A 230686-nucleotide genomic window follows, 5' to 3' on the forward strand; every position below is an offset into this window, starting at 1 on the left:
CGACTGGTCTGACAGCAGCTGAATCTTGAGGCTGTCGGGCAGCGTTTCCTTGAGCTTGGGCAGCAGCGCCTTGACGTCGTTGACGATATCGACGGTCGAGGCCGAGCCCGACTTGAGGATCGTCATCAAGACCGCGCGCCCGCCATCCACGCGCACTTCGTTCACCTGCGGCGGCGAACCATCGTGCACGTGGGCAACGTCACCGATCGTCACCGTGGTGCCATCGACCGTGCGGATCGGCAGCGCGTTGAGCTGGTCGATTACCTGCGGGCTGTTGTTGAGGCGGATGGAATATTCGAACTCGCCGATCTTGGTGGTGCCGGCGGGCACGATCTGGTTCTGCGCGGCGAGCGCGGCGCCGACGTCTGCGGCAGAGAGATTGTGCTGCAACAGCGCGGCGGGATCGAGGTCGATCTGGATCTGGCGTTCGCGGCCGCCATAGGGCGATGGCACGGCCGCGCCCTGCACCGTGGCCAGGCGCGGGCGAATGCCGTTCTGCCCCAAGTCATAGATCGCCTGTTCGGAAAGCTTGCCCGAAGACAGCGCCATCTGCAGGATCGGCACCGTGGCCGCACTGTAGTTGAGGATCAGCGGCGGCGTGATGCCGGGCGGCATCTGCTTGAGCACGGTTTGCGACACCGAGGTGACCTGCGCGGTCGCCGTGCGGATATCGACGCCGGGACGGAAGAAAATCTTGACCACACCCACGCCGTTCATCGACTGGCTTTCGATATGATCGATATCGTTGACCGTCGAGGTGAGCGAGCGTTCGTAATAATAGACCACCCGGCCGGCCATGTCTTCGGGCGGCAGCCCGCGATACTGCCACACCGCGGCAATCACCGGGATGCGGATATCGGGAAAGATGTCGGTGGGGGTGCGTAGCCAGGCGATCGAACCCGAAAGCACGATCAGGATGGCCAGGACGACGAAGGTATATGGCTTGCTGAGCGCAAGCTTGACCAATTGCAGCATGGCGTTCCCAATGGGTTTGGCCCGCCCGCACCGCCTTCGCACGCGCGAAGCCAGGCGCAGGCAGGCGCCAGAAACGTGGGACGCCGCCAATGGTGCGGCGCCAACCGCCGGCTCCATTGAACCGAGCGGCAGCGCGTTGCCAATGAAATGAATTTCACATTGCCGGAACGTGCCCGGCGCGGATGCGTGCGGCCAGCCCCGGACGCGCGCGATCGGCCCGCGCCGGCGCCAGTTCCAGGGCAAACTGGTGCAGGTGGGCAACCGCCGCCACCACGCTGAGGCCCAGGCCCGAACCTGGCACGGCAGGCGATGCCGCGCCGCGATCGAACCGGCGCACCACCGCGTCGACCTGTTCGGCCGGAATCCCCTCGCCTTCGTCCACCACGGCGATCACGGCCTGACCGCCCTCGCGCGTGACAGTGACCATGACGGTGCCGCCCGGCGGGCTGAACTTGATGGCGTTGTCCAACAGGTTGCTCAGCGCCTCGACCATCAGTTGCGCATCACACACCAGCGTGACCGGCGCGAGGCTGCCTGCCAGCAGCGCCACCTCGCGCTCCTCGGCCAGGGGGGCATAGAGATCGATCACCACCGCCACGAGTTCATCGATGCGGGTGGCGGCAAAGCCCTGGCGGCGGTGGCCCGCCTCGATCTCGGAAATGCGCAGCAGCGCGGCAAAGCGCGCGAGCACGGTGTCGAGATCCTCGATCGCGGCATTGATGCGCTGCCCCTCTGCCTCGGGCAGATTCGGCGCGCGGGCGGCACGATACAGCTGGTTGCGCACGCGGGTGAGTGGGGTGCGCAAATCGTGGGCAATGGCATCGGTCACCGATTTGACCTGTGCCATCGATCGCTCGACCTCGCCGACCATGTGGTTGACCGTATCGGCCAGCAGATCGAGTTCGTCACCGCGCCCCTCGATCGGCATGCGGGCATCGAGGCGCCCGCCGGCGATCGTGCTGGCCACGCGTTGCAGGCGGTCCACCCGCCGCAGCGGGCCCAGGCTCAGCGCCAGGCCAGCGCCCAGCAGCAGCGGCACGACCACCAGGCCGCTGGCAAGCAGGATCACCAGCACGTGATCGCGCAGTTCGGTGATCACAGTGGAATCGCGGCCGACCATGATGATGAAGCCGCCGGCGGTTCGCTCAGCCAGGATATGCAGCGGCCCGCGTACGTCCGGCCCATCTTCGCGCGCATAAGTGTGCCCCAGCCGCAGCGGCGGGCTTGCCCCCAGATCGCCCGCCACCCAGCGCCCGCCGGGCGAGATCAGGCCGAAATGCCCCAGCGGATTGGCCCCGGCGCGCGAGGATGCATCGATCGCGGCAGGCAGATCGGCCGGCGGCACCGCCACCAGGCGGGCCATTTCCGCGCGCAGGATCAGATCGACTCGCGTGTCGAGGTTTCCGGCCGTGAGGCTATAGACCATCGCCAACACTAGCAGCACGGCCAGCACCGATGCCGCGCCAAACATTACCGCCAGGCGAAACGTGCTGGTCTTGCGAATGGCGGAAAAGCGCGGCCAGGTAGCCCAGGGCCATTCAGCCGGCATCGAAGCGATACCCTTCGCCCTTGACCGTTTCGATCAGCGACGGCTGCCCCGGCAGATCGATCTTCTTGCGCAGGCGGGCGATATGCACGGCGATCAGGTTAGCGCCGGGATCGAAATAATACCCCCACACCCGTTCAAAGATGATCTGCCGCGCCACGGTTTCACCGGCATTGCGCATGAGGAATTCGAGCAGGCGAAATTCCATGTGCAACAGGCGCACCGGCTCGCCAGCCACGCGCACCTCGCGACGGATCAGGTCCATTTCCACCGGCCCTGCCGTCAGCAGCGCGGTGGATGCGGCCATCTGGCCCTGGCGGCGCAGGAGCACTTCCACGCGCATCGCCATCTCGTCGGGCGCAAACGGCTTGATCAGGTAATCGTCGCCGCCCGCGCGCAGCCCGGCAATCCGCTCGTCGACATCGCCCAGCGCGCTGATCATCAGCACTGGCAATGTTAGCCCGGCCGCGCGCAGGCGGGCGACAACGGACAGCCCATCGAGCCCGGGCAGCATGCGATCGAGCGTGATTGCGTCGAACGGTTCGCGCAGGGCCAGTTCCACCCCGCTGTCGCCGTCGTTCGCCGCGCGCACCTCGTGCCCGTGGCCGCGCAATTCGGCCACGATTTCGCCGGCCGTGTCGGGATCGTCCTCGATAACCAGAATGCGTGCCATGGCAGGGTGCTTTAGGCGGCGTGGACAAATTCCACAACGCCACGGTTGCTCTATAAAAGGCCCTGGGGAGGCGCAAGGACGAAGCAAGAGTGGGCCTCTTGCAAGGCCGAGCAACGCTGCCAGGGCCTTTTATAGAGCAACCGCTACGGGGCTGGACCAAAAACCGCCATTTCAGCGTCGGCTCGTCGCACAATATTCCCGATATTGCGCTTCCTCGCCTCCTTGAACTGGCGTTTTTTGCCTCCAGCCGTGGCGCTGTGGAATTTGTCCACGCCGCCTAACTGCGAACGCGGGCGCTGGCCAGCGCGCACGGCCAAGGCTATGGGCGCGGCATGACCCAAGCCCCGGATGCCCCTGGCGACAGCACTGCGCCCACCCCGTATGACCTGCTGGGTGGGGAAGACATGGTGCGAGCCTTCTGCGCCCGGTTCTATCACCTGATGGACAGCCTGCCCGGCGCTGCGGCCTGCCGCGCGGTGCATCCGCCCTCCCTCGAACGCGCAGAACAGCGGCTGTATGAATATCTGACCGGCTGGCTTGGGGGACCGCCGCTCTATACCAGCCAATATGGCCATCCCCGCCTGCGCATGCGCCACATGGGTGCCTCGATCGGTGAGGAAGAGATAAAGGGCTGGCTGCTGTGCTTCCACCAGGCCTGGGCCGAACAGGTTCCGCCTTCCCCGCTTTCCAGCACGATCGTGGAACGGGTGGAAGGGCTGGCCTGGCACATGGCCAACCGCGCCTAACCATCCTGGCGAAAATGCCGGGCAATTGTAAAATCGCTCGCCAAAATCTGTGTGCAGTGCAATAATCAACGAATTGCACGTTGATTTTGGATTCGCCTAAACCACGGCACTGTCGCATCTTTTTGCATTGGAGAGCGCGACCATGGAGCTTTCACCCAAGATCTGGGCAGTGCTGCTATGCAGCATTGGCCGCCACCAGCCCAACCGTGGAAAACGCTTTTACGAGGCTGGCGTGGAATATTGCCCGTGCCGCCATTGTGGCCGCCGCCTGCGCCACATGGGCCATCGCGACTGGCGCCCGTAACCCCGTCAGGCGGGCAGCGGCACCAGCCGGTCAAGCGCCGTGGCGAGGCGGTCGATCGCCTGTGGCGTAGCGGTGGCCACACCAAGCAGCAGGCCGGCACGCGGCGGGCCGAGAAATAGCTGCGACAATGGCATCACGCCCAACCCATGCTCATGCAACGCCTGCGCCAGCGCGGCATCGTCTTGCCGGGCCAAGGGATCGAGCCACAGCGCCAGTTGCAGGCCGCCATCGACCGGCCCGATCTGCCAGCGGCCCCGCGCCATGCCAGCCAATCGCCCGGCCAGGTCGAGCATGCGCTGGTGATAGACCTTGCGCATGCGGCGCACATGGACGTTGAGATGCCCCTCTGCCAGGAAATCGGCCATCGCCGCCTGCACGTGTATCGGCACCATGCCGCCCGACAGGCGCACCGCCGCCCGCATCGGCGCCACCAGGCGCGGTGGCACGATCGCATAGGCGACGCGCAACCCCGGCGCGAGAACCTTGGAAAACGTGCCGAGATAGGCAACGCAGCCGGCATCATCCAATCCCTGAAGGCTGGCCAGCGGGCGTCCGGCATAGTGGAACTCGCTGTCGTAATCGTCCTCCACGATCAGGGCGCCGTGGCTGGACGCGCGATCGAGCAGCGCCAGCCGCCGCGACAGGCTCATCGCCGCGCCGGCCGGATACTGATGCGACGGAGTGACGTGGATCAGTCGCGGCGGCGATGCCTGCGGCGCGCGCGCCGGATCGAGCCCCTCGTCATCCACCGGCACCGGCACCAGCGTGGCACCCGCCCGGCGCAACAGCGCCTGGGCCGTGGCATAGCCGGGGTCTTCCACCCAGGCGGTATCGCCCGGCGTCACGACCAGCCCCGCGAGCAACGCCAGCGCCGCCGCGGTCGACGGCACGATCACCACTTGCGCCGAATCGGCCACCACGGCGCGGCGCCGGCGCACGTGATCGAGCACGGCGGCACGCAGGATCGGCAGTCCCTGGGCATCGGCATAGCCCAGGTCATGGACGCGCAAGGCCCGGGCGCGGGCGCCGAGGCAGCGCGCCCAGGCCGCGTGGGGAAACGACGCCAGATCGGGCAGGCCCGGGCGCAGTGGCAGGAAGCGGCTGGGATCTTCCTGGGCTGCGGCAGCCAAGCCCGCAGGTTCTGCCCGCTTTGGCCGGCCCCCTCCGCTCAACGGGGGCGGCGGCAAAGGCGCGACGCGGGTGGCAGAGCCGGGCGTGGCATGGACAAAGCCTTCGGCGGCGAGCCGGTCATAGCCGGCCACCACCGTGCTGCGCGCCATGCCCAGCGCCACAGCCAGCGCCCGCGTCGACGGCAGAGGCGCCCCGGCCGGCAGCGTGCCTGCCAGGATACGTTCGCGAAACGCGCGATAGACCTGTCCTTCCAGATCGCCCGCAGCGCGGTTCAACACCAGCCAGGTCAGCGGTTCGGCATGCATGCGCGTGCTTTAAGCGGACTGCTCATATTTTGACAAGTGGACCTCATCAACAAACCACTTTGTCGGCAAAACCGGCCTGCCACAGCAAGAGGCCAAAGCGATGACCGAACAGTTTCCCGTCACAGACCGCAGTCGCGTGCGGCGCATGCACGATCGCGCCAGCCATGCCTGGGCCGATGTTCATGCGGTGCTGGATGCCGCGCCCATGTGCCACGTTGGCTATGTGATCGACGGCGCGCCTTATGTGACGCCAACGCTCCACTGGCGGCAGGGCAACCGCGTGTTCTGGCACGGGTCTTCGGCCAGCCGGTTCCTGCGCCAGGCCGAAGGGCAAGCGGTATGCCTGACAGTGAGCCTGATGGATGGCTATGTCCTGGCGCGATCGGCCTACAACCATTCGGTCAACTATCGCAGCGCCATGGTATTTGGCCGCGCCAACAAGATCACCGATGCGCAGGACAGCGCCGCTGCGCTTCGCGAGATGGTCGACAGCCTGTTCCCCGGCCGGTGGGAGACACTGCGCCCGATGACCGCGCAGGAGGCCAAGGCCACGACGGTGATGTGGATGGATATCGCCGAAGCAAGCGTGAAAGACCGCGTCGGCCCACCCGGCGACGCGGATGAGGCGGACGTACCAGTCTGGGCTGGCGTCCTGCCGATGCGCACCACCCTCGGCACGCCCGAACCCGCGCCGGAAATGGCAGCGGGGGTGCCGCTACCTGCCGAGCTGGCCGAACTGGTGGCGTCAGGGCTGCTCCGCCCGGCTTAGGCGCAAATGGGGAGGGATCGTTACAAGCAGGAGCGATGAAAAAAGCAGGTAGCGGGACCCCGGACTTGATCCGGGGTCCCGCTATTCTCCTACGGAACTTCGGCCCTACGCCAGCACACGCTCCACCGTGTTGCAGAAACGGTCCATTTCCTGGGGTGAGCCGATGGTGATGCGCGACCGCGTCGGCCAGATCGGCCAGGAGCGACCGATGGCAATGCCCTTGGCCTCGAACGCGGCCTTGATCGGTGCGGCGGGCCGCCCCCAATCGACCATCAGCATGTTGGCGGCGCTGGGCAGCACCGGGAAACCGCGCTGCGTGAGGAAAGCGGCGGTCTTTTCACGGGTCTGCGTGTTCTGTTCGCGCCGGGCGGTGATCTGGTCCATTCGGCGCAGGCTAGCGCTGGCGCAGGCGAGCGCCGGCACCGGCAGTTGCAGCGTCTGGATCACGCCATCGTACTGCATCAGCTTGGCCTGAAGGTCGGGCCGCGCGATCGAGAGGCCCATGCGCATGCCGGCCATGCCGAAAATCTTGGAAAAAGTACGCAGGATCACCACGTTCTGGCCCTGGCGCACCAGATCCATGCCCGATGCTGCGCCGGAAAAGTGCAGATAGGCTTCATCCAGCAGCAGTACGGCATCCTTGGGCATGGCATTGGCCAGCCACACGATGTCAGCCATCGGAGTCAGCGATCCGGTGGGGTTGTTGGGGTTGCAGATGTGATAGAGCCCGGCGTGCGGATTGGCCGCCAGCATGGCACGCACATCGTGGGCCTGGTCGCTGGCGCGCAGCGGCACCTTGGCCACCGGCGCACCGATATAGCCGGCCACCATCCAGGCCACTTCGAACGTGGGATCGGCGGTTACCAACCCGCGCTCTGGGCTGCAAAAGCCTACGACGGCGCGGGCGAGCGGGCTGCCCGATCCCGCCCAAGGCACGACATGATCGGCGCCCACCTGCTCCATCGTCGCGACGGTCTCGATCAGGGCGTCACGCTCACCGGCGGGATCGTAATAGTTGCTGCGGGCAACGGCGGCGCGGGCAGCGTCGGTGCCGTCGTCCACCGGCCCTTCCCAATATTCGTTGCCATTGAGGCGGATGGTGCCTGGAGCCACTTTCAGGCCATTCGCCGCAGAAGCCGCGCTGGGTTGCGGACCGGCCTGGCCAGCCGGCGCGGCCAAGGCCCGCTCCCCCAGCGCGGCGCTGGTGCCAAGGGCGGCGGCGATCTGGAACATGCGCCGACGATCGAGCGGCAAGGCAGCAGAAAAGTCCGTCATGGCGCAGGCATCCTTTGAGTGAGAGGCGAGGCTGCCACGATGGTGCAGTGCCGCGAAGGCGCGGTCAACCGCCGCGTTCAGGATGCGGCGCCATGATGCAGCGGCAGGCTTTCGGCAGACTTGACCGTCTCCATCACGATCGAGGCGCAGACCACGTTCATTTCAATCCGCGAAACCAATGCCTTGTACACCCGGTCATAGTCATCGACGCTGGGCAGCACGATGCGCAGCAGGTAATCGATGTTGCCAGTCAGGCGATAGACTTCCATGATTTCGGGAATGCCGGCCACGGCCTGGCGGAACTGCTCGGTCCACGCCGCGCTGTGCGTGCGCACGCTGACGGTGACGAACACCGTGGTCGGCAAGCCCACCTTGGCGCGATCGATCACCGCCACGTTGCGGCGGATATAGCCTGCCTCGCGCAAGTGGGCGATGCGCCGCGAGCAGGCCGAGGGCGAAAGGTGGACCTTGGCGCCGACATCGGCCAGCGGCGTATCGCTGTCACGCTGCAGAACGTCGAGAATGGCTAGATCACGCGAATTGAGCATACGAAAGACCTCCTGCCATACAAATGCAGGATCGAGCAGCGTTACGCAACCGGTGTGCAAGCTAGGCGGTAATCAGGCGATAGCCCACGCCCGGCTCGTTGCGGATCATGCTCGCTTCAACGTCACCGTCCTCCAGCTTGCGGCGCACCCCACGCACGGCGACGCGCAGGTATTCCACATCGTGTTCATGCGCTGCCCCCCACACCGCACGCAGCAGCGCGGCATGCGATACGACCCGGCCGGGATGACGGCACAGCTGCGCCAGAAAGCCGTATTCCTTGGGCGTCAGATGCACTTCCACCCCATCGCGCAGCACGCGGCGGGCCGCCAAATCCACCGTTACGGCGCCAACCTGGACCACCGGCTCTTCCGCCACGCGGTTGAGCCGCGTGCGCAGGGCCACGCGGATGCGCGCGTGGACTTCGTCGGTGTCGAACGGCTTGGTGACATAATCATCAGCGCCCAGATCGAGCGCGGCGACCTTTTCATCGGTGGCGTCGCGCGCCGAAACGATCAGCAGTGCTGCGCCCGTGGCCTTGACCAGCGGGATAAGTTCCAGCCCGTCGCGATCGGGCAGGCCCAGATCGAGCAGCACCAGATCGGGCTTGTCGATCGCTAGCGCCGCCAGGGCAGCGCGGGCATCGGCCGCCTCGATCACCTCGTGCCCGGCGCGGGCCAGGCTGCCGCGCAGCAGGCGGCGGATGGCGGGTTCATCGTCCACCACCAGGACGCGGGTGGCAAGGCTGCTCATTCGGCGCTGATCTTTCGCAACTGGCTTTCCGAGAAATGCAGGGTGAAGCGGGCGCCGGGGCGATCGCTGCGGTTGGCGGCGCTGACATCGATGCCCATGGCGCGGGCAAAGCCCCTGACGATGGCCAGGCCCAGGCCGGTGCCGCCCTTGCGATCGGAGCCTTCCACTCTTGTGAAAACTTCGAATATGCGAAGCGACATGCCCGGCGGTAGTCCGGGGCCTTCGTCCAGCACCAGCAGGTCCAGCCCATCGGCGCGGCGCTGGGCCGACAGAATGATCGCCCCTTCCTCTCCGCCATGGCGCACCGCGTTTTCTATCAGGTTGATCAGGCAGTGGTGGAACAGGCGCGGATCGACCATCACCAGCGGCAGATCGGGGGCGATATCCATGGTCACGGCGCGGGTGCCAAGCGTGCGGCGCAGATCGTGCACGGCGCTGGCCACGGCCTCGGCCAGGTCCACAGCCTCGGGCCGAAGGGCGATTGCGCCGGCCTCGATCCGCACCATGTCGAGCAGGTTGGCGATGAAGCGTTGCAACCGTTCCGCCTCGGCCCGGGCAGTGGCAAGGATCGGCACTTGCTCGGGATTGGCGGGCGTGAGTTCGCGCAGCGTGCCGACCACGGCGGTGAGCGGGGTGCGCAGATCGTGGCTGATCGAAGACAGCAGCGCGGCGCGCAACCGGTCGCGCTCTTCCAGCTGGCGCACGCCGGCCATGTCATGCTCTAGCCGGATGCGTTCGAGCGCGAGGCCGGCCTGGTCTGCCAGGCTGCCCAGCAGCGGGAGGCGATCGCTGCGCACCGGGGCGCTGGCATCGCCCCGCGCCAGGCCGAGCACCGCGAGCGGCGCGCCGCCGGCCGAAAGCGGGGTAAACAGCCATTCCGACGCAGTGAGCGTGCCCGACCCGCGCCCGGCCGGCTGCGCGCGATCAAACGCCCATTGCGCCGCGGCGAAATCGAGCACTTCCAGCCGGTGCTCGGGCGGAAAGGCGGCGGCTACGGCCAGCTTGCCGTCTTCGGGCAGCAGCATGAGGGCATGCGCATCGAGCAGGCGGGATGCTTCGGCACAGAGCACGCGGCCCAGTTCCTCGGCCGTGGTCACCCCGGTGAGCAACCGCGCAAAACCAGCGAGCGCCGCGCTGGTGCGGGCACTGGCGCCAGCCAGCAAAGCCTGCTGCCGCAGTCGCGCGGCCAACTGGCTGCTGACCGCCGCCACTGCCACCAGCACCAGCACGGTGATGATGTTCTGCGGGTCGGCGATCGTGAACGTGCCGGTCGGCGGAATGAAGAAGAAGTTGTAGGCGAGCGAGGCAACTAGGCCGGTGATCACCCCGGTGGCCAGGCCATAGCGCGTGGCGGCGAGCATCACCGGCAGGAAATAGAGCAGCGCCACGTTGGTGATCGGCGCGGCGGCAAACAGCAGGCGGCCCAGTGCGGTAACCAGCGCCGTGGCGCCCATGGCCGGCACCAGGCCACGCAGCAACGGCCCCCAGCCCCAGGCCGCGATCGGCGCGCGGTCCAGTGCGATCCGCGCCTGCGCGCCATGGGCCACGGGCACCTGCTGCAGGGCAAGATCGGGCAAGCGCCGCGCCAAGGTATCGACCGTAAGCCGGCGTTGCCAGGCAAAGCGGCGCGGGCGCGGCGCGCCAACCACCAGCAGGGTGGCGCGGGTATCGGCAGCGGCCTGTTGCAGGCCATCGACCACCCCTGCGGCGGGCAACGCCAGAACCTGGCCGCCAAGCTGGGTGGCCAAGTGCATGGCTTCGGCCAAGCGCGTATTGGCCTGCGCGCTGCGTTCGCCCGGTGTTTCGATGTGCACCGCTGTCCATGGCGCGCGCAGGGCATCAGCCAGGCGGCGCCCGGCGCGCACCACGTCGCTGGCCGCATCATGACTGCCCACTGCCACCAGCACGCGATCGGCGGTGGCCCAGGTGCCGGCGAGCGCCTGGGCGCGGACGTCATCGAGCATCTGCGCATCAACCGCCTGGGCCGCGCGGCGCAGCACGAGTTCGCGCAGGGCGGAAAGATTGGAGCGGGAAAAGAAGTGATGCAGCGCGCGCGCCGCTTCGTGCGGGACATAGACCTTGCCCGCGCGCAACCGCTCGATCAGTTCATCGGGCGGGGTATCGACCACCTCGATCTCGGCCCGGTCGAGCAGGCGATCGGGCACGGTTTCGCGCACCCGCACATGGGTGAACGAAGCGACGACATCGTTGAGGCTTTCAAGATGCTGGATGTTGAGCGTGGACCACACGTCGATCCCGGCAGCGAGGATTTCCTCGACATCCTGCCAGCGCTTGTCGTGCCGGCTGCCCGGCGCGTTGGCATGGGCGAGTTCGTCCACCAGCACGAGCGCGGGCTTGCGCTCGAGAATGGCGTCAAGGTCCATTTCCAGCAGGGTATGGCCGCGATGGGCCACTTCCCGGCGCGGCAGCACCGAGAGCGGGCGCAGCCGTGCCTCGGTCTCCACCCGACCATGGGTTTCGACCACGCCCACCACCACGTCCACCCCGGCGCGGGCCTGGCCCAGCGCGTCGTCGAGCATTTCGCAGGTCTTGCCAACGCCAGGAGCCGCCCCAAGGAAAACCTTGAGGCGGCCTGAGGTTTCCTGCTCGGCAAGGCGCAGCAGGGCTTCGGGATCGGGGCGTGCCGGCGTCATCAATGCCCTTGTGCGCGCGCCGACGTGGCTTCGTCCAGTGCCCTGTTGAGCGCCAGGACATTGACCCGCGGTTCGCCCAGCAGGCCCAGCAGCGGCTGCTCCACCTGCGCCTCTACCAGTGCATGCACCTTTTCCGGGGCCAGGCTGCGGGCGGCGGCCACGCGGTTTACCTGGGAAAAGGCTGCCTCGGGGCTGATATGGGGGTCAAGCCCCGAGGCAGAGGTAGTCACCAGGTCAGGCGGAACGGGAGAGCCTGGTGAAGAGGCGGCAAAGTCCTTGACCGCGCCGGCCACGCGATCGTGCAAGGTTTGCGAGAACGGCGCGAGGTTGGACCCGGCAGAGGCCGAGGCATCGTAACCATTGCTACCCGCCGCCGAGGGCCGGCCGTGGAAGTAGCGGGCGCTGGTAAAGGCCTGGCCGATCAGGTCAGAGCCGATGACCTGGCCGTGGTCGGTGATCAGGCTGCCATTGGCGGCCCAGGGAAAGGCGGCCTGGGCCACGGCGGTGATGGCGGCGGGGTATGCCAGGCCAAGCAGGCCGGCAAACAGCCCGGTCATCATCAGCGAGGGACGCACCGCAGCGACGAGTTCCCGATTGATTACAGATGACATGAGCGAAATCCCTTAGGCAAGATGCAGAGCGGCGACGAGCATATCGATCGCCTTGATTCCGACGAACGGCGCGATGAGCCCACCCACGCCAAAGACCGCGAGATTGCGGGCCAGGAGCGCGCCAGCCCCCACCGGGCGATAGCGCACGCCCTTGAGCGCCAGCGGCACCAGCGCAGGAATGATCAGGGCGTTGAACATGATCGCCGACAGGATCGCGCTTTGCGGGGTGGCAAGGTGCATCACGTTGAGCACCGAGAGCTGCGGATAGAGCACCAGGAACATCGCCGGGATAATGGCGAAGTACTTGGCCACGTCATTCGCCACCGAGAACGTGGTGAGTGCGCCGCGCGTCATCAGCAACTGCTTGCCCAGCCCGACGATCTCGATCAGCTTGGTCGGATCGCTGTCAAGGTCAACCATGTTGCCCGCTTCGCGCGCAGCCTGGGTGCCGGTGTTCATCGCCACGCCCACGTCGGCCTGGGCCAGGGCGGGCGCATCGTTGGTGCCATCGCCGCACATCGCCACCAGGCGGCCGCCCTGCTGCTCGCGCCGGATCAGCGCCAGCTTGTCTTCGGGCGTTGCCTCGGCCAGGAAATCGTCGACGCCGGATTCAGCGGCAATGGCAGCGGCGGTTAGCGGATTGTCACCCGTGATCATCACGGTGCGGATGCCCATCTTGCGCAGTTCGGCAAAGCGTTCGCGGATGCCGGCCTTGATCACGTCCTTGAGCGCGACGATCCCCAGCAGCGTGCCGTTTTCAGCAACCGCCAGGGGGGTCTGCCCCTGGCGCGCGACGTCTTCGGCAATGCGGCGCAGCTCGGCAGCCGCCGTGCCACGGGCGGCATCGGGAACGCTGCGCAGGATTGCATCGACTGCGCCTTTGGTCACGACGTGGCCGTTGTTATCAAGGCCGGAAATGCGGGTCTGGGCGGTAAACGGAATGACTTCGGCACCGGCGGGCACTTCCGGCACTTCAAGGCTGTGCGCCTCCTGCGCCAGGCGCAGGATCGAGCGGCCTTCGGGCGTTTCATCGGCCAGGCTGGCCATAAGCGCAGCGCGCGCCAGGGTGGCCGGCGCCGTGCCCGTCAGGGGCAGGAAGTTGCTGGCCTGGCGATCGCCAACAGTGATCGTGCCGGTCTTGTCGAGCAGCAGCACGTCGATATCGCCGGCCGCTTCCACCGCGCGGCCCGACTTGGCGAGCACGTTGAACTGCACCAGGCGGTCCATCCCGGCGATGCCGATGGCCGAAAGCAGTGCGGCGATCGTCGTCGGGATCAGGGTGATCAGCAGCGCGGCCAGCACCGCCACGGGGATCTGGCCCCCGGCATAGCGGGCAAATGCCGGAATGGTGGCGACCGCGATCAGGAAGATGATCGTGAGGCCGACGAGCAGGATGGTGAGCGCGATCTCGTTCGGGGTCTTCTGGCGCTGGGCGCCTTCGACCAGGGCGATCATGCGATCGAGAAAGCCCTGCCCGGCTTCCTGCGTCACCCGCACGGTGATCTCGTCAGAGAGCACGCGGGTGCCGGCGGTGACGGCCGAACGGTCGCCACCGGCTTCGCGGATCACCGGCGCGCTTTCGCCGGTGATGGCCGCTTCGTTGACCGAGGCGACGCCGGCGATGACTTCACCATCGGCGGGGATCAGCTCGCCAGCGGCGACCATGACGACCGCGCCCTTTTGGAGGGTGGCGGCCGAAACCTTGCTGCCATCGGGCAGGCGGGCCACCAGGTCTGACCGCGTGGCGCGCAGCGAGGCGGCCTGGGCGCGGCCGCGCCCTTCGGCCAGGCTTTCGGCAAAGGTGCCGAACAGCACTGTCAGCCACAGCCAGACGATCAGCTGGATCTGAAAGCCCAGCGACAGGCCGGTGTGACCCACGAAGAGCAGCACGGTAAGCAGCAGCGCGACGACGGCGGTGGTGAACAGCACGGGGTTGCGCACCAGCTGGGCGGGATGCAGCTTGCGCAGCGCGCCACCCAGCGCCGGTACGACCAGTTCGGCCGAAAACATCGAGGTAGGTTGGGACACGGCAGGTATCCTCAGTAAAGCAGGCCGGCAGCGCCGGTGAGATGATCGGCCACCGGGCCAAGCGCGAGCGAAGGCAGGAAGGTAAGGCCACCGACGATCAGGATCGTGGCGACCAGCAGGCCAATCCACAGGCCACCCGTGGTCGGGAACGAACCCGGCCCGGCCGGCGTGTGCTTGCGGCTGGCAAGGCTGCCGGCAATCGCCAGCACCGGGATCACGACCAGGAAGCGGCCAAGCCACATCGCCACGCCCAGCAGGCCGTTGTAGAACGGGGTGCCGGCAGTCAGCCCGGCAAAGGCCGAACCGTTGTTGGCCGTGGCCGAAGTGAAGGCATAAAGGATTTCGGAAAAGCCATGCGGCCCCTTGGCCAGCGGCCCGGCAAGGCCCGCCGGCAGCACCACGGCCACCGCAGTAAGCCCCAGGATGCACAGCGGCAGGATGACAATGGCGAGCACCGCCAGCTTCACCTCGCGCGCTTCCACCTTCTTGCCCACGTATTCCGGGGTGCGGCCCACCATGAGCCCGGCGAGGAACACCGCGAGCACGGCAAAGAGCAGGAAGCCATAGATGCCCGAACCCACGCCACCGATGACGATTTCACCCAGTTGCATGTTGAACAGCGGAACCAGGCCACCGAGCGCAGTGAAACTGTCGTGCATGGCGTTGACCGCCCCGCACGAAGCTGCCGTGGTCACGGCCGCGAACAGCGCGCTGGCCGCCGCGCCAAAGCGCACTTCCTTGCCTTCCATATTGGCGCCCATCACGCCCAGGTGATGCAGCATCGGGTTGCCGGCAGCTTCACGCCACCACGCGAACGAGGCACCGGCCACGAACAGCAGCAGCATGGCCCACAGGATCGCCCAGCCCTGGCGCGTGTTGCCCACGGCCTTGCCGAACGTGTAGGTCAGCCCGGCGCCCAGCGCGAAGATCGACAGCATCTGGACGAAATCGACCAGCGCGGTGGGGTTTTCAAAGGGATGGGCCGAGTTGGCATTGTAGAAGCCGCCACCGTTGGTGCCGAGCATCTTGATCGCTTCCTGCGAGGCGACCGGACCCACCACGATGGCCTGGTGCGCGCCTTCCAGCGTCTTGGCATCAATCAGGCTGGCAAAGGTCTGCGGCACGCCGCTGGCCACCAGATAGAGTGCATAGACGATGCACGCCGGCAGCAGGACATAGAGCGTCACGCGGGTGAGATCGGCCCAGAAGTTGCCCAAGTGGCGCGTTTCGGCGCGGGCAAAGCCACGGAACAGGGCAAAGGCCACGGCGATGCCGGTGGCTGCCGAGAGGAAGTTGTGAATGGTGAGGCCAAGCATCTGCGACAGGTTCGACAGCACCGTTTCACCGGCATACCACTGCCAGTTGGTGTTGGTGACGAAGGCAATCGCGGTGTTCATCGCCCCGTCGGGCGACAGGCCGGCAAGGCCGCGCGGGTTCATCGGCAAGCTGCCCTGCAGCCGCAGCACGGCGTAGGTAAAGATCACCGTGACGACCTGGAACAGCATCAGGTGCACGGCATATTGCCGCCAGTCCTGCTCCTGGTTCGGGTTGATGCCGGCGACACGGTAGAAGGCGCGCTCGACCGGGCCGAGCACGCGGTGCAGCGGCGTGGTGCGGCCTTCATAGACGGCAAACAGCCAGAGGCCGAATGGCTTGGCCATCAGGGCGACCAGCGCGGTGAATACCAGGATCAGGCCAAAGCCCGACGCAAGGGTGGCAGATGTCATTGCACGGCCCCCATCAGAAACGTTCGGGCCGCAGAAGCACGGCCACGAGATAGACAAGCAGGCCCGCCGCGACGAGCGCAGCGAGCATTTCGGGAATGGTCATCGGAGTGTTCCTCAGGCCCCGTGGTGCCGGAGCCAAAGCTTCAGGCCTTGTCGCACAGGGCAACGGCGGCGAGCGTGATACCGAACAGGCCGGCAAGGATGGCCAGCCAGACTAGATCAGTCATTATGCGCGATCCTTTCGCGACACGGGCAGCCAGGCGCGCGGCGGGCGCGGCTGCAACCGGAACAGGCCAGCCCCGCCGATGCCCAGGCCCAGCCCGGCCCAGAGCGCGGCCACGATCAGCAGCGCGACGAGCAGCGCCAGCGGGCCGGGATGGCCGTTTTCCGCGTGTTCAACCTGGGCCAGGCCCCGGGCAAGCAAGGGGACGGCGGCCAACGCGGCCAGCCCTGCGAGGCGCAACCCCATATCGCGTCCGCGCGGCCCCACAGATCGATAGTCCATGATCAGCTCCTTGGCTGTGAGATGGCGTCGATGTGGGCCTTGTGGCCGTTAAGGTTCCACGGCGCGGTGCGCGCAGGGCATAAGGATTCCGTAAAGACCGCCTGGCTTGACCGTGGCACGCTTTGGCGTCAATGTAATGGTATCACATTACATTTAACGAGATGCCATGACCACCTCCCTGCCCCGCCATCCCGCCATCGCCTGCGCTCCATGCGAAGCGGTGCTGGCACAGATTCACCAGCCCGCGGTGCAGCTCGCCCTGTGGCAGCGGCCCCGCCCGGCAGCGCTGGCCTGGCTAGACGGGATCGACCTTGCCACGATTGCCGATATCGACTGCTGGATCGATACACCGTTTCAGGCACATGCGGTGGGCAAGCAGTTGCATGCCGCCGGATTTCCTATGCAACCGGCCACTAGTGCACTGGCCAGCGACATTGTGCGGCAGCTGCGCAGTTTTGCCGCGATCACGCAAAGCCCGCGCCTGCGGCTGCGCCTTGATGTGGTGGAAACCGATGCCTGCCGCCGCTTTCACATGGACTATGTCAGCGTGCGGTTGCTGCTGCCGCTGGTTGGCCCCGGCACGCAGTGGATCATGGCCGATGCGCCGCCCCACGGCCCGGTGCAGCAGCTACAGCCGGGCCACGTTGGCCTGTTCAAGGGGCGGCTGGCGGCGGCAGAGCCGGCAGTGCTTCACCGCTCTCCGCCGATCGCTGGCACGGGGCAGCGGCGGCTGTTGCTGGTGCTCGACCCACTGGATCAGACCGCCAATGATCAGCTTTCCGGCCGGGCGGCATAGCGCCGCGCCAGGGTGGCGCAGACGAACAGCTGCGCCTGGTGGAATAGCATCAGCGGCAGGACAATGAGGCTGACGGCGTGGCCGGCGAACAGGATCGTCGCCATAGGGATGCCGCTCGCCATGCTCTTCTTCGATCCGCAGAACACGATGGTAATCTCGTCTTCGGTGTTGAAGCCCAGCTTGCGGCTGGCAAGCGTGGTGGCGACAATGACCAGTGCCAGGATCAGCAGATCGAGCACCAGCACGATCAGCAGGTCGACCGGAGCCAGACGGGTCCACACACCCGCCACCATGCCTGCGCTGAACGCGGCATAGACCACCAGCAGGATCGACCCGCGATCGACATAGCTGACGATCCTCTTGTGGCTGGCCAGCCAATCGCCGATGAACGGCCGCGCCACCTGCCCGGCCACGAAGGGCAGCAGGATCTGCATGGCGATGGTTTCCAGCGAATGGGCGGAAAAGCCGCCGCTGGCCGAGGTGGGCAGCAGCAGCGCGGTGAGCACCGGGGTGAGCGCCACGCCGACGAGGTTGGACAGCGACGCACTGCACAGCGCCGCCGGCACATTGCCCCGCGCGATCGAGGTGAAGGCGATCGACGATTGCACGGTCGACGGCAGCACGCACAGGAACAGCAGGCCCACGGCAATATCGGGCGCGACCAGCCCGCCGATGAGGTGGACGACGCCAAGCCCGATCAGCGGAAACAGCGCGAAGGTGCTGGCGAAGACCAGCGCCTGCAGCCGCCAATGGGCCATGCCCTGCCACACCGCCTGGGGCGCCAGCCGCGCGCCATAGAGAAAGAACAGCAGCGCAACAGCAGCGGTCACCGCCACATCGGCCACGGCGACCCCGGCGCCATGCGCAGGAAACACCGCCGCAATCGCGATCGTGCCGATCAGCAGCAGCAGATAGGGATCGATCAGAGTGCGCAGCTTGCCCATGGGCGGCGTGTCCTTGCCAAAAATGTCAGCCTGCACCTAGGGCTCTGCGTGGCCATGCACAATCATGATCATCGCGATAACAGTCATTCACCATCTTGATAGCAGGCGATACTGTGGCATGATGGCCCGATGATCGGACCTGACCTGCTGCGCGCGTTTGTCACCGTCGCCGAATGCGGCAGCTTTACCGGTGCAGCCCGGACGCTGGGCACGCGGCAATCCACGGTGAGCCAGCAGATCCGCCGGCTGGAGGAACTGGCCGGGCGGCGTCTTCTGGCGCGCGACACGCATCGCGTGGCGCTCTCGGCCGAAGGGGAAGCGTTTCTCGACCATGCCCGCCGCGTGCTCGATGCCCATGGCCGGATGGATGCCCACCTGTCCGGCCTGCGCCTTCGCGGCCAATTGCGCTTTGGTGCGTGCGAGGATTTCGTGCTGTCGGCCCTGCCCGATGTCTTGGCGCAGTTTTCGCGGCGCCATCCCGATGTCGACGTGGCATTGACCGTGGCGCTGAGCGAAACGCTCTATGACCAGTTCGATGCTGGCGGGCTGGACATCATGTTCGTGAAGAAGCGCTCCGGCGAGCGGCGTGGGGTGACCGCCTGGCGCGAGACGGTCGGCTGGGTCGCCTCGCCCGATTTCCGGCTCGATCCGGGCGACGCCGTGCCGCTGCTGCTCTATCCGCCGCCCAGCGTGACCCGCGCGCTGGCGCTCGATACGCTGGATCGCGTGCGCGCACCCTGGCGCGTGGCGTTTACCAGCGGCTCGTTGAGCGGGCTGACCGCGGCGGCGCGGGCCGGGCTTGGCGTGATGCCGCACTCGCTGCGCCTGGTGCCGCAAGGGCTGGCGCCGCTGCGCCCGCCCGGCACCTTGCCCGAGCTACCGGCAATCGAATTTGCCGTGATCGCGCCGGGTGGCCACAACCTGGCCGCAGAAGCGCTGACCGCCGCGATCCTTCACTGGGCGGGCGGCACGGGCGCCGTTGCCACCTGACCGACCGACCACGGCGCACGCGAAAGGTGGCGGGCGAGGAAATCGATCAGCACGCGCACCCGTGCCGGGCGCTGGCTGCCCGGCGGCGTTACGAGATGCAGCGCGATATCAGGGATGCGCCATTCCGGCATTACCTCGACCAGGCGGCCGGCGGCCATGTCTTCCCACACCATGAAATCGGGTTGCAGCGCCAGCCCTTGGCCTGCCAGCAGCGCCGGCGCCAGCGCATCGGCATTGTTGGCGCCAAGCCGGCCCTTGACCGTCACGACATAATCCCCTTCCACCGCGTGGTGGAAGCGCCAGGATTCCGGCGCATCGAGATTGGTGTAGAGCAGCCCGACATGCCGCGACAGATCGCGCGGATGGGTGGGCGTGCCATGCGCCGCAAGATAGGACGGCGCCGCGACCAGCGGCCGGCGCACCGCACACAGCCGCCGCGCCCGTAGCGAGCTATCATCCAGCCCGGCAATGCGCAGCACCACGTCGTGCCCGCCGCCCACGACATCGACCCGCGCGTCCGACAGATCGAGATCGAGGCCCACGTGCGGGTAAGCCTCCAGGAATTGCGGCAAGAGCGGTGCGACATGGCGCAGGCCAAAGCCCATGGGCACGGCCAGGCGCACCAGACCGCGCGGCACATCGCCTTCCGCACCTGCTTGCGCCTCGGCCGCTTCGCCATCGGCCAGGATGCGCCGCGCCCGATCGAGCACGCCGCGCCCGCTTTCGGTCAGCGCCAGGCGGCGGCTGGTGCGGTGGAGCAGCGGCACGCCCAGCCGCGCTTCCAGCCGGGTCACCGCCTTGGACACCGTGGGCTTGGACAAGCCCAGGGCATCGGCGGCCGCGGCGAACGAACCGGTATCGACCACTTTGGCAAAGATCGCCCAGGCTTCGAGATCAGGCAAAGACATTATGAAATTTCCTTCACCGATGCTTTTCCATCATTGCCATTTCTTTGCAAGTGAGAAAGCCTAGTTTGGCCCCAACGGCTGAACGGCACCGAACGCCGCCAGCCACTGGAGACAAGCCATGATCGAACTGCGCCCCTTTTCTGGCATCGGCCGCGCCAACCACGGCTGGCTCGATGCAGCCCACCACTTCTCTTTCGCCGACTACTATGAACCGACGCGGATGGCGTGGGGCAACCTGCGCGTGTGGAACGATGATACCATCGCGGCCAAGAGCGGCTTTCCGCCCCATCCCCACCGCGACATGGAAATCATCACCTATGTGCGCGAAGGCGCGATCACCCATCGCGACAACCTGGGCAACCAGGGCCGCACCGCCGCTGGCGACGTGCAGGTGATGAGCGCAGGCACCGGGATCACCCATGCCGAATACAACCTGGAAGACGAAACCACCCGCATCTTCCAGATCTGGATCATGCCCACCCGCCAGGGTGAGCAGCCGAGCTGGGGTGCACGCCAGTTTCCCAAGGCCGAACGCTCGGGCGAGCTGGTGGTCCTGGCCAGCGGCTATGCCGAAGACAAGGACGCGCTGCCGATCCGCACCGAAGCGCGCCTGGTGGCCGCAACGCTGCTGGCCGGGCAGAGCGTGGACTATGTCCTGGGCGCAGAGCGCAAGGGCTATCTGGTGCCGGCCACCGGCAAGATCACGGTGAACGGCGTGACGGCCGACGCGCGCGATGGCCTGGCCATTGCCGATGTCGACACGATCACCATCTCGGCGCTGGAAGACAGCGAAATCGTGCTGGTCGACACGCTGTGATGGCCTGACGCCGGCAATTGACCAACGGGGCGGCCGCAAGGCGCGGCGGCCGCCCCCATCCTCCCAGGCGCGCCGATCGAAAGGTTCACGGCCATGACCCAAGCCAACACCCCCGCCCATGTGCCCCATGCCAGCGCCACCAGCACCGGCGCGGGCACGTTCCAGTCTCGCCTGGCGATCGGCGGGCGCGAAGGGCAGGACGATATCCTGGCCGATGAACCGGTGGCGCTGGGCGGATTGGGCACTGGCCCGACACCCTATGATCTGCTGTGCGCCGCGCTGGCCACCTGCACCACGATGACCCTGCGCTTTTATGCCGGGCGCAAGGGCTGGGACATTGGCGCAGTCCACACCGTGGTCACCCATGCCCGCGTTGCCGGGCAGACCCCGCCCGACCAGTTTTCCCGCGCCATCACGCTTGACCCCTCGCTGGAACCAGCGGTTCGTGACGAGTTGCTCGGCATCGCCAACCGCTGCCCGGTGCACAAGACGCTGACGCAGGGTGCCACGGTAGCCACTGTCCTGGCTGCCTGAGCGGCTGCCCTTCCCCATCCCCCGTTTTGCAAGAGGTCTTGCCATGGTTCCCGCCACTGTCACCCCCGCGCTTTCTCGCCAGGATTGGCTGGCCGCCCACGTTGGCGCGCACGATGCCGACACGATCGGTTGCCGCGCCCCGGCCATGCCCGATCACGCCAAAACCCGCCTGCAACGCTGGATGACCCGCCTGTTCGGCGACAATGCCCCGATGCCGCTGGCCGATCCACGCCTGGAGGCCGTGCGCCGCTTTGCCTGCGCCACCCGCGCCGGCCGGCTGCCCGATGGCACGCTGATCGGCGAGTTGCACCAGCGCGGGCTGGACGATGCCGAACTGGCCGCGATCGCCCGCTTTGCTGCGTGAATGGCTCGGCGCGTGAGGTCAGGTGAACGCTTTTCATCAAAAGCGTGAAAAGGTCGCGTTTGGCAAGCCGGGAACCACAAGCCATGATCAGCCACGCCCGCCCGATTAAGGCAGGGGCATGCATCATTGGCAAAAGGCAAATCCCATGCGGCTGGACCTGTCGCCCTATCTTTCGCAAAAATTCCTCATGCCAGCGGAAACCGAGCAGCACAGCGCGTGCTGGATGGCCTGGCCGGTACGGACCGCGTTGTGGGGCGATCGCCTCGCCGCCGCCCAAGCAGATTTTGCCACGGTGGCGCGTGCCATCGCCCGCTTCGAACCGGTGCATATGGTGTGCCGCGAGCAGGACGTTACGGCCGTGCGCGAACAGTGCGGCGATGCCGTCACGCCATTCATCGCGCCGATCGATGACAGCTGGATGCGCGATTCCGGGCCGACGTTCGTGCGGGGCAGCAAGGGCGGCCTCGCCGTGGTCAACTGGGCGTTCAACGCCTGGGGGCGCAAATACCACCCCTATGCCGCCGATGCCGCGCTCAAGCGCCGGATGGCCGAGCAACTTGGCCTGCCGCTGGTCACCTGTCCCCTGACTGCCGAAGGGGGCGCGATCCTGTCTGACGGCGAAGGCACGGTGATCACCACCGAAAGCTGCCTGCTGCACGCCAACCGCAATCTGGGGCTCACCCGTGCCCAGGTCGAGGCGGAACTGCTCGCCGCGCTGGGTGCGGAAAAGATCGTGTGGTTGCCGGGCGACGCGGCCGAAGTGGAAACCGATGGCCATGTCGATTGCCTGGCGGCCGTCGTACGGCCCGGCGTGGTGATGATGGAAGATCCGGCGACGGCCAGCGGTGCCCGCGCCGAGACGCTGGCGGCCAACCGCGCCGCTCTGTTGGCGCAGCGCGACGCGCGGGGGCGGCCCTTTGCGATCATCGATCTTCCCGCCGCGCCCACGATCGATCCGCGCGATGCCCGGCACCAGCCTTCTTATGTCAACTTCTACATTGCCAATGGCGCGGTGATCATGCCCGGCCATGGCGTGCCGCAAGACGAAGCGGCGCGCGCTGCCGTGGCCGCCGCATTTCCCGATCGTGCCGTGGTTCAGCTGGTGTTGCCGGCCCTGCCCTATGGCGGCGGCTCGATCCACTGCATCACCCAGCACCAGCCCGCACCGCATTTCCTGCCCGATGGAGCCCAGCCATGCGCCCAGTGACCGTTGCCGCCACCCAGTTTGCCTGCACCTGGGATCTTGCCGCCAATCTCGATCGCGCCGAAATGCTGGTGCGCGAGGCGGCTGCGCAGGGCGCCCAGGTCGTCCTGCTGCAGGAACTGTTCGAAGCGCCCTACTTCTGCGCCGACGAACGGCCCGATCACTTCGCGCTGGCCCGCCCCTGGGCCGGCAACCCGGTGATCGCCCGCTTTGCCGATCTGGCGGCCGAGCTGGGCGTGGTGCTGCCGATCAGCTTTTTCGAAAGCGTTGGCGCGGCGCACTTCAACACCCTGGCGATGATCGATGCCGATGGCACCGAACTGGGGCTATATCGCAAGAGCCACATTCCCCAGGGGCCAGGCTATCGCGAAAAGTACTTCTTTGCCCCGGGCGATACCGGGTTCCAGGTGTGGGACACCGCCTTCGGCCGCATCGGCGCCGGCATCTGCTGGGACCAGTGGTTTCCCGAATGCGCGCGCGCTCTGGCCTTGCAAGGCGCCGAACTGATCCTTTACCCAACAGCGATCGGCAGCGAGCCGGCCTTCCCCGGCTATGACAGCCAGCCACACTGGCAGCGTGTGATGCAGGGGCATGCCGGCGCCAACATGGTGCCCGTCATCGCGTCAAACCGGGTTGGCTTTGAAACGAACCAGGACGGTGACATCACCTTCTACGGCTCGTCCTTCATCGCCGACCAGTTCGGCGCCGTGGTAGCCCAGGCCCCGCGCCAGGGTGAGGCGGTGATCACCGCCAGCTTCGACCTGGACGAAATTGCCCCGCAGCGTGCCGGCTGGGGCCTGTTCCGCGATCGCCGGCCAGAACTCTATGGCGTGATCGGCACCTACGGCGGCTAAACCGGCAATTGCGTGGTGGCCTTGATCCGCTTGAGCGCAAAGTGCGAGGCGGACGTGGCCACCGCCGGGTGGCGCAGCAGGGCATGCATCAGGAAATGCTCGTATTGCGCCATATCGCGCACCACGATGCGCAGCTGATAGTCCCATTCGCCCGACATCGACAGGCATTCGAGCACTTCATCGCGATCCAGCACGAATTGCTCGAAACTGCCACGGGCCTGTGCGTCATGGGCCTTCATCCGCACCTGGCAGACGGCATCGAGCGCCAGCCCCAGCGCAGCTGGATCGAGCAGGCGTACTGCGGGCCCCAGCACCCCGGCCTCTTCCAGCGCCTTGAGCCGGCGCCAGCACGATGCGGGCGAGGTTCCCACCGCCTCGGCCAGGGCGGCGTGGCTGAGATCGGCCTGGCGTTGCACGGCCTGAAGCAGGCGGCGATCGAGAGCGTCAAGGGCAAGGGGGACGGTCATGACGTCTCTCATGGGGTTGCGAACGACAGAGGGAAGCAGCGAATCAAAAGGCAATTTGTGCATTGCCGCGAAAATCGTGAACCATTCATACCAGCATCATGGCACAAAACGATACAGATCATTCACCCTCGGGCGATCGACCTCGCATTCTGAAACGACTTTCCAGATCGCCTGCGACACACTGCGCGGATGGCCAGCGATCTTCCCCTCACGCCGCCCCCTGGTGCTGCCGCCGATTGGACAGTGCCGCAGGACTGGGCCAGCTACACGCCGGCCGACCATGCCACGTGGGACACCCTGTTCCGCCGCCAGGTGGAAATGCTGCACGATCGCGCGGCGCCGGAATTCCTGGCCGGGCTGGACATCCTGCGCCTGTCACGCCCCGGCATTCCCGATTTTGCCGAACTGTCAGAGCGGCTCTATCAGGCCACGGGCTGGGAAGTGGTGGCCGTGCCGGGGCTGGTTCCCGATGCGGTATTCTTCGATCACCTCGCCAACCGCCGCTTCGTGGCCGGGCGCTTCATCCGCCGGCCCGATCAGCTGGACTACCTGTCCGAACCCGACGTATTCCACGATGTCTTTGGCCATGTGCCGCTGCTCGCTGATCCGGTCTTTGCCGATTACATGCAGGCCTATGGCCAAGGCGGGCTGCGGGCGCAGGGCATGGACGCCCTCGTCAACCTGGCACGGCTCTATTGGTATACCGTGGAATTCGGGCTGTTGCGCACGCCGCACGGGCTTCGCATCTATGGCGCGGGGATCGTGTCCTCGCATGGGGAAAGCGTGTTCGCGCTGGATGACCCCTCGCCCAACCGACTGGGTTTCGATCTGTCCCGCCTGCTGCGCACGGACTATCGCATCGATACCTATCAGCAGAGCTATTTCGTAATCGACAGCTTTGCCGATCTGCTCGACCAGACGCGCAACACCGATTTCGCGCCGCTCTATGCCGCTGTCGCCGATCTGCCCACGCTTGCCCCCGACGCGGTGATCCCGCAGGATCGGGTATTGCACCACGGCACGCAGGCCTATGCCCGGCGCATGCCCGCTGCCTGAAGGAACGCCATGCCCGAAACCAAATCCATCGCCGCCCTTGGAGAAGCCGAACTGGCACAAGCCCTGGTGCTGTTGCCGCACTGGCAGCATGACCGGGCGCGCGCCGCACTGTACCGCCGGGTCGTCATGCCCGATTTTCCTGCGGCTATGGCATTCATGGTGCAAGTCGGCTTTGCCGCCGAGCGGATGGACCATCACCCGGAATGGAGCAATGTCTACAACCGGGTGGACATCTGGCTGACCACGCACGACGCGGGCGGCATTTCGACGCGTGACGTGGCCCTGGCCGGAATCATCGACGCCCTGATCTGAATTCCGCGACGCTGGCGTAACGGCCCATCACCCCCGGAAGTGATTCCGGGGGTTTTTTCGTGTGCGGCATGGCCTGGCCGCCCTGCTCGTCGCCACGGCATTGCTGCAACCGCGTTGTCGAGAAGCCATCACCATGCGCCTTCAAATAACTGGCGAAATTGGATTTTTTGAAAGGCGTTTTGGTAACGTTCAGAAAACGTTTGACGCAAAGAGCATTCACGGGCAATTTGATAAAACAAAATTGTTTAATCGTAGGCAAGACCTACAATCTTCAGGAGAGGACATTTCGATGCGATCGTTTGCGTCTCGTTCCCGCGTGCTGCGTTACGCGGTATCGGCCATCGCACTGGCAAACCCGGTCCTTGCCACGGCCCAGACCGCTGAAAATCCTACCACTGACAGCGCTGCCGGAACGCCCGAACAGGCGATTATCGTTACCGGCATTCGCGCCTCGGTCGCCCGCGCGATCGACGTGAAGCGCAACAGCGCCAGCGTGGTCGATGCCATTTCCGCGCAGGATATCGGCAAGCTGCCCGACGTGACGATTTCCGACTCGCTTCAGCGCATTCCGGGCGTGCAGATCCGCCGCGACGCCGGCGAAGGTGCCAGCGTGAACGTGCGCGGCCTGCCCCAGGTGCAGACGCTGCTCAACGGCGAAGCCTATCTCGGCGCGAACTCGATCACGTCGGTCCAGCCCAACTTCACCGACATCCCGTCGCAGCTGTTTTCGGGCGCGAACGTCATCAAGTCGCCCACTGGCACGCTGCTCGCTTCGGGCATCAGCGGCACGATCGACCTGCTCACGCGCCGTCCGTTCGATTTCAAGTCGGGCCTTTCGGGCGCTGCGGCTGTCGAAGGTTCCTATGGCGACAAGGCCAAGAAGTGGAACCCGCAGGTCAATGGCCTGCTCGCCTGGCGCAACGATGACGTCGGCTTCCTGGTTTCGGCATCCTATGCCAAGGTCGATCTGTCCAACTCGTATTCGGGCATCCAGCGCGATTACGGCGGCCGCCTCGCCAATGAATCGATTGGCGATGCCACCGGCTACGGCGGCTTCCGCTTTGACGATCCCAATCGCGGCACCTCGATCTACAACAACGGCCTGCTCACCGGCGTGGACGTGAACGGCGATGGCGATGCCAACGATACCTATTTCTCGCCCCAGGCCCACACCGGCTGGAACCGCATCACCACGCGTGAGCGCTTCGGCCTTAACGGCTCGTTCCAGGCGCATCTGAACGACAAGCTCGACCTGGTTGCCGACGGGTTCTACACCAAGCAGACGCAGTATGATCGCACCGCTGGTTTCCAGTTCCAGGCGGTGAACTGGCAGGCGGCCGATTTCGTGCCGGGCCACTCGCGCGATACCGGTGTCAAGATCAACGGCTACAACTTCAACGTCGTCGACCAGTACAACTACACGCTGCAGAACTTTGACAGCTATTCCGAAACCGGCCGAACCAAGTCTGACTCGATCAACCTCAACCTTGAACTGCGCTATAACAGCGGGCCGTTCAAGGCGACGCTGCGCGGGCTTTATGGCAAGGCGCACAAGAACTTCGACGACAGCTATTTCCAGCTGAGCCTGTCGAACGGCAAGCAGTGGTTCAATGGCGTGGGCCACTATCCGGCCGCGCTGGGCGGCGATCGCACGTTCAACCCGCTGGGCTACACCTACAACACCCTGCCCGCCTCGATCGACTATCGCGGCGAAATGCCCAATTTCACCCTGCCGAACGCGCTGGCCAGCAACCTGGGGAATCCGGCTGCCTACGGCTTCAAGACCACGTCTTCGGAAAACAACTACCGGTCGAATTCGGATCTCAAGGTGGCGCGCTTTGACGCCAGCTATGAATTTTCGCCCGATGTGTCGTTCGATTTCGGTGCGCGCTATGGCGAGCGTGGTGCAGAAGCCTATTACTTCGATCGTGCCGCGCCGTTCTATGCCGGTCAGGGCGCATCCGATCCCAACGGTTGCTACGTCAAGTGGAAGGCGTTCGACGTTCAGATGAACAGCAGCAGCTGTTCGGCGGGCGATGCCAACGGTTTCTATACCGCGGGCCTGACGCGCCTGGGCAACGACGCGACGATCTCCAAGTACCTCAAGCAGTACACCGTGCCGGCCGGGGGCGTCGGCGCGTTCTACGTGCTCGATCCGCACGCGATGGACGATGCCGCCTCGTTCCAGAACAGCTTCTATCCCGGCAACAAGGAATTCGTCATTCCGGGCCGGTCCTATTCGATCAAGCTCCACCAGAAGTCGGCCTATGGCCAGCTCAACTGGAACACCGAAATCGGTGGCATGGCGCTGCGTGCCAACGCCGGCCTGCGCGTGATCAACACCACCTTCAACGTGCGCCAGAACATCTCGGGTCCGGGCCAGCCCTATGGTCTTCCGGCTGCCGACGTGGGCGATATCTATACCCACCGTTCGTTCACCGACTGGCTGCCGGCGCTCAACGCCTCGCTCGACGTGACCGAAAAGTTCCGCGTGCGCGCTGCGTTCTCCAAGAACATGACGCTGCTTGATCTTGCACAGTGGGGCGGTGGCCTCGATCTCAACTATGCGATCGATACCACGTTCAACCCGCCGATCTTCCGCGTGTCGGGCGGCAATTCCAACGGCAACCCGATGCTCGATCCCTGGCGGTCGACCAACTATGAAGTGTCGTTCGAATATTACCTGAACCGTACCAGCCTGATCAACTTTGGCCTTTATCGCATTGATATCGCCAGCTTTGTGAAGACGGACTCGGTCAAGCGGACGGACCTGCCCGATCTTGACGGCGTGGTGCGCAGCACCGTGTTCATCAACTCGCAGGTGCAGGGTCGCGGCGGCTATCTGCAGGGCATCGAAGCCGGGGCCAAGCTTGGGTTCGATTTCCTGCCCGGCGTGCTCAGCGGCTTTGGCGTCGATCTCAACTACACGCTGTCTGATTCCAACGCCGGGGGCACCAACCTGAACGGGGCCAAGCTGCCGTTCCAGGATAACTCCAAGCACCAAGTCAACGCGGCGCTGTGGTTCGAAAAGTATGGTCTCCAGGCCCGCGTGGCGTGGAACTATCGCTCGGCCCGCGTGGAGCAGACGAACTTTGCCGGCATCGACGGCCTCACGCTGATGCAGGCCCCGACCAACTATGTCGACGCGTCGGTTTCGTATGATATCAACAAGCGTCTGACGATCTATGCCCAGGGCTCCAACCTGACCGGTGAACACGAGCGCTATTACCTCGCGTTCCCCGACCAGAAGGCCTTCAACAACATCTACGAACGCCGCTTCCTGATCGGCGCCCGTACCAAGTTCTAAGTCTATCGAACCAAAGAGGATCTTTTCACGAGCCTCCTGACTGACCCGCCGTCCAACTTCTCCCCTGGGCGGCGGGTCTTTTCGTTTCAACCACACGAGTGTTGCCATGACCGACATGCCAGCCGCCCAGCACGCCAAGCCCATCCGCCAGATCGTGATCGCCGGCGGCGGCACGGCGGGCTGGATGGCTGCCTGCTATTTTTCCGGCCGGCTGGCGCGGCAAGGCGTGGCCATCACCGTGGTGGAATCCAGCGCGATCGGCACGGTGGGCGTGGGCGAAGCCACGGTGCCGGGCATCCGCGACTATTTCCGTGCGATCGGCGTCGAAGATATCGACGTGCTGCGCGCCACTGGCGGCACGGTGAAACTGGGCATCGAGTTTCGCGATTGGGCCCAACCCGGCAGCCGCTTCTTCCATCCGTTCGGGCTCTATGGCGTGCCCTCACGCGGGGTGCCGTTTCACCAATACTGGCTCAAGCTGCAGCATGCCGGCGAGCCGACCGACCTTGCGGCGTACAGCCTGTGCAGCGCGCTCGCGCAGCGCGGCGCGTTCATGCTGCCGCCTGACAAGCCGGTGAATGACCTGGCGGTGTTTGATTGGGCGGTACACTTCGACGCCATCCGCTTTGCCGCGACGTTGCGCGATCGCGCGCTGGCGCAGGGCGTGCGCCACATCGATGACGTGATCAATGACGTGGCGTTGGATGCGCAGACCGGCCATATCGCGCATCTGGTAACAAAGGATCACGGCAGCGTTGCCGGCGACCTGTTCATCGACTGCACGGGCTTTCGTTCACTGCTGCTGGGCAAAGCGCTGGGCGTGGGGTGGACCGACTGGACCGATCTGTTGCCGTGCGACCGCGCGGTGGCCATTCCCTGCGCCGCCGATGCCACGCGCGATTGGCCCTATACCGTCAGCACCGCGCAAGAGGCCGGCTGGCAATGGCGCATCCCGCTGCAGCATCGCGTGGGCAATGGCTATGTCTATTCGAGCGCGATGCTATCGGATGACGAGGCCACGGCCAAGCTGCTGTCACGCCTGGAAGGTGAAGCCCTGGCCGAGCCCAACCTCATCCGCTTTGGCGCCGGGCATCGCCAGCGGTTCTGGGCGGGCAACTGCGTGGGCATGGGCTTGGCGGCGGGGTTCCTGGAGCCGTTGGAATCGACCAGCATCACCCTGATCCAGACGGCGATCGAACGCCTGGCAGAATTCTTTCCCGATGCCACGTTCGATCCGGCGCTGGCCGACGAATTCAACCGCGCCACCACGCTGGAATATGCCCGCATTCGCGATTTCCTGATCTTGCATTACCTCGGCAACCGGCGCGTGGGCGAGCCGTTCTGGGACCGCCTGCGTGAGGCGGACGTGCCCGAGATGCTGGCCCACAAGCTGCGCCTGTTCCGCGCACGGGGGCGGCTGGTGCGATATGAATGGGAAAGCTTTCTCGATCCCAGTTGGCTGTCGATGTACGCCGGGTTCGACTGGCTGCCCCCAGCACACGATCCCATGGCCGATCACTTTACCAATGCGGAGATCAGCGAGGCGCTGCGCCGCATGCGTGAAACCGTGGCGGGTGCCGTGGCCGAGGCACGGCCACACCGCGATTTCATTGCGCATATCACCGGCGGCACACCGGCCGGCCCGTTGGCCGCCTGAACCCGCGCCCGCCCGTTTGCACCAAGGATGATGCCGCCATGGATGGCCTGCGCCCGGCCAGCAGCCTTGCCGCCCTGCAGCTCAGCCCTGGGCGTCTGCCGTCCACAGCACGCGCGCGGCGGGCAACAGGAAATGGCTGAACGGCAGGATCGCCGCGCCCACCGCCGGTGCATCTTCGGCCAGCCAGGCACGCTGGACCAGCGACAGCGCCGGAACATGCGCGCCACGCCGCTGCAACAGCTGATTCAGCCGATCGGCCAGCGCATCGACCCAGCGCCCCGGCAACCGGCCGCCGACGAAAATCGCCGCCGGGTTGATCAGGCAGTTCACCGCGATGAGGGGATCGCACAACTCTTCGGCGGCGCCTTCCACCCAGGCAGCCATGGCACTGGCGAGACGAGGATCATCCGGGTTGCCGCGCAGATCAGCCTCGGTCAGGCCGACCGCACCAAGGGCACGGCGCACGCCCGAAAGCGAGACGAGATCCTGCACCGGGTGCGGGGCCTGTCCTTCCCGCCGCGCCAGCATGAAGCCGATTTCGCCGCTGCGGCCATTGGCGCCGCGAAAATAGGCGCCATCCACGACCAGGCCACCGCCCAGCCCGGACGAAACCAGGATGTAGAAAAAGCTGGAGCACGTCTGGCCGTGGCCCAGTTGCTGTTCACCCATCGCGGCCGCGGCAGCATCATTTTCAACGAAGATCGGCAGTTCGAACGGGCCACGAAACAGGTCGGCAATATCGGCAGTTTCCCAGCAGGCGAAATCGGCAGGCCGGCCCGGCAGATCGACCAGGCCGAAATCGTCGGGCTTTGCCACCCCCAGCCCAACCAGCCGCGCCGGCTCGACCCCGGCCTCGTCCAGCAGGCGGCGGATCGATCCGCGATAGAGCGCCTGGACATCGGCTGGCATCGGGAAGGCAATGTCCTGGGTAATGCCGGCAACCACCGCGCCGGCAAAATCCACCACGACCAGCGTGATGTGATCGCGATCGATGTTGACGCCAATGGCATAGCAGGCCGACCGGTTGATCACCAGGCGCGTGGCGGGCTGGCCGCGTCCGCCGCGCCGCTGGCCGGCATCCTCGATCAGGCCATCTGCCATCAGACGCTTGGTAATGTTGGCGATCGCCGGCGGGGTGAGCCCGGTGATGCGGGCCAGATCGATGCGGGTAAGCGGGCCGTTGACGCGGATGGCATGCAGCGTGACGCGCTGGTTGTGATCGGCCGCACGCTCAAGGTTCGTGCCCGACAGGCGGATCTGATCGCTGGCCATTATGCCGCCCGCCCCTGTGGGGTTGCCGTCCGGGGCGGTTTCAACCTGTTCATCGTGCCTCGATCCCATGTGTTTCTATTGCCACGCACGGCCTGCGAAACAAATGCGAAAAGCGGGGCATTTGCGCGCAAATTTCATGCATCAGCCTGTCGGTTATGCCCGACTTTGGCACAGCCCCTCGTGAAAACCAAAAAATATTTAAACTTGTTTTAATTAAGGATGCCCGGAATGCCTGTAAATCGTTTTCGCCTATCAACTTACCTGTCGACAGCGGCTGCACTGGCCTTTGGCCTGGGCCTGTCGTGGGGTGGCGCGGCCTGCGCGCAGACTGCGCCGAGCGAGGCTGCCCTTCCAGCGGCCGCTGCCAGCGCCGTGGCCCACCCCGCGCTGTGGCCCCAGGCCCGCTGGCCCTGGCGCCAGGATGCCGCGATGGAAGCCCGCATCGATGCGCTGATCAAGCGGATGACGCTGGAGGAGAAGGTTGGCCAGATCCTTCAGGCCGATCTTTCCACCGTCACGCCCGACGACGTGCACCGCTATCACCTGGGATCGGTGCTCAATGGCGGCAATGCCGGGCCGGGCGGCAATGACTATGCCCCGGCGCCCGAATGGCTCAAGCTGGCGGACGCGTTCTATGATGCCTCTGTCGACAAGCGCGATGGCGGCGTGGCCATTCCGGTGATGTGGGGCACCGATGCCGTGCACGGGCACAGCAACATCGTGGGCGCCACGCTGTTTCCCCACAATTCCGCACTGGGCGCCACGCACGATCCCGCGCTGCTGCAACGCATCGCGGCGGTGACCGCCACCGAAGTGCGCGTGACTGGCATCGACTGGACCTTTGCCCCGACCATCACCGTGCCGCAGGACACCCGCTGGGGCCGCGCCTTTGAAGGCTATTCCGAAGATCCGGCGTTGGTGGCCAGCTATGCCCGGCCGTTCATCGAAGGGCTGCAGGGCAAGCCCAATTCCGGCCCGCTGCTGGCCGGGCCGCACGTGATCGCCACGGCCAAGCATTTCCTGGCCGATGGTGGCACGTTCGAAGGGCGCGACCAGGGCGATGCCGTTGTCGACGAGGCAACACTGATCAAGGTGCATGCCCAGCCCTATGTCAGCGCGATCGACGCCGGGGTGCTGTCGATCATGGCCAGCTTTTCCAGTTGGCACGGTGTGAAGATGACCGGCAACAAGAGCCTGCTGACCGACGTGCTCAAGAAGCGCATGGGCTTTGCCGGCCTGGTGGTGAGCGACTGGAACGCGCATGGCCAGGTGGCCGGGTGCAGCAACGCCTCGTGCCCGCAGGCAGTGAACGCCGGGATAGACATGCTCATGGCGCCCGATAGCTGGAAGGCGCTCTATCACAGCCTTATCGCGCAAGTGCAGGATGGCACGGTGCCGATGGCGCGACTGGACGAGGCCGTGGGCGCGGTGCTGCGCGTCAAGATGCGCGCTGGCCTGTTCAGCGCGGGGCGCCCGTCTTCCCGCCCCTATGCCGGGCAGTTCGATCTGCTGGGCAGCGCCCCCCACCGCGCGGTTGCCCGCCAGGCGGTGCAGGAATCGCTGGTGCTGCTCAAGAACGAAGGCGGCCTTTTGCCGCTGTCGCCCAAGGCGCGCATTCTGGTCGCTGGTGATGGCGCCAACGACATTGCCCGGCAATCGGGCGGGTGGACGCTTTCGTGGCAAGGCACCGGGCTTGATCCCAAGCTGTTCCCCGGCGCCACCACGCTGTGGCAGGGCATCGATACAGCAGTGCGCGCGGCAGGCGGGCAGGCCACGCTTTCGCCCGATGGCAGCTTTGCCGGGCAAAAGCCCGACGCGGCGATCGTGGTCTTTGGCGAAACGCCCTATGCCGAATTCCAGGGCGATCTGCGCAGCCTGCAGCTCAAGCCCGATCTGCGCGCGCCCTTGGAAACCATGCGCAAGCTCAAGGCCGCCGGCGTGCCGGTGGTGGCGTTGATGCTGACCGGGCGGCCGCTCTATGCCAACCCGTTCCTCAACCTGGCAGATGCCTTTGTCGTGGCGTGGTTGCCGGGATCGGAAGGCGAAGGCGTGGCCGATGTGCTGCTGCGCGGCAGCGATGGCAGCGTGGCCCACGATTTCACCGGGCGCTTGCCGTTCCGCTGGCCGATGACCGCAGTGCCGGGCGGGGCAACGCTTTATCCGCTGGGCCATGGTCTGTCGCTCAAGGCCAAGGCGCCGCGCTGGGTGCCCCTGCCCGAGCAATCGGGAGTGGACGACAGCGCCGGCAGCACGACCGAGTATTTCCAGAAAGGCGTGCCCACGCCAGGCTGGTCACTGGAAATCCAGAATGCCGGCACCGGCGGGGTGACGCGGATCACCAGCGTGCCCGCCACGGTGGCCGATAGCGGCGTGGCCATCACCGCCAGCGATTACCAGGTGCAGGAAGGAGCGCGGACCTTTGCCTTTTCCGGCAGCAAGGGCACCGCGGCGCTGGCGCTCACCACCCACGCCCCGGCAGACCTCTCGCGCGAGACCAACGGCGAGATGATGCTGGTGACCACGATCCGCGTGGATGCGGCGCCCACCGCGCCGGTTACCCTGGCGATCGACAGCGCCGGAAAGGCCACCAGCCTGTCGCTGGGCAAGCTCGACATGCTGCCGCGCGGCACCTGGACGACGCTGGGCATTCCGCTGCAGTGCCTGCGCACGGCAGGGGCGCGGATGGATGCGGTCGACGCGCCGCTGATCCTGTCAACCGGCGGGGCGATGACGATCAGCCTGGCCCGGGTGAAGCTGGGGATGGATGCGCAAGTGCGGCTGCCCTGCGCCACGCATTGATCGCCGCGCCAAGCCCTGCTGGCGCATGACGCGGGCCGGGACGATCCCCGGCCCGCGCCCATGCACGGTCAGTGCGAAAGCCGCGCGGCCAGTTCCTCGAGATCGACGCCGCGCGTTTCGGGGAAGAAGCGCCAGACCACCACCGCCTGCACCGCCATGGCCAGGGCAAAGACCACGAAAGGCAGGCTCTGGGTGAACTGCGCGACCACCGGGAAGGCAAAGCTGATCGCGGCGTTGAGCACCCAGTGCGTGGTGCTGCCCAGCGCCTGACCGCGTGCGCGCACCGGCGTGGGAAATATTTCCGACAGATAGACCCAGATCACCGCCCCTTGGGAAAAGGCAAAGGCAGCGATGAACAGCACGAGCAAAGGCAACAGGAACTGCGCGCCGCTGCCCGTGGCATAGATCGCCGCCACGCCCGCCAGCGCCAGCGTGGTGCCGATCGCGCCGGTGAGCAGCAGCGGGCGACGGCCCACGCGATCGATCACCGTCATCGCCACCATGGTGGCAACGAGGTTGGTCAATCCGATGGCCACCGCCTGAAGATCGGCGGACACGCCGGTGAAGCCGGCCGCAGCGAAAATGTCGTTGAGGTAATAGAGAATGGCATTGATGCCGGAAAGCTGGTTGAACGCGGCAATCGCGATCGCCAGCAGGATCGGCCGGCGATGGCGCCGCCAATCGAGGCGTGCATCGGATTGATCGGTGCTGGCCAGCGCCATGGCATCGAGGCCAAGCCGGTCTGCCGCCACCCGTGCCTGCGCCCCACGCCCCTTGCTCGCCAGCCAGCGCGGGCTTTCGGGAATGCCGGGCAGCATCACCGCAAAGAACAGCGCCGGCAGGGCCGCGATGCCAAGCTTGGCCCGCCAGGCGATGTCAGCCGGAAGCGCCAGCGCCAGCAGCCAGTTGCTGCAATAGGCAAGCAGGATGCCGGCAACGATGTTGAACTGGAACATCGCCACCAGCCGGCCACGCCGGGCCGCGGCGCTGACTTCGGAGATATAGACCGGCGCCAGCACCGACGAGCCGCCGATGGCAAGGCCGCCCAGAAAGCGAAAGGCCACAAACAGCGCCATCCCGCCCGCCAGGGCAGAACCGATCGCCGAAACGAGATAAGCGACACCGATCCAGGTCAACACCCGGCGGCTGCCCAGGCGATCGCCCAGCCCGCCGGCCACACTGGCCCCCACCAAGGTACCCCACAGCGCGGCAGAAACGGCAATGCCCAGCCCCGTGGCGGAAAGTGCGAAATGCTGGCGCAACGCCTCGGTCACGCCGGAAATCACCGCCGTGTCGAACCCGAACAGCAGGCCAGCCAGGCTGGCCGCGACGGCTGCCCTCACGGCCGCCTTCGGCATCGGCTGCAGAGCCCCTTCCCCAAGGCCGCTACCGCCCTCGAAATTCGCATGCATCGCGCTCTCCCAATCATTAATTCAATTTGACTTATTAATTCGGTTTGCGTCAGAAAGGAACCGACGATGATGGGCTGGCGACCGCGACGACGGGCCATCTCATGCACCGGTGCCAACACCCGGCCAAGCGGGTGACGCGCCGACCAGGAGAGGGATTTTCGATGCGTTTTGCCACAAGCCTGCTTGCTGCCACGATTCTGGGTGGAATGCTGGCCCCGGTCGCGGGTGCTGCGCCTGTGACCAACGGCGGCCCGTGGAATGCTGCCCTGATGCAAGGCGGCATCGGCATCACCCGCGAGGTGCCGACTACGGCTGCGGTGCTGGCCCCGCATGCCCCCACGGCCCTGGCCGCCTGGGTGCGCCCGCAGGCCATACAAAGCGGCACTGTGGTGCTGCTGTCGCTGGGCGATCCGGCCACGGCCTGCCGCTGCCTGGCCCTGATCGATGGCAAGCCGGCGCTGCGCATCGGATCGGCGATGATCGTGGCGCCCCGTGCGATTGTCGCCGGGCGGTTCACCCATGTGGCCGCCAGCTGGGATGGTGAACGCGCCACGCTCTATGTCGATGGGCAGGAAGTGGCGCGCGGCGCCTTGGCCGATGCCGGTGCCTTGGCGCCCCGCCTGGCAGTCGCCCCTGCCATGCCCGGCGCGCCGCACTTTGGCGGCGACCTGGTCGATGCCCGGATCGAGGATGGTGCGCTGCCGCTGCCCGCCGTGCAGGCGCTGGTTGCCACCCGGCCCGATTTCGATCTGGTGCAGATGTGGCACGTGGGGGTTGGTTGGGAATTCCAGAAGACCGCCAACACCGGCTATTGGCGGCAGCAGGACCCCTGGACACTGCCCCAGGCCAAAGGCGGCTTCTCCGCACCGGTGGCCAAGCCCGTGCCGGCTGCCGCCGTGGTTCAGCCGCTGGCCGATGGCGTGTGGCGGATCAACGGCTGGCAACTGGCTGGCGCGCCCGATGTGCCGGGTGCCGATGGGCCCACGCTTTCGCGCCCGGGCACGCCCAAGGGCCAATGGCGCGCAGCGACCGTGCCAGGCACGGTGCTGACCACGCTGGTCGATCGCGGGGTCTATCCCGATCCCTATTATGGCCTCAACAACCTGCGCATTCCCGAAAGCCTGGCGCGGCAGGATTGGTGGTATCGCACCAGCTTTACCGTGCCGGCGGATGCGGCGGGCAAGCGCCTGGCGCTGCGCTTCAACGGCATCAACTATGCCGCCGAAATCTGGGTGAACGGGCAGAAGCTGGGGCAGACCAAGGGCGCCTTTGCCCGGGGAGAGTTCAAGCTGGTGCCCGTGGCCGGTGAAAACGTGATTGCGGTGCGGGTTTCGCCGCCGCCGCATCCGGGCATTCCGCACGAACAGTCGATCGCCGCCGGCGTGGGTGAAAACGGTGGCCAGCTGGCGATCGATGGCCCCACGTTCGTGGCCACCGAAGGGTGGGATTGGATTCCGGGCATTCGCGATCGTGACACCGGGCTGTGGCAGGACGTGCAACTGCGCGCACGCGGCGATGTGCGCCTGCTCGACAGCCAGGTTGTGACCGACCTGCCCCTGCCCCGCACCGACAGCGCTGACGTGCTGATTACCGTGCCCCTGCGCAACGATGGCACGACACCGCGCACCGTGACGGTGCGCGCCGCGTTTGACAATGTCAGCGTGGAACGCACCCTAACGCTCGCCCCAGGTGAAGGCGAAGTGCGCTTTACCCCCGCCGATTTCCCGCAACTGCGCATCAAGAACCCGCGCCTGTGGTGGCCCAACGGCTATGGCGAGCAGGCCTTGCACCCGCTGCATATCACCGCCACGGTCGATGGCGCGGTGTCAGACCGTGCCGAGACGCGCTTTGGCATTCGCGAGGTTTCCTATGACCTGTCGCTGATGGATCACGCTGGCGCGCTGCGCCGGGTCAACGTGCAGCCCACCGACGGGCGCCTTGCCGGCACCAAGCTGATCGACGTGCGCCACGAGGCAATCAAGGAAACCCCGCGCGGCTGGGTGGAATCGCTCACGCTGGCAGGTGAAACATCGTCTGGCGTGCAAGCGCTGGGCGCGGCCGACACCCTGCCCGAACCGCACCTGACGATCCGCGTCAACGGCGTGAAGATCGCGGCGCGCGGCGGCAGCTGGGGCATGGACGACGCGATGAAGCGCGTTTCGCGCGAACGGCTGGAGCCGGCCTTCCGCCTGCACAAGGAAGCCCATCTCAACATCATCCGCAACTGGATGGGCACCAGCACCGAGCCGGAATTCTATGACCTGGCCGATGAGTACGGCATGATGGTGCTCAACGATTTCTGGCAATCGACCCAGAATTTCCAGGTGGAGCCGCAAGACCCACAGCTGTTCCTGGCCAATGCCGAAGACGTGGTGAAGCGCTATCGCAACCACCCCTCGATCATCATCTGGTTCGGCCGCAACGAAGGGGTGCCCTATCCCACGCTAAACGAAGGGCTGGACGACCTGCTGTTCAAGCTGGACGGCACCCGCTGGTACACCGGCAGCTCCAACACCGTGAACCTGCAGGGATCGGGCCCCTACAACTATCGCCAGCCGCAGGGCTATTTCACCGATCTGGCCACCGGCTTTTCGGTTGAAACCGGCACGCCCTCGCTGGCTACGGCAGCCGCGATCGCGCAATATGTGCCCGAGGCCGATCGTTGGCCGCTGAGCGATACGCTGGCCTATCACGACTGGCATTTTTCAGGGAACGGCGACACCAAGACGTTCATGGAAAGCCTGAACCGCCGGTTCGGCGCGGCCACCAGCTTTGCCGATTTCGAGCGCAAGGCGCAGATGATGAACCTGGAAACCCACCAGGCCATGATCGAGGGTTTCCTGGGCCATCTCTGGACCAAGAACAGCGGGCGCCTGTTCTGGATGACCCATCCGTCCTGGCCATCGAACGCCTGGCAAATCTACAGCTCTGACTTTGACACCCACGCCGCCTATTACGGCGCGCAGCGTGCCGCCCGGCCGCTGCACGCGCAGCTCAACCTGCCCGACAATGCGCTGGTGCTAGTCAACACCACGCAGGACGATGCCAGGGGACTGACGGTGACCAGCACGGTGACAGACCTGGCCGGCAAGGTGCTGTTCACGCGGCGCGACCGTGCCGACGCGCTGGCCAACCGCGATACCACGCTCAAACCCCTGCCGCTCGACACGATCTTTGCGTCGGCGCCGATGGTGCTCGTCAGCCTCAAGATCACCGATCGTGCCGGCAAGGCGGTCAGCGACACGGTCTATTGGCGCGGCAAGGACGAGGATGCCTATCGCGCGCTCAATGCCATGGGCGCCGCGCCGCTCGCGATCAAGACCGGCGCCCCGCAGGACAGCGGCAGCGAACGGGAAATGGCCATCACGCTGACCAACAGCAGCAGCACGCCGGCTCTCAACACCCGCGCCACGCTGGTGGATGCGGCTGGCAAGCGCATCCTGCCGGCCTATTACAGCGACAACTATGTTGCGGTCATGCCGGGCGAAAGCCGCACCATCACGGTGCGTTGGCCGGCCAGCGCCGGCACGGCGGCGGCGGTGACGCTGGAAGGGTGGAACGTGCCGGCCGCGCAACAGGGTCTGTCGCAGTAATGCGGCTGCGGCATGGCCTGGCCGCGCTGGCGCTGGCTGCTTCCCCGGCATGGGCAGCGCCCGGCGCCGGGCACCCTGTCGCGCTGACGCAAAGCGGGCCGGTGGTCGGCACGGCCGATGCCGATGGCGTGACGCGCTTTCGCGCCGTGCCCTATGCCGCACCGCCACTAGGCCCGCTGCGCTGGCAACCGCCGCAGCCGGCGCCGGCGTGGCAGACCCCGCGCGACGCCACCGCGCCAGGCGCAACATGCCTGCAAAACGATTACGGCTGGAACCACGCCGACTATGTGCGCGGCAACGAGGATTGCCTCACGCTCGATATCGCCAGCCCGGCGCTGGCGGGCAAGCGCCCCGTCATGGTGTGGATCCATGGCGGCAGCAACCGCGCGGGATCGGCCGGGGGCACGGTGTTGAGCGACCTGGCGCGCCACGGCGTGATACTGGTGGCCATCCAGTACCGGCTTGGCATCTTTGGCTTTCTGCCGCACCGCGCGCTGGCGGCAGAGCGCGATGGCAAGACCGGCAACTATGGCCTGATGGACCAGATCGCCGCGCTGCGCTGGATCAAGGCCAATATTGCCCGCTTTGGCGGCGATCCCACTCGGATCATGATCTTTGGCGAAAGCGCCGGCGCCGAAGACGTGGGCTATCTCCTTGCCAGCCCGCAAACGCCCGGCCTGTTCCAGGCCGCCGCCTTGCAAAGCGGCACCCCTGGCTTTGGCCTGCCGCCGCGCCCGTTGGCCGAGGCGCTGCGCCTGGGTGACCAGCTCGACGCCCAACTGGGCACTGATGGCAGCGCCGCGCCGCTGCGCGCGGCATCGCCGCATGCCCTGCTCGATGCAGACAAGGCGCTGCACGACAGCGCGCTGGAAAGCGACGATTTCATGTGGCTGCGCGCCACGGTAGATGGCGCCGTGCTTCCGGCCGCACCCGAAGCCCTGCTGGCCAGCGCGCCACCGCGCCCGGTGATCCTGGGTTCCAATCGCGCGGAATTTGGCCTGCCCGGTGGCCGCCCGCATCGCGATGCCAACGTGGCCATGGCCTTTGGCCCCAATGAAGCGCAGGCGCGCGCGTTCTATCGGCTGGATCAACCCGATCCGCCCGAAGACCCACGCCTGGGCAGCCGCGATTTGCAGATCGCTACCGACATTCTGTTCCGCTGCCCCACCGGGCGCATGGCCGATCTCCTGGCCGCGCATGGCTGGCCGGTGTGGCGGTACGAATTCGATATCGGGCCAGGTGGCGCGCGCAGCTTCCACGGCGCGGACATCGGCTATATCCACAATGCCACGCCGCTTGCCGATGGCAGCACGTTGCAAGCCCACTGGATCGCGCTGGCGCAACACGGCGCGCCACTCGCGGGATGGCCAGCCTATGCGCCAAAGCGCAGCCACCTCGTGATCACCGCGCAAGAAACCAGCACCGGCCAGGCGCTGGCGGATACACCCTGCCGTTGGAGCCGCTATCTGTGACCATTCCCGCCAATCGTCGCCGCTTTCTGGGCCTGATCGCCTCTGCGCCATTGGGTGTCGCCGGCGCCAGTACCGCCGCCCGCGCGGCCCAGCCCGTGCTGATGCCTGGCGCCCCGCCAGCGCCCACCCCTGCACCCGTCACGCTGACCGAGGACGAGCGCCGCCGACTGACCGACTTTCCTTGGCTGGCCCGCTATGCTGAAGACAATGCACGCATCACCGCCGCCGCCACGCCGGTAAAGCTGGTCTTCATGGGCGACAGCATCACGCAGGGCTGGCCTGACAAGCACCCCGCCTTCTTTGCGGCAGAGGGCCGCGTCTGCCGGGGAATCAGCGGCCAGACCACGCCGCAGATGGTGCTGCGCATGATGGCTGACGTCATCGCGCTCAAGCCCCGCGCGGTGCACATCATGGCCGGTACGAACGACATTGCCGGCAATACCGGCCCGATGACCCTGCAGCAGACGCAGGATAACCTCGCGGCCATGGCCACCCTTGCCCAGGCCAGCGGCATTGCCGTGCTGCTGGCCTCGGTGCCACCGGCTGCACGGTATTACTGGCGCCCGGGCCTGGATACGGTGACCCCGATTGCGGCGATCAACCAGTGGCTAGCCAACTATGCCGCCACGCACGGGCACACCTTTGTCGATTACCACGGCGCGATGCAGGATGGCGCAGGCGGCATGCGGCCGGGCCTCGCCTATGACGGCGTGCACCCGACCGAGGCCGGCTATACCGTGATGGAGCAGGTGCTCTCGCCCATCCTGGCAGCGAAAGGCTTTAGCTGACCCGCGCGGCTGCCACGGTTTGCTGGATGAAAGACAGCTTGGCGATGATCGCGTCAGACAAGTGGAAGGGATAGAGGTCTGCCTGCCCCATCGCCCGGTTCACCGCGTTCATGGCAAAGGACACCGGCGCCATTTCCGCGGCCAGAGCCGCGGCATCGGCACGATAGGGATCGAACTCCACCGCCACCTGGCCATCGCCATCATGCCCGCCAAACGCCGTGAGCGACAGGTCAAAGCCGCGCGCCGTTGCCAGCACATCGACGATGTGCAGGTAGTGGGCAAAGGTTTCGGCAAAATCCTCCCACGGGTGGCTGGTGGCATAGGCGCTGACGAAGTCCTCGGTCCACGGCTGCGCGCCACCGCCATAGTGCGCGGCGAGCGCGGCAGCGTAATCGGCGCGTTCGTCTCCGAACAGGGCGCGGCAAGCTTCCAGTGTCGCGGGATCGGTCGCGACCAGGCGTGACCAGAAATGGTGCCCCACCTCGTGCCGGAAATGGCCGAGCAAAGTGCGATAGGGTTCTCCCATGTCGAGGCGGACCTGCTCGCGATGGGCATCGTCAGCCTCGGCCACGTTCAACGTGATCAGGCCTTCGTCGTGGCCGGTGATGATCTTTGGGCCACTGCCCGCAGCGCCAGGCTCGCCATAGAGGAAATCGAAAGCCAGCCCCTGCCGTTCCGGCGTTTCCTCTGCCTTGGTCTCCAGCGGCAGGCCAAGGCGGATCAGCGTGTGGAACAGGCGGCGTTTGGCCTCTTCCACCTTGGCCCACAGCGGCGGCACGGCGGGATCGGCCAGATCGGGAATGGTGCGGTTGTGCCGGCAGGCACGGCACATGCCGCCCGGCGCATCGCGCGTGGTCAGCCAGTTGCAGATGCCGAAATCGTTGTTGTTGGCGCAGACCACCAGATCGGCCGAAGTCTCGGTGCGATCCTTCCACGTGGTGCCCTCTTCCGCCAGATAGCGAAAGCGGTCGATCGCAGGGTCATAACCCAGCGTTGCGGTGCAGGCAGGGCAGACCCGCACTTCGAAATGGTTGAGGCGCAGGCATTGAGGGCAGGCAAACGGGCGCATCGGTGGCTCCGGGCTTGGCGGGGAGTGACAGGCGGCTTGCCTTGCCAGCACTACGCCGCGTACCTGCCCTGGTTCCAAGGGCCCGGCGATCTTGCCGGCGCAGAGCGGTTGCGATGGCGCGTAGCTTTCGGCACAAGGCCGCCGCGATGAAGAAGAAACGCCGCTATCTCACTGCCACGATGCCCGATGGCTACGTCAAGACGATCGGCCCGACCACCGACAGCTTTACCCATTACTGGCGGATCGTGGCGGAGCTGGAAAACGGCAAGACCGAGGTATTCTGGGGCCACACCCGATCCTTGGCCGAGGCGCGCCGCAAGGAGGCCCCGACGCGCGAGGCAGCACGCATGCGCGGCTGGAAAAGCCACAGGTTCGAGATTGCCGAACTGGTGGAAACACCGGCCTGAACGGCCACGCTGGCGCAGCGCTCATCCAAACTGCTCCTGATCGGATGATGTTCGCAGCCAAATGATCCGAAATTGACATTCCTTTACAAGCGCGAGCCGGACCGATGTGCGATGGCAATCGGAGGGGATGGATCGGGGTATCGGTAGTGTCTACAAGCATGCACAGCACGGATTGGCACAGCACAGATTGGGCACACGCCAGCGCGGATGACGCCCTGGCGTCTCGCGCAAAGGCACCCAATGGCCGCAAGTTGGCTTATATCGTTGCCCTGAACATGGCGCTGTGGGGCGCCATGCTCGTGGCAGCCTGGCTCGTGGCGCACGGCTGACGCAACGCGACAACAACCGCCTGTTGCCTTTCCACCGGATCAAGGCGCTGGTTTGCCAGATGTTTGCGTGACGGGCGATGCCAAGAACCTCGCCTGCACCAGTGCCGCCCCCCACGACGCAAATCGGAGTTGCGAAAACAGCTAAGGTCGGGCTTCGGGAAAGGTGACAATGACCGGATGTGTCTGGATCGAGAGCATCCAGAACACCACCACGCTTACCAGGCCCAAAGCACCCCAGACGAATTTGCGCGCGCGAAAATCAGCGATCGCGCTCGCCAAACACTATGCACTGTCGCCTAAAATCGCAATGCCCCAGATCATCAAAGTCAACATGCTGCTGACGTAAAACGCCTTGCCGTGCCCAGCAATGTATCAAGCCTGGACCCAATACTGTGGCACTACTTCTGCCTGAAAAATTACGCTACCTTCGCCGCGTTGCAAATTCAGGCCTACAGCTATCGCGGTATCATCGCGGCGATGATATAGTTTACCAGATTCCGCTGTGCCGGCGCGAGCCGCACCGCCAGCATGGTGGCGTTGTTGTCCGCATCCATCCACACCAGCCCGTTAATCGGGTCCGCCGATGGACGCAGGCGTGTCATGGTGCCAAGGCCTTCGCGATGGGCGGGGGTTTCGAACGTCACATAATTCCGATTTATCCGCAGGATGCGATCATGCGGATAGGGGCCGAAAGGGAACTGGCGACGCGGCGCGATGCCCTCTGCTATGACGGATTCCACGAAAGCCTTGCGATCGGGAAACAGGCGGGCCGCAATGCGCGCCGCTTCGAACCGGCCAGACGTATCGCCCAGCGAGATGCTGACCTGGATGGCGGGCCCGATCAGTTTGGCCGAAAATGGATCGGCGCCAAGCCCCGTGGGCGAAAGCATCAGCACGGAACCGTTGGAGCCATAGAGTTCAAAGCAGCGCCAGCCGCGCGGCGCCAGAACGCCGCCGGTGGTATTGCTGGCATACCAGGCCAGCCGTGGTGCCAGTTGCGCTGGCACTTTAGGGGCATGGTCATCATTCCTTGGGGCCGCCAGCGGGCCGGTTTGCCCGTCTGACCGGCACCCCACGAAGGGCACGGGCAAATCTTTAGCCCAGGCTGGTGTGCTTGCAGCCGCAATCGCCATCGCCAGCATGATCGCCAACCGCATGCACGCCTCCCCTTTGTGGGAACTGGCCCTAAGGTGACCAAAGCTAACACCAGGCATGGGCCGGGGTCCAGCCGCTCAATCCTTGATCGGCAGCGCCAGCGTGAACGTGGTGCCCCTCCGCGGCTCGGTCTCGCACGAAATCACGCCGTGGTGGCGCACCATCACGGTGTGCACGAAGCTAAGGCCAAGACCCGCGCCGCTGGTCTTGGGGCCAAGGCCCACCGGGCCACGGGCAAACCGTTCGAACATGCGCGCGCGCAGGTCTTCATCCATGCCGCAGCCCTGATCGGCGATCGTGCACAGACCCCAGGCGCTGCCATCGGCACGGACCTGGCGTGTCAGCGTGCAGGTGATGGTGGTGCCATCGGGGCTGTATTTGATGGCATTGCCGATAACGTTGCCCAGCGCGCGCGTCAGCAGGGATCGCTCCCCCATCACCAGCATCTGCTCGTCGCCATGGGTAACGATCTCGATCGCCTTGGCGCGCGATTGCGGCCAGAGATCATCGATCGCGTCGATCAGCATGTCACCCAGCTCGACCTCTTCCAGCGTATACTCAAGGTATTCCGCGCGGGCGAGTTGCACGAAACCATCGGCCAGGCGCAGTGTGCGCTCGGCATAGTGGCGGATGGCACTGGCTTCTACCGGAGCGATGCGATCGGCCGGCGCGGTTTCCAGCACCGCCAGGATGGAGGCCTGGGGCGAGCGCATATCGTGCGTCAGGAGTTGCACCACGTCGTCACGCTGGCGCTGCGCGGCCTTGGACTCGCTGATGTCGACAAACCGGATGATCCAGCCGGCACGCTGGCCATCGGCCTGCGTCTGCGGGGCCATGCCCACCAGGTAGAAATGCGCCTGATCGCGCTGTACTTCGTGTGTCGCAGGCTCTTCCGCTTCCGGCGGGAATGGCACCGGGTTGCCGCTACCAACCAGGCGCACCGCCGATAGCAGGGCCTGGGCCTGGGTAGCGCCGGGAATAATGGTATGCCCAAAGGTGGTGAACAGGCGATGGGCGGCGGCGTTGGCCATCACGATGCGGCCGGGCAGATCGGCCACCAGGGTGGCGTCGGGCAACTGGTCCAGGCGATCGGCCACGAAGTGCTGCATCTCGCGGTTGCGGGCGATGGCCGCATGCAACAGCGCGATCGTGCCGGCGACGCCGTGCTTGACCGACCCCACCAAGGCCACGCGGGGCAGTATCGATGGCTCTTGCTCAAGCCGCAACAACTGCACGCGCATGAACTGCTCGATCACGGCAAGCTGTCGCCAGCCCCACAGGGGATAGGCGACGGCAAGCCCGGCGAGTGCCGCCCCGGGCGGCAACCACAAGCGCCACACCAAGAGGCACAGCGCCGCGATCGCAACCACCACTCCGGCGCAAAGCGCAAAGACCACCATGGCCGGCATCCGTCGCCATGGGCCCAGGCCGATCATCAGCACCCACAGTGGCATCAGCCCCAGGCCAAGCCGCGCCGGCATGCCGGCCGGGCGGATCATCGTGCGGCTGATCAGGCCGTTCACCAGATTGGCTTCGATTTCCAGGCCAGACATGACACTGCCGGTGGGTGTGGGATAGCGGCTGCCGAGCCCCGTGGCAGTGGCGCCGACCAGAACCACGCGATCCCGCAGCAGTTCGGGCGGTACTTGCCCGGCCAGCACGGCCGCGGCCGAAACACCCGGCCAGTGCCCGCCGCCAGCGCCGAACGGAATCAGGCGCGCGCCCACCGGCATCGCAAGATGATCAGCGGGTGTTGCCGGGCTGGTGGCAGCCATCGCGGCCAAGGCCATGAGGTGCTGCGCCGGCCCGGCGGCAACCGTGGCAGACCGCACAACGCCATCGGCGTCAGGATCGATCGTGGCATAGCCGATGCCGCTTGCGGCCTGACGCACGGGCGCGATAGGCAGCAAAGGCGCCGCGGCCACACCGGAAAGGCCGGACGCGGGCGGCACCATCGGCAGGAAGATCGGCCGGGCCGCGGCGACCGAGCCGGCCAGCAGCGCATCGACGGCCGGATCGCCTGGTTCGGTAAACAGCACGTCATAGGCAATTGCACGCGGCTGCCCCGCCTTGATCCGGTCGATCAGCGCGGCATGGATGCACCGGTTCCAGGGCCAACGTCCCAGCCGCGCAATACTTTCATCATCGATTTCAACCATCAGCACCGACTGCCCCGGCGCCGGTGCGCCCAGTTGCAGCAGGCGATCGTAGAATGCATTGTCGAGCCGCAGCATCGTGCGGTCGGCGGTCAGCACGATGACCAGCACGCTTGCCGCCAGCAGGATCAGCCACCACTGCGTGCGCAGTTTCAGCTGATGGCCCAGGCTCACCAGGATGCCTCGATCCGCACGTCCTGATAATCGGTCCAGCGCGACACGGTATGCCCGTCGACGATCTCGTCCATCAACACGCGCCAGCGATAGCGGCCAGGGGCCAGAGCGAGACCGACCAAGGCGTGGCTGGAAAGACCGTCTCGGTCGATCGTCGGACGGTCTTCGCGGCCAGGCTTGGCCAACTGGAAGCGGAAGGTGGCGCGGCTTTCATGCGCCGGGTCCCAGTGGAACACATACTGGCGCACCGGGCCATTCCAGCTTTCTTCCACCGACAGGCGCAGGCTGTTTTCCCTCCGCCGCTCGAATTCGGCGAGCGCCGGCTTGCCTTCCAGCCCATGACCATCGATCGCGGTAGCGCGGACGAAATAGCGTCCATCGGGCAGACCTGCCAATTGCGCCGAAGATCCGGCCACGACGGTTTCGTCCAGCACTTTGAGGAACTGGGCATCGGTCGCCAGTTGCAGGTGATAGGCCCGCGCGCCCGGCAAGGCTTGCCAGGAAAAGCGCAGATCCGCATCAGTTTGCGGGGCTGCCGCATCAACCAGCAGCGGCGGCGGCAACAGCGCGATCGGCTCATCCAGATCGCTCGCGGAACCAAAGCCGGCAGGCAGCACCTGCGCGCTGCGCCCCTGGGTATCGAAACCCACTTTGCCTTCCAGCACCTCGCTCGTCGCACGGTGTGCATCGGCGTCATAGCTCATGCGGAAACGGGTGCCGCGCACCGAGGTGACGGCGCCGGGCGTGGCGAACTGAAACGTGCTGGCCGGATCGGTCATCGGCGTGACGGCGGCGCTCGCCCGGCCCCGCTCGATCGCGAACAGGCGCTCCACATGTCGATCCAGCACCACCTTGCGCAGGCGGCGCACCCGCACGGCCGATTGCGATGGCAGCGCGATGCTTGTGTCATCGGGCAGCGTGACGGTGACGAACGAGCGCTGCCCGGTTTCGAGCAGCATGCCCTCGGTCACCGGCATGCCATTGGCCGCCGGCCGGCCATCGATGCGCACCGCGCCGCGCCAGCTCAACACCGTACCCCGGACCGCTTCCTGCTTGAGCAACACGCGAGGGATCAACAGCGTTTTGCCAATGGGCAGGCGCAGCGGATCGGCCACGTGGTTGAGCTGCTGGACCGTGCGATAGGTCTCAGGCCGAATCAGATAATCGCTGGCCAGGCGGAACAGGTTGTCACCCGACCGCACGAGGTAGCGCACCATGTCATCCGGGGCGGGCGTCAACAACGCATTGTCGGGCGCCGATGCAGCATGCGCGGCGCAAGGAGCCAAGCACGCCACCAGCGACAGCGACTGCGCAAGGGCGAGCGCAAGGCGTGGCCGGGCCACGGCGTCAGGCAGCCAGCGCTTCAAGGCGATATCCATAGGCATAGATCGGCACCAGCTTGAAGCCATTGCCGGGCCGCAGGTTGAGCTTGGTGCGGATGTTGGAGATATGCGCATCCAGCGTGCGCGTGGGCAGATCGGGATTGCGGCCCCACAGCGCCTCGAAGATATAGGCGCGCGACAAGGCACGGTGCATGTTGCGGAAGAGCAGGAGCGCCAGCGCAAATTCCTTGGCCGTGAGGGCAACCGGCTGCCCCTCCAGCTCCACCGTATCGGCGCGCGTGTCGAACTTGTAGGGGCCAAACTGTTCGACCATGGGGCTGGTCGAAGGATAGGCGCGGCGCACCAGGGCGTTGACCCGCGCCTTGAGCACGGCCGGCGCCACTGGCTTGATCACATAATCGTCTGCGCCGGCAGAAAGCCCGGCCACGATGTCTTCCTCGGCCGAGCGGCTGGTGAGCATGAGTGCGGGCGGCGGCACTTCCAGGTTGCCGCGTGTCCATTCGATGATGGCAAGCCCGGTCATGCCGGGCACGTTCCAGTCGAGAATCAGCAGATCGTAGGTGGTCCGATGCAGGGCGCGCGTCAGCACCTGCCCGTCGCCGAACACCTCGCAACTGTGCCCCGCCTCGGCCAGGGTCATTTCCACCAACCCGGCCAAGGCCACGTCATCTTCCAAAATCGCTATGCGCACGGCGGCCCTTCTGCGCCCGCAATTCCCGGGCGACCAACCGCCTCCTTAGCAATGCCTGCGCGCAAAGCGAGATAGCGCAAAATCCCTTTGCAATGTTTTACAGCATGCCCGAAAGCTGAAGTCGGCAGACAAAGGCGATCTGGTGTTTTATCGCCCGGAATGACATCTGCCAAAACCGTCTGCACAGCGGCAGATTCATCGCTGCGGGACCGCCGTGCACAATGTTGAGGAAACGGCATGGATCGCCCGCACACGCCAACTGACGCAGCCTTTGAACCGATCGACGAGATCACTATCGTCGATGGCCGTCTGGGCGGGCTGATCGGCGCTGCACCCAATGCCTATGTGCTGTTCCAACCCGATCTGACGATCGCGGGTTGCAACGACGCTTATGTCGCAGCCGTGGGGCGCCCGCGCGAAACCTTCGTCGGCCTGCCATTGTTCGAGGCTTTTCCGGCCGATCCGGACAGCGAAAGCTACCGCCTGCTGCGCAAGTCGCTCCATCGCGTACAGCGCGCCCATGAAACCGATCACATTGCCTTCATCCCTTATGCCGTGGGCGATCCGGGGACAGTGCCGACAATGCGCTATTGGAGCGCGACCCACGTACCGATCATGAGCGCGGACGGCAGGTTGCGCTACATCCTGCAGCACACCGCCGACATCACTGCGCTGCTGACCCAAACCGCCGATACCGGCCGGGCCGCCATCCTCGAGGCAGGCATCCTGATGCGCGCCAACAAGGTGCAGGCCGAAATCGAGCGGATGCGCGACCTGTTCGATCAATCGCCAGGCTTCATCGCCATCCTGCGCGGGCCGGACCACGTGTTCGAAATCGCCAACGCTGCCTACAACCAGTTGATCGGGCATCGACCGCTGTTGGGCCTCCCGCTGCGCGAGGCCTTGCCCGAAGTGGTGGAACAGGGGTTTGTCGACCTGGTGGACGGTGTTTACCGCACCGGGCAGCCCTATATCGGGCGCAGCGCGCTCGTCTCGCTGCAACTGGCGCCGGGCCTGCCGCCGGAAGAGCGCTATCTCGATTTCGCCTATCAGCCGCTGCGCGATGCCGCCGGCGCTGTGCACGGGGTTTTCGTGCAGGGCGTGGACGTGACCGAGCAGCAGCGCGCCGAACAGCGCATGGCCACAATCATGCGGGAAAGCGTGCACCGCATCAAGAACACGCTGGCCATGGCCCAGGCGGTGGTTTCCGCCACGCTGCGCGATGCGCATGACATGGTCACCGCACGCCGTGATATCCTGGCCCGGCTGAGCGTGCTGTCGGTAACGCAGCCGGCACTGATCGAAGGGCACTTGGCGCCGGCCGACGTGGCACTCACGGTGATGGCGGTGATGAAGCTGCATGTCGATCTGTTCGGCCGCATCACCATGGAGGGCCCCAGCGCCGAAATCGCGCCCGCTGCCGCACAGGGGCTGGCCCTGATCCTGCACGAGTTGGCGACCAACGCGATCAAGTATGGCGCGCTGTCATGCGACAGCGGCAATCTGTCTCTCACCTGGCAAACCATCCCGGCGGAAAACCGGGTCGAACTGTTGTGGCATGAAAGCGGCGGCCCAGCCGTGCGCCAGCCAGACCGCAAGGGCTTTGGCACCACCCTGATCGAACGCGCCCTGCCCCGCACCGGTGGCAACCGCGTGGACCTGTACTTTGCGCCGGCCGGCGTGCAGTGCCGGATCAGCCTGGCTCTGCGCGCCTGACGCAGCGGATGCGTCCGTCTATCTGACGCGGAACGCCACCAGGCGGGTGGCAAAGGGCGCCAGCACTGGATTGGCAAGATCAGCGCTGGCGTCGGGCTGGGTCGTCAGCAGCACGCGCCCATCACTGGGCACGTGGCCGCCTGCCCACCCGGAAATGGCGAGGCGCTGTTGGGCAGCGCTCATGTTGAGCAAGACCAGCACGCCCTGGCCCGATCGATCGAGCCGGGCAAAAGCGACGACATCGGCGTTACCGGATTCGAGCGGAACATAGCTGCCCTCGCGCAAGGCAGGCAGATCCCTGCGCAGGGTGAGCAATTGCCGGTACCAATTCAGCATCGAATGCGGATCGGCCGACTGGGCGGCCACGTTGGTGGTGGCAGCAGCCTGGGCCACGGGCAACCAGGGCGATCCGGTCGTGAAGCCGCCGCCAGCCGTGCCTGTCCACTGCATCGGGCTGCGCTCGGGATCGCGCTTGTCCGCTACTACGCGCTTGGGGCCGAGCGGCACGTCCTTGAGTTCCGCCGCGGTCAAATCGGCCATGCCGATCTCTTCCCCGTAATACATCAGCGCGGTTCCGCCGGCGGTCAGCGTCATCGCAGCCGTCAGCCGCGCGATCGCATCATCGTGCACCCCATCGCCAAAGGCAGTCCACTGGCGCGAATGATCGTGGCTGGAAAAGAAGAACACCGGCGGTTGGCCGCGCAGGCGGCTGTGCGCATCGTCCAGCTGGCGCTTGAACACCTTGGCGTCGAGATGGGTGAGATTGCCGTAGAGGAAGTTCATCGGCAGGTTGATCTCGTCCGCCTTGGAACCATAGACCTTGGCGAGGTCATCGATCGTTGGCGTGGAGGATTCACCCAGCAGGATCGCCTGCCCCGGCGCCGCATCCACGATCCGGCGCATCTCGCGCAGGATGGCATGGCTTTCCTCCCGCCCGGAATTATAGGGCTTGAGCCCCACTGATGGGCCGCCCTTCACATCCGGATCGTTGGGCCAGGTTGGATCTTCAAACAGGTACGGCGTGGCATCGAGCCGGAAGCCGCTCGCCCCATGCGCCAGCCAGAAGCGCATGACATCGTGCATGGCCTTTTGCAGGCCGGGGTTGGCCCAGTTCAGATCCGGCTGCTGCTTGAGGAAGATATGATAATAATACTGCTTCGTCGCCGCGTCATATTCCCAGGTTGATCCGCCGAAGATCGATTCCCAGTTGGTGGGCGGCCCGCCATTGGGCGCAGGGTCGTGCCACACATACCAATCGCGCTTGGGATTGGTGCGCGACGCGCGCGCTTCCTTGAACCACGGGTGCTGATCCGACGAGTGATTGAGCACGAAATCAACCAGCACGCGAATGCCGCGCTTGCGCGCCTGCCGGGTCAATTCGTCCCAATCGGCCATCGTGCCGTATTCCGGCGCGACCCCGGTGTAATCGGCGACGTCATAGCCGAAATCGGCATTCGGCGACGGAAAGAACGGCGTAACCCAGATGGCATCGACGCCCAGGTTTTGCAGGTAATCGAGGCGCTGGGTAATGCCCTTGAGATCGCCGATGCCATCGCCGTTGCTGTCCTGGAAACTGCGCGGATAGATCTCGTAGATCACCGCGTGCTTCCACCATGGCGTAGACACAGTCTGAACATCGGTTGCCGGGCGCGCCGCGACGGCAGGGACAAAGGCCAGCGTGCAAATCACCGTTCCCGCTGCCAGCGTGATGGCAAGAGCCCGGAGATGGTGATGCAACGATATCATGCGCGCGGTCTCCGCCAAGGCAACGACAGGAACGTGCCAGCGCCGGATCTTGCCGATTGCACAGCGCTCGCCATGAAACACAGCGTGGCACGGCGCGGCAGGCTATGCAATCGGTTGCAATTCCCCGATCAGGCGAGCTCGGTATTCCGTGCGGCGCTTGGCCGGCAGGCCACGCCGGCCACGGCAGCGGGCGCCCGGTCTGCACCGCGCAGCGCAAGGATCTGCGTCCGGAAAGAGGCAAAGGCCATCTCGGCCATGCGCCGCGCCTCGGCCTCGCCCCGGATGAGATCGTGCTGCATCAGACCCAGCGACAGCATCAGCAGCATGTCGGCCATACAGACACGGGCCGATGCCACGTCATCGCCAGGCAAGAGCACTTCGATCGCGCGGAGCAGGCCGGCGTGCACGGTGTTGTGGCAGCGCTTGAAGATTTCGGCCACCTTGCGATTGCGGGCAGACTCGGCCACGATTTCCGCGATCAGCACGTTGGGACAATCGGGATCGGGTATCAGGAAATCGTGCAACCATTGCCACACTGCCGATTCGTCACGCAGGGCAACGCCCAGCACGATATCACCACGTTCCAAGAATTCGCCGGAGTCAGACGCCACGATCTCGGCGATGATCGCTTCCTTGGACGCGAAATCGCGATAGAGCTGGCCCACGGCCACGCCCGATTCCTTGGCAATCTGAGCCACGCCGGTTGCATGAAAACCGTTTTCTATAAATAGCTTACGCGCAGCAGCAGTAATCTTTTCCCGCCGCTGTGCCGCCTTGCCCCCCGCCCTGAGGCACACTGGCGCCTGATCCGTAGTCATAGCCTCTCTCTACCCAAAATTTCCTGCTTGACCACTGGCCCCCCGGCGCAGTAGCGCAAATTTGTGAGTGATCGTTCACTCTCATACACTGATCGGCAGGATTTTGCATGACATTTTTGCGACGCGTCACCCCGGCGCTGGCTTTGGCCCTTGCGGCATGCGGATCGCAACCCCCAGGCGCGGGCGGTCCCGGCGGGCCAGGCGGCGGCGCTGCGCCTGCCGTTTCGGTGGTGGCAGTGCAGGAACAGCCCCTGCCGATCACGGCCGAATTTCCGGGCCGGACGGTGGCCTATGAAACCTCGGACGTGCGGCCCCAGGTCAACGGCCTGATCCAGTCGCGCCTGTTCACCGAGGGTGATTTCGTGCGCGCCGGCCAGCCGCTCTATCGCATCGATCCCGCGCCCTATCAGGCCCAGGTGATGAGCGCGCGGGCAGCGCTGGCCAAGGCCCGCGCCGCGATCGCGTCGACCCAGGCCCAGGCGAGCCGCTATGGCGAATTGGTCAAGATCAACGCCATCGCCCGCCAAGACTATGACAACGCGGTGAGCACCGCCGGACAGGCCCGGGCCGATGTGGCGGCACAGGAAGCTGCCCTGCGGACCGCGCAGATCGATCTGGCGCGCACGACCATCACCGCGCCGATCAGCGGGCGCATCGGCCGCTCGCTCACCACCACGGGCGGGCTGGTTTCGGCCGCACAGGCCACCGCGCTCACCACGATCCAGCGCATCGATCCGGTCTATGTGGATATTCCCCAATCCAGCGCCGACCTGCTCAAGCTGCGCCGCCAGATCATGGACGGCAAGCTGACCAAGGACGGCAAGGCCAAGGTCCAGTTGATCCTGGAAGATGGCAGCACCTATCCGCTGCAAGGCGACCTCCTGTTCACCGACGTGACCGTGGACCAGGCGACCGGTTCGCAGGTGCTGCGCGCCGTGTTCCCCAATCCGCGCAGCCTGCTGCTGCCGGGCATGTTCGTTCGCGCCCGCCTGGTGCAGGGCACGGTGCAGAATGCCATGCTGGTGCCACAACAGGCGTTGACCCGCGATGAACATGGCAATGCCGTGGTCATGGTGGTTGGCGCGCAGAACAAGGTGGAAGCGCGCCCGGTGCAGACCGGCGGCACGCAGGGTGACAAGTGGATCGTTACCGGCGGGCTGCGCAGCGGCGACAAGGTGATCGTGGAAGGTGGTATGATGCTGCAGCCGGGGATGCCGGTGAATCCGCAGCCCTGGAACCCCAACGCCCCGGCCGGCACAGCACCCAGCCAGGCACAGGGAAAGTAATCCCGCATGTCACGCTTTTTCATCGACCGGCCCATCTTCGCATGGGTCATCGCGATCGTGCTGATGCTGGCCGGCGTTCTGGCTATCCGCACGCTGCCGATCTCGCAGTTTCCGGCAATTGCCCCACCGGCGGTGTCGATCACCGCCACCTATCCCGGGGCTGACGCCGAAACCCTGGAGAAGACCACCACCCAGATCATCGAACAGCAGATGAAGGGGCTGGATCACCTGCGGTATTTCTCGTCCTCGTCCTCCGCTGCGGGCACGGTGACGATCACCCTCACGTTCGAGCAAGGCACCAACCCTGATATCGCCCAGGTGCAGGTGCAGAACAAGCTGCAGGCAGCCACTCCGCTCCTGCCGCAGGAAGTGCAGCAGCAGGGCCTGCAAGTCGCCAAGGCGACGCAGAACTTCCTGATGTTCGTTGGCCTGTATTCGGAGAGCGGCAAGCGTTCCGGCGCGGACTTGGCCGACACCCTTGTTTCCAAGCTGCAGGATCCCCTGTCGCGCGTTTCGGGCGTGGGTGATACGCAGATTTTCGGGTCGCAATACGCGATGCGTGTCTGGCTCGATCCGCTCAAGCTGAACCAGTACGCCCTGTCGGTCGCAGATGTCACGGCCGCGCTGAAAGCGCAGAACGCCCAGGTTTCGGCCGGCCAGATCGGCGCCCTGCCCGCACCGGGCACGCAGATGCTCAACGCGACCGTGGCGGTGCAATCACGCCTGTCCACGCCAGAGGAATTCTCCAAGATCCGCCTCAAGATCGGCAGCGACGGCGCCGTGGTTCGCCTGGGCGACGTTGCCCGCGTCGAGGTTGGCGCGGAAAACTACGGCTTTGAATCCAAGTGGAATGGCAAGCCTGCCGCTGGTCTTGGGATCAAGCTGGCGCCTGGCGCCAACGCGCTGGACACCGTTGACGCCATCAAGGCCCGCGTGAACGAGCTTTCCACGCAGTTCCCGTCTGACATCAAGGTCATCTATCCCTACGATACCACGCCGTTCGTCCGCCTTTCGGTGGAGCAGGTCGTGCACACCCTGGTCGAGGCCGTGGTGCTGGTATTCCTCGTGATGTTCCTGTTCCTGCAGAACTGGCGCGCCACGCTGATCCCCACGATCGCCGTTCCGGTCGTTCTGCTGGGCACCTTTGCCGTCATGGCGGCAGCGGGCTATTCGATCAACACGCTCACGCTGTTCGGGATGGTCCTGGCCATCGGCCTCTTGGTCGACGACGCGATCGTGGTGGTCGAAAACGTCGAGCGCCTGATCGTGACCGAGCACCTCAGTCCGATCGACGCCGCGCGCAAATCGATGAACGAGATTTCCGGCGCGCTGATCGGCATCGCCATGGTGCTGGCGGCCGTGTTCCTGCCGATGGCGTTCTTCGGCGGATCGACCGGGGTGATCTATCGCCAGTTCTCGATCACGATCGTGTCGGCCATGGCGCTTTCCGTGCTCGTCGCCTTGGTGCTGACGCCCGCGCTGTGCGCCGCCATTCTCAAGCCGCACAAGCCCAATGAGCAGGAAAGCAATGGGCCGCTGGCCCGTTTCTTCCGCTGGTTCAACGAAAAATTCGATGCCGGCCAAGAACGCTATGAACGCAGCGTGCGCTCCACCGCGCGCAACTGGAAACGTTCGATGGTGGTCTATGCCCTGATCGTGGGCGGGTTGGCGCTATTGTTCGTGCGGCTGCCCGGCGGGTTCCTTCCCGATGAAGACCAGGGCATGGTCATCGCTCTGGTCCAAGGCCCAGCCGGCTCTACCGCCGCGCGCACGGAAAAGGGCCTCACCGTGATCCGTGACCACTTCACCAAGCAGGAAAGCGCCAACATTGCCGGCGTGTTCACGGTGAACGGTTTCAGTTTCGCGGGATCGGGCCAGAACAGCGGCCTGGCGTTCGTGCCGCTCAAGCCGTGGAGCGAACGCTCTGGCAAGGCCAACGCGGCGCAGTCGATCGCCGGGCGCGCCATGGGCGCGTTTGCCGCCTATCGCGACGGGCTGATCTTCGCGATCACCCCGCCCGCCGTGCAGGAACTGGGCAATGCCACCGGGTTCGACCTGCAGTTGGTGGACCAGGCCGGACTGGGGCATGCCCGGCTGCTGCAAATTCGCAACATGATGTTGGGCATGGCCATGCAGGACAAGAGCATGGTCGGCGTACGCCCCAACTCGCTCGACGATGCGCCGCAGCTCAAGGTGACGGTGGACCAGGAAAAGGCGGGTGCGCTCGGCCTTGATCTGTCCACGATCAACAGCACGATCGCCACGGCGTGGGGCGGCAGCTACGTCAACGACTTCGTCGATCGTGGCCGTGTAAAGCGGGTCTACGTCCAGGCCGATGCGCCCTATCGCATGGCGCCCGAAGACATGGACAAGCTGTTCGTGCGATCCAGCAACGGCAGCATGACGCCCTTCAGCGCCTTTTCCACGATCTCGTGGGAAAAGGGGCCGGTGCAGCTCACCCGCTACAACGGCCTGCCCTCGATGGAAATTCTCGGCGCACCGGCACCGGGCGTCGCCACCGGAAGCGCCATGGCCGCGATGGAGGCGATCCACGCCAAGCTGCCCCCCGGCACCGCGCTGGAATGGACCGGTCTTTCCTATGAAGAACGGCTTTCGGGTGGGCAGGCGCCGGCGCTTTATGGCCTGTCGCTGCTGATCGTGTTCCTGTGCCTTGCCGCGCTGTATGAAAGCTGGTCGGTTCCGCTGTCCGTCATCATGGTTGTGCCGCTTGGCGTGATCGGCGCGGTGCTGGCAGCCACGCTGACGGGGCTCAACAACGATATCTACCTTCAGGTGGGCCTGATCACCACCATCGGGGTGTCGGCCAAGAACGCGATCCTGATCGTGGAATTTGCCGAAGAGCGCATGCGCGACGGCATGGGCGCGTTCGACGCGGCGATCAGTGCCGCCCGGCTGCGCCTGCGACCGATCCTGATGACCAGCCTTGCCTTCATCTTCGGCGTGCTGCCCCTGGCAGTGGCGACCGGGGCTGGTGCTGGCGGCCAGAATGCCATCGGTCGTGCCGTCGTGGGCGGGATGCTCTCCGCAACGGTGCTGGCGATCTTCCTTGTGCCGATGTTCTTCGTGGTGGTCTTCAACCTCTTCACGCGGCGCAAGCAGGCCGATCAAACCCATACCCAAGACGACGAGGGCGCGTCCGCGCCCCAGGGAGTCTGACTGTCGTGACCAAATCCCAAACCGTGCTCGCGGCCGTGCTGCCTGCCCTGCTCTTGTCGGGCTGCAACCTGGCGCCGCGCTATGCCCGGCCGGCGCCAGCCGTGCCGCCGGCCCTGCCCCAGGGCCAAGGCGTCTATCCGGCGGCTGACGCTGCCCAGACGCAAGACCTGGCCCGGATCGGCTGGCGCGAATTCTTTCGCGACGATCGCCTGCGCCAGGTGATCGAGCTGGGCCTGGCCAACAACCAGGACCTGCGCCTGGCCGTGGCCAATGTGCAGGCGGCGCGCGCGCAATATCGCTCGCAACGCGCCAACCTGTTCCCGGCGATCAGCGCCAGCGGATCGGGCACTTATACTAACACCGCGTCCTTTGCCGCCAGCGCTGGTGGCGCGGCCAGCGCGGGCCCGGCCGACATCCAGTATTTCACTGGCAACGTCGGGCTGTCTTCGTTCGAGATCGACCTGTTCGGGCGCCTGCGCAACCTTTCCAAGGCAGCGCAGGAGCAGTACCTGGCCAGCGAGGAAGGGCGGCGCGCCACGCGCGTCACCCTGATCGGTGAAATCGCCGCGGCCTGGCTGACGCTGGGCGCGGATCGCGATCAGCTGGCCACGTCCGAACGCACGCTCAAGGCCTACGCGCAAAGCCTGGACCTGACCAAGGCGCAGTTCCGCATTGGCGTGACCTCTGCCCTGGAAATGCAGCAGGCGGAAACCAGCTATCAATCGGCGCGCAATGACATTGCCGTGCTGCAAACCCAGGTGGCGCAGGATCTCAACGCGCTGCAGCTGCTGACCGGTGCGCCTGTGCCCACCGAGTTGCAACCGCAGGGGCTGGGAACCGAACCGGCAACGATCGATGCTCTTCCGGGCAATCTTGGTTCCGACGTGCTGCTGCGCCGGCCCGACGTGCTCCAGGCCGAGCACCAGTTAATCGCGCAGAACGCCAATATCGGCGCGGCGCGGGCCGCGTTCTTCCCGCGCATATCGCTTACCGCCACGATCGGCACGATCAGTTCGACGCTGAGCAACCTGTTCTCGTCGGGAACGGGAACCTACACCGTCTCGCCCTCAGCCAGCCTGCCGCTGTTCAATTTCGGGCAGAACCAGGCCAATCTCGATTATGCCAAGGCATCACGCGATGCGGCGGTGGCGACCTATCAGAAAACCATCCAGACCGCATTCCGCGAGGTTTCCGATGCGCTGGCCCAGCGCGGCACGATCGACGAACAGATGGCGGCGCAAACCGCCCGGGTTCAGGCCGCCCAGCAGGCGGCGATGCTGTCTGACGCGCGGTTCCGCGCCGGGGTGGAATCGTTCCTCACCGCCCTTGATTCGCAGCGTAGCGCCTATGCCGCGCAGCAGCAGTTGGTGACCACGCGCCTGGCCCGGGCCAACAACCTGGTGACGCTCTATCGCACCTTGGGAGGCGGCCTCGATTGAATCGCTTGCCAAAGCGCCAGACCAGAATAGTATCTGTTGCATAACATATATGCGGAAGAGGTCTGGCGATGAACGAAGGCATGCGTGACGGCGTAACCGATGCGGGCGATGAAAGCCTGATCATCCTCGAATCGCTGCTGTGTCTGATGCGGGAAAAGAATCTGCTGAGCCGCAGCGATATCGAGCTGCTGTGCGAAAAGGTGGAGCGTCGTGCCACCGGCACCAGCCGCAATCCTTTGCCGTGCAACAATGGCAGCGCGACTGAGGCTGTCAGCTACCTGCGCCGTCTTTCTGCCTATCTTGGTCAGCGCTATGGCGGCAAGCACATGCGCCGCGGCGCCGCCAACTGATCCACCAACCAGTGCCGGGCGGCAGAGTGTCCGCCGCCCGGCCTGGGTTGTTTTCCTTCACGCCCTCACTGCTGGGCCCATCAACCCAGCACTTCCGCCATGTCCACCGCGCGGTGCTCACGCGCGCTGATCTCGGCCGCCGTGCCGATGGCCACGGCCATGAGCCCGTCATGGGCCGTCACCAACACATCTCCTTCACCCCGCACCGCGCGCGCAAACGCCGCGTGCTGGTAATAGGTCGATCCGTGGTGTGATCCGGCCGCCAGTGCGGTTTCATCCACCGCCACGTGCCGGCGTTCCACCGCCTTTGGCCCCGGCCAGGGCACGCGCGGAGACCACACCAGGTCTCCGGGCGGGATCAACACATCCAGCCGGCCCTTGTCGCCCGTCGCGCTCATTTCTTCCTGGTGTTCGGCGCCTTCGGCAAACATGCACAGATCGAGCATCGCGCGGGTGCCGTTGGCAAAGTCCACCGTGGTAAAGCTGTTATCAATGATATCAGGCCGTGCACCCTCATAGCGCTCGTCCACGTGGTTCACGTCCATGGCGCCCGAGCAATAGACCCGCACCGGCTCGCTCTGCGTGATCAGCCGCATCAGATCGAAGAAGTGGCAGCATTTTTCGACCATGGTGCCGCCGGTCTTGGCCGAAAAGCGGTTCCAGTCGCGCACCTTGACCAGGAACGGGAAGCGGTGCTCGCGAATCGAGAGCATCTGCAGCGCGCCCACCTGGCCGGCGTGGATGGCATCGATGAACGCGGCAGCGGGCGGCATGAAGCGGTATTCCATGCCGGTCCAGAACGGCGCGCGGCGCGCGGCGGCCTGCTCCACCACCCAGCGCGCATCGGCCATGGTGGTGCACAGCGGCTTTTCACACAGGATCGCTACGTCGCTGGCCAGCAGCGGCTCCAAAACGGCGCGATGGGTAAAATTGGGCGACGCCACGACCACGGCATCGATTCCGCCCGCGGCTACCAGGCTGGCGGCATCAGCATGCACGGCCACATCCTGGCCCGCATCGCCCAGCGCGGCCCGCGCCCAGTCGATCGAGGTTGCTTCGGGATCAGCGATGGCGACGATTTCGGCATCGGGCAACAGCTTGATATTGTGGATATGCTCCACCCCCATCATGCCGGTGCCAACCAAGCCGTAACGCAGTTTCTCTACCATCACCAAGCTCCTTGTGCCATGGCGCTCTCCATGACGAACCTCAGCCTAAAGACCGAACCCGTCGCGCTCGGCAAGAGCGGACTTGCCGTTTTCCCGATTGCCTGGGGCATGTGGCGGCTGGCCAGCCCCGACGGCAACGATGATCTGGGCGCCATTGCCGATCGCGTGGAAGCCGCGCTGGATGCGGGCGTAACCCTGTTCGATACCGCCGATATCTATGGTTGCGATGCGCCGGTGGGCTTTGGCGGGGCCGAAGGCCTGTTCGGCAAGGCGCTCGCAGCCAATCCGCATTGGCGCGAGCGCATGGTCATCGCCACCAAGGGCGGCATCTGGCTGGGCAAGCCCTATGATTCGACGCTCGCCTATCTGCGCAGCGCGATCGATGCCTCGCTGGCGCGGCTTGGGCTGCCCAGCGTTGACCTTTACCAGATCCACCGGCGCGACTTCCTCACCCATCCGCGCGAAGTGGCCGACGCGCTGGTCGAGATGGTCGAGGCAGGCAAGGTCAAGCACGTGGGCGTGTCGAACTACAGCCCGGCCGAGGTTGCGGCATTGCAGGCCTTCCTGCCCTTCCCGCTGGTGTCGACCCAGCCGGAGTATTCCGCCGCGCGGTTTGCGCCGCTGTACGATGGCACGCTGGACCAGGCGATGGAACGCGAGATGGCCGTGCTGGCCTGGTCGCCGCTGGGCGGCGGCAGGCTGACCGATGCCAATCATCCGGTGGGCGCATTGCTGGCCAAGCAGGGCGCGGCCTATGGCACCGACGCCAGCGCGGCGGCATTGAGCTGGATCATGGCGCATCCGGCGCGGATCGTGCCCATCGTCGGTTCGCAGCAACCCGCCCGCATTGCCGCGCTGCGCGACGCCTTCAAGGTCGAATGGACGCGCGGCGAATGGTACGCGGTGCTGGAAGCATCGCGCGGAGAATCCATGCCGTGACCCAAAATCCCGTGACCCAAAATCCGTGCGAAATCAGCTGGTTTTCCGCGCTTTGCGATGACGACTATGAATATCTCGGGCAAAGCGACCCGGCGCTGCAATCAAGCTGGGAGCATTGCCGCAATATCGTGCTGGGTGCCGAAGAGGGCGGGTTCGACAATATCCTGCTGCCATCCGGCTATGCCCTGGGCATCGATACCACGGCTTTTGCCGCCGCCATCGCCACGCAGGTGCGGCGCATCAAGCTGCTCATGGCAGTGCGGGTCGGCGAAATGTGGCCGGCGCAGCTGGCGCGCCAGATCGCGACGATCGACCAGATTCTGGGCGGGCGACTGACGGTCAACATCATTTCCAGCGACCTGCCGGGCGAAACGCTCGATGGGGCGTCGCGCTATGAACGCACCGACGAGGCGATCGCCATCCTGCGCACCCTGCTTGCCGGGCAGCCACTCGATCACCAAGGCCGGTTCTGGAGCCTCAAGCTCGACGCGCCACGCATGCTGCAGGCCGCGCCGCGCGTGCCGGCGCTCTATTTCGGTGGCCTGTCTGAACCGGCACGCGAAACCGCAGCCAAGGGCTGCGATGTCTATCTGATGTGGCCCGACCGCATGGAGGCGGTGAAAGACATCGTCGCTGATATGAAAGCCCGCGCGGCCCGGCATGGCCGCACCATCCGCTGCGGCTATCGCGTGCACGTGGTGGTACGCGAGACGGAAAGCGAGGCGCGCGCCGCGGCCGATCGCCTGCTGAGCAAGCTGGACGCCGCGCAAGGCGCAGCGATCCGTGCCAAGTCGCTCGATTCCCAATCGGTGGGTGTGCAGGCGCAGGCCGCCCTGCGCGAGGCAGCCGCTGGCGATGGCTATGTCGAAGACAACCTGTGGACCGGTATCGGCCGCGCCCGATCGGGCTGCGGCGCGGCGATCGTGGGTGACCCTGACCAGGTTCTGGCCAAGCTCAACGCCTATCGCGCGGCGGGGATCGATGCGTTCGTGCTGTCGGGCTATCCCCATGCGCGCGAGGCGGATCTGTTTGCTCGCCACGTCTTGTCGCATATCGACCACGCACCGTTTTAATCTCTACTGCAAAAGTTGAACTTTCTGGCACTCCCTTGCCGCACCCCGTAACAGGCATGGCAAAGGAGTGCCGCCACCGATGACTGCCCTGCTCAGCCCCCGCCGCCGCCAGCTGCTGTTTGCCCTGGCCCTGACGGCGGGGATTCTCAATCTGGTCGATCGCCAGATTATCGCGGTGCTCAAGCCCACCATCGCCGCCGACCTGCATTGGAGCGACGACGATTACGGCACGCTGGCGGCGCTGTTTCAAACCGGGGCGGCGTTCGGCTTTCTTGCGGCGGGCTGGCTGGTCGATCGGCTTGGCGTGCGACGGGCCAATGCCTTTGGCGTGGCGGCCTGGTCGCTTGCCGCGATGGCGCATGGCTGGGCACGCAGCTTTGCCGCGTTCATGGCCTGCCGCATCAGCCTGGGCGCGAGCGAGGCGATGGGCACCCCGGCCGGTATCAAGACGATGGCCGCGATCTTTCCGCCCGAGCAACGCTCGACCGGCATCGGCCTGTCCAACGCGATCAATTCGATCGGCGCGATCCTGGCGCCGCTGGCCATTCCGATCGTTGCAGCGATCTGGGGCTGGCGCGCGGCCTTTGTCATGGCCGGCGCGCTGGGCCTGGTCTGGGCAATGGCCTGGTGGCTGGCCACGCGCGGCGTCGATTTTGCCGATACGCCGACGGCCAAGGCGCAAGATCACCATCGCGCTAGACCGGTGTGGCGGGAGCGTCGCACTTGGATCATTGCCGGTGCCAAGGTGCTGTCTGATGCCACCTGGTTCCTGATGCTGTTCTGGATGCCGGACTATTTCCACCGCGCGTTTGGGCTGGCCGGCACCGAACTCGGCCCGCCGCTGGCCCTCGCCTATGCCGGCGCGGCAGTTGGATCGGTCTTGGCCGGCACGCTGTCGAGCCGCTGGATCGGCGCCGGCCAGTCGATCGACCGCGTGCGCAAGCGCGTGATGCTGGCCTCTGCCCTGGTCGTCACTCCTGTGCCGCTGGCCTTGCTGGCCCCCAGCGCGTGGAGCGCTGCGGCGGTGCTGGCACTGGCGCTGGCCGGACACCAGGGTTTTTCCACCAGCCTGTTTGGCCTGATTGCCGATGTCACCCCGCGCGCACGCGTGGGCCGCGTCACTGGTTTTTCCGCGTTTTGTGGGAATATGGGCGGCACCGCGATCACCAAGATTGCCGGCCTCACCCTGGCGGCCGGGCTGGGCTATGGCCCGCTCTTTTCGTTCGCGGCGGTGTCCTATCTGCTTGCCCTTGGGCTGATCAGGCTGGGCATGCCGCGCATCGTCGCGGTGGAGGAAGGGACCGAAGGAAGCGCCATGGGCATGGCGTTGGGGCACTAAAGAAAAACTTTCTTCTCTACCTATAGGGTTGAGTATAGCGCCGCCGCGTTCAAGGGAGAAATCGATGCCCAAGTTTTCCGTTTCGCTGCGCAGCGCGCTCTTGCTCGCCGGTGCTTTGATCGTGCCAGCCGCCGCCGCTGCCCAGGATGCACCGCCCGCGGCGCCTGCCCCGGCAGAAGCAGACGCGCCGGCGCCAGGCGAAATCGTCGTCACCGCGCGGTTCCGCAACGAAAGCCTGCAACAGGTACCGATCGCGATCAGCGCGGTCAGCGGCCAGTCGCTCAACGATCGCGGCATCCACAATCTCCAGGATCTGTCGGCCAGCGTGCCGACGGTCGATTTCCGCAGCGGCGCCTCGAACAAGGACCGCACCGTGTTCATTCGCGGCGTGGGCACGATCACCACCTCGCCGGGTGTCGAATCCTCGGTTTCGACCGTGCTCGATGGCGTGGTGCTCAACCGCCCCGGCCAGGCCACGCTCGACGTGGGCGAGGTTGAGCGCATCGAAGTGCTGCGCGGCCCGCAGGGCACGCTGTTTGGCAAGAATGCCTCGGCCGGCGTGATCAACATCGTCACCGCCGCGCCCACCCAGGCATTCCATGCCTATGTCGAAGGCGGCGCCACCACCGATGCCGAATACCGCGTCAAGGCCGGCGTCACCGGCGGCCTGACCGATACGGTCGCGGCGCGGATCGACGGCGTTTACGCCAACTACAAGGGCAACGTTTGGAACGCGGTGACCAAGGACAAGGTCAACGGGTTTGAACGCTATGGCCTGCGCGGCAAGATCGAGGCGCGCCCGAGCGAAGCCTTGACGCTGACGCTCGCGGGTGACTGGCTGCACAGCTATGACACGACCTCCAACGGGGTCTATGCCAACACCAACCAGATCGCCTATCCGACCAACACCGTCACCGCCTCGCCCACGCTGGTCGGCATCCTCGCCGGCTATGGCATCACCGCCGGGCCCAGCAACCGCACCGTCGCCACCACGTTCGATACCGACGTGCGCGACGAGAATTTCGGCGCCTCGCTGACGGCCGATCTCTCGCTGGGGGATTACAAGGTCACCTCGATCACCGCCTGGCGCGGCTGGAAGAACCACCAGCACCAGGATCTTGACGCCACCCAGGCCTCACCCACCGTGCAGCCGCAGAGCGACGATCATGGTGACGTCAACACCAACCAGTATTCGCAGGAACTGCGCCTCACCTCGCCCAAGGGCAAGCTGATCGACTATGTCATCGGTGCCTATGCTCTGCGCGCGGAGACCGACGAGCGCTATCAGCGTGATCTGACGCGCACGTCTGGTGTGACGACCGGCGTTGCCAAGTACGGCATCCGCGCCAACAACTATGCGCTGTTTGGTGAAGCCAACATCAACTTCACCAGCAATTTCCGCGCCATCGCCGGCTATCGCTCCACCTGGGACAAGCTGAGCTATTATCACGTGCGCACGTCGACGGCCGATCCGGCCAACACCGGCAGTGCCGCGTTCAACGTGTCGGGCATCCGCGCCTATCACAACAGCAACGGCAGCACGTCGACCCGTGGCGATTCCTGGCGCGCCGGGCTGCAGTGGGACGTGAGCAGCCACACGCAGGTCTATGGCACCTGGTCACGCGGGTACAAGGGGCCGGCCTACAATGCCTTTTTCAACATGCAGCCGACCGATGAAATCGCCCTGCTGCCCGAAACCTCCAATTCCTTCGAAGTGGGCATCAAGGGCAGCACGGCCGATCGCTCGGTCCGCTATGCGCTGGCGGTCTATTCGACCACGTTCAAGAACTATCAGGCCAACGTGGCCGATCTGGTCAACGGCACGGCGGTGACCCGCCTGATCAACGCCGGCAAGGTCCGCACCCAAGGGGTCGAGGCCGATGTCACCCTGGTGCCGACCAAGGGCTTCACCGTCGATCTGTCGGCCGCCTATGACGATGCCAAGGTGTTGAACTTCAACTGCCCGGCCGGCCTGCCCGCCAGCTGCGACATCAATGGTGAGCCGCTGCCCTTCGCGCCCAAGGTCAAGCTGTTTGCCAATGCCGGCTATCGCTTTGCCCTGACCGAGGCGGTCGATCTGGAACTGCAGAGCGACATCGCCTTCAAGAGCGAGACGCAGTACCAGTTGACGCAGACGCCGGGCACGATCCAGCCCGCCTATGCCATCTGGAACGGCAGCGTCGCGCTGTTGGGCCACGACGATGGCTGGCAGCTGCGCGCCTATGTCAAGAACATCACCAACACCCACTATGCCAGCTATCTGGTCAATGGCGGGGTGGCCGGCATCGTGCGCTATGTGCCGCGCGATGACGTGCGCTATGGTGGCGTGACGCTGCGCAAGACGTTCTGATCGGCCGATCCGCCGCGTGTCTCGCCCCAGGCAGGGGCACGCGGCGGATGCCGACAAGACGCATCAGGGCTTGCGCCAGCCCGCCGCGCGTGCCGCGCGTTCGGCGGCGGGATCCAGCGCAGGCCCTTGCGCCATGTCCTGCGCCAGGGCCATCAACGCCGCATCATGGCTGCCGGCCTGGCGATATGCGCCATCGTCGCCGGCCCCCGCCGCTGCGCCGCCGCCCACCTGCCGAATCAGCTTCCATCCCCGCGCGTCGTGGCAGGCAATGCCGCCACCCTGCCCGCTGTCATAGCCGCGGCACAACGCACCCGATGCATCGGCAAAGCTGATCACCACCCGCGCCGATGCGCCCGCCGGCGCCTGACCAGACAGCTGGGTATCGAGCGCGCTGGCCAGGGCCCCATCGGCATAGCCCGGCCCCGGGCCGTTGCCGCCTGGATGCTGGAGCACGACCGCCAGCGTCAGCGATGCCGCCAGCGCCAAGCCGATGCCCCCGCCCCACACCAGGCGTCTCGGGCGGCGCGCACGGGCGGCGGCGAGGTCAATCACCTCTGCACCGGTCTGTGGCTGGCTGGCCGCGGCGAGCAAACCGGGCGGCAAAGGCGCGTCGAGCACGGGGGCGTAATGCGCGGCGAGCCGGGCCTTGAGCGCGCGATGCCGCTCCACCTGCCGGGCTAGCGCCGGATCGGCGGCCATCGCGCACTCGACCTCGGCCTGCATGGCGGCATCGAGTTCGCCATCGGCATAGGCAGCCAGGGTTTCGGGAGAGGGCGTCACAGCTCGTCTCCCAGCATGGCAAGAAGCGCGTCGCGCCCGCGCACCAGGCGGGAATTGAGTGTGCCCACCGGGCAACCAACGATCTCGGCCGCTTCCTTGTAGGACCAGCCTTCGACCATCACGAGCAAGACCGCCTCGCGCTGTTCATCGGGCAGGCGCGCCATCGCGCGGTCCACGTCAGACAGCTGCGCGCGCGCCTCCTGCCCGCCATCGGCGCCCACGGTTACACCCGCTTCTTCGTCCACAAATGTCTGGCCACGGCGGGTTTCGGCACGGGCCTCGTCGATCCACAGGTTGCGCATGATCCGATACATCCAGCTATCCAGGCGGCTGCCCTCTTGCCATTGCTGGCGGCTGCGCAGCGCGCGTTCCACGGTCATCTGGCAAAGATCGTCTGCCCGCGCCGCATCGCGTGCCAAGCCCAAGGCAAACCGGCGAAGCCGGGGCAGCAGGGCCAGCAGGGCGGTTTCGAAACGGTCGGTCAGCGTTCTTGCCTTTTCCGATGGATAGAACGAACCATGTCGCTCGTTTCATCCATAGGCAATTCCGCCTGACTTGGGAAACCGTCTTGCGCACGATCACCCCTGGCCTGCTGGCGATGCTTTGCGCCACGACGCTGCCCATGCCTGCCCTGGCGCAGGGCGTGATGCCCGGTATCGGCCAGGGAATGGGCCAGCAACTGGGCAATCCATTCGACAACCGGCTCGATCCCGTGATTGATCGCGCGCGCCAGGCGGTGGATCGCGTGCCCGCCGATGTGGCCCAGGCGCTCGACAATGCCACCACCACCATGGTGCAAAGCGCCAGGGCGCTTGCCGAAGCGCGGGTGGACCGGATCGATCGCCTGCTGCGGCAAAACCCCGCAAGCATCGAACGGGACGCGGCCGGTGATCCGGCCATAAAGGGTGAGTTGCTGATCATGGCGCCAGAGGCGGCGATGCTCGACAAGGCACGCGCCCTGGGATTTGCCGTCCTTGGCAACGAACGCCTCGCCTCGCTCGATCTGGCGGTAACGCGGCTGGCAATTCCATCGGGAATGAGCCTGGCACAGGCGCAGGCCGCGCTGGGCAAGGCCCTGCCCGATGCCACGATCAGCGCCGATGTGCTGCACTTTACCGCCGGCGCTGCAAGCCCGCGTGGCGGCGTGATGCATCTGGGCACGATGCCTGCCTTGCAGACGCCGGTGGGCATGATCGATGGCGCACCGGCGCAGGCCGTCGATGCCCTGCAAGGGTTCGCCCCTGGCGCGCCGGCAGCATCGGACCATGGCAGCGCCGTGGCCAACCTGCTTTCCGGCGCCGGGGTGCGGCATATTCTGGCGGCAGACGTCTATGGGCGCGGCCCCACCGGTGGCAATGCCCTGGCCATTGCCCGCGCGGTGGACTGGCTGATCGGGCGGCAGGTGCGCGTCATTACCATCAGCCTGGTTGGCCCGGCCAATCCCTTGCTGGCACGGGCGATGACGGCGGCCCTGCAGCGCGGCGCCGTGATCGTCGCTGCGGTGGGCAACGATGGCCCGGCTGCGCCGCCGGCCTATCCCGCCAGCTATCCCGGCATCCTGGCCGTGACCGCCGTTGACGCCCGTAATCGCGCCCTGATCGAGGCTGGCCGCGCGTTGCACCTGGATTATGCCGCGCCCGGCGCCGGATTGCGGGCGGCCAACGCGCGCGGGCAGATGGTGCCGGTGCGTGGCACGTCGTTTGCAGCGCCGCTCGTCGCATCGCGCGTGGCGGCGGCGCGCGATGCGCATGCCTCCGTGCTCCAGGCGCTGGACCGCGAGGCGATCGACCTGGGCCCGCGCGGCCCCGATCAGCAGTATGGACGCGGGCTGCTCTGCACGATTTGCCGCTGATCTTCCGGTCGATCGAAAAAAATTTGCGAGGATGGATTAAACCCGAGCGGAGGTCCGTTTTCAGAACAACGGGATCATGATCGGCCACACAGATGGCAGGTCGATCCCACAGTTCAGGAAAGGATCAGATCATGCGTAAGCTCTTTGCCACTTCGCTTGTTGCCTGCACTCTCATCGCCATGCCGGCCCACGCCCAATTGCTGGGCGGCGGTGGTCTTGGCGGCGGGATGGGTGGCGGTCTTGGTGGTGGCCTTGGCGGCGTGATGGGCGGCGCCATCGGCCGTGGCGGCATGGTGGGCGGCACGCTCGACGGCGCGTTTGACGGTTCCTCCACGCTCGACACCGTGCGCTCCACCACCCGTGGCACCGCAAATGGCTCGGGCAGCACCAGCGGCAACACCAGCGTAAACCGCCACAACGGCAAGGTTCACGCCGATCGCACCGCCAGCGGCAGCGCTGCGGGCTCGGCCAGCCAGGGGCTGACCGCTCCCGCCGGATCGCTGACCGGTTCGCTGGCTGGCAATGGCAGCGGCAGCGTGGGTGGCAGCGCCAATGCCCAGGCCATCGGCACCGACCAGCTGACCAGCACCACGCGTTCGGCCACGAACACGGCGCGCACCACCGCCAGCGGCGCGGCCACCCGCGTCGAAGACACCGCAAACATGGCCCGCGCCCGTGCCACCAGCACCGCACAAACGGCGCGTGATGCCGCCAGCGAGCGCGTTGCCCAGGCCCGCACCACCGCCACCAACGCCGCCGAAGCGGGCAAGGCCAAGGCGCAGAGCGCCGCCAACACCACCCGTGGCTATGCCGCCAACGCCGCCGCCCGTGGCGAGGGCGCGGCCAATGGTGCAGCAAGTGCCACGCGCAACGCGGCCCAGCAGGCCTCCGGCAGCGTCGCCGGCAGCGCCAGCGGCTCGGTTACCGGCTCGGCTTCCGCCAGCCACTGATCCCTGCCTTGCGGCAGGCAACGATCCCGGCGCATGACCTCATGCGCCGGGATTTTTCGTTGGCCGTAAACTTTCGACCAGGTGATCGACAAAGACCCGCACGCGCGCCGGCGTGGCCGTTCCGCCGACAAACACGGCATGAATCTGCTCCTCATCGGCGGGATTGAACGCTTCGAGCAGCGGGATCAGCCGCCCATCGGCGAGAGCCTGGGTCACGCTGAACGTGCCGACGCGCGCGATGCCGATGCCGGCCTGGGCCAAATCGCCCAGGGTTTCGCCATTGTTGGCCACGATCGTGCCGCGCACCTCCAGCGCGAAATCTTCTACCGTGCCATCGGCCCGCACGCGGCGGAACGGCCATACCGGTTCGGCCCGGCGGAAATTGAAGTTGAGGCAATTGTGGGCATGCAGGTCTTCGGGCACCTGCGGCACGCCATGACGCGCGAGATAGTCTGGCGAGGCGACGATCACCCGCCCATTGCTGCCCAGCTTGCGCGCGGTAAGCGCACTATCAGCCAATGGGCCAAAGCGGATGGCCACGTCCGCCTCGCCAGCGGCAACGTCCACCAAGGTGTCGGTAAGGGCGATATCGACCAGCACTTCAGGATAGCGGCGCACGAAGGCGCCCAACAGTGGCACGATACACAGCCGCCCGTGCGAGAGCGCCGCGCTCACGCGCAGGCGCCCGCGCGGCGTGCCGCGGTCGGCGATCTGCTGCTCCGCCTCGTCAAGATCGGCCAGGATGCGCCGTGCCGCGCGCAGATAGGCCTGGCCTTCGGCCGTCATCGCCAAGGCGCGGGTCGATCGCAGCAACAGCCGCACGCCCAGCCGCGCCTCGATCCGGTCGATACCCCGGCTCACCGCCGAAGGACTCAGGCCCAGCACGCGCCCTGCGCCCGAAAAGCTGCCGCAATCATGGACGGCGGCAAACAGCGCCATTTCGCGGGCACGGTCCACGCCGGGTACGGCTTCGCCGCCCACTGCCGTATTGGCTGGCATCTTTGCACCCATTGCAAAAATCCTTCGCGTTCAAACCCACTAAACACGGGGATCAGTCTGCGCCATCTGTGCATTCATTGGCAAGGCGCTCGGGCGCCGCAAAACAGATCAGGATCATCGCAATGAAATGGAATGCCGGGCTCATGGCCCTGGCCCTGGGTGCCTTTGGCATCGGGGTGACTGAATTTGCCCCGATGGGCCTCTTACCCGCCATCGCCACGGGCCTGGGCGTCTCGATCCCGGCCGCTGGCCTGCTGATCAGCGCCTACGCCATGGGCGTGGTAGTGGGCGCGCCGATCATGACGCTGACCACCGGGCGCGTATCGCGCCGCACGCTGCTGGTCGGGCTGGCCGGGATCTTTACCCTGGGCAACCTGATGGCCGCGCTGGCGAACAGCTATGACATGATGCTGCTGGCCCGGCTGGTAACCTCTTTCAACCACGGCGCCTTCTTCGGCGTGGGCTCGGTGGTGGCAGCCAGCCTGGTGCCGCCACAGCGGCAGGCCGGGGCCGTGGCCACGATGTTCATGGGGCTGACTATCGCCAATGTCGTGGGTGTGCCGCTCGCCACCTGGGCCGGGGAGAACGTGGGCTGGCACACGCCGTTCTGGGCCATCGCCGCGCTGGGCGTACTGATGATGGCCGCGCTGCGCTTTACCCTTCCGCCTTTGCCGGCGGAGGGCGATACCAACCCCATGGCCGAACTGCGCGTGCTGATGCGCGGCAAGGTGCTGGGTGCCCTGGCGCTGACCGTGGTGGGGTCGAGCGCGATGTTCACCGTGTTCACCTATATCAGCCCGATCCTGCGCGATGCCACGCATGCCTCGCTGGGGTTCATCACCGCCATGCTGGTCACTTATGGCGTAGGCCTGACGGTGGGAAACTGGCTGGGCGGCAAGTTTGCCGATCGCTCGGTCGATCGCACGCTGATCGTCACGCTGGCGAGCCTTACCGCCGTGCTGATCGCCTTTGCCGCGTTGATGCCCCATGCCGGCGCCGTGGCGGTCATCGTGTTCCTGTGGGGCGTGGCGAGCTTTGCCCTGGTGCCGCCGCTGCAAGTGCGGGTGATGAGTGCCGCCGCCGATGCGCCGCACCTTGCTTCATCGGTCAACATCGGTGCGTTCAACCTCGGCAATGCTCTCGGTGCCGCGCTGGGCGGCGGGGTAATCGCGTTGGGCTGGGGTTATCCGGTAATCGCGCTGGCCGGCGCGGCCACCTCGGCGATGGGCCTCGTCGCAATCGTGCTCACCAGCCGCAAGGGCCAGGCTGCTTAAACAGCAGTGCCCGCGTTGATCCGATCGATCAGCGCGGGCAGCTCAGCCAAGCGCGTGAGGGTGGCAAAGCGCTCTGCCCCATCTGGCACCGGCGCCTGTTCGTGAGACCAGGCGCCGTCTTGCGGCACATAGGCCGCCCAGGCCCCGGCGCCGAGCGCCGGCAGGATATCCGACCGCAGCGAATCCCCGGCCATGATCGCCTCAGCCGGCGCCACGCCATGGCGAGCGAACAGGCCAGTAAAGGTCTGCACCGTCTTGTCGCTGACGATTTCCACGCCCGAAAAGCATTCGCCCAGGCCCGAGGCGGCGAGCTTGGTTTCCTGGTGCAGCAGGTCTCCCTTGGTCACCAGCACCAGTTCCCCGCGCGCCTGCAAAGCCGGCAGGGTCTGCGCAATGCCATCGAGCAGTTCCACCGGATGCTGCAACAAGGTTCGCCCCACTGCCAAGAGGTCGGCGATCATCGCCGGGGTGAGCGCGGCGCCGCACAGTTCCAGCGCGGTCTCGATCAGCGACAGCGTAAAACCCTTGGCGCCATACCCATAGACCTTGAGATTGCGCGCCTCGCACGCTTCCAGTGCGCGCCGGGCCACGCCTGCTTCGGCAAAGGGTTCAAGCATGGCGGTAAAGGCTGCCTCGGCCCCGTTGAAGTGGCGCATGTTGTGCCACAGGGTATCATCGGCATCGAGGCAGATCAGGCGTATCGTCATGGCACCGCGATGGCACAAGTGCCCGTGCAGTGCCATGCCCGAGAGGCGTCAGGGCGCCAGAGTGCAGCGTCCGGCAACCCGCACCGGATTGCAGCGCGCCATCGCGCCGCCCGGCAAGGTTACCACGAAGCCCAGCCCCAGCGGATCGGGCGCACCGGGATAGTAATCGGTGCTGATCGCCTGGGCACCGCTGTCTTGCGCGGCGCGGGCCTTGGCCAGATCGTGGGCACGCGCCTCTTGCGTGTTGGCGTCGGTGCGGGTGCGCACGATCACGCCGGCCTTGACCAGCGCCTTGATCCGCGCGCCATCTACCAGCGGGTCTTGCACGATCTGGATCGCGCTTTCCGGCTGGCCATCGGGATACCAGCCAAACATGGCCCGCCCGCGCAGCGACGGATGCCCCATGCGATAGGCGTCAGACACCGCGGGCCGCACATCGAACAGGATGAAGATGCGCCCGCGCGCCGCCGCCAGGGTGGGCCAGCCACGGCGATGCACCGCATCGACCAGCGTGCTGGCACTGCCGCGCACTTCGTCAGGCGTGATCAGCCGCCGCCCCGGCAGGGCCTGGCGGATTTCCCCGTCCAACTGATCGAGCAACCCGGCATTGTCGAGTGGCGGCGGCTGGGTGGCCAGACGACTGTCGGCGCTATCGGCAGCGTTGATCGTGATCATGATCGGGAGGTGGCGCGGATGGGCGCGTGACCAGCGATCGATCTCGCCCAGGCAGCTGACCAGCGTGGGACACACCGCATGGTAATCGATATCGGGAATGTGCAGCACCTTGAACCCCGGCTGCGCCATCGTCGCCGGGTCAAACCCCGGCCCCTTGCCCTGCTGATCTGCCGGCAGCAGCGCTTCCCCGGCCGGGTGGGCATAGCGCCCGCCGGCCGGATCGGCGAAGATATCGATCTCCACCTGGCGCACCCCGGCATCGAGCTGCGCGGCAAGCGGCAGGTGATAGTAATCCAGCGCCTGCGCCAGCTTGGCATCACGGGCACGCAACTGGGCCATGATCGGCGCCGGAATCTGTGCCTTGAAGCTGTTGTGCGAACCGACGACCTGAATGTCGTTCATCCGCATCGGCGCGCCAGCCGCCGCGGCAAGAGCCGGCGCCAGCAGGGCCAAAGCCCCGCCGAGCGCCAGCCTGGCGCCTGTTGCGAAAGACCGCCGCATCAGAATTCCGCCCGCGCGCCGAACAGGATCGTGCGGCCGTAATCGTTGATCTCACCAAAGCGGATGGTGCGGTCGTTGTAAGTATATTGGCGCGCCTTTGCGATGTTGATCGCTTCCAGGCTGAGCGTGACATTGTCCGTCACGCGCACCGCGATCGAGCCGTCGAGCGAGCCGAACGCAGCAGTATAGACCGGCGCCTGCGTGGTGCTGCCGGTGTTTGACAGATAGCGATCGCGCCAGACATAGGACAGCCGCGTCGACAGCGGGCCTTTTTCATAGAAGCCCACCACGTTGAAGCTGTTCTTCGACAAGCCGATCAGCTCGTTGACGATCGGGCGCGAGCCGGCGGTGTAGTTCGCCTCGACCGAGGTGCGGGTGTAAGAGGCCTGCAGCCCCAGGCCATCGAACGGCGCGGGCAGGAACGTGAACACCTGGTGATAAGCCGCTTCCAGGCCATAGACCTTGGCATTGCCGCCATTGACCTGGGTGCTCAACTGCACGGTGCCGCGGCCGGGAATGTCGATCGGCACGTTCTGCTGGGTGATGTAGTTATCCATCGCCTTGTAGAACACCGCGCCCGTCAGCGACCCGGTCGGGTTGAAGTACCATTCCAGCGACCCGTCGAACTGCGTGGCCAGGAACGGCACCAGCGCCGGGTTGCCGCCGCTCGCCGTGGGCGCGTCGGTCGACACGGTGATGCGCGGCGCGCTGTCGGTCACGTTCGGGCGCGTCAACACGCGGCTGGCGCTGAGGCGGCCGATCAGGCTGCGCGAAAATTCTGCGCGCAGGTTGAAGCTGGGCAGAACGTTGTTGAACGTCTTGGGGAAGCTGACCGGCGTGGTCGTGCTGCCGCTGCGCAGGTTGCCGCTCGCCACCTGATCGGTGTGGACATAGCGCACGCCCAGATTGCCGGTGATCGCGACGCCGCCGATGGCAAAGGTGTAATCGGCGCGGGCATAGACGCTGGCGATCTTTTCGGTGGTGTGGAACGAGGCGGCAAGGTCGGCAGCCGTCAACGCCGAATTGCGCACCGCCGGCGTGAAGAACGCGTTGAGATAGGCGCTGGTTACCGGCACCAGGAACTGGCGCGGGATATTGCCGCCCAACCCTTGCAGGTAATCGTCGAACGGCAGCTGCTGATAGGCGCCGCTGCCCAGGCTGGTGAGCGGGGTGCCGGCGGCCGGGTTGACCAGGAAATCGCGGCGCGAATAGTCGCGCTTGCGGAACTGGTATTCGCCGCCGGCTGCCAGCTTGGAGATGAAACCGCCCAGATCGCGTGCCACGTCGGCACGGCCATAGAAGTTCCAGTCCTTGCTGTTCTTGGGCGCAATGTTGAACTGATAGAGCTGGTAATTCGCCGGATTGGTGGGATCGACCGTGGTGGTGAAAGTGGGCACGGCCTTGTAGCCGCCGGTGGCATCATAGGTCAGCGGGGCGAAGAACATCGCGCGGCTGCGCACGGTGCCCACGTCATAGCTGGGGTGATAGCTGTGGGCATAGGACCAGTTGGCCAGGCCCACCACATGCCAGCCATCGCTGTCCCACCTCTGGCGCAGGTTGGCGTTGAACAGGTCGTGGCGGTTGAGGCTATATTCGCGCGAGGCCATGAAGCGCACGTCGTTGATCGTGGCCTTAACCACCGTATCGCCATCCAGCACCACGCTGCTCGGCACCAGCACCGGCTTGTGCCCGGCGACGCTGCTATCGTCGGGATAGATATCCAGGCCAAACTCGTCATAAGCCACGTCCAGCCGCGTCGCCATCAGGTTGAGCGTGGTCGTCGCCTCGGCACTGGGCCGCCATTGCAGCGAGAGCATGCCGGAAATGCGCTTGCGCTTTTCCGTTTCCACCGTGGGGCGCGTGCGCGTGGGCAGGTAATAGCCGCTGCCCAGGGTGGAGGCGAAGCGGTCCTTGTACCAGCCGAAGTTCAGGAAGCGGTCGTTGCGCACGTCCTTGGCCCAATACTGGGCCCCGGCGAGCACGCCGAACGTGTCGTCCTTGTTCACCCAGCTGGTGATCAGCGTGGCATTGGGGCGCACGCGATCGGTTTTGCTGGTATAGGTACCGCGCAGGTTGAGCGTGGTCTTGGTGCCTACGTCGAACGGCTCAAACGTCTTGACGTTGATGTTGCCGCCCAGCGCGCCTTCCGTCATGTCGGCGGTGGGCGTCTTGACCACGTCGATGCGCGAGGTGAATTCGGCCGGCAGCATTTCAAAGCGGAACTGCCGCCCCGCCGCGCCACCGTTTTCGATCACTTCATTGACTGCCACCGGGCTGCCATTGAGCAGCGTGTTCTGGAACTGCGGCCCAAGCCCGCGCACGCTGACATAAAGCCCTTCGCCGCGCGGCCGGGTGATCGCCACGCCAGTCACCAGCTGCAGCGCTTCGGCCACGTTCTGGGTAGGGAACTTGCCGATATCGGTCGATGCGATGGAATCGACCTGGAACGCCGCGGTGCGCTTGACCTGCGTGGCCGCGTTCAGGCTGCGGGCATAGGTGCCGGTGACGACGATTTCGCCGGCATCGGCCGCCGCATCCGCTGCGGCTGCGACAGGTGCGGGTGTCGTGGCCGGCGCGGCTTGCGCCATGGCTGGCAAAGCCAGGGCGAGGTTCGCCACAAGCGATGCCGACGATACAAGTGCCAGTTTGGTGATGCGCATTATGATTGCCCCGAAGAACGTTTATCGTTTCGGGGGCGGCCCTAGGCGGCAATCATGACGCTTCGCGGTAAGACCCGTGACGGATTGATGAATATCGCAAATATGTGCAACATCGCGTCTTCTAGGCTGATCTGGCCGGGCCAAGCGCCAGCGTTTTTTGCGGATATCGCCGGATCGGCGCTATCGTCGCGAAATATTTTGCCGCAAGCGGAAGGAAATGGCGCCGGCCGGTCTCTAGGCCTGTGAAAGAGGGAAAACCCAAAGCCGATGGAGGATGGGACGGGACCGGATCTGCGAGCGCAACTCGAGCGTCGCCGCGCCTTGGCGCGATGGGTGGCGCAAGAGATCATGCCGCACGAACCGCGCCTGCGGGCATGGTTCGTGAAGCGGCGGATTGCGCCCGATGTAGTGGATGAACTCATGCAGGACGCCTATTGCCGCATCGCCATGCTCGATACTGTCGACCATATCGACTGCGGGCATGCCTATTTCTTTTCTATCTGCCGCAACCTGCTGGCCCGCCGGCTCAAGCGCCAGGTGATCGCCCCATTCGAGGCGATCAGCGAGATTGAAAGCTATCGCGACACCGGAATGCCCACGCCCGAGGAGCAGGTCGCCACGCGCATGGCGTTCGAGCGGGTGCGCAGCCTGTTGGCGCAATTGCCCGAACGCTGCCGCCGCATCGTCGAACTGCGCAAGTTCGAAGGCTGGTCGCAAAAGGAAATCGCCGCGCATATGGGGATGACCGAAAAGGCCGTCGAAAAGCAGGTGTGGGTGGGTGTGCGCGCCATCCGCGAAGGCTGGGACCGGCTTGAACGCGAGCCCGAAATGCTGCCCACCGGACGGAGGGCGTCATGACCACAACCAGCCCCCTTACCCCCGCCGATCGTGATGCCGCTGCCACTTGGGTGGCGCGCATGGACGATGCTGCCGCTTGGAGCACCGCCGACGAAGCCGCACTGCAAGCCTGGCTGGCAGGCGATCCGCGCCGCCATGGCCTCCTGCTGCAGGTACAGGCCGCATGGGAACTGCCCGGCGTGGTCACCCCGCCGGCCGCGCCCGAAGCGGTCGATAGCGCGCCAGGTGATGACGCGATCGAGCCTGCCAACGATCGCGGCGCCTGGGCACGGCGTGGCGTGCTGGGCGGCCTGGTGGCAGCGGGTATCGCCGGCGCGGCCGCCACGCGCCTGGTGCTTGCCAATGGCGCCCAATACGTCACCCGCCTGGGCGAGATCCGCCGCGTTCCGCTCGACGATGGCTCGGTCATGACGATCAATTCCGATACCGCGCTCAAGGTCAATCTGGGCCAGCACGCGCGCGAGGTGGAACTCGATCAGGGCGAAGCCTGGTTTGAGGTAGCCAAGGATGCCAAACGCCCGTTCGTCGTTGCCTCTGGCCCGGTGCGCGCCCAGGCGATCGGCACGGCCTTTTCGGTGCGCAAGCGCGAGGAAGGGGTGGAAATCCTGGTGACCGAGGGCGTGGTCGAAACCTGGTCTGCCGCCGATGCCACCCAGCGCCTGCGCGTGGTGGCGGGCGAGCGTGCCATGGTCAACGCCCGCGCCCTGGTGCATTACCAGGCGAGCGAAACCGCACCGGTCGACCGCGCGCTGGCCTGGCGCAACGGCATGATCGATCTCAACGGCACCACGCTGCGTGAGGCGGCTGACGAGTTCAACCGCTATAACCAGCGGCAGATCGTGATCGCCGATCCCGAAGTCGCGGCCGAGCAGTTCGACGGGCTGTTTCGCATCGGTGACCCAGACGGCTTTGCCCAGACACTCAAGGCGACGCTGGCCGTGAAAATCGATGTCAGCGATCCACGCACCATCCGTATCGAACGCGCAGCCGAAACAGGATTCTAGAAATAAATTTTCACAATCGAAGAAGGATAATCGCCAGAGCATGTCTCTAGGCCAACACAGATCGAAACGATCTGATGCGTAATGAAATCCTGATGGGAGGGATATATGACAACGACCACACTGCGTGGCGTTCTTTTTGCGACGACTGGCATTGCCTGCATGGCAACCATGCCCGTTGCCGCACAGGCCAACACCGAACTTCGCCAATTCGCCATTCCGGCGCAATCGGCCGAAACCGCCATCGGTATCCTGGGCCATCAGGCCAATGTGCAGATCATTGCCTCGCGCAAGGTCACCCGCGCGGTGCGCACCAACGAAGTGCGCGGCCGCCTTACCGTGTCCGACGCGCTTGAGCGCATGTTCGCCGGCACCGGCCTCGCCACCCGCCAGACCGGCCCCGCGACGTTTGCGGTAATCGCCCGCCCGCTGTCGAACCGCGCCCCGCTTGCCACGCAAACCGTTGCCCTGGCCAGCCAGGCCGCCGCGCCAGAACCAGCCGCAGCGCCCCGCCCGGCCCCAGAAGCACCCGCTGCGGCAGAGCCCGAGCCGCAGGCGATCATCGTCACCGGCCTGCGCGCCAGCCTCGACAGTGCGCGCGGCATCAAGCGCGCATCGTCAGGCATCGTCGATGCCATTTCCACCAAGGACATCGGCAAGCTGCCCGATGCCAATCTTGCCGAATCCCTGCAACGCATCACCGGCGTTTCGATCGACCGCTCCGGCGGCGAAGGCGCCTTCATCACGGTTCGCGGCTTTGGCCCGGAATTCAACACGGTTCTGGTCAATGGCCGCCAGGTGGCCACACCTACCGACCCGAGCCAGGCCTCGGGTCGGGCCTTTTCGTTCGATACGCTGGCGTCGGAACTGGTTTCGGGCGTGGAAGTCTACAAGTCGTCTACCGCGCGCTATCAATCGGGCGGTGTCGGTTCGACCGTGAACATCAAGACCGCGCGCCCTTTCGACTACAAGGGGCGCAAGTTTTCCGCGACAGTTGACGGCAATTATGACGGCAACGCGCGCAAGGTCGCGCCCGACGCCTCGTTCCTGTTTGCCGACACCCTGGCCGATGGCAAGTTCGGCATCCTCGTTTCGGGCAGCTACCAGCATCGCTTTACGCGGTTGGCGCAGGCGCAGACCGACGGCTGGCTGGTCAACCCGGCGGTGCCGGCGGCAGAGGTGAACGGCGGCAAAGGCACGATCAGCGCCAACAATCCGCAGGGCAACATCTTCATCCCGCAGAACTACGACACCAAGGTTACGCGCGAAGACCGCGAACGCATTGGTGGCACGGTGGTGCTGCAATACCGGCCCAGCGATGCGGTAACTATCACTGCCGATGCGCTCTATACCAAGTTCACCAACAAGACCGAAACGCGCTCGTACGGTCACTGGTTCACCGCCTCGAACCTGACCGACGTGGTGACCGATGCCAATGGCACCGCGACCGACCTGACCCAGGCCAGCGGCATTGCCACCGACTTCCACTACAAGAAGTTCGACAAGCGCACGAACACCCGCGAATTCGGGCTCAACCTGGAATGGAAGGTCACGCCCAACCTTACGGCCTCGTTCGACGGCACCTATTCGCTGGCCAAGGAAGACCCCAACGGCGGGCAGGAAGCCTATCTGGCGCTGCTTGGGTATCTGACCGGTTCATCGCGCTATCAGTCGGACGGTTCGGTGCTGCCCTGGCAGACCGAAACCCTGCCCACCTTTGCCAACCCCGCCAGCCCCTGCGGCAGCGCAGTGACCAATTCGGGCCAGCCGGGCAGCACCACCCCGGTGGGCGCTGGACAGCCGATGTGCCAGCACGTGATGCTGCTGCGCGGCTATGGCATCCGCGACAAGGTCACCCAGGGCCGCGCTGATTTCGCCTACAAGGGCGATGGCAGCGAAGGCCTGGTGAATGCCAACTTCGGCCTCTATTATTCGCGTGACCGCAAGGATACGTCGCTCTATTCCAACGATGGCGGCACGGGCTGCACCACCTGCGGCTATAACGCGCCGGCTCCGGCCGGGGTGCCGATTACCACGTTCAACGCCGGCAGCGGTTTCCTGTCAGGCCTGAGCGGCGCCAACCGCCTGGCCACGCAGTGGCTGACGTTCGATGGCCCCACGCTGTTCAACGCGATAACCGCGCAACAGCGCGTGACCAACCCGAACTTCACGTTTGCGCCGCCCCTGGTGAACGACACGATCGTGACCGAACGCGTGCTGGGTGCCTATCTCGAAACCGAGTTCAAGGGCGATGTCGGCGGCCGGCCGCTGTCGATCGTGGCCGGCGTGCGGTTCGAGGATACCCAGACCAGCGTTAACGGCCTGGCCACCGCCTATACCGGCCTGGTCAAGCTGGCCAACGACCAGACCCAGTACGGTTCGGCCTCGTCGGGCACCACCCGCACGGTGGGCAAGGCGCACTACCTCGATGTGCTGCCCAACATCGCGTTGAAATGGCAGCTGACCGATGCGGTAACCTTGCGCTTCGCCGCGTCGCAGACGATCACCCGGCCGACGCTGGAACAGCTTTCGCCGGTGACGACCCTGGTCACGTTGCGGCCTGGCAACTTCGCCGCCAGCCGCGGCAATGCCGATCTCAAGCCGTTCAAATCCAGCAACCTCGATTTCTCGGCCGAATACTATTACGCGCCAAGCAGCTACATCTCGATTGGTGCTTACCTCAAGAGCGTCAACAACTTCATCGTGTTGAACCAGACCACCGGCACGGTGACCAACGCCAGCGGCGGCCCGCTGCTCGATCCGGCTACCGGCCTGCCGGCGCAGTTCACGGTGACCGCACCCGTCAACGGCCAGGATGCCACGGTCAAGGGTATCGAGGCGGCCTGGCAGCACACCCTGAGCGACAGCGGCTTCGGCTTCCAGCTCAACGGCACGCTGGTCGGCTCCAATCGCAAGCTCGATACCCAGAACCTGGCCAACAAGTTCGCGCTTACCGGCCTGTCCAACTCGGCCAACGCGGTGCTGTTCTATGACAAGAATGGGATCGAGGCGCGCGTGGCATGGAACTGGCGCGATCGGTTCCTGCAATACCTCGCCCCGCCGCCGCTCAATGGCGCGGGCCAGGCGGTTACCCAGGTTCGCCCCTATTCGCAGATCGATGCCAGCGCCACCTATCACGTTACGCCAGAGTTTTCGGTCTTTGTCGAAGGCGCCAACCTGACCAATTCCCGCACGCTGAAATATGCCTATTATACCAACCAGTTCCTCTATGCAGAGGATTCGGGCCGGCGCTTCAAGTTCGGGGCACGGGTCAACTTCTAAGGCAAACCCGTGTAGCACCACGGAATGAACAAAGGGGGCGCGCAACGGGAAACTGTCCGTGCGTGCCCCTCCAGCCCGGGAAACCGGGCACACACGACGGGAGATACATGGCAATGTCCGGCACGTCGCCCCGCGCGATCCGTTCGGTCTGCATCGTTGGCGGCGGATCGGCTGGCTGGCTCACCGCCGGGCTGATCGCCGCCCGCCACGGGCGCGATCTTGCGGTCACGCTGGTCGAAAGCGTCTCGCGCGGCACGATCGGCGTGGGCGAAGGCACCTGGCCAACCATGCGCAACACCTTGCGCAAGATCGGCCTTGCCGAAACCGATTTCATGCGCGCGTGCCATGCCTCGTTCAAGCAGGGCGCCAAGTTTGCCCGCTGGCGCACCGGGGCGGCCGATGATTTCTACTATCACCCGCTGGTCCTGCCCGAGGGGTTTCCCGATCTTGATCTGGCGCCCTATTGGAACAGCGCCGAACAGGGTAGCGGGAATGGCGGGCCTTCGTTTTCCGATGCCGTGTGTTTCCAGGAATACCTGTGCGAACAGGGCCTTGCGCCCAAGCTGATGACCTCGCCCGATTACGCCGGCATTGCCAACTATGCCTATCATCTCGATGCGGTGAAGCTGGGTGAACTGTTGGCGGCGCATTGCACCGGCAAGCTGGGCGTCAACCACATCGATGACGAGATCGTCGGCGTTTCGCGCCGCGACGATGGCGACATCGCTGCCGTCATCGGCCGCGACAGCGGCGCGATCGCGGCAGACCTGTTTGTCGATTGCACCGGCTTTTCCTCCCGCCTGCTCGGCGAAGCGCTGGACGTGCCGTTCATCGACCGGTCTGATGTCTTGTTCATCGATCGCGCCTTAGCCGTGCAACTGCCGGTAGAGGAAGACAGCCCGATCGCTTCGCACACCATCTCCACCGCGCAAAAGCATGGCTGGATCTGGGACATCGGCCTGCCCACCCGGCGCGGCATCGGCTATGTCTATTCCAGCCGCCACGCTGGCGCCGATCGCGCCGAGGAAGAACTCGCCGCCTATGTCGGCCCCGGTTTTGCCAAGCTGAACCCGCGCGAAATCCCGATCCGTTCAGGCCATCGCGCCCAGTTCTGGAAGAACAACGTGGTCGCGGTTGGCCTCGCTGCCGGTTTCCTCGAACCGCTGGAAGCATCAGCCCTGGTGCTGATCGAGCTATCGGCCGATTACATCGCCACCAGCATGCCCGCCACGCGCCAGGCGATGGACTTTGTCGCCCGCCGCTTCAACAGCATGACGCGCTATCGCTGGGACCGCATCATCGAGTTCCTCAAGCTGCACTATGTGCTGTCCGAACGCAGCGACACGGCATTCTGGCGCGACAACCGCGATCCCGCCACGATCCCGCAAGACCTGCAGGATCAGCTCGAACTCTGGCGCGACACGCCCCCTGGCGAGCACGACTTTGCCAGTGCGCACGAGATGTTTCCTGCTGCCAGCTATCAATACGTGCTCTATGGCATGGGTTTTCGCACCCGCCCCCGCGCCGGCCAACTGGCGCAGCGCGACATGGCCGACGATGCCTTTGCCCGCACCGCCGCGATGAAGCGCAAGCTTGGCCAGATGATGCCCACCAACCGCGCTCTGCTCGACAAGCTGGCGCAGCACCGCTTTCCGCCGCTCTGAGCCGTAACGAGACGAACCACGATGAAGCTTGCGCAACTCACCCGCACCGACCACGCCGATCTTCGCATTGATCCCGCGCGCGCAGCGGCCAGCGCCGCCACCGTTCACCTCGTGCCGCTGGTGGCCGACGAAATCCGCACCGTGGCGCGCCAGTTCCCGGTGTTTCTGGCCAAGGACGGGGAAACCGGCGCGTTCTATCCTGCCGCGCTGATGGGGCTTGAGCCGCACGAAAACCTGTTCTGGAACGGCAGCACGATCGATGCCGATGTCCTGCCGCTCAACCTGCTGCGCCTGCCCTTCTTCGTGGGGGGCGAAGGGGCCGAGGCAGTGATCTGCATTGATACCGAAAGCCCCGCAATCGATCCGGCCGGCCCCTGCCCGATCGTCACCGCCGAGGGAAGCGAAAGCGACTATTTCCGCTCGGTCCAGGCGATCCTGGGCCGCCTGGTGCAGGGCCAGGAGCCCACGCGTCGGCTGGTTGATCTGATGCTCGAACACAAGGTCGTGCGCGAATTCAAGCTGGACCTGGCGTTTCACGACGGCAGTACCAGCCTGCTGACGGGCCTTTATGGCATAGACGAGGTTGCGCTCGGCCGCGCCCGAGATGGCATTGCCGATTTCGCCGATCTGATGATCATGGCCGCAATGTGCCTGTCGCAAGACCATGTCGGCGCGCTGGTCCGGCGGCGCAATGCCCGCCTGGCCGCGCAGGCCGACTGGTTCACGCCCGGCGCCTGAAAGACCGCCGATGCCGGTCCAGCCTCCGATCCGCCTGGGCCGCGAGGCTGTCCCGCTGTGGATCATCGACGATGCCTATCCCGCGCCGCAGGCACTCCATGCCGCAGCCGCCGCAGCCAGCCTGGCCGCCACCACGGACGACCTTTACCCCGGCGTGCGCGCGCCAGCGCCGGGCGCCTGGACAGACTGGCTCAATCGCGCAGTCCAGGCCTGGCCCGGCCTGGAACAGGCGCGCGTGCTGCGCGCCGATTTCGCCATTGCCACGCGCGATCCGGCGGCGCTTGCCCCGGTGCAGCGCATCCCGCACTTTGACGATGCGGACGAGACGATCATGGCCGTGGTGCACTATCTGTGCCATCCGCCCCATGGCGGCACCAGCTTCCACCGCCAGCGCGCCACCGGGTTCGAACGGGTAACCAAGGCACGCGCGCCGGCCTGGCGCCAGGCGCTGGCCGCCGATGCGGCAAGGCACGGCCTTCCGCCCGCGGCCTATCACACCAACGACACCGCCATGTTCGAACGGATCGGCGCTGCCGCGCTGCGGCACAATCGGCTGATCGTCTATCCTGCCAACTGCCTGCACTGTGGCGACGTGGCCGGATCATGGGCGGGCGGTGACCGCCTGACGATCACTGCCCTGCTGCGGATCGATCCGGTTTAGCCTTAGCCCTCTCGCCAGTCAGGCGAGAGAGAGCAGCCACCCGCCGAGCCCGGCGACCCCCAGGGTGGCGGCGACGTTCCATTTGCGGCTCAAAATCAGCCAGGCAGAAGCCGCCGCCAGCAAACCGGCCCGCACGTCAAAGCTGCTCAGAACCGGCACGTTCAGCGCCAAGGGCCCGATCCGCACGGGACGGAGCACCGCAAACAGCACCTGCAGCGCAAACCACGCGCTGAGGTTGGCGATCACCCCAACGATGGCCGAGGTGATCAGTGCCAGCCCTCCCTTGAGCAGGCGCGCATGTTCGAGCCGCTCTATCCACGGCGCCAGGGCAAAGACCCACAGAAAGCATGGGGCAAAGGTGACCCAGGTGGTCAACCCCGCGCCCAGTATCCCGGCAAGCAGCGGCGTGAACGGGGCCGGCGCGCGAAACGCGGCGAGATAGCCGACGAACTGGGTAACCATGATCAGTGGCCCCGGCGTAGTTTCCGCCAGGCCCAGCCCGTCGGCCATCTCGGCCGCGCTCAACCAGTGCTGCGCGCCAACGGCCTGCTGCGCCATGTAGGCCAGCACGGCGTAGGCACCACCAAAGGTCACGACGGCAAGCTTGGAAAAGAACAGGCCAATGCGCCACAGCACATGGTGCGGCCCCAACAGGGCGAGAACCGCGATCATCGGCGCTGCCCAGGCGGCGGCGCCGATGGCGATCGACCACAGGCTATGCGCCCAGGGACGCGGCGAATGGGGCAGCAACGGCGCTGCCGTTCCCAGTCCCAGCGAGGCGGGCCGATAGCGCGCCACCACCGCGCCCAGGCCGCCGCACCCGATCACGACAAGGGGAAACGGTGCGTTGAACAGGAACAGCGCCAGAAACGCCAGCGCGGCGACCGCCTTGCGAAACGGCGTGCCGAGCGCCCGCCCGGCGACACGGGCCAGCGCCTGCACCACGATGGCCAATACCGCCGCCTTGATCCCCAGGAACACGGCCGCAAACCACGCCAGTCCGGCGGCCGAGGCATAGAGGATAGACAGCGCCAGGATTACCAGCGCCCCGGGGATCACGAACAGCAAGCCGGCGGCCAGTCCGCCGCGAATGCCGTGCAGCTTCCACCCGATCCAGATCGCCAGTTGCTGCGCCTCGGGCCCGGGCAGCAGATGGCAGAAATTGAGCGCGTGCAGATACTGATGCTGGCTGATCCACTTGCGCTGCTCGACCAGTTCACGGTGCATTAGCGCGATCTGCCCGGCCGGGCCGCCAAAACTGAGGCAGCCGATCCGCGCCGCCACGCGCACCATTTCGTTGAATTGCGGAGTGGGAGACGTCTCGTTCATGGCCCGGCCAACACCTTTTGCGCCCACGAAACCGCAGGCGAGCGAAAGGCAACGCTTGGGCTCGCGCCTGACCGGGAGGTCGCACGGCCCCGGTTGCCTTGGCCTAATCCATGGGTTCGGCCAAGGCAACCGGGGCTGCAAAGGTCAGGGCTTTTTCGGTGCCACCGCCTCACCAATCTCATGCGCCTTGCGGCCCACGATCGCGTCAGACTGGCGCGCTGCATCCAGGAACATCTCTTGCGATGCCACGGCATAGTTGCAGCCCACGAACAGACTGTCGCTGGGCGCGGAATGCGATGCTTCACCGCCAAAGGCCTTGGCCAGCATCGCCGCCATGGCATTGCCGGTCGGTTCGAACGCGCCCAGCATCGGCCCGCTTTCGGGATCGATGAAATGGTAATACTGCTCGGTCGCCTTGATCGGCGCGCGCTCCAGGTGGTGTGCCGCGATAAACGCCTCGGCCTTTTTGCGCGGCCACAGCGTTACCACCCAGTTCTGCATGAAATAGACGCGGTCGACCGGCTCGCCCAGCAGCATCGCCGGCTTAGCCAGGGTATAGCCATACAAGCCGAGCATGCCCTCGGTCTGCTTGTCATCCTTGATTTCGTGCATCCACGGCGGCGCATCGCCAGCCAGGAACAGCGCCCCGGCAAACGCCTCGAGCGCATCGCGCGATCGGCATGACAGCGCATCGCCCAAGGTTTGCGGGGTCAGCGGAACGTCGCCATCGGCAGTTTGGGCCTGCACCGGGACAGGCGCAAACCCGGCAAGCAGGAGAGACAACGCGGCGGCAAGATAAGGCATCCGTTTCATCGGGTTAGTTTGGCGGCGGCGACGGCGATAGGCAAGTGGGCACCGCCACCATTCACCGAGCCCTGGCCACAAACCACGCTTGCGTCCTTGCGAAATAACCTGAATGATACATTATATCATGATTCGCAGGACAGAAACGATGACCGATCCCACCGCTATGCCCCCCGTCGTTGACTCCCGCCTTCCCGTCACCGTGCTGTCGGGCTTCCTTGGTGCGGGCAAGACTACGCTGCTCAACCACATCCTCGCCAACCGCGCCGGTCTGCGCGTTGCCGTCATCGTCAACGACATGTCGGAAGTGAACATTGATGCCGACCTGGTGCGTGGCGGTGAGGCGGCCCTGTCGCGCAGCGAGGAAGCGCTGGTCGAAATGACCAACGGCTGCATCTGCTGCACCTTGCGTGATGATCTGCTCCACGAAGTGCGGGCGCTGGCGCAAGCCGGGCGGTTCGATTACCTGGTGATCGAAAGCACGGGCATTTCCGAACCGCTGCCGGTTGCCTCTACCTTCTCGTTCCGTGACGAGGCCGGCATGTGCCTGGGAGACGTGGCGCGGCTCGATACGATGGTTACGGTGGTCGATGCCATCAACCTGCTCAAGGATTACGCCAGCCAGGATTTCCTGGCCGACCGCGGGGAGGCGCTGGGCGACGAGGATGACCGCAGCCTGGTGGGCCTGTTGGTTGAGCAGATCGAATTTGCCGACGTGGTGGTCATCAACAAGGCGTCGGCCGTGACACAGGATCATCTACAACTGGTGTGCAAGCTGGTGGCAAGCCTCAATGCCGATGCCCGCATCCGCATGTGCGATCATGGCCGGATAGAACTTGCCGATATTCTCGCCACGGGGCTATTCGACGAAGAAAAGGCGGCGCAGCATCCGCTGTGGGCCAAGGAACTCTATGGCTATGCCAGCCACGTTCCCGAAACCCAGGAATACGGCATCGAAAGCTTCGTCTATCGCGCACGCCAACCGTTCGATCCCGCCAGCTTCCACGCCTTTCTGACCACCAACGGCCTCGATCAGGTGGTGCGCGCCAAGGGCCATTTCTGGCTGGCGACCAGGCCGGATTGGGTCGGTGAACTGGCCGTGGCCGGCAGCCAGACGATGACCGCGCGGATGGGCCGCTGGTGGGGCAGCATTCCCAAACAGCAATGGCCTGCCGACGATCGCTTCGAACAGTTTGTTGCGCAGCATTGGCATGCGCAATGGGGGGATCGACGCCAAGAAATCGTGTTCATCGGCATCGGCATGGACGAGGCCCGCATCCGCCGCGATCTTGATGCATGCCTGGTCCCGGCTCAGGCCTTCACCCCGGATGCATGGGCAACGCTGCCCGATCCCTTTCCCGCCTGGGGGGGAAGCATGGCCATGGCCGATTAAGCCCTGCCCCGCGCCACAATTGGGGCGTGACAGCAGCCTGGAACGGCGACAAGGTAAGGGCGTTTTCCCGCCTATTGCCGTGTGCCGCTCGCGTCTGTCCAGGCATTGCGCAGGGCAACCTTGCTGACAAAGGAAACGTACCTGTGGCGATGACCAAGCAAGCGGGCCGCGAATATCATCTCGTCGACCGGATCGGATGGCTGCGCGCCGCGGTGCTGGGCGCCAACGATGGCATTCTTTCCACGTCCAGCCTGATCCTGGGCGTCGCTGCGGCCGGCGGCACGCGGTCCAGCGTGCTGATTGCAGCGCTGGCGGCCCTGGTCGCGGGGGCGATGTCGATGGCTGCGGGCGAATATGTCTCGGTCAGTTCGCAGCATGATACCGAGCAGGCCGACCTGGCGCGCGAGCGGGCCGAACTGGCCGCAGACTTTTCCGGCGAACTGGAAGAACTGGCCAGCATCTATCGCGGGCGCGGCATCGATGACGCAACGGCGCATATCATCGCCCGCGAACTGATGGCCAAGGACGCGCTGGCCGCGCATGCCCGCGACGAACTGGGCATCACCGTTGCCAATACGGCCCGGCCGATCCAGGCCGCATTCACCTCGGCAGCAACATTCACCTTTGGCGCCGCCATGCCGGTGCTGATCGCGGCGATCGCGCCTCGTGCCTGGCTGATCCCGATCGAAATCGTCGGCTCGCTGCTGTTCCTGGCCGTGCTCGGTGCAATCGGTGCCGTCGCCGGCGGCGCCAATGTATGGCGCGCCACGGCCCGCGTCACGTTCTGGGGGGCGCTGGCGCTGGCCGTTACGGCGGGTATCGGCCGGCTGGCGGGCACAGTAGTCTAAGCGCGTCAGCAGCGCGGGGCCGTGATTAAAAGGTGACGATTACCTGACCAGTCGTTCCGGTCAAAATCAACGCATTGATCAATACGTTCCACGCCGGCGCTATTTATTGCCCCATATTTCCAGATTCATGATATTCTGATTCGCGATCTGAATATTACTGTGGACTGCGAATAGGGCGGGGGACAGGGCATGCGGGTCACCACGGAAACGGGATTTCTTCGGCTGCGGGCCATTTCCGGCACGCGCGTGGTTTTGCTGGCGATCGATATTGCCGAGCAGGCGCGCGACGGACTGCTGGGCTTTGCCATTGCCAGGCTGGAAAACGGGGAACCGGTCTGGCTGCAAGGGCGCAAGGTCTTTGCCAGCGTGGAGCCAAACCCCGATCCAGCCGAAAGCTATCCCAGCAACCGCTACCCGATCCAAAGCCTGATCTGGTCAGACTTCAACGCCGCCCCCGGCCAGGACATCACCTATCGGGTGCATCCGGTGTATGGACCGGTGGCGGCCGTCACATTGGGCGATGCTGCCGAGATCACGATAGCGACGATTGACCCGACGGCCGGCGCCCACGGCATCTATTTCAATTTTGGTGCGGTCGCCTCCCAGGCGTTTGCCGAAACCTTCCACAACCAGAAGCCGCAGGACGAGGACGATCCCGCCGACCGCGAGGTGCAGTGGCTTTCGCGGGGGGCGTTGCAGGCGGCGCTGGATTTCATCGCCAAGGCGGCAGACGGGGATTCCCTGCGCGTTGCGGCCTATGAATTCACCTATACCCCCATCCTCAAGGCGCTGCGCGCGGCGGCCGCGCGCGGTGTGGACGTGCGCATCGTGCACGAGGCGGGAACCGAACTTGACGAAAAGACCCACACACAAGTGCCGACAAGCGCAACAACGACCGCCAAGAACGCGATCGAACGGCTCGGCCTGGCCAACCAGCCCAACCTGCGGCTCATCAAGCGCACGCGCCGCCGCAATATCCCGCACAACAAGTTCATCGTGTGGCTGCGCGGCGGGGAAGCCGTGGAAGTGCTCGCCGGATCGGCAAATTTCACCGCCTCGGGCTTCATCGGCCAGACCAACGTGGTCCATATCGTGCGCAACCGCGATGTCGCGCAAGACTACCTCGATTACTGGACCGAGCTGTCGAAAGATCCGACAACGCCGGAACTTTCCACCTGGACCCAGGCCAAGACGCCACAGGACGATCTCGATGCGCTGACGGCACCGCCTGGCATCACCACGTTCTTCTCCCCCCGCAAGAACGACGTAATGCTTGCCTGGTATGCCGACCAGATTGCCGCCGCGACCGGCACGGTCATGTTCACCGCCGCGTTCGGCGTGAACAAGCTGCTTGCCGCGCAGTTCGGTATCGATCGGCCATTCGTGCGCTTCATTCTGCTGGAGGATGAGCCAGACAAGCTGCTGAAAGCCAAGATGGCGCAAGACCGTGACGTGGTGGCGGCCTATGGGTCCATCCTGGGTGACTATGCCAAGAGCAAGAAGGCGTTCCCACCCTCAAGCCTCGACGCGTGGTTCCTCAAGGAAGAGTTGTTCCGCAAGCAGGGGCACGTGTTCTTCATCCACACCAAGTTCCTGCTGATCGATCCCTTGGGAAACAATCCGCTGGTTTGCACCGGATCGGCCAACTTTTCGACATCATCGCTGGAAGTCAACGACGAGAACATGCTGCTGATCCGCGGTGATACCGATGTGGCCGACGTCTACCTGACGGAATTCGACCGGATCTTCCGCCACTTCTATGCCCGTCAGGTAATCGACCGCCTCGCTGCCGAAGGCAAGCCGCTGACCGAAGCCAAGTTCCTGGACGAAAGCGACGGCTGGCTGGGCGAGTATACCCAGCCCGGGCGCCTCAAGACCAATCGCCAGCGGCTGTTCTTTCCCAACTGGCCAGAGCGATGAACCGTGCCACGCTCTGGCAGCTTCAGGACAGGCCGGCTTCCAGCGCGATGCGCAGCAGATCGGCGGTGCGCACCACGCCCAGCTTGCTTTTGATCAGGCTGCAGTTGTTGGCGATCGTCTTGTATCCCAGCCCGAGGATATCGGCGATTTCGCTCAGGCTGCGCCCGGCGGCCAAGTGGCGGAGGATTTCCAGGTCGCGCGGCGCCAGTTGTGCCAGGGTCGTGGCCGGGACATAGGCCTGGGTCACCAGTTCCTGGGCGATTGCCTGTTCGACATAGCGTTCCCCCGCCGCGACCTTGCGAATGGCGAGCAGCAGTTCATCGGGCGACGCATTCTTGCTGACATAGCCCTGCGCCCCGGCGTTGAGCGCCCGCGCCACATAAAGTGGGTCGGCGTGCATCGACAGCACGAGGATCGGCGTCGCGCCGATCTGGCGGTGGCGAGCGACCAGTTCGATCCCGCCGAGTTCCGGCAGGTTGAGATCAAGGATCACCAGGTCGAGCGTGTTGGCCCGCGCGATTGCCAGCCCGTCGCGCCCGGTCGCCGCCTCGAACACCTGTGTGCCCGGCGTCATCATCAGCATGCGGCCAAGTCCGGCCCGCACGATCGCGTGATCATCAACCAGCAGAATGTTCATCACGCCTGCTCCTGCCCTTTTGCCGCCGGCACTGCGTGGATCTGGCACGGCAGTTGCGCACGCACCAGCCACACCGCCGCAGCGGCTTCGCGTCCATAGGCCAGTTGCCCCCCATGGGCTTCCACCCGCTCGCGCATGCCCAGCAGGCCCAACCCGCCACTGCGCGATGCATCGGGCGCGGCCTGTGGTACGCCGTCGTTTTCGATCCGCACGGTCAAGCGATCCGGTGCTTCGTGTGTAAGCGTGATGGCAATGCGGGCGGGCCGGGCATGGCGCATGGCATTGCTCAAGGCCTCCTGCACCACGCGGTAGGCGACCTCGGCCGTGCTTTCATCCAGTGCGGTTTCGGGTAGATCGAGCGCGAAGGCTATGTCCCCGCGCCGTCCTGCCCAGAACGCCACGAGATCCTTGATCGCCGCCGCGAGGCCAAATTCGGTAAGCCGCGCCGGGCGCAACCAACCGAGCAGGTCTCGCACCTGCCCCTGCATATGCACCACCGCCTGCTGGATTTCCTGGGCATGGCGGATCGCCTCTGCGGGCTTGCCCGCTTCGCACAGCTGCGCCAGCAGTGCGGCATCGAGGCCCACGGCAAACAAGCGCGGGCCGATCTCATCATGCAGGTCACGCGCGATTTCGGCGCGCTCTTCCTCTTGCAGGCGGACGATCTGGTCGCCCAACTGGCGGTTGCGCCGCATCGTTGCTGCCAGTTGCCCGGTCATCGCATTGAACCCGCGCTGCAACAGGCGCAATTCCGGTGGCCCCGCCTCTGGCACGGCGGCGGCATAATCGCCCTGCCCCACCTTGGCGAACTGTTCACCCAGCAAGACCAGCGGGCGCAGCCCCGCCCCCACCGCCAGCCAGATCAGCACGCCGCCGATCAAGGCAACCCCGGCGATCACCTTGAGCATGGTGAACGCCTCGTTCCAGGCCGATCGCGCATCAGACTGCGGCGTGGGCGTCAGGACCAGGCGCAGGCCTGGTGCCAGACCCTGTCCCGGCGCATCGGGAATGGGCAAGACAACCGCAGCCGCCTCCACTTCCACAAGACGGCCAAACCAGGCTGGCGGTGGCGCCTCTCCACTGGGACGCGAGGTGAGCAGGGCCTGTCCCTGCCGATCGACCACCGCCATGCGCACATGCCGATTGCCATCGAAGGCGTGGACGAGTTGCCGCAGATCGCGGAGCGAATGATCGGAGCGAGGCAGGTCTTCGAACGTGCCGCTGGCGGTTTGCCGCGCGCCCGCCATCGCCGCGCGCAGTTCGGCAGCCAGTTCCTGGCGAACCTGATAGCCCACCAGCAGCGCGCACAGCGTCAGGCTGGAAGCCAGAACCAGGGTGATAAGCAGGATGACGCGCAGACGCAGAGACATGGTTCACGCCGCCTAGCACAATCTGTCCGATGGCAAGGCCTGCAAACGCGATCGGGAATTTTTCCCGGGAAAATCGGGAAAGGCTGCCATGTTCGCGTTGCAGCGCCCCCGCTAACCACCCTGGCAAGAACACGAGACCTTTCCAGGGATATTGAAACCATGCTTTCGCGTCAGGCCCTTCGCACCTGCTTTCTGGCCTCTACCGGTCTCTATGCCGCCTTTGCCGCCCCGGCCGCCTTTGCCGAAAGCGATGCAGCGCCCCCGTCCGAAATCGTCGTCACCGCCCAGCGGCTCAACGATGCGCGCGAAAGCATCAAGACCAGCCTGGGCGCATCGACCTATACGCTGGACCAGAAGGCGATCCAGAACCTGCCCGGCGCCGACAACCAGCCGATCCAGGATATCATCCTGCAAATGCCCGGTGTCAGCCAGGACCAGTTCGGCCAGTTCCATGTGCGGGATGAACACAACGGCGTGCAATACCGCATCAACGGCGTGATCATTCCCGAAAGCATCGCGGTGTTCGGCCAGATGCTCTCACCCCGCCTGGTCGACAAGATCAGCCTGGTAACCGGCACCCTGCCGGCGCAATATGGCCTGCGCACTGGCGGCATCATCGATATCACCACCAAGTCCGGCCTCAAGGACGGCACCACGGTCAGTGTCTATGGTGGCAGCCAGGGCACGATCGAACCCAGCGTGCAGATCGCTGGCAGTTCTGGCGCAACCAGCTGGTTCGCCTCGGGCGACTACAAGCATTCCGACCTGGGCATCGAAAACGTCAACGGCAATCGCCACGCCATCCACGACCAGACCGACCAGTTCAACGGCTTTGGCTATATCGACCATATCCTGGGCGCCAACGACCGCATCGCGCTGACCGGTGGCTATACCAACCAGGCCTATCAGATCCCCAATCCCACCGGGTTGGTGGGCGGGCAGACCGATGCCAATGGCAATCCGGTGTCAGTCAACGGGCAGACGAGCTTCAACAGCGAAAACCTCAACGAACGGCAGTTGCAGACCTTCGGCTTTGGCGCGCTGTCCTGGCTGCATGCCGCCGGCCCGTTCTCGTTCCAGGCCTCTGCCATCGGCCGCGTGGCGACCCTCACCTACCGGCCAGACTACACCGGCGAACTGCTGTTCAATGGTGAGACACAGTACGCCAACAAGAAGGACACTACTTTCGCCTTTCAGGTCGATAGCGCCTACAAGCTGTCGGACCAGCACACGCTGCGCGCCGGGCTGCTGTTCGAGCACGATCATTCGACCAGCAGCACCAACACCAACGTGTTCCCGACCACCGGCGATACGTTCGATCCCACCCAGCCCGACCAGGGATGGCAGCAAGGCGCGATCCTGGCCAACGCCCAGCCGATCTCGCTGCCGTTCGCGATCGGCGTTACCCAGCGCACCTATAGCGCCTATCTTCAGGACGAATGGCACATCACGCCGCATTTCGTGCTGAACTATGGCGCACGGTTCGATGAAAACGACGGCCCGCGCAACGAGCGGCAGCTTTCCCCGCGGGCAAACATGGTATGGACGCCGGGTCATGGGCTGACAGTGCATGCCGGCTATGCCCGCTACTTTTCGCCGGCGCCATTCGAACTCATTGCCGACAGCAACCTGGCACAGGTCTACAACACCACCGCCTCGCCCAACGTGCGGACCAACAACACCACCTATGCCCAGCGCGAAAACTACTGGGATGCGGGTTTCGAGCAGAAGATCGGCGCCGTGACGCTGGGCCTCGATGGCTATATCCGCCGCTCCACCCATCTGGTGGACGAAGGACAATTCGGCGCCCCGATCATCCTAACCCCGTTCAACTATGCGCGTGGGCGCATCTTCGGCACCGAGCTGACGCTGAACTACAGCCACGGCGGCTTCAACGCCTATGGCAACATCGCCTATGCCAAGGCCCAGGGCACCGACATCGTGTCCAACGAATACAACTTTGCCGCTGCCGACCTTGCCTATATCGCCAACCACTACATCTACCTCGATCACAACCAGACCTGGTCGGGATCGGCCGGCGCCTCCTACAATTGGCGCGATGGCGCCCTGGCCGGCTCGCGCGTCAGCGCCAGCGCCGTCCTGGGCTCTGGCCTGCGCAGCGACCTGGTCTTGGCCGATGGCAGCACCGTACCCAACGGCGCCTCGCTGCCATCCTATGTCACGTTCAATCTTTCGGCCGGCCACAAGTTTGGCGACAGCGGGTTTGACGTGCGGGTGGATGTGCAGAACCTGTTCGACCACGTCTATGAAATCCGCGACGGGACCGGCGTGGGTGTCGGGGCGCCCTCATTCGGGGCGCGGCGCGGCATTTTCGTAGGCATCAGCAAGAGCTTCTGATCCCGGCGTTGCCCCGGCGCTTGATCGGGGCAACGCTGCCGTGGCGGATCAGGGCATGCAGCCCAGCGCGGCGAGCGTGGCGCGCACGGCTTGGGGAAGCGGCGTGTGCGGCTCTTCGCCCAGCAGCGCGATCAGTTGGGCATTGTCCAGCCGCACCGGCTGCTGCCAAAGATAGCGCATCTCCATCAATTCGCGTGGCATCTGCGCAAATGGGGCGGCCAGGCGCAGCGCCCACCACGGGAACGGAGCAATCCGCACCTTTGGCGCGCCCAGCGCCTCGGCAATGGCCTCTACCATCGCGGTGCCCGTGCCGTCCCAGTGCCCACCCATGTGATAGTTGGCAAAGGCCGGCACCTGATCATGCTCCACCAGGCGGACCATGGTTTCGGCCACATCGGGAAGATAGCCCCAGAGATGCCCCACGCCGCGCGTGGCGGGATTGCGGATAATCCGCGGGCGGGCGCCCGGCGTGATCAGGCCTTGGGCAAACCAGCTGTTGGCCGCGCCTGGGCCAAAGAAATCGCCGGCCCGCACGATCAGCGCGCGAACGTCTCCAGCATCGGCCGCAGCGCGCAGCCGGCGCTCCATCTCAACCCTGATCGCGCCCTTGCGCGTGACGGCATGCTGCGGCGCGGTTTCAGCGATCAACGGGAAGCTGTCAGGGCCATAGTTGTAGATGGTGCCCGGCAGCAAAATCTGCGCGCGGTTGACCCGCGCCGCGGCAATGGTGTTGTCCAGCATCGGCAAGACCACGGTGTCCCAGTCGCGGTAGCCGGGCGGATTGACGGCGTGCACGATAACCCTTGCGCCCTCTGCCGCCGCCGCAACCGCCCCCCCATCCATGGCATCGCCGATCACCGCCGCTACGCCCTGCGGCACCCGGTGTGCGCTCTGCGCCCGCACCAGTGCGCGCACGCTCCACCCGCGTTCCACCAGCCGCCGGGCCACGGCGCCGCCGATGCCCCCCGTCACGCCCAAAACCAGCGCAATCCGTTCCATGTCGCTCTCCTGTGTTGATAGCGACAGGATTGGCGCAAGGGCACGATCCATGAAATTGACTGAATGTGGCAAGCGGCTATACGGAAATAGATGAACCGAGAGCCAAGCTGGGATATCTATCGCACCTTCGCCGCCGTGCTTCGCGAAGGCTCGCTCTCGGCGGCGGCGCGGGCCCTGGGGCTAACCCAGCCCAGCGTCGCCCGCCATATCGAGGCACTGGAACAGGCGGTGGGTGGCACCTTGTTCCTGCGCTCGCAACGCGGCCTTTCGCCCACCGATCGGGCCATTGCTCTGCAACCCTATGCGGAAGCCATGCTGGCCACCTCGGCCGCGCTGCTGCGCACCGCAACCGCCGGCGCAGACGCGATTGCCGGAACGGTCCGGATTACCGCCAGCGAGGTGGTGGCGGCCGAGCATCTGCCACCCGTGCTCACCATGCTGCGCCAACGTTACCGGGAACTCAGCATCGAATTGGTGGCAAGTGACGCGATCGGCGACCTGCTGCAACGCCATGCCGATATCGCCATCCGCATGGTCGCCCCGACGCAACAGGCCCTGCTCGCGCGCAAGCTCGGCGCGCTGGAACTCGGGCTCTATGCCCATGCCGACTATCTCGCTCGGCATGGCCAACCCAAGGTCATTGCCGATCTGGCACGCCATGACCTGATCGGGGTCGACAGCATTGGCGATCTGTCCCGCGCGGTGCTCGACGCCTTGCCGGGTCTGGAGCACAGCGATTTCGCGCTGCGGATCGACAACGCACTGGTGCAACTCGCCGCGATCCGCGCGGGCTTTGGCATTGGCATCTGCCAGGTGGCCGTGGCCGCGCGCGATGCCGCGTTGATCCGTGTACTGCCCGATGCGTTTTCGTTCGATCTGCCGCTGTGGGTCGTCATGCACGAAGACTTACGATCCAGCGCCCGCCATCGCGCCGTGTTCGACGCCCTGGTGGAAAGTCTGGCGGCAGCAGGGCCTCAGGGCGTTGCGATCGGCTGAACTGAGGCGACGCGGCGTGCCCGCCCCTTCCGCTTCATGCGGCGACGGGCGAGGTAGAACCACACGCCGCTGATCGCAAAGAACGGCAGGCTGAGGCTGGTCACGAACAGCGCGATCCGCCCGGGCAGGCCAAAGAACGCGCCGCGGTGGATTTCGAACATGCTGGCGACGATGACAGCGCCGCTTGGCCGTTGCGCGGCAAAATCGGTGGCCAGAACCTTGCCAGTCGCCCCGTCGATCGTCACGGCATCATCCGCTCGGTTGTGCCGCGCCGCCACGGGCAGCGCGCGAAAGCGCAAGGCAGCACCCTTTTCCGGCACGATCAGCATGATCCGCTGATAGGTATGACCTGCAGTTGCCGCGTCAAACTCCTGCCAAGCCAGGGCGAAATCAGGTTTGCCGCGCGCCTTGGCCTTCTCGGCCTGCTCTGCGCCCAACAGGCGCTGAACCCCGCCACGATACCAATCGAACGACCACCACAGCCCGGTCAGCGCACTGAGCAGATAGACCGCCATCATAAGGCCGCCGAGCAGCAGGTGTACCTCGCGCCACCACCAGCGGCCCTTTCGCCCCGGCGGAATGGTCAACCATGCGCGCCAGTCACGCGGCTTGGTCGGCCAGCGCAGATAGAGCCCACCCAGCGCCAGCACGATCAGCGCGATCGCCGCGCTGCCGGTCACGATCCGCCCCCAGCCCTTGCCATTGCCCGGCATCGCCAGCCAACGGTGCACCCGCTCCACAGTGTCGAATAGCGCAGTAGCCGGCAGTGGCCCCAGAATGCGCCCGTCACGGCGGTCCAGCAGCACGGTTTCACGCCCTTTGGCGCCGGCTGCCTTGTCAACATAGCTGATCCGCGCCGGCACTGTGGGATCGCTGTCTACCTCGAACCGCGCGATCGCCTTGCCCGGCTGCGCCAGTGCGGCGCGTTGCAGCAAGACCGCTGGGGCCAGCACCGCCTCACCCGCGCGCAGGGGCAGCGGCGCGATCAGCCGTGCCTGGATGTCGTCCTGGAAAGACAGCATGGCACCTGTCGCGCCCATCACGGCCAGGACCAGCCCAAGGCTGAGCCCCAGCCAGCTGTGTAGCCGTTGCAGCCATTTGCGCAGGGCGATGGTGCGGGGTGGGCGAATCGTCGGTCTCATTGCGATCAATTATTGCAAACCAATATCAATATCAATTAGGGCAGCCGTGAATTCCACCCGAGGGATTCGCCAAGGGGACCTGTATCATGCTGTTTCTGTTCGCGTCGGCGGCTGCCGCAAGCGTCGCTGCCGCCACCGCTGCTCCCGCTCCTGCTGCGCCGGATGGCGAGGCCCCCCAAGCCGAACGCCAGCTCGACGAAGAGATCGTGGTAACGGGGCGGCAAGAAGCGCCCTATCGCGCGCAGGTGGTGCAGGTGGGCGCGTTCCGCAATCAATCCGCGCTCGATACGCCGGCCAATGTCGCGGTGATCACCCGCGCCATGCTGGATGACCAGGGCGCCAAGGGCCTCGACGATGCCTTGCGCAACACCCCCGGCATCACCCAGCAATCGACCAGCCCGACCACGAGCAACAACTTTGCCGCGCGCGGCGTGTTGCTCAACGCGCGCACCAACTATCGCCTCAACGGCGCGTTGCAGATCATCAATCTTGGCCCGATCCCGGTGGAAAACAAGCAGCGCGTCGAACTGCTCAAGGGCGTTTCCGCGCTCTATTACGGGCTCAGCACGCCCTCAGGCATCGTCAACGTGGTAACCAAGCGCGCTGGCGATCGCCCGGTGACGAGCCTCTATGTCGATGGCGATGTGGAAGGCAGCGTGGGCGGCGGGTTCGACATCGGCCGCAAGGTGGGCGCAGGTGATGCCATCGGCATCCGCATCAACGCCTATGGCTCGCACATCGAAACACCGATCGATGGGGTCAACGGCTATCGCTATCTCGCCAGCGGGGCGTTTGATTGGCAGGCAAGCGATCGGCTGTCGTTCAAGCTCGATGTCGAACACTATCGCCGCGCAACCGATGAGCCGGGCGGCATCACGCTGCCCACTGCCGTCAACGGCGTGATCACCTTGCCCGCGATCCCCAGCCCGCACAACCGCTACGCCCCGGTCAATGCACCCTATCGTACCTGGGTGACCAACGCCCTGGGCCGCATGGATTATCGGCTGGCCGGCACGTGGTCGGTGCGCGTCGAAGGCGGCTATGCCAACACCCGCCGCCAGCGCATGATCGCCAATATCGCCAAATCCAACCTGGTGACCGGCGCCGGCACGATCGCGGCGACCTATACCCCCGACCAGGAATACGCCAATCTCTATTGGCGGGCGGAACTGGCCGGCGAGGCACAAACCCTGGGCATCCGCCACGAACTGCTGCTCGGCTATGCCCGCAACCGGCAGGTACAGGAAGACCAGCACCCGCAAAGCTACGCCGCGGTGAAACAAAACCTCTATGCGCCGCTGGCCCTGCCGCTGTCGTCACTTACCCCCACCACCGTGCGGCTTACCGCCGGCAGCGTGAACATCGATACCGGTCTCTATGCCATGGACCAGGCGCATATCGGTGAAAAACTGCTGGTGATCGCGGGCGTGCGCCACGTGGACTATCGCACCCGCACCAGCAGCACCGATTTTGCCCTGCGCACCTGGACACCCACCGGAGCACTGGTGCTGCGCCCCACGCCCAAGACCAGTCTGTACTTCAGCTATATCGAGGGGCTGGAAAGCGCCGGCACCGCGCCCGATGGCACGACCAATGCCGGCAGCGTCCTGCCCGCAGTGCGCAGCCGGCAGCTGGAACTGGGCGCGCGGGCCGAAGCGGGCGGCATGCTGCTGTCGCTCGGCTGGTTCCGCATCAACCGCGGCCTTGCCTATACCGATCTGGCCACCAACACCTACGTCGTCAACGGTCGTGCCCTGCACCAGGGGATCGAGGCATCGGTCCAGGGAACGATCGTGCCGAGCGTATCGGTGGCGCTGGCCGGGCAATATCTTGTCGCCCGCCAGCGGCAGACCGGGGTGGCCGCGCAAGACGGCAAGCTGGTGGACAACGCGCCGCGCTGGTCAGGCTCGGCCTTCGTCAACTGGCAGCCCGTCGGTGCGCTGCCGCTGGGGCTGAACGCGGGCGTCTACTACACCGGCAAGCGCTTTACCGACGTGCTCAACCAGGGTGTGCTGCCCGCCTATGCCACGCTCAGCCTTGGCGCCAGCTATCGGCTTGCCCTCGCGGCGGGCCGCACGATGACGTTGCGCGCCAATGCCGACAACGTGACCAACACGCGCTATTGGGCCACCGGTGGCAGCACGCTTTATGTCGGCGCGGCGCGGACACTGCGCCTGTCTGCCGCCGTAAGCTTTTGAACGCGCTCCAGCCGCGCCAGCAAGTGGCGCGGCTGTGCGACAGGGTTACTTGGTCGCTGCGCCTGGCGCCACGGGCGGCGGGGGCGGCGGCGTGCCCGGCCCTGGCTGGCCGACGGCACCATTCGCACCGGCAGCCAGCGGCGGAGGCGGCGGAGGAGGCGGCGGCGGGGGAGCCGAACCATCGCTCGGCGGCGGGGGTGGCGGCGGCGGCGCATCACGGCCGGGGCCACGCGGCGGAGGCGGAGGCGGCGCACCGACCTGGGTTACGCCACCCTGCGGATCGACCAGGTACGAGGCACGCAATTGGCCATTATCATACCGGCCCTGCACCATCAGCGCATTGCCAGAGCGGACCTGGCCCGACCCATCGCGGCCGACATCGACCAGCAAACGGCCCGTGCCATCCTGCAGAACGAAACGATCACCATAGACCTCGGCGACCTTGCCCTTCACCGTGGTGATCCCGCTGCGCTGCGGCACCTGGGCAATCGCGGTTGGCACGGTCGGCGCCATTTCCACCGGCGGACGGGTATAGGCAACTGCCCCCGCCCCCGCGGCGCCGCCCAGGGCCAGCAACACGGCCACGCCGCTGGCCAGCTTCATACGGTGTGGGATATGCCCAACCGGATTTTTCCAATCGACCATCTTTCAACTCCTTGGGTTGTCGATGGCACCGTTCTATGCTGCCCCTTCCGACGCAGCCTGAAGCTGGCGTTTCATGTTCGGTTTAACCTGCGGCGGTATTGAGCGGCCATGCGCATCCTGCTTGTTGAAGACGATCCCGACCTGGGCGAGGCGATTGCCCGCAAGCTGCGCGGCGAGAACTGCGCGGTCGACCTGGTCGACAACGGCATCGACGCGCAGCACCTGGGCGAGACCGAACCCTATGATGCGGTGGTCCTCGATCTGGGCCTGCCTGGCAAAACCGGCGCGGCGGTGCTGGCGGAATGGCGCAAGGGCGCCAAGACCGTGCCCGTCCTCGTCCTGACCGCGCGCGAGGCCTGGGCCGACAAAGTCTCTGCCTACAAGGCCGGCGCCGACGACTATCTCACCAAGCCGTTCCGCATCGAGGAACTGATGATGCGCCTGCGCGCCATCGTGCGGCGCGCGGCCGGGCATGCCAACCCGCAGATGGTCTGCGGTCCGCTGGTGTTCGAAAGCCAGACCGGTCAGTTCGAACTGGATGGCCTGCCGCTCAAGCTCACCGCGTTCGAATGGCGCGTGCTGTCGCAACTCATGATGCGGCGCGAAGCAGTGGTCGAGCGGCTCGACCTGATCGAGCGCATCTATGAAGGCGATGCCGATGTCGATTCCAATACGCTCGACGTGATCATCGGGCGTTTGCGGCGCAAGATCGGCGCCAGCCTGATCGAAACCGTGCGCGGGCGGGGCTATCGCCTGACGGCGAGCGGCGTCGCGGCATGAAACCCACGTCTTTGCGGGCCAGGATGCTGGCGCTGTCGGCGATCGCCGCCCTGGCGGCGCTCGTCATCGCGGCATGGTCGATCGCCGGCATCCTTACCCGTTTCGTGACCGAAGGCCTGGACCAGCGGCTCGACGCGCAGATCGCCGTGATGGCCAGTGCCGTGCGTGACGATGGCACGATCGACCGCGCCCGCATCGACAACCAGATCGGCGTTATGACCCTGCGCCCCGACTGGCGCTGGCGGATCATCGGGCCAGACGGAGAAATCGGCTCGTCCGATTTTCCCACGCTCGATCCGGCGCCCCTGGCCCCGCCCCACCCCCCGCTCTTGCCGCCGCCGCCCCCCGGTGCGCCCGCTCCGGCGGCAGAGGGCGTGCCCACGCCATCCGCCCCTGTCCCACGCGATGGCCAGGATAGCGGCGGCCGGGTTCATGCCCGGCAGGCGGTGATCCGCACCAGCCGGGGTGCAGTAACCCTGATCGCCGCCGCGCCATCGCAAGTGATTGCCCGGCCCATCCGCGCCGCGCTTGTCCCGCTCCTGTCGATCATTGCCGTACTGGCCGTGCTGTTCATGCTGGCCGCGCTGTTTCAGCTGCGCCTGGCGCTCAGGCCGATTGCCGCGTTGCGGGATCAGCTTGGCCAGATTCGCCACGGCACGCGCACCACCGTGGACGAGGATCAACCAGCCGAACTGAAACCGCTGGCGGTCGAACTCAACGCGCTGTCCCGTGAAAGCGCCGCTGCCTTGCAGGCTGCGCGCGCCTCTGCCGCCAATCTTGCCCATGCGCTCAAAACCCCTGTGGCGACGCTGGCCCTGACGGTGGACGGCGACGCCCGCGCGACCAGCCAGATCGCCAGGATCGAAGAGGTCATCCGCCATCACCTCGCCCGTGCCCGTACCGCAGCGGTGGCGCATCGCGCCTGCACGCCCCTGGCCCCGGCAACGGCCGATGTGGCGCAGGTGATCGGCTCGCTTCACCCCGGCCTGGCGCTGTCGGTCGATGTGCCCAGCGCGCTGGCCGTCTCGCTTGATGCGCACGACCTGTCGGAAATCGTCGGCAATCTGCTCGACAATGCGGCCCGCCACGCCCGTTCGGCCATTGCCGTCACGGCCTGGGCAGACGGCGACCGCACACGCGTGGCGATCGAAGACGATGGCCCGGGGATTGCCGCCGACCAGCGCGAGCTGGCGCTGCAACCGGGCGTCCGCCTCGATGAAGCACCACAGGGCGACGGGTTTGGCCTGGCGATCGTGCGCGACCTTGTGGCGCTGCACGGCGGCACCCTGAACCTGGCGGAAGGTGCCCAGGGTGGCCTGCGCGTCGAGCTGGCGCTGCGCGCCGCCCGATAACGTCCCTTCCGTTCAGCGCCCGGTGAACTGCGGCTTGCGCTTGTGCGCAAAGGCATCGATCGCCTCGGCAAAATCGGCAGTGCGGCCAGCGGCCGACTGGTTGGCGCGCTCGATCTCCAGTGTCGTCGAAAAATCGCATTCCAGCGCACGTGCAACCTGCCGGCGGATCATGCCCAGCGCGAGCGTGGGGCCAGCGGCAAGCCGGTGCGCCAGGGCCATGGCTTCGGCCATGACATCGTCATCGGGCACCACCCGCGTCACCAGGCCAGCCGCCTTGGCCTCTGCGGCCCCAAGCCGCTCGCCCAGCAGGGCCAACTCCAGAGTGCGACAGCGGCCAATGCTGCGCGCGGCGAGCCAAGTCGCCCCGGCATCGGGCACCAGGCCAATATTGGCAAAGGCCATGAGCAGGTAGCCGCTCTCGCCCATCACCACGAGATCGCCAGCCAGGCCCAGGCTCATCCCCGCGCCGGCGCACGGGCCATTGAGCGCGGTGACCAGCGGAACGTCCAGCGCGGCCAGCCGCGTGACCACGGGATGGTAATAGGTGTCGAGCGTCTCGCCCAGGTCATCGGACGCGCCACCGCCCAGATCGGCGCCCGAGCAGAAATAGCGCCCCTCGCCCGTCAGCACCACCGCCCGGGCGCCATCGGCCACTGCAAGGTCAAGCGCCTGGCCCAGTTCGACGAACATCGTCTCGCTCAAGGCATTGAGCCGATCCGGGCGATCGAGCGTGATCGTCACCACGTCGCCCTCGCGGGCATAGCGCACGGTCTGGAAATCCATCATCCTGCATCCTCTTGGCGACCCGCTGCCTTGTTCGCGGCGCGCAGCAAGGCACCATCGACGCTGGCCAGCTCCGGCGCAAGCGCGCGGCGATCAGATGGCGTTGATATCCACCACCGTCGGGATCGTATCATTGAGCAGGATGATCTTCTTGCGCGCAATGGACCACCCCGCTTCGGCGTGGACCAGGCGATATTCATAGCGGCCGAAGAACACGTCGGCCCGGTCCATCCGCACATCGAACCGATGACAGGTGAACGCCGCCGAGACAGCGCCCAGCTCCGCGTCGGTCACCAGGATGTTCGACACCTGGTGGACCACGCGTGGCGTCGGGCTGGATGCCACCGACAGCCCCGATTGCAGGCGCATGATCCGATCCTCGAGATTGCGCCGCCCGCGATAGTAGATCAGCGAGAGTTCGCGATCCGGATCGTCGGACAGCGTCACCTCGTCACGCCAGGTGGGCATCCAGAATTCGATGTCGGGCGTGAACAGCGCCAGCCATTCGGCATAGCGGCCAGAGTCCATCAGCAGGGCTTCGCGGTAAAGCAGGTCGCGCGCGGCCTCGTATGTCAGCGCCTGGCTCATGCGGCCAGCTCCGGCGCCATGCGTGCCGCCCAGGCGCGATAGTAGTTCTGCAGCAGGGTTTCATCGCTCAGCCGCGAATCCGCCAGCACATTGTGCGCGGGTTTGAGATCAATGCGGTCGCCAAAGCGATTGCCGCCCGGCTGGGTCGCGGTCATCCCCCGCCCGTGTCCTTGCAGCCAGGGCTGCACCGCGCCGGCAAAGCCGGCCTGGCAGTTTTCATAGGACACCGTGTCATCGGGCGTGGCCATGCCGGTGGGATTGAAAAAATCCTCGTACTGGCGAATGCGCTGGCGCCGCGCCGCGGCGCTTTCGCCCTTGGGCGCGATGCACCAGGTGCGCATCTCGGTCATCCCCGGGCCGATCGGGCGGATCACGCGCAACTGGCTCGAGGCGTTTTCGGCGATCTGGAGATTGGGAAAGATCGTCAGGTTGCGCATGTTGAACATCCAGTCGCGCTTGCCCTCGCCCAGCCGCGCGCCCAGCGCACCGGCTTGCTCATACAGCGGGATCGCCGGCGTGATGCCGAAGATGCCCCAGTTGAGCACATGGCCGTGATCAAAGCTGAAGCTGCCTCCCGCCACGCCTTGCGCTTCTTCCTTCCAGTAATCGCTGTTTTCCCAGACCGATGCGACCACATCGGCGCTCATTTCCTGCTGCCGCCGTTCCAGCACGCTGATGTAGGAGGGATGGGCCGAAGTGAAATGATACGCGTCAGAGCAGTTTTCGAGCTGCAGCTTCCAGTTGGCGGCAAAGGTGAAGGTGACCTGCCCCGGCACCAGTTCCAGTCCATCCTCGCTCTGGTCGGCCACCAGGTCGAGCAGCTTGGCCGCCTCGCCCAGGTAATCGGCCAACGATAGTTCGCCCGGCGCCAGGCTGCCAAACAGAAAGCCGCGATAGTTGCCAAAGCGGGGCAGCGGCGCCAGGCCATGGTCCTCGCTGTCGAACGCTGGCGTATAGCAACCCGCGTTCTTCCACTTGATCGCGCGGTTGCGGCCGGCGCTGTCAAAGCTCCAGCTGTGATAGGGGCAGACATGCAGGCGCGCGTTGCCCTGGCGCACCTGTGCCAACCTCGCGCCCTTGTGCGGGCACGAGTTGATGAAGGCCCGCAGCTGCCCCTCGCCATCGCGCTGCACCAGCACGGGGGCGCGGCCGATCGTGGTGGTGAAGAAATCGTGCGGCCCGGCTGCCTGTGATTCCATGCCCAGGAACACCCAGCCCTGCTCGAAGATCGCACGCTGTTCGGCGGCAAAGACATCGGCATCGGTGAAGATCGCGCGGTTCACGCGGAAGATGCCCTCGTCCGGCCGATCGTCGATCAGGTCGTCCAGTTGAAAGGTGCCCATCGCCTTGTCTCCCACCCGGCTCAATCGATCACCGCTTCCACCAGCGTCGGCCCGGCCGCGGCGAGCGACCAGGCCAATGCGGCATCGAGCGTGGCAGCGTCGCCGGCCGATCGGCCCGGAACGCCGTGCCCTGCCGCCAGCGCCACGAAATCCAGCTCGGGAAACTGCGTGCCGACCAGATGCTGCATGCCGAAATGACGGCCGAAGTGATGCAGCGCCTCGTACCGCCCGTTCTTGAGGATCAGGAACGTGATCGGCAGGTTCCACTGCGCGGCGGCATGCAGGCCCTGGATCGCGTACATCGCCGACCCATCGCCCAAGACCGCGACCACCTTGCCGTGCGGGCGGGCCAGCGCCATGCCGACTGCCGCCGGCAGCCCATGGCCGAGGCCGCCACTGGCGGTGGTGTAAAAGGTATCGGGGCAAAGGATCGGCAGATGATCGTGCATCGGCCCCCGGCTCGACGGTGCCTCTTCCACGATGATCGTCTGCGGCGCGCGCAGATCGGCCAGCCGTTGCAGCACATAGCCATCGGTCATGGCCGCACCATCAAGCCGCGCCGGCCGTACCAAGGGCGCAGGGCGGGCGCGCGGCGCGGGACGGGAGGCAGCAAGCAGGGCATCGAGCGCATAGTGGCATTGCGCCACGATTGCCCGCCCCGCTGGCGCCCAGGCGGCGTGAACGTGATTGTCACCGATCAGCCAGAGGTCCGCCTCGGGCGGCATGTGCGGCCCCTGCCCGTCGACATGATAGAGATTGACCGGCCCGCCCAGCCCCAGGATCACGTCGTGGCTGGCAAGCGTGGCCACGATCGCCTCGCGACTGGCAGTGAGGAAGCCCCCGAACAACGCGTGGTCTTCGGGAAACCCACAGCGCCCCGCCATCGGCGCAACATAGACGCGCGCCTGTTGGCGTTCCGCCAGGGCAACCACCTGCTCCCACGCGCCGTCGCGCGCCACGCCGGCCGCCACGACCAGCGCCGGCTGCCGCGCCGCATCGAGTGCGGCCGCGCATTCGGCAATGGCCACAGGCGATGGCAGGCGATCGGCAACGACGCGCCGGGCCTGATGCGGCGGGCAAGGTTGGTCCCAATCATCGATCGGGATGGAGACGAACGTCGGGCCGCAGGGCGGTTCCATCGCCACGAGCCAGGCCCGCTCGATTGCCGCGGGCACATCCTGCGCGCGTGCCGGCTCGCACGCCCACTTCACGAACGGGCGCGGAAATTCGGCGGCGCGCTCGGCAAACAGGAACGGTTCATAGGGCAGGATCGCCCGCGCCTGCTGCCCGGCGGTAACCACCAACGGAGTCTGGTTTTTCCACGCCGTGAACAGGTTGCCCAGGGCATGGCCCACCCCGGCCGAACTGTGCAGGTTGACGAACGCCGCGCGGCCGGTGCCCTGGGCAAAGCCATCGGCCATGCCCAGCACGACGCTTTCCTGAAGCCCCATGACATAGCGAAAATCATCGGGAAAATCGCGAAAGAGCGGCAATTCGGTGGAGCCGGGATTGCCGAACAGCGTGGTCATGCCCAGCTCGCGCAACAGCGTGATTGTCACGTCGCGAACGGTCCGCATCCTGAAATCTCCCGATCTTTTGCCGCAGTCTCGCGCATTTGGCGATAAGTTCAATTGCAAATCCAGGAGAAAGTCATACCGTTGGCGCATGGATTTTGATGAGCGCGAGTTGAAAGCCTTTCTGGCCGTGGCCGAATGCGGCAGCCTGGGGCGCGCGTCACGCCAGGCCAATCTGACCCAGCCCGCGCTCAGCCGCCTGATCCACCGCATGGAGGAACGGCTGCAACAGCCGCTGTTCGATCGTTCCACGCGCGGCATGGTGCTGACCGATCCCGGCGTGCTGCTGCAACGCCATGCCCGCCACCTGCTCGCGGACATGCACACGCTGCGCGATGAATTGGCGGCGTTTCGCGGGCTGCGGCGCGGCGTGGTGCGCATTGGTGCGACCGCCGCCGTGATGCGCACCCTGGTGGCCACCCACGCCGGGCAGATGCTGGCCGACAATCCCGACCTGGCATTCGAGGCAATCGAAGACGTCGACAGCGGCCTGGTGCGCGCGCTGGAGCAGCGGCAGATCGACCTGGCGATAACCTCTGGCCGGGTGGAGCAGGACGCCGCCGATGCGCAGTGCCTGGGCCGCTGCGACCATGCCGACATGTTTGCCGTGTTCTGCGCCGCCGACAACCCGATCGCCGACAGCCCCGATCTCGGCAGCGTCTTTGCCCATGGCTGGGTCATGCCCGAGGCGGGGCTAACCCCGCGCATCCGGTTCGAAACCCTGGCCGCGCAATTGGGGCACCAGGCCCGCGTCGTGGCGCGCACCAGTTCGGTCGAAACGATGATCGCCATTGCCGGGGCCAGCCAATTGCTGTGCTGGTTGCCGGTCCCGCTGCTCGAACCCTATGTCGCCAGCGGGCGCCTGCGCCAGCTCAGCGTGCCGGCGCTGGAAACCTGGCGGCAATTCTGGGTCTACCGCCGCAGGGCGGGCGTGCTGCCCGATGCCGCGCAGCGGTTCCTCCGTTATCTCCCCATCGTGCCGCTATGAGCCCTGCCCGACCGGCGGGTTGACACTGTCAAATCCCGATCCGGATACTCGTGCCTGTGCAGGCACACGTGCCTGTGTGCACACGTGGGAGAATTCCGGGATGCAGCGGATCGTGGTAATCGGTGCAGGCGCAATGGGCTGCCTGTTTGCGGCAAAGCTGGCCCTGGCCGGACATCGGGTGACCGTGGCCGACGTGGACCAGGCGCGGATGGACGCGATCGCCGCGCAAGGCATTGCGCTGTCACTGGACGATGGTGATTTTACCGCACGGGTTGGCGCTTGCCCGATCGCTGCGGTGGACGGGCCGGTCGATCTGCTGGTCCTGTTCACCAAGGGCATGCACAGTGCCGCAGCAATCGCATCTGCCGCGCATCTGGTCGATACCGGCTGCACCGTGCTGACTCTGCAAAACGGGCTGGGCAATACCGAGGCGATCGCGGCGGTGTTTCCGCGCGAGCGCATCGTCTGGGGCGTGACCGACTTTCCCGCGGACCTTCATGGTGCCAATGCGGTTTCTTCACATGGGCAAGGCCATGTCTGGCTGGCAGGACTGATCGCGGCGGCCGACGCACGGGCGCGCCACGTGGCGGACATCCTCGATGGCGCCGGCCTCAACGCCCGCTTCGCCCCAGAGGTAGAGGCAATGGTGTGGGACAAGGTGGCCTTCAACAGCGCGCTCAATGCGCTCTGCACGCTGGGGCAAGTGCCCGTCGGCCGCTTGGACAGCGCCCCGATCCGCCGCATCGTCGGCACGATCATGGACGAAATCGCCGCCATTGCCCGGGCGGAGGGCATCGCGTTCGATCGCACCCGAACCATGGCCAAGGTCGATTTTGCCCTCGCCAATCACACCGGGCACAAGCCCTCGATGCTGCAAGACCGGCTCGCCGGCCGGCGCACCGAGGTTGAGTCGATAAACGGCGCAGTCCTGGCCGTTGCTGCCCGCCATGGCCTTGCTGCTCCCACCCTTGAACTGGTCACCGATCTGGTACGCTTGGGTGAGCCGGCGTGACCGCCATGGCCTAATCAGCCGCGCCGCCGCGATCGCGCGCGCGGGGTCAGCGCGTCGAGCGCGTCGGCATTGTCGCGCGCCCAGCCATACAGCGCCTCGACCGGTACGACGAAGCGCCGGCCTAGCGCGGTCAGCGCATAATCCACTTCGGGCGGCGCGACATCATCGCGCGTGGTGCGCGCCAGCAAGCCACTCGCCTCCATTTCCCTCACCGTCTGAGCAAACATCTTTTTGGAAATGCCCGGCAGGCTGCGCAGCAGCGCCGCGCTGCGGGCCCGCCCGTCATGCCGCGCATGCAGGGTGTGCAGCACCATGCTGGTCCACTTGGTGGCAAACAGTTCCAGGATCCGGCGCGGGGCACAATCCTCGCGCCATTCCTCTTCCGGGCTGCCCGGTATCACGGCGGCACTCCTTGCTTTGCCAACGATATCGCTGCGCCGCCAACGCCAGTGGTTACCATCTGGTGCCTTCTTGGCGCCGGGCGAGCGGCGCCCCAATTAGCGGTTTTTGCTCAACAAGGAACCATCGATGACCAAGACTGCCCTTGTTGCCGGGGCCACCGGCATCACCGGCCAGGCCATTGCCACGCTGCTTCATGCCCAAGGCTGGCGCGTGCTGGCCCTGGCGCGCAATCCGCTGCCGCTGCCCGGGGTGGAGCCGATCGCCGCCGATCTTACCGACGCCGCTGCCACCGCCGCCGCGCTTGCCGGGCATCGACCCCATGCCGTGTTCATCACCACCTGGCTGCGCCGCGCCACGGAAAAGGAAAACATCGCGGTCAACGCGGCCATGGTGCGCAACCTGCTGCGCGCGGTAGAGCCGGCTGGCAGCGTCGTGCATGTGGCACTGGTCACCGGCCTCAAGCACTATCTTGGCCCGTTCGAAGCCTATGGCCAGGGCAACCTGCCCGATACGCCGTTTCGCGAGGATCAGGCCCGCCTGCCGATCGACAATTTCTATTATGCCCAAGAAGACGAACTCTTCGCCGCCGCGCAACGCAGCGGCTTTGCCTGGAGCGTGCACCGCCCCCACACCGTGATCGGCAAGGCCGTGGGCAACGCGATGAACATGGGCACCACCTTGGCGGTCTATGCCACGCTGTGCCGTGAACTGGGCCGTCCATTCCACTTCCCGGGATCCGCGGCGCAGTGGAATGGGCTTACCGACATGACCGACGCGCGGCAATTGGCGCAGCAACTGCTGTGGGCCACGACCACGCCCGCTGCGGCAAACCAGGCGTTCAATTGCGCCAATGGCGATATGTTCCGCTGGCGCTGGATGTGGCCACGCCTGGCGCAATGGTTTGGCGTTGAACCGGCTGGGTTTGACGGCAGCGTTCGGCCACTGGCCGATCAGATGGCGGGCGATGCTCCGGTGTGGCGCAGCATCGCCGCGCGCGAAGGCCTGGCAGAACCAGACCTCACCCGGCTGGCCTCGCCCTGGCACACTGACGCAGACCTGGGCCGCCCGATCGAGGTGGTAACCGACATGGCGCGCTCTCGCAGCCTGGGATTTACCGGCTATCAGGCGACGGACACTGCCTTTTTCGATCTGTTCGCCCAACTGCGCTCCGAACGCTTGATCCCTTGAAACGCTGCGTGCCGCGCCACCACTGTCATGGCGCGGCACGCTTCACCGGCACCGCGCTGGTATTCCGCCCCAAAAGGCACCGATTTTGCCATTGCCGGGGTGTTGCCCGCTGTGATTTTGTCAGGCACGGTGCTGCAACAGACCGCATTGGCGGCTGCATGGGGTGGGATATCGGCCGTGGCCAATTTGCAGGAGAGCGCGTTACCCATCGCCGACACGCCCACGCTGTCGCGCGCGCGCGACCTGTTCGGGCGCGTGATCAATGGCCATGATTTGGGCGGATCGACCCCAGCCACCGTTGCCGACCGCATCGAGCAGTCGATCTGCCTGACGCCAAGCCCCGCCGTCGTGCTGACCGAAGGCAGTGTTGCCGCGACGTTTGGCGTTGGCCGCCGCGTGGCGCGGCAGACCAGCCGCATCCTGCAATTGCGCGGTGTGATGGAACCCCGGCGCGGCGGCAAGGGCAAGGGTGGGCTGCGCGTGTGCCTGCCCGGCCTCGACCAGACGCTGGATACCATCCGCAGTGACATCATTGCCAGCAATTCGCCGGCCGCGATGGAAGATGCGCGCCAATGGCTGCAGGCGGAAATTGCCGGGCAGGATGATCCGCTGGGGCGCTTGGTGCGGGCCATGCTGCAAGACGCACCGGTGCAGCAAACCCGTGCGCCGTGCCAGACGCAGGCGTCGCTTCCAACCTGGTCCGAGCTTGAAGAGCCGGCCTCGCGCGGGCATCGCCTGGCGGCGAAACTGCGCCAGCAGATCGCTCTGCTGCCGCCCGGTGAAACGTTCCTGGGCTCGCTCGCCAGCATCGCGGAAGCCCATGACACCAGCCTGGAAGTGGCGGTGGAAGCCGTGCGCATCCTGGCCGATGCCCAGCACGTGGTGATGCGGCGCGGCCGCGGCGGTGGCGTGTTTGCCTGCGAACCGCAAGCTGGCCGGGCGCTGCATATGATCAACGCCTTTATCGCTGCCAACGCGGTCTCGCCTGATCGTTGCCGCGCCGTGCTCAACCGCGCCAATATCGGGATGATCGATCTGGCGCGGGCGCGACAGGATGCCCGCTATCTCGACCGCGTCGAGCGTTCGTTCCAGAAAATGCAGCAGGCGCCCAATGCCACGGTGCTGGGCCAGAACTGGTATGGCTTCATCCGCGATATTGCCGATATGTCGGGCAACGGCGTGCTGCACTTCATTGCCCGCGCCATGGCGGGATCGATCCTTATTCGGCGCACCCGCAGTGCCGACCTGCCCGAAGCCGCCGCCCGCGAACTGTTCGAGGCCAGCCGGCAGATCCATGCCCATCTGATTGGCGGCAGCCAGGATGCCCCCAACGAAGCGCAGTGGCGCTGCCAACTGGCCCTGCAGGATTACTGGTAAGGCTCGAACAATCAGCGCCCCAGGCGCGCAATATGCCGGGCGATTTGAAGATAGACTGCCTCTACCACCTCGCGCGTGCCGCCGCGCAGGTTATAGGCGTGGTCCTGATCGGGCACCTCGATATATTCCAGCAGGCGGCCGCGCGCGTGCAGGCGCTGGGCATAGGCGGCAGCCTCTGCCCGCAAGAGATCGAGCCCTGCGGCAATGACAATCGCCGGCGCCACCTTGTCGAGCAAATCATCGGGCGCGCCCACCAACGGCGATGCGCGCATATCTGCCCGCATCGATGGATCGGGCACATAGACCGCATTGAACAGCCGCGCGACGCCCGGTGAAATGACCGGACGCGCCGCCCGGGCCTGCTTGTGCGCAGGCGGCGTGACGAGATCGAGCGGTGGATAGTGGAGGATCTGCGCGGCGATGGGCGGCCCGCCCGCCTGGCCAAGCAGCAGGCTGGCAGCAGCAGCCAAACCGCCACCGGCACTTTGCCCACCCACGGTCAGCCGATCGCCGTCCCACCCCTGCGCCCCCGCCTGCGCCGCCACCCAGCAGATCACCTCGCAGGCTTGCTCTACCGCTATCGGAAAGCGCCGCTGCGGCGCCAGCGCATAATCGACATTGATGACACAGACGCCGGCCCGCTCGGCCAGGAACGCGCAAAACGCATCATCCTGTTCGGGGTGGCCCATGACGTAGCCACCGCCATGGAAGTTGACGTGAACCGGCACCGGGCCCGCCGTGTTCTGCGGAGCGAACACCGTGGCCGCAGCACTGCCTTGCGTGGTTGGAATAGTGATGGTGCGGCAACGCCGAGGAACTTCGGGAAACGCCAGCGCGCTTTCCGGCTGGGCCAGCCGTGGCGCCACCATCCGCTGCATTACCCGCGCGATCGTATCGGCAATCAACGGCATGGCAGGCGCTCCATCAGCGATGCAGCATCGGCCGGGTGACCCCGACCGATGCTGCCAGGCAGCGATGCCACCATCAGAACTTGGCGCCCAGACGCACGCCGAACTCGCGCGGCGCGGTGCGGAATTCGTTGAGGCCGGATTGCCCGGTCACGAAATATTCCTTGGTCAGGTTGGTGCCGTATAGCTCCACCTTGAAGTTGTCCCAGTTGAGCGTGACGCTGGCATTGACCAGATGGCGCGCGTTGATCAGGTCAAACTGCGGCAGATAGGTAACGTAGGCCCACTGCGACCCGATATAGGAATAGTTCACGCGGGGCACGATCGAGCGCCCCTCGCCCAGCGAATAGGTATAATCCAGGCCGGCGTTCCAGGTCCATTTCGGCGACAGCAGGTTCGGCCCGGCATCAGACGTGATGAACTGGTAGGGGAAGCAGTTGCTGGTTACCCCGGTGGCGCAGGCCGGCAACTGCGCGGTGGCGGCGCCCGGCTGCCACTTGTTGATCACCGTCACGCTGCTGAGCTGCGAATCCACATACGACACGCCGGCGTCGAGGCCGAAACCGGCCAGCTTGGCCTGAAGCTGCCCTTCAAAGCCCTTGATCGTGGCATTGGCGAGGTTGACCACGCCATTCTGACCAGATGCCGGACTGATCACGTCCATCTGGAAATTGTTGTACTTGTTATAGAATACGCCGATCTGCGTGCGCACATGCCGATCGAGGAAGCTCGATTTCCAGCCCGCTTCAAAGTCCCACACCGTTTCCGGGTTGAACATGCCACCAGGCGGATTGATCCCACCCGGCTTGTAGCCACGGGCGGCAAAGACATAGAGCATGTTGTCGGCATCGGGCTTGTAGTTAAGCGCGATCTTGCCGGTCATGCGGCCATCGGCCTCAGTGCCGGTCTGCGGAATCGTCAGGAAGGCGGAAGGCGGCGGCCCGCCAAGATAAACGCCGCCGGTGCCATCGACATGATAGTGCGAATAGCGCGCGCCTGCCTGGATTTCGAGCTTTTCGGTAACGCGATAGTTCACCTGGGCAAAGGCGCCCAGCGTGGTCTTGCTGTTCATCGGATTGACCACGATCGGGAACGGCGCGGTGCCGGTGAAATGCAGCAGCACGTCGATATCGTTGTGCTGGTAATAGCCACCCAGAATAAAGTTCAGCGGCTTGGAATCAGGCGAAATGATGTTGATTTCCTGCGAGTATTCCTTCTCGCGGACGTATTGATCTTCATACTGCGGGCCGAACGGTCCCGCCGCCTGGGACATATTGGTGCCATCCACGTCATAGACGTTCCAGACACGCTTGTTCTGGTATCCGCTTACCGACCGGACAACCAGGCCACCAGGCGTCTGGTACTTCAATTCCAGCGCCGTGGTAAACGCGCGCTCGAAATTCGCGGTCTTGGTATCGTAATTCAGCACATAGGGCGTGGGTTCACGTCCAGCGGCAAACTGCGTGCCGGCAATCGGCTGATAGGCATAGCCGCCCGTGCTCTTCTGCGCCAGTTCGCCCTTCCAATAGGCGGTAAAGCCGCCGGACTGGTAGAGCGCAGACAGCCGCTCATCGTGTTCCTTCAGGCTGTCGGGCTGGTTCTTGTAAGGGCCAAGATCGGTGTAATAGGAATCGCGCCAATGCTGGTTGGTGGCAAAGCGCAAGGCCAGGTTGTCCCCCACCGGCACATTGATCGCGCCATTGAGGCGGACATTGTTGTAGCTGCCGTATTCGGCTGTCACGTCACCACCCAAATCGCCCAGCTTGGGACGCTTGGAATTGATGAAGATCGCCCCACCGGTGGAGTTGGAGCCGACCAGCGTGCCCTGTGGCCCGCGCAGCACTTCGATGCTCTGGATATCGTAGAGATCAAAGCTCTGCGCGATCGGCGGCTGGAACAGCCCGTCGACATAAGTGGCGACGCCATTGGCGACTTGCGGCGATCCGCTCGACAGGCCGATACCGCGGATGTTGATGGATTCGGTGAGGCCTGCCTTGGTGATGGTCAGGCCGGGCGCCACGTTCTGCAGATCGCGCTGCACCAGCACGGCTTTCTGCGTGAGCTGGTCCCCGCCCACCGCGGTGAGCGCAATGGCAACCTTTTGCGAGCTTTCCGAGCGGCGCTGCGCGGTCACCACGATTTCGCCGGGTGCCGGGCTGGCCTGCGCGGGCGCCGGAGCCGCCTCGGTGGCGGCCTGCGCGAAAGCGTTGGTCCCCACCAACGCCAGCGCCATCGCGCCCAGCGAGGCTGCGGCATGCGCGCGGAAATTACCGTGAATCTGAAGCATGGTGCTCCCCTCTCCCTTTTTCGGCCCTGCTTGACGCGGCCAAACGTTGCGGGCCCGTGTCTGCCCGGCCACGCGGGATTTAAATAGCGGCCCATTTTGGAAAGCTGCGCCCGCGCCCTTGGCGGGTCGCCATCGGTGCCATCAGCGCGACCGACCAACCCCATAGATTTATAACTTCACGTTATAAGACGATAGACCAATTGTATTTCACTTGATCGTGGCCGTCCGCCATTGCGCCTTCACAAGAAAACACCGCCATGGTGGGGAGAGCAACGATGGCACGCCGCGTTTTGCGGCGGCATCCCTGGCTGCGCCTCCCCGGCGATGGTGATCAGGAGGTGCACATGAAGGGCTATCACGGGATAAAGCACAATCTGCTCGTCGGCACGGCGTTCGCCATGGGCGTGATGGGCTGGCACGGCGCAGCAGCCGCGCAGGCCACGCCAGCGCAGGCAACGCCGCCTGCCGATCAACCCGCGCCGGAAGCCAAGCCGCAGGAAATCGTGGTGACCGGCTCCTACCTCGGCAATATCCGCCAGGAAAACCGCGCCTCGCCCATCCTCGCAGTCGACAATGCCGCGATCGCGCGCACTGGTTCGTCCTCGATCGGTGATCTCACCCGCTTCATCCCGCAGAACGTGGGCAGCACCGGCGGCTTGCAGGATCTGTCAAAGGGCGGTGCGGATACGCGCGATACCCGTTCCGCCAACCTGCGCGGCCTGGGCGCCGGCTCCACGCTGGTGCTGCTTAACGGCCGCCGCGTGACCCCGCAGGCCGGTGACGATTATGTCAACCTCAACAGCCTGACGCCCGATATCGCCATCCAGCGCGTCGAGGTTCTGCTCGATGGCGCATCGTCCACTTATGGCGCCGATGCCGTGGCGGGCGTGTTCAACGTGTTGACCGACACCAAGTTCAACGGGTTCAAGACCAGCGCCCAGTTCACCAGCATCGCTGATTCCCCGGCGTGGAACGTGCAGGCGATGATGGGCGTGGGCAACGATCGCTTCCACACCGTACTTTCGGCGTCCTATCGGTTTCAGGACAATCTCCAGAATTCCGACCGCGCCGTCACCAATTTCTTCAATCCCACCGCGGCCGGCTATCCGGGCAGCTATCTGCTGACCGGCCGGCCCCTTACCGCCACCGGCGGCCACGTGGTGATCAACGGCAACGATTACACCGCGCTCTATGATGCCAACAAGTCCGCCACGGGCACGCTCAAGGTGGTTGATCCCAATTGCGGCGCAGACGGCACCAACAGCGTCTATTCCCCCACTGGCGGCGCGGCCTTTGGCCTTGGCAACTGCCTCTACAATTTCCAGCCGAAGAACCCGATCCGCCCGCGTGCGCGCAGCGTCAATATCCACAACGACACCACGTTCGAAATCAACGACGCCAATACGCTGTTTGCTGAACTCAGCTATTACCACCAGGATTCCGAACGGTTTGGCGTGCCCTCCTATGCCCAGAACGCGGGCAACGCCACGATGCCGGCGTCCAACCCCTACAATCCCTTTGGCGTCGACGTGCTGTTCTATGGCCGTGCGATCGGGGCGCAGGGCTTTCCGGGCGGATACGAATATCGCGTGATGCGCGATACGGTGAACCAGCAGCACTACGTGCTAGGCGCGCGCGGCAATCTGGTCGGGCGGTGGAAGTACCTGGCGACGGCCACCTATTCCGCCTCGCAAACGATCGCCCGCGATCGCGATACCGATATGAACATGTTCCAGGCCGCGCTGCGCGGCTATGGCGGGCCGAACTGCAACACCAACTTCCTGGGTGGCGGCAGCGGCGCTGTGCCCGGCAAGGGCAGCTGCCTCTATTACAGCCCGTTCCAGGCCAACCTGTCGCAGATGGATCCGTCGCTGATCTACAATCTGCAAAGCGATGTCTTCACCGATTTCAAGCGTGAATACTATATCGCCGAAGCGGTGGTGAATGGCCCCCTGGCCAGCATTGCCGGGCACGAAATCAACGTGGCTCTTGGCGCGCAGTATCGCCGCGAGAAATCGATCACCAACTATTCCGACCTGCTGCTGTCGGGCTATGGCGGCTTCCTCGGCAAGCACCTCAACACCGCGTTCTCGCGCGAGGTGAAGAGCGTGTTCGCCGAAGCCAATTACCAGCCGATCGACAGCCTGACGCTTAATATGGCTGGCCGCTATGAAGATGCCGGTGGTTACAGCAAGGCCGTGCCCAAGGTGGCGGCCAACTGGCACCCGGTCGACTGGTTCTCGCTGCGCGGTTCCTACAGCAAGGCGTTCCAGGCGCCCTCGCTGGCCAACGGTTCCGCCTCGCTGATCGGCACCAACGTGGTCAACGTCACCGATCCGGTCGATGGCACCACCTCGTTCCGCACGATCCAGACCTACGGCAATCCCAACCTCAAGCCGCAGTCGTCCACGGTCTATAACCTGGGCGCCACCTTCGTGCCGACGCGCGGCGCGCGGTTCTCGATCGATTACTGGAAGTATCAGTTCAACAACCAGATTTCGACGCAGAACCCGCAGCAGGTGGTCAACACCGCGCCCAACGGCGCCGCGGTGCTGCGCGACCCGCTGACTGGCACGCTGCAATCGGTGGTCGTCACCAGCTTCAATGCGCCCAGCGGCACCAAGACATCGGGCATCGACATTCAGGGCCAGTATGCGTTTGACGCTGGCCAACTGCATCTCACCTTGCGCGACACGCTGACCTATCTGCTGGCCTACGATGTCGACACCGGCATTCTGCGCCGCGATGCCAATGGCAACATCACCGGCTCGGTGGTCTATGATGGCGTGGGCTATCGCAACGCGTTCGTGCAGTCGCCCACCTCGTCCTCGGCAGCGCCGCGCTGGCGCAGCGTGGCTGGCATCGATGCCGGCTATGGCCCGCACACGCTGTCTTTGACCTGGCGCTATACCGCCGGCGTCAAGGATGATTACGGGCAAAGCCTCAACACCGCGGGCACCGGCGCCGTCGTTCCCGCCGTCAGCACCAAGGTCAGCGCGTTTTCGGTGTTCGATGCGCAATACAGCCTGAACTTTGGCCACGACGATCGCTATGCGCTGACGCTGGGGATGATCAACATCTTCAACACCTCGCCCGGCTTTGCCAAGTACAACGGCTATCTGCCCTCGATCGCCGATCCGTTCGGGCGGCAGGTCTACGCCCGCATCGCGGCGCGCTTCTGATCGTGGGTGGCGGGTTTCCACACGTGGCGCCAGTTGCGGCAGGGGCCAAGCGCACCTGCCGGCTGGACGCCGGGCGTGGCGCCCGCCACCATGCGCCTGCTGCCCAGACCTATCGGCGGCTCCCTCTGGCGCACAGGTTCCGCATGGCCCGCACTCCCAGTCTTTCCACCCTGCGCCAGTTTCGCATCCTGGCCCAGACGGCGAACTTCAGCCGCGCGGCCGAACTTGCCCATGTCTCGCAGCCGGCGCTCTCGCGCACCATCCGCCTGCTGGAAGAAGACCTTGGCGCCCGCCTGTTTGACCGCAACCGCCGCCACGTGTCGCTGACCCAGGCCGGCGAAGACCTGCTCCGCCTGACACAGCGCCTGATCGCCGATTTCGACGATGCCTTTGATCTCCTGGGCCAGACGCTGTCGGGCCAGCGTGGCCGCATTGCCCTGGGCGTGCTGCCATCTTACGCCGTGGGCGATCTGCCCGCCGTGCTCAGCCGCTTTCGCGAGGCTTGGCCAGGCGTCGACGTGACCGTGCGCGAAGGACTGGCGGGGACCATCTATCAACAGCTGCGCGAGCGGCTGATCGATCTGGCGGTGATGACCCCACCTGATGACGCCGCCGAGGATTTCACCTTTCTGCCCTTGTTTACAGACCCTTGCGCCCTGGTCTGCCGCGCCGGGCACGCACCGGCCGATCCCAGCTGGCACAGCTTTGCCGATGCCCCGTTCATCGCGATGGCCCCCACCAGCAGCGTGCGCCAGATCACCGATGCCGCGTTTGCCCGCGCCGGGCTGGCGCCGCGGCCACTGTATGAATGCACGCAGCCCGCCACGCTGGGCGCCTTCATCGCGGCGGGCCTGGGCATCAGCGCGCTTCCGCTGTCGTGCCGCCCGATGGTCGGCGCGCACGATCTGGAATGGCACCTGCTGGGTGACAGCGGCGCCGATCGCGTGATCGGCATTGCCCATCTTTCTGCGCGCAGCCCCTCGCCCGCGGCCCAGAACATGCTACGCGTGCTCTCGGCCAAGGGGGCATGCTGATGCTGGCCGCTGCAGCTTTGCCGCCAGCCGCCCTCGCACTGGGCGCACTGGCCATCATCGGTGTCATGCTGGCCGTCATCCTGACAAACCGACTATCCCCGCTTGCAGCGATGATCCTGGTGCCGGTGATCGGCGCGGCAGCACTGGGCCTGGGCGCCGGCGTGCCGGGCTGGATCATTGCCGGCGTCACCAAGATTGCCCCGGTTGCCGGCATGTTCGTGTTTGCCATCCTGTTTTTCGGGGTGGTCAGCGATGCTGGCCTGCTGGCACCGCTGGTTGGCGGCGTGCTGCGCCTGGTGGGGCGCAAGCCATCGCGGATCACCATGGGCACGGCCTTGCTGGCGTTGCTGATCCATCTCGATGGTTCTGGCGCGGTCTGCTTCCTGATCACCGTGCCGGCGATGCTGCCGCTTTACGATCAACTGGGCATGGACCGCCGCGTGCTGGCCTGCTGCGCCTCGCTTGCCGCAGGGGTCAATTTCCTGCCGTGGACCGGCCCCACACTGCGCGCCAGCGCTGCGCTGCACATTCCCACGGTGCAGATCTTCACGCCGATGCTGCCGGTGCAACTGGTTGGCCTGGTGTTCGTATTCGGCGCGGCGTGGTGGATGGGCCGGCGGGAAGAACGCCGCCTGGCTGCCCTGCCTCAGGCGCAATACCTGCCCGCTGGCGCCGTGGCGGCTGGCCCGGTGGCAAGCGGCCCTAGCGCTGATCCGCTGCATCGCCCGCGCCTGTTCTGGCTCAACCTGGCCATCACGCTGGCGGTCATCGGCCTGATGGTCGGCGGCGTGGCCGAACCGGCCGTGATCTTCATGGTCGCCTTTGCCCTCGTCCTGACGATCAACTATCCCAATGCCGAGGAACAGCGCGCCCGGATCGAGGCGCATGCCCGCCCGGCAATGATGATGGCCGGCGTGCTGTTTGCCGCTGGCGCCTTTACCGGCATCATGAACGGCGCTGGCCTGATCCACGCCTTGGCCCAATCCAGCGTGGCCCTGGTGCCGCCCGGCATGGGCCGCAGCCTGCCGCTGCTGGTGGCCGTCACCAGCATGCCGCTCAGCGTGGTGTTCGACCCTGACAGCTTCTACTTCGGCGTGCTGCCCGTCGTCGCGCAAGTTGCCGGCCATTTTGGCGTGCCGCCCGTGCAGGTGGCGCAGGCGGCGCTGCTGGGCATGCATACCGTTGGCTTTCCGATCAGCCCATTGACCCCCGCAACATTCCTGGTCGCAGGCCTGAGCCGCATCGACCTCGGCGCGCATCAGCGTTTTGCCTTTCCCTGGCTGCTGGGCGCCACCCTGGTGATGACACTGGCAGCGCTGGCCATCGGCCTGATCGGCCTATGAGTGAGACATGCATGAAAACCATACGCATCGGTGCCGGTGCCGGCTTTGCCGGGGATCGGATCGAGCCGGCCGTTGAACTGGTCGAACAAGGCGAACTCGATTTCCTGTGCTTTGAATGCCTGGCCGAACGCACTATCGCGCTGGCGCAACTGGCGCGCCAGCGTGATCCGGCCGCGGGCTATGACCCCCGGCTGGAGCGGCGCATGCGCGCCGTGCTGGGCCCGGCCATGGCGCGCGGTGTGCGCATCGTGTCCAACATGGGCGCGGCCAACCCGCTCGCCGCCATGGAAGCCGCGCTCGCCGTTGCGCGTGAGCAGGGCCTGACCGGCATCCGCATGGCGGCGGTGCTGGGTGACGATGTGCTGGCCAGCATCGCGGGCGAAGACCTCCCCCTGCTGGATCGCGCGGGATCGCTGTCCGATCTCAAGCCGATTTCCGCCAACGCCTATCTCGGCGCGTTTCCCATTGCCCAGGCGCTGGCCGAAGGGGCGCAGGTGATCTTCACCGGGCGGGTGTGCGACCCGGCGTTGTTTCTCGGGCCGATGATCCATGCGTTCGGCTGGGCCGAAGACGATTGGACGCGGCTGGCAGGCGGCACTGCCATCGGCCATCTGCTGGAATGCGCTGGCCAGCTGACCGGCGGCTATTTCGCCGATCCCGGCTACAACGATGTGCCGGGCCTGGCCCGCCTGGGCTTTCCCCTGGCCGAAGTGAACGAAGATGGCACGGCCATGCTCACCAAGGTTGCCGGCACGGGTGGGCGCCTCTCGCTCGCCAATGCGCGCGAACAGGCGATGTACGAAATCCTTGATCCAGCCCGCTATCTTCAGGCCGATGTGGTGGCAGACTTCACCACGCTGAACTTGGCCGAGGCAGGCCCGGATCGCATTGCCGTATCGGGCGCGACCGGCCACCCCCGCCCCGAAAGCCTCAAGGTATCGGTCGGTTATCGCGACGGCTTCATTGGCGAAGGGCAGATCAGCTACGCCGGGCCCGGCGCCTTGGCGCGCGGCCAGCTGGCGCTCGATATCGTGGCCGAGCGGGTGGCGATGCAGCGCCTGGCGGTGGATGATATCCGCTATGACCTGATCGGCGTGAATGCCGTCAATGCCACCGGCCGCGCGCCCGAACCGGCCGAAGTGCGCGCGCGCGTTGCCGCCCGCTGCGCCGATCGCGCCACGGCCGCCGAAATTGGTGCGGAGGTCGAGGCGCTCTATCTCAATGGCCCGTCGGGTGGTGGGGGCGTGACCACCACCCTGCGCGAAGTGGTCGCGGTTGCCTCCGTCCTCGTTCCGCGCGGCGCGGTTGCGCCCTCCATCGTTCATGGAGTGAGTTGATGCGACTTCGTGATCTGGCCCACGCCCGCACGGGCGACAAGGGTGATACCTCGCAGATCTGCGTGTTTGCCCGCGGCCCGGCGCAGTTCAGCCAGTTGGAGCGCGCGCTGACGACTGAGAGGGTTGCCGCCCATCTTGCCGCGCTGCGCCCGCGCCGGATCGAACGGTTCGTGCTGCCCAACTTTCAGGCCGTGAATTTCGTGCTGCATGGCGTGCTTTCGGGCGGCGTCACCCGCTCCCTCGCGCTCGATGCCCATGGCAAGACGCTGGGCGCGCAACTGCTGGATATGGAGATCGCCGATGCGTAGGATCTGCTTCCTCGGCGGGGCTGCCCTGCTTGCCCTGGCCACCAGCGCGCAGGCGCGGGTTACCGCCATCCATATTGAGACGCGCACCCCCGCCCCCACCAAGCCGGGCGAGCGCCCCTACGAGATCATCACCGGCACCTTCGATGGTGATGTATCGCCAACGCGCGATGCGATCATCGCCGACATTGCCCAAGCCCCGCGCCAGGCCAACGGCCGCATCGGCTATAGCGCCACGTTTGCCATCGCCCGCCCCCTGGTGCGCGGCAGCGGCGTGCTGTTCTACGACGTGCCCAACCGGGGCAATGGCAAAGTGGCCCCCGATGAAGATGGCCACATCCGCGTGATCAGCGGCTGGCAGGGTGACCTGGCGCCCGCACCCGGCCTGCAAACTGCCACCGTGCCCGTGGCCAAGGGCCTGACCGGGCCGGCGCTGGCCCGCGTGACCGATCTTTCCGGCAGCACCTGGGGCCTGACCGGTGGGATCGGCCGCCCCGTACCGCGCCCGCTTCCGGTCGATCTCGATCCCGCGCACGCCAGGCTCTATCGCCAGGCCAGCGACGCTGCGCCGCTGGAGCCGATTGCTCCCAGCCAATGGGCCTTTGCCGATTGCCGCACCACGCCGTTTCCCGGCACGCCCGATCCCGCGCGCATCTGCCTGAAGGGCGGCTTTGACCCGGCGCTTGCCTATACGCTGGTCTATCAGGCGCGCGATCCGCTGGTTCTGGGCATTGGCTTTGCCGCTACGCGCGATCTCGTCAGCTTTCTGCGCCATGCGGCGGCCGACGACCATGGCACGCCCAATCCCCTTGCCGGCCAGGTGCGCTGGAGCGTGGTCAGCGGCACCTCGCAATCGGGCAATTTCGTCAAGAGCTTCATCAACCTTGGCTTCAACCAGGATGAAGCGGGCCATCGCGTGTTCGACGGTGCCAATCCCAACATCGCGGCACGCCAGGTGCCGCTCAACCTGCGCTTTGCCGTGCCGGGCGGGGCCGCAACCCTGTTCGAGCCGGGCAGCGAAGGCACCTTGTGGTGGAGCCGCTATGCCGATCGGGTGCGCGGCCGGGGCACGCACAGCCTGCTCGATCGCTGCACGGCAACACAAACCTGCCCCAAGATCATGGAAACGTTCGGCTCCACCGAACTTTGGGGCCTGCGACTATCCCCAGCGCTGGTCGGCACGGATGCCCGCGCCGATGTGCCGATCCCGGCCAACGTGCGGCGGTATTACTTCCCTGGCGTGACCCATGGCGGTTCCTACACCGGCGGCATCTCGCTCGATGGTGACAAGCCCTGGCCCGGCGCGCCGGTCTGCGCATTGCCCAACAATCCCAATCCATCGCTGCCGACGATGCGCGCGCTGATGAAGCGGCTGGTGGCATGGGTCAGCACCGGCCGCGCGCCGCCGCCCAGCCAGTATCCCACGCTGGCCCATGGCGATCTTGTCCCGCCCCATGCCGCCGCCATGCACTGGCCAGCCATCCCCGGCGCGCCGGTGCCGGACGGCAAGATGAACGATCTGCTCGATTACGATTACGGCCCCGGGTTCGACTATCCCGATCTGTCTGGCGTGATCACACAGCAGCCCCCGGCGATCCGCCGCACCATCCCCTCGCTGGTGCCGCGCGTGGACCGCGATGGCAACGAAACCGGCAGCGGCGTCCCTTCGGTGCAGCATCTCGTGCCACTGGGCACCTATCTGGGCTGGAACGTGCTGGCCAAGGGATATGGCGCGGGCGGACCCTGCGGCTTCGCCGGTGGTTTCATTCCCTTTGCCGCCACCAAGGCGGAACGCCTTGCCAAGGGCGATCCGCGCCTGTCGCTGGAAGAACGCTATGGCAGCCACGCCGGCTTTGTCGCGCGGGTCCGGTCCGTTGCGGCGCAGCGCGTGCGGCAAGGCTGGCTGCTGCCCGACGATGCCGCGCGCCTTGTCGCAGAAGCGGAAGCCAGCGCGGTGCTGTCGTCAGCCTCGCGATAAACGCTGGCACAATTCCGCCCGCAAAAAGGCCCGGCCTGCCGTGTGGCAAGCCGGGCCTCTTGCTGCGCTCAGAACCCGATCAGAACGTCAGGCGCAGACGCGCGCCATAGGTGCGGGCGTCGTTGAGGAAGCGAATGTTGAGCGCGGAGCCCGCCAGTTCCTTTTGCGACGCCTGAACGTTAAGCAGGTTGCTGGCCCATGCCTCGATCCGCACGTTGTTGACCTGGTAACCTGCGCCCAGGTTCAGCGTGACAAAGCCGGGCTGACGGTCCGGGAAGCCGGCCTGGAGCGCGGTCTGGCGCGTGCCGTTCAGGAACACGACGTCCTTGTTGTTGAACTGCGTCAGGTAATAGGCCGAGCGATAGTTGGCCAGAACCTGCCAATCGAAGCGGCCACGGCCCACATCGATCCACTGCGCGATATGCGCGCTGACGTTGACCTTTGAGGCCAGCGGCAGCTGGTTGCCAACCAGGCTGATCAGCGGCGACTTGCCACCCGCGCTGTTATCCAGCGCGCGCACGTCCGCGACTTCGCCATTGGTGATGCGGGTATCGAGGTAAGCCGCATTCACGTCGACCGAGAAGTGGTAGGGCAGCGCCACGCGAAATTCGGCTTCAGCGCCGAACAGGCGCGAGGCGCCGATGTTGCGGTTGACCAGCGAATAGCCGTTGCACACGTTCGGCGTCTGCGTGGTGTCGAGGTTGATGCAGGTCAGGTCCTGGAAGACCTGGTCCTTGTAGTCGTAATAGAAGCCGGTGAGGTTGAACACCGCGCGGCGGCCCATCACGTCAAACGTGTTGCGGCTGCCAACTTCGTACACGATCAGCTTTTCCGGACGATAGGTTTCCGGCACGGTCGAACCGTTGAAGCTGTCGTTGAAACCGCCCGCCTTGTGGCCGGTTGAAACCTTGCCATAGACCATGTGGCCGGTGCTCAGGTCATACTCGAAACCAAGGCGCCAATCGGCATACTTGAATGCAGCGCTGCCCACCTGCTGGCCGGGGATGGTCAGATTGGCATAGCTGAAACCGCCGTTGGTGTTGGTCGGGCAGGTGACAAAGCCGTTGTCGATATCAGGCCGGGTAAAGCAGTTGCCGGCCGGATTGGTGCCATTGGCAATGGCGCCGATCTGGTTGATCAGCGTGTCGCGCGCACCGGGCGAGGCGATACCCTGGATCAGGAACTGCGCCATGCCCTGCGGGGTGTTGATCTTGGACACGTCGAAATTCGGGCGGCTGAGCAAGGCTGGCACAAAGCCTTCGGTGCCAAGGCGCGTGGCGAGACAGCAGGCATAGTTGGCGCCGCCCAGCGTCAGCGCCCAGTTGCCACCGATGCCATAGCGCGACTTGCTTTCCTCGGTATAGCGGATGCCGCCCAGAACACGCAGGCGATCAGCCACGTCATAGGTGCCGTCGGCATAGAACGCATGGCTCTTGCCGCGCACGTCAGGCATCGTGAATTCGGTGCCCGAATAGCAGCAATAGCCGCGATCGGCGAGCGCGAGATAGCCAACCTGCTGGTCTTCGTTGAAATAGAACGCGCCCAGGTTCCAGCGGAAGCGCTGGCCCTTCTTGGCAAAGACGCGCAGTTCGAAGACTTCGCTCTGCGACTTGGTTTGCCAGAAGTTGCCCGAGAAATTGTCGTACTGCTCGGTCGCCAGGTTGCGGCCGGGGTAATCGATGCCATCGCTCGACGCGTTGACCTGGTTGAAATCGACCGAGCGGTAGCTGCCGGTCAGTTCCATGCCCACCTTGTCGAAATCATAGGCAATCTTGCCCTGAACGCCCCACAGCTCGTTGGTCATCTTGCCCTGGAGCCCGCGATAGACCACGCGGCGCAGGTCCAGGTCGCTGGCCGTCAGGCCAGTGGCTTCAACCGCGCTGTAGATGTTGGCGCCCGGATAGCCGGTGCCGGTTTCCTTGCCATAATCGCCGATCACCGAAATGGTCAGGCGGCTGGTCGGCTCCCACAGCATCGACAGGCGGCCGGCATAGTTCTCTTCCAGACCAGCGGGCTTGAGACCGATCGCTGGTGCGCCGGTCGAGACATTGCGGAAACCATAGTCGCGGTTGACGTAATAGCCTGCCGCGCGGATCGCGAAGTTCGACGCGATCGGGATATTGACGGCGCCTTCGGCCGCATAGGAATTGCGGTTGCCGAATTCGGCCTGGATATAGCCGGAATAGCTGTCAAATTTGGGCTTGGCGGTGATGATGTTGAGCGTACCGGCCAGCGCATTGCGGCCATAGAGGGTGCCCTGCGGCCCCTTGTTCACTTCCACCCGTTCAAGGTCATAGAACATCAGACCCAGGCCGCGCGGGCGCGGAATGTAGGTGCCGTTGAGGTGCGGCGCTGCGCCGGGATCGCCCAGTTCGGTGTTGTTGGCCGAGCCGACGCCGCGGATGAAGATTTCGACATTGCCTTCCTGGTTGGCAATGCTCAGCCCCGGTACGGCCTGCTGCAACTGGCGCAGTTCGACGATGCCGTCCTTGCGCAGCTGGTCCGATCCCAGCGCCTGGACCACGCCGGAAACATCCTGCAGGTTCTGCTCGCGGCGGTTGGCGGTGACGATGATGTCGCCCGGACCATCCTTGGGCTGCGCAGCCGCTGCCGGCTTGGCGGCCGACTGATCAGCGGGCGCTTCCTGCGCAAGGGCCGGCGCTGCCGCGCAAGTCGAAAGCAGCGCCAGCACCATGCTGCGCTTCCAGATTCCCCTGTTCATGTATTCCTCTCCTGACTGGATGGCGATTGAATGAAATGTCGATTGGTTCATGGGTCTTGGACCGGTGCCGCGCCGCTCCCTGGCGCGGCGCGGTCAGTTGCAGGTCAGCACCGGCCCGACCGGCGATACGATCCGCGCTGACGATAGCGTGACGGTCATCGCGCCACTGGTGGACAGCGCGATCGGCACGGTCACCTTGCTCATGTCCACGCCGGCCTTTTCAAAGCAGTGCAGCGGAATGGCGAGGCGCGACCACTGGCCGGCCTGCACCGCTTTGAACATGCCACCTACGGGAAAGCCGCCGGCGCATTTGTCACCACTGCATTGCATCAGCAGGTTCACATCGGCGGTGGGCGCAGCATCGACGCGGAATTCCAGTTCCACCGCCAAGCCGCCATTACTCTCGCGCGTCAGATTGACGGGCGCGTCCCCGGCAATCGCGGCCATGGCGGGGCCAGCGCCGGTCCAGTGCAGCCGCACCGAATCCTCTTGCGCGTGGTGATCGGCGGGGCGCGCATCGATCAATTCCGGGCCAGGATTGGTGGACAGCGCCCCGGGCGCCCCCAGTAGCAACTGCCGCCCTGCGCCGGGACGTCCGGCGGCGTACAGGACGCCGGGATCAGCCGCCGCGACCGTAGCGCGCGCTTCGGGCAGCGGTGCCAGATCGCCAGGCTGGCCATATTTCAGGCCAAAGCCATAGGGGAACAGCGGATTGTAATCCTTGTCACCCACGTTGACGGCGGTCTGATCGCTCGAACGCGGCCAGCTATAGGGCAAGGTGCCGCGAAAATCGGCCTTGCCGAACAATACGTCGGCAATGCCGCCGCCTTCGGAACCCGGTAGCCATGCCGCGACAAAGGCATCGGCGGCATTGAGGAACGGGTTTACCCACATCGCCCGGCCCGACAGGAACACCGCCACCGTCGGCACGCCAGCGCCCTTGAGGCGGCGCAGCAGGGCCAGGCTGCGTGCATCGTCAAAGCCGACATCGGGGCGATCACCCTGGAATTCGGCATAGGGGTCTTCGCCAAAGACCACGATGGCCACGTCAGGCTTCTTGGTAAAGCTGCCGTCGGCCGAAAGCGTGGCCGAACCGCCCGCCGCCTTTACCTGTTCGGCAATGCCAGACCAGATCGATTGGGCATGGGGGAAATCGGCCGGCTTGGTTCCGGTGCCCTGCCAGCTCAAGGTCCAGCCGCCGGTCTGCTTGGTCAGGTTATCCGCGCCATCGCCCGCCATCAGGACATTGGACATAGGCTTGAGCGGCAGCAACTGCCCGGCGTTCTTGAGCAGCACCAGCGATTCCCGCACGGCCTGGCGGGCTACGGCGCGATGCTCCGCGCTGCCCAACAGGTCGAATTGGCCGCCAAAGGGCCGGCTCGACGGCTTGCCGGCTTCAAACAGGCCGGCGCGCAGCTTCACGCGCAGGATGCGCCGCACGGCATCGTCAAGCCGCGCCATGGGCAGCGAGCCATCGCGCGCATGGGCCAGCGTGCTTTGCCACAGCGCTTTCCAGCTATCGGGCGCCATATACATGTCGAGGCCGGCCTTGGCGGCCTGGACGCAATCGGTGGCGGTGCAGCCGCTCACCTGGGCGTGGCCGTTCCAATCGCCCACCAGAAAGCCGTCAAAGCCCCAGCGCTGCTTCATCACCCCGGTCAGCAGCGACTGATTGCCGTGCATCTTGGTGCCGTTCCAGCTGGAAAAGCTCACCATGACCGACTGCACCCCGGCATTAAGCGCGGGAATGTACGGCGCACTGAAGGTATTGATCAGGCCGGCTTCCGAAATCCGCGTGTCGCCCTGGTCCTTGCCGCCATAGGTACCGCCATCGCCCAGAAAATGCTTGGCTGTGGCGATGATGTGCGGGCCGCGCAGCCAGTCCTTGTCACCGATCTTGCCTTGCAGCCCTTCGATCAGCGGAGCGGCATAGGAGGCGGCGATCTCCGGCGCCTCGCCAAAGCCTTCATAGGTGCGGCCCCAGCGATCATCGCGCACGATCGCCAACGTCGGGGCGAAAGTCCAGTCGAGCCCGGTAACGCGCATTTCCTTGGCCGTGACGGCGCCGATGCTGCGCAGCAATTCCGGGTCGCGCGCGGCGCCCAAACCAATGTTGTGCGGGAAAAGCGTTGCGCCGACCACGTTGTTGTGGCCGTGGACGGCATCACTGCCCCACATGATCGGGATGCGCGGCAGATTGCCGCTGGGCGCCATCGACGCTTCGTAGAACGCATCGGCCAGCGCCAGCCAGTCCTTGGCTGGCGCGTTGTAACGCCCACCGGGATCGGAATTACCGCCGTTCAGCACTGAACCGAGATGATAGCGACGCACGTCGTCGGGCGTGGTGCTGGCAATATCGCCCTGGATGATCTGCCCGACCTTTTGCTCAAGCGACATGGTCGCAAGCAACGCGTCGATCCGCTTTTCCATCGCGATGTCGAGCGCGATTCGCCCTTCACGCTGCGGCCAGAGGTCAGGATGCGCCGCGCCAGCGCCGTCGCTTACCCCTGCCTGTTGCGCACGGGCGGCCGGCACGAGTGCCGCAACCATCGCCACAGATGCCATCCGCAGCGCCAAGCCCTTGCGTCCCCTCACTCCCATGAAACCCCTCCTGATGTCGTACCGGCCCTGCTGCGCGGAACTGACAACGTTTACCGTCTTCCTGACAACGTTTACCGGCGGACATCGACAGAAGTCAAGAGACCCGCTAAGAAACCCGTCGCTCCCAAAGGTACCGATTGGACAGCAGCAGCACGGAGGCCCACATTTCCAGGCGTACGACGATCATCGATGTGGCCAAGATGTCCGGCGTTTCGCCCAAAACGGTCTCTCGCGCACTCAATGACGAACCGCATGTCAGCGCGCGCGTCCGGCAACTGGTCAAGGATGCGGCCGCCAAGCTCGACTATCACCCGAATCTGACCGCGCAGAGCCTGATCGCACGGCGTAGCTTCCTGATCGGGCTGACCTATGAACGGCCGAGCCCGAGCTACGTCGTCGATCTGCAGAACGGCGCGCTGGATCGGATGCACAACGGGCGTTACCGGCTGGTGGTGCTGCCGTTCAACCACGCGTCGGAACGGCCAGAGGAACTGGGCAAACTGCTGTTACGCACGGGCTTGGACGGCGTGCTCTTGGCGCCGCCAGCCTGCGATCAAATCGAACTGCTCGACCTGCTTGATCGCCAAGGGTTGCCCTACGCGCGGATCACCCCGCAAAAGGATCTTGCACGCGGGATCGTCATCACCATGGATGAAGTCGCCGCCGGCCAGGCCGTGGCGTCACACGTGCTGGACATGGGCCACAGCCGCGTGGGGATCATCCTGGGTGACCCGGCGCACGCCGCCAGCCTCGCCCGCCTGGAGGGGTATCGCCGCGCCTTTGCCGAGCACGGCAAAATCCTGGACGAGAACCTGATCGTCACCGGCGATTTCACGTACGCTGTGGGCTATGATGCAGCGCTCGATCTCTTGCGCCGCGATCCGGCACCGACTGCGATTCTGGCGCAGAACGACGACATGGCCGCCGCCGCACTCGCGGCCGCGCGCGCGCTGGGGCTTGCGGTGCCCGATGACCTGTCGATCGCCGGATTTGACGATTCGGAAGTGTCACGTACCGCTTGGCCGCAATTGACCACGGTACATCAACCCGTCAGCGCGATGGCCTGGGATGCGGCCGACCGGCTGATCGCCCGGCTCGATGCCACGCACGAAGGCCCCGCTCTCGATCAGCGCCACGAGCATGCCCATGCGCTGCTGGTGCGCGGCTCAACCGCGCCACCGCCTGCTTACCAAGAGTAGTCCCACTTCCCAGCCCCGCGTGCCTATTCCACGCCGGGACGCGCCAGCGTAATCAACTCGCGGGCCTGCTGCGCAAACCACGCGCCGGCTGCAGGCGCAACCATGCCCCGTTCGGGATCGCCCGGCCCGGCGGTGCCGCGATAACACTGGCCATCGGACTCACCGGGAATCTTGATCCACAGGAACGCGTCGATGTACGGATCGTCGCTGGCCAGGGTCGGCCGGCGGCCCAGCCCGCGTTCGGGCGGATTGCACCACACCTCTGCATCGCGATAGCGCCCCGGCTTGGGCACCCATCCGCCCTGGCCATTGCGGCTGGTATCGAGCACGGCATGCTTTTGCGCCTGCGGATCGCGTTTCAGGTGCAGGCGCCAGAACAAGGTATCATAGGCAGCGTCCACATCCGCCCATGCGCCCGGATAGTCGCGCGCGCCGGTGATCGGCGTGCCAGGGCACTCGCGCGGGCTGAGCCCCCCTTGCGAGACCAGCGCCATGCAGTCGCTGACCCAGCGGGCGTACCGCTTGAGCCGGGTATCGCTCTCATAGTTCGACACGTTGAGGAAGAACCCCCGCGCCTTGCCTGCGTCGGCCAACAGGAGGCGTGCGGCAATTTCGCCGGGGGCCAGCCAGCTGCTGCCGCCCCCATCCATGTAGAGTTGCACACCTGGCAAAGCCGAAAGCACGGCCGCAGCGTCGCGCAGCTGGCGATAGCGTTCGACCGTCGCCTTGGCATCCATGCCTGCCGGCCGGCAGCTTTCCGCCTGCCCGGTCAGCGTGGTGTTCCACGGGATCACGCCCAAACCGTCTGGCTCGAGAATGACGATGGCCCGGCCATTGCCGATGCCTGCGGCAAGGCCGCGAATCCACGCAGCATAGGCCGCACTGTCTGCTGCCCCGCCGGCGGAATAGAGCGCGCAGTCCCGGAACGGAATGTTGTAGGCCACCAACACCGGAATCGCGCCTTTTGCTGCGGCATCGCCGACCAGTTTGTGCGCCTCTGCCTGCACCTCTTCGGGGGTGCCGCTGGTCAGCCACGTGCCAGTGGGGAACCGCGCGATCAGGCGCGCGTCCTGCTCCGCCTGTCCGGTCAGCCCCTTGGCCGCCCGCACAACGGTGCTGTCGGGATTGACGTAGAGCGGCTGGTTCGAACCATGCGCCATGGTGCTGCCACCCAGCACCATGGCAAGCGAGGCAGCAAGCAGCGCCCGCGCGCCGATCCTTTGGGCGCGGCGGCGAAGAGAGGCATTGGAGTGGAAACCCATGTCTGCTCCGATAAACGAGGTCATGGCCGAGTGATACAAACCTAACGCACGACTGACAACGTTTTCCGTCACACTTTAGCCAGGTACATTGGGCTCGATGTTGCGCAGCAAATCCCCGGTCGTCGCCGTTACCGGCAGACTGACGAAGCCGCGCTTTCGCTGTTGCCTGCGCGTGCATGCGGCCATTGCGGATAGGGGCACAGCAGGCGGGTGCGCCCTGGCCACGGGCTGTCCTCACCGGCCGTGGCGGTGATCGCCTGCGGCGCAATACCCTTTTCGCGCCAAGCGACCAGCGACGAGAAGATATCGAACCGATCGGTTGCCGGGCCACCGCGCCCGTGGTTCATGCCCGGAACCGCGTAAAAACGGATGAAGCGTGCAGAGTTGCCGTGCTCATGCCTGTCCACTGCGGACAGCCAGCGGATCGTATCGAGCACCGAAAACACCGGATCGCTGACACCGTGGAACACGATGATCTTGCCGCCACGCCGATAGAACGGCGAAAGATCGGTTGCGTCGGCATGCATGAAATCCACCGGCGCTTCGTGCAATGTGCCCCATTTGACATGCGCTGCGCGATAGGCCTCGTCAATGTCGGCGCTCAGCGCATAGCGGGTCAGCGAGGTGACATCGGCCGCCACGTCGAGCGGCGGCGAGCGGAAGACTGCCGAATTGGTAGGCGCGCCCAGGCGCAGCAAGGCGCCGTTGTTGATGGGTGAGGCATACCCCCCCATTTTCCAGATCCGCCAACCCTGCGTCACGCCATGGGCCGTGGCTGCACCAATGCCGGCATCCCACGCCCATTCGGAATAGATTGGCTTGCCATCACGGGTGCGCGGCCCACCCATCACCTTGCGCAGCGCCGCAACCTGCATCGGCAGCAGGCACGTGGCAGTCTTGAGTACCGGATCGTCGCTTGGGCAGGTGATCTTGGCCAGTTCGGGCACGACGCGCGCCGTGGTGCATGCGGTAAAATGCTCGATCATGCCATCGCTGCGCCCGTCGAGCGCATCGCAGGCCTTCAGGATCGCGCCCTGCGCCAAGAGAATGTCCTGGTCGCTCATCGCCTTGTTGACGAGTGGCAAGCCATCGTTGCCCAATTGTCCCATGGCCTTGGCGACAGCGCCAAAGGCCTGTCCATCCCACAGCTGTGCAATGGACGCATAGGCCAGATGAAAGCCCGGATACCCAATCAGCGCGGCGTCGAATTCCTGCGGGAAACGCTGCACCGCCATCATCGCTTCCTGGCCGCCCTTGGAGCCGCCAACGAAATAGGTGAACGCTGGCGCGCGGCGATAATAGGCCTGGATCAAGGCCTTGCCGGCCCTGACCACCGGGCCGATATAGCCAAAGCCATAATTGTGCCGAGCCAGGGCGTCATGCCCGAACGTCACGATGCCTTGACGCGCAGGATCGTCGTTGACTGCGTTGTCGTGCCCGGAATCTGACGAAACGACGGCATAGCCCTGTGCCAGTGCGGTCACGCCCGGCTGGCTGGAAAAGCCGCCCGCCGCATCGCCCAGGTTGCCATCAGACCCACCGCCGCCCTGGAACACAAAGCGGCCGTTCCACGCGGCGGGCAGGCTCATGTGAAACTTGATCGCATAGATTTGCCCATTGGCACCCGCGCGTTCCTGCAGCTTGCCGATCACTTCGCAATGCGCTGGCATTGCCGGGATCGCAGCAGCCGGGCGGGCGCCATCCGCCACCGGCATCTCCTGTGCCGTTGCCGCACGAAAGACGGCCAGCGACAGCGTGGTGGATGCATCGGGAAACGTGGCTTTGGCCAAGGCGGCACAGTCCTGTGCGGAAGGGGCCTGTGCGGAAGGAGCCTGCGTGGACTGGGCCTGCGCCGCACGCGCTGGGCCGATCCCGGCGAGCAGAATTGCCAAGGTCAACGGGGCCATCGCCAGATTGTGCTTCATCGCCACTCCTTTGCTCGGTGCTTGATCGCCATCGCGTTATGCTAAATAACATACCCTGTGCGGGGCAAATTCCGCCGCTCCGCTTGCCCAGGCGGCATCAGATCGAGATGAACATTTCCATGGACAATCCGTTTCTCGCCTATCCCGGCTATCTTCTGCGCCGCGCCGCCAGCAGCCGCCTGGCCCAATTGGCGCAACATCTCGAGCCAATGGGCGTGGGCGTATCGGAAGCCTCGATCCTGGTGCTGATCGGCCGCAATCCAGGACTGTCACAAGCCGAATGCGGGCGCCTGCTGTCGATCAAGCGCCCCAACCTCAACCCGATCATCCGCCGCTTTGTGGAACGGGGACTGGTCGTGACCGGGCCGGGCCGCGGCCGCATCCAGACTTTGCACCTCAGCCCAGCCGGAACAAACCTGGCCGAACGCATCGTGGCAGAATTTTCCGCCCATGAAGCGCGCATCTATGCCGCGGTGCCAGAGCATCTCAAGGCCGAACTGGTGCCTTTGCTGCGGGCATTGTGGTGCCCGCCATAATGCTTTCCCGGCAGGGCAAGCGCCCCGCCGGGAAGAGACGCACCATCAGAACGTCTTGCTGAAGCGCACGCCATATTCGCGCGGCGCGCCATAGAGTTCGTTCTTGCCGTTCTGCCCGGCGACATAGAACTTGTTGGCCAGGTTGGTGCCATAGACCTCGGCCTTGAAGCCCCCCATGTCGAGCGTGATGCTGCCCTGGAGCAACCCGCGCGCCGCGATCAGGTCGGTAGCCGCCTGATAGGTGGGATAGGCCCACTGCGACCCGATGTAAGCATAGCCCAGGCGCGGGGTCAGCGTGCGTTCACCACCCAGGTCGATGCGATAGGCGGCTGACACGTTCCACGTCCACTTCGGGCTGTAGAGGTTCGGCCCGCCCGACGTGCTCGTGATCACATAGTTGAAGCAGCCGTTGCCGACCGTGCCCGGCGTGCCTGCCGGATTGCACTGCGGCGTGCTTACACCAGCCGGGATCGCCCACTTGTTGACGAGCGAGAGCGCGCTGAGCGAACTGTCGACGAACGATAGGCCACCATCCACCGACAGGGCATCGAACTTGCCCTGGAAGCTGGCCTCAAACCCTTTGATGTCGGAGTTGGCGAGATTGACCACGCCGCTCTGGCCCGACAGCGGATTGATCACGTCCATCTGGAAGTTGTTGTACTTCATGTAGAACGCGCCGATCTGCGTCTTCAACCGGCGATCGAAGAAGCTGGATTTCCAGCCCGCTTCATAGTCCCACACCGTTTCCGGGCGGAAGCTGCCGCCCGGCGGGTTGATGCCGCCATTCTTGTAACCGCGCGCGGCAAAGACAAACAGCAGGTTGTCGGCATCGGGCTTGAAGTTTAGCGCGAGCTTGCCGGTCATGCGGCCATCGCCCTCGTTACCGGTCTGCGGCACCAGCACCGAGGCACCTACCGGCGGCACCGTCATCACCTGGGTGATGGTGGAGCCCGGCGCGGCGCGATAGACCGCGCCAAAGCCATCAACGTGGAAATGCGAATAGCGCAAACCGGCATCGACCGAGAACTTGGGCGCCAACTGATAGCTGGCCTGCCCGAATACGCCCAGCAACACCTTGTTGGTCATCGGCTGGGGCAGTGTGGTGAACGCGCCGTTGGTGCTGTTCCAGTTGCGCAGATCAATCTTGTTGCGCTGCGCATAGCCGCCCAGCACATACTTGAATGCGCCGCTGTCGGGCGAGATGATGTTGATTTCCTGGCTGTAAACGCGCTCGCGCACGTTGTTGGCGCCAACCACCTGGTTCTGCACCTTGCCCAGCGCAGCCAGCGCGGGATAGCTGGCCCAGTTGGTGGGGTTGATCGAGGTGGCGTCGGTTTCCGACACAGCCGCCAGGCGCTTGTTCTGATAGGCCGTGACCGAGCGCAGCGTCAGCCCGCCATCGAACTGGTACTTCGCTTCCAGCATCGTGGTGAAGGCACGCTCGAAGTTGGCGACCGGCGAGTCATAGCTCACCGTCCAGGGCGTGTTGGTGCGGCCCACGACATAGGGATTGTTGGCCAGCGTGGTGTTGATCGGCTGCAGCGCAAAACCGCCCGTGCGCCGCTGGACGGCTTCCACCTTCAAATTGGCCTGAAATCCGCCGAGCTTCCACAGGGCCTGCACACGACCGTCGATTTCATTAAGCCGTTCAGGCTGGTTCTTGGCCGGCCCGATATCCTTGAACCAGGCATCATGGCGATTGAACAGGCCAGAAGCACGGATGGCGAACTTATCACCCACTGGCAGGTTCAGCGCGCCGTTGATGCCGGCATTGTTGTAATTGCCGTAATTGGCGCTGGCATAGCCACCCAGCTTGCCCAGCTGCGGACGCTGCGTGGTGAGGTAGACGGCGCCACCGGTGGAATTGGCACCCGACAGCGTGCCCTGCGGACCGCGCAGCACTTCCGCGCCAGCCATGTCGTAGAACTGCCCGTTTGACACGATCGGGGTCTGGAACACGCCATCGATATAGGTGGCGACGCCGTTGGTTACCTGCGGCGAAGCGGAAGCAAGCCCGATGCCGCGAATGTTGAAGCTGTCGGTGATGCCGGAACGCGAAATGGTGATGCCGGGCGCGGCGGTCTGCAAATCGAGCGCACGGGCCACGCGCTTTTCGGTCAGGGCGTCACCCGAAAGTGCCGTCACGGCGATGTTAACGCTCTGCACGCTTTCACGACGGCGCTGCGCGGTGACGACGATGTCCTTGACGTCGGGATCGCTCGGGGCAGCGGAAGCCGATGCAGCGGCTGGCTGTTCCTGCGCATCGGCAGCGAACGCCGGGATCGCGCAAAGGGCCGAGGTGCCCAGCAAAGCGCACGCCAGCCATGGTTTCATTCGATATGCAGTCATTTTCCCTCTCCAAACCTGCAACGCGTTTCGCGCCATCAAGTTATGTTATATAACATATTATAGTGATGATCCAGAGGCTCATTGGAGCGCCCGCAAGAGATTTTCAGCTGTGGCTGCTTGGCAACACCGTCGAAAGCCAGCCTCAGCTGACTGGGGGAGCAGGCTTGGCGATTCCTCCGACCGGCGGCTGATCCCGATTCAAGGCAGTGCCGCATCACGCATAAACTCAACCTGTTCAGATACATGAGCTGGACTACAGCAGTTGCCCCCAGGCACCAGCGGTTCTTTCACGAACTGGCCACGGGCCAGAACAGGATCGCCGTGCCGTCCCGGGTGACCAGGCGCGATCCCTGGTTGTAATAGTCGATCGCGATCGGCAGGCCGAACAGCCGCCGCATCAGCGCATAGCCGGGCATGATCTCGAGCTTGGCCCGCTCGGCCAGCAGCCGGTGCCAGTCCGTCTCGGTCAACCACCAGCGCACGGGTTGAAATTCTTCAGCCCTTCCCCGTGCCGCCGTGCCATGGAAGAGGTATTCGGCGCGCTCGAGAATGCTCATGCGGCCAGTTCCACACCGCGCGTGTACCAGGCAGTGCCTGCCCCGGCCACACGGGACTGCAGACGCGTCACGACGATCGACGGCGCGTTCTGAGCGCCTGCACGAAAAACAGTCCGGCCGCGCCAGCAACCAAGATGGCACTGCCGCGCCCTGCAAAGGCGATAGCCGCATCGGCAGCCGGCCGGGCATGCGCCGCCATCACCAGCGCAACGATGAACAAGGCTATGCTCGATGCCAGCATGACCGCAACTGTGCGTCTGATCATGGTGCTTGGCTCCGGTTTCAGGCGAGCCAGTGTACGGACCGGCCAGAACGCCTGCTACCGCTATTGCCGAAGGTCATCGCGCTTTGGCCCAAAATCGACGGGCAAAATGCGATGGTGCGAACCGCTATGGAACAGCGCCGGTCAGAGCGAGGACAGCGTCACATAGGTGCCCACCGCGATGACCACGGCGGCAAACCCGCGCTCTAGCAGCCCCTTGTGCGTACCGATGATCTTGCCGAGCGCGATGCCCGCCATCGTACCGATGACGCCACCGGCAACCAGCAATGCCGTCACGTTCCAATCCACCAGCCCTGACAGGGCGTACGATGCCGCAGTGGTGAAGCCCAGCGCGCTGACCACGGCGAGCGACGTGCCGATGGCAAGCGGCAGCGGCATGGCGGTGGCCAGAATCAGCCCCGGCACGATCAGAAACCCGCCGCCAATGCCAAAAAAACCTGCAGCCAGGCCAACCGCAAAGCCAATCGGAACCAGGCGCGGCAACAGCTTTGCCGCGCTTTCGAGGGTCAGCCGCACGTCGGGCGCCTCCTGCCCACGCCGCTTGCGCAACATCAACAGGCCCACGCCGATCATCAACAGCCCGAACAGCACCAGCAACCGTTTGCCGTCAACAGCCTTGCCCAGTTCGGCACCCAATGCCGCGCCTGCCATGCCCGACAGGGCAAAGACGCTGGCACAGCGCCACTTCACCCGCCCGCCGCGCGCATGACCGACCAAACTGGCCAGCGCATTGACGGTGACAGCGACAGCGGCGGTGCCGATGGCGGCGTGCGGCGAACCAATCCGCACGACATAGACCAACAGCGGCACGGCCAGAATCGATCCCCCTCCCCCGACCAGGCCAAGGATCAGACCGATCACGCCGCCCGACAGGAGCGCTGCGAGGACAGTGGCGGAGTGCATGATCACCGCAAGACACCAGCCCGCCGGTTCCATGGCATCACCCGCAGCAGATGGGCCATGCCGCACCATCCCGTCACGCCGGCAAACATCAGCCCTGCGCCCACGAACGCCGACAGCGCGAAAAAGCCCGGCGCGACGAGCCCGCCAAGCAGCACCCCGGCCAGCACCAGCGCGCCCGCGGTAATCTGCACCTGGCGCATGATCTCCAGCGGCTGCGCCCGGTCGATCACCGTAGGGTGGCCAGCCTGCCGCCAGGCGTCGATCCCGCCGCCAAGAATGAAGGCAGGTGCGCCCCCGGCTGCGGCGGCGAGCTGGGCTGCGTTGGCGGCAGTCCGCATTCCTGACTTGCAGTGGAACACGACTGGCCGATCGTCCCGCGGCAGATCGCCGATGCGGTCCAGCGGGATGTTGACGGCACCGGGAATACCCTCGTGCGCGTGTTCATCGGCGCCGCGCACATCGATCAGACGCGCGCCAGTATCGATCGCGGCGCGGGCATCTAGGGGGGAAAGGTTGGCAAGCGTCATCGCATCACTCCTTGCAGCATCAGCCGGCGTGCATTGCCGAGCGCCTCAAGCGTATCGGTGACCTGCCCGGCCTTGGCCTAGAACGTCGCCAGATCCATCAGGGGCCTGACCATCAGCGCCGTTACATTAGATATTGCTAAAGTAGCATATCCTAATATATTAGCAAGGGCTAACGGAGGAAATGATGGCACAGCCCTTTATCCAGGCGTTCTTCGACGAACCGACCAACACGATCAGCTACCTGGTTGCAGACCCGGCTACGCGCACAGCGGCAGTGATCGACCCCGTGCTCGACTTCGACATGGCTGGCGGCATCGCCGACACGCGCTCGGCCGCGCAGATCCTGGCCTTCGCCCAGGCGCATGACTGGCGGATCGCCATGGTGCTGGAAACGCACGCCCACGCTGATCATCTGTCGGCGGCACCGTTCATCAAGGCACATACCGGCGCCTGGATCGGGATCGGCGTGCATATCCGCGACGTGCAGAAGATTTTCCGGCCCGTGTTCGCCATGGACGATCTCAAGACCGACGGTTCGGATTTCGATCGGCTGTTCGCGGATGGTGAGCGTTTTGCCATCGGGGAACTGGAGGTTGAGGTGCTGCATGTGCCCGGCCACACGCCGGCCGACGTGGCCTATCGCATTGGCGATGCAGCATTCGTGGGCGATACGCTGTTCATGCCCGACTATGGCACCGCACGCGCCGATTTCCCGGGCGGAGACGCCCGCACGCTCTATCGCTCAATCCGCCGTCTGCTGGCCCTGCCCGATGCGACGCGGCTGTTCCTGTGCCACGATTACAAGGCGCCCGGCCGGCAAGACTATCGCTGGGAAACGACCGTGGGCGAACAGCACCGATCCAGCATCCACGTTCACGACGGCGTGAGCGAGGACGATTTCGTCGCCATGCGGGAGCAGCGTGACGCCGGGCTGTCGGTCCCCAAGCTGCTACTCCCCTCGATTCAGGTCAATATTCGGGCCGGCCAATTCCAACCGGCCGACGCGAACGGCGTTACGTATCTGCGCATCCCGGTGAAATGGCAGAAGCGTGGGTAATTCGCCGGTGGAAACCGATCAAAGCGCAACTTTGGTCAGGTCTGCACCCACGATGATCCGCCCTTTGAAAACGCTGCGAATTTCAGCGACGTCCGACGGATCGGTGACGCCAATATGCGTGAGGACCAGGGTCTTTACTCCTGCCGCTGCGGCCAGCTTGCCCACTTCCAGCGGCGAGAGATGTTCGCGGTCCATATGCGGTCGCACAAACGGCGGCACCGCCGCACGATCAGCGTGCGAGGCCATTTCCGAAACCAGAACGTCGGCGCCTTTGGCCAGCGTCGCCACTGCTTGAGAGGGACCGGTATCGCCGGTGAACACGATCGAGTGCCCCTTTGCGTCAAAGCGCAAAGAATATGACTTGTTGACCGCCGCCGGGCTTCCGTCAGGAAAGTCAAAGTGCGTGTTGACCACGGCCGACACACTCACGTTGCCATCGTCGAAGATGGTGCCCGCCCCATATTCATGGGCCACCACGAACTCTGCGGGGGTGTGTTTAAATCCCTGCTCAGCCATGCGGATGCGAGCGTTGGGAACCATGACCTGGGCTACACCCCCGACCAAATCGACGGTGCCAGCCGGGCCATAGACATCAAGACGTGGCGCGCGCAGCGTATAGCTGAAAGATGCCAGCCCTGGCAGCCCGGCATAGTGATCATCGTGCAAGTGGGTGAGGAAAACGATCGGCGCTGCGGGAGCCTGCATTCCTGCCTTGCCCAGTTGATGCACCACTCCTTCGCCCGCATCGACGAGATAATTCCGGCCGCCAATCGTCAGCAGCGTGGCAATGCCAGCGCGATCCGCGCGCGCCAGGGGGCCGCCTGCCGTCCCGAGCAGCAACAGCCCATCTGGCGCTTGCGCGGGGGCGGTGCTGGCCGCCGCCGCTGTTGCCGGCTTGGTGGAGGCAACAGCGCTGCCCGCCATCGCCGCGCAAACCACGACCGCGAGAGTTTTGGCCAGAATTACCTTGCGCATCATTCTGTTCCTTGCGCTGGCAAGCCGCGTCGTAGCGCGTCGCAGCTCAGCGTTTTGAATGTATTGGAGCATTGGGAGAACGTAGCGACACTCGGACTCATGCCTGCCGGAATGACGGATAATCGCCCGCATGCATCCTCTCCTGCACCGCCTTATCGGCCCGCGATACGGCAGCGCGCTATCAGCCAGAAATACATTTTACCTCTGATGCCATTGGATAGGCTTATGGCCAGGTCGAAACGACCGCATGAAACCGCGATGTCGCTGGCTTCACGCCTTCAGCGCATCCGGGTTTGACAGCACGATGCGGCGCATCACCGTGCGCAGTGCGGTGTCGAGTTGGGCGCGGTCTTCGCTCGACAGGTCTTCCAGCCATTCCTCGTACATATGGGTGCGTTCTTCACGCACCATGGCGTAGATCGCCTTTCCTTCCGGCGTCAGCGAGATCAGGCTGCTCTTGCGGTTGCGCGGGTTGGGATCGCGCTGGATCAGCTTGCGCGACTCGAGCGCGGCAACCGCGCGGCTCACCTCGGAACGATCAACAAATGCCGCCTCGGCAATTTCGGCGGCGCTGCATTGCTTCATCAGTTCGACGTGGGAGATGACGCGCCATTCCGCCAGCGACATGGCCGCGCGGTCGCGCACGTGTTGCGAGGTGACGCGGTCGATCATCTTGGCCAGCAGCAGGACCCGATAGGGCAGATGGCTCAGCCCGAACAGCTGCCAGCGCCGCTCTGACGCGGCCAGCATCGCGTGCCCGTCACTCTGGCCCGGCACGAGGGAACTGTCATCCGCGACGCGCGCGTAGCTGGGATTTTCACTGGCGCTGTCCGTGTCCATGCCCATCGCCATAGCCAAAAGAATGCCCCTTGTCATGCCAGACTTGTGGATGTATCAACACCTGACATAGTGAGAAATCAACAACTCGCAAAGCCATTCAGGAGAGGATCGCTTGGCCGAATCCCACCCCCCCGCGCCGGCACACCCCCCGGTGTCGGCGCACCCCCTTGCGTCCGACCATCCGTTCGCGCCGCGCTGCGAATTTGCCTTTACCATCTCGATCGATCTCGCCGGTCTGCGCTGGATCGAACCCTCTGCCATTGGCGATACCCGCGCGGCGATCTATGCGGCCAAGGGCACGATCGAGGGGCCGCGCCTCAACGGCCGGGTGATCCCGATGTCGGGTGGCGATTTCCCGTTGCAGCGCCCCAACGGCGTGATCGACTTCGATGCGCGCTACTTACTCGAAGCCGATGATGGCGCGGTGATCTATATGCAGAACCGCGGTTATCGCTGGGCACGCAGCCCCGAAATCGCGGCGCGCATGGCCCGCAACGAGGACGTGGGCACCGACGATTACTACATGCGCGTGGCGCCCCGGTTCGAAGCGCCCGAGGGGCCTCATGCCTGGATGAGCCAGCACGTGTTCATCGGCGTGGCGGAAAAGATCCCCAACGCCAACCGCATTCACTACTTCGTGGTGCTGTGATGGTTGCGCCCGCGTTCGCCCCGCTCATGCGCCCCGGCAAGGATCCCCATAGCGCGCCGGGCAAGCCGCCCCTGCCGCCGCGCGATCATGCGGTAGAGCATGATGCCGGGCTGGTGATCGAACGCAACGTGGCGATCCCGCTGCGCGATGGCGTGCGCATCTATGCAGATATCTATCGCCCGGCAGGAACGGTGGGCCTGGCAGACCTGCCCTGCCTGCTGTCGTGGAGCCCCTATGGCAAGCACGCCCGCAGCAACCGGGTGTTCTGGCCCCATTCCGGCGTCGATCCCGCCTGGCTTTCACCGCTGACGCCGTTCGAAGGCGCCGACCCCCTCGCCTGGTGCCCACGCGGCTATGCCGTGGCAGTAGTCGATCCGCGCGGCGCCTGGCTTTCCGAAGGGGATTTCCACCACAATGGCGCGGTAGAGGCGCAGGACTGCGCCGATACCATCGCCTGGCTGGCAGAGCAGCCCTGGTCCAACGGCAAGATCGGGATGACCGGGGTCTCCTATCTCGCCGCGATCCAGTTCTGGGTGGCGGCGCTGGCCCCGCCCGCGCTGGCAGCGATCAATCCGTGGGAAGGCTTTACCGACTGGTATCGCGAATTTGCCTATCACGGCGGCATTCTCGAAACCGGGTTCCTGCCCCGCGCGTCGGACAACATCGCCTATTCGCTGGGCCAAACCGAAGACACCTGGGCCAATGCCCAGGCCCACCCGCTCCACGATGCGTTCTGGCAGGGCAAGGAAATCGACCTCGGCGCGATCCGCACCCCTGCCTGGGTCGTGGCAAGCTGGTCTGACCAGGGGCTGCACACCCGTGGCACGCTCGAAGCGTTCAAGGCCATGGCCAGCCCGCAAAAATGGCTGACCGTGCATGGTCAAAAGAAGTGGGCCAACTATTACCGGCCCGAGAGTCAGGCCGGGCGCGAAGCGTTCTTCGATCACTTCCTGCTTGGCCGCGCAACCAGCCTGGCGGCCTGGCCGCGCGTGCGGATCGAAGTGCGCGATCGCCACGATATTGCCGAGTGGCGCGACGAGGCCGAATGGCCGCTGGCCCGCATCGAGCCGACGCCGCTGTGGCTAGGCGCCGACGGTGGACTGGAACTGGCCGCACCGCAAGCGGCAGGCAAAACGGCCTATGACGCGCAAACCGGCAGTGCCGTGTTCGAGCACCGCTTTGCCCAGGATACCGAGATCACCGGCCATGCCGCCTTGCGCCTGTGGGTGGAGGCCGAGGGCGCCGACGACATGGACCTGTTCGTTGCCCTGCAAAAGCATGACGCCACCGGCGCGCCTGTGGGGCAGACCTCCTACGCCTTTTTCGAAGACGGGCCGGTTGCCCTGGGCTGGTTGCGCGCCAGCCATCGCGCCACCGATCCACAGCGCAGCACCGCGCTACAACCGTTTCATCCGCATACGGCCGAGCAGCGCCTGCGCCCCGGTGAAATCGTGCCGGTCGATATCGAGATCTGGCCGTCGTCCACCCGCTTTGCCGCCGGGGAAAGTCTGCGCCTGGTGATCCAGGGGCGTGACATTCCCGACAAAGGCCTGCCCGGCCTGCCTTTTGCCCGTCACGAGCAGACCCGCAATGCCGGGCGCCACGTGCTGCACCTGGGCGCGGCACACCCATCGCACCTGCTGCTGCCGGTTGTTCCGGCCAGGGAGGACTAGGTCATGGACCACGCCGACGATCTTGCGCTGCATGCCGAGCACGCGTTCGATATCCGCATCAATTTCGACAAGCGCTGGGTCTGGCCGATTTCGGGCGGAGCCAGCGCCGGCTACACCTCGGTCGGCGCAGACTGCATCGTGTCGGGGCCACGGCTCAACGGCCGGCTGGTCGATTTCAGCGGCGCGGATTGGCCGATCGTGCGCGCCGACGGCGTGGTCGAGTTGAACGCCCACTACATGATCGAGGCCGACGACGGCGCCCATATCTACATCCACAACCGTGGCTATGTGCACGGACCGCTGCGGCTTCCCGGCATGGCCGACGATGCGCCAGCCATTCCGCGCTATTTCCGCTGCACGCCCTATTTCCGCGCGCCGAACGGGCCGCACGAATGGCTCAACCGCAGCGTGCTGGTTGGGGTCGGCGCGCGGCGGCCGCACGTATCGCCCAGCGATCCGCCCGACCATTCGCTGTTTCGCTATTACCTCGTGCGGTGATCCAGGCGCTCAGCCACCCCCCCTCCGCACGAATGCCATCATCAGAACCATAAACCCCGAACCTGCAATCGGGGAACGAGAGAGGACGCCATCATGAAGGGTAAGACTGCCAACGCTTCCGCCCGCCACGCCAGGCTGCTCGCCAGTGCCGCGCTTGGCCTTGCCGCGCTGCCATCATGCGCCGCGGCGCAAGAGGCCCCGGCCGCAACGCCGGCCCCCTCCGCCGATCTGCCCGCTGATCAGCCCACTGGGGCCGAACGCGCCGAAGAGCAGGCCATCATCGTCACCGGTTCGCGCCTTGCCAATTCCTCGTTCAACGCGCCCACGCCGGTTACCACGCTGGGCACCGAGCGGCTGCAAAAGATGGGCTCGACCAACATTGGCGAAGCCCTGGCCACGCTGCCCTCGTTCCGCGCATCGTCCTCGCCATCGAATTCGACCGTGGGGTCCAATATCAGCCCGGTCAATGCGGGCGCCCGCATCGCCGATCTGCGCGGTCTTGGCCAAAGCCGCACGCTGGTGCTGGTCGACAGCCGGCGCTTTGCCCCCAGCACGTCCACCGGCACGGTCGATCTCAACCTGATCCCCACGCTGCTGATCGAACGCGCCGATATCGTCACCGGCGGCGCCTCTGCCGCCTATGGCTCCGACGCGGTTTCGGGGGTGATCAACATCATCCTCAACAAGCATCTCGAAGGGGTGCGCAGCAATTTCGAATATGGTGTGACCGATCGCGGCGATGGCAACAACTACGTGGCCCAGATCGCCGCTGGTACCAGCTTTGCCGACGGCCGCGGCCACGCCGTGTTCGGCGCGGAATACGACAAGGATCTGGGCGTGGGCGGATGCTACACCCGCACCAACTGCTCGAACGAGGTGGGCAATCTGACCCAGACCGCTGGTGTCAACGGGCGGCCGGCCAACAACATTGCCTATAACGTGCACACCGCCACACTCACGCCGGGCGGGTTGATCACCGGCGTGGTCAATGCTGCCGGCACGCGCTCGGCCGCGCGCGGTGGGCCGCTCGGCGGTTTGCAGTTCGATGCCAATGGCAACCCCGTGCCGTTCTCCTATGGCCAGAACGCCGGGGCCTTGTTCATGGAGGGTGGCACGGGTGCCGCCCTCAACAGCTTCTTCGGCGATCCCGCGCTGTCGATCCCGGTCACGCGCTACAACGCGTTCGGCCATTTCGAATACGAAGCCTCGCCCGCTTTCACGGGCTTCATCGACATGAGCTATGGCCATGTCGCCGGATATACCAGCGGGCCCGAAGTGCGCGATGGCGGTTTCCCTGGCAACGGCAGCCTGATCAGGATCGACAATCCGTTCCTGCCCAGCGCGATCAAGCAGACGATGCAGGCCAACGGGATTACCGGCCTCGTCATCGGCAAGCTCGGCACCGATTTCGGGCAGATGGACAGCGTGTCCAAGCGCGACACCTTCCGCATCGTCACCGGCGCCAACGGCAAGCTGGGCGGCACCTGGGCATGGGATGGCTATGTCCAGTATGGCGTGACCGATTATACCCAGTCCACGGTCAACGATCGCATCACGGCCAACTATGCCAAGGCGATCGATGCCGTGGCCGATCCCGTCACCGGCAAGCCGATCTGCCGCGTCGCGCTCACCGATCCCAACACGGCGTGCCGGCCGCTCGATATCCTGGGCCAAGGGCAGTTCTCGCCAGAGGCCAAGGCCTATGCCTTTGGCACGACCTACCAGCACACGCGGTTCAGCCAGTGGGCGGGCGCCGGAAACGTGCACGGCACGCTGTTCGAAGGCTGGGCCGGGCCGATGACGCTCGCCACCGGGGTGGAAGCGCGGCGCGATCAGTTGTCGATCACCGTGGACCCGATCTCGGCCGCCAACGGCTTTTACGTCTACAACGCCACGCCCACGCGCGGTCACGTCAACGTGATCGAGGGCTATGTCGAAGCGGGCTTGCCGCTGCTCAAGGACAGCCCGCTCGGCCGCAGCCTCGATCTGAACGGCGCAATCCGCCGCACCCATTACAACACCGCCAACCTGACAGTATCCAACAGCTTCAACGCCACCACGTGGAAGATCGGTGGCACCTATGCGCCAATCGATGGGGTGCTGCTGCGGGTGACGGAATCGCAGGATATCCGCGCGCCTAACACGGCAGAACTGTTCACCACCCCGGTCACGGGCGTGGGCGCACTGTCCGATACCAAGACCGGCTCGCAAGTGTTCGCCACGATCTACACTGGCGGCAATATCAACCTGCACCCGGAAAAGGCCCGCACGTTTACCACCGGGATCACGCTGCAACCCGGCGGAGCGCTGCGCGGGCTGCGGCTTTCGGCGGATTACTACAAGATCAGTATCCGCGACGCGATCGCCACGCTGGGCGCGCAGGTCATCGTCAATACCTGCAACACCACTGGCGCTGCCGATATCTGTGGCCTGGTGACACGCAATTCCAGCGGGATTCTCCAGTCGGTGTCGGTGCTCTATCTCAATCTCAACCGCCAGGATCTCAAAGGACTGGATTTCGAGGCCAGCTATCACACCAACCTGGGCGCGGATTCGTCGCTCGATCTGCGCGGCCTCGCCACGCACACCATCAAGCTGACCAACAGCGCGGTGCTGATGCCGGGCACGACCACGCCGGTCAACCGGGCTGGCGACAACGGCCTCAATGGGGTGCCATCCTGGGTGGTTGACGGGTTCGCCTCGCTGACGCTGCGCCGCCTGACGCTCAACCTGCAGGGGCATTTCATCTCGGGCGGCAAATACGATGCGTCGCTGATCGGGCCGGAAGACCCAGGCTATAGCGTCAATCTGGTCAACAGCATCAACATCAACCGCGTGCCATCACGGTTTTACACCAATATCGGCGCCAGTTTCGATCTGATCAAAAACGGGCCGCGCACGCTCGAGGTCTATGGCAACGTCACCAATCTGTTCGATGTGATGCCGCCGCCCTTGTGGAACGGCAACAACAACTCGGTCTATTACGACGTGATCGGCCGGCGCTATCGCGTGGGCGTACGCTACAACTTCTGACCGACCCTGCTGATCGTGGCAGATGGAGGCCGGCCAGCGAGCGGGCCTACACCAGCCCTGTTTACGGAGTGCATGCCATGGCGGACAACGCCGCGCTAACCACCCCTGTCAACCGGCGAACCGTGCTGGGCGCCACGCTCGCCACCGGCGGCGCACTGTGGCTGGCCCCGGGCAGCCGTGCTGCAGAGGGCGGCGTGGTGCGCACTACCAGCGGGCTGGCGCGCGGATCGATCGAGCAGGGCGTGCATATCTTTCGCGGCTTGCCCTATGGCGCCGACACGGGTGGCGCGGGGCGGTTCCTGCCGCCCGTGCCGCCACCACGCTGGTCCGGGGTGCGCGACGCGCTGGCGTTCGGCGATCGCTGCCCGCAGCTTGCCCCACCCGGCGCCCCTGCCGAAACAGGCGCGCGGCAAAGCGAAAACTGCCTGGTCCTCAATGTCTGGACGCCGGGCGTGAACGATGGACAGCGCTGCCCGGTGATGGTGTGGATCCATGGCGGCGGCTTTGCGCTGGGTGCCAGCGATGCACCGGTCAACGATGGGTTGCGGCTGTGTCAGCGCCGCGATGTGGTGGTGGTCTCGGTCAATCACCGCCTCAACGCGTTTGGCTACCTCCATTTCGGGGATCTCGCCAAGTCCGGCACGGCGGTATCGAATGTCGGCCAGCTCGATCTTGTCGCCGCACTGCGCTGGGTGCGCGCCAATATCGCCGCGTTCGGTGGCGATCCTGGCCGGGTCACGATCTTCGGGCAATCAGGCGGGGGATCAAAGGTGGCGGCGCTGCTGGCGATGCCAGCGGCACGCGGCCTGTTTCAGCGCGCGATCCTGCAAAGCGGTTTTGGCACCTATACCATCGCGCCCGATGACGCGGAACGCCAGACCCGTGCGATCATGGCCGCGCTCGGCCTGGCGCCAACCGCGCTCGATGCCTTGCGCCAGGTGCCGGCGAAACGCCTGCTCGATGCCGTCGCCCAGGTAACGGGCGGTGACCCCACCCGCGGGCCGGGCGTGGTGGCCGATGGCACCGTCGTGCCCCACACCCCCTTTGGCCCCGGCGCACCGCCGGTGGCGCCCGACGTTCCCCTGCTCGTCGGCCATACTGCCACGGAAACCACCGGGTTGTTTCCCCCGCCCGGCGCTTTCACGCTCGATTGGCCGGGCTTGCCGGCCATGCTTCCCGCCAGCGTCCACGACGCGGCAGGCCTGATCGCCGGCTTTCGCGCGCTTCATCCCGGCGCCAGCGCAAGTGACGCCTATTTCGCCATCACGACCGAGCTTGGCATGGGCCGCAATGCCCGCATCGCCGCCGATCGCCATGCCGCGCTCGGTCGGGCACCGGTCTTTGCCTATCTGCTCGATTGGCCGGTCAAGCCGCAGGGTGGCCGCATGCGCAGCCCGCACGGCCTCGATCTGCCGCTGGTGTTCGATACCCTGGCGCGCGCGCCCGGCGCGATCGGCCCCGATTTTGCCGCTGCGCAGCCGCTTGCCGACACCATGAGCGCGGCATGGACGCACTTTGCCCGCCATGGCGATCCCAACGGTGCCGGTGTTCCGCATTGGCCCGCCTATCGGCTGCCCCAGCGGGAAACCATGGTGTTTGCGGCAGTATCGGGCGCGCGCGCCGATCCGCTGGGCGCCGAACAGGCGCTGATCGCACGGTACGCCGCATGATGCGCGGCCTGGCACTCGCATTCGGTCTCTGGCTGGGCATGCTCTGCGCCGCCACGGCCAACGCTGCCCCCGCTGTCCCGTTGCTCGCTCTGCCGGAACGAGCCACGCAGGCACCGGTGCTTCCCTGCGCCGCGCTGGTCACGCCCATAACCGCGCGAGCCGGCGCGATCGCCTATCGCGTGATCAGTGCCAGCGAACAAGATGCCACCTGCCTCGTCACCGGCTATGCCGCGCCACAAACCCAGTTCGTCTTGCGCCTGCCGCTGGCGGGCTATCGCGGCCGCTATCTTCAGGGCGGATGCGGCGGCATGTGTGGCGTGATCGGCAACACCATCGTGCCGTCATGCAGCAACGCCCATCTCGCCGACGGTGGGTTTGCCGTGGCCTTTGACAACGGCGGCCATTTCGGGGCCGGTATCGGTGATGCCACCTGGGCCAGTGACCCGGAATTGCGGATGCAGTTTGCCCACAAGGCAACCCACGCCACGGCGATGGCCGCCAAAGCAATCGTCACACGGTTTTATGGCAGCGCGCCCACGGCGAGCTATTTCGTCGGCTGCTCGGGCGGCGGGCGCGAAGCCTTGATGGAGGCGCAACGCTACCCCGACGATTTCGACGGCATTGTTGCGGGTTCCTCGGTCTCCATGCCCGCAGCGATGCAACTGTTCCTGTGGGAAGCGCAGCACGGGCTCGACGCAGCCGGGCATGAGGTCTTCACCCCCGCCGCAGTCGCCCTGCTCCACCGGGCGGTGATCACCAACTGTGACGCGCTGGACGGCATTCGCGATGGCCAGATCGATGATCCGCGCCGCTGCCATTTCGATCCGGTCACGCTGCATTGCCCTGACAAGGACGGCAGCGATTGCCTCAACACGGCCCAAGTCGATGCCGCGCGGGCCTATTACCAGGGGCCAACTGCGCCCGATGGTACGGCGTTGTTTCCAGGTGGCGCGCCTTATGGCAGCGAACTGGGCTGGGTCGGTCCGGGCGCTGCCACGCAGACCGGCAAGTTTGCCGCCGAAGCGTTTCTTTCGCGGCTGCTGCTGCCAGATGCACTGCCGGAAAACTTCACCTGGCGCGATTGGCGCTTCACCCGTGCCAGCCTCGCCCGGCTGCTTACCGCCGGGGCGCCGTTCGATGCCACCGATCCTGATCTCACCCACTTTCGCGCCCATGGCGGCAAGCTGATCCTGTGGCAGGGCCTGGCCGACAATGCCGCCGGCGCGCGCGGCATGCTTGATTACTATCAGGCCGTGCGCGACACCATGGGCGGCCTTGCCGCCACGCGCGCGTTCGCCCGGCTGTTCCTGGTGCCCGGCGGCTATCACTGCCAGGGCGGCTATGTGCCCTATGAGCAGGATTTCCTGGGGGCGATGGTGCAATGGGTCGAACAAGGGAATGTGCCCGATGCAGTGCCGGCGGTGGCGCGCCTCGCCGATGGTGCGCTGCGCGAACGGCCGCTTTATGCCTATCCCACAGTCACGCGCTATCTGGGAGGTGACGTCAACCGTGCGGGCTCATTCGCGCCGGCCGCGCCCAGCACCGAACCGGCCGATGGCTTTCCCTGGCCGGGCAGCAAGGCTCACGCCACGGGGCGATAAGCCCGCTTGAGCACCGCCGCGCGAATGCGGGTGTAATGCGGCCCGGCAAAATCATAGAATACCAGGCTGTTGAGATAGCGCCGATCACCGCGCCGCATCGGCCCGGCAGCAAATTCCGGCAGGTCGGTCAGCGCCAGGAATTCGGATTCCAGCTCTGCCGCCAGCACCTGGCCATCGTGAAAGCATTGCCGCACGGTGATGGTGCGCTGGGTCTGCTGCTTGATCGGGCGATAGAACGCCACGATCGCCTCGCGGCCCACCAACTGGGTGCCGTTGCCGATCACCAGCCGCACATCGGGCGCATAGAAATCGCACAAGGCATCATAATCGCTGCGGTTGAACGCATCGATATAGGCGGCAAGGCGGGCCTCGGGCGTCATGCTGCGCCCCTGCCAAAGCGCGCCGATCGCACGCGGACAAAGTGTCCGTCTTCAATATCATAGATCACGAAGTTAACGCTCTCCCGGCGATCGCCCGCGCGCATGGCGCCGGTCGGCATCTCGAGCCAGTCGCGACGCGCTACCAGGCTCGTGCCCAGTTCGGCGGCAATGCGGCTGCCGTCCGGCGCGCCGACAAACGTCAACAGGTCCAGCGTTTCATCGAGGTGCGCCTTCACGGTGCGATAGAAATCAAGCACCGCCGCACGCCCCACCACTTGGGCAGCCTGGCCGGCAAAGACCACGTCCGGCGCATAATAGGCGCCAAAGCCGTCAAAATCGTTGCGGTTGAACGCGGCGATATAGCCCTCGAACCAGGCACGCAGATCCGCGCTCATGCCGCCGGTTCCGCCACGAAATAGTCTTGGCGCAAGGTGCGCGCGGCCAGCAGGAACATCGCGGCCGCGACAAAGAACACGCACACCGACGCCATCAGAGCTGACCGTAACCCGCTGGCCGAGGCAATCGCGCAGGCCTGGTGCGCCGCATCAAGCGCCCCCATACCGGGCCGCGCCGCCGGGCACCGCGCCAGATAATCCGCCGCGCCATAGGCCCGCGTGGCGAACCAGTCGCTCATCCAGCCCACGAACGTGGGGCCACCGCCATATCCAACCAGGGTATAGAACATGCCGAACACCGCCGCCCCGGTGGCGCGCATGCGCGGCTCCAGCAGGTTCTGGATCATGCCCGTGGTCGGACCGTAATACAGCAGCAGGAAGCAGCCCGAGATGATCAACAGCACCGTGCCGGTAACCGGCGAGGCGGCATTGAGCGCAATCCAATAGGAGAACGGCGCGATGAGCAGGCCGATCGCCGCGCCCCAGGCCGGCCAGCGTCCATCACCCCGCCGCGCCAGCCAGTCGGTGCCGAACGACCCGATCAGCAGCCCGCTGCCCAGCGCCAGTGCCGAAATCGTGCCATAGAGCGTGCCGGCCGTGCGCGCCGGCAGATCATAGGCACGGCTGAGGAACACGGCCAGGAACTGCGAGATCGAACTCATCCCAAAACCCGCCAGCGCGCCGCCGGCGATCACGTAGACCAGCGCCGGCTTGCGCCCCACCACCTTGAGGAACGCGCGAAAATCGGGCGCCGGGCGCGGCGTTGCGCCAAGGCCATCGGCCAGCCCGCGGCGCGGTTCGCGCAGCAGCAGCACGACGAGCAGGCCTATCAGCAGCCCCGGCAGGCCCATCACCACGAATGCGGTGCGCCAGCCCCACAGCCCCGCCACCGCGCCGCCCGCCGAAGCGCCGATAAACGTACCGATCGGAGACCCGAGGAGGATCAGCCCCATGACCGAGGCGCGCCGCTGCCGGGGAAAGAGATCGCCAACCAGCGACGAGGTCGCCGGCTGCGATCCCGCCTCGCCCATGCCCACGCCAATGCGGCACAGCATCATCTGGACAAAGCTGCCGGCCGCGGCACAGGCCATCGTCATGCCCGACCAGAACACGATGGCGGCGGTGATGATGCCCAGGCGCGATCGGCGTTCCGCAAGCCGGCCGATCGGCACGCCGAGCAGCGCATAGAGCACTGCGAACGACAAGCCCTGGAGTATGCCAAGCTGAAAATCGCTGAGCGCAAGGTCGCTCTTGATCGCCTGCGCGGTGACAGCAAAGACCGAACGGTCGGCGAAGTTGAACGTCGCCACCAGGAAACTCATGGCGATGAAAGTGCGGCCATATCCTGGCGACAACAGCCGCTCGTCTTCATCGTTGCGCATCGCTCTCCTCCGCCCGGCATCGCGCCGCGCTTGTCTCGTGCTGCGCCGCTGCCATGGCAGTCTTGCGCCTTCACCGCCGTTGTGGAGGAAGGTTGGTGATTAATCAATACATATCTGGCGCTGGCCTGACATGCAGCCCAGAACCACGCTGCAAGCCCGATTGAACCGAGGGATCAGGCCACTGCCATAGCCGGTTGCACCAGCGCGACCAGTGCGGGTTCCAGGCGATTGCGGCCCAGAGTCTTGGCGGCATAAAGCGCACGGTCGGCCAGGCCGAGCAAGGTTGCCACATCGCGGCCGGTGTTGCCCAGTTCGGCCAGCCCCACGCTCACCGTCGCGCTGACGGCAACGCCGCTGCGGCACAGCACCGCGCTGTCGGCAAAGCTGTCGATCACCGCTTGGCCAACGCGACGCGCGCCCTGGCCGTCGTACCCGGGCAGCATGATGGCAAATTCCTCCCCGCCGATGCGCGCCAGCAGGGCATGCGGGCCCACCACGTCGCGCAGGATCAGGGCAAAGGATTTCAGAACCTTGTCGCCCGTCGCGTGGCCAAAGCGATCGTTGATCGATTTGAAATGATCGATATCGAAGGCCAGCAGCGCCAGGTCGCCGGGCGCGGCCGCGATGAGCTCCGCGCCTTCGCTGAAAAACCAGCGGCGGTTGCCCAGTTCGGTGAGATGATCGGTCGTGGCCAGGCGCACCAGACCGGCATCGGCCTCTTCACGCACCAGTGCCAGCATCACCATCGGCAGCACGACTGAATACAGTACACCGGTATAGAGCGTCACCGTGCTCGACAGTTCGATGGCACCCTGGCCAAAGCGCGCCACTACACCCGGCAGTACGAGTGCCCGCGCGGCATAAACCACACCGTGGAACCCGGTCACAGCGATCAACACATTGCGCGAGCGCAGCGTGCGCAACGGTGGGCTGCGCCATGCCTCCCAGGTAGTGGCAAGACACACGATCGCGATCGGCACCGCCGCGGCATAGAGCCAGGTCCACACCGCCCACTGCGCCCCGCCCCAGGCCCATAGCGCGGCCATACCGCCCAGCAGCAGCGCCGACTTGCCCCGGTGCCGCCGCCCATCGAGCGCCGCCACCGCATCAAGCACGACCATATAGCCGCACAGCATGACGAGGTTGCTCAACACCGCGCCAGTAATTCCGGGAATGTGCGAGCGCGTCGTCGCGATCACGCAGCCGGTAGCCAGCACGGCATAGCCGGCCGCGCAGGTTCCCAGGAACCGCCGGCGCGCAGGCTGCGCGTTGCGTTCCCACAGGGTCATCCCGGCGCTGGCGACCAGCGTGACGACGATGAACAGATAGATCGTGAAAAGCGTGTTCGTCATCGTCGGATGTCGGCGTCCTGGTCGGCTCTGCCAGATACTGCACGGGATATGAAAAATTTATCGTTAACCTTGGAGCGGCCCAGAAAATTTAGTGGCGCGCCTTTTTGAGTGGCTCGCCGGCATGCCGGCATCAATCTTGACATAGGTTCATCGGGGGAACTCCTGCCACGCCCGGCGCTTTTGCTAGGCGGAGGTACACCATGCCCGCACGCGCCTATTGGCAAGGACAGATCCGGCTCGCGCTCGTCTCCATTCCGGTGGAGGTTTATCCTGCCACGCGCTCTGGCGCGGCGATCAGCTTTCACCAGATCCATGAGCCTTCGGGCAAGCGCATCCGCTATGAAAAGGTGGCGCCCGGGGTGGGGCCGGTAGACCGCGATGAAATCATTCGCGGCTATGAGGTATCCAAGGACGAATATGTCCTGCTCGACGACGAGGAGATCGCGGCGGCGCAGGTGGAAAGCCGCAAGACGCTAGAACTGGTACAGTTCGTCGAGCCATCCGAGATCGACGTGCTCTATTACGAAAAACCCTATTTCGTGGTGCCAGCCGACGACCTTGCCGAAGAAGCCTATGGCGTGCTGCGCGATGCCCTGCGGCAAACTAGGCGCGTAGGGCTTGGCCAGCTGTCGGTGCGCGGACGCGAGCAACTGGTGTCGCTCAAACCTTGCGGGCGCGGGCTGGTGCTGGAGGTGCTCCGCTATGCCGACGAGGTTCACCGTGCGCAGGGCTATTTCAAGGACATCCCCGAGACGGAACCGTCAGAGGATCTGATCGACCTTGCCACAACGCTGATCGAAAAGAAGACCGCACCGTTCAAGCCTACCGAATTCCACGATCGCTATGTCGATGCGCTGCACCGGCTGATCGAGAAGAAGCGCAAGGCGGGCACGGGCAAGCGCATTCTCGAAGATGCCGAAGACGATTCCGGTGGCAAGGGCGGCAATGTGATCGACCTGATGGCCGCCCTGAAGAAATCGGTGGGGGAGGACAAGCCCGCGCGAAAACCCGCGAAAAACCCGGCCCGCAAGCCTGCCGCCCGCCGCAAGAAGGCATAGTCTCGTGGCCCGCGCCGATCCCCTTGCGCCCTATAATGCCAAGCGCGATTTCACCCGCACGGCCGAGCCAAAGGGCGTGGAAGAGCCCAGCGAGCACGGCCACCTCTTCGTCGTGCAAAAGCATGATGCCACCCGCCTCCATTGGGATTTCCGGCTGGAAGTCGATGGCGTGCTGAAAAGCTGGGCGGTGACGCGTGGCCCCAGCCTCAACCCCGATGACAAGCGCCTGGCCGTGCGCACCGAAGACCATCCCATGTCCTATGCGCGGTTCGAAGGCAGCATACCGAAGGGCGAGTATGGCGGCGGCACGGTGATGTTGTGGGACCAGGGGCGCTGGGAACCAGTCGAAGGCAAGAGCGCCAAGGACCTGGAAAAGGGCCACCTGCATTTCCGCTTGTTTGGTGAGCGCATGAACGGCGAGTGGCTGCTCGTGCGGATGAAGCCGCGCGGCAAGGAAAAGCGGGAGAACTGGCTGCTGCGCAAAGTGGCGGATGATCATGCCGGCAGCAGCGAACACCTGGTGGAGCGCGGGCTGACCAGTGTTCTGACTGGCCGCTCCATGGCCCAGATCGCTGCCGACAAGCAGGGCAGCCAGGCCTTGGCCGGCAAGCAAGGCAAGCGCTTTGCCGAGGCGATGGAGCATGCGGCCCGCCACAATGCCACGGCGGCGGCAAAGCCCAAACGCCGCGCGAAACGCCAAACTGCCGCCCGCCTGCCCGCGTTCGAGCCGGTGCAGCTTGCCACGCTGGTCGATGCCGTGCCCACCGGCAACGACTGGATGCACGAAATCAAGTTCGACGGATACCGCCTGGTCGCCGCGGTCAAGGGTGCCGAGGTAAAGCTGCTGACCCGCACCGGGCTGGACTGGACCGAACGGTTTCAGCCGCTGGCCGACGCCCTGGCCGCGCTCGACCTTCCGCCCGCGCTGATCGATGGCGAAGCCGTGGCACTCGACGCGCAGGGCAATCCCAGCTTCTCAACGCTGCAGGCCGCTCTCAAGTCGGGCCATAGCGCAAAGCTGGCCTATTTCGCCTTCGATCTGCTGCGTCTGGCGGGCGATGATCTCAAGCCGCTGCCCAATATCGAGCGCAAGGAACGCCTCGAAGCGCTGATGGCACAGGCGCAGCCACCGCTCCATGTTGCCCAGCATGTCATCGGCGCCGGCGAAAAACTGTTCGGTGCGATGTGCCAGGCCGGGCAGGAAGGCATCATCGCCAAGCGGGTGGATGCGCCTTATCGCGGAGACCGCACCCGCCAGTGGGTCAAGGTAAAATGCACGCTGCGACAGGAGTTTGTCGTGCTGGGCTGGACGAAAAGCCCGGCGCGGGCGCGGCCGTTCGGCGCCCTGCTGCTGGGCCAGATGGAAAACGGCGCGCTGGCCTACAAGGGCAAGGTTGGCACGGGCTTCGATACCAAGACGCTGCAGGCACTGGCCGAAGTTATGGCGCCGCTGGCGCAGGGCAAGGCCGGGGCGCTGGTCCCTCCGGCCGAGGCACGTGGCGCGCAGTGGATCAAGCCCAAGCTGGTGGCCGAAATCGCGTTTGCCCAGTTCACCGCCGACGGCCGCGTGCGCCATGCCAGCTTTGTCGGGCTGCGGCAGGATAAAAAGGCCAAGAATGTGACGCCCGAACGCCCTGCCCCCCTTTCCGCGCCAACTGCCCCTGTAAAAATCTCGCATCCCGATCGGGTCCTGTTCCCCGAAAGCGGGCAGACCAAAGGCGATCTGGCGCACTATTACGAGGCCATCGCGCCGCTGATGCTGCCTTTTGCCGCCAACCGCCCGCTCAGCCTGGTGCGCTGTCCGCAAGGGCGGGCCAAGGCGTGCTTTTTCCAGAAGCATGACAGCGGCTCGTTCGGCGACGATGTCCACCATGTGCCCATCACCGAAAAGGACGGTGGAACAGAGGATTACCTCTACGTCACCGATAGCGCCGGACTTCTTTCCTGCGTGCAGATGGGCTCGATCGAATTTCACGGCTGGGGTGCCCGCACGCAGGCGGTGGAACAGCCCGACCGGATGATCTTCGATCTCGATCCCGACGAGGGCCTCGACTTCGCGCAAGTGCGCCGCGCTGCCCACGATATCGCGGGTCATCTGTCCGACATCGGCCTGGTCAGCTTTGCCATGCTGTCGGGCGGCAAGGGCGTGCACGTGGTGGTACCGCTTACGCCCGGCCACGATTGGGAGACGCACAAGGACTTTGCCCGCCGCTTTGCCGAGGCCTTGGCGCTGGCCGCGCCGGAACGTTTCACCGCCACTATGAGCAAGGCCAAGCGCAAGGGCCGGATCTTCATCGACTGGCTGCGCAACCAGCGCGGCAGCACGGCAGTATTGCCTTACTCTGCTCGCGCCCGCGAAGGGGCACCGGTTGCTGTGCCGATTACCTGGGACGAGCTGGATGGCATGGACAATGCCCATCCCTTCTCGATCGCCGATGCCGAGAGGCTGATCGACCGCGCCGCGCAGCCCGCCTTGCGCGGCTGGGGCTTTGCGGGGCAAGCGCTACCCGAACTCTGAGCGCCGCAGGTGTCGGCCGGGCTGTAGGGTTCGGGCGCGAACGGTTAAGCGGCCTTGGCCAGCCGGCGCAGTGTCTGCGGGGGCTGGCCATATTGCCGTATGAACGCCTCCCGCATGCGCCGAATGTCGACGAACCCACATTCGCGCGCGACCTGGTCCATCGGGTGGCGGGTTTCCTCGATCATCAACCGGGCTGCTTCCAGCCTGATCTGCTCGACCGCCTTGGCCGGTGTCTGCCCGGTTTCGGCGCGGAAGGCGCGGGCAAACTGGCGGGGCGACAGGGCGGCAATATCGGCCAGTTCCTCTACGGTCAGCGGATTGGCCAGGTGCGCCCGCGCAAAGATCACGGCCTTCTGGATACGGTCGCTGCTCGGCGCCAGTTCCAGCAATTCGGAATGCTGCGACTGGCCGCCGGCACGGCGGTGGTGCATCACCAGGCGGCGGGCGATCGCGCCAGCCACGTCCCGTCCCAGGTCCTTTTCGATCAGGGCAATAGCCAGGTCGAGGCCGGCGGTAAGCCCGGCCGAGGTCCACACCGACCCTTCATTGATGAAGATGCGGTCGTCCTCGACCCGCACGTTGGGAAAGTCTTCGCGCATCTGGCGGGCATAGGCCCAGTGGGTGGTGGCGCGGCGACCGTCGAGCAGGCCGATCTGCCCGAGCAGGAATGCCCCCGTGCACAGGCCAGCCACGCGGCGCGCCTCGCGCGCCATGGTGCGCAGGGTTTCCAGCGTTGCCTCGTCCTGGCGCGGCGGTGGCACGAGCCCCGCCAGCAGCAACAGGGTATCAACCGGCCCGACCTGCGCCAACGGCACCGTAGGAACGGCAAATCCGCTGGACGACAAGACCTCCCCGCCCGCGACCGAGGCGATCGACAAGGTATAGTACGGTTCCTCCTGCACGACATTGGCCAATTCAAAGGCGGCCTGCACCCCCAGCGCAAGGAACTGGAAGCCTGGGGTCAACACCATGGAAACGTGCGGCATGTGGCCTCCACAAGCTATGTCTGAAAAACGTAGTTTCTACGTCATATCAGACATAGGCCGTCTGGTCCATAAGGTCCTTGTCACGAGCGATGACGCTCGCACCGACAAGCACAAGGACCACGACCATGACCGCCACCACCAAGGGAACCGCTCTCATCACCGGCGCATCGACCGGTATCGGCGCGATCTATGCCGACCGTCTCGCTGCGCGGGGATATGACCTCATCCTCGTCGCCCGCAACCGCGACAAGCTGCAGCAACTGGCCGCGCAGATCTCGGACAAGACCGGCCGCTCGGTCGAAGTGCTCGCCGCCGACCTGGGCGACAGCGCCGACCTCGCCCGCGTCGAAAAGGTTCTGCGTGAAGATGCCAGCGTCACGGCGCTGGTCAACAACGCCGGGATCGGCACGCACACCGCGCTGCTGGAAAGCGACGTCGACAAGATGACCGCCATGGTCCAGCTCAACGTTACTGCGCTGATGCGGCTGACTTATGCGGCGGTGCCAGGGTTCGTGGCACGCGGCGGCGGCACCGTGATCAACATCGCCTCGATCGTCGCGGTGGCCCCGGAACTGCTCAATGGGGTCTATGGCGGCACCAAGGCGTTCGTGCAGGCTTTCACCACGTCGCTGAACCATGAACTGGCTGACAAGGGCATCCGCGCCCAGTCCGTGCTGCCCGGCGCCACCCGCACCGATTTCTGGGCCCTCGGCGGGTTGCCGGTAGAGCATCTGCCCACCGAGATCGTGATGGACGCGCAAGACATGGTCGACGCCGCGCTCGCCGGGCTCGACCAGGGCGAAACCAGCACCATCCCTGCGCTGCGCGACGTGGCGCTGTGGCACGCCTTCGAGGCCGCCCGCGCCGCCCTCGGCCCCCAGCTCTCTGCCACCCATTCCGCGCCGCGCTTCCACGCCGCGGCCTGATCGCTCTTCCCCCTCCCCTCCCGGAAACGGAACTACCCTCATGAAACTCACCGGCAACACCATCTTCATCACTGGCGGCACCAGCGGCATTGGCCGTGGCCTGGCCGAAGCGCTCCACAAGCTGGGCAACAAGGTCATCATCTCGGGGCGGCGCACCGCGTTGCTGGAAGAGGTGACGGCAGCCAATCCCGGCATGGCGTCGGTACAGCTCGACGTCACCAAGCTCGATAGCATCCAGCGCGCAGCGCGGGACGTGATCGCGCGCTACCCCGATCTCAATGTCGTGTTCAACAACGCGGGCTTCATGCCGTTCGACGACGTCTCCGGCCCGGTTGACGACGAGCTCGCGCAGGAATTGATCACCACCAACCTGCTGGGACCGATCCGCGTGACTTCGGCCCTGATCGAACACCTCAAGACCAAGCCCGAAGCGACCGTGCTCTACACCAGCAGCGTGCTGGCCTATGTGCCGATCGCCAGCAACGCGATCTATTCCGCAACCAAGGCGGCCCTGCATTCCTACGCGCTGTCGCAGCGGTTCCAGCTGCGCGACACATCGGTGCGCGTGCAGGAAATCGCCCCGCCGTGGGTCGATACCGACCTCATCTACAAGAGCGGCGATCCCCGCGCGATGCCGCTGCCCGATTTCATCGAGCAGACCCTGGTGGCGCTGGCAACCGACGCGCCCGAGGTGATCGTCGAAGGCATCCGCGCCATGCGCGACAACCCCGGAGCCGGCGAGCATGCCCTGTTCGACGCCTTCAACCAGAGCCTTGTCGAAAACCCCATTCCCACCGGCGCATGAGCGCCAGCGGACAAACTCACAGGCAAAAGGATATCGTCATGTCTCGCATCACCATTCCCGAAATTGCCGCCGCCCCGGAAGGTTCGCAGGCCGCGCTGGGCGCCATCAACGCCAAGCTGGGTCGAGTGCCCAACTTCTTCCGCGTGCTCTCGAACAGCCCGGCGGCGATCACCGCCCACGCGGCGCTCAACCAGGGCCTGGGCAAGGCGCTCGATCTCAAGACCCGTGAACGCATCGCCCTTGCCGTGGCGGCTGTGAACGGCTGCGAATATTGCGATGCCGCCCACACCTTCACCGGCCACAATTTCGCCAAGCTGAGCAGGGACGAAATCGACCTGGCGCGGCAGGGAACCTCGGCCGATCCGCATGCTGCAGCGGCCGTGCACTTTGCCCGCAAGGTGGCCGAGGCACGGGGCAAGGTTTCGGCAGAAGACATCGCGGCCCTCCGCTCCGCCGGGTTCGGCGACGGCCAGATCGTGGAGATCGTTGCCGTGGTGGCCGAAAACTTCTTTACCAACCTGATCAACAACGTGGCGGCCACCACGGTCGACTTCCCCGCAATCTAACGCCACCGCCCCCTCAACGGGTCAAAATCGCGGCGCTGTGCAGTCACCGTCTGCACAGCGCCGCGATGCGTTTGGCCCTATCCGTTTGGGATCGCATCCAGATCGAGGTGCCCCGTGGCCCGCAGCAGGGCCGCCTGGGCGATGATCGTGTCGCTGCGGTTGCGTGCCAGCGCGAGCTGGGCGGAACGCAGGCTTTCGTCCGCCACCAGAATGTCGAGCGTCGAGCGCAGGTCAAAGCCGTATTCGGCCCTGACCCCGCCCAGCGCAAGATTGGCCGCGTCCACACCCGCCTGGTTGGCCGCCATCTGCGCCCGTGCACCAGCCAGGGCGGCCCAGGCGGCATCGGTGGAGCGGGTCGCCTCGCGGCCGGCGGCGGCGGCATCGAACACCGTGGCGCGTTGCGTGGCCTGCGCCTGGCGCACTTGCGAGGCAACAAGACCGCCGGTGAGGATCGGAATATGCAAGCTTAGCCCGAGATTGGCGGCACGCAGGGAACTGCCCGCCCCAACGCCACCAAGGCGCACGTCATAGCCATAGCCACCACCCACAGACACTGTAGGCGCGCTGCCGGCGCGGGCTTCCTGTATGCGCGCACCGGCCGCATCGGCGGCGCGCAAGCTCTGTTGATACAGCGGGTTGGCCGTCAGGGCATCGGCGCGCGCCTGTTCCAGCGTGGCTGGCATCGGGCCCAGCGCGGGCGGCGGCGCCAAGGGTCCGGGATCCTGCCCTACCACCGCGCGATAGTTTGCCGTGGCGCTATCGAGCGTTGCCTGCGCGGCGGCCAGGGTCGCCCCCGCGCTGGCACGCTGCGCCTCAAGCTGGGCGACATCGGTGCGGGTGGCCTTGCCCAGGCGATAGCGCGCCTGCGCTTCGGCCACCTGGTGATCGAGCAGGGCGATATCCGCCTTGCCGATATCCACGGCCTGCTGGTCATACAGCAGTTCGGCATAGACGCCGATCACCTGCGTGAGCAGCGCCGCCTCGGCGTCGCGCAGTCCTTCCTGCCCGGCCGCCACATCCCCTTCGGCCGCGCGCAGCCGCGAGGAAACCCGGCCGCCGGTCCAGATCGGCAGGCTGGCGGAAACGGTGCCGCCTGCGCCGCGATCATAATCGAAGCGGTCATAGCCGACCGCCCCATCGGCGGCGGCCGTGATCCGCCCCGCCGCGCGTGCCTGTTCGGGCGTTTCGGCCAGCCCATCCTGCCGCGCGCGGGCCGCCGCCAATGTTGGGTTGCCGAGATAGGCCGCCTCCACCGCGTCGCGCAGGGTTTCCGCCTGGACGGGCGCCGATGCCAGCGCGGTGGAAAGCGCTACGGCAACCATAAGCCGCTTACTCATGGTGCAACGCCCAGGCCGGGGTCGCCCGCGCGGCGCGCAGAGACTGGGCGATAACCGTAAGCACGGCAATGGCCAGCGCCAGGAGCGTTGCGGCAACGAAGTACAGCGGCGAGAGCGCAATGCGATCGCTGAAACCGGCCAGCCATTGCCGCATTGCCACCCATGCCAGGGGCCAGGCTATCACGTTGGCGATCAGCACCGGACGCAGGAACTGGCCGACCAGCAGTTTGACCACGTCGCGCGAGGAGGCGCCCAGCGCCTTGCGGATGCCGATCTCTTTCACACGCCGCGAGGTATTGAACGAAGCAAGCCCCCACAGGCCAATGCAGCCGATCAGGACAGCGAGCACCGAGCCGATGGTGAAGAGATTGGCCGCATGGTCATCATCCTCGAACAGCTTGGCGAGTTCTTGATTGGCAGGCGCAGCGTCAAACGGCACTTCCGGAGCAATCTTGCGCCATGTGTCGCGCACCGCGTCCATCGCGGCATCCATCCGGCCGGCATAGCGGGCGGTGAGCACCGGGGCACCCACGTCATGGCTCCAATAGGTGTAATACGTGGCTTCCATCGGCACGTGCGGTGAAAAGAACCGCATGTCGTCCACCACGCCGATGATTGTGCGCGGGTGCCCTTTGCCCAGCGTCTTGCCGACCGCCTCCTGTGCAGAGCGGAAGCCGAGCACGCCAACAGCCGTCCGATTGATCACGATTGCGCGGTTGTCCTTGCTCTTGGTGCCATAGGAATCGTCGGCCCCGTGCTGATTGTCGAACACGCGGCCGGCGATCACCCGCGCGCCGTAAGTGGCAAAGAAGCCGCGCCCGACGACAATTTCGCGCAGCGAAGGTCCATAACCAGGCCGCCCCGGAATCTCGATGTTGTTGTCATTGTTGTTGCCAAAGCCACCGGCGGCGCTGTCGGCAATCCCGACCGCGCGGATGATCGGCAAGCTGGCAATCGCTTCGCGCATGGTGCCTTGCTGCCCCTCGCTCAACCCCGCCATGCTCTTGACCACGATCAGCCCATCGCGGGCAAAGCCAAGATCGGCCTGACGCAGATGGCGGGTCTGCGCCACCAGCACCAGGGTGCCGGTGATGAATGCGGTGGCCAGCGCGAACTGGAACACGACAAGCATTTCACGCAGCCTGGCGCCGGTGCGGCCGCCACCGGGCGAACGCGCCGATGCCAGCACAGCAGCGGCGGGAAAGCGGGAAAGCAGCACGGCGGGATAGAGCCCCGCGCCAATTCCGACGACGATGGACAGCACCAGCAGCGCCGGCACGACGGTGGCATAGGGGATCGACAATGCCAGGCCCGCTGCGGCATTGACCAGCGGCAGGCCCAGTTCGGCCAGCGCCAGCGCGACCAGCGCAGCGAGCGCCGTAGTGAGAATGGCCTCCCCGGTAAACTGCCGCACCAGCATGCTGCGGCTGGCGCCAAGCACCTTGCGCATGGCCACTTCGCGGGCGCGCAGGCCGGCGCGCGCCGTGGCCAGGTTCACGTAGTTGACAATCGCGATCAGCATGGTGAGCGCGCCGACTACGCCCAGCGTAATGATCGTCTGGCGCATGCTGGCCATATCGCGCCCTGCCGGGGTCAGGTGCAGATCGGTGAGCGGCAGCAGCGTAAGCTGCATCATCTTGTCTGCGTCGGCGCCCAGGTCGGTCGCGCCATGGCGGACTACGAACGCCGGCATCCGGGCGGCAAAGGCCTTGGCCGCAGCTGGGTTGGGAAAGCGTAGGTAGGTGTTCACCGAGGTGCTGCTCCAGTGATACCACCAGTCTTCATTACCCTTGGGTGCCCCATTGGGGATGCGCGTGAGCATCGTGAACTTGAGGTCGGTATTGCGGGGCAACGGGGCAAATATGCCGGCGACGCGATAGGGTGCGGTTCCGGCGCCGATGTTGAGTGTCAGGGTCTGGCCGATGGCATCAGTGCTGCCAAAGTATTTGCGCGCCATATTGGCGTCGATCAGCACGTTGGACGGGTCGGCGAGCGCGCGTGCACCGTCGCCTTGTACCATCGGCAGGTCCATCACCTCGAAGAACTGGGCATCGACCCAGGCAAGATCCTCGGCTGTGCCGATTCCGCCGCGCAGCACCGTAGCGCCCACGCCGTTGATGCGCGTGCCTGTAAGCCCAGGAAAATCGGCCTTCATCTCCTCCAGCAGGCCGCCCATCGTATTGGGATAGGCACCGTTGACCGGGCTATCGGGCATATTCACCACCGTTTGCACGATGTAGACTTGGTCGTGGTGCGGCAGCCATGTCTCATAGCTGGTTTCGAACCGGACATAGAGGCCCAGCACCAGAAACACGGCGATGCCGACGGCCAGACCGCCGATATTGAGCGCGGCATAGAGCCGGTGACGCGTGAGCGAACGATAGAGGGTAAGGAAGGCAAAGCGGTTCATCGGCTTGCCTCCTCAGATCGCGCGGGCGAGCGAGGCGACGATGCGCCCGTCGAGCATGTCGATCCGCCGCCGCGCGATGTCGGCATGGCTGGGCGAATGCGTGACCATGATGATCGTCGCGCCATCGGCATTGAGGCTGGTGAGAATATCCATCACCTGCTGCCCGTTTTCGCTGTCGAGATTGCCGGTCGGCTCGTCGGCCAGGATCAGCTTGGGTTTGCCGACGATGGCGCGGGCAATGGCGGCGCGCTGCTGCTGCCCGCCGGACAGCTGATGCGGATAGTGCCGCGCACGATGGGATATGCCCACCCGGTCCATCGCGGCCGCGACGCGGCCCTTGCGATCGCCACCGGCGTCCTTGCGATAGATCAGGCCCAGTTCAACGTTCTCGGCGATGGTCAGCTCATCGATCAGATTGAAGCTCTGGAACACAAAGCCCAACGTCATCGCCCGAAAGCGGGCCAGCTCTGCTTCATTAAGCGCGACCAGATCGCGATCGCCGAACAGATAGCGCCCGGCCGTGGGGCGATCGACCGTGCCCAGCGTATTGAGCAACGTGGATTTTCCGCAACCAGACGGCCCCATGATGGCGACGAATTCACCCGCTGCCACGTCCAGGTCGATGTCGGCGAGCGCGGTCGTTTCCACCTCGTCGGAAACATAGCGGCGCTGGATATTCTCTAGGCGGATCATGCTGGGCCCTTTGGTCAGCGAAGGTTGATGATGTCGCCCGTGATGGACGATGTGTTAGACGTCACGATGCGGTCTCCCGCGTCCAGCCCGGCCAGGATTTCCACCTGCGCGGGGTTGCGCCGGCCGACTTTGATCGCGCGACGCCGGGCGTGGCGGCCATCTGCATCGACCACGAAGGCCGACGTGCCGCCGCCGCTGTCGAGCCAGCCGCCCACCGGGGCCACCAGCGCCTTGCTGGTTGCCCCCAGGGTGGCGCGGATATCCATGGTCTGGCCGCGGTTGAGGCCCTGTGGCACGGGGCCGACAAAGCCCAGTTCGATGTGGAAACGGCCATTGGCGACGGCGGGCAGGACTTTGCTGACGACCAGACCGATGCCGGCGTCGCCCTTGGCCTGCTGACCCACGGCAACGCGGCCGAGATAGTATTCGTCCACGTCGGCCACCAGTTTCCAGGCGCCTTCGCTATCCACCTGCGCCACGTGGTCGCCCGCCTTGAGCGTCTGCCCGGGCTGGATCACCAAGTTGCCCAAGCGGCCAGTGACCGGCGCACGCACCACCAGCGCATCCAGTCCGGCGCGCACCGCGGCAAGGTTGCCACTCAAGCGCTCACGCGTGTCGGCGAGGCGTGAGGCCTGGAGCCCGGCGGTCTGGTCTTCACGGTCCTGACCCGCACGCAACTGGCCCAGGCGCTTGCGCTGGTAATCGGCCTCTTCCTGGTAGCTTTTCACACCCTCGTCAGACACGAAGCCCTGATCGTGCAACTGCTGCCGGATCGCCAGGTCGCGCCGCGCCTTGAGCAGGTCATAATTGGCCGATGCGGTCTGCGCGGCCCGGTCGAGGCGGCTGCGCTCCAGCGACAGTTCGTCGCCGGTCAGGGTGCCCAGCTGGCTGGCGATTTCCGCCTCGCGGGTCAGCACGTCGAGCTTGAGCGTAGGATTGACCAGCGTGGCCAGCGGTTGGCCGGCCGTGACCCAGGCGCCGTCCTGCACCAGCAGTTTCTCCACCTGGCCGCCCGACAGCGTATCGACGAGTGTGGTGACCTTGGGGGCGACCGAGGCGCGGATCGGCAAATAGTCCTCGAACGGCGCGCGGACGACGGTGCCGGTCTCGATCGTGGCTGCTGCGATATCGGTCGATCCGGCCGCAGGCAGCAGTTGCCAGGTCAGTCCTGCCGCCAGCACGATCGCCACGCCGCCTGCCACCCAGCGCCAGCGACGGCTGGCGCGAGGCCGCGTGACGCGGCGGTCCATCCCGGCACCAGGGGAAGGTGGCGATTCGAAAGATGCTCCATTACTCATGCGGACAGTATCGCAAAGCTTGGCGAACATTCCTAAAGCACTGATAATACAACGAACATCAGACCCTGCTGGACAAGCCTCGTTGCGATATCGCACACACTGTCCGGAAATGGACAGTCCAACGCCCCCGTCAAGCCCGCCCCGCGTCCTGCTGATCGACGATGATCGCGACGTGCATCAGGCCGTCGCCGTCCTCTTCGGCCGCGCCGGGATCGAGCTGGTCAGCGCGATGCAGCCCGAAGAGGCTTACTCGGCGTTGGAGCTGGCGCCAGCCGACGCGATCCTGCTCGATCTCAATTTCACACGTGGCCGCACCCACGGCGAGGAAGGCTTCGCCGCGCTGGCCCGGCTCTTGGGCGATGATGCGGATGCGGCCGTGGTCGTGATCACCGGGCACAGCGGCATCCGCATCGCCGTGGCCGCGATGCAGGCCGGTGCGATCGATTTCGTCATGAAGCCATGGCGCAACGAGGAACTGCTCGAGCGCGTGCGCGCGGCGCTGGCCCATCGCCAAAGGCGGCGGGAAATCGCGGCGCTGCGCCAGCACGATGGCACTCCGGCCGATCCACCGCGCCTGCTCGGCGCCAGCGCAGCAATCGAGCGTGTGCGCGACCTCGTCCGGCGGGTCGGGCCGACAACCGCCAATGTGCTGATCCTGGGCCCGGCCGGCTCAGGACGCACCCTGGCGAGCAGGGCGATCCATCACGCTTCCCCGCGCGCGGCGGGCGAACTGGTGATGCTGGACGCGCGCGCCGCGGCCGATCCGCGCGACGATGTCGCAGCGGCCGATATCGAGCGCGCGTCCGGCGGCACGCTGTTGCTGCGCCACGTCGATCGGTTGGCCGAGGTCGCGCAGGGGCGCCTGCTCGCCCGCCTGCCGGCCGATATTCGCATTGTCGCCACGGCAGACACGGCCGAGCCGCTGATCCCGGCGTTGCGGGCACGGGTGGGCACGGTGGAAATCGCCATGCCGCCTCTGACCCAGCGCGGCGCTGATGCCCTGTTGCTCGCGCGCCATTTCGCCCGCGCGGCCGAACGCCGGCACGGCAAACCGGTGCTGGGCTTCATGCCCGAGGCGGAGACGGCTCTTGCCGTCACCTCCTGGAGCGACGACGTGCGCGGCCTGGCCCAGGCGGTGGAGCGGGCCGTGGTGCTCGGCGATGGCGGGCTGATCAGCGAGGCTGACCTGGGTCTCGGCCCTTCTCCGGCCGAAGCGCCGTCGCCAGCAGCGGTCGCGTCCACGCTCAACCTGGAAGAGAGCGAGCGCGTGCTGGTTGCGGCGGCGCTCAAGCGGCACGGCTTCAATGTCAGCCACGCGGCCGAAGAATTGGGGCTGAGCCGGGCTGCGCTCTATCGCCGGATGGCCAAGCATGGCCTCTAGCAGCGTAAGGACGGCGCTGCCAGGACAGCTGCTGCTGTTCGGCTGCGGCGCGGCTACGGTCGCCGCCTGGACCGGCGGGTTCTATGCCTGCTTCGTGCTGGTGCTGTTGCTCGGCTTCTGGTTGGCCAGCCTCGCGCTTGCCCGCGCGATGCCGCTGCACCTGCCCGCCGAACGACAGGTGGCGGCGCCCGATGGCGAAACCGATCGCGCGGTGCTGCGTGCCGTGTTGGACCAGGCGCCCACCCCCCTGTTGAGCGTGGAGCGCAGCGGCCGCGTTCGCGCCCTCAATCGGGCAGCGCGCATGCTGTTCGACATCGAGGACGTGCTGATCGATGTGCCCGAGGCCTTGCGGGAAAGTGCGCCGCGCCTGCGCTACGCCGGCCGGGCCTATCGCATCGATCGGATCGAAGCCCATGGCGCTGGCGCCGCACGCACCATCCTCGCCCTGATCGACATCGAGAGGGAAGAACGCCTGGCCGAAGCGCGAACCACGCGCGAACTGCTCGACGTGTTGAGCCACGAGGTGATGAACGCGCTGACCCCGATCGCCTCGCTCGCTGACAGCGCGCTGGCGACGCTCGATGACACGCCGCCACCGGTCGCGCATTTGCGCGACATGCTCGGCACGCTGTCTCGCCGTGCCGATGGCCTGCTCCATTTCACCCAGGCCTATCGCCAGCTGGCCCGGCTTCCCGAGCCGGTCCTGGCGCCGACGACGCTGGCGGTGCTGTTCGACGATCTGCGCCGCATGTTCGCCGCGCGTTGGGGCGGCCGCGTCACTTTCGTGGCGGATGGGCCGCCAGACGGCATGGTCATCATTGACCGCGACCAGATCAGCCAGGCCTTGTGGGCCTTGCTCCAGAATGGCGCCGAGGCCGCGGTGGCCGCAACCAACGCCCCGCAGGTTCGCCTTTCCGCCAAGCTGGACGACCGCCTGTCGATATGGGTTGCCGACAACGGCCCCGGCGTGCCCGATGAGGGCCGCGCGCGCATCTTCCGCCCGTTCTACACTACCAAGAAGGAAGGCAGCGGCATCGGCCTGAGCCTGGCACGACAGATCGCCCGTGCCCATGGCGGCGATCTGTCTCTGCTACCCGGCAAGGACACCGCGTTCGAACTGGCGCTGCCCCGCCATGGTCGGAACGCGGATGGCATGCATGCCGCCAAGCCGGCAGCCGATCCCATCCCCGGCAAATGACGTGGGAAAGCCGGTTGCGGTGCCCCGGCACCCGATATATCCCAGCCAGGTGAACGTCTTGGCCCGGTGAAGACAGGAAAAGTGCATGCGTGTTCTTGTGATCGGGTTGGGCGACATCGCCCGCAAGGCGTATCTTCCGGTCATGGCCACGCGGCCCGATCTCGAAATCCATCTGGCGACGCGGGATCGATCTGTGCTCGATGAAGTAGGTCGCACGTTTCGCATCCAGCATCGGCACAACAGCGTCATCGATGCGCTGTCTGCCACCACGTTCGACGCGGCCTTTGTCCACGCGGCCACGTCTGCACACGCCGAACTGGTGAAATTGCTCCTCGAACGTGAAATCGCCACGTTCGTGGACAAGCCGCTCGCCGACAATCTTGCCGAGGTTGAAGCGCTCACCACGCTGGCACAGACCCGCGCCACGCCGCTGCAGTTGGGCTTCAACCGGCGGTTCGCGCCAGACTACGCCACCCTGCGCGGCACGAACGCCAGCCTTATCGTCATGGAAAAGCACCGCAATGCGCAGCCGGACCAACCGCGCCGCGTGATCTTCGACGATTTCATTCATGTCGTGGATACGCTGTTGTCGATGGTGCCTGGGCCAGTACTTCGCCACACGATCGAAACCAACGTCATCGATGGCTTGCTGCACGCGGTTACCCTGACGCTGGCTGGCGACGGGTTCAACGCCATCGGCATGATGCATCGTGACAGCGGCCTGGATGAAGAACGCCTCGACGTCATCGGCGGCGGCGCCCGCCACACTGTCCTCAACCTGGCTGACCGTGTCGACACGCGTGGAAGACAGAGCCTGCAACGCCGCGGCGACTGGGTTCCGGTTGGCCGGCAACGCGGTTTTGAAGCGATGTGCGACGATTTCCTGCTCGCCGCCCGCGAGCGTCGACCGGTCGATACGGCCGCGATCCTGGCGACGCACCGCCTGTGCGAGACGATCGTGCGCCACGCGGAACAATAGTGCGGAAATGCCGGATCAGCCGGCGATGCGCGGCCGGCCTTCTTCTCTCGGCGCAAACCACTGCGCGGCAAACGTCACGAAGACGTTGGCATTCAACGGATAGCTGAACAGATAGCCCTGCATGAGATCGCAACCGATTTTCTGCAACTTGAATGCTTGTGACGCCGTCTCCACCCCCTCGACGATGCAGCACAGCCCCAGCGAATGGCAAAGATTGACGACCGCATCGACGATCGACACGCTGTAGCTGTTGTCGAAATTGAGGGCGAAGCTGCGGTCGATCTTCACCTTGTCGAGCGGCAGGCGATGAAGATTGCTGAGGCTCGAATAGCCCGTGCCGAAATCGTCCAGCGCAACCTGCATGCCAATGGCGCGGAAGCGGTGAAGCGCATGGATCGCCGCGTCAAGGTTGCGCATCACCGCCGTCTCGGTCACCTCGATACACAGGCGGCGTGGGTCGGCAGACGAATTGCTGACCATGTCAAGGATCGCATCCACCGTCTCGGCGCAGTGCAGATCGCAGGCGGATACGTTGACCGAGAGCGTCTTGCCCGGCGGCAGCATGTCCAGCAGTTCCAACGCGCGGCGCATGGCATTGCGCGTAATCACATGGATCACTGTGCTGCGTTCGGCAATTTCGACAAAGCGCTGGGGCTCGACCACGCCCAAGCGCGCACTCGTCCAGCGCGCCAGGAGTTCTCCGCCCACCACTGCGCCCGATTGCATGGAAACGATCGGCTGCACATCAAAATGCAGTTCGTTTTCGAATTCGCTTGCGTGCAGTTCCGCCTCGATGACGTGATCGTCCAGCAGCCGGCGTTCCAGTTCGAGATTGAAAGGAACCGCTTGTCCGGGCCTTTCCCGCTTGGCGTGGTAAAGTGCGTGGTCCGCACGCTTGGCCAGGTCCACCGGGGTGAGTTCGCTGTCGACAAACGGGGCCAGCCCGATCGACACCCCTAGGCTCACCTGCCTGTCGCCAATGCGCATCCGCGCTGCCACAGCGGCACAGATCGTCTCCGCCAGCCGCAGGGTGGCCGCGCCATCAAGCTGCACAATCATCGCAAATTCGTCGCCGCCCAGGCGATAGAGCGTGGCGACAGGGCCTGCGGTGTCGCGCAGCAAGCGGGCAACCTCGATCAGCACGCCGTCTCCCACCAGGTGGCCGAACGTGTCGTTGATCGGCTTGAAGCGATCGAGATCGATCAAACCCACGGTCATGGCATCGAGGTTGGCCGGGATCGCCGCATGCTCGAGATCGGCATAGAAACGCCGCCGGTTGTAGAGCCCGGTGAGTTCATCGCTGTCTGCCAGCAGGCGCGCCTCCCGCTCCTGTCGGCCGGCCTCGATGGCGCTGTGGGACTGGATCGCCAGCTCTCGGTTCAGGCTTTGAACGCGACGCGCGATGAGGGCGGCAACCGCCAGAAACAGGATAATGGAAAAGCCGATTATCGGCAACAACTCGCGAACGGCCAAAGAGCCCGGAGCAAGGCGTTGCCAAGCAATCGTGCCGAGCGGCGCCCCCGACCAATCGCGCACCAAGGTGGAAGCTTCGTCCCCTGCGGATCGGCGGCTCTGCGCCCATCGCAGATGCTGCAAGCCAAAGCCTTTGCCCCATTCTGCAAGCAGCTTGTTGTCGAGAAGGCGGATGTCCACGAAAATACGATAGGTCGACGTGTCGAGCGTCGCCGGGCCGCTTTCCCGAACGATCGGCGAAAACGCGATCAACGCCGGCGTGTCGCCCGCCTTGCCCAGCAGGACCATGGCATCGCCGCGCTGCCTTACGGCGGCCTCATTCGCCGGTACCCGGGCCAGCAAGGCCTTGAGAGTCCGCGGCCCGATCAGGTCAGCAAGCGGGGGCGCCCGTCCGGATGGGAGATGCGCAAACAACGTCCGTCCGTTTGCATCGATCACATAGCCCAGGCCGATCGGCGTTCCCCATTGCGACACGATCCACGGATCGTCCATGGTGCCATAGGCGTGGGCGAAAGCATCGTTCCAATGGGCATTGATGTAGGTTTCGTTGCTGATGCGCGACCGTTCGCGATCGATCGCCCCGGAAATCGAAATGGCCGCCAGCCGGTCGGCATGGGCATCGGCGTTCCACACCAGGAAAGTGACGATAAGCACCGAGGTCAGCACCGAAAGGCTTATCAGCACAGTCAGCAACGCCGCGTGAGACGTGCTGCCGGCGCGCGACATGCGTAGCGCAACGCGGCAGACCTTCCCGAGCGCGGCGAAAAATTTTGCCATCGGTAGAGACTGCTTGAAACACGTTAAACAGGGGTAAATTATTTCGGCAAAACGTGCACTTGCAGATGTAGCCAGACTGTCGCCAACTCATCCTTTACTTTGTCGCGCGCGCGGTTGTTCCGCGTTGCCTGATAGCAGGAAGACAAGCGGTGCGGCTTCCAAGCGTCATCACGTGGAATGCCAAGACGCTCGACACGTTCATCACTGCGCCGCAAAGTGCGGTCAAGGGCACCAAAATGTCCTTCTTTGGCGAGAAGGACCCGACCAAGCGCGCGGTGATCATCGCCTATCTGCAAGGCTTGAAATAGCGTGCCGGCAGCGCAGGGTGGCCTGATGGCGCTTTGCCTGGGCGGCGTGAGCGCAATCATCATCGACCACGGTCTGCCCCGGCGCATATGAATGGTAATGGCGGCGTGACGCGACTTGATCGCCCGCGCCGCCCCACCAAGCTGGATTGAACGGGGCCGCGCTCTAAGCCAATCCGAATTGCTGCTGCAATTCTGCCAGCAATTCCTTGTGGAAGGCGATCATCCGGTCATCGGGCTGCCATGCCGCAAAAAAGTCGAACTCCGGATCGATGACAAGGCATACGCGTAAATGCCGTGCTGCCCGGCGCGATCGCTACGCCGATGCTGCGCGGCGCGCTGGAGGCGAGCGGCTACACCGAAGCAGAGTTTGCGCCCGCACTCAGCCTGTTCAACCGCTTTGGTCGCCCCGAGGAAGTCGCCGAAGCCAGCGCATGGCTCAGTTCGGATGCCGCCAGCTATGTCACCGGCCACAGTCTTGCGGCCGAAGCGGGCTACCTCTCGCGCTAGCGCAGGCGTGATGATCAAGTCGGAGATTGGGTCCCCGCGCCGGTGCGGCCCGATGCGCCATTGCGCCGACCGACACTGAAGCAAACTGCTATGCAGCCACAGAAAACTGTCAAAGCGGCTGGGTAGATTTCCGGGCGTCGCCATTGCCAAACCCGGGGCCGTTCGCGGCAGGTTCAAGCCGGTAACCGGATCTTTTTTTGCACCATCGCGTGAAGCCAAAGCATGGGTTGCGCGTTCGGGCACAAGACAGCAGCCAAGAGCAGGAACAGCGTATGACCACCGTTGCCGACGTGATCGTGAAAACACTCGAAGCGGCAGGGGTCGAGCGCTGCTATGGCATTCCTGGCGACACGCTCAACCATATCACCGATGCCATCCGGACAAGCGGGATCCGCTGGGTTCACGTCAGACACGAGGAAGCCGGCGGCTTTGCTGCCGGGGCCGATGCGATGCTGACCGGCAAACTTGCCGCCTGCGCCGGATCGTGCGGCCCGGGCAGCCTGCATTTCATCAACGGCCTGTTCGAATCCCACCGCAACCGCGCCCCGGTAGTGCTGATCGCCAGCCAGATCGTGCGGGATGAGCTGGGCTTCGACTTTCCGCAGGAGGTCGATTTCAAGGCGGTCTACGCCTCGTGCAGCGTGTTCTGCGAGGAAATCCGCACACCGGGACAGGCCCGGCGAATGACGGCGATGGCCGCGCAAGCGGCACTGGCCAAGCGCGGCGTCGCGGTGCTGATCGTGCCCGCCGATGTATCGAGCGCCAAGGCCGCCGACGAACCGGACTTTGCCGTGCATCGCGCCGCCCCGGTCATTCGCCCTGCGGACGCGGAACTGGATCGTCTGGCAGCGGCGCTCAACAGCGGCCGGCGGATCGCGATCTACGGCGGTTCGGGGTGTGAGCAGGCGCACGATGCGGTCGTGGCGCTGGCCGAGCGGCTGCGCGCGCCGGTGGTGCGGACATCGCGCGCCAAGGACTTTCTGGAGTACGACAATCCCTTCGATGTCGGCATGACCGGCATCTTCGGCAGTGAGGCAGGCTATCACGCGCTGGTCTCCTGCGACGTGCTGCTGCTCCTGGGCTGCGACTTTGCCTGGCGGCAGTTCTATCCCGAGAAAGCCACGATCCTGCAGGTCGACCTCGACGGCACGCACCTCGGCCGCCGGCATCCGGTCGACGTGGGGGTGGTCGGCGATATCGCGCCAACTCTTGACGCCCTGCTGCCGCGGATCACGCCGTGCGACGACAATGCCTTTCTCGACGAATGCCTCGATCATCACCGCAAGGCACAGGCAGCACAGGCAAAGCACGCCACGGTCGGCAAGGGCGGCGCGATCCATCCGCAATATCTGACGCAGACCATTTCGCGCCATGCCGCGCCAGACGCGGTGTTCACCGCCGACGGTGGCTCGCCCATGGTCTGGTCGCTGCGCCACATTGCCGCAACAGGCCAGAACCGCACAGTGGTCAGCCTGACCCATGGCACGATGGCCAACGCCATGCCGCAGGCGCTGGGCGCCAAGGCTGCCTTCCCCGACCGGCAGGTCATTGCCCTGTCGGGCGATGGCGGCCTGGCCATGATGTTGGGAGACCTGCTGACCGCCGTGCAGGAAAAGCTGCCGATCAAGGTCGTGGTCTTCAACAACGGCGCGCTCGACTTTGTGGAGATCGAGCAGAAGGTCGAAGGGCTGCTCGATGCCTATACCGAGCTGGTCAATCCCGACTTCGCGCGTGTTGCCGAAGCGATCGGCTTCAGCGGGCGGCGGGTCGAACGCGCAGAAGACCTCGAGGCTGCCGTCCAAGCCTGGTTGCAGGAGCCCGGACCAGCGCTGCTCGACGTTGTCACCGACCGCTACGAACTGGTCATGCCGCCGGCGGTCAAGCCGGGGCAAGTCGCGGGGATGGCGCTCTATTCCGCCAAGGCCGTGCTGGGCGGGCGCGGACGCGACGTGGTCGGGATCATCCGGAACCTGATCGCGTGAGCGGGCGCCCTACCCTCACCCAGGCGCTGTGGCGCGATCATGCGCTGTCGCGCAACGTGCTGCTGTTCGGGGCGCTGGCCGGTACCATCGGGACGATTGCGGTAGGCTGGGACCATCCGCGCGCGTGGTGGCTGCTGTTGCTGTTCTTGCCCTTGTTGCTGATCACGGTGATCGACCTCGCGCAGACCCACCATTCGCTGCGCCGCAACTACCCAGGCTCTGCCCGCCTGCGCTGGTTCTTCGAATGGCTGCGCCCGTTCCTGCGCTCCTACATCGTCGAAAGCGATCTGGATGGGCGGCCCTTCAGCCATGACGAGCGCGCCCTGGTCTATGCCAGAGCCAAGGGCGATGTATCGACCCATCCGTTCGGCACCGAACTCGACGTCTATTCCGAGGAATACGAGTGGCTGGCCCACTCGATCGCGCCGACCCGCAATGCCGAACGCTATACGCGCGTGACCGTCGGCACGGACCAGTGCAGCAGGCCCTACCAGGCGGCGCGGCTCAACATTTCCGCCATGAGTTTCGGCGCGCTCAGCGCCAATGCGATCGAAGCGCTCAATCTGGGCGCCAGGATCGGTGGCTTCTATCATGACACCGGTGAAGGCGGCCTGTCTCCCTACCATCTCAAGCATGGCGGCGACGTCGTGTGGGAGATCGGTTCGGGCTATTTCGGCTGCCGCGACGCCAAGGGCGATTTCCATCCCGAGCATTTTCGCGAGCGCGCCGGCCATGATGCGGTCGTGATGACCGAGATCAAGCTCAGCCAAGGCGCCAAGCCCGGGCACGGCGGCTTACTGCCCGGAGCCAAGGTCACAGCGGAAATCGCGAAAATCCGCGATGTTCCCGAAGGCGAGGATTGTCTTTCGCCGGCCTATCACACGGCCTTTTCGACCCCGCGTGGCCTGCTTGAATTCGCCGCCCGGATGCGGGACCTGTCGGGTGGCAAGCCAGTCGGCATCAAGCTGTGTGTCGGCTATCCGCACGAGTTGTTCGCGGTGGTCAAGGCCATGGTCGAGACGGAGATACTGCTCGATTTCATCGTCATCGACGGGGCCGAAGGGGGCACCGGCGCGGCCCCGACCGAACTGTCCGATCGCGTGGGCATGCCCCTGCGCGAAGGGCTGATGCTGGCCCGCAATGCCCTGGTCGGCACCAACCTGAAGGGCCGCGTCAAGCTGGCCGCATCGGGCAAGGTCAACTCCGGCGCGGCCATCGCGATGAACGCGGCGCTGGGCGCAGACTGGTGCAACGCGGCCCGACCGTTCATGTTCTCGCTCGGCTGCGTCCAATCGCTGCGCTGCCACACCGATACGTGCCCGACGGGCATCGCGACCCAGTCACTGGCCCGCCAACGCGGGCTCGTCGTGCCGGAAAAGGCCAAACGCGTCGCCCGGTTCCAAAAAGCCACGCTCGACGCCTTGCACGATATCGTGGTGGCAGCCGGCCTGAACACGCCGGACGAATTTACCCCCGACAGCCTGCGCCAGAGGATCAACGCCTCGGAAATGCGCTCGTTCGACGAACTCTACCCGTTCGTGGCACCGGGTGAGTTGCTCGACGGCGCGCGGGATCCGCACCTTGCGGCATGGTGGCGCCAGGCCGACCCCGAAAGCTTTGCCAGACGCGCATGACGCCGTACCGACAGCACGTCGATCTTATACACTGCAGTGAGAGGATCGGGGCTGGGACACGCTCTGGGCCGAGAACGCCCCGGCCATCATCTGCATCGCGGCTACTGTCCTCCACTCACCCCGGATAGCCAATGGAAAACAACAGGTCAGACCTCGCACGTTCAGGAATACTGGACTAACGAGAGCGAGGCGCACGACCACGAGGCGAGAGGATTGCAGATGAACCCGATGAGCGAGACCATTCTGGCCGCGGCACAAGAGGTTACCGCGCCCACGGTCTTTGCGCCCATCGCCCCCACGCCCGCGCTGCGTGAGGAAGAGCCTTACGCGCGCGACGAATTGCTCCACGAGATTTTTGAGGCGAGCTATCTGCGCCACACGGCGCGCTGCGCTGTGCGTAAACTGGGCAACGACCCGGAGAGCAGCCGGAAGACCGAGCTGACCTATGCCGAGCTGCGCCGCCGCGCTCTGCGCTTTGCCCGGCAGTTGCGCGCAATGGGCATCAAGCGCGGCGATCGGGTGGTCATCTGCCTGCCGCGCAGCCTCGATCAATACATGGCCATCCTCGGGGTCTTGTGGGCCGGTGGTTGCTACGTGCCGGTTGACTGGACCTATCCGCAGGACCGTATCGACTACATCGTGGAAGACAGCCAGGCGGTGCTGGTCGTCACCGAAAGCGAGCGCGCCGGGGCCATGACGGTCGCCACACTGGTGGTCGACGAGGCGCTGGGCGATCTGGCCGCGCTCGACGCCGTCGGCATCGAACGCGCAGAAACCGGCGCTACCCCGCACGACCTGGCCTATATCATCTATACGTCGGGCACGACCGGCCGGCCCAAGGGCGTGATGATCACCCATGCCAATGCCTGCCATCTGGTGCGCAGCGAAAGCGCCATTCTGGCCCTTTCGCCCGAGGACAAGGTATTCGGCGGCTTCAGTCTTGCCTTCGACATGTCGGTCGAAACCATGTGGAGCGCCTTTTTCGTCGGCGCCGAACTGTTGGTGGCCGATGAAGCACTGGCCAAGGCCGGGCCGGATATCGCGATCGTGCTGGCGCGCGAAGGCGTCACGGTGTGGCACGTCGTGCCCTCGCTGCTTACTCTGGTTGAAACACCCATTCCGGCCCTGCGCCTGCTTAACCTGGGCGGAGAAGCGTGCCCGCCCGATCTGGTCGAGCGGTGGTCGCGTCCGGGCCTGCGCATGCTCAATACCTATGGCCCCACCGAAACCACGGTGACCGCGACATGGACCGAGGTACAGCCGGGCCGCCGCGTCACCATCGGCCGGCCCCTGCCGGGCTATACCGCGTGGATCGTCGACGAGAACCTGTGGCCAGTTGCCGCTGGCGCCGAGGGTGAACTGGTCATCGGGGGGCCCGGCGTGGGACCAGGCTATGTCGGCCGCCCCGATCTAACCGCCGAAAAGTTCGTCCACACCCCCTTTGACGGGCCCGATGGCAAGAAAGCCCTGATCTATCGTTCGGGCGATCTTGTGCGGCTCGATGCCGTGGGAGACATCGACTTTATCGGGCGCATCGATACCCAGGTGAAAATCCGTGGCTTCCGCGTCGAACTCGGCGAGATCGAGGCGGTCATCGCCGAGGACCGGGCCATCGCGCAGGCGGTTGTCCATCTGTTCAAGGACGAGGATGGCGCGGAATTTCTCGCCGCTTTCCTGGTCGCCCGTGCTGGTGCCGAGATTGATCTCGATGCGGCGCGCACGCGCGTGCGTGAGCGCCTGCCCAATTACATGCGCCCCGCCGCCTATCAGGTGCACGATGCGCTGCCCACCCTGCCCGCCTCGGGCAAGGTCGATCGCAAGGCGCTGGTGCGCCCCGCCGTGTCGCAGGCCGAGGACCGCGACGTCACCGCGCCTGCCACGCCGATGGAAGAACTGCTTCACGCCATCTGGTCGGAAGCCTTCGCGCCGCAGAAAATCTCGGTCACCGATGACCTGTTCGAGGATCTTGGCGGCCATTCGCTCAAGGCGGCCCGGCTGGTGTCGGCACTGCGGAAGGCACCGGGCCTGACGGGGGTGTCCATACAGGATCTCTACGCGGCGCCGACTATCCGCGGGCTGGCCCAAAGGCTGGGCGACACGGCCCCGATATCCAGCCAGGAGGAACAACCCTTTCACCACACGCCAGCGCTGCACCGCTGGCTCTGCTGGGCGGCACAGACCATCGCCTTGCTGCCGATCTATACGGTGGCCGGGCTGCAATGGTTCTTCCCCTATCTGGCCTATACCCATCTCTCGGGCAACATGAGCCGCTTGAGCGCCTTGATGCTCAGTGGTTTCAGCTTCCTGTTGATCCCGCCGCTGGCCATGCTCGCCTCGATTGTGGTCAAATGGCTGGTGATCGGCCGCTATCGCGCGGGGGATTATCCGCTGTGGGGCGCCTATTATTTCCGCTGGTGGTTCGTGCGGCGGTTTTCCGAAGTGATTGCAACGCCTTATCTGGCCGGCACACCCATGCTGCGGTTCTATTATCGCATGCTGGGCGCAAAAGTCGGCCGGCGGGTCTTCATTGGCCGAGGCCCGATCGATGTCGCCGACCTGGTCACGTTGGGCGACGATGCCGTGGTCAGCGACCAGGCCATGTTGGCAACCAGCGCGGTCGAGCGGGGCATGCTGCGGCTGGGATCAGCCACTCTGGGCAAAGGGGCAACGGTAGGCTCGATGGCGGTGGTCGGGCGCAATGCCGCGCTGGGCGATGGCGCGGTTCTCGATGACCTCTCCTCGCTGGCCGCCGGCGTCACCATCCCTGCGGGCGAGCGCTGGAACGGCTCTCCGGCCACTTGCGTGGCAACGGGGGTTGAACACCATATCGACAATGGCGCCAGCCCGATGCGTCGGGTGCTGAGCGGCCTTGCCTTGGCGCTGGCCGCCTTCATCCTGCCCATCGTCGCCATTCTGCCCATCGCGCCCGGCCTCATCGCCATGATCGAGATTGACTGGAACACGCAAGGGTACACCTATCTGCTGCTCGCACCCTTGTTGGCCATCACCTATGTGGTGCTGATGTGCGTTCTGACGATTGCGGCCAAATGGCTGCTGCTCGGCAAAGTGAAGCCGGGGCGCTATTCGATCTACAGCTGGTTCTATGTGCGCTTCTGGTTCGTCCAGCAGATCAACGGGCTCGCACTCCAACTCCTCCACCCGATTTATGCGACGCTCTATGTGGCGCCCTGGTATCGCGGGCTGGGCGTGAAGGTGGGTGCCCGCGCCGAAATCTCCACCGCAGCCGCCATCGTGCCCGATCTGGTCGATATCGGCCCGGAAAGCTTCATTGCCGATGCGGTGCTGTTCGGCGCGGCCCGCGTGGCGCCGGGGGTGATCGAAATGGCCCATACCCGGATTGGCAGACGCTCGTTCATCGGCAATTCGGCGGTGCTGCCCAATGGGACCACGATTGGCGACAATGTGCTGATTGGCGTGCTATCGGCCCCGCCCCGCGATGGCGCTGCCGCCAGCCCTGATGGGACCTGGTTCGGCTCCCCGCCGATCTCGCTGCCGGTGCGCCAGACGGTGGGCATGTTCGACGAGGGTGCCCGCTTCAAGCCCGGCCCCAGGCTGATCGCCACGCGCCTCTCGATCGAAGCGGTGCGCGTCATCCTCTCGCTCACGCTCTTCCTCACCTTCTTCGACATCCTGCTGTCCCTGGTTGGCGACCTCGACGATCTGGCTCATGGCGGGCAGTTGATCCTGATGGCGTTCCCCATCCTCTATGTCGGATTTGCGCTGGCCTGCGGTCTGTCGGTGGTGCTGCTCAAATGGCTGGTGATGGGCCGCTACAAGCCCACCACCCAGCCGTTGTGGAGCACCTTTGTCTGGCGCACCGAACTGGTGACGGCGACCTATGAAAACCTGGCCGTCAGCAATCTGCTGGAACCTCTGCGTGGCACGCCATGGCTTCCGGCTTATCTGCGTCTGATGGGCTGCCGCATCGGCAAGCGCTGTTACATGGACACTACCGATGTGACCGAATACGATCTGGTCGACATTGGCGATGATGTGGCGCTCAACGATTTTGCTGGCCTGCAAACCCATCTTTTCGAGGACCGGGTGATGAAGGTCAGCGGCGTGACGGTGGGCGACCGGGCGACGATCGGCTCCTATGCCATCGTGCTGTATGACGCGGAGATTGGCGCTGATGCGCAGCTGGGCGATCTGTCCGTGGTAATGAAGGGCGAAAGCCTGCCGGCCGGCACCTCCTGGGAAGGCTCACCGGCGCGGTTGGCGCAGGGGTAGTGCACGCCCCGGTCTGGCACACCGGAGCCCTGCCGCGCCGGTTCGCCGTTGGCGACGCACCTTTCGCCTGGGTGGTGCGGCTCGACAATCCAGTCGTGGAGACCATGGCGCGGCAGGCGCCCTTGCGCTCCAGTGATCTGGCAGACTTGGCGTGCCGCCCACAGGCCGGCATGCGCAGCCTGCGGCGACAATTGACCAAGGTGCTGATTGCGCTGGCCAGCGGAGCGCATCCTGACAGCATTTCGATAGAGAGGCTTCCTGCAGGCGCCTTGCGGGTCACTGCGCCCGAAGGCTGGCATGTCAGCGTCGCAGGCCACTGGCCTCATGCCGCCATAGCCATCGCCCGCTGTCCCCTGGGGGTGGACATCGAACCGATCGGGGCACTCCCGCCGCCACCTGATGCACTGACCATCGGCGAAAGGCATCAACTGCGCCAGGGCACAGCGCAAGATGCCTTGCGCCGATGGACGGCCAAGGAAGCCCACGCCAAAGCCTGGGGCGTCGCGGCGCAAATTGATCCCGCCCATATCCACACCTGCGTCAACGGCAATCAGCTAACCGCCATGTCGGGGGAGGGCCGGACCTTGTGTGATCTGGCAAACCTTGGAGGCCTGCTGGCCGCCCTGGCCCGGCCGGTTTGGTGTGGCAGATCAAACACATAAGACCCGCAGCATGGCCAGTAGTGCCCAGACGTGCGCAATTGCGGAGGTCAAGTCTCGACACCACTCGAGTCCACGAGAGCAGGCAGCATTTCGCCAGCAGTTGCGGCGTATTTCAGGGTAGGCCGGCGTATTGCCGGAGGGGGCACATGGCGGAGAGGGTGGAATCGGAAAAAATCTCTAAGTCGTTGATTAATAACAAAAGAAAAATTTTTCTTTGCTTTTGCCCACAGATCACCCGCCTGATCGCCTATAATTCATCAAACACAACGACTTACATCTTTTTCTGAGCCACCCGTTTTCACTTCGCCAGTCCAAGTGTGCTCGCCGTTTCTGTGGCAGGCTTTTGGCCATGACCGCTGCACGCTTACGATTTCAGCGCTCTAGAGCCAACGACGAGCGCCTCCCAGCGCTAGCGAGGCTGACCAAAAGCAACCGGCCTTGCTGGAGCGGTACCGGCGAATCAAATGGTCAATGTGCCGGTCCCCAGTACAGCCGGTATCCGGCGGCATTCTACCATGATGATGCCAGTGCGTTGACACATCGCGGCAGACGCCAGTTGGGCAAGGCCGATGTCTGCCCGACCAGGAAGCCTGCTAACTTTCACCTTGCAGATTGTATGACCGGGCGCGCTGCAAACTGCGTTCGCGCAGATCGCTCCTCTATTGACATGGCCTTAGCCCCGCACGCTCTTGTATCCCCGCCAACCAACCAATGTTGTAGAAGGCAACAGACGGTCGCGAAGCGTCACTTTGCGATATTTCTGCGATGCATAGTGCGGGCAAAGACAGGATTCACTCGCTTGGATCAGCTTAGCTGATCCCCGCATAGTTGTTCATATCTGAGCAATTGGCGGAAATCGACGAGCCAGTTGCCCACAGAAGGGCAGCGTCAACGAAAGCACGCATAATCGGGAGAACTCCCGCCACTACGCCTATCCGTCGTATGGTGACGATATCCAATCTTCTCGCGCGTGCCGAACGCGCAGGATAATGACCTCGCCCTGATCTCCGATATCATAGATGACCAGATGAGCCTTGTAGGGATGGGCGCGAACAGGCGGCAAGATGTCCTCGCGCAAGCGCGCCGCATGGGGGTAGTTCGCAAGAAACGCGAAAACGACGCCCAACCCTTCGTGATAGGCATCGGCCTGCAGCAGACCAAACTGCTCGAGCCCGTCCAGAAAGATGGCTGCCAGATCGTCGGCTGCAGCGCGCGTTAAACGAAAGCGCGCCACAGTCAGCCTTGCAACCCGGCCTGGCTGATCGCACGTGCCCGGATGTCTGCCATCGTTTCATTGCTAAGACCGCTTGCGCGCGCTTCATCAACGATGCGCTGCATCGCAGCCAATTTGTCGGCGCGCTCCTGATCACGACGAATCAGGTCCCGGACATAATCGCTGGCATTGCTATACCGACCGGTGTCAGCCTGCGCCTCCACCCATTGCTTCATCGGGTCGGGCAGCGAGATGTTCATCGTTGCCATGAGAACCTCCATCTGGACAAATTAGCAAAGATTGGCAAACTTTGTCAATCAGGGCCGAGCCCAGGCGATCCGAACCACTGGCCACTGCGAGGCCGGCGGCTGCCGAACCCGGCTTTAACGGGGTAGCGGACCAGTTCTATCGCTGTCGTGAGGATAGCCAGTCGATCCTTGCCTCTCCACGATGGTCGCTACGGCTTTCGCCATTACCAAGCAGGCAGGAGCGGATACCAATCGACAGGCGTATTCCACCAATTCGGTGCGCGTCACCCCCCCGTTTGTTGCTGATTTTGTCTTTTACGGCACCGTGATACGCTGCGCTTGCGCAATCATAGGGAGAACCGGCAATGCCACGCCGAACTGCTCGCCCGCCGTGATAGGTTTCAGCAGACACAGCAAACGTTTCCTGCAACTGGGCAACACGGCAGTGTGGAACTTTGCCGACAATGCCTCTTTTCAGGCGATCACGATTGGAGCTTGGGCAACCGATCCGTGCCATCGCACGGTCATACCATGCCGTTGTATCTCATCGAGGAATTGGCGCACGATTTCACCCAAGCGTTTGATCTGTCCAACCTGCACAGGGCTCTGCAGCGGGCCAGCAGGTGCATGGGCTTCGACCATTTCGCGCTCAATTTCGACCTTCATCGCCATGGCGCATCGCCCGATGGCGTGCTGCTGCACGACTATCCCGACGCCTGGGCGCAAGTTTATGTTGCGTTCGACCTGGCCGGCCGAGATCCTGTCAGGCGCGCCTGCGACAAAAGCCTGACCGGTTTTGCCTGGCGAGACCTGCCCCGTCTCATCCCCATGACCAAAGGCGATCGCCAGATGCTCGCCATTGGCCGTGAGGTCGGCCTTGCCGATGGCTATACCATTGGCCGGCATCTTCCCGGCGAATCCAGCGGCTCGTGCAGTTTTGTCATGCGCGCTGAACGAAGCCTGCCACAGGGCATGCTGATGGTTGCCGAGCTGATAGGCGCTATCGCCCTCGCCGCGGCACGCCGCCTGACCGTCGGACCAACCACGCCGCCGCAGGTACAGTTCACCGATCGCCAGCGCGAGTGCGTGCTGTGGGCAGCGCGCGGCAAGACAGCCTACGAAACCAGCATCATTCTCGGGATCAGCGAGGAGACAGTCATCCAGCATCTCAAGATGGCGCGCGAACGCAGCGCCCTGCATTCGCGCCATGAGCTGACGACCTTCGCCCTGCTCTGTGGCTTCATCGGCTACCAGGACATTTTCCCGTGGTGGTGGCGTGCGGGTCGACGATCGGGCTGACTGAAGAACCGGCCGCAGCATCCCCATTCCTTGGTATGGTCGGCCGCGCTGCGACGTGATGGGATCTGGTCATGCCACAACGGGGATGACCACCATGCTACCCAACCCGATGCTGTCGCCGGCCCGCCCACAGCCAAGCCCACCGGCGCCTGTCGATGTCGAGACCAGAGCCCTGCGCGCGATGTTTGCCGCCCGCAAACGCGTCTTCGTCGATCTGCTGGGCTGGGACCTGCCGGTTCTCGCCGGTCGATTCGAAGTCGATCAGTTCGACAATCCATGCGCCGAATACCTGGTTCTGGCCGACACGGACGGAACCCATTGCGGCTCGGCGCGGCTGCTGCGCAGCGATGGTCCGCACCTGCTCGGCGACCTCTATGCCCACCTGTGCCCCGCGGGCGTCCCCCGCGAGCGGGACGTGCGCGAGATTACGCGCTTTTGCCTCGACCCCGCGCTGGGCGCCGTCGCACGACGCAAGACCCGCAACCAGCTGGTTACGGCGCTCGCCGAACACGCGCTGGCCCATGGCATTGCCGCCTACACCGGTATCGCCACCCATGCCTGGTTCGAGCAGATTGCCCGGTTCGGTTGGGTCTGCCGCAAGCTCGGGCCCGCCGGCAACCTGCGCGCCAGCGATCTCGTGGCGCTGCAGATCACGATTGACGACCAGACGCTGCCCGGCCTGATCGCTGGCGGCGTCTATGATCGGGCTACCCGTGTCCTGCACCGCGCGGGAGACCTGGCATGACCGGCACGCGGCTGGTGGCCGATCTCGCCGCGCTGGATCGCGACGGTTTCGTGATCGTCCCCGATGCCCTGCCGCGCGCCTGGATCCGAACACTGGATCGCGAACTGGCCGATGCTTTCGCGGCAACGCCTTATGCCAGAGGCGACTTCTACGGCCACAGGACCAAGCGCTTCGGGCGACTGCTGACCCGCGCCGATCGGGTGCAGGACCTGGTGCTCTGTCCGCATATCCTGGCGCTGGCCGAAGCCGTGCTGGGCACAGCCTGCGAACGCATCCAGCTCAATGTTGCCCAGGCCATCGCGATCCATCCTGGCGAGCGCGCGCAATTTCCCCATGCCGACCAGGACATGTGGGGCGGCGTCAAAGGCACCCACGAATTCCTGCTCAATGTCATGTGGCCGCTCACCACCTTCACCGCAAACAATGGTGCGACGCGGCTCTATCCCGGCACCCATCGCCGTCCGCTACAAGCGCTCGATGATCTGCCCGCCCCGGTGGTCGCGGCCTGCCAACCCGGAGCGGCGATCTGCTTCCTCGGGTCCACCGTCCATGGTGGCGGCGCCAACATCACGACAAGACCGCGCCGGGGTATCGTTATCGGTTACAGCCTGGGCTGGCTCAAGCCTTATGAAAACCCGTTCCTCGCTTATCCGCCGGCCGTAGCGCGGCAGTTTCCACGTCCACTGACCGAACTCCTCGGCTACGTTCAGCACCGCCCCAACCTCGGCAATTTCGAAGGGCAATGCCCGTCGCTGCTGCTCGAGGACACTGTTCCGGCAGCGCTCAGCGCCGTCGATGCGCTGCGCCCCGATCAGGCGAGCATGCTGGCGGCATTTGCAAGGCATGACGCTTGAGCCCGGCCCATGTCTTCGAGCCGACCTATCGCGCCTTGCGCGAGCGCTTGCTGACGGCCACCTGGCCACCAGGCACGCGACTGGAGAGCGCCCGCCTGGCCGCGCAATTGATGGTCAGCGCCACGCCGGTGCGCGACAGCCTCAACCGCCTCCTTGGCGAAGGGCTGGTCGTGCTGCATCCCGGCCTGGGGTTTCTCGTGCCGCGCCTGCTCGAGCAGGATGTGCGCGATCTTCTTACCTGCCAACACCACATAATCCTGCACGCGCTTGAAGACGCAACACCTAGCGGACTGGACCACAGTGTTGCGGCTGCGGACAACATGGCCGACACGCAACTGACAACGCGTCGGCGCGCGCTGATCACCGATCTTGCGCAGGCCTGCCGCAACCGGGCCTGGGGCGATCTTGCGCAGCAGATCGACGATCGCCTTGCCCCGGTGCTTCATCACGAAGCGGAGGTGCTGGAGGATGTCGCAGCCGAACTGGACAGCCTGGAGGAGACCTGGTCGCGGGCCCGAGACGGTGGCGCGCCATTGGCGACGCTGATTCCGCTGCTCGGCCGCTTTGTGCAGCGACGCATTGCTGCAGCAAGCGCTCTGCTCGTCCGCCTTGCCGGCTAAGCGCTTGTCAGTCCTGGCACGCTGCGCCATGATGGCGCTGGTTGCCGATCGCTGGCGCGGCAACCTGGGAATGGCTCCCGCCAGACATCATGCACGCCTGACCAAGCGGTCCGGCGGCTGCCGCACCACCGGGAACGGCTTCCCTGCGGTGCCTTGGCAGCACAGTCCTGAACCAAGCGACGTGCCTTCCGGCGCGTCGTTGGGTGTGCCGGCACGGAAACGGCCGTGTCTTCATCCTCGGGGCGCCCCGCTCCGACCGAAACCCTGCTTGGCCGCGCCTATCGCGCGGAACGGCCCGGATTGCTGCGTTTCCTGCGCCGCAAGGTCGATCCGGATCTGGCAACCGACCTGCTCCACGATGTCTTCGTGCGCGCGCTGGGTAGCGCGGACGCGGATCGCCTGGCCAACCCCGCAGCATTCCTGCGCAAGGTTGCGGGCAATCTGCTGATCGACCGGGCCCGCCGCGCAGCGCGCCACCCTGCCCCGCTGGCTCTGGCAGAAACCGAGGAACCCGCCGTTGCACCAGAGCAGGGACTGGCGCTCGAAGCTGCCGAACTCCTCGCCTTGTACGAGGCCGCCGTACAAGCCCTTTCACCACGCACCCGCGAAGTTTTCCTGATGCACCGGGTCGATGGCCAGACTTATCGCGAAATCCATGAAGCGCTTGGCATTTCCGTGGCAACGGTCGAATATCACATGATGAAAGCCCTTGCTGCAATTGCCCGGGCCGTGGAACCGGCGCGATGACCACTGTGCCGCCAACCGGCCCAGAGATCGACCTGATCGAGGAAGAGGCGATCGCCTGGTTCGTGGTGCGCCAGGATGCCGAAGGATTCACCCGGCAGGAAGAATTCGAAGGCTGGATTGCGCGCAGCGCCGCCCATGCCGCAAGCTACGCGCGCATCGAGCGCCTGTATCGCGATGCCGCCATCCTGCAGGTTTCGGACCGCTATGGTGCCGACCGCCACGAACCGACGATCGCTGCGGCACAATCCCGGCACCGGCACGGGCTGCTCATAGCCGGGCTAGTGGCTGTCGCCGTTGCAGGCCTCGGTTTGCTCCTGCATGCATGGTCCGGGAGCGAGCCGCCATCCTCGCCAGCACAAGTGCTCGCCAGCGACAACGGCGCGATCCGCAGCATCCATCTGGCTGACGGCTCGACCATTACCCTCGATGCGGCCAGCCGCGTGGATGTCCACCTGAGCGGAAGCCAGCGGCGCTTCGCGCTGGTCAACGGTCGTGCGCGTCTCGATCTGGTCAAGGACGGCCGCCCGTTCATCGTTACTGCGGCGCAGGAAGAAATTGCCGGGGATACAGCGCTGCTCGATGTCGAGACCAGCGGCGAAGCAGGCCAGGCCGTGCTGTGGCGTGGCGCAGCCCAGGCCAGGCCACTGTGGCATGACGCGGCACTGCGGTCCGATGCTGCCCCCCTGCGAGCGTCAACCGCACGCGCCCTTGGCCCCCACGCCGGACACCAGGTATCCCCACGTGATGCGGTCGGCAGCCGCGACTGGCCGAGCGGATGGGCCGAATATCGTGCGCTGCCGCTCGGTACCCTCGCCGAAGTCGTCAACAGCTATGGCCACACCCCGTTGCTGATCGACGATCCCGCTGTCGCCAGCGCGCTTGTCTCCGGCCGCTTCCGCCTGACCGATCCGGATGCCGTGGCACAGCGCCTGGCCGACGTGTTCAATCTCGTGATCACGCGACGCGCAGACGGCATTCATCTCGCTACACGATAATAATTTTGCTCGCCCCCTAAGGTACCACCCGTCGCCGGCGTCGAACCCTGCATCGCACACGCATCAAGCGTGGCCAACGATGAGGGAATGCAACGATGTCGAGACGCCTTGGCCCCCAGTCCTTCCTGCTGGCAAGCGCAGCGCTGCTGCTGATCCAGCCTACCGTGGCTCTCGCAGCCCCGGCGCCGCGCTACAGTTTCGATCTGCCAGCGCAGGATCTGGGCGAGGCGCTGCGCGCGGCCGCCGCGCGCGCCGGCTGGCAGATCTATGCGCCCGCGCAAGCGGTGAATGGCCGTACGGCGCCGCCGCTGCATGGCACGATGTCGCTGCCCGAAGCGGTCGCTACCCTGCTCGCCGGCAGCGGTCTGGTGGCGCACTTTTCCGGCCAGACCGTGACGATCCGGGCCGCGGGCATAGCCGATGCGGCAACCCAGGCCACGAGCGATGCGCCGATCGTGGTGACCGGCACCCGCATTCGTGGTGCGGCGGTGGCCGCACCGGTGATCCAGGTCTCGCGCGCCGATATCGTCGCTGCAGGCCAGACCGATCTGGGCCAGGCGCTACGCGCGCTGCCGCAGAACTTCGGCGGCGGCCAGAACCCGGGCGTGGGTGCCGGCGCCGGCGGCACCAATGAGAATGTCAACATGGCAAGCAGCGTCAACTTGCGTGGCCTCGGTGCCGATGCCACGCTGACCCTGCTCAACGGCCATCGCCTGCCCTATGATTCCGCTTACGGTGGCGTCGACATATCCGCGATCCCGGTGGCCGCGGTCGAGCGGATCGATGTCGTCGCCGACGGTTCCTCGGCCCTCTACGGCTCGGATGCCGTGGCCGGCGTGGTCAATGTCGTGCTGCGCCCCGACTATGTCGGACTCGCCACGTCGACCCAGATCGGCACGAGCACCCAGGGTGGCGATTTCCAGCAGCAGGCCGATCTGGTCACAGGTACGCGGTGGGCCTCTGGCGGCATCATGCTCGCCTATGATTTTGCTCACAATTCGGCGATTGTGGCCCGTCAGCGCGACTTTGCCGGGACCTTGTCAGCAGACAACACGCTCTACGGTGAACAACGGCGCCACGCCGTCACCGCCACGTTGCACCAGGATCTTGCGCCAGGGCTGACGCTGCGCCTCGACGGGTCTTATAGCACGCGCGCCTCGCAGACCGCCGGCGGCACCGATGCCTCGCGCATCCTCTTCCGCCCGCGCGTAACGATGCTGTCGCTCGCCCCCGAGTTGACCGCCGCACTGGGCCGCGACTGGACCGCGCATATCCTCGGCACCTGGGGCCAGGACCATACCCGGCTCAGCTCGGACTTCGATATCACCAGCAGCAATCCCTCGATCAACAGCGGGTGCGTCTGCAACCGCGCCTGGTCGGCCGAAACCAACGTCGAGGGTCCGCTGTTCCGGACCCCCGGCGGCACCGCGCGTCTGGCGCTCGGCGGCGGCGTGCGGCGCAATGGCTTTGCCTATTCGGTCGTGAGCAATGGTGTGACAACGCAGGATTACAATGTCGCCCGCTCGAGCCGCTATGCCTTCGGCGAACTGAACCTGCCAATCATTGCTCCGGGCAACGCCGTCCCCGGCGTCACGCGCCTCAACCTTTCGGCGGCACTGCGGTACGAGGATTATCCTGGCATGGCGCGCATGACGACACCGCGCCTGGGCCTGATCTATGCGCCGGCTCGCGCCATCACCATCAAGGCCTCATGGGGGCGCTCGTTCAAGGCGCCAAACCTCTACCAGCAATACATGGGCTACCAGACCTATCTGCTGCCCGGCAGCTGGTATGGTTTGCCGAGCGGTAACCTGCTGCTGGTCAGCGGCGGCAATACCCGCCTCACCCCCGAGCGGGCACGGACCTGGCAGGCTGGAGTCACGGTCGAGCCGGCCGCCGTGCCCGGCCTGCGCGTCGAAGCCAGCTATTTCGATGTCCAGTACCGCGACCGGGTCGCCGAACCTTTTCCCGGCAGCATTGCCAATGCGTTGAGCAATCCCGGCAACGCCGGGCTGGTCACCTTTTCGCCCTCCGCACCAGCATTGACCACGCTGGTCGCTGGTTCGCGCCCGGCCCTGGTCAACTACACCGGTGCGGCGTTCGATCCTGCGGGCGTCGCGGTGCTGGTCGACGACCGCTACGTCAATATCGCGCGCCAGGCCATCCGCGGGATCGACTTGCGCGCGACCTGGAAAAAGCCGCTGGGCGATCGGCGCACATTGGCCTTCGACCTCGCCGGGGCCTGGCTCGACAGCGACCAGATCCTGTCGGCCGGCCAGCCGCAGACCCGCCTCGCCGGCGTGATTTTCCAACCGGCCAATCTGCGGGCACGCGGCGGTGTCAGCTATGAAGATTCGCGGTTCAGCGGCGCCGTCCATGTCAATTACATCGGCGCCCTGCGCGACCAGCGCTTTGCCACGCCGGCGCGCTTGTCGCCGCAGGCCACGGCCGATCTGGCGTTGCGCTATACGGTTCTGCCCGCCCGCCGGTCGGGCGAGGATCCCGGCCTGGTCGTGTCGCTGACGGTCAACAACCTGTTCTATGCGCAACCGCCAGCGATCGGTCAGACCGGACCGACCGACACCCCATTCGATTCGACCAATTACTCAGCCATCGGCCGCTTCATCGCCCTCGGCTTGGCGAGGCGCTGGTAATGGCGCTCGCGCTTGCCCTCCTCTTGGCCGAAGCCACCATTGCCTGGCCCGTTAGTCCAGCGCCGGTAGCCGATCGCTGCGATCCACCGGCTCCCCCGGCCTCGGCTCCACCAGCATCGCGTCTGGTCACGGCCCAGGATCTGGCCCGGCTGATCGATATCGGACGATCCGATCCCTATGATGCGCCGCCGCCGTTCGGCCTGTCACCGGATGGCAAGACCATCGCAGTGATCTTGCGCCAAGCCGATCCGGCCCACAACGCCTACTGCCAACGCCTGGTCCTGGTCCCCGCCGTGCCCTCGGGTGGACCGCCGGGAGCACCCAAAGAGATCGACCGCGGTGGCGCGTTCATTCGGGCGACTTACCCGTTGCGCACGTTTCCGGCGCTGCGGGCCGGCTATGGCCAGGTCATCACGCCGCACTGGTCGCCCGATGGCCGGACGATTGCCTATATCAAGCAAACTGCCGGGCCACCCCAGGCCTGGCTGGCGCCCCGCGACGGTGGCCCGGCGCGGGCCCTGACCGCGCTGCCCGACGCGGTCGAGAACCTCGCCTGGAACGCCGAGGGCAGCGCTGTGATCATTGCGACCCGCCCCGCCCTGCGTCAGCAGAGCGACGCAATCGCCGCGACAGCGGGCGAAGGCTATCTCTACGATGATCGCTTTGCGCCCGAACTGGCCGACCATCCCATTCCCTCGGCACCAATGCCCCTGGTCTACAGCCGCGTCGACATCACCAGCGGCACGATCCAGCCGGCAACATCGGCCGATCGGGCAATCCTGGTGCCGCCACCAGCACCTGGCCAACCCCCGCAGGCCAGCGGGGCGACGCGCAGCGCCGATGGTCGCTGGGCCTGGATCGAGCCGGTCCATCCCGCATGGGTGGTCAGCGCGCGCCAGGTGGTGATCGAAACGCCGGCACGACGGGGGCCGCCGCGCCGATGGCTGTGTCCAGAGGCGCTGTGCGACGGCACCATGCATCTCTGGTGGTCGCGCGACGGCGCCACGCTCTACCTCCTGCAGCGCACCGGCTGGGGCCGCAGCCAGACCCGACTGCTGCGCTGGCGCCGCGGCGCGCCGCGCCCGGAAGCCGTGCTCACCACCGACGACGTGCTGGTCGGGTGCGTCCCCAGACCCGATGCGCTGTACTGCGCCCGGGAAAGCAGCGCGCATCCACGCGTGCTGGTGCGTATCGACTGGCGCAGCGGGACATCGCGCAGCGTGTTCGATCCCAATCCGCAATGGGCCCAGTTCCGGCTCGGCACAATCCAGCGGCTCAAGGTCCGCAACGCCTACGGCGTCGAAAGCCATGCCGATCTCATCTTGCCGCCCGACCATCGCCCCGGCGAGCGCCATCCCCTGGTCGTCGTGCAATATCTCAGCGAAGGCTTCCTGCGCGGTGGGACCGGCGACGAAAATCCGATCCAGCCGCTGGCCGCACGCGGGTTCGCGGTGCTCAGCTTTGCGCGTCCCGGCGCGGTGCCGAGCGTGCGCGACGCGCCCGATGAAACCGAACTGATGCGCCGCGAGCACGTCGACTGGCTCGATCGCCGCAGCGTCCAGTCCGCGCTGGAAGAAGCGCTCCGCCAGGCCGTTGCGACCGGCACGGTCGATCCCGCGCGCATGGGCATTACCGGGATGAGCGAAGGCACGTCGATGACGCAGTGGGCGCTGCTCAATAGCAAGCTGTTCAAGGCCGCCGAACTGGGCGTGTGCTGCGAAGGCCCGACCATCTACCCGCTGGTCGCTGGGCCGGTGTTCGAGCGGCTCGGGCGCCAACTGGGCACGGCCTGGTTCGAGCCCCAATCGGAACAGGTGTGGAAGCCGATGGACCTTGCCGCCAACGCCGCGCGGATCACGGCGCCGATCCTGATCCAGTCGGACGACAGCGAATATACCAATGCGCTCGATGTCGTCGCGCAGTTCCGCCTGCACGGCAAACCGATCGAAATGTGGGTCATGCCCGGCGAACCGCATTTCAAGTGGCAACCGGCGCATCGCCTGGCGATGTACGAACGCACGATGGACTGGTTCAGCTTCTGGTTGCAGCGCCAGCGCGATTGCGACCCGAACAAGGGCACACAGTACCAACGCTGGCTGGCCATGCCTGGCGCGCCCAGCAAAGACGAGGTCACCTGCCTCCCATCACGACCATGAGCGCGCCCAGGCCTCGGCTTCGACCAGATCGAGCAAGCGATAGATCCGGTCGTCGTCCGCCTGGGGATCGAGCGCCAGTGCCGCATCAATGGCAGCAAGGTCGAGCAGCCCCTGCCCGGCCAGCAGGCCATCGCGCAGCATCGCCCGCAACCGGACGCGGTCCCGCGCGAAGACCGCCCGCATGACCGTGTCCGGTCCGGCCTTGGCGACCCGCCCGGTGATTGCGGCCGGCAGCTCAGCGGCGAACGCCGCACGCGCCGGCGCGCGGTTGATGCCGCCCTGACACCAGACCCAGGCCGGAATGCCCAGGCAGGTCTCGACCAGCGGCTGGCTGAACAAGGGCGAAAAGCGCAAGGGATCGTCCAGGCCATGGACGTGATGCTGGGCCGCCTCGATCAAGCGCAAGTGCGCCCGCGCCCCTGTCGCCGTCATCGGCACCTGCGCCTCCCAGTCCGTCAGCGGCAGCGAGGCGGCAGTCTCGCCCGGGCCAGCCAGAAGAGCAAGGTTCGGTGGGCGTCTCGCAGAATGCTGGCGCCGCCACCATTGCCGCAGAATGGCGCGCACCAGGGTCGGGGCGTCGGCGCCGGTCAGCCGGCACAGGTCGACAAAGACCTCTGCCAACTGGCGCGACGGCCCCAGCGCGCGCCACGCATCAAGAAACGGCGCTGCCGAGTGGAGGAAGCAGAACACATTGTCGCCACCATTGCCGTCGAACACGCGCGCCGCGCCGACTGCGGCACAGGCTTCCCCGAGTTGCCGCCGCAACTCGCCGACGAACATCTTGCCCACGGGGCGCGCACTGCGCGCAAAACTTGCCGCACCCGGATCGATCGCGGCGATTTCGTATTGGGCCGCACGCCACGAGACGTCCAGTCGCCCCGCAAGAGGGGCGACATAAGCGGTTTCGTCGCCGCTGGGATCGCGGGTGGAAACAGTGGCGCAGGCGAACGGCCGCCCTTCGACGGCCAGGGCCGCGCAGACCAGCGAGGAATCGACGCCGCCGGACGCCGCGACGACAACCTGCCCGAAATGTCCCGACCAGGCGCGTATGACCATGCGCGCACAGTCCCGCACACGCTGCGCTGCGACCGCCAGCGTGATGTCGCCCGATGCCGGCACGTGGAGCGCCGGTTGCCAGATTGCCACCTGATGCGCGCCTCGCTCGAGGGGGTAGAGCACGCCGGGCGACAGTTCGTCGACACCAGCCAAGCATGTCGCGCGCTGCCGGCGCTCGGGATCCTGCAGGAACTGCCGCACGTGAGGCCAGGAGACACGCATCGCCATGCCCGCCTCCGCGAACAATGCCGGTGCCGTCGCCAGCAGACAGCGACCAGCGTCGATACGCTGATAGAGCGGCACCAGGCCGGAAGGATCGCGCAGGATCGCCACCGTCCCACTTCGCGGATCGACCAGGACAGCGAACCAGGCGCCCCAGGTGTGGCGCACCAGCCAGTGCGCCACGGCCGATCGGTCGGCCAGGGCCGGAGCGCCGGCCAGGGGATCCACCAAGACATGGCCGTCCCGATCGAAACTGCACCCCACCAGCCAGCCCCAGGCTCCCAGGGAACGGACGGACCAGCCCTCCCCCAGCCATAGGCCGCTGCGTGCCGCGCGCAGGTCGCGCAACTGGCGCAGCGGGACAAGCCCCTCGCCAAGCCCGCCGTGCAGCGGCAGGGCCAGTGCTGCCGCGAGGGGCTTCACAGCGCCAGGATCGGGGTGAAGCATGCCACGGCCTCGGGCGTGTCGTTGAGCACCATGCGTCCGACCTGGACCCAACAATGGGCGGCAAAAGGGCCCTGCCGGACACCCAGCACGGCATGGGCGCGCCAGCCGCGCCGGGCGAGCAGGTCGACCAGCGCAAGGGAACGCGGCAGGCAGCGATCGGCCGCCGTCCGCAAAAAGCAGGCAAACTGAAATCCGCGGACCAGCCGCCCGGCGGCATCATCGATGCCGATCGGGCGTGACACGGCCTTGACCGTCAAGGCCGCGAGTTCCTCGCAGAGCGGAGCAAGACCGCGGCGCGCCAGGGCCCGCTCGTAGCTCCGTTGTTGGCGCAGCGCCCGGGCGGTCTCTGCCAACGGCAACCCGCCATGGTTCAAGGCGTCACAGGCCTGGTCGGGCAAGGCCCAGCGACAGGGTTCCAACGCCAGCGGCTTATCAGCGACGCCCGCCAGATCGCCAAGGCCCGCGGCCTGCAACGCGATGCGATCGACCATTCCTGACGCGACAAGCGCACGGAATGCCTTGGCCTGGTGATCGGGGAGGCGAAAATAGCGACCGCTGACGAGATCGAGAAATATGGGGTCGTCGCCGACAAGGCAGAAGTGCAGGCCCGGCCGCAAGGGCGATGGTGCCATTGCACGATACTCCAAGCGTGAGGGCGCGAGCCGGTCAGGATCCGGCCCGCGCCCAAAGTGGGACGATCAGTCTTCGACGATGCCGAGCATGAAATTCTGCTGGCCGATGCTGGCATCCTGCCGACCCACCGCTTGGCCGCGGGTCACGGTGGCGACATCGCCGAGGTCGATCACAGCGGTGTCGGTCTGGTCACGGTCTTTCATGGTTCAGTCCTTTCCGGTTGGTGCGACTCCTTGCGTCGCCCGGACAGGATGCGGGGCTCGCTACCGCATAACCATTTTATAATGCAGTTATTTTTCGCTCCCATGGCCCATTCACGCTGATCGGCAGCGGAACAGGAGCGGGTACAGCGAAAGGCAAGGCCCCCGCCGCTGTCAGGCGCGTCGGGGACCGTGTCACTTCAGCGCGGGCACTTGATGAATTTGCCCTTGGCGTCTTTGCATGGCTTCTTGGGCGCCGGTTTGGCCGCCGGACACTTGATGAAACGGCCTTTGGCATCCTTGCAGGGTGCCGCGTGGACGACCATCGGCGTTGCGGCCATGGTGATGGCTGCGGTCAAAGCGATTGCAAGCTTGCGCATGAAGACACTCCTCGTTGGCGCCCCCCGTGCGATTGATACCGCCATTTTGGCAGGATCGCGAGCCGGCAAATGTCAACAAGCGTCAAGCGGGCCGACAGTCAGGTCTTGTGGACGCCGATTGTGGCAAGACGGACACTTCCGTGCTGGCCGGCCACGATCGACTGCGGCATTCCTGGCAGATGTTTCATCTGCTTGCCGACGCAGCCCTTGCCGCCACTACGCCTTGCCCGCATCCGAAAGTGCATGACGGCGACACGATCCGTTGCGGCGCAGAACGCGTGCGGCTCGCCAACATTGACGCGCCCGAACTGCCAGGATCGGAAAGGTGCAGCCGCGCCTCACGCCGGCGGCTGGCCGGTAGCCGCAATCCGGCCTGGTGCGACAGCGCGTTGGCCGAGCGATCCCGCGCAGCACTCGCAGCTCTCGTCGCCCGAGGTTCGACCCGCCTCGCACCGATCGGTCGCGATCGCTACGGTCGCCTGCTGGCACGGGTCATGATCGATGGACATGACGCCGGGGCGTACTTGATCGCGCGCCGCCTGGCACGTCCCTGGCGCTAGATCCTGAACCGTTGCGTGCCCCGGCCAAAATGGTGGCCCCAACCTGGTACTGCGCTACCTGACCGAACAGCCGCACGCAGCCCACCTGCGCGAAGATGCCCCCGTTGCCGCAGTCACGGGCCCAAGCCGTTCGTCCCCCTCTGGCCTGGCGCCTGGGGCACCGCGCGCTCTGGCCATCGTTGCCCGGCGCCAAGCGCCGGCCCGGTTGCCGGCCATCGGCTCAGGCCAGATGAAACACCCGTTCCAGGTTCACCACGCGGGGTGACAGATCGGCATTGACGTCCATCAGCGGTGCCATGGCCGCCCACCACCGCTGCATCACCGGCAGATCGGGCAGCGCGGCCATGCCATGATCGGGCGCACGCACCAGCGTGGCAAAGAGGCTGTCGGTTTCGGGATCGTGGAAGATGCTGTAGTCGCTGATCCCCGTTGCGCGTAGTGCGGCAACCAGATCGGGCCAGATCGCATCGTGGCGCTGGCGATATTCGGCCAGCATCCCGGGCTTGAGTTGCATGCGAAAAGCGACGCGTTCCATGGCGTTATCGTCCTTGCGTGGCCGGTGCGGACCCGCGCCCCCACAGCCGGGCATAGTCACAACCGCTCAGATCTTCGACAATGGCGCGCGCAGCGGGCGAACTCGGCGTGGCCGCGCCCGTGCGCAAGTGCTCGATTTCGGCCATCAGCACTTGGTGCGTGCGCACGTCGAGGCGGAAGCGCCGCGAGATCAGGGCGCCGGCGGCCAGCAGCAGGATCGTGCCCAACCCCAGGATCAGCGCCAGGACCAGCATCGCGGTGCCATGCTGGCTCGATGCGGTGGCGCGGAAGCCGCCCGCCTCCAGAGCGAGGCCCGCCCCGGCCACGGCCACGGCCTGTGTCGCCTTGCGCACGAACGTCATCACCCCGGCAAAGCTGCCGTCGCGCCTGCGGCCGGTCATGATTTCGTCCACGTCGGCCATGTAGTTGTAGCTCGCCCAGGGGATATAGTTGAGCATGCCCCGGCCCAGGCCCGCGGCGCCCACCCCGATCCATACCCAGGCAGAGCCCATGGCGATCCCGGCACGCCATCCGCCGAGCAGGACGATCACGCCCAGGGCAAAAGCCGCCGCCGCCAGGCGATAGGCCCGCGCCGGCCCCATCGCCAGCACCAGGCGGATCGCCAGCGCAACGGCAAAGAGCTGCACCACATACATGCTGCCCAGCAGGCCGGACGCGCCCGCCGTGCTGCCGCCCAGGGCGAAGATCACGAAGAAGGTGAACGTGGCGTTAAAGATGTCCTGGCTGACATAGCCGCCCAGATACATGCCCAGGTGCAGCCGAAACGCGCGCACCCGCAGCGTGTCGCGCAAGTCTGTCAGGGCGCGCACCACGCCCGGGCGCGGCGCCGCAACGGGGGCCGCGTGCACCGCGCCATCCGCGTCTACCGGGGTTGGCCGCCTTGTCACCTAGGCCGAGCCCGAGATAGAGCGCGAGCTCAAATTGCCCGATGCCAAGCAGCGTAACGGAAATGCCAGCGACGGATTACGCTCAATAACGCCCTGTCGATCACGCCTGGATCCTCCGACGAATCGACCAGCGGAAAGGTCAAAACACGGGTTACTTTTCAGTCGAAATTTATGACCCTCCCGAGTCAGCTCTCAGCGGAAATCAACAGCCTGAGGGCTTCGCGCTACCAGACGTACCGCTCAATATCGTGACGATTGCCGAGCAAAGCGGTGCAGCCAGCTTCGCGCTGACGCTGCGCTAGAGGCTCATCGACGCCCACGTCCTTGCCGCCGACCGATTGCAAGACGGCGATGAGACAGCACAGCAGCGCTTGAAAATCCAACCCTGCACCGACGCCAATATAATCTTGCAGGCGACTACGCCATGGCCTGCTCCGTCACACCAAGGCCAGGCAAGTGGTTCACCCATCACACCACAAAGACATGAATTAAAATACTATTTCTGAAATTGCAAATGTCCAAAAAGATACTTACTGACCTATCAGTCAGTATCTTGACTCAGCGTCGCATCATAAGCGATAAGCCCTTCAAGCGCCGCGACCATGATCCCGCGACCAATGGCCAAAAGCGCAAGGACGGGAAGAGTGAGTGATGGTTGGGCCAGTTTCATCGACAGCGGCTGGATTGCACAGCGGCAACGGTCCTAGGCTTTTGACCGACTTGCTCGACAAGGCGGCACGCAACCATGCCGCGCGTCCCGCCATCGACTTTTTCGGCCGCGTGTGGCGCTATGGCGAGCTTGCCGACATGGTCGCACGCACCGCTCGCGGGTTGCAGGATCGCGGCTTGCGCCCGGGGGAGCGCTTCGGCATCTGCCTGCCCAACTGCCCCTATTTCGTGGTCCTCTATTTCGCGGCGCTGCGTGCCGGTGCCACTGTGGTCAACATAAATCCGCTCTATACCGAGAGCGAAATCGAGCACATCGTTCGCGACGCCGGGATCGGGATGGTCGCCGTGCCCGACCTGGCCGCCGTCCATGGCAAGGTGGAGGCATTGGCGCGCCGTGCAGCGGTGACAACCATCGTCGTGTGCGAAATGGCCAGCATGATGCCAAGGCTGATGGGCCTGGGCTTTACGCTGCTCAAGCGCAAGGATCACGCCCGGATCACCCACGCAGCCCTTCATGTCGGGATGCGCCAACTGCTGGCCACAAGGGAAAAGCCCACCCCTGTCGATCAGACGGCGAACGATCTGGCGGTCATCCAATATACCGGCGGCACCACTGGCGTGCCCAAGGGTGCGATGCTGACCCATGCCAACTTGACCGCCAACAGCGCGCAGATGCGGGCGCACACCAAGGGCCTGCTGCCGGATCGCTGCACGATCCTGGGTGTCCTGCCGATGTTCCACGTCTTTGCGCTCACGACCGTGTTGAACCATTCGGTCGATATTGCGGCGGAAATGGTTCTGCTCCCGCGTCCGGAAATGCCACGGATGCTCAAGGCCATTCGCCGCAAGCCGCCAACCTTGATGTTCGTGGTGCCGACGATGTGCGTGGCCATCAACGACCTGCCCGATGCGGACGTGCCCGACCTGTCCGGTCTTCGCGCCTGCATTTCCGGCGGGGCACCGTTGCCACTCGACGTGCGCGAAGTTTTCGAGGCCCGCACCGGCGGCAAGGTTGTGGAAGGGTACGGACTGTCGGAAACGTCCCCGATCATTGCCTGCAACCCCCTTGTCGGCCGCGTGAAAGACAACAGTTGCGGCCTCGCCTTTCCCGGCACGGTGCTGGAAATCCGCGACCCGGACAATCCGGCCCGCCGGCTCCCTCAAGGCGAGCGTGGCGAAGTCTGGGCGCGTGGCCCCCAAGTGATGAAGGGCTATTGGCAGCGCGGGGCCGAAACACGCGATGTGCTGGTGGACGGTGCCTTGCGCACCGGTGACATCGGCTATCTCGATTCTGACGGTTATCTATTCCTGGTCGACCGGATCAAGGACCTGATCCTGTGCAGTGGTTTCAACGTCTACCCGCGCGCGATCGAGGATGCCGCCTATCAGCATCCCGCCATCAGGGAGGCGGTCGCCATCGGGATACCCGATCGATATCGCGGGCAAGCTCCCAAACTGTTCGTGGCGCTGCACGAGGGACAGACGCTCAGCGAGCAAGACTTGTGCGCCTTCCTGGGCGAGCGGTTGAGCAAGATTGAAATGCCCAAGCACATCGAATTCAGGGCGGCTCTTCCCAAGACCTTGATCGGCAAGCTGTCGAAAAAGGACCTGGTGGCGGAAGAGGCGCGCAAGCGCGGCGTCAAGGCGGCGGCAGCCTGACGCCCTTGCCCCTAAGCGTCCCGATCGGGGCAGCCATCGATCACCAGATTACCGAATAGACCGGCACTTTGACGCGCACGAACCAGACCCGGCATGGATGGAGAGAGATAACGAGAATGGCACAGGCACAGGCACACCCCCACGATCACGACGTGCTCGATGTGATCATCATCGGCTCTGGAATTTCAGGGATTGGTTGCGCCGCGCACTTGCGGCGCGACAGGCCCGAAAAGACCTGGTGCATTCTCGAAATGCGCGATGACCTTGGCGGAACCTGGGACTTGTTCCGCTACCCGGGTATTCGCTCGGACTCCGATCTCTATACGTTCAGCTATGACTTCAAGCCGTGGAACAGCGACAACGCCATTGCCGGCGCGGCAGAAATCAAGCGCTACATTGCGGAAACCGCAGACGAGTACGACATTCGCCGCCAGATCCGGTTCAGGCGCAAGGTCACTGCCTGCGCGTGGGATAGCACCGAAGGGCTATGGACCGTCACGACCACGCGCGGCGATGACGGCATGGTGGAGACCTGGCGCGGTCGCTGGATCTTTTCGGCGACCGGCTACTATGACTACGACAAGGGTTACCGGCCGGCTTTTCCTGAAGAAGAGAAATTCGCGGGCCCGATCATCCATCCGCAGCATTGGCCCGAAGATCTCGACTATACTGGCAAGCGCATTGCTGTGATCGGTTCGGGTGCCACCGCAGTGACCCTGCTGCCAGCCCTTGCGGAAAAAGCCGCGCATGTCGTCCAGGTTCAGCGCACACCAAGCTATGTGATGCCTATGCCCCAGCGCGACGGCCTGCTCACGCTGGCGCGACTGCTGCCGTCCCGCGATCTGACGCACCGGCTGATGCGCAAGAAAAACATCGTGCAGCGCCACGTGTTCTGGCTGCTGTGCCAGCGCTACCCCAAGATGATGCGCGCGCTCATCCGCAAGATCAACCGGGCCAACCTGCCGCAGGACTTCCCGATCGATATCCATTTCAACCCGCCCTACGGCCCGTGGCAACAGCGCCTGTGTGCCGTGCCCGAGGGAGACCTCTACAAAAGCCTGTCGAGCGGCAAGACCTCGATCGTCACTGGCCACATCGACAAGTTCGTGGCCGACGGCATCGCCATGAAATCGGGCGAAGTGGTTGCGGCCGACATCATCGTCACGGCTACGGGGCTCAACCTCAAAATGGCTGGGGGCGTTGCCTACACGGTCGATGGAAAACCGGTGGTGTGGTCCGATCACGCGATATTCCGGGGCATGTTGCTGGACGGCATTCCCAATTTTGCCCTGTGCATCGGCTACACCACCTCGTCTTGGACGCTCAAGGTTGGCCTGTTGTGCAAGTATTTCTGCCAGTTGCTCGGCGAGATGGATCGCCGCGGCAAGGCCATCTGCATTCCGCAACGGCCGGCCGGCGGCATGACGCTAAAGCCGCTGCTGGATTTCGGCGCCGGCTATGTCCAGCGCTCGATCGGCAGCCTGCCCAAGCAGGGCGACGGCTACCCCTGGATGATGACGTTCAGCTATGGCGGTGACGTCAAGATGATGAAGCGGTCATCGGTTATCCTGCCCGAGATGAAGCTTTACGATGCTCCTGCCGCGCCGGCGCACCGGCCCGCCCCGGCCTGACCGGCTTTCGGCCGGGCTTGAGTTTCGAGGCCAGGACCTGGCCTCGCGTTGCGCGAGGCAGGGTCCTGGCACCTCGTGATCACTCCGATCTAGCGGTCCCCGACACCGGCAGCGGCGATCGCGGCCTTGATGTCTGCATCGCGAAAACCGACCCGCTCCACCAACCGGCGGAACACGCCCGGGGCGCGGGCAACCAACATGTTCTTGCGCGGCACCACGATCATGTCGTCGCGTCGCTCGACGCCGCGGATAATCCCCTGTACCACTTCGTCGAGCGACACCATCTTCCACAGCCCGCCACGATTGCCGCCCCAGATCTTGACGCCGGCGGGATCGGCGAGAACGCCGTCCATCATCGGCGTTGCAAAGAATGTCGGATGGATCGTGCCCACCCCAACACCGAGATGCCGCACCTCTAGGCGGATGCTGTCGCACATGGCCCATACACCGGCCTTGCTGGCGGTATAGTGCGCCTGCAGGGGCGAATGGACGAATGCGGCCATCGAAGAGACCGCCAGCATGTAGCCCTTGTGCTGCCGCACGTGCGGCAAGGCCGCCCGGAAGGTTCGCCAGGCGCCATTGAGGTTGATGTCGATCACCCGGTCGAACGCCTCGGGGGAGATCTTTTCCATCGGTGATGCCGTGGCAACCCCGGCATTGGCGATGGCCACGTCGATCCGGCCGAAATGGTGTGCGGCTGCGTCGATCGCGGATTCGACGGTGGGCCAGGACCGCACGTCAACGTGCCCGCCCCAGACATCGCTGCCACCACCCAGATCGCGGACCTGCGCGTAAACCGCGGCTCGATCGATATCGAGCAATGCGAGCCTGGCGCCCTTGTCGCGCAGGGCCATGGCCACCGCGCGGCCCAGCCCACCAGTCGATCCGGTCAGGACAACAACCCGTCCGGCAAGTGCATATGTCATGTCGCCAAACTCCAACGCGGCTGAAGATCACTGTTGCAGGAAGGATGCCGTTTCGTCGTGCAGACGCCTTGCCTCACGGGTGGGCAGCACAGACCAGGCATGCGTCATCCGATCACCGATGATCAGCCGCAGGGGGCAATGCAGCCGCTGCGCCTTGGCCTGCAGCGCCAATGAATCGGGGTGGAGCAGGTCCGCCGTTCCACTGAACACCAGGATCGGCGGCAGCCCGGTTATGTCACCTAGAACCGGGCTGATCCGGGGATCATCGAGCGGCGTGCGCCCGGCCCAGTTTCGGGCACTCCACACCAGGACCGGGCGGGCCAGCATCGGATCAGCCGCGTCATAGGCGTCCTGGTCCCGATTGTGCTCCCGCAAGTCCAGCCAGGGCGAATAGAGCACCAGCTTGCCTGGCAAAGGCGCCTGCTGATCGCGCAGCATCTGCGCCAGGGCAAGCGTGAAACCGCCGCCGGCGGAGTCGCCGCACAGCACGATGCTTTCAGCACCATGTTCGGCCAGCAAGGCGGCATAGAGCTCTTGCATCATCGCGAAGCCGGGCTGCCAGTCGTGCTCCGGTGCCAGCGGATAGTGCGGTACAACGACCCGTGCAGCGTTGCGAGACGCCAGCCCTTCGACCAGGTTCCACTGGTAGGACAGCATGTTGGAAACATAGGCCCCACCATGGATATAGACGATCGTGCGCTGGGCAGCCCCACACTTAGGCTCGACGAACAGGGCATTGGCGCCGGCATAGACACGCGTGGTGATGCGATAGTTGCTTGTGATCCGCCTGGGCGGGCGGGCCTCGCCGGCCTTGCGGGTCTTCTGCAAATGGCGTGCATGGACATCGATGTCGCGCAACATCCGCTTGCTGCCCATCAGCGGCAGGATGACAGTACGGATGAGCCGCGAAAACAGGCTTTCGCCGTGCCAGATATCGACGCCCGTCAAGGCCTTGTCACTTGTCATCACATGAAGTTCCTGGTTCGATCCTGCGCGGTATCCGACTCTTGGCGAAATCGCCGCCCGGCCTGTCTCAGCCATTCCGCCACACGGTCAGGATGGGTAATCGGGATCATGTGCCCCCCTTCGACGAGGGTGAAATCGGCCCTGGGCAGACTGTCCGCAGTCACCGCGCCGTGCAGACGCGGATCGAGCACGGCATCGTCCCGGCCGAACAGAATGGATACCGGGGTCTTCACGCTGGGGTAGTGCGCAGCAATACCGGCCATCTCGGCCTGTACGGCGAGAACCTCGCTGGACGCAGTGCGAAACACTTTGGCCCGGTCCTTGAGCAGCGCCCCGCCCCGCGTTCCATAATCGGCAGGGGCGGCATCAGGCGCGAACACGGCCTGCAGGATAGCCTGGCGCTGCCACTGACCGACGGGAACCGCGAGAACTTGCGCGATAACCGCGCGCCGAACAGCAGACGGGATTACCAGTGCCTCGAACATGGCCGGCGCTTCGTCCAGCGGCTGGGTCAAGGGGCAGATCAGGGCTAGCGCGCCGACAGCCTCGGGATAATCGATCGCCAGCTTGAGCGATAGGGCACCGCCCAGCGAATGCCCTGCTACCAAAGGCCGCCACAGACCAAGGACGCGCAGGAAATCGCGCAATACCTTTGCTTGGCCAGCAATGCTGCGCTCGCCCTTGCGCAACCAGGTGGAATAGCCAGAGCCGGGCCGATCGACCACGATTACCCGATGATCAAGCGCCAGCCGATCGGCCAGCGCATAGGTAAACTCGCGAAGCTGCCCTGTAAGCCCGTGAACCAGGACGACCGGCGGGCCCGAGCCCATGGCCACGTAGTGCAGGCGGGCATCGGCAACATGGATGAATTTGCCGATGGCGGGCACCCGGCGCTCTGCCAGCCTTCCCACGATCAGCGAATAGGCTGCCAGGCCAGCTACTCCCGCAACCAGAGCCCCACACGCCTCTGCCAGAAGCATCCCCATTTTCACAGCAGCCCCAACCCGCGCAAGAACCGAAAATTGGCAACTGGCATCAGCCGCTCGACGATAGACACGATCTTGGCATCAGTACCGACCAGGACGCGCGCCCGCCGCGCCATGATACCGCGCACGATGATCTCTCCCGCCTTGGCCGGCGGCATCCTGAGAGCGACGGCAAAGTGCTCGCGCTCACGGCGTTCTTCGTCCGGGTCGGTATTTGGTGGCACACGGGCGTTGTCGGCGATGGCAGTCTTGATGCCGCCGGGATGCACGACCGTCACACCGACCGGTGAACCCGCGATCCGCAACTCGTTGCGCAGGACCTCGGAAAACCCGCGGACCGCGAACTTTGATGCGGCATAGGCCGATTGGCCAGCAGGCGCGATCAGACCGTACACACTGGAAAGATTGACGATCTGTGCCACGACGCGCGTTTGCAGCATGGGCAGGAAGGCGCGCGTCATACGCACGACGCCATGAAAGTTGATGGCCATCAGCCAATCGAAATCCGCCTCGTCGATGGCTTGGAACGTTCCCCCCATGGCAACGCCCGCGTTGTTGACCAGAATATCGGCTGCGCCATGGGCTGCTGCAATCTGGCCAGGCAAGGCCGCCACGGCGTGCGTGTCGGATACGTCGAGATCATGGCACGTCACGCGGATGCCGGTGCCGAGCATGGCGACCGTCTCGCGCAGGCCTGCCGCGTTGACGTCTGCCAGCGCGAGATGGCAGCCCCGTGCGGCCAGGGAACACGCGATGGCACGCCCGATCCCGCTCGCCGCGCCAGTGACGATGGCGGTTTTGCCGCTGACGCTCATTGTTCGACTCATGCCTGCCTCGCAGCTGTCAGGATGGTTGGAACTGATTGACGGGCCTGCTCTGCCAGCGACCAGCAGAACGCGCTTCGGCCTGCTGCAACGTGATGGATCGTGTCCTCGCCGATGTGGACCTCGCCCGTGGCACCGGGCGGAACCACGATATCGAGTTCGACCCGGTCGCCGATGACGGTCCAGGCGCTTCGCGCTTCCCCATAGGGGGTATCGATACGCGCGCGCGCGTAAGTAAGGTCACCGCCGATTACCGGCGCAAAGCGTATATGGCGAAAACCCGGTTCGATCGGCGCAATGCCGGCAACCCCGCCGAACAGCCATGCCACCACGGCGCCGAAGGCATAATGGTTGTGGCTGTAGCGAGCGTCGCCTTTCTTGTTGTAACCCTCCCAGCTTTCCCAGGTGGTGGTAGCCCCTCGTGCCACCTGGTCGAGCCAGGACGGGCTGGTATCCTGCAGCAGCAGGCGATAGGCGATGTCTTCCCGCCCGAAGCGAGCGAGCACGGGCAGCAGCAATGGCGTGCTGAGAAATCCGGTGCCCAAGTGATGATCGGCCGCAGCGATCAACGCCACCAGCCGTGCCAACGCGGCAGGTCGCTGCTCATGCGGCAGCAGATCGAAGGCCAGGGCACGCACATAGTCATCCTGGCGATCATGGCCGATCTTTGCGCCGCCTTTGCGCACGAATGCGCGTTGCCAGGCCTGTTTCGCCTTGTCGGCGAGGTCGCGATAGCCGCCGGCGTCGGCGGCATGCCCCAAGGTTTGCGCCGTTTCGGCCAGCAATCGTGCGGAATTGGCCAGGTAGGCGGTCGCCACGCTCGCAGGCGCGCGCAACGCATGCTTGAGATAAGTCAGCGGCATGCTCTCGCCGGGGCGCAGCCATTCGCCCCAATGGAAGCCGCTATCGACGATATAGCGCTCGAGCCCGCCCAGGCGCCGCGGCCATAGCCGCCCCCTGCCGGGCGAACGTCGCGCCAGCGCGGCAAGATGATCGACCCAGCGTTTCATGCTGCCATATTGGCGCTCGAGGATGACGCGATCCCCGAAATGCTGGTGGAGCACTGCCGGCACCATGACAGCCACATCGCCCCAACCAGCCGAATCGGCCGTCTGGCGCATGGTGAACGGAGCAGGACCGGAATGCCGTGTCGTATCGCCGGGTAGATAGGGCGGAATGGCGCCGCTCTCATGCTGCTCGAGGGCAAGATTGCGCAGATAGCGCCGCAGATAGGGCTGCACATCCGCGAGGTAACAGGCAGTCTGCGCGAAGACCTGGATGTCCCCCGTCCACCCGGAGCGCTCGCGCGTGGGGCAATCGGTCGGGGTATCGACAAAATTGGAAATCATGCTCCAGCGCACGTTGTCGACCAGCCGATTGAGGCGGGCATCGGAACATTCGAACGTGCCCGCGTAATCGAGCTGCGACGACAGGACGATACCCGCAAAGTCCGACACGTCGGGGGCGGTCACCAGCCCGTCAATCTCGACATAGCGGAAACCATGGATGGTAAACCACGGCTGCCACCATTCCGCCACTCCGGCGCTGATCACCGTATCCTGCTGCGGCGGATGGCGCGACATGTCTCCGAACAGGTACTGGGTATCAAGCTCGCCATCGCGGCCGACGACTTCGCTGAACGTCAAGGTAAGGCACGTGCCTGCCGGTTGACTGACACGCATGCTGGCCACGCCGGCGAAGTTCTGGCCGAAATCGACCAGCCACTTGCCACTCGGCGCGCGCCAGACTTTGGTGGCGGCAAGCCGGCGAAAGGCATCAACGCGGGCAACGTCCTCGGCAACCAGGCAGGTGGTGGGGGCAGTGGCCGGGATAACCGGGCGAAAGCGCGCGGGGTGGGTTTGATCGCAGCGCCAGTCGCTATCGCCGATACGCAAATCGGCGTGTTCTCCGCGCTTGGGGTCTGACTGCAGAATGCGCCCTTCCCCACCGCGCCATTGTGGATTGGTACCATAGGTTTCGACGCGACCATCAGCAAATTCCACGAACAGCTGCACGAAACCGGCCAGCCTGTCACCGAACACGGCGCGCTTGTCGGCAATGCCGCTATGGCCGCGAAACCGGCCGTCGGCGATCGCCATGGCCAGGACATTGGTCCCGGGCCGCACATCATTGGTCACATCATAGATCTGGTATTCCAGCATGTGATCGAAATGGGTCCAGCGCGGCACTTGGGCGTTGCCGGTCTTGTCGCACCCGTTCACGAAGAAGCGATACCAGCCGAGTGCCGTGGCGCAGACCGTGGCGCGCACGATATGATCCGGCAGATCGACGACGCCCCGCAGATAGAGCGCCGCGCGGTCGTTCACCTGGCCCGAAACCCAGTCGGCCACCCACATTTCTGGCTCGAGAACAGCGGTTCGAAACGTCGCGACTTCGCTCCACTGGCCTGCGTCAGGCCCGGTCCATAGGCGAACCTGCCACCCATAAAGCCTGAGCGAGCGCAGGGGTGGACCATCATAGCGCACATCAATCATCTCGGACGATGCAACGGGGTCACCCGACCAGATGACCGCGCCCTCGCCCGCCTGCCCATCGAGCAATCGCAATTGGTATGCCGCCTGGACACCACCTGGCGCGAGACGCCACGAGAAGGCAGGCGTAGCGGTGCCGATGTGGCATGGCCCCTTGCGACGCTCGACACGCAGATCCGTGGCAACAGCGGGAAAGCTCACAGACATCGGGGTCTTTCCTGAATAGCACCCTGCCAAGGCAGGGTCGGTTCGTGATGCCAGCCCCCGCCCCGGGCCGCCCCGGCAATGCTCATCGGCAGCAATACCCAAGGCGGGCGTTCCGGCCGTCACCGACAGCCGGCCCCATTGCGCATGATCAACGCCAAGGGGCTGGCGAACCGTTGCGGTCCGGCCGCACGCGCAATGCCTTCGCCCGTGATCATGATTGATCCGGAACGTCAGAAGCTGGCATCGAGCGAAAGGCCCACGACACGCCGTGATTCCGCGCCGGCAAACTGGGAATAGGACACCGGATCGAGCTGTTGTGCGGCCGTCGGCGTGACGAACCGCGCGCCAGAGCGGATCGTGTCGAACAGGTTACGCACGAAGACCGACACGCCGAGACGGTTGTCCGCCGATTTCACCCCGAGGCGACCGCCAACATTGACCCAGCTGTCTACCGCCAGAACACTGTCGCCCGCGGCATTCGAGAACAGGCGCGGATTGCGCACCACGTCCGCCTGGAAGAAGCCATTAAGCCGTGCGGTAAGCGGCGCAGTGTATTCCAGGCTGCTCGTCAGCTTCAACGAGCCGCCAGGGCGGAACGTGCTGACGTCCACCACTTGTCCCAAGGCATTGGGCGCAAGGTAGCCGGCACCATAGCGCCGCACCAGGAACGTGGCGCCGATGTTCACGGTCAGACCCTGGACGGGACGACCGAATAGGTTGGCCGAGGCGCCCCACGTCCGGTATGTCGGCACGTTGCCGAACACCAGGAGGTTCGCGGGCGTCGAGGTATCGACGAAGGAAGCCTGGAAGTCCTTGATGCGCGTGTAGAAACCCGTCGCATTGAAAGCGATGCGCCCGTTCATGAGCGAGGACTTGAAGCCGCCTTCAAATGCGGTCGGAATTTCCGGACGCACGATCAACTGGCTACCACTAACGCCGGCGGCCTGATCGTTGACGGCCGGGCCCTTGTAGCCGCGGGTCACCGTGGCAAACACCATGACCTGCTTGGCGACTTCATATTGGACGCCGACCCGGTATCCGACATAGGTATCCGATACGCGCGCATTGATCCCCGGCAATGGCGTGAGCTGGGCAACGGCGCCGGGTGCCAGCGTGGTCGCACCGGTCTGCGCCTTGACGCTTTCGTGGCCCACGCGCAGTCCAAGCAGGACGCGCAGCCGCGGCGAGATGTGAACCGTGGCCTGGCCGAAAGCGGCATAGCCTTCGGTCTGCACCGCCGTGTCGCGGGTCTGTCCGAAGGGGAGCGCACACAAAGAAGCAAGGGGCAGCGGGCACGCGCCGATCAATGGCAAGTCGGCCAGGATATTGCCAACCTGGGTGAGGGAATTGGTCAGCCGCTGGCTCGAATAGTAAAGGCCGGCAACCCCCTCGACGCGCCCGCCGTTCGGTGTCGAAAGACGCAACTCCTGGCTGAGATTGCGCTGTGACCCCGATTGCGGCTGGATGTAGCGATCGGCCGTCGTGCTGTCGATGTCGACCAGTTCATTGATTGTCCGACGCCGAATGGCACTGACCGATGTCAACGTATAGCCGCCGAGCGCCAGATCGATCTGCCCGGAAAAGCCGAAGACCGTGTGATTGCTGCGATTGGGGCCGGCGCACCCGTCGGTGTTGCTGGGACCAACCGTGACACCGCAGGCGTTCAGCCGCGCGGTCAGCAGGCTTGTCGGCGAGGACTGGAACACCGCCCACTGCACGCCGCCGTCGTAATGGTTGTGGGTATAGTCTCCCGACAGGTTGATCGTCAGTTTGTCCGACGCTTCCCACAGGAACCGGCCGCGAACCGCCTCGCTCTTGCGCTTTTGCCAGCTATCGTCGGCACGATTGTACTGAACCTTGGGATCCTGCGTCAAACCGCCGGCAATCCGCAGGGCGGCATTGTCACTGACCGGCAGATTGACCGCGAGGCGCCCGATGTAGTTGTCGCGCGTGCCGATGTCGGCGTGGGCGATGACTGCGGTACGGCTCGGGTCGGGCGCCGCAGTGACGATGTTGATGACACCGGCCGACGAATTGCGCCCGAACAGCGTGCTTTGTGGTCCTTCCAGCACTTCGATGCGCGCGATGTCGAAGAGCAGCGGCGGATCGATCGAGGTGTTCGCCAAAGCGACGTTGTCGACCACGACACCCACACTGCCCTCGGAGCTCTGGGCAAGCGAAATGCCGCCGACGCCGCGAATGCTCAATGCCCCGTAACCGGTCGGACCGGCAACCTCGAGCGCCGGCGCGGAGCGAGTCAAATTCTCGACCGTGTTGACGTTCTGGCGAGCCAGTTGGGCGCCGTCGACAACCGTGACGGCGATGGGAACTTGCTGCAGGCGCTCGGCCCGACGGTTGGCCGTGACGATAATCTCGCCAGCATTGGCCGCGGGCTGGATTGCCGGCGCACCGCCGTCATCCTGCCGGGGAACCGATGCCGCCATCGCTGACTGAGCGTAGGATGGACTAGCCAGCGCAAGGGCGCTGCAACCCGCAAAAATCCAGACGTGCCTCATATGTTCATCCTTCTCCCGCCGGTTCTATGTCCGCGCTTTCTGATCCAAATAGGCCATCCATTTTACTGACTGTCAAGACAGTAAGTTTTTTGTGGCGCAGATTTGCGGGAGTGCCTAGGCTATGCCTCGCTATCGGCGGACAGGCGCCGGTCCAGCCCGGCGCGAGAGGGTGCATCATGGAAGCAGCGAAGATGCCGTCGCCAAGCGAGGGCAAAAGCCATATAGGCCGAGGCATGGAACAGCGGCCGACAACCTTGACCAAACCACGCCGGAGCCAGGAAGAGAGGACCATCGACTCGCGCCGGCGGATCATTGATGCAACGATCCGGTGCCTGTACCAGGCCGGCTACAGCGGAACGTCCACCGCGATGATCGCGAAGGAGGCCGGCGTCAGCCGGGGGAACATCTTCTATCACTTCGCCACATATGCCGACCTGATGATTGCCGTGCGCGACGCAGTCTATCTCGAAGAACGCCAGTTAATTGAAGACATCAAGCAGCGCGTCGGCACACGCGCCTATCTCGAGGAAGCCCCTCGCTATGTTCTTGCAGGCATGCGTCGCGAGCCTGCCATCGCGGTGGACGAGATCATGCTTGCCGCGCGTTCCGATCCGGAATTGAGCGCAAAGTTGCGCGAAAAGGAAAAGACGATCGATGAGCGCGCGGTGGCGGATTTCGCGGTTCTTTACGAAGAGCTCGGGATCAAGCCGCCATACAACCTGCCAATCCTGGTGCGGGTATCGATTGCGGCGTTCCGCGGCCTGGCCATTTCGGAACTGGTCCAGGGCCCCGATGCCCAGATCGAGGAATGCATTGATTATCTCATACATCTTCTCAAGATCGGAGAGCAGATCGAACCATACATATTGGAAAAGGAAAACGGGCCCAAAACTACGTCGACAAAATGTTGATAGCATGAAATCCGCGACGCGTTCAGCAAATAATCCAGCCGTGTTATTGCTCGGCTGACGCATCAAGCGCCGATCATCGTATTGTCCCCCGTCCTATCCGACAGCCAATTCCGCCGATATCAGATCGCCGCGGATCGCTTTCCTTGCTTCTTCGGCTTTGAATTTCTCGCTTTGGCGCCCCCCTGTTCATTGCTTTGCATTTCTCAGGACAGGCTGAGCTTAAGACCCCTGCCCACAAAACCGGCACCACATCACCTTATGTTCGACGTCGCAGCCGTCCCTGTTGGTGGCGCCTCCGCGCGATGCCGGCGATGCTCGGCGTGCCTGGGCCGGGATGCGGACTCGAACCAAGAACTCGCCTTTTCAAAAAGCAACGTGTCTGGTGGCATGGGTCAGCGTCCACGGCATTGGCCGCGTCGCTCAACCACATGAAAACGACTACGCCATGCTGGGCAACGGCACTCCTGCCGGCCAAGTGGAACCCCAACCGACAGTGCGGCAAGAGAAGCCGGGCGGTGGAAGAGCGTGCTTGGGACGCCTTGTCGGCACCTTTAGCATCACGCCTGGACATGCGCGCCGACCACCCGGCCGGGCATGGACTATACCGCCAGCCGGCGCGCCCCGGCGATACCCCTATCCAGCGGTTTTGCCGTGCGAATCGAACGGCTTGTCTTGTCACCACGCAGACATCGGTTGGGCTTGTCCTGTCTATACCAAGCACAGGGAAGCCCCCTCCCCGCCTGGGGAATAGCACCCATCGGTGGCCACGCCGATGCTGGCGCCTCAAAGACGAGGAGCGCCACGATGGTCGTGCCCGAACCAGCCCGAGACTTTGCCGGCTATGCCCAGGAATTCCTGCGCCGGAACGAAGCCTATCGCGCGGCCTGGCGCGGCATGCAGCGCCACACTCTCGCGCGCAGAAAGGAGCAGGCCCGGGCATGGGGCCTGGCGTTTTCCGGTCGATCCCGAGGCCGCCGTACCGACCACGCCTGCCCTCTGGCTGCCGGCATGGCATCCTGCCACGCTGGTCCTGGTCGCGGCACCGGCCGGCTTACCCGGCCTGTCGCGCGCGGCGCTCGGCGCCAGCCTTGACGCCGCCTTGCCAGCGCCGGCCGGTTCGGTCCAGCATGTGGCCGTGCGCACCGACAATGCCTGGTTGCGCCTGCTTCTGCCGGAAAGCGACGAGGCGCCGCAGCTCGCCTGCCTTGCCACGCCTGATCACCATTGGCGGCTGCGCCGTTGCGCACTGGAACGCCTGCAGGCCCTGCTCACCGCCACCCGCCCTGCCCCGCGCGCGGCAATCGACCAGCCCAGCGCCTACCAGCGCTATCGCCTCGACCTGTTGCTGCGCCTGCTCGACGCGCGGCGGGCAAATCCTGTTGCCAGCACGCGCGATCTCGCCGCCACCGTGGTCTTCCCCGGCCGACGCTTCGCGCGGGCGATTGCCTGGACGACGAGCCCCGAGCGCCGTCAGGTCCATCGCCTGCTGCGCGCCGCCGAAGCCCTGGTCGCGGGCGGCTATCGGCAATTGTTGCACGCCACCTCCAGCAAGGCCTGATGGCATACCAGCACCGCCGGCCGGGCCAACAAACGCAATCCAGGCAAAGTCCAAAGGCCCGCCTTGACCATCACGCGTGCCGCTTGCCCGCGAGCGGGCGTCAAGCGCGCACCGCCAGTGCCGAGACAATGCCAAGCCCAACCGCGTATGCGCGAGCTGGACACTAGCGCTCAGGCGCAAGGCGCCTCACGGCCTGTCCCCGCTGGCCTCGAACACGAGATCACGCGTCACCAGCACGCGCACCGGATAGCCTGGGCGGATCGTCAAGGTGGGCGGCACGTCGAGCGCCCGTGCTACGATCTGCGTGCCGGCGCGGTTGACGCTGTCCTGTCCGCCCTGGCGCAGAGCGCGGACCAGCGCATCGTCGCTATCGCTGCCCCATTCTGCCCCGACTGCGAGGAGCGTCGAGACCGCAGCCGCGCGCATGATGCCACCCCAGTGAAAATCCGTTCGATCCTCAAGCCCGGCCTGCCCGGCCGGATCCGTGCCAGGCAACCGGGCAAGGTCAAGGGATCGGCCATCGGGCAGAATCAGCCGCGTCCAGACCAGCAAGGCGCGGCGCTGTCCGGCCGCAATAGCGGCGTCGTATTCGCCGATCAGACGCGCGCCTTGCGGAACGAGCAGTTGCGTGCCGGATAGGCTGTCATAAACGTTCTCAGTCACTTGCGCGGTGATCTGGCCCGGCAGGTCGGAGCGTAGCCCAGTGATCAGCGCAGCCGGAATGACACTGCCGGCCTGCAGCACCGCCTGGCCACCCGGCGGCATGAGGCGCGCAGCCGAGATGGTCGCCGCCGAGCCCGGGCGATCCAGGAAGGCCTGGCGCGCGTCCGTCACCGATGGCGGCGGGGAACCCGTCTGGCCGGCGGGGAGCATCGCGCCGGCAGCTGGTTGTTGCTCGCTCGCTCCGCCCGTCTCTGCCGAGCTGTCACCGCGATTGACCGCTTCGCTGGCAAACAGGCGGCTCTGGCGCGCAGCATCGCGCTCGGCCTGGCGGCGCTGCCGTGCTGCGGCAACGCCCTCACCGCTCGGTCCGGCCGGCGTCGCTGCCGGCCTACTTCCCTGCTTTTCCGCCATGGGCTGCTCATGGGGCCTGGTCGAACCGCTGCGCTGGTCCGGCTGGCCACCAGTTTGCGCCTGATCACCGGGCAGGACGGAAGCAAGCCGGGGAACCTCGGTGTAATCGCGCGGTGCCTTGGCCAACACGTTGCCAGGCTGGGCTGACGCGACCGGTGGCGTGTCCGCCTCTGACGATGCACGCCCGCCTTGCAGCCCGAAGGCAAAAGCCAGAGCAACAAGAGCGGCCCCGGTCGCCGTTAGGGCCAGGACTGCCTTGCGCGACAGGCGCTCGACGACAGGCCAAGCGGGACGCAGGCGGACCATGGCTGCGGCCGCCGCTCGTACGCCACCGCGCCGATCATGGGGCGCGGCGCCGTCGGACGCCTGCTGGTTCTGTGCAGCGGGGCTTTCACCATCGGGCTCCTCATCGGGTTCGCCGTCGCGCGCCGTGGCGCTACGATCTGCAACAGCGCCTTGCGATCGCTCCCGAGCGGTCATGACTGTGCCTTCCTGGCGAGGGCAGTGATCGTCACGCGCTGCGCCGATTTGCGGTCCCCCAGCCGCAGTTCGGCGCGATCGAACAGGCGATCGACCACCAGAAAACGACCGGCCACGCGGTAATTGACCAGTTCGACCTGGCCCCCAGCCCCGGTGACAAACAGCGGCGGCATGTCGCCCGCGGCAATATCTGCGGGGAAGGCGATGTAGACCCGGTGGCCATCGTCGAAGACCCGATCAGGCCGCCAGCGCGGCTTATCCCCGCCGATCCTGTAGCGGAAATCGAGTGCCCCCGGATCGATACCCGCTGCGAGGGGCGTGGACTGCTGCGCGGCCTGGGCACGGGCGCGCAGGGCGACGAGCTCGTCCTCGGGATAAGTCCACGACACCGCAGCGAGCCAGGTCGAGGGTGTTGCGCGCAACTCGAGATAATAGGTGCGCCGATCGGTATTGATGACCAGATTGGTGGCGATGTCGTTGCGGGTTGGCTTGACCAGAATGTGCACCCGTTGGGCCACCCCGGCGCCACTGGTGGTATCGCCGATCAGCCAGCGCACCGTGTCGCCGGCCGCGACCGGCCCACTGCCCACCAGGTGCTCGCCATCCTGCAGGGCAATATCGGTGACATGGCCTGGGCTGGCATAAACCTGGTACAGCGCACCGGTGGCAAATGCATAGCGCTGGATGGCGTTGGCAAAACCCTGCGGGTCGGGCTCGACGCGCGCCGCGCCGGTGGCCTCGGCCACGCGCAGGGATGCTGCCGACGGCGCTGCAACGCCATGATGGGCTGCGGCGGCACGCGCTGCCTGGCTCGTGGCGCCAAGCGGCGCGATGGCCAGTAGCGCCACCAGAGGCGTGATCAGAGTGCGGCCCAGCCGCCCGGAAAGGACAGACCAGGCAAAGTCAGGCAGATAGGTCATGGCGTAAGCTCCCTGGACCAGTTGATAGCGGTGATGAACAGCCCGAGCGGGTTCTTGCGCAGCGCATCGGCTGAACGCGGCGCCTGGAGCGTGATGGTCAGGATCGCGCTCCATTGCTCGGTATCAGCCAGGCCGCCATCGCGATAATGGCGCTCACGCCAGGCGACGCGAAAGCTGTCGGGGGACGCGCGCACCACGCTGCTTACGTCGACGGCGACCTGCTCCTTGCCGATCCGCGCGAAGGGATCGTTGCCGCGCGCATCGGCGCCAAGCGCCTGGCCGCCGCTTTCGCTCACGAAATCGTAGGCCCGCAGCCAGTTCTGCCGAACGACCACCGGGTCGGCCGGGAGGCTGCGCACATCCTCGATGAAACGGGCAAGCTGGTAGGCAATCTGGGGATCGGTCGGCCGGTACCCGGCCTGGGCGGGCGCCACCGCGCGGACTTCGCCGATCCGGTCCACTTCGACCACCCATGGCACGATCGTGCCGCGGGCACCCTGCCAGACAAGACCCGCAGCAAGCAGACCGGACAGGCCAAGCGCGGCGAGACAGGCGCAACGCCAGTTGCGCGCCTGCACGCGGGCCGAGCCGATCCGTTCGTCCCAGACCTGCGCGGCGCGCTGGTAGGGCGTGACCGACTCGGGGGTCGTGGCATAGCGGATCGAGGAACGCCGAAACATGGATCAATCCTCCTTCTGCGAAGTGTCGATGCTGGTGCCGGCGCCCTGGCTGTCGCCGCTGCGCAGCGTATGGGCGGTCATCATCGCGGCCTGCCCCAGCGCCTGGCGTCGGCGCAGCGCGCGCGCCCAGGCCGGTGGGCGGCCCGCCTCCGCCGATGCGCCTGCACTCTGGGCGACGGCAGGTTCACTCCCCCCGCCCTCGCCTGATCCGACGCCGGCCTTGCGCAGTGGTGCCGTGGCCGCGCGCGCGACCGTGCCGCCAATCTGGCCAAGCCCATGCGCGACGCCCGACAGGCCAGCATGCCCGGAAGCGCCTTCCCGGTAGGCGGCACCAGCCGCGCTGGCGCCGCGCAGCGTACCCATGGCCGCGGCAGCCGCAGCACTGCCGGCAAGGCCCACCGCCGCAGCACCGCCCGCAGCGACGCCGCCAGCGCCCAGCACGGTAGCTGCCGCAGCGCCGGCGCCAAGCTGCGGCCCACCCGATATGAGCGCACTGGCGATGCCTGGTCCGAAGATCGCCAGCGCCAGCAGTGTCAGACTGGCCAGCACCAGCGTCATGGCATCGTCGAGCGTTGGCGTGCCCGAGATGGCAGCGGTAAACTCACCGAAGATCGTCGAGCCGATCCCGACGATGACGGCCAGGACCAGGACCTTGATCCCGGAAGCCACGACGTTGCCGAGCACGCGTTCCGCCAGGAATGCGGTCTTGCCGAACAGCCCGAACGGCACGAGCACGAAGCCGGCCAGCGTGGTCAGCTTGAACTCGACAAGCGTGACGAAGAGCTGGATGGCGAGGACAAAGAACGCGAGCACCACCAGGACCCAGCAACCGAGCAGGACGACGATCTGCACAAAGTTCTCGAAGAAGCTGACATAGCCCATGAGGTCGGAAATCGCCTGGAGCAGCGGGCGGCCGGCATCGAGCCCGACCTGGGCGATGCGGCCGGGCTGGAGCAGTTGCGCGGTGGTCGTGGCCGTGCCGCTGGCCTTGAGGCCCAGTCCGGCAAAGCTGGCGAAGACCACGCTGGCAAGATGATTCCAATTGCCGATGAGCCAGGCAAACATGCCGACGAACAATGTCTTGCGCACCAGACGGGCAAGAATGTCTTCGTGCTCGCCCCAGGCCCAGAACAACGCAGCGAGCGTGATGTCGATCGCGACCAGCGTGCTGGCAATGAATGCTACATCGCCATGGAGCAGGCCAAAGCCGCTGTCGATGTAGCGCGAGAAGACCGCGAGAAAACGGTCGATGATGCCGGTGCCGTTCATGTCACCAGGCCTCCTTGTCCGGCGACGGCGCGGCAGCCGGCGCTGCCCCGGCGGATTGGCGCGTGGGCAGACCAAAAAAGCGGCGACGGCTTGCTTCCCACAACGCCGCGCAGGATGCCATGGCCGGGTCGTTCGGCGTGATCGTGATGCAACGCCGCTCGGAGGGAGCGCCGAACGGCGGCGCTACGACAACGGGTCGCGGATCGGGCAAAGCGCCCGGTTCGTCGCTGCGCGGTGACGGCAAGAGCGCCGCAATCAGCGCCATCAAAGCCGCGAGGCCAAGCAAGCCGAGCAGCAGGATGCGATGGACACGGGGGTGCGCCATGGCCGTTACTCGTGAAACAGCGTGACCGGCTCAGCGACATAGCCGCGGCCGGGAGCCAGGAAGCGACGCAACTGCTCGCGCGCCTGGGCCTTGGCCGCAGCTGCCGCCGCCGCGTCGAGAGTCTGGGCGCGCCCCTGGGCGACCAAGGTCGCGGCAAGGTCGGCAAGCTGCTGCGACTGGACCGCCAGGATCTGGTTGCCCGCTTCGATAGCCTGGAGCGCGCCCGTCGCATCGTGGCTCGCCTGCATGAGACTGGTCAGCGACTGACGCGTGGTATCGAGATGACCGACCGTCAAAGCCTGGGTCTTGAGCGCATCCTCGAATGCCGCAACACTGTCTTGCCAGCGGCTTTGCGCACCAGTGACCAGCGCTTGGTCGGACGCCGACAGGTCGATCGCGCGATAGCGGGCGGAAAAGCCCGACTGAACCGTATCGACATTGTAGCTCAGTCGCTGCGCCTGGCGCAGCAGTTGCCGGGTCTGGTCGAGCTGCTGCTGGATCGGCGCGACCAGCGAGAGCGGCAGGCTGGCGAGATTGCGCGCGTCGTTGAGCAGCGACTGGGTCTGGTTCTCGATCTGGCGCAACTGGTTGTTGACCTGCTGCAAGGCACGCGCGGCCGTGAGCACGTTCTGCGCGTAGTTGGACGGGTCATAGACGATGCCGCTGAACTGGGCCTGGGCTGGCCCAGGCAAGGCGCCCAGCAGGCTGGCTCCCAGCCATGCGGTGACAGCGCGCGGCGCGCGCCCCAGATGAACACTCATCGCAGCAGGTTCTCCGCAGCAGGTGGCAGAATTTCAGGGAGCAGTTCTGCGGCCCAGTCGAGGCCGCGGGCGCGCAGCCAGGCGAGCGCAAAAGGCGTGCCTGCCCCGGCCTCGGCCAATGCGGTGATCGCCTGCTGATCGCGCGGCCCGCCGGCTGCGGCAAAGGCCAGGGCAATCTCGCCCAGCCCGAGTTCGAACAGGCGGTTGCCGCTCCGCGACTGGCAGTAGTAGTCGCGCTTGGGCGTAGCTTCGCTGAGGATCGCGATCTGGCGATCGTTGAGGCCGAAACGGCGGTAGAGCCCGAGGATCTGGGGCTCGCGGGCCCGGGCATTGGGCAGGAACAGCCGCGTCGGGCAGCTTTCGATAATGGCCGCCGCGATGGTCGATCCGGCAATATCGGCAAGGCTCTGCGTGGCAAAGACCACGCAGGCATTCTTCTTGCGCAAGGTCTTGAGCCAGGCGCGCAGCTGGGCAGCAAAGGCCGGACTGTCGAGCGCCAGCCAGCCTTCATCAATGATAATCAGCGTCGGCGCACCGTCGAGCCGGCGATCGATGCAGTGGAACAGATAGGCCAGGACCACCGGTGCTGCCGGCGAACCGGCGAGCCCCTCGGTCTCGAAAGACTGGAACGCCGCTTCGCCAAGGTCTTCGTGCTCGCCATCGAGCAGGGAGCCGAACGCCCCGCCCAGGCACCAGGGCGCGAGCGCCTGCTTGAGGTCCTGGCGCTGGAGCAGAATGGTCAGCCCGGTAAGCGTGCGTTCGACCGGCGGGGCCGAGGCCAGCGAGACCAGCGCGCTCCAGACATGGGCCTTGATGGCAGGATCGACGACAATGCCTTCGCCGCCGAGGATGGCCAGCAGCCAATCGAGCGCCCAGGCGCGCTCGGCTGCATCGTCGATCCGCGCCAGCGGCTGCAGCGCGAGGCCGGGACGCTCGGCAGGCCCCGTGTCTGCGGTGCTGGCCAGGCCATGGCCCACGATGGTCTGGCCCAAGTCCTGCCAGGTGCCGCCGCACGCCAGGGTGGTCGCACGGATCGCTCCGCCAAAATCGAACGCAAAGATCCGCGCCTCGGGATAACGGCGAAACTGCATGGCCATGAACGCCAGCAGCACCGACTTGCCCGCACCGGTCGGGCCGATCACCAGGCAATGGCCGACATCGCCGACATGGAGCGCGAAGCGAAATGGCGTCGTGCCCTCGGTCCGGGCATGGAACAGTGGCGGAGCGTGCCAGTGCGGATCTTCGTCGGACCCGGCCCAGACCGCCGACAACGGGATCATGTGGGCGAGATTGAGCGTCGAGACCGGCGGCTGGCGGACATTGGCATAGACTTGGCCGGGCAACGTGCCGAGCCACGCCTCAAGCGCGTTCATCGTCTCGCTGATCACCGTGAAATCGCGGCCCTGCAGCACTTTCTCGACCTGCCGCAGCTTCTCGGTGGCCAGGGCCGGATCCTCGTCCCACACCGTGACCGTCGCTGTGACATAGGCGGCGCCGGCATGATCGGCTCCGAGTTCCTGTAGCGCCAGGTCGGCATCGAGCGCCTTGTTGGCAGCATCGTTATCGACCAGGACAGCCGCTTCGTTGGTCATGACTTCCTTGATGATCGCGCCCAGCGACTTGCGCTTGGCAAACCACTGCCGGCGAATGCGGCTCAGCAGGCGTACGGCATCGGTCTTGTCGAGCATGATCGCGCGGGTCACCCAGCGATAGGCAAAGGCCAGGCGATTGAGCTCGTCGAGAATGCCGGGAAAGGTCGCCGACGGAAATCCGATCACGCTCAATGAACGCAAGTGCGCGGCGCCCAGTCGCGGCGCGAGGCCACCGACCAGCGGCTCGTCGGCGAGCAGCGCGTCGAGATAGACCGGGATTTCCGGGACGCGGACGCCGTGGCGGCGGGTCGAGACGCAGGCATGGAGGTAGCGCAGCGTTGCCGCATCATCGAGCCAGGCGACGTCGGGCAGGAAGCCCTCGACCAGGCGCAGCAGGCGCTCGGTGCGATCGGCAAAACCCTGCAGCCAGTCACCGGCATTGCTGCTTTGCCCTGCGCGGCCTTCGAACAGCCAGCTCTCGGCCCGCGCGGCGTCCTCGGCCGGCGGCAGCCAGCTGAGCGTCAGGTAATAGCGGCTTTCAAAATGGGCGCCATGCTCGGCAAACTGGGCCGCTCGCTCGCGCTCGACCAGCGCCGAGGCGGGATCGGGAAAGGCATCGTCGGGATAGCCACGCGCCGGATCGCGGGCCGCCTCGACAAAGATCGCCCAGCCCGACCCGAGGCGGCGCAGCGCGGCATTGAGCCGCGCCGTGACGGCGACAAGTTCGGCCGGGGTGGCAGAATCAAGATCGGGACCGCGGAAGCGCGCCGTGCGCTGGAAACTGCCGTCCTTGTTGAGCACGATACCCGGCGCGACCAGCGCAGCCCAGGGCAGGAAGTCGGCAAGGCGGCTCGCACCAGAGCGATATTCGCGCAGCGACATCATGACACCCTCACACCGCAAAATAAGCCGGGAAGCGCAGATGGCGCCGCGCGACGTCCACGAATTGGGGATCGCGGCGTCCGGCCCAGACGCCAAGCCCGTGGCCTACGGCAAGCAGGGCCAGTCCGACCAGCCACAACCGCAAGCCCAGCCCGACCGCGCCAGCGAGCGTGGCATTGATGATCGCCAAGCTGCGCGGCGCGCCGGCAAGCAGGATCGGCTCGACCAGGGCGCGGTGCACCGGCACGGCAAACCCGGGAACGATGGCGGGATCGGGGGCATCCTCGCTCACAGCACTGCCCCACCGCCGAACGAGAAGAATGAGAGGAAGAAAGACGAGGCGGCAAAGGCTATCGAGAGACCGAAGACGATCTGGATCAGGCGCCGGAAGCCGCCCGAGGTATCGCCGAACGCCAGCGAAAGCCCGGCAGCGATGATGATGATCACGGCAATGATCTTGGCAACCGGCCCCTGGATCGATTCCAGGATCGACTGCAGCGGCGCCTCCCAAGGCATCGAGGCACCCGAAGCATGAGCCGTGCCCGCCGATGCCACCAGCAGGGCAGGCAGAAGCAGCGGGACAAGGCAGCGACGCGGCACGATGCGACAAGGCGTGGTCATGGCAGAGTTCCTTCAAGTGGGATGGCAGGGGCACGCGTCGCGGCCACCGGGAGCGGAGCAAGCTGGTAATCGCCATCGGGCGTGAGGCCGGTGACGGCGACGAGATCGGCCAGGCGGCGGGCCGGACCGTCGCGGACCAGCACGGCGATGACATCGATGGTTTCGGCAATCAGGCCGCGCGGCACTGTCGCGACGCGTTCCTGGATGAGCTGTTCGAGGCGGCGCAAAGCCCCGAGCGCAGATCCGGCGTGGATCGTGCCGATGCCACCAGGATGACCGGTGCCCCAGGCCTTGACGAGATCGAGCGCCTCGCCGCCGCGCACTTCCCCGATCGGAATGCGATCGGGCCGCAGCCGCAGCGCCGATCGGACGAGATCGGACAGCGTGGCGATACCGTCCCCGGTGCGCAGGGCGACGAGATTGGGCGCGGCGCACTGCAGCTCGCGGGTGTCCTCGATCAGCACGACCCGGTCGGGCAGGCGGGCCACTTCGGCGAGCAGGGCATTGACCAGCGTGGTCTTGCCAGACGACGTCCCACCCGCCACGAGAATGTTGGCACGCGATGCCACCGCGTCGCGCAGCGCCTCGGCCTGGTCGGGGCGACACATGCCGGCGGCGACATAATCGCCCAGCGCAAAGACCGCGCTGGCGGGCTTGCGAATGGCAAAGCTCGGCGCGGCGACCACCGGCGGCAGCAGGCCTTCGAAACGGGCCCCGCTGTCCGGCAGTTCCGCCGAAACCCGCGGCGCCCGGGCATGGACTTCGGCGCCAATATGGTGCGCCACGAGCCGGACGATCCGCTCGGCATCGGCGGCCAGGAGCGTGTCGGCGGTCGCAACCAGTCCTTCGCCGAGCCGGTCGAGCCACAGCCGGCCATCGGGATTGAGCATGATTTCGACGATGGCCGGATCGTCGAGCCAGGCGCCGATGCGCGGCCCCAGTGCCGAGCGCAGCATGCGCGCGCCACGCGCGTGGCCCGGAGCACGCTCGGGAGACACGTCGCACGAAGGAGACAATCGGCTGGACATGACGCGCCTTGCACAATCCGCCCGGCCCGATGCCGGCACGGCAAGGCCTCTCAACAAGACCGCAAATCGACCAAAGACAACAGCTACTTGGCCTCGGCGCAGACTGGCGTGCAATCGGCCAGGACCGCGCATCTTGCTGCCCCACACCGGATTGCCGGGGCCGCAGCGCAGGGGCAGGCGCTGCACCAGCGATGCCTTGGCACGCCATGCGACCCGCAACCAGGCGCGCGGCCTTGCGGGTCATCGCAGCGCTGTTGTCGCGCGCGCGGCGCCGGGCTATCGCCGCGCGATCGCAATCTCCTTGGAGAACAGACGCATGCGCCGATCCCTGATGGTTGTCCTCTCGCTGGCGCTGGCTTCCCCCGCCCATGCCTGGGGGCCTGAAGGCCATCGCATCACCGGCGCGATCGCCGATGCCAACCTGAGTGGCCTGGCGCGCGCGCAAGTCCACCTCCTGCTCGGCTCGGAGGACCTGGCCCAGGCGGCAACCTGGCCCGACGAGATGAAATCCGATCCCGACCCGTTCTGGCAGAAGCAGGCCAGCCCGTGGCACTATGTCACGGTCAAGGGAGACGACTATGTCGCCAGCGACGCCCCGCCCGAAGGCGATGCGATGACGGCCCTCGCCCGGTTTACCGCAACCTTGCGCGACCGGTCAGCGCCGATCGAACAGCGGCGCATGGCCCTGCGCTTCATCGTCCATATCATCGGCGATCTGCACCAGCCGCTGCACGCCGGCGCTGGCACCGATCGTGGCGGCAATACCGTCCAGGTCACCTGGTTCGGCAAGCCGACAAACCTCCACAGCGTGTGGGACTCGGCCTTGATCGAGCAGCAAGGCCTATCCTATTCTGAATATGCCAGCTGGCTCGCGCGCGCGATCACCGCGGCCCAGGTGGTGGCCTGGAACCAGCGCGATCCGCACGTCTGGATCCGCGAGAGCGTGGCCCTGCGCAAGACCATCTACCCCACCGACCCGGCACTGGCGTGGAGCTACGCCTACCAGCACCGCCCCGAGATCGAGGACCGCCTCAAGCGCGCCGGGGTGCGGATCGCGGCCTATCTCAATGCGACGTTCGAAACGGCGCCTTGAGACCGACCCCAACGGCGCGGTGCGCGGTTTGATGCGGCAATGTCGGGGGCTTGCCGCGGCGCCGCCATGCGATCGCTGCGCCACTGCTGGCGAGCGCCGGCGGCCATTGCGCGGCAGCGTTAGCAGCGCCTTGGCAACCATACCGCAGGGCCCAGGATGATGGTGTCACACCGTTTTTGGCAAAAAACCGGTTCCCCCTCTTTCGTGCGATGCTCTACGGCAGGTCATGATGCAGATACTGATCGACGCCGACGCCTGCCCGGTGAAAGAGGAAACCTACAAGGTAGCGTTCCGCTACAAGGTTCCTGTGGTTGTCGTCAGCAACAGCCCGATCCGGGTGCCGCACGACGCGCTCATATCGCGCAAGGTCGTGAGCGACGCATTCGACGCGGCCGACGATTGGATCGTCGAGAACACCCTCGCCGACACGTTGGTAGTCACCGCCGACATTCTGCTGGCCGATCGTTGCCTGAAATTGGGCGCCACGGTCATCGCGCCAACTGGCAAACCCTTCACGAGCGCCTCAATCGGTAGCGCCATCGCCATGCGGGCAATCATGTCCGATCTGCGCGCCGGTGGCGAGCAGTTGGGCGGCCCCGCCCCGTTCAGCAAGGCCGATCGCTCACGCTTTCTCTCCGCGCTTGATGAGGCACTGACCAAGCTGCAGCAACGGAGCAGATGACGCTGAATTGGCCGATTTTGCCACACAGAGAGACGATTGGGGTCAAATCAGGGGAGCACGCCTAGCTTTGATCGGCCAGGCTGCGATCCGCACCAAATGTGCTTGCGGCGCTGGCCCGGCAATGCCGGGCGAAGTCTCAAGCACGCTAATTTCGCTTAAAGTCCGGCAACGGCCCTGCGACGGCGCGTATCGTCACCATAGCCGAAGACTTGCCCAAGTTTGCGAGCGCACCTTGCGCTGACCCACCCGACGCAACCGGGCGCCTGCATCATGATGGTCCAGCGACAAGGAGGGACGGCGCTTCCGGCTAAGCTGGGCGGCGCCGTCCTGTCCGGATCAGATCTGGGCCATGCCCCATCGATGAACAGTTCGATGCCATTGACATAGCTCGACCGGTCGGTGGCAAGAAACAGCACTGCCTTGGCGACTTCTTCGGGCTGGCCCACGCGGCCGAGCGGCACCTGCCCTGCCATGAAATCGAGCAGGCCCTGCTGGGCTGCGGCGTCAGGGCCCGCCAGTTCAACCAGGCCCGCCGTCTCGATCGGCCCCAGGCTGACGATGTTGACGCGGATTTTGCGGTCCTTGAGGTCAAGGATCCAGCTGCGGGCGAAATTGCGCACCTCCGCCTTGGTGACCGAATACACGCTAAAGGCCGCCGTGCCGGTGATCGCGGTGACCGAGCTGGTGAGCACCACCGAGGCGCCATCGCGCAGCAGTGGCAAAGCCTTTTGCACGGTGAACAACACGCCCTTCACATTGGTGCCGAACGTCTGCTGATAGTGTTCCTCGCTGATGGCGCCCAACGGGGCAAAGCCGCAACCGCCCGCATTGGCGAAGATCACATCGATCTGGCTATGGCGCTGCTGAACCGCATCGTAGAGGCGTCGATATCGGCAAGCTTCGACATATCGCCACGCACGGCGGTTACCCAGCCACCGATCACTTTCACCGCCGCATCCAGTGCGTCCTGGCGGCGTCCGGTGATGAACACCGAGGCGCCCGCGCACTGCGCGAACCCAAGTCGAAACTCAGCCGCCGCATCGTAGCGCTGGAAGCGCGGTTGGGCATGCGGTTGATCGAGCGTTCGAGCCGCCGCTTTCGCGTCACCGACGTTGGGCAGGCCTTCTACGAACGCTGTCGCGCGATGATCGGCGAGGCCTAGCAAGCCGCGGCGCTGGTCGCCGAGGCACACGCCGAGCCACATGGGCTGGCGCGCTTCAGTTGCCCGACGGGTCTGGTCGAAATCCTCTGAAGCATCTTGCCAGGATTTTTGGCACGCTATCCGCGTGTGCGCCTGCAACTGATCGCCACCGATCACCCTGTCGACCTGATCGCCGAGCGCATCGATCTAGCCTTGCGCGTGCGGGTGGCGCTGACCAGCGACGCGGCGCTGACGATGCGCTCATTGGGCACGTCCGATGATATCGGCGAAATCGAATGGCATCTGGAGCGGGCGGATGGCGTCACCCATCGCCTGCGCCACCAACCGCGCATGACATGCAGTGATTTCACCGCAGTGCGCGCGGCGGCCATCCAGGATAGGGGCGTGGCGATGCTGCCCGATCACGTCTGTAGCGAGGCACTGCGGCAGGGATTGCTGGTACATCTCCTGCCTGAATGGCGGGCGCAGATGGGCATCGTCCACCTGGTTTTCACTACCAGACGCGGCCTGCCGTCTGCGGTGCGCGCGCTGATCGACCATCTGGCGGCAACGTTTCCGAAGTGACGAACTTCGGTAGATGCTGCAAATTCCGCAATGTTTTTTTGCACCATCGCCTGAAGCCTAAGCACCGGTCACGCATTCAGGCACAGGATAGCAGCCAACAGCAGGAACAGCGTATGACCACCGATAATAGTACCGCCCACAGCCTGAAGCGAGTAGGTTTTTACCTGCAATACCCTGCTCATTTGATGCAGGAGGATGGTTGTTATGGCGCCGTAGTCCAGCGATTGACCAGTTGGACTGCGCCGAAGGTGCATGCTTGCCCCTCCGGCGCACCGGAATTCTTTCCTGGAAATAGGCGCAAAGATTGCCGCGACCCATTCCAATGATTTGACCCTCAGGGAAGCCCACGCGGTCAGCTTGATCGCAGCAGCCCAATTGCAGTGATGACGATGACGCCATCTACAGCAAAACCCGCGAAGTCTGTCGCGCCGCGCATGAACTGCGTCGCATGTATTCCCGCTGAGGCCAGCAGCAGCACACCGGTGGCAATGCGTCCCGCACTGGCCAGGTCGGCTGCGGAGCTCGCCGTTAGCGCAGACGCGATGATCGCTGAGAGAAGCGTGACCGTTGCCCAGACCGCTACCAAGGTCCCGTCCGGCATCCGGCCGTGGAGCAGCAGCGCAAGCAGCACCGTCGTGACTATTGCGACCGGTTGTCCCCAACTGATCGCCGCCCACAGCCGCTCCCATCCTGGTGCCGCTCGCCCTTTGTCGCGCCGCCGCGCCAGCCAAATGGTGATCCCCGATGCAGTGACGACGCAGAGCGCCAGACCCAACAACCCATAGGCGATGCGAACGGCCATCCCACCGAACCAGCCAAAATGCAGCGGGCCCAGCGCGCCAAGTATCCGTTCACCAACGGTCAGGCCCGCGGGATGCTTTTCGGCAACTAACCTGCCGGTGGCATCAAAAGTGATATTGTCCTGCTGCGCGATCAACCGGCGCCGCGATGCCGACAGTTCCAGCCGCATATCGCGGCGGCTCCAGTGGCTGACCTCGATCTGGCGCAGTTGCGCACCGGGCGCACGGTCGCGCGCTACGGCAATCAGCGTCGCTACATCGGGCATGGGTGCTGGCCGGGCGTCTTCCTTCGCCTGCGGCGGTGCCAGCAACGCATATATCTGCTGACTGTCGCCACGAAACAACAGGAGCGCAAGAATGCCGACGATCACGGTGCTCAGTCCCAAGAGTGCGCCGGTGAGTGAGACGATGATATGAAAAGGCAGCGGCCAGACACCGAGACGGTTATGCAAATCCGCCTGCTCCAGCCGCAGCGACCCGCCAAGCCGCAAGTGAAAGGCGTCCCTGAAGATACGGGGATGGGCAAGAATACCGGAAATCAGCGACGAAAGGAGCGCAACTCCCGTCAGGCCGACCAGAAAGCGCCCCAAGGTCTGCGGCAGGTGCAACCGCGTGTGCAAATCGACCAGAAAGTCAGTCCAGGGCGATTTCGCGCGCATGGCGAGATGGCCATTGGCATCGGCGTACCAAGCCTCGTCATCCGCGTCATTGCCCGACGAGAGCAGAAGACGCGGGAAGTCGCCGCTTGGCAGCAGAACGTAGAAATTCTTGTCGGTCCCTACCCTGCTTCCCATCTCGACGACAGCGCGTCCGATCGCCGCATCGCTGGCGACCGGGAAGGTCGGGGCGGCCGGTTGCTCCCACCGCTGAAAGTCGCGCATGAAGACGCTTAGCGTGCCACTCAGGCATACAATATAGATCGCGGCGGCAAAGGCGATACCCAGCACAGAATGGCCGTTGAGCACGGCGCGGACGATCTCTGTCCGCCAAAGGCCGC

Annotated in this window: 194 protein-coding genes (2 of these 194 running past the window's edge); 98 read left to right on the forward strand and 96 right to left on the reverse strand. The window is 65.5% G+C overall.

From position 1 onward, the window contains the following. From SCA01S_RS07495 to SCA01S_RS07505, 3 genes are all read right to left on the reverse strand, one after another. Positions 1–975, reverse strand: the 5' portion of a protein-coding gene (locus SCA01S_RS07495; protein WP_062784458.1) for an efflux RND transporter permease subunit. 2280 nt of this gene lie to the left of the window's left edge; 975 of the gene's 3255 nt are visible here — the first part of the coding sequence; the start codon lies at positions 973–975; the stop codon falls past the left edge of the window. A 154-nt stretch (positions 976–1129) separates the two neighbouring features. After that, on the reverse strand, positions 1130–2524 hold the full coding sequence (locus SCA01S_RS07500; protein WP_062784460.1) for a sensor histidine kinase: 1395 nt from the start codon (positions 2522–2524) through the stop codon (positions 1130–1132). Next, a complete protein-coding gene (locus SCA01S_RS07505; RefSeq protein WP_022677977.1) occupies positions 2514–3194 on the reverse strand; it encodes a response regulator transcription factor in 681 nt (226 codons plus the stop codon). Before SCA01S_RS07505 ends, SCA01S_RS07500 begins: the two co-directional genes overlap by 11 nt. A gap of 332 nt (positions 3195–3526) precedes the next feature. Here SCA01S_RS07505 and SCA01S_RS07510 point away from each other — a divergent pair, with 332 nt between their 5' ends. Next, complete coding sequence (locus SCA01S_RS07510; protein WP_062784462.1) at positions 3527–3940, forward strand: group II truncated hemoglobin; 414 nt, start codon at positions 3527–3529, stop codon at positions 3938–3940. A gap of 142 nt (positions 3941–4082) precedes the next feature. Then, a complete protein-coding gene (locus tag SCA01S_RS22130; protein WP_022677979.1) occupies positions 4083–4244 on the forward strand; it encodes a hypothetical protein in 162 nt (53 codons plus the stop codon). Between the two features lie 5 nt (positions 4245–4249). Here the strand turns inward: SCA01S_RS22130 and pdxR are convergent, their stop codons facing one another. Next, positions 4250–5680, reverse strand: a complete 1431-nt coding sequence (gene pdxR, locus SCA01S_RS07515; protein WP_062784464.1) for a MocR-like pyridoxine biosynthesis transcription factor PdxR — start codon at positions 5678–5680, stop codon at positions 4250–4252. 100 nt (positions 5681–5780) lie between these two features. Here pdxR and SCA01S_RS07520 point away from each other — a divergent pair, with 100 nt between their 5' ends. After that, positions 5781–6449, forward strand: coding sequence for a pyridoxamine 5'-phosphate oxidase family protein (locus SCA01S_RS07520; protein ID WP_062784466.1), 669 nt, complete (start codon positions 5781–5783; stop codon positions 6447–6449). A 105-nt stretch (positions 6450–6554) separates the two neighbouring features. Here SCA01S_RS07520 and SCA01S_RS07525 read toward each other — a convergent pair whose 3' ends face one another. The 9 genes from SCA01S_RS07525 to SCA01S_RS07565 form a co-directional block, all read right to left on the reverse strand. Then, on the reverse strand, positions 6555–7724 hold the full coding sequence (locus SCA01S_RS07525) for a pyridoxal phosphate-dependent aminotransferase (RefSeq protein ID WP_084390843.1): 1170 nt from the start codon (positions 7722–7724) through the stop codon (positions 6555–6557). Positions 7725–7801: 77 nt separating this feature from the next. Next, entirely contained in the window at positions 7802–8272 is a 471-nt protein-coding gene (locus SCA01S_RS07530; protein ID WP_062784470.1) for an Lrp/AsnC family transcriptional regulator, read from the reverse strand. A 61-nt stretch (positions 8273–8333) separates the two neighbouring features. Continuing rightward, positions 8334–9023, reverse strand: coding sequence for a response regulator (locus SCA01S_RS07535; RefSeq protein WP_062784472.1), 690 nt, complete (start codon positions 9021–9023; stop codon positions 8334–8336). Next, positions 9020–11677: a DUF4118 domain-containing protein gene (locus SCA01S_RS07540; RefSeq protein ID WP_062784474.1), complete on the reverse strand. Its 2658-nt coding sequence runs from the start codon at positions 11675–11677 to the stop codon at positions 9020–9022. Before SCA01S_RS07540 ends, SCA01S_RS07535 begins: the two co-directional genes overlap by 4 nt. Further along, the gene (kdpC, locus tag SCA01S_RS07545) at positions 11677–12288 is read right to left on the reverse strand and encodes a potassium-transporting ATPase subunit KdpC (RefSeq protein ID WP_062784476.1); all 612 of its coding nucleotides are present in this window, start codon (positions 12286–12288) and stop codon (positions 11677–11679) included. Before kdpC ends, SCA01S_RS07540 begins: the two co-directional genes overlap by 1 nt. Before the next feature lie 12 nt (positions 12289–12300). Next, positions 12301–14298 (reverse strand): potassium-transporting ATPase subunit KdpB, encoded by a 1998-nt coding sequence (kdpB, locus tag SCA01S_RS07550; RefSeq protein ID WP_062784478.1) that lies wholly within the window; start codon positions 14296–14298, stop codon positions 12301–12303. Between the two features lie 29 nt (positions 14299–14327). After that, positions 14328–16043 carry a potassium-transporting ATPase subunit KdpA gene (gene kdpA / locus SCA01S_RS07555; RefSeq protein WP_062784480.1) on the reverse strand — a complete coding sequence of 572 codons (1716 nt, stop codon included), beginning with the start codon at positions 16041–16043 and terminating at the stop codon, positions 14328–14330. A 13-nt stretch (positions 16044–16056) separates the two neighbouring features. Next, positions 16057–16146, reverse strand: a complete 90-nt coding sequence (kdpF, locus tag SCA01S_RS07560) for a K(+)-transporting ATPase subunit F (protein WP_022675158.1) — start codon at positions 16144–16146, stop codon at positions 16057–16059. Positions 16147–16269: 123 nt separating this feature from the next. Next, the gene (locus SCA01S_RS07565) at positions 16270–16548 is read right to left on the reverse strand and encodes a hypothetical protein (RefSeq protein WP_157088888.1); all 279 of its coding nucleotides are present in this window, start codon (positions 16546–16548) and stop codon (positions 16270–16272) included. Between the two features lie 166 nt (positions 16549–16714). Here SCA01S_RS07565 and SCA01S_RS07570 point away from each other — a divergent pair, with 166 nt between their 5' ends. After that, a complete protein-coding gene (locus SCA01S_RS07570; RefSeq protein ID WP_062784484.1) occupies positions 16715–17344 on the forward strand; it encodes a DUF1826 domain-containing protein in 630 nt (209 codons plus the stop codon). Here the strand turns inward: SCA01S_RS07570 and SCA01S_RS07575 are convergent. Next, complete coding sequence (locus SCA01S_RS07575) at positions 17320–18288, reverse strand: bile acid:sodium symporter family protein (protein ID WP_054131270.1); 969 nt, start codon at positions 18286–18288, stop codon at positions 17320–17322. The two genes, SCA01S_RS07570 and SCA01S_RS07575, sit on opposite strands and share 25 nt — an antisense overlap. Positions 18289–18417: 129 nt before the next feature. Between SCA01S_RS07575 and SCA01S_RS07580 the strand changes: the two genes are divergently transcribed. After that, a complete protein-coding gene (locus tag SCA01S_RS07580) occupies positions 18418–19278 on the forward strand; it encodes a LysR substrate-binding domain-containing protein (RefSeq protein WP_054131159.1) in 861 nt (286 codons plus the stop codon). Here the strand turns inward: SCA01S_RS07580 and SCA01S_RS07585 are convergent. After that, the gene (locus SCA01S_RS07585; protein ID WP_062784486.1) at positions 19242–20186 is read right to left on the reverse strand and encodes a LysR family transcriptional regulator; all 945 of its coding nucleotides are present in this window, start codon (positions 20184–20186) and stop codon (positions 19242–19244) included. The genes SCA01S_RS07580 and SCA01S_RS07585 overlap by 37 nt on opposite strands. Before the next feature lie 118 nt (positions 20187–20304). Here SCA01S_RS07585 and SCA01S_RS07590 point away from each other — a divergent pair, with 118 nt between their 5' ends. The 5 genes from SCA01S_RS07590 to aguB all read left to right on the forward strand — a co-directional run bounded on the left by SCA01S_RS07590 (position 20305) and on the right by aguB (position 23959). Continuing rightward, positions 20305–21003 carry a pirin family protein gene (locus tag SCA01S_RS07590; RefSeq protein ID WP_022675355.1) on the forward strand — a complete coding sequence of 233 codons (699 nt, stop codon included), beginning with the start codon at positions 20305–20307 and terminating at the stop codon, positions 21001–21003. A gap of 93 nt (positions 21004–21096) precedes the next feature. Then, positions 21097–21537 carry an OsmC family protein gene (locus tag SCA01S_RS07595; RefSeq protein ID WP_062784488.1) on the forward strand — a complete coding sequence of 147 codons (441 nt, stop codon included), beginning with the start codon at positions 21097–21099 and terminating at the stop codon, positions 21535–21537. Between the two features lie 43 nt (positions 21538–21580). Next, positions 21581–21901 (forward strand): hypothetical protein, encoded by a 321-nt coding sequence (locus SCA01S_RS07600; RefSeq protein ID WP_022675353.1) that lies wholly within the window; start codon positions 21581–21583, stop codon positions 21899–21901. Between the two features lie 145 nt (positions 21902–22046). Next, positions 22047–23108, forward strand: coding sequence for an agmatine deiminase family protein (locus SCA01S_RS07605; protein ID WP_216655926.1), 1062 nt, complete (start codon positions 22047–22049; stop codon positions 23106–23108). Continuing rightward, entirely contained in the window at positions 23096–23959 is an 864-nt protein-coding gene (gene aguB, locus SCA01S_RS07610; RefSeq protein WP_062784490.1) for an N-carbamoylputrescine amidase, read from the forward strand. Before SCA01S_RS07605 ends, aguB begins: the two co-directional genes overlap by 13 nt. On the opposite strand, the gene SCA01S_RS07615 is transcribed toward aguB, so the two are convergent. Beyond that, positions 23956–24426: an Lrp/AsnC family transcriptional regulator gene (locus SCA01S_RS07615; protein WP_062784492.1), complete on the reverse strand. Its 471-nt coding sequence runs from the start codon at positions 24424–24426 to the stop codon at positions 23956–23958. The two genes, aguB and SCA01S_RS07615, sit on opposite strands and share 4 nt — an antisense overlap. A 189-nt stretch (positions 24427–24615) precedes the next feature. On the opposite strand from SCA01S_RS07615, the gene phhA reads away from it, so the two are divergent. Beyond that, on the forward strand, positions 24616–25482 hold the full coding sequence (gene phhA, locus SCA01S_RS07620) for a phenylalanine 4-monooxygenase (protein ID WP_022675349.1): 867 nt from the start codon (positions 24616–24618) through the stop codon (positions 25480–25482). A gap of 9 nt (positions 25483–25491) precedes the next feature. After that, complete coding sequence (locus SCA01S_RS07625) at positions 25492–25794, forward strand: 4a-hydroxytetrahydrobiopterin dehydratase (protein ID WP_062784494.1); 303 nt, start codon at positions 25492–25494, stop codon at positions 25792–25794. Here SCA01S_RS07625 and SCA01S_RS22135 read toward each other — a convergent pair. Further along, positions 25775–26053, reverse strand: coding sequence for a hypothetical protein (locus SCA01S_RS22135; RefSeq protein WP_157088889.1), 279 nt, complete (start codon positions 26051–26053; stop codon positions 25775–25777). The two genes, SCA01S_RS07625 and SCA01S_RS22135, sit on opposite strands and share 20 nt — an antisense overlap. Positions 26054–26083: 30 nt before the next feature. Between SCA01S_RS22135 and SCA01S_RS07630 the strand changes: the two genes are divergently transcribed. Together SCA01S_RS07630 and SCA01S_RS07635 are read left to right on the forward strand one after the other, a co-directional pair. Next, a complete protein-coding gene (locus SCA01S_RS07630; protein ID WP_062784496.1) occupies positions 26084–29101 on the forward strand; it encodes a TonB-dependent receptor in 3018 nt (1005 codons plus the stop codon). A 106-nt stretch (positions 29102–29207) separates the two neighbouring features. Continuing rightward, positions 29208–30758 carry a tryptophan halogenase family protein gene (locus tag SCA01S_RS07635; protein ID WP_084390844.1) on the forward strand — a complete coding sequence of 517 codons (1551 nt, stop codon included), beginning with the start codon at positions 29208–29210 and terminating at the stop codon, positions 30756–30758. Positions 30759–30839: 81 nt separating this feature from the next. On the opposite strand, the gene SCA01S_RS07640 is transcribed toward SCA01S_RS07635, so the two are convergent. Continuing rightward, the gene (locus tag SCA01S_RS07640; protein ID WP_107716300.1) at positions 30840–32030 is read right to left on the reverse strand and encodes an ROK family transcriptional regulator; all 1191 of its coding nucleotides are present in this window, start codon (positions 32028–32030) and stop codon (positions 30840–30842) included. A gap of 228 nt (positions 32031–32258) precedes the next feature. Between SCA01S_RS07640 and SCA01S_RS07645 the strand changes: the two genes are divergently transcribed. Continuing rightward, positions 32259–34829, forward strand: a complete 2571-nt coding sequence (locus tag SCA01S_RS07645) for a glycoside hydrolase family 3 protein (protein WP_157088890.1) — start codon at positions 32259–32261, stop codon at positions 34827–34829. Positions 34830–34897: 68 nt separating this feature from the next. On the opposite strand, the gene SCA01S_RS07650 is transcribed toward SCA01S_RS07645, so the two are convergent. Further along, the gene (locus tag SCA01S_RS07650) at positions 34898–36187 is read right to left on the reverse strand and encodes a sugar porter family MFS transporter (RefSeq protein WP_022675343.1); all 1290 of its coding nucleotides are present in this window, start codon (positions 36185–36187) and stop codon (positions 34898–34900) included. A 215-nt stretch (positions 36188–36402) separates the two neighbouring features. Here SCA01S_RS07650 and SCA01S_RS07655 point away from each other — a divergent pair, with 215 nt between their 5' ends. Genes SCA01S_RS07655 through SCA01S_RS07665 form a run of 3 tightly spaced genes read left to right on the forward strand, consistent with a single transcriptional unit; the run spans position 36403 to position 42094 of the window. Next, positions 36403–39834, forward strand: coding sequence for a glycosyl hydrolase 2 galactose-binding domain-containing protein (locus tag SCA01S_RS07655; protein WP_084390845.1), 3432 nt, complete (start codon positions 36403–36405; stop codon positions 39832–39834). After that, a complete protein-coding gene (locus SCA01S_RS07660; protein WP_062784500.1) occupies positions 39834–41306 on the forward strand; it encodes a carboxylesterase/lipase family protein in 1473 nt (490 codons plus the stop codon). The genes SCA01S_RS07655 and SCA01S_RS07660 overlap by 1 nt, the downstream gene beginning before the upstream one ends. Then, positions 41303–42094 carry a GDSL-type esterase/lipase family protein gene (locus SCA01S_RS07665; protein ID WP_245652486.1) on the forward strand — a complete coding sequence of 264 codons (792 nt, stop codon included), beginning with the start codon at positions 41303–41305 and terminating at the stop codon, positions 42092–42094. The genes SCA01S_RS07660 and SCA01S_RS07665 overlap by 4 nt, the downstream gene beginning before the upstream one ends. Here the strand turns inward: SCA01S_RS07665 and SCA01S_RS07670 are convergent. Beyond that, on the reverse strand, positions 42087–43163 hold the full coding sequence (locus tag SCA01S_RS07670) for a zinc-binding metallopeptidase family protein (protein ID WP_062784502.1): 1077 nt from the start codon (positions 43161–43163) through the stop codon (positions 42087–42089). The two genes, SCA01S_RS07665 and SCA01S_RS07670, sit on opposite strands and share 8 nt — an antisense overlap. 146 nt (positions 43164–43309) lie before the next feature. Between SCA01S_RS07670 and SCA01S_RS07675 the strand changes: the two genes are divergently transcribed. Both SCA01S_RS07675 and SCA01S_RS22525 read left to right on the forward strand, forming a co-directional pair. Then, entirely contained in the window at positions 43310–43570 is a 261-nt protein-coding gene (locus SCA01S_RS07675) for a hypothetical protein (protein WP_062784780.1), read from the forward strand. A gap of 492 nt (positions 43571–44062) precedes the next feature. After that, the gene (locus SCA01S_RS22525) at positions 44063–44245 is read left to right on the forward strand and encodes a hypothetical protein (protein ID WP_167542871.1); all 183 of its coding nucleotides are present in this window, start codon (positions 44063–44065) and stop codon (positions 44243–44245) included. A 109-nt stretch (positions 44246–44354) separates the two neighbouring features. Here the strand turns inward: SCA01S_RS22525 and SCA01S_RS07680 are convergent, their stop codons facing one another. The 4 genes from SCA01S_RS07680 to SCA01S_RS07695 form a co-directional block, all read right to left on the reverse strand. Further along, entirely contained in the window at positions 44355–44906 is a 552-nt protein-coding gene (locus SCA01S_RS07680; protein WP_062784504.1) for a hypothetical protein, read from the reverse strand. A gap of 225 nt (positions 44907–45131) precedes the next feature. Continuing rightward, a complete protein-coding gene (locus SCA01S_RS07685) occupies positions 45132–47384 on the reverse strand; it encodes a CHASE2 domain-containing protein (protein WP_062784506.1) in 2253 nt (750 codons plus the stop codon). Next, positions 47381–48751 (reverse strand): FecR family protein, encoded by a 1371-nt coding sequence (locus tag SCA01S_RS07690; protein ID WP_245652487.1) that lies wholly within the window; start codon positions 48749–48751, stop codon positions 47381–47383. The genes SCA01S_RS07685 and SCA01S_RS07690 overlap by 4 nt, the downstream gene beginning before the upstream one ends. After that, positions 48732–49418: a response regulator transcription factor gene (locus SCA01S_RS07695; RefSeq protein WP_022676752.1), complete on the reverse strand. Its 687-nt coding sequence runs from the start codon at positions 49416–49418 to the stop codon at positions 48732–48734. The genes SCA01S_RS07690 and SCA01S_RS07695 overlap by 20 nt, the downstream gene beginning before the upstream one ends. A 237-nt stretch (positions 49419–49655) precedes the next feature. Here SCA01S_RS07695 and SCA01S_RS07700 point away from each other — a divergent pair, with 237 nt between their 5' ends. Continuing rightward, a complete protein-coding gene (locus SCA01S_RS07700; protein ID WP_062784508.1) occupies positions 49656–51134 on the forward strand; it encodes a sensor histidine kinase in 1479 nt (492 codons plus the stop codon). A gap of 18 nt (positions 51135–51152) precedes the next feature. Here SCA01S_RS07700 and SCA01S_RS07705 read toward each other — a convergent pair whose 3' ends face one another. Together SCA01S_RS07705 and SCA01S_RS07710 are read right to left on the reverse strand one after the other, a co-directional pair. After that, positions 51153–52880 carry an alpha-glucosidase gene (locus tag SCA01S_RS07705; protein ID WP_157088891.1) on the reverse strand — a complete coding sequence of 576 codons (1728 nt, stop codon included), beginning with the start codon at positions 52878–52880 and terminating at the stop codon, positions 51153–51155. A gap of 128 nt (positions 52881–53008) precedes the next feature. After that, positions 53009–53698: a TetR/AcrR family transcriptional regulator gene (locus SCA01S_RS07710; protein WP_084390846.1), complete on the reverse strand. Its 690-nt coding sequence runs from the start codon at positions 53696–53698 to the stop codon at positions 53009–53011. A gap of 107 nt (positions 53699–53805) precedes the next feature. Here SCA01S_RS07710 and SCA01S_RS07715 point away from each other — a divergent pair, with 107 nt between their 5' ends. The 4 genes from SCA01S_RS07715 (at position 53806) to SCA01S_RS07730 (ending at position 59950) form a co-directional block, all read left to right on the forward strand. Continuing rightward, positions 53806–54984 carry an efflux RND transporter periplasmic adaptor subunit gene (locus SCA01S_RS07715; RefSeq protein ID WP_062784512.1) on the forward strand — a complete coding sequence of 393 codons (1179 nt, stop codon included), beginning with the start codon at positions 53806–53808 and terminating at the stop codon, positions 54982–54984. 6 nt (positions 54985–54990) lie between these two features. Beyond that, positions 54991–58161 (forward strand): efflux RND transporter permease subunit, encoded by a 3171-nt coding sequence (locus tag SCA01S_RS07720; RefSeq protein ID WP_022676747.1) that lies wholly within the window; start codon positions 54991–54993, stop codon positions 58159–58161. 5 nt (positions 58162–58166) lie between these two features. Then, positions 58167–59600 carry an efflux transporter outer membrane subunit gene (locus tag SCA01S_RS07725; protein ID WP_062784514.1) on the forward strand — a complete coding sequence of 478 codons (1434 nt, stop codon included), beginning with the start codon at positions 58167–58169 and terminating at the stop codon, positions 59598–59600. Positions 59601–59668: 68 nt separating this feature from the next. After that, a complete protein-coding gene (locus SCA01S_RS07730) occupies positions 59669–59950 on the forward strand; it encodes a hypothetical protein (RefSeq protein ID WP_231627583.1) in 282 nt (93 codons plus the stop codon). 80 nt (positions 59951–60030) lie between these two features. Here SCA01S_RS07730 and SCA01S_RS07735 read toward each other — a convergent pair whose 3' ends face one another. Then, positions 60031–61119 (reverse strand): Gfo/Idh/MocA family protein, encoded by a 1089-nt coding sequence (locus tag SCA01S_RS07735; protein ID WP_171795945.1) that lies wholly within the window; start codon positions 61117–61119, stop codon positions 60031–60033. A gap of 30 nt (positions 61120–61149) precedes the next feature. Here SCA01S_RS07735 and SCA01S_RS07740 point away from each other — a divergent pair, with 30 nt between their 5' ends. The 4 genes from SCA01S_RS07740 to SCA01S_RS07755 all read left to right on the forward strand — a co-directional run bounded on the left by SCA01S_RS07740 (position 61150) and on the right by SCA01S_RS07755 (position 66820). Next, positions 61150–62058 (forward strand): aldo/keto reductase, encoded by a 909-nt coding sequence (locus tag SCA01S_RS07740; RefSeq protein WP_062784786.1) that lies wholly within the window; start codon positions 61150–61152, stop codon positions 62056–62058. 11 nt (positions 62059–62069) lie between these two features. After that, positions 62070–63131 (forward strand): LLM class flavin-dependent oxidoreductase, encoded by a 1062-nt coding sequence (locus SCA01S_RS07745; protein ID WP_062784788.1) that lies wholly within the window; start codon positions 62070–62072, stop codon positions 63129–63131. Between the two features lie 79 nt (positions 63132–63210). Further along, positions 63211–64470, forward strand: a complete 1260-nt coding sequence (locus tag SCA01S_RS07750; RefSeq protein WP_062784516.1) for an MFS transporter — start codon at positions 63211–63213, stop codon at positions 64468–64470. Between the two features lie 64 nt (positions 64471–64534). Continuing rightward, positions 64535–66820, forward strand: coding sequence for a TonB-dependent receptor (locus tag SCA01S_RS07755; protein ID WP_062784518.1), 2286 nt, complete (start codon positions 64535–64537; stop codon positions 66818–66820). Positions 66821–66883: 63 nt separating this feature from the next. On the opposite strand, the gene SCA01S_RS07760 is transcribed toward SCA01S_RS07755, so the two are convergent. Both SCA01S_RS07760 and SCA01S_RS07765 read right to left on the reverse strand, forming a co-directional pair. Further along, the gene (locus SCA01S_RS07760; protein ID WP_062784520.1) at positions 66884–67600 is read right to left on the reverse strand and encodes an anti-sigma factor family protein; all 717 of its coding nucleotides are present in this window, start codon (positions 67598–67600) and stop codon (positions 66884–66886) included. Next, positions 67597–68085, reverse strand: a complete 489-nt coding sequence (locus tag SCA01S_RS07765; RefSeq protein WP_062784522.1) for an RNA polymerase sigma factor — start codon at positions 68083–68085, stop codon at positions 67597–67599. Before SCA01S_RS07765 ends, SCA01S_RS07760 begins: the two co-directional genes overlap by 4 nt. A 17-nt stretch (positions 68086–68102) precedes the next feature. Here SCA01S_RS07765 and SCA01S_RS07770 point away from each other — a divergent pair, with 17 nt between their 5' ends. Continuing rightward, positions 68103–69452, forward strand: a complete 1350-nt coding sequence (locus SCA01S_RS07770; protein ID WP_245652489.1) for a S8 family serine peptidase — start codon at positions 68103–68105, stop codon at positions 69450–69452. Positions 69453–69583: 131 nt separating this feature from the next. Then, positions 69584–70402 (forward strand): hypothetical protein, encoded by an 819-nt coding sequence (locus SCA01S_RS07775; protein ID WP_157088892.1) that lies wholly within the window; start codon positions 69584–69586, stop codon positions 70400–70402. 39 nt (positions 70403–70441) lie between these two features. Here SCA01S_RS07775 and SCA01S_RS07780 read toward each other — a convergent pair whose 3' ends face one another. Continuing rightward, positions 70442–71401 (reverse strand): LysR family transcriptional regulator, encoded by a 960-nt coding sequence (locus SCA01S_RS07780; RefSeq protein WP_062784792.1) that lies wholly within the window; start codon positions 71399–71401, stop codon positions 70442–70444. Positions 71402–71523: 122 nt separating this feature from the next. Between SCA01S_RS07780 and SCA01S_RS07785 the strand changes: the two genes are divergently transcribed. Beyond that, a complete protein-coding gene (locus SCA01S_RS07785) occupies positions 71524–72675 on the forward strand; it encodes an MFS transporter (protein WP_062784526.1) in 1152 nt (383 codons plus the stop codon). Here SCA01S_RS07785 and SCA01S_RS07790 read toward each other — a convergent pair. The 3 genes from SCA01S_RS07790 to SCA01S_RS07800 are packed head-to-tail and all read right to left on the reverse strand — an operon-like array spanning position 72672 to position 77218. Continuing rightward, positions 72672–73382, reverse strand: a complete 711-nt coding sequence (locus SCA01S_RS07790) for an HAD family hydrolase (protein WP_062784528.1) — start codon at positions 73380–73382, stop codon at positions 72672–72674. The two genes, SCA01S_RS07785 and SCA01S_RS07790, sit on opposite strands and share 4 nt — an antisense overlap. A gap of 48 nt (positions 73383–73430) precedes the next feature. Beyond that, entirely contained in the window at positions 73431–74558 is a 1128-nt protein-coding gene (locus SCA01S_RS07795; protein ID WP_062784530.1) for a Ca2+-dependent phosphoinositide-specific phospholipase C, read from the reverse strand. Continuing rightward, a complete protein-coding gene (locus SCA01S_RS07800) occupies positions 74558–77218 on the reverse strand; it encodes a TonB-dependent receptor (RefSeq protein ID WP_084390847.1) in 2661 nt (886 codons plus the stop codon). The genes SCA01S_RS07795 and SCA01S_RS07800 overlap by 1 nt, the downstream gene beginning before the upstream one ends. Before the next feature lie 348 nt (positions 77219–77566). On the opposite strand from SCA01S_RS07800, the gene SCA01S_RS07805 reads away from it, so the two are divergent. From SCA01S_RS07805 to SCA01S_RS07830, 6 genes are all read left to right on the forward strand, one after another. Beyond that, positions 77567–78076, forward strand: a complete 510-nt coding sequence (locus SCA01S_RS07805) for an RNA polymerase sigma factor (RefSeq protein ID WP_211183156.1) — start codon at positions 77567–77569, stop codon at positions 78074–78076. Then, positions 78073–79080, forward strand: coding sequence for a FecR family protein (locus tag SCA01S_RS07810; RefSeq protein WP_062784532.1), 1008 nt, complete (start codon positions 78073–78075; stop codon positions 79078–79080). The genes SCA01S_RS07805 and SCA01S_RS07810 overlap by 4 nt, the downstream gene beginning before the upstream one ends. A gap of 159 nt (positions 79081–79239) precedes the next feature. Next, entirely contained in the window at positions 79240–82359 is a 3120-nt protein-coding gene (locus tag SCA01S_RS07815) for a TonB-dependent receptor (RefSeq protein ID WP_245652490.1), read from the forward strand. A gap of 113 nt (positions 82360–82472) precedes the next feature. After that, the gene (locus SCA01S_RS07820; RefSeq protein ID WP_062784534.1) at positions 82473–84023 is read left to right on the forward strand and encodes a tryptophan halogenase family protein; all 1551 of its coding nucleotides are present in this window, start codon (positions 82473–82475) and stop codon (positions 84021–84023) included. A 21-nt stretch (positions 84024–84044) separates the two neighbouring features. Continuing rightward, a complete protein-coding gene (locus tag SCA01S_RS07825; protein ID WP_062784536.1) occupies positions 84045–84761 on the forward strand; it encodes a SapC family protein in 717 nt (238 codons plus the stop codon). A gap of 10 nt (positions 84762–84771) precedes the next feature. Then, positions 84772–85422, forward strand: a complete 651-nt coding sequence (locus SCA01S_RS07830; RefSeq protein WP_062784538.1) for a DUF6445 family protein — start codon at positions 84772–84774, stop codon at positions 85420–85422. Between the two features lie 18 nt (positions 85423–85440). On the opposite strand, the gene chrA is transcribed toward SCA01S_RS07830, so the two are convergent. Both chrA and SCA01S_RS07840 read right to left on the reverse strand, forming a co-directional pair. After that, positions 85441–86751, reverse strand: coding sequence for a chromate efflux transporter (gene chrA / locus SCA01S_RS07835; RefSeq protein WP_084390848.1), 1311 nt, complete (start codon positions 86749–86751; stop codon positions 85441–85443). A gap of 144 nt (positions 86752–86895) precedes the next feature. Next, positions 86896–87564, reverse strand: a complete 669-nt coding sequence (locus SCA01S_RS07840; protein ID WP_062784540.1) for a hypothetical protein — start codon at positions 87562–87564, stop codon at positions 86896–86898. A gap of 139 nt (positions 87565–87703) precedes the next feature. Between SCA01S_RS07840 and SCA01S_RS07845 the strand changes: the two genes are divergently transcribed. From SCA01S_RS07845 to SCA01S_RS07855, 3 genes are all read left to right on the forward strand, one after another. Then, positions 87704–88948, forward strand: coding sequence for a GTP-binding protein (locus SCA01S_RS07845; protein WP_245652491.1), 1245 nt, complete (start codon positions 87704–87706; stop codon positions 88946–88948). A 149-nt stretch (positions 88949–89097) separates the two neighbouring features. Then, entirely contained in the window at positions 89098–89796 is a 699-nt protein-coding gene (locus SCA01S_RS07850) for a VIT1/CCC1 transporter family protein (protein WP_062784542.1), read from the forward strand. Positions 89797–89985: 189 nt separating this feature from the next. Next, the gene (locus SCA01S_RS07855; protein WP_062784544.1) at positions 89986–91716 is read left to right on the forward strand and encodes a phospholipase D-like domain-containing protein; all 1731 of its coding nucleotides are present in this window, start codon (positions 89986–89988) and stop codon (positions 91714–91716) included. 22 nt (positions 91717–91738) lie between these two features. Here the strand turns inward: SCA01S_RS07855 and SCA01S_RS07860 are convergent, their stop codons facing one another. Both SCA01S_RS07860 and SCA01S_RS07865 read right to left on the reverse strand, forming a co-directional pair. Next, positions 91739–92353, reverse strand: a complete 615-nt coding sequence (locus SCA01S_RS07860) for a response regulator (protein ID WP_054131177.1) — start codon at positions 92351–92353, stop codon at positions 91739–91741. Next, positions 92353–93723, reverse strand: coding sequence for a histidine kinase (locus tag SCA01S_RS07865; protein WP_062784546.1), 1371 nt, complete (start codon positions 93721–93723; stop codon positions 92353–92355). The genes SCA01S_RS07860 and SCA01S_RS07865 overlap by 1 nt, the downstream gene beginning before the upstream one ends. Positions 93724–93882: 159 nt before the next feature. On the opposite strand from SCA01S_RS07865, the gene SCA01S_RS07870 reads away from it, so the two are divergent. Continuing rightward, complete coding sequence (locus SCA01S_RS07870) at positions 93883–96081, forward strand: TonB-dependent receptor (RefSeq protein ID WP_062784549.1); 2199 nt, start codon at positions 93883–93885, stop codon at positions 96079–96081. A 48-nt stretch (positions 96082–96129) separates the two neighbouring features. Here the strand turns inward: SCA01S_RS07870 and SCA01S_RS07875 are convergent, their stop codons facing one another. After that, the gene (locus tag SCA01S_RS07875; RefSeq protein ID WP_062784551.1) at positions 96130–97080 is read right to left on the reverse strand and encodes an NAD-dependent epimerase/dehydratase family protein; all 951 of its coding nucleotides are present in this window, start codon (positions 97078–97080) and stop codon (positions 96130–96132) included. A 90-nt stretch (positions 97081–97170) separates the two neighbouring features. Between SCA01S_RS07875 and SCA01S_RS07880 the strand changes: the two genes are divergently transcribed. After that, a complete protein-coding gene (locus SCA01S_RS07880) occupies positions 97171–98076 on the forward strand; it encodes a LysR family transcriptional regulator (protein ID WP_062784553.1) in 906 nt (301 codons plus the stop codon). On the opposite strand, the gene SCA01S_RS07885 is transcribed toward SCA01S_RS07880, so the two are convergent. After that, positions 98055–99218 (reverse strand): PepSY-associated TM helix domain-containing protein, encoded by a 1164-nt coding sequence (locus tag SCA01S_RS07885; protein ID WP_062784555.1) that lies wholly within the window; start codon positions 99216–99218, stop codon positions 98055–98057. The genes SCA01S_RS07880 and SCA01S_RS07885 overlap by 22 nt on opposite strands. Positions 99219–99304: 86 nt before the next feature. Here SCA01S_RS07885 and SCA01S_RS07890 point away from each other — a divergent pair, with 86 nt between their 5' ends. Next, entirely contained in the window at positions 99305–101416 is a 2112-nt protein-coding gene (locus SCA01S_RS07890; RefSeq protein WP_167542872.1) for a TonB-dependent siderophore receptor, read from the forward strand. Positions 101417–101461: 45 nt separating this feature from the next. Here the strand turns inward: SCA01S_RS07890 and SCA01S_RS07895 are convergent, their stop codons facing one another. Then, the gene (locus tag SCA01S_RS07895) at positions 101462–102061 is read right to left on the reverse strand and encodes a hypothetical protein (protein ID WP_157088893.1); all 600 of its coding nucleotides are present in this window, start codon (positions 102059–102061) and stop codon (positions 101462–101464) included. A gap of 108 nt (positions 102062–102169) precedes the next feature. Between SCA01S_RS07895 and SCA01S_RS07900 the strand changes: the two genes are divergently transcribed. Together SCA01S_RS07900 and SCA01S_RS07905 are read left to right on the forward strand one after the other, a co-directional pair. Further along, positions 102170–102841, forward strand: a complete 672-nt coding sequence (locus SCA01S_RS07900) for a response regulator (protein ID WP_062784559.1) — start codon at positions 102170–102172, stop codon at positions 102839–102841. Further along, entirely contained in the window at positions 102838–104193 is a 1356-nt protein-coding gene (locus SCA01S_RS07905; RefSeq protein WP_062784561.1) for a sensor histidine kinase, read from the forward strand. The genes SCA01S_RS07900 and SCA01S_RS07905 overlap by 4 nt, the downstream gene beginning before the upstream one ends. A gap of 12 nt (positions 104194–104205) precedes the next feature. Here the strand turns inward: SCA01S_RS07905 and SCA01S_RS07910 are convergent, their stop codons facing one another. From SCA01S_RS07910 to mdlC, 4 genes are all read right to left on the reverse strand, one after another. Beyond that, positions 104206–104976 (reverse strand): enoyl-CoA hydratase-related protein, encoded by a 771-nt coding sequence (locus SCA01S_RS07910; protein WP_062784799.1) that lies wholly within the window; start codon positions 104974–104976, stop codon positions 104206–104208. A gap of 93 nt (positions 104977–105069) precedes the next feature. After that, complete coding sequence (locus tag SCA01S_RS07915) at positions 105070–105564, reverse strand: aromatic-ring-hydroxylating dioxygenase subunit beta (RefSeq protein WP_062784563.1); 495 nt, start codon at positions 105562–105564, stop codon at positions 105070–105072. Beyond that, positions 105561–106907, reverse strand: a complete 1347-nt coding sequence (locus SCA01S_RS07920) for an aromatic ring-hydroxylating oxygenase subunit alpha (protein ID WP_062784565.1) — start codon at positions 106905–106907, stop codon at positions 105561–105563. Before SCA01S_RS07920 ends, SCA01S_RS07915 begins: the two co-directional genes overlap by 4 nt. A 20-nt stretch (positions 106908–106927) precedes the next feature. Further along, positions 106928–108484 carry a benzoylformate decarboxylase gene (gene mdlC / locus SCA01S_RS07925; protein ID WP_062784567.1) on the reverse strand — a complete coding sequence of 519 codons (1557 nt, stop codon included), beginning with the start codon at positions 108482–108484 and terminating at the stop codon, positions 106928–106930. Between the two features lie 88 nt (positions 108485–108572). On the opposite strand from mdlC, the gene SCA01S_RS07930 reads away from it, so the two are divergent. Then, positions 108573–109469, forward strand: a complete 897-nt coding sequence (locus SCA01S_RS07930) for a LysR family transcriptional regulator (protein ID WP_062784569.1) — start codon at positions 108573–108575, stop codon at positions 109467–109469. Between the two features lie 100 nt (positions 109470–109569). Next, positions 109570–110481, forward strand: a complete 912-nt coding sequence (locus SCA01S_RS07935; protein WP_062784572.1) for a ketopantoate reductase family protein — start codon at positions 109570–109572, stop codon at positions 110479–110481. A gap of 14 nt (positions 110482–110495) precedes the next feature. Here SCA01S_RS07935 and SCA01S_RS07940 read toward each other — a convergent pair whose 3' ends face one another. Then, positions 110496–110882 (reverse strand): winged helix-turn-helix transcriptional regulator, encoded by a 387-nt coding sequence (locus tag SCA01S_RS07940; RefSeq protein ID WP_054131189.1) that lies wholly within the window; start codon positions 110880–110882, stop codon positions 110496–110498. Between the two features lie 127 nt (positions 110883–111009). On the opposite strand from SCA01S_RS07940, the gene SCA01S_RS07945 reads away from it, so the two are divergent. Continuing rightward, the gene (locus SCA01S_RS07945; protein WP_062784574.1) at positions 111010–112071 is read left to right on the forward strand and encodes an SDR family oxidoreductase; all 1062 of its coding nucleotides are present in this window, start codon (positions 111010–111012) and stop codon (positions 112069–112071) included. Between the two features lie 102 nt (positions 112072–112173). Next, positions 112174–113448 carry a hypothetical protein gene (locus tag SCA01S_RS22795; RefSeq protein ID WP_245652492.1) on the forward strand — a complete coding sequence of 425 codons (1275 nt, stop codon included), beginning with the start codon at positions 112174–112176 and terminating at the stop codon, positions 113446–113448. Between the two features lie 11 nt (positions 113449–113459). Here the strand turns inward: SCA01S_RS22795 and SCA01S_RS07955 are convergent, their stop codons facing one another. Both SCA01S_RS07955 and SCA01S_RS07960 read right to left on the reverse strand, forming a co-directional pair. Further along, complete coding sequence (locus SCA01S_RS07955) at positions 113460–114359, reverse strand: alpha/beta hydrolase fold domain-containing protein (RefSeq protein WP_062784576.1); 900 nt, start codon at positions 114357–114359, stop codon at positions 113460–113462. 73 nt (positions 114360–114432) lie between these two features. Beyond that, entirely contained in the window at positions 114433–116643 is a 2211-nt protein-coding gene (locus SCA01S_RS07960) for a TonB-dependent receptor (RefSeq protein ID WP_084390850.1), read from the reverse strand. A gap of 275 nt (positions 116644–116918) precedes the next feature. Here SCA01S_RS07960 and SCA01S_RS07965 point away from each other — a divergent pair, with 275 nt between their 5' ends. The 6 genes from SCA01S_RS07965 to SCA01S_RS07990 all read left to right on the forward strand — a co-directional run bounded on the left by SCA01S_RS07965 (position 116919) and on the right by SCA01S_RS07990 (position 125822). Next, positions 116919–119825 carry a TonB-dependent receptor plug domain-containing protein gene (locus tag SCA01S_RS07965; protein WP_062784580.1) on the forward strand — a complete coding sequence of 969 codons (2907 nt, stop codon included), beginning with the start codon at positions 116919–116921 and terminating at the stop codon, positions 119823–119825. A 143-nt stretch (positions 119826–119968) separates the two neighbouring features. Next, on the forward strand, positions 119969–120859 hold the full coding sequence (locus tag SCA01S_RS07970) for a LysR family transcriptional regulator (RefSeq protein ID WP_062784582.1): 891 nt from the start codon (positions 119969–119971) through the stop codon (positions 120857–120859). Beyond that, on the forward strand, positions 120859–122202 hold the full coding sequence (locus tag SCA01S_RS07975; protein WP_062784800.1) for a CitMHS family transporter: 1344 nt from the start codon (positions 120859–120861) through the stop codon (positions 122200–122202). The genes SCA01S_RS07970 and SCA01S_RS07975 overlap by 1 nt, the downstream gene beginning before the upstream one ends. Positions 122203–122213: 11 nt before the next feature. Beyond that, the gene (locus tag SCA01S_RS07980; protein ID WP_062784584.1) at positions 122214–123539 is read left to right on the forward strand and encodes an acyclic terpene utilization AtuA family protein; all 1326 of its coding nucleotides are present in this window, start codon (positions 122214–122216) and stop codon (positions 123537–123539) included. Beyond that, positions 123539–123847, forward strand: a complete 309-nt coding sequence (locus tag SCA01S_RS07985; protein WP_062784586.1) for an AtuA-related protein — start codon at positions 123539–123541, stop codon at positions 123845–123847. Before SCA01S_RS07980 ends, SCA01S_RS07985 begins: the two co-directional genes overlap by 1 nt. Then, the gene (locus tag SCA01S_RS07990; protein WP_062784588.1) at positions 123840–125822 is read left to right on the forward strand and encodes an alpha/beta hydrolase domain-containing protein; all 1983 of its coding nucleotides are present in this window, start codon (positions 123840–123842) and stop codon (positions 125820–125822) included. Before SCA01S_RS07985 ends, SCA01S_RS07990 begins: the two co-directional genes overlap by 8 nt. Positions 125823–125901: 79 nt before the next feature. On the opposite strand, the gene SCA01S_RS07995 is transcribed toward SCA01S_RS07990, so the two are convergent. Together SCA01S_RS07995 and SCA01S_RS08000 are read right to left on the reverse strand one after the other, a co-directional pair. Beyond that, positions 125902–128544, reverse strand: a complete 2643-nt coding sequence (locus SCA01S_RS07995; protein WP_022676570.1) for a TonB-dependent receptor — start codon at positions 128542–128544, stop codon at positions 125902–125904. Between the two features lie 93 nt (positions 128545–128637). Then, positions 128638–131109, reverse strand: a complete 2472-nt coding sequence (locus SCA01S_RS08000; protein ID WP_245652493.1) for a glycoside hydrolase family 3 protein — start codon at positions 131107–131109, stop codon at positions 128638–128640. Positions 131110–131336: 227 nt separating this feature from the next. Here SCA01S_RS08000 and SCA01S_RS08005 point away from each other — a divergent pair, with 227 nt between their 5' ends. After that, a complete protein-coding gene (locus tag SCA01S_RS08005; protein ID WP_281191335.1) occupies positions 131337–132344 on the forward strand; it encodes a LacI family DNA-binding transcriptional regulator in 1008 nt (335 codons plus the stop codon). Positions 132345–132367: 23 nt separating this feature from the next. Here SCA01S_RS08005 and SCA01S_RS08010 read toward each other — a convergent pair whose 3' ends face one another. Together SCA01S_RS08010 and SCA01S_RS08015 are read right to left on the reverse strand one after the other, a co-directional pair. Continuing rightward, the gene (locus tag SCA01S_RS08010; RefSeq protein ID WP_245652494.1) at positions 132368–133630 is read right to left on the reverse strand and encodes a glycoside hydrolase family 6 protein; all 1263 of its coding nucleotides are present in this window, start codon (positions 133628–133630) and stop codon (positions 132368–132370) included. Between the two features lie 104 nt (positions 133631–133734). Then, entirely contained in the window at positions 133735–135531 is a 1797-nt protein-coding gene (locus SCA01S_RS08015) for a tannase/feruloyl esterase family alpha/beta hydrolase (protein WP_062784592.1), read from the reverse strand. Between the two features lie 119 nt (positions 135532–135650). On the opposite strand from SCA01S_RS08015, the gene SCA01S_RS22530 reads away from it, so the two are divergent. Further along, complete coding sequence (locus tag SCA01S_RS22530) at positions 135651–136067, forward strand: MarR family winged helix-turn-helix transcriptional regulator (RefSeq protein ID WP_158271964.1); 417 nt, start codon at positions 135651–135653, stop codon at positions 136065–136067. A 45-nt stretch (positions 136068–136112) separates the two neighbouring features. Here SCA01S_RS22530 and SCA01S_RS08025 read toward each other — a convergent pair whose 3' ends face one another. The 5 genes from SCA01S_RS08025 to SCA01S_RS08040 form a co-directional block, all read right to left on the reverse strand. Then, positions 136113–138401, reverse strand: coding sequence for a TonB-dependent receptor (locus SCA01S_RS08025; protein ID WP_062784594.1), 2289 nt, complete (start codon positions 138399–138401; stop codon positions 136113–136115). Positions 138402–138703: 302 nt separating this feature from the next. Beyond that, positions 138704–138973 (reverse strand): hypothetical protein, encoded by a 270-nt coding sequence (locus SCA01S_RS08030; protein ID WP_108350172.1) that lies wholly within the window; start codon positions 138971–138973, stop codon positions 138704–138706. Positions 138974–139040: 67 nt separating this feature from the next. Then, the gene (locus tag SCA01S_RS22140; protein WP_157088895.1) at positions 139041–139238 is read right to left on the reverse strand and encodes a hypothetical protein; all 198 of its coding nucleotides are present in this window, start codon (positions 139236–139238) and stop codon (positions 139041–139043) included. Between the two features lie 141 nt (positions 139239–139379). Continuing rightward, complete coding sequence (locus SCA01S_RS08035; protein ID WP_062784596.1) at positions 139380–140159, reverse strand: sulfite exporter TauE/SafE family protein; 780 nt, start codon at positions 140157–140159, stop codon at positions 139380–139382. A 2-nt stretch (positions 140160–140161) separates the two neighbouring features. Next, positions 140162–140686: a rhodanese family protein gene (locus tag SCA01S_RS08040; RefSeq protein WP_062784598.1), complete on the reverse strand. Its 525-nt coding sequence runs from the start codon at positions 140684–140686 to the stop codon at positions 140162–140164. 184 nt (positions 140687–140870) lie between these two features. Here SCA01S_RS08040 and SCA01S_RS08045 point away from each other — a divergent pair, with 184 nt between their 5' ends. Continuing rightward, a complete protein-coding gene (locus tag SCA01S_RS08045) occupies positions 140871–141743 on the forward strand; it encodes an MBL fold metallo-hydrolase (protein ID WP_084390874.1) in 873 nt (290 codons plus the stop codon). 18 nt (positions 141744–141761) lie between these two features. On the opposite strand, the gene SCA01S_RS08050 is transcribed toward SCA01S_RS08045, so the two are convergent. After that, the gene (locus tag SCA01S_RS08050) at positions 141762–142850 is read right to left on the reverse strand and encodes an MBL fold metallo-hydrolase (RefSeq protein WP_084390853.1); all 1089 of its coding nucleotides are present in this window, start codon (positions 142848–142850) and stop codon (positions 141762–141764) included. A gap of 138 nt (positions 142851–142988) precedes the next feature. Then, entirely contained in the window at positions 142989–143558 is a 570-nt protein-coding gene (locus SCA01S_RS08055; RefSeq protein WP_167542873.1) for a MarR family winged helix-turn-helix transcriptional regulator, read from the reverse strand. A 151-nt stretch (positions 143559–143709) separates the two neighbouring features. On the opposite strand from SCA01S_RS08055, the gene SCA01S_RS08060 reads away from it, so the two are divergent. The 6 genes from SCA01S_RS08060 (at position 143710) to SCA01S_RS08085 (ending at position 152682) form a co-directional block, all read left to right on the forward strand. Beyond that, positions 143710–144207 (forward strand): DUF3237 family protein, encoded by a 498-nt coding sequence (locus tag SCA01S_RS08060; protein ID WP_054131201.1) that lies wholly within the window; start codon positions 143710–143712, stop codon positions 144205–144207. After that, positions 144207–145880, forward strand: a complete 1674-nt coding sequence (locus tag SCA01S_RS08065; protein ID WP_062784604.1) for a CocE/NonD family hydrolase — start codon at positions 144207–144209, stop codon at positions 145878–145880. Before SCA01S_RS08060 ends, SCA01S_RS08065 begins: the two co-directional genes overlap by 1 nt. 3 nt (positions 145881–145883) lie before the next feature. Next, complete coding sequence (locus tag SCA01S_RS08070) at positions 145884–146378, forward strand: DUF3237 domain-containing protein (protein WP_062784606.1); 495 nt, start codon at positions 145884–145886, stop codon at positions 146376–146378. A 93-nt stretch (positions 146379–146471) separates the two neighbouring features. Further along, on the forward strand, positions 146472–149411 hold the full coding sequence (locus tag SCA01S_RS08075) for a TonB-dependent receptor domain-containing protein (protein ID WP_062784608.1): 2940 nt from the start codon (positions 146472–146474) through the stop codon (positions 149409–149411). A 77-nt stretch (positions 149412–149488) separates the two neighbouring features. After that, a complete protein-coding gene (locus SCA01S_RS08080; RefSeq protein WP_062784610.1) occupies positions 149489–151081 on the forward strand; it encodes a carboxylesterase/lipase family protein in 1593 nt (530 codons plus the stop codon). Beyond that, positions 151078–152682, forward strand: a complete 1605-nt coding sequence (locus SCA01S_RS08085; protein ID WP_167542874.1) for a tannase/feruloyl esterase family alpha/beta hydrolase — start codon at positions 151078–151080, stop codon at positions 152680–152682. Before SCA01S_RS08080 ends, SCA01S_RS08085 begins: the two co-directional genes overlap by 4 nt. Here SCA01S_RS08085 and SCA01S_RS08090 read toward each other — a convergent pair. The 4 genes from SCA01S_RS08090 to SCA01S_RS08105 form a co-directional block, all read right to left on the reverse strand. Further along, complete coding sequence (locus tag SCA01S_RS08090) at positions 152664–153062, reverse strand: YybH family protein (protein WP_022676589.1); 399 nt, start codon at positions 153060–153062, stop codon at positions 152664–152666. The genes SCA01S_RS08085 and SCA01S_RS08090 overlap by 19 nt on opposite strands. After that, positions 153059–153457, reverse strand: a complete 399-nt coding sequence (locus tag SCA01S_RS08095) for a nuclear transport factor 2 family protein (protein ID WP_062784614.1) — start codon at positions 153455–153457, stop codon at positions 153059–153061. Before SCA01S_RS08095 ends, SCA01S_RS08090 begins: the two co-directional genes overlap by 4 nt. Then, on the reverse strand, positions 153454–154839 hold the full coding sequence (locus SCA01S_RS08100) for a spinster family MFS transporter (protein WP_062784616.1): 1386 nt from the start codon (positions 154837–154839) through the stop codon (positions 153454–153456). The genes SCA01S_RS08095 and SCA01S_RS08100 overlap by 4 nt, the downstream gene beginning before the upstream one ends. A gap of 173 nt (positions 154840–155012) precedes the next feature. Next, positions 155013–156191, reverse strand: coding sequence for a GGDEF domain-containing protein (locus SCA01S_RS08105; protein ID WP_062784618.1), 1179 nt, complete (start codon positions 156189–156191; stop codon positions 155013–155015). 200 nt (positions 156192–156391) lie between these two features. On the opposite strand from SCA01S_RS08105, the gene ku reads away from it, so the two are divergent. Together ku and ligD are read left to right on the forward strand one after the other, a co-directional pair. Next, positions 156392–157249, forward strand: a complete 858-nt coding sequence (gene ku / locus SCA01S_RS08110; protein ID WP_062784620.1) for a non-homologous end joining protein Ku — start codon at positions 156392–156394, stop codon at positions 157247–157249. 4 nt (positions 157250–157253) lie between these two features. Next, positions 157254–159767, forward strand: a complete 2514-nt coding sequence (ligD, locus tag SCA01S_RS08115) for a DNA ligase D (RefSeq protein WP_062784622.1) — start codon at positions 157254–157256, stop codon at positions 159765–159767. A 44-nt stretch (positions 159768–159811) separates the two neighbouring features. Here the strand turns inward: ligD and SCA01S_RS08120 are convergent, their stop codons facing one another. Then, entirely contained in the window at positions 159812–160753 is a 942-nt protein-coding gene (locus SCA01S_RS08120; RefSeq protein ID WP_062784624.1) for a GlxA family transcriptional regulator, read from the reverse strand. 125 nt (positions 160754–160878) lie between these two features. Between SCA01S_RS08120 and SCA01S_RS08125 the strand changes: the two genes are divergently transcribed. Genes SCA01S_RS08125 through SCA01S_RS08135 form a run of 3 tightly spaced genes read left to right on the forward strand, consistent with a single transcriptional unit; the run spans position 160879 to position 163050 of the window. Beyond that, complete coding sequence (locus SCA01S_RS08125) at positions 160879–161679, forward strand: SDR family NAD(P)-dependent oxidoreductase (protein ID WP_062784626.1); 801 nt, start codon at positions 160879–160881, stop codon at positions 161677–161679. Positions 161680–161719: 40 nt separating this feature from the next. Beyond that, on the forward strand, positions 161720–162484 hold the full coding sequence (locus SCA01S_RS08130) for an SDR family oxidoreductase (RefSeq protein WP_054131210.1): 765 nt from the start codon (positions 161720–161722) through the stop codon (positions 162482–162484). A gap of 38 nt (positions 162485–162522) precedes the next feature. Further along, positions 162523–163050 carry a carboxymuconolactone decarboxylase family protein gene (locus SCA01S_RS08135; protein WP_022676598.1) on the forward strand — a complete coding sequence of 176 codons (528 nt, stop codon included), beginning with the start codon at positions 162523–162525 and terminating at the stop codon, positions 163048–163050. Positions 163051–163127: 77 nt separating this feature from the next. Here SCA01S_RS08135 and SCA01S_RS08140 read toward each other — a convergent pair whose 3' ends face one another. The 4 genes from SCA01S_RS08140 to SCA01S_RS08155 are packed head-to-tail and all read right to left on the reverse strand — an operon-like array spanning position 163128 to position 168740. Beyond that, a complete protein-coding gene (locus tag SCA01S_RS08140; protein WP_062784628.1) occupies positions 163128–164387 on the reverse strand; it encodes a TolC family outer membrane protein in 1260 nt (419 codons plus the stop codon). Continuing rightward, positions 164380–166797 carry an FtsX-like permease family protein gene (locus SCA01S_RS08145; RefSeq protein WP_062784630.1) on the reverse strand — a complete coding sequence of 806 codons (2418 nt, stop codon included), beginning with the start codon at positions 166795–166797 and terminating at the stop codon, positions 164380–164382. Before SCA01S_RS08145 ends, SCA01S_RS08140 begins: the two co-directional genes overlap by 8 nt. Before the next feature lie 12 nt (positions 166798–166809). Continuing rightward, the gene (locus SCA01S_RS08150; protein ID WP_062784632.1) at positions 166810–167490 is read right to left on the reverse strand and encodes an ABC transporter ATP-binding protein; all 681 of its coding nucleotides are present in this window, start codon (positions 167488–167490) and stop codon (positions 166810–166812) included. Between the two features lie 14 nt (positions 167491–167504). Further along, the gene (locus tag SCA01S_RS08155; protein WP_062784634.1) at positions 167505–168740 is read right to left on the reverse strand and encodes an efflux RND transporter periplasmic adaptor subunit; all 1236 of its coding nucleotides are present in this window, start codon (positions 168738–168740) and stop codon (positions 167505–167507) included. A 157-nt stretch (positions 168741–168897) separates the two neighbouring features. Here SCA01S_RS08155 and SCA01S_RS08160 point away from each other — a divergent pair, with 157 nt between their 5' ends. From SCA01S_RS08160 to SCA01S_RS08170, 3 genes are all read left to right on the forward strand, one after another. Then, the gene (locus tag SCA01S_RS08160; RefSeq protein WP_062784636.1) at positions 168898–170169 is read left to right on the forward strand and encodes a sigma-54-dependent transcriptional regulator; all 1272 of its coding nucleotides are present in this window, start codon (positions 168898–168900) and stop codon (positions 170167–170169) included. Next, positions 170159–171367: a sensor histidine kinase gene (locus tag SCA01S_RS08165; protein WP_062784638.1), complete on the forward strand. Its 1209-nt coding sequence runs from the start codon at positions 170159–170161 to the stop codon at positions 171365–171367. Before SCA01S_RS08160 ends, SCA01S_RS08165 begins: the two co-directional genes overlap by 11 nt. 85 nt (positions 171368–171452) lie before the next feature. After that, positions 171453–172346: a Gfo/Idh/MocA family protein gene (locus tag SCA01S_RS08170; protein ID WP_062784640.1), complete on the forward strand. Its 894-nt coding sequence runs from the start codon at positions 171453–171455 to the stop codon at positions 172344–172346. Positions 172347–172361: 15 nt separating this feature from the next. Here SCA01S_RS08170 and SCA01S_RS08175 read toward each other — a convergent pair whose 3' ends face one another. Then, on the reverse strand, positions 172362–174545 hold the full coding sequence (locus SCA01S_RS08175; protein ID WP_167542875.1) for a putative bifunctional diguanylate cyclase/phosphodiesterase: 2184 nt from the start codon (positions 174543–174545) through the stop codon (positions 172362–172364). Between the two features lie 200 nt (positions 174546–174745). Between SCA01S_RS08175 and SCA01S_RS22145 the strand changes: the two genes are divergently transcribed. From SCA01S_RS22145 to SCA01S_RS08200, 7 genes are all read left to right on the forward strand, one after another. Then, a complete protein-coding gene (locus SCA01S_RS22145) occupies positions 174746–174904 on the forward strand; it encodes a c-type cytochrome (RefSeq protein WP_022677892.1) in 159 nt (52 codons plus the stop codon). Positions 174905–175019: 115 nt separating this feature from the next. Beyond that, positions 175020–175193: a hypothetical protein gene (locus tag SCA01S_RS22150; protein ID WP_156306455.1), complete on the forward strand. Its 174-nt coding sequence runs from the start codon at positions 175020–175022 to the stop codon at positions 175191–175193. Positions 175194–175198: 5 nt separating this feature from the next. After that, positions 175199–175411: an SDR family oxidoreductase gene (locus SCA01S_RS08180; RefSeq protein ID WP_062784644.1), complete on the forward strand. Its 213-nt coding sequence runs from the start codon at positions 175199–175201 to the stop codon at positions 175409–175411. Positions 175412–175683: 272 nt separating this feature from the next. After that, positions 175684–177393, forward strand: a complete 1710-nt coding sequence (locus SCA01S_RS08185; protein WP_062784646.1) for a thiamine pyrophosphate-dependent enzyme — start codon at positions 175684–175686, stop codon at positions 177391–177393. Further along, the gene (locus tag SCA01S_RS08190; protein ID WP_062784648.1) at positions 177390–179027 is read left to right on the forward strand and encodes an FMN-binding glutamate synthase family protein; all 1638 of its coding nucleotides are present in this window, start codon (positions 177390–177392) and stop codon (positions 179025–179027) included. The genes SCA01S_RS08185 and SCA01S_RS08190 overlap by 4 nt, the downstream gene beginning before the upstream one ends. A 228-nt stretch (positions 179028–179255) precedes the next feature. Then, entirely contained in the window at positions 179256–183278 is a 4023-nt protein-coding gene (locus tag SCA01S_RS08195; protein ID WP_062784810.1) for a Pls/PosA family non-ribosomal peptide synthetase, read from the forward strand. Next, on the forward strand, positions 183278–183940 hold the full coding sequence (locus tag SCA01S_RS08200) for a 4'-phosphopantetheinyl transferase family protein (RefSeq protein ID WP_062784650.1): 663 nt from the start codon (positions 183278–183280) through the stop codon (positions 183938–183940). Before SCA01S_RS08195 ends, SCA01S_RS08200 begins: the two co-directional genes overlap by 1 nt. Positions 183941–184871: 931 nt before the next feature. Here the strand turns inward: SCA01S_RS08200 and SCA01S_RS08205 are convergent. Both SCA01S_RS08205 and SCA01S_RS08210 read right to left on the reverse strand, forming a co-directional pair. Then, positions 184872–185174 (reverse strand): type II toxin-antitoxin system RelE/ParE family toxin, encoded by a 303-nt coding sequence (locus SCA01S_RS08205; protein WP_062784652.1) that lies wholly within the window; start codon positions 185172–185174, stop codon positions 184872–184874. A gap of 2 nt (positions 185175–185176) precedes the next feature. After that, on the reverse strand, positions 185177–185422 hold the full coding sequence (locus SCA01S_RS08210; protein ID WP_062784812.1) for a type II toxin-antitoxin system ParD family antitoxin: 246 nt from the start codon (positions 185420–185422) through the stop codon (positions 185177–185179). A 534-nt stretch (positions 185423–185956) separates the two neighbouring features. Here SCA01S_RS08210 and SCA01S_RS08215 point away from each other — a divergent pair. From SCA01S_RS08215 to SCA01S_RS08250, 8 genes are all read left to right on the forward strand, one after another. Next, positions 185957–186700 (forward strand): helix-turn-helix transcriptional regulator, encoded by a 744-nt coding sequence (locus SCA01S_RS08215; protein ID WP_245652495.1) that lies wholly within the window; start codon positions 185957–185959, stop codon positions 186698–186700. Positions 186701–186785: 85 nt separating this feature from the next. Further along, positions 186786–187445 carry an acyl-homoserine-lactone synthase gene (locus SCA01S_RS08220; RefSeq protein WP_245652496.1) on the forward strand — a complete coding sequence of 220 codons (660 nt, stop codon included), beginning with the start codon at positions 186786–186788 and terminating at the stop codon, positions 187443–187445. Then, on the forward strand, positions 187442–188299 hold the full coding sequence (locus tag SCA01S_RS08225; protein ID WP_062784656.1) for a phytanoyl-CoA dioxygenase family protein: 858 nt from the start codon (positions 187442–187444) through the stop codon (positions 188297–188299). Before SCA01S_RS08220 ends, SCA01S_RS08225 begins: the two co-directional genes overlap by 4 nt. Continuing rightward, entirely contained in the window at positions 188296–188919 is a 624-nt protein-coding gene (locus SCA01S_RS08230) for a GntR family transcriptional regulator (RefSeq protein WP_062784658.1), read from the forward strand. Before SCA01S_RS08225 ends, SCA01S_RS08230 begins: the two co-directional genes overlap by 4 nt. Positions 188920–189144: 225 nt before the next feature. Then, positions 189145–189666, forward strand: coding sequence for an RNA polymerase sigma factor (locus SCA01S_RS08235; protein ID WP_174544788.1), 522 nt, complete (start codon positions 189145–189147; stop codon positions 189664–189666). Then, positions 189663–190661, forward strand: coding sequence for a FecR family protein (locus SCA01S_RS08240; protein WP_062784660.1), 999 nt, complete (start codon positions 189663–189665; stop codon positions 190659–190661). Before SCA01S_RS08235 ends, SCA01S_RS08240 begins: the two co-directional genes overlap by 4 nt. Positions 190662–190756: 95 nt before the next feature. Further along, positions 190757–193315 carry a TonB-dependent receptor gene (locus SCA01S_RS08245; protein WP_062784662.1) on the forward strand — a complete coding sequence of 853 codons (2559 nt, stop codon included), beginning with the start codon at positions 190757–190759 and terminating at the stop codon, positions 193313–193315. After that, positions 193315–195471: an Atxe2 family lasso peptide isopeptidase gene (locus SCA01S_RS08250; RefSeq protein ID WP_062784664.1), complete on the forward strand. Its 2157-nt coding sequence runs from the start codon at positions 193315–193317 to the stop codon at positions 195469–195471. The genes SCA01S_RS08245 and SCA01S_RS08250 overlap by 1 nt, the downstream gene beginning before the upstream one ends. On the opposite strand, the gene SCA01S_RS08255 is transcribed toward SCA01S_RS08250, so the two are convergent. The 4 genes from SCA01S_RS08255 to SCA01S_RS08265 all read right to left on the reverse strand — a co-directional run bounded on the left by SCA01S_RS08255 (position 195460) and on the right by SCA01S_RS08265 (position 198388). Then, entirely contained in the window at positions 195460–197196 is a 1737-nt protein-coding gene (locus tag SCA01S_RS08255) for an asparagine synthase-related protein (RefSeq protein WP_157088897.1), read from the reverse strand. The two genes, SCA01S_RS08250 and SCA01S_RS08255, sit on opposite strands and share 12 nt — an antisense overlap. Further along, a complete protein-coding gene (locus SCA01S_RS08260) occupies positions 197169–197813 on the reverse strand; it encodes a lasso peptide biosynthesis B2 protein (protein WP_167542876.1) in 645 nt (214 codons plus the stop codon). The genes SCA01S_RS08255 and SCA01S_RS08260 overlap by 28 nt, the downstream gene beginning before the upstream one ends. A gap of 81 nt (positions 197814–197894) precedes the next feature. Next, entirely contained in the window at positions 197895–198032 is a 138-nt protein-coding gene (locus tag SCA01S_RS22155; protein ID WP_157088898.1) for a hypothetical protein, read from the reverse strand. A 197-nt stretch (positions 198033–198229) separates the two neighbouring features. Then, on the reverse strand, positions 198230–198388 hold the full coding sequence (locus tag SCA01S_RS08265) for a hypothetical protein (protein ID WP_245652497.1): 159 nt from the start codon (positions 198386–198388) through the stop codon (positions 198230–198232). A gap of 47 nt (positions 198389–198435) precedes the next feature. On the opposite strand from SCA01S_RS08265, the gene SCA01S_RS08270 reads away from it, so the two are divergent. Then, on the forward strand, positions 198436–198969 hold the full coding sequence (locus SCA01S_RS08270) for a thermonuclease family protein (RefSeq protein WP_327195788.1): 534 nt from the start codon (positions 198436–198438) through the stop codon (positions 198967–198969). Between the two features lie 220 nt (positions 198970–199189). Here the strand turns inward: SCA01S_RS08270 and SCA01S_RS08275 are convergent, their stop codons facing one another. The 3 genes from SCA01S_RS08275 to SCA01S_RS22940 all read right to left on the reverse strand — a co-directional run bounded on the left by SCA01S_RS08275 (position 199190) and on the right by SCA01S_RS22940 (position 201081). Continuing rightward, entirely contained in the window at positions 199190–199504 is a 315-nt protein-coding gene (locus tag SCA01S_RS08275) for an L-rhamnose mutarotase (RefSeq protein WP_062784672.1), read from the reverse strand. Positions 199505–199508: 4 nt separating this feature from the next. Further along, on the reverse strand, positions 199509–200411 hold the full coding sequence (locus SCA01S_RS08280; protein ID WP_084390855.1) for an MFS transporter: 903 nt from the start codon (positions 200409–200411) through the stop codon (positions 199509–199511). 541 nt (positions 200412–200952) lie between these two features. Then, positions 200953–201081 carry a hypothetical protein gene (locus SCA01S_RS22940; protein ID WP_281191348.1) on the reverse strand — a complete coding sequence of 43 codons (129 nt, stop codon included), beginning with the start codon at positions 201079–201081 and terminating at the stop codon, positions 200953–200955. On the opposite strand from SCA01S_RS22940, the gene SCA01S_RS08285 reads away from it, so the two are divergent. Continuing rightward, the gene (locus SCA01S_RS08285; RefSeq protein ID WP_062784676.1) at positions 201063–202739 is read left to right on the forward strand and encodes a long-chain-fatty-acid--CoA ligase; all 1677 of its coding nucleotides are present in this window, start codon (positions 201063–201065) and stop codon (positions 202737–202739) included. The genes SCA01S_RS22940 and SCA01S_RS08285 overlap by 19 nt on opposite strands. Before the next feature lie 68 nt (positions 202740–202807). Further along, positions 202808–204370 carry a flavin-containing monooxygenase gene (locus SCA01S_RS08290; RefSeq protein WP_218016397.1) on the forward strand — a complete coding sequence of 521 codons (1563 nt, stop codon included), beginning with the start codon at positions 202808–202810 and terminating at the stop codon, positions 204368–204370. 89 nt (positions 204371–204459) lie between these two features. On the opposite strand, the gene SCA01S_RS08295 is transcribed toward SCA01S_RS08290, so the two are convergent. The 6 genes from SCA01S_RS08295 to SCA01S_RS08320 form a co-directional block, all read right to left on the reverse strand. Next, complete coding sequence (locus tag SCA01S_RS08295; RefSeq protein ID WP_062784818.1) at positions 204460–205296, reverse strand: SDR family NAD(P)-dependent oxidoreductase; 837 nt, start codon at positions 205294–205296, stop codon at positions 204460–204462. A gap of 27 nt (positions 205297–205323) precedes the next feature. Continuing rightward, complete coding sequence (locus SCA01S_RS08300) at positions 205324–206262, reverse strand: alpha/beta hydrolase fold domain-containing protein (RefSeq protein WP_062784680.1); 939 nt, start codon at positions 206260–206262, stop codon at positions 205324–205326. Continuing rightward, on the reverse strand, positions 206262–207248 hold the full coding sequence (locus tag SCA01S_RS08305; RefSeq protein WP_062784682.1) for an alpha/beta fold hydrolase: 987 nt from the start codon (positions 207246–207248) through the stop codon (positions 206262–206264). Before SCA01S_RS08305 ends, SCA01S_RS08300 begins: the two co-directional genes overlap by 1 nt. Before the next feature lie 2 nt (positions 207249–207250). Continuing rightward, positions 207251–208063 carry an SDR family NAD(P)-dependent oxidoreductase gene (locus SCA01S_RS08310; protein WP_062784684.1) on the reverse strand — a complete coding sequence of 271 codons (813 nt, stop codon included), beginning with the start codon at positions 208061–208063 and terminating at the stop codon, positions 207251–207253. A gap of 8 nt (positions 208064–208071) precedes the next feature. Beyond that, the gene (locus SCA01S_RS08315; protein WP_084390857.1) at positions 208072–210771 is read right to left on the reverse strand and encodes a family 78 glycoside hydrolase catalytic domain; all 2700 of its coding nucleotides are present in this window, start codon (positions 210769–210771) and stop codon (positions 208072–208074) included. Between the two features lie 230 nt (positions 210772–211001). Further along, positions 211002–213215 carry a TonB-dependent receptor gene (locus SCA01S_RS08320; RefSeq protein ID WP_062784688.1) on the reverse strand — a complete coding sequence of 738 codons (2214 nt, stop codon included), beginning with the start codon at positions 213213–213215 and terminating at the stop codon, positions 211002–211004. 248 nt (positions 213216–213463) lie between these two features. On the opposite strand from SCA01S_RS08320, the gene SCA01S_RS21700 reads away from it, so the two are divergent. The 3 genes from SCA01S_RS21700 to SCA01S_RS22540 all read left to right on the forward strand — a co-directional run bounded on the left by SCA01S_RS21700 (position 213464) and on the right by SCA01S_RS22540 (position 215756). After that, entirely contained in the window at positions 213464–214198 is a 735-nt protein-coding gene (locus tag SCA01S_RS21700) for a TetR/AcrR family transcriptional regulator (RefSeq protein WP_167542877.1), read from the forward strand. Between the two features lie 804 nt (positions 214199–215002). Beyond that, a complete protein-coding gene (locus SCA01S_RS23020; protein ID WP_369405407.1) occupies positions 215003–215290 on the forward strand; it encodes a transcriptional regulator domain-containing protein in 288 nt (95 codons plus the stop codon). Between the two features lie 43 nt (positions 215291–215333). Next, positions 215334–215756 (forward strand): DNA -binding domain-containing protein, encoded by a 423-nt coding sequence (locus tag SCA01S_RS22540; RefSeq protein WP_167542879.1) that lies wholly within the window; start codon positions 215334–215336, stop codon positions 215754–215756. A gap of 186 nt (positions 215757–215942) precedes the next feature. On the opposite strand, the gene SCA01S_RS08335 is transcribed toward SCA01S_RS22540, so the two are convergent. Genes SCA01S_RS08335 through trbB form a run of 10 tightly spaced genes read right to left on the reverse strand, consistent with a single transcriptional unit; the run spans position 215943 to position 225388 of the window. Then, entirely contained in the window at positions 215943–217310 is a 1368-nt protein-coding gene (locus SCA01S_RS08335; RefSeq protein ID WP_245652498.1) for a TrbI/VirB10 family protein, read from the reverse strand. After that, positions 217307–218230: a P-type conjugative transfer protein TrbG gene (gene trbG / locus SCA01S_RS08340; protein ID WP_062784696.1), complete on the reverse strand. Its 924-nt coding sequence runs from the start codon at positions 218228–218230 to the stop codon at positions 217307–217309. Before trbG ends, SCA01S_RS08335 begins: the two co-directional genes overlap by 4 nt. Continuing rightward, on the reverse strand, positions 218227–218910 hold the full coding sequence (trbF, locus tag SCA01S_RS08345; RefSeq protein ID WP_062784698.1) for a conjugal transfer protein TrbF: 684 nt from the start codon (positions 218908–218910) through the stop codon (positions 218227–218229). The genes trbG and trbF overlap by 4 nt, the downstream gene beginning before the upstream one ends. A 3-nt stretch (positions 218911–218913) precedes the next feature. After that, a complete protein-coding gene (gene trbL, locus SCA01S_RS08350) occupies positions 218914–220179 on the reverse strand; it encodes a P-type conjugative transfer protein TrbL (RefSeq protein WP_062784700.1) in 1266 nt (421 codons plus the stop codon). Position 220180: 1 nt separating this feature from the next. Further along, a complete protein-coding gene (gene trbK-alt / locus SCA01S_RS08355) occupies positions 220181–220504 on the reverse strand; it encodes a putative entry exclusion protein TrbK-alt (protein WP_062784702.1) in 324 nt (107 codons plus the stop codon). 5 nt (positions 220505–220509) lie between these two features. Further along, positions 220510–221265, reverse strand: a complete 756-nt coding sequence (trbJ, locus tag SCA01S_RS08360) for a P-type conjugative transfer protein TrbJ (RefSeq protein ID WP_062784704.1) — start codon at positions 221263–221265, stop codon at positions 220510–220512. Continuing rightward, complete coding sequence (trbE, locus tag SCA01S_RS08365) at positions 221262–223742, reverse strand: conjugal transfer protein TrbE (protein WP_062784706.1); 2481 nt, start codon at positions 223740–223742, stop codon at positions 221262–221264. The genes trbJ and trbE overlap by 4 nt, the downstream gene beginning before the upstream one ends. A 7-nt stretch (positions 223743–223749) precedes the next feature. Then, positions 223750–224031: a VirB3 family type IV secretion system protein gene (locus SCA01S_RS08370; protein WP_062784708.1), complete on the reverse strand. Its 282-nt coding sequence runs from the start codon at positions 224029–224031 to the stop codon at positions 223750–223752. After that, entirely contained in the window at positions 224028–224360 is a 333-nt protein-coding gene (locus tag SCA01S_RS08375; RefSeq protein ID WP_062784710.1) for a TrbC/VirB2 family type IV secretion system protein, read from the reverse strand. The genes SCA01S_RS08370 and SCA01S_RS08375 overlap by 4 nt, the downstream gene beginning before the upstream one ends. Next, on the reverse strand, positions 224357–225388 hold the full coding sequence (trbB, locus tag SCA01S_RS08380) for a P-type conjugative transfer ATPase TrbB (protein WP_062784712.1): 1032 nt from the start codon (positions 225386–225388) through the stop codon (positions 224357–224359). The genes SCA01S_RS08375 and trbB overlap by 4 nt, the downstream gene beginning before the upstream one ends. 316 nt (positions 225389–225704) lie before the next feature. Between trbB and SCA01S_RS08385 the strand changes: the two genes are divergently transcribed. Both SCA01S_RS08385 and SCA01S_RS08390 read left to right on the forward strand, forming a co-directional pair. Continuing rightward, positions 225705–226481 carry a S1/P1 nuclease gene (locus SCA01S_RS08385; protein ID WP_062784820.1) on the forward strand — a complete coding sequence of 259 codons (777 nt, stop codon included), beginning with the start codon at positions 225705–225707 and terminating at the stop codon, positions 226479–226481. A 229-nt stretch (positions 226482–226710) separates the two neighbouring features. Next, positions 226711–227163 carry a YaiI/YqxD family protein gene (locus tag SCA01S_RS08390; RefSeq protein WP_062784822.1) on the forward strand — a complete coding sequence of 151 codons (453 nt, stop codon included), beginning with the start codon at positions 226711–226713 and terminating at the stop codon, positions 227161–227163. A 155-nt stretch (positions 227164–227318) separates the two neighbouring features. Here SCA01S_RS08390 and SCA01S_RS21705 read toward each other — a convergent pair whose 3' ends face one another. Continuing rightward, entirely contained in the window at positions 227319–228170 is an 852-nt protein-coding gene (locus SCA01S_RS21705) for an SDR family NAD(P)-dependent oxidoreductase (RefSeq protein WP_369405408.1), read from the reverse strand. On the opposite strand from SCA01S_RS21705, the gene SCA01S_RS22800 reads away from it, so the two are divergent. Together SCA01S_RS22800 and SCA01S_RS21710 are read left to right on the forward strand one after the other, a co-directional pair. Beyond that, a complete protein-coding gene (locus SCA01S_RS22800) occupies positions 228170–228325 on the forward strand; it encodes a LysR family transcriptional regulator (RefSeq protein WP_245652501.1) in 156 nt (51 codons plus the stop codon). The two genes, SCA01S_RS21705 and SCA01S_RS22800, sit on opposite strands and share 1 nt — an antisense overlap. A gap of 96 nt (positions 228326–228421) precedes the next feature. Next, positions 228422–228889, forward strand: a complete 468-nt coding sequence (locus tag SCA01S_RS21710; RefSeq protein WP_167542880.1) for a LysR substrate-binding domain-containing protein — start codon at positions 228422–228424, stop codon at positions 228887–228889. Between the two features lie 68 nt (positions 228890–228957). On the opposite strand, the gene SCA01S_RS08405 is transcribed toward SCA01S_RS21710, so the two are convergent. Together SCA01S_RS08405 and SCA01S_RS08410 are read right to left on the reverse strand one after the other, a co-directional pair. Next, positions 228958–229143 (reverse strand): hypothetical protein, encoded by a 186-nt coding sequence (locus SCA01S_RS08405; protein ID WP_062784714.1) that lies wholly within the window; start codon positions 229141–229143, stop codon positions 228958–228960. Between the two features lie 98 nt (positions 229144–229241). Beyond that, positions 229242–230686, reverse strand: the 3' portion of a protein-coding gene (locus SCA01S_RS08410; RefSeq protein ID WP_062784716.1) for a PepSY-associated TM helix domain-containing protein. It continues 28 nt past the right edge of the window; the window shows 1445 of its 1473 coding nt (coding positions 29–1473); its start codon lies beyond the right edge, outside the window; its stop codon occupies positions 229242–229244.

Origin of the sequence: Novosphingobium capsulatum NBRC 12533, assembly GCF_001598375.1 — a bacterium.
Taxonomy (GTDB): domain Bacteria; phylum Pseudomonadota; class Alphaproteobacteria; order Sphingomonadales; family Sphingomonadaceae; genus Novosphingobium; species Novosphingobium capsulatum.

Excerpts from the sequence above, each read along its gene's own strand:
- SCA01S_RS07895 (WP_157088893.1), bottom strand. The coding sequence starts at position 102,061 with ATGGTCGATTGGAAAAATCCGGTTGGGCATATCCCACACCGTATGAAG.
- SCA01S_RS07575 (WP_054131270.1), bottom strand. The coding sequence starts at position 18,288 with ATGGGCAAGCTGCGCACTCTGATCGATCCCTATCTGCTGCTGCTGATC.
- trbK-alt (WP_062784702.1), bottom strand. The coding sequence starts at position 220,504 with ATGGCGCACCCCCGTGTCCATCGCATCCTGCTGCTCGGCTTGCTTGGC.
- SCA01S_RS08085 (WP_167542874.1), top strand. The coding sequence starts at position 151,078 with ATGATGCGCGGCCTGGCACTCGCATTCGGTCTCTGGCTGGGCATGCTC.
- SCA01S_RS08170 (WP_062784640.1), top strand. The coding sequence starts at position 171,453 with ATGCGTGTTCTTGTGATCGGGTTGGGCGACATCGCCCGCAAGGCGTAT.
- SCA01S_RS08305 (WP_062784682.1), bottom strand. The coding sequence starts at position 207,248 with ATGGGGATGCTTCTGGCAGAGGCGTGTGGGGCTCTGGTTGCGGGAGTA.
- SCA01S_RS08255 (WP_157088897.1), bottom strand. The coding sequence starts at position 197,196 with ATGCTTCACCCCGATCCTGGCGCTGTGAAGCCCCTCGCGGCAGCACTG.
- SCA01S_RS07585 (WP_062784486.1), bottom strand. The coding sequence starts at position 20,186 with ATGTCTTTGCCTGATCTCGAAGCCTGGGCGATCTTTGCCAAAGTGGTC.
- SCA01S_RS07880 (WP_062784553.1), top strand. The coding sequence starts at position 97,171 with ATGAACCGAGAGCCAAGCTGGGATATCTATCGCACCTTCGCCGCCGTG.
- SCA01S_RS08295 (WP_062784818.1), bottom strand. The coding sequence starts at position 205,296 with ATGACATATGCACTTGCCGGACGGGTTGTTGTCCTGACCGGATCGACT.
- trbJ (WP_062784704.1), bottom strand. The coding sequence starts at position 221,265 with ATGAGTGTTCATCTGGGGCGCGCGCCGCGCGCTGTCACCGCATGGCTG.
- SCA01S_RS07945 (WP_062784574.1), top strand. The coding sequence starts at position 111,010 with ATGACCAAGACTGCCCTTGTTGCCGGGGCCACCGGCATCACCGGCCAG.
- SCA01S_RS07735 (WP_171795945.1), bottom strand. The coding sequence starts at position 61,119 with ATGGTAGAGAAACTGCGTTACGGCTTGGTTGGCACCGGCATGATGGGG.
- SCA01S_RS07860 (WP_054131177.1), bottom strand. The coding sequence starts at position 92,353 with ATGAACATTCTGCTGGTTGATGATCACGCGATCGTGCGGGCCGGACTT.
- aguB (WP_062784490.1), top strand. The coding sequence starts at position 23,096 with ATGCGCCCAGTGACCGTTGCCGCCACCCAGTTTGCCTGCACCTGGGAT.
- SCA01S_RS07530 (WP_062784470.1), bottom strand. The coding sequence starts at position 8,272 with ATGCTCAATTCGCGTGATCTAGCCATTCTCGACGTTCTGCAGCGTGAC.
- SCA01S_RS23020 (WP_369405407.1), top strand. The coding sequence starts at position 215,003 with ATGGTCGTGCCCGAACCAGCCCGAGACTTTGCCGGCTATGCCCAGGAA.
- SCA01S_RS07540 (WP_062784474.1), bottom strand. The coding sequence starts at position 11,677 with ATGACGCCGGCACGCCCCGATCCCGAAGCCCTGCTGCGCCTTGCCGAG.
- SCA01S_RS07995 (WP_022676570.1), bottom strand. The coding sequence starts at position 128,544 with ATGAACAGGGGAATCTGGAAGCGCAGCATGGTGCTGGCGCTGCTTTCG.
- SCA01S_RS07590 (WP_022675355.1), top strand. The coding sequence starts at position 20,305 with ATGATCGAACTGCGCCCCTTTTCTGGCATCGGCCGCGCCAACCACGGC.
- SCA01S_RS07730 (WP_231627583.1), top strand. The coding sequence starts at position 59,669 with ATGAACGAAGGCATGCGTGACGGCGTAACCGATGCGGGCGATGAAAGC.
- SCA01S_RS07660 (WP_062784500.1), top strand. The coding sequence starts at position 39,834 with ATGCGGCTGCGGCATGGCCTGGCCGCGCTGGCGCTGGCTGCTTCCCCG.
- trbE (WP_062784706.1), bottom strand. The coding sequence starts at position 223,742 with ATGATGTCGCTGCGCGAATATCGCTCTGGTGCGAGCCGCCTTGCCGAC.
- SCA01S_RS07505 (WP_022677977.1), bottom strand. The coding sequence starts at position 3,194 with ATGGCACGCATTCTGGTTATCGAGGACGATCCCGACACGGCCGGCGAA.
- SCA01S_RS07805 (WP_211183156.1), top strand. The coding sequence starts at position 77,567 with ATGCCGCACGAACCGCGCCTGCGGGCATGGTTCGTGAAGCGGCGGATT.
- SCA01S_RS08160 (WP_062784636.1), top strand. The coding sequence starts at position 168,898 with ATGGACAGTCCAACGCCCCCGTCAAGCCCGCCCCGCGTCCTGCTGATC.
- SCA01S_RS07775 (WP_157088892.1), top strand. The coding sequence starts at position 69,584 with ATGCGTAAGCTCTTTGCCACTTCGCTTGTTGCCTGCACTCTCATCGCC.
- kdpF (WP_022675158.1), bottom strand. The coding sequence starts at position 16,146 with ATGACCATTCCCGAAATGCTCGCTGCGCTCGTCGCGGCGGGCCTGCTT.
- SCA01S_RS07770 (WP_245652489.1), top strand. The coding sequence starts at position 68,103 with ATGGATAGAACGAACCATGTCGCTCGTTTCATCCATAGGCAATTCCGC.
- SCA01S_RS21700 (WP_167542877.1), top strand. The coding sequence starts at position 213,464 with ATGGAAGCAGCGAAGATGCCGTCGCCAAGCGAGGGCAAAAGCCATATA.
- SCA01S_RS07670 (WP_062784502.1), bottom strand. The coding sequence starts at position 43,163 with ATGCGCCCGTTTGCCTGCCCTCAATGCCTGCGCCTCAACCATTTCGAA.
- SCA01S_RS08135 (WP_022676598.1), top strand. The coding sequence starts at position 162,523 with ATGTCTCGCATCACCATTCCCGAAATTGCCGCCGCCCCGGAAGGTTCG.
- SCA01S_RS07855 (WP_062784544.1), top strand. The coding sequence starts at position 89,986 with ATGCGGGTCACCACGGAAACGGGATTTCTTCGGCTGCGGGCCATTTCC.
- SCA01S_RS08045 (WP_084390874.1), top strand. The coding sequence starts at position 140,871 with ATGGCACAGCCCTTTATCCAGGCGTTCTTCGACGAACCGACCAACACG.
- SCA01S_RS08065 (WP_062784604.1), top strand. The coding sequence starts at position 144,207 with ATGGTTGCGCCCGCGTTCGCCCCGCTCATGCGCCCCGGCAAGGATCCC.
- SCA01S_RS07870 (WP_062784549.1), top strand. The coding sequence starts at position 93,883 with ATGCTTTCGCGTCAGGCCCTTCGCACCTGCTTTCTGGCCTCTACCGGT.
- SCA01S_RS08210 (WP_062784812.1), bottom strand. The coding sequence starts at position 185,422 with ATGGCAACGATGAACATCTCGCTGCCCGACCCGATGAAGCAATGGGTG.
- trbL (WP_062784700.1), bottom strand. The coding sequence starts at position 220,179 with ATGAACGGCACCGGCATCATCGACCGTTTTCTCGCGGTCTTCTCGCGC.
- SCA01S_RS07885 (WP_062784555.1), bottom strand. The coding sequence starts at position 99,218 with ATGAGACCGACGATTCGCCCACCCCGCACCATCGCCCTGCGCAAATGG.
- SCA01S_RS08075 (WP_062784608.1), top strand. The coding sequence starts at position 146,472 with ATGAAGGGTAAGACTGCCAACGCTTCCGCCCGCCACGCCAGGCTGCTC.
- SCA01S_RS07740 (WP_062784786.1), top strand. The coding sequence starts at position 61,150 with ATGACGAACCTCAGCCTAAAGACCGAACCCGTCGCGCTCGGCAAGAGC.
- SCA01S_RS07840 (WP_062784540.1), bottom strand. The coding sequence starts at position 87,564 with ATGAAACGGATGCCTTATCTTGCCGCCGCGTTGTCTCTCCTGCTTGCC.
- SCA01S_RS08315 (WP_084390857.1), bottom strand. The coding sequence starts at position 210,771 with ATGTCTGTGAGCTTTCCCGCTGTTGCCACGGATCTGCGTGTCGAGCGT.
- SCA01S_RS08070 (WP_062784606.1), top strand. The coding sequence starts at position 145,884 with ATGGACCACGCCGACGATCTTGCGCTGCATGCCGAGCACGCGTTCGAT.
- trbF (WP_062784698.1), bottom strand. The coding sequence starts at position 218,910 with ATGTTTCGGCGTTCCTCGATCCGCTATGCCACGACCCCCGAGTCGGTC.
- SCA01S_RS08050 (WP_084390853.1), bottom strand. The coding sequence starts at position 142,850 with ATGCGGGCGATTATCCGTCATTCCGGCAGGCATGAGTCCGAGTGTCGC.
- SCA01S_RS22130 (WP_022677979.1), top strand. The coding sequence starts at position 4,083 with ATGGAGCTTTCACCCAAGATCTGGGCAGTGCTGCTATGCAGCATTGGC.
- SCA01S_RS08195 (WP_062784810.1), top strand. The coding sequence starts at position 179,256 with ATGAGCGAGACCATTCTGGCCGCGGCACAAGAGGTTACCGCGCCCACG.
- SCA01S_RS08100 (WP_062784616.1), bottom strand. The coding sequence starts at position 154,839 with ATGCGCAACGATGAAGACGAGCGGCTGTTGTCGCCAGGATATGGCCGC.
- SCA01S_RS08225 (WP_062784656.1), top strand. The coding sequence starts at position 187,442 with ATGACCGGCACGCGGCTGGTGGCCGATCTCGCCGCGCTGGATCGCGAC.
- SCA01S_RS07790 (WP_062784528.1), bottom strand. The coding sequence starts at position 73,382 with ATGACGATACGCCTGATCTGCCTCGATGCCGATGATACCCTGTGGCAC.
- SCA01S_RS08375 (WP_062784710.1), bottom strand. The coding sequence starts at position 224,360 with ATGACCACGCCTTGTCGCATCGTGCCGCGTCGCTGCCTTGTCCCGCTG.
- SCA01S_RS22530 (WP_158271964.1), top strand. The coding sequence starts at position 135,651 with ATGGACAATCCGTTTCTCGCCTATCCCGGCTATCTTCTGCGCCGCGCC.
- SCA01S_RS07600 (WP_022675353.1), top strand. The coding sequence starts at position 21,581 with ATGGTTCCCGCCACTGTCACCCCCGCGCTTTCTCGCCAGGATTGGCTG.
- SCA01S_RS08055 (WP_167542873.1), bottom strand. The coding sequence starts at position 143,558 with ATGGACACGGACAGCGCCAGTGAAAATCCCAGCTACGCGCGCGTCGCG.
- SCA01S_RS08390 (WP_062784822.1), top strand. The coding sequence starts at position 226,711 with ATGCAGATACTGATCGACGCCGACGCCTGCCCGGTGAAAGAGGAAACC.
- phhA (WP_022675349.1), top strand. The coding sequence starts at position 24,616 with ATGGCCAGCGATCTTCCCCTCACGCCGCCCCCTGGTGCTGCCGCCGAT.
- SCA01S_RS08335 (WP_245652498.1), bottom strand. The coding sequence starts at position 217,310 with ATGACCGCTCGGGAGCGATCGCAAGGCGCTGTTGCAGATCGTAGCGCC.
- SCA01S_RS07915 (WP_062784563.1), bottom strand. The coding sequence starts at position 105,564 with ATGAGCCAGGCGCTGACATACGAGGCCGCGCGCGACCTGCTTTACCGC.
- SCA01S_RS07970 (WP_062784582.1), top strand. The coding sequence starts at position 119,969 with ATGGCCCGCACTCCCAGTCTTTCCACCCTGCGCCAGTTTCGCATCCTG.
- SCA01S_RS07520 (WP_062784466.1), top strand. The coding sequence starts at position 5,781 with ATGACCGAACAGTTTCCCGTCACAGACCGCAGTCGCGTGCGGCGCATG.
- SCA01S_RS08150 (WP_062784632.1), bottom strand. The coding sequence starts at position 167,490 with ATGATCCGCCTAGAGAATATCCAGCGCCGCTATGTTTCCGACGAGGTG.
- SCA01S_RS08240 (WP_062784660.1), top strand. The coding sequence starts at position 189,663 with ATGACCACTGTGCCGCCAACCGGCCCAGAGATCGACCTGATCGAGGAA.
- SCA01S_RS08385 (WP_062784820.1), top strand. The coding sequence starts at position 225,705 with ATGCGCCGATCCCTGATGGTTGTCCTCTCGCTGGCGCTGGCTTCCCCC.
- SCA01S_RS08320 (WP_062784688.1), bottom strand. The coding sequence starts at position 213,215 with ATGGCGGCATCGGTTCCCCGGCAGGATGACGGCGGTGCGCCGGCAATC.
- SCA01S_RS07830 (WP_062784538.1), top strand. The coding sequence starts at position 84,772 with ATGCCGGTCCAGCCTCCGATCCGCCTGGGCCGCGAGGCTGTCCCGCTG.
- SCA01S_RS07565 (WP_157088888.1), bottom strand. The coding sequence starts at position 16,548 with ATGGACTATCGATCTGTGGGGCCGCGCGGACGCGATATGGGGTTGCGC.
- SCA01S_RS07535 (WP_062784472.1), bottom strand. The coding sequence starts at position 9,023 with ATGAGCAGCCTTGCCACCCGCGTCCTGGTGGTGGACGATGAACCCGCC.
- SCA01S_RS07615 (WP_062784492.1), bottom strand. The coding sequence starts at position 24,426 with ATGACCGTCCCCCTTGCCCTTGACGCTCTCGATCGCCGCCTGCTTCAG.
- SCA01S_RS07800 (WP_084390847.1), bottom strand. The coding sequence starts at position 77,218 with ATGCGCATCACCAAACTGGCACTTGTATCGTCGGCATCGCTTGTGGCG.
- SCA01S_RS08040 (WP_062784598.1), bottom strand. The coding sequence starts at position 140,686 with ATGACGCTTGCCAACCTTTCCCCCCTAGATGCCCGCGCCGCGATCGAT.
- SCA01S_RS08145 (WP_062784630.1), bottom strand. The coding sequence starts at position 166,797 with ATGAACCGCTTTGCCTTCCTTACCCTCTATCGTTCGCTCACGCGTCAC.
- SCA01S_RS08120 (WP_062784624.1), bottom strand. The coding sequence starts at position 160,753 with ATGCCGCACGTTTCCATGGTGTTGACCCCAGGCTTCCAGTTCCTTGCG.
- SCA01S_RS08105 (WP_062784618.1), bottom strand. The coding sequence starts at position 156,191 with ATGACGAACACGCTTTTCACGATCTATCTGTTCATCGTCGTCACGCTG.
- SCA01S_RS22140 (WP_157088895.1), bottom strand. The coding sequence starts at position 139,238 with ATGATCAGACGCACAGTTGCGGTCATGCTGGCATCGAGCATAGCCTTG.
- SCA01S_RS07655 (WP_084390845.1), top strand. The coding sequence starts at position 36,403 with ATGCGTTTTGCCACAAGCCTGCTTGCTGCCACGATTCTGGGTGGAATG.
- SCA01S_RS07705 (WP_157088891.1), bottom strand. The coding sequence starts at position 52,880 with ATGATATCGTTGCATCACCATCTCCGGGCTCTTGCCATCACGCTGGCA.
- SCA01S_RS08000 (WP_245652493.1), bottom strand. The coding sequence starts at position 131,109 with ATGGCATCTGTGGCGATGGTTGCGGCACTCGTGCCGGCCGCCCGTGCG.
- SCA01S_RS08080 (WP_062784610.1), top strand. The coding sequence starts at position 149,489 with ATGGCGGACAACGCCGCGCTAACCACCCCTGTCAACCGGCGAACCGTG.
- SCA01S_RS07570 (WP_062784484.1), top strand. The coding sequence starts at position 16,715 with ATGACCACCTCCCTGCCCCGCCATCCCGCCATCGCCTGCGCTCCATGC.
- SCA01S_RS07715 (WP_062784512.1), top strand. The coding sequence starts at position 53,806 with ATGACATTTTTGCGACGCGTCACCCCGGCGCTGGCTTTGGCCCTTGCG.
- SCA01S_RS08275 (WP_062784672.1), bottom strand. The coding sequence starts at position 199,504 with ATGGAACGCGTCGCTTTTCGCATGCAACTCAAGCCCGGGATGCTGGCC.
- SCA01S_RS07785 (WP_062784526.1), top strand. The coding sequence starts at position 71,524 with ATGAAATGGAATGCCGGGCTCATGGCCCTGGCCCTGGGTGCCTTTGGC.
- SCA01S_RS08185 (WP_062784646.1), top strand. The coding sequence starts at position 175,684 with ATGACCACCGTTGCCGACGTGATCGTGAAAACACTCGAAGCGGCAGGG.
- SCA01S_RS07815 (WP_245652490.1), top strand. The coding sequence starts at position 79,240 with ATGGCAACCATGCCCGTTGCCGCACAGGCCAACACCGAACTTCGCCAA.
- SCA01S_RS22940 (WP_281191348.1), bottom strand. The coding sequence starts at position 201,081 with ATGAAACTGGCCCAACCATCACTCACTCTTCCCGTCCTTGCGCTTTTG.
- SCA01S_RS07930 (WP_062784569.1), top strand. The coding sequence starts at position 108,573 with ATGGATTTTGATGAGCGCGAGTTGAAAGCCTTTCTGGCCGTGGCCGAA.
- SCA01S_RS07640 (WP_107716300.1), bottom strand. The coding sequence starts at position 32,030 with ATGGCCAGCGATCAGATCCGCCTGTCGGGCACGAACCTTGAGCGTGCG.
- SCA01S_RS22155 (WP_157088898.1), bottom strand. The coding sequence starts at position 198,032 with ATGAAAGACCGTGACCAGACCGACACCGCTGTGATCGACCTCGGCGAT.
- kdpC (WP_062784476.1), bottom strand. The coding sequence starts at position 12,288 with ATGTCATCTGTAATCAATCGGGAACTCGTCGCTGCGGTGCGTCCCTCG.
- SCA01S_RS08245 (WP_062784662.1), top strand. The coding sequence starts at position 190,757 with ATGTCGAGACGCCTTGGCCCCCAGTCCTTCCTGCTGGCAAGCGCAGCG.
- kdpB (WP_062784478.1), bottom strand. The coding sequence starts at position 14,298 with ATGTTTTCGGCCGAACTGGTCGTACCGGCGCTGGGTGGCGCGCTGCGC.
- SCA01S_RS07700 (WP_062784508.1), top strand. The coding sequence starts at position 49,656 with ATGGATCGCCCGCACACGCCAACTGACGCAGCCTTTGAACCGATCGAC.
- SCA01S_RS07750 (WP_062784516.1), top strand. The coding sequence starts at position 63,211 with ATGACTGCCCTGCTCAGCCCCCGCCGCCGCCAGCTGCTGTTTGCCCTG.
- SCA01S_RS07595 (WP_062784488.1), top strand. The coding sequence starts at position 21,097 with ATGACCCAAGCCAACACCCCCGCCCATGTGCCCCATGCCAGCGCCACC.
- kdpA (WP_062784480.1), bottom strand. The coding sequence starts at position 16,043 with ATGACATCTGCCACCCTTGCGTCGGGCTTTGGCCTGATCCTGGTATTC.
- SCA01S_RS07920 (WP_062784565.1), bottom strand. The coding sequence starts at position 106,907 with ATGGGCACCTTTCAACTGGACGACCTGATCGACGATCGGCCGGACGAG.
- SCA01S_RS07755 (WP_062784518.1), top strand. The coding sequence starts at position 64,535 with ATGCCCAAGTTTTCCGTTTCGCTGCGCAGCGCGCTCTTGCTCGCCGGT.
- SCA01S_RS07625 (WP_062784494.1), top strand. The coding sequence starts at position 25,492 with ATGCCCGAAACCAAATCCATCGCCGCCCTTGGAGAAGCCGAACTGGCA.
- ku (WP_062784620.1), top strand. The coding sequence starts at position 156,392 with ATGCCCGCACGCGCCTATTGGCAAGGACAGATCCGGCTCGCGCTCGTC.
- SCA01S_RS07510 (WP_062784462.1), top strand. The coding sequence starts at position 3,527 with ATGACCCAAGCCCCGGATGCCCCTGGCGACAGCACTGCGCCCACCCCG.
- mdlC (WP_062784567.1), bottom strand. The coding sequence starts at position 108,484 with ATGCGGACCGTTCGCGACGTGACAATCACGCTGTTGCGCGAGCTGGGC.
- SCA01S_RS07875 (WP_062784551.1), bottom strand. The coding sequence starts at position 97,080 with ATGGAACGGATTGCGCTGGTTTTGGGCGTGACGGGGGGCATCGGCGGC.
- SCA01S_RS07845 (WP_245652491.1), top strand. The coding sequence starts at position 87,704 with ATGACCGATCCCACCGCTATGCCCCCCGTCGTTGACTCCCGCCTTCCC.
- SCA01S_RS08405 (WP_062784714.1), bottom strand. The coding sequence starts at position 229,143 with ATGCACCTTCGGCGCAGTCCAACTGGTCAATCGCTGGACTACGGCGCC.
- SCA01S_RS07990 (WP_062784588.1), top strand. The coding sequence starts at position 123,840 with ATGCGTAGGATCTGCTTCCTCGGCGGGGCTGCCCTGCTTGCCCTGGCC.
- SCA01S_RS07605 (WP_216655926.1), top strand. The coding sequence starts at position 22,047 with ATGCGGCTGGACCTGTCGCCCTATCTTTCGCAAAAATTCCTCATGCCA.
- SCA01S_RS08095 (WP_062784614.1), bottom strand. The coding sequence starts at position 153,457 with ATGAGCGCGGATCTGCGTGCCTGGTTCGAGGGCTATATCGCCGCGTTC.
- SCA01S_RS08030 (WP_108350172.1), bottom strand. The coding sequence starts at position 138,973 with ATGAGCATTCTCGAGCGCGCCGAATACCTCTTCCATGGCACGGCGGCA.
- SCA01S_RS07980 (WP_062784584.1), top strand. The coding sequence starts at position 122,214 with ATGAAAACCATACGCATCGGTGCCGGTGCCGGCTTTGCCGGGGATCGG.
- SCA01S_RS07810 (WP_062784532.1), top strand. The coding sequence starts at position 78,073 with ATGACCACAACCAGCCCCCTTACCCCCGCCGATCGTGATGCCGCTGCC.
- SCA01S_RS07820 (WP_062784534.1), top strand. The coding sequence starts at position 82,473 with ATGTCCGGCACGTCGCCCCGCGCGATCCGTTCGGTCTGCATCGTTGGC.
- SCA01S_RS07890 (WP_167542872.1), top strand. The coding sequence starts at position 99,305 with ATGCTGTTTCTGTTCGCGTCGGCGGCTGCCGCAAGCGTCGCTGCCGCC.
- SCA01S_RS07795 (WP_062784530.1), bottom strand. The coding sequence starts at position 74,558 with ATGCGGCGGTCTTTCGCAACAGGCGCCAGGCTGGCGCTCGGCGGGGCT.
- SCA01S_RS07825 (WP_062784536.1), top strand. The coding sequence starts at position 84,045 with ATGAAGCTTGCGCAACTCACCCGCACCGACCACGCCGATCTTCGCATT.
- SCA01S_RS08310 (WP_062784684.1), bottom strand. The coding sequence starts at position 208,063 with ATGAGCGTCAGCGGCAAAACCGCCATCGTCACTGGCGCGGCGAGCGGG.
- SCA01S_RS08220 (WP_245652496.1), top strand. The coding sequence starts at position 186,786 with ATGACCACCATGCTACCCAACCCGATGCTGTCGCCGGCCCGCCCACAG.
- SCA01S_RS07865 (WP_062784546.1), bottom strand. The coding sequence starts at position 93,723 with ATGTCTCTGCGTCTGCGCGTCATCCTGCTTATCACCCTGGTTCTGGCT.
- SCA01S_RS08165 (WP_062784638.1), top strand. The coding sequence starts at position 170,159 with ATGGCCTCTAGCAGCGTAAGGACGGCGCTGCCAGGACAGCTGCTGCTG.
- chrA (WP_084390848.1), bottom strand. The coding sequence starts at position 86,751 with ATGAACGAGACGTCTCCCACTCCGCAATTCAACGAAATGGTGCGCGTG.
- SCA01S_RS08300 (WP_062784680.1), bottom strand. The coding sequence starts at position 206,262 with ATGACAAGTGACAAGGCCTTGACGGGCGTCGATATCTGGCACGGCGAA.
- SCA01S_RS07645 (WP_157088890.1), top strand. The coding sequence starts at position 32,259 with ATGCCTGTAAATCGTTTTCGCCTATCAACTTACCTGTCGACAGCGGCT.
- SCA01S_RS07850 (WP_062784542.1), top strand. The coding sequence starts at position 89,098 with ATGACCAAGCAAGCGGGCCGCGAATATCATCTCGTCGACCGGATCGGA.
- SCA01S_RS08010 (WP_245652494.1), bottom strand. The coding sequence starts at position 133,630 with ATGACCTCGTTTATCGGAGCAGACATGGGTTTCCACTCCAATGCCTCT.
- SCA01S_RS08155 (WP_062784634.1), bottom strand. The coding sequence starts at position 168,740 with ATGGACCGCCGCGTCACGCGGCCTCGCGCCAGCCGTCGCTGGCGCTGG.
- SCA01S_RS07965 (WP_062784580.1), top strand. The coding sequence starts at position 116,919 with ATGGCACGCCGCGTTTTGCGGCGGCATCCCTGGCTGCGCCTCCCCGGC.
- SCA01S_RS07900 (WP_062784559.1), top strand. The coding sequence starts at position 102,170 with ATGCGCATCCTGCTTGTTGAAGACGATCCCGACCTGGGCGAGGCGATT.
- SCA01S_RS08035 (WP_062784596.1), bottom strand. The coding sequence starts at position 140,159 with ATGCACTCCGCCACTGTCCTCGCAGCGCTCCTGTCGGGCGGCGTGATC.
- SCA01S_RS07780 (WP_062784792.1), bottom strand. The coding sequence starts at position 71,401 with ATGCCAGCCAATACGGCAGTGGGCGGCGAAGCCGTACCCGGCGTGGAC.
- SCA01S_RS07960 (WP_084390850.1), bottom strand. The coding sequence starts at position 116,643 with ATGCTTCAGATTCACGGTAATTTCCGCGCGCATGCCGCAGCCTCGCTG.
- SCA01S_RS08130 (WP_054131210.1), top strand. The coding sequence starts at position 161,720 with ATGAAACTCACCGGCAACACCATCTTCATCACTGGCGGCACCAGCGGC.
- SCA01S_RS07635 (WP_084390844.1), top strand. The coding sequence starts at position 29,208 with ATGACCGACATGCCAGCCGCCCAGCACGCCAAGCCCATCCGCCAGATC.
- SCA01S_RS07985 (WP_062784586.1), top strand. The coding sequence starts at position 123,539 with ATGCGACTTCGTGATCTGGCCCACGCCCGCACGGGCGACAAGGGTGAT.
- trbB (WP_062784712.1), bottom strand. The coding sequence starts at position 225,388 with ATGTCCAGCCGATTGTCTCCTTCGTGCGACGTGTCTCCCGAGCGTGCT.
- SCA01S_RS07955 (WP_062784576.1), bottom strand. The coding sequence starts at position 114,359 with ATGCCGTTGATTGCCGATACGATCGCGCGGGTAATGCAGCGGATGGTG.
- SCA01S_RS08285 (WP_062784676.1), top strand. The coding sequence starts at position 201,063 with ATGGTTGGGCCAGTTTCATCGACAGCGGCTGGATTGCACAGCGGCAAC.
- SCA01S_RS08025 (WP_062784594.1), bottom strand. The coding sequence starts at position 138,401 with ATGAAACCATGGCTGGCGTGCGCTTTGCTGGGCACCTCGGCCCTTTGC.
- SCA01S_RS07630 (WP_062784496.1), top strand. The coding sequence starts at position 26,084 with ATGCGATCGTTTGCGTCTCGTTCCCGCGTGCTGCGTTACGCGGTATCG.
- SCA01S_RS07500 (WP_062784460.1), bottom strand. The coding sequence starts at position 2,524 with ATGCCGGCTGAATGGCCCTGGGCTACCTGGCCGCGCTTTTCCGCCATT.
- trbG (WP_062784696.1), bottom strand. The coding sequence starts at position 218,230 with ATGACCTATCTGCCTGACTTTGCCTGGTCTGTCCTTTCCGGGCGGCTG.
- SCA01S_RS07910 (WP_062784799.1), bottom strand. The coding sequence starts at position 104,976 with ATGGATTTCCAGACCGTGCGCTATGCCCGCGAGGGCGACGTGGTGACG.
- SCA01S_RS07710 (WP_084390846.1), bottom strand. The coding sequence starts at position 53,698 with ATGACTACGGATCAGGCGCCAGTGTGCCTCAGGGCGGGGGGCAAGGCG.
- SCA01S_RS07720 (WP_022676747.1), top strand. The coding sequence starts at position 54,991 with ATGTCACGCTTTTTCATCGACCGGCCCATCTTCGCATGGGTCATCGCG.
- SCA01S_RS07935 (WP_062784572.1), top strand. The coding sequence starts at position 109,570 with ATGCAGCGGATCGTGGTAATCGGTGCAGGCGCAATGGGCTGCCTGTTT.
- SCA01S_RS07675 (WP_062784780.1), top strand. The coding sequence starts at position 43,310 with ATGAAGAAGAAACGCCGCTATCTCACTGCCACGATGCCCGATGGCTAC.
- SCA01S_RS07525 (WP_084390843.1), bottom strand. The coding sequence starts at position 7,724 with ATGACGGACTTTTCTGCTGCCTTGCCGCTCGATCGTCGGCGCATGTTC.
- SCA01S_RS08175 (WP_167542875.1), bottom strand. The coding sequence starts at position 174,545 with ATGTCGCGCGCCGGCAGCACGTCTCACGCGGCGTTGCTGACTGTGCTG.
- SCA01S_RS08140 (WP_062784628.1), bottom strand. The coding sequence starts at position 164,387 with ATGAGTAAGCGGCTTATGGTTGCCGTAGCGCTTTCCACCGCGCTGGCA.
- SCA01S_RS08125 (WP_062784626.1), top strand. The coding sequence starts at position 160,879 with ATGACCGCCACCACCAAGGGAACCGCTCTCATCACCGGCGCATCGACC.
- SCA01S_RS07905 (WP_062784561.1), top strand. The coding sequence starts at position 102,838 with ATGAAACCCACGTCTTTGCGGGCCAGGATGCTGGCGCTGTCGGCGATC.
- SCA01S_RS07580 (WP_054131159.1), top strand. The coding sequence starts at position 18,418 with ATGATCGGACCTGACCTGCTGCGCGCGTTTGTCACCGTCGCCGAATGC.
- SCA01S_RS07650 (WP_022675343.1), bottom strand. The coding sequence starts at position 36,187 with ATGCCGAAGGCGGCCGTGAGGGCAGCCGTCGCGGCCAGCCTGGCTGGC.
- SCA01S_RS08015 (WP_062784592.1), bottom strand. The coding sequence starts at position 135,531 with ATGAAGCACAATCTGGCGATGGCCCCGTTGACCTTGGCAATTCTGCTC.
- pdxR (WP_062784464.1), bottom strand. The coding sequence starts at position 5,680 with ATGCATGCCGAACCGCTGACCTGGCTGGTGTTGAACCGCGCTGCGGGC.
- SCA01S_RS08090 (WP_022676589.1), bottom strand. The coding sequence starts at position 153,062 with ATGACGCCCGAGGCCCGCCTTGCCGCCTATATCGATGCGTTCAACCGC.
- SCA01S_RS07975 (WP_062784800.1), top strand. The coding sequence starts at position 120,859 with ATGCTGGCCGCTGCAGCTTTGCCGCCAGCCGCCCTCGCACTGGGCGCA.
- SCA01S_RS08250 (WP_062784664.1), top strand. The coding sequence starts at position 193,315 with ATGGCGCTCGCGCTTGCCCTCCTCTTGGCCGAAGCCACCATTGCCTGG.